General features: G+C 67.3%; 220 protein-coding genes, 3 tRNA genes, 2 pseudogenes and 3 riboswitches (2 of these 228 cut by a window edge). Of the genes and pseudogenes, 79 read left to right on the forward strand and 146 right to left on the reverse strand.

Annotated features, from left to right (window positions below; genetic code table 11):
* Window positions 1-714, forward strand: the 3' portion of a protein-coding gene (locus tag KCTC_RS01830) for a hypothetical protein (protein WP_125566220.1). Its footprint begins 219 nt before the window's first position; the window shows 714 of its 933 coding nt (coding positions 220-933); its start codon lies off the left edge, out of view; it ends in the stop codon at window positions 712-714.
* An 8-nt stretch (window positions 715-722) separates the two neighbouring features.
* On the opposite strand, the gene leuA is transcribed toward KCTC_RS01830, so the two are convergent.
* Both leuA and KCTC_RS01840 read right to left on the reverse strand, forming a co-directional pair.
* The gene (gene leuA / locus KCTC_RS01835) at window positions 723-2447 is read right to left on the reverse strand and encodes a 2-isopropylmalate synthase (RefSeq protein ID WP_125566222.1); all 1725 of its coding nucleotides are present in this window, start codon (window positions 2445-2447) and stop codon (window positions 723-725) included.
* A gap of 177 nt (window positions 2448-2624) precedes the next feature.
* Complete coding sequence (locus KCTC_RS01840) at window positions 2625-3278, reverse strand: hypothetical protein (protein ID WP_125566224.1); 654 nt, start codon at window positions 3276-3278, stop codon at window positions 2625-2627.
* 44 nt (window positions 3279-3322) lie between these two features.
* On the opposite strand from KCTC_RS01840, the gene KCTC_RS01845 reads away from it, so the two are divergent.
* Window positions 3323-3808, forward strand: a complete 486-nt coding sequence (locus KCTC_RS01845) for an NAD(P)H-dependent oxidoreductase (RefSeq protein WP_125566226.1) — start codon at window positions 3323-3325, stop codon at window positions 3806-3808.
* Window positions 3809-3849: 41 nt separating this feature from the next.
* On the opposite strand, the gene era is transcribed toward KCTC_RS01845, so the two are convergent.
* The 8 genes from era to KCTC_RS01885 all read right to left on the reverse strand — a co-directional run bounded on the left by era (window position 3850) and on the right by KCTC_RS01885 (window position 11338).
* On the reverse strand, window positions 3850-4782 hold the full coding sequence (gene era / locus KCTC_RS01850; RefSeq protein ID WP_125566228.1) for a GTPase Era: 933 nt from the start codon (window positions 4780-4782) through the stop codon (window positions 3850-3852).
* Window positions 4779-5540: a siderophore-interacting protein gene (locus KCTC_RS01855; RefSeq protein ID WP_125566230.1), complete on the reverse strand. Its 762-nt coding sequence runs from the start codon at window positions 5538-5540 to the stop codon at window positions 4779-4781. Before KCTC_RS01855 ends, era begins: the two co-directional genes overlap by 4 nt.
* A gap of 32 nt (window positions 5541-5572) precedes the next feature.
* Entirely contained in the window at window positions 5573-6844 is a 1272-nt protein-coding gene (locus tag KCTC_RS01860; protein ID WP_125566232.1) for an SAM-dependent methyltransferase, read from the reverse strand.
* Complete coding sequence (locus KCTC_RS01865) at window positions 6841-8163, reverse strand: FAD-binding oxidoreductase (protein ID WP_125566234.1); 1323 nt, start codon at window positions 8161-8163, stop codon at window positions 6841-6843. The genes KCTC_RS01860 and KCTC_RS01865 overlap by 4 nt, the downstream gene beginning before the upstream one ends.
* 70 nt (window positions 8164-8233) lie before the next feature.
* Window positions 8234-8557 carry a cytidine/deoxycytidylate deaminase family protein gene (locus KCTC_RS01870; RefSeq protein ID WP_125566236.1) on the reverse strand — a complete coding sequence of 108 codons (324 nt, stop codon included), beginning with the start codon at window positions 8555-8557 and terminating at the stop codon, window positions 8234-8236.
* Window positions 8538-9830 (reverse strand): hemolysin family protein, encoded by a 1293-nt coding sequence (locus KCTC_RS01875; protein ID WP_125566238.1) that lies wholly within the window; start codon window positions 9828-9830, stop codon window positions 8538-8540. The genes KCTC_RS01870 and KCTC_RS01875 overlap by 20 nt, the downstream gene beginning before the upstream one ends.
* A 6-nt stretch (window positions 9831-9836) precedes the next feature.
* Entirely contained in the window at window positions 9837-10301 is a 465-nt protein-coding gene (gene ybeY, locus KCTC_RS01880; RefSeq protein WP_125566240.1) for an rRNA maturation RNase YbeY, read from the reverse strand.
* A complete protein-coding gene (locus KCTC_RS01885; protein ID WP_125566242.1) occupies window positions 10298-11338 on the reverse strand; it encodes a PhoH family protein in 1041 nt (346 codons plus the stop codon). Before KCTC_RS01885 ends, ybeY begins: the two co-directional genes overlap by 4 nt.
* A 91-nt stretch (window positions 11339-11429) precedes the next feature.
* Between KCTC_RS01885 and KCTC_RS01890 the strand changes: the two genes are divergently transcribed.
* Entirely contained in the window at window positions 11430-11894 is a 465-nt protein-coding gene (locus KCTC_RS01890; protein WP_125566244.1) for a Gmad2 immunoglobulin-like domain-containing protein, read from the forward strand.
* Here the strand turns inward: KCTC_RS01890 and KCTC_RS01895 are convergent.
* From KCTC_RS01895 to hrcA, 3 genes are read right to left on the reverse strand one after another with little or no spacing between them, the layout of a single operon-like run.
* The gene (locus KCTC_RS01895; RefSeq protein WP_125566246.1) at window positions 11891-12628 is read right to left on the reverse strand and encodes a 16S rRNA (uracil(1498)-N(3))-methyltransferase; all 738 of its coding nucleotides are present in this window, start codon (window positions 12626-12628) and stop codon (window positions 11891-11893) included. The genes KCTC_RS01890 and KCTC_RS01895 overlap by 4 nt on opposite strands.
* Window positions 12629-12640: 12 nt before the next feature.
* Window positions 12641-13783, reverse strand: a complete 1143-nt coding sequence (gene dnaJ / locus KCTC_RS01900; RefSeq protein WP_125566248.1) for a molecular chaperone DnaJ — start codon at window positions 13781-13783, stop codon at window positions 12641-12643.
* 41 nt (window positions 13784-13824) lie between these two features.
* A complete protein-coding gene (gene hrcA, locus KCTC_RS01905; RefSeq protein WP_125566250.1) occupies window positions 13825-14844 on the reverse strand; it encodes a heat-inducible transcriptional repressor HrcA in 1020 nt (339 codons plus the stop codon).
* Between the two features lie 121 nt (window positions 14845-14965).
* Between hrcA and KCTC_RS01910 the strand changes: the two genes are divergently transcribed.
* On the forward strand, window positions 14966-15811 hold the full coding sequence (locus KCTC_RS01910; RefSeq protein WP_125566252.1) for a DUF3097 domain-containing protein: 846 nt from the start codon (window positions 14966-14968) through the stop codon (window positions 15809-15811).
* 63 nt (window positions 15812-15874) lie between these two features.
* Here KCTC_RS01910 and hemW read toward each other — a convergent pair whose 3' ends face one another.
* From hemW to lepA, 7 genes are all read right to left on the reverse strand, one after another.
* A complete protein-coding gene (hemW, locus tag KCTC_RS01915; RefSeq protein WP_125566254.1) occupies window positions 15875-17062 on the reverse strand; it encodes a radical SAM family heme chaperone HemW in 1188 nt (395 codons plus the stop codon).
* A gap of 267 nt (window positions 17063-17329) precedes the next feature.
* Complete coding sequence (locus KCTC_RS01920; protein WP_125566256.1) at window positions 17330-20671, reverse strand: error-prone DNA polymerase; 3342 nt, start codon at window positions 20669-20671, stop codon at window positions 17330-17332.
* Window positions 20671-22182 carry a DNA polymerase Y family protein gene (locus KCTC_RS01925; RefSeq protein ID WP_231998790.1) on the reverse strand — a complete coding sequence of 504 codons (1512 nt, stop codon included), beginning with the start codon at window positions 22180-22182 and terminating at the stop codon, window positions 20671-20673. Before KCTC_RS01925 ends, KCTC_RS01920 begins: the two co-directional genes overlap by 1 nt.
* Window positions 22183-22185: 3 nt before the next feature.
* Window positions 22186-22782 carry a hypothetical protein gene (locus tag KCTC_RS01930; protein WP_231998791.1) on the reverse strand — a complete coding sequence of 199 codons (597 nt, stop codon included), beginning with the start codon at window positions 22780-22782 and terminating at the stop codon, window positions 22186-22188.
* 128 nt (window positions 22783-22910) lie between these two features.
* Complete coding sequence (locus tag KCTC_RS01935) at window positions 22911-23549, reverse strand: MOSC domain-containing protein (protein ID WP_125566260.1); 639 nt, start codon at window positions 23547-23549, stop codon at window positions 22911-22913.
* Complete coding sequence (locus tag KCTC_RS01940) at window positions 23534-24241, reverse strand: DUF4328 domain-containing protein (RefSeq protein ID WP_125566262.1); 708 nt, start codon at window positions 24239-24241, stop codon at window positions 23534-23536. The genes KCTC_RS01935 and KCTC_RS01940 overlap by 16 nt, the downstream gene beginning before the upstream one ends.
* A gap of 52 nt (window positions 24242-24293) precedes the next feature.
* Entirely contained in the window at window positions 24294-26141 is a 1848-nt protein-coding gene (lepA, locus tag KCTC_RS01945) for a translation elongation factor 4 (RefSeq protein ID WP_125566264.1), read from the reverse strand.
* Window positions 26142-26424: 283 nt separating this feature from the next.
* On the opposite strand from lepA, the gene KCTC_RS01950 reads away from it, so the two are divergent.
* Both KCTC_RS01950 and rpsT read left to right on the forward strand, forming a co-directional pair.
* Window positions 26425-27360 carry a hypothetical protein gene (locus KCTC_RS01950; protein WP_125566266.1) on the forward strand — a complete coding sequence of 312 codons (936 nt, stop codon included), beginning with the start codon at window positions 26425-26427 and terminating at the stop codon, window positions 27358-27360.
* A 99-nt stretch (window positions 27361-27459) separates the two neighbouring features.
* Entirely contained in the window at window positions 27460-27717 is a 258-nt protein-coding gene (gene rpsT, locus KCTC_RS01955; RefSeq protein ID WP_125566268.1) for a 30S ribosomal protein S20, read from the forward strand.
* A 55-nt stretch (window positions 27718-27772) separates the two neighbouring features.
* Here rpsT and holA read toward each other — a convergent pair whose 3' ends face one another.
* The 5 genes from holA to leuS form a co-directional block, all read right to left on the reverse strand.
* Window positions 27773-28720: a DNA polymerase III subunit delta gene (holA, locus tag KCTC_RS01960; RefSeq protein ID WP_125566270.1), complete on the reverse strand. Its 948-nt coding sequence runs from the start codon at window positions 28718-28720 to the stop codon at window positions 27773-27775.
* A gap of 41 nt (window positions 28721-28761) precedes the next feature.
* Window positions 28762-31005 carry a ComEC/Rec2 family competence protein gene (locus KCTC_RS01965; RefSeq protein WP_125566272.1) on the reverse strand — a complete coding sequence of 748 codons (2244 nt, stop codon included), beginning with the start codon at window positions 31003-31005 and terminating at the stop codon, window positions 28762-28764.
* Window positions 31002-31727 carry a helix-hairpin-helix domain-containing protein gene (locus KCTC_RS01970; RefSeq protein ID WP_125566274.1) on the reverse strand — a complete coding sequence of 242 codons (726 nt, stop codon included), beginning with the start codon at window positions 31725-31727 and terminating at the stop codon, window positions 31002-31004. Before KCTC_RS01970 ends, KCTC_RS01965 begins: the two co-directional genes overlap by 4 nt.
* Window positions 31728-31824: 97 nt before the next feature.
* Entirely contained in the window at window positions 31825-32661 is an 837-nt protein-coding gene (locus KCTC_RS01975; RefSeq protein WP_125566276.1) for a DegV family protein, read from the reverse strand.
* Window positions 32662-32679: 18 nt separating this feature from the next.
* Entirely contained in the window at window positions 32680-35094 is a 2415-nt protein-coding gene (gene leuS / locus KCTC_RS01980) for a leucine--tRNA ligase (RefSeq protein WP_125566279.1), read from the reverse strand.
* A 322-nt stretch (window positions 35095-35416) separates the two neighbouring features.
* Here leuS and KCTC_RS15125 point away from each other — a divergent pair, with 322 nt between their 5' ends.
* From KCTC_RS15125 to KCTC_RS01995, 3 genes are read left to right on the forward strand one after another with little or no spacing between them, the layout of a single operon-like run.
* Entirely contained in the window at window positions 35417-36856 is a 1440-nt protein-coding gene (locus tag KCTC_RS15125) for a fatty acid desaturase (RefSeq protein ID WP_125566281.1), read from the forward strand.
* Entirely contained in the window at window positions 36853-37044 is a 192-nt protein-coding gene (locus KCTC_RS01990) for a ferredoxin (protein WP_125566283.1), read from the forward strand. Before KCTC_RS15125 ends, KCTC_RS01990 begins: the two co-directional genes overlap by 4 nt.
* A complete protein-coding gene (locus KCTC_RS01995) occupies window positions 37044-38213 on the forward strand; it encodes an NAD(P)/FAD-dependent oxidoreductase (protein ID WP_125566285.1) in 1170 nt (389 codons plus the stop codon). Before KCTC_RS01990 ends, KCTC_RS01995 begins: the two co-directional genes overlap by 1 nt.
* A 124-nt stretch (window positions 38214-38337) precedes the next feature.
* Here KCTC_RS01995 and KCTC_RS02000 read toward each other — a convergent pair whose 3' ends face one another.
* Complete coding sequence (locus KCTC_RS02000) at window positions 38338-39600, reverse strand: PucR family transcriptional regulator (protein ID WP_125566287.1); 1263 nt, start codon at window positions 39598-39600, stop codon at window positions 38338-38340.
* Between the two features lie 52 nt (window positions 39601-39652).
* On the opposite strand from KCTC_RS02000, the gene KCTC_RS02005 reads away from it, so the two are divergent.
* Window positions 39653-40813: a zinc-binding dehydrogenase gene (locus tag KCTC_RS02005; RefSeq protein ID WP_125566289.1), complete on the forward strand. Its 1161-nt coding sequence runs from the start codon at window positions 39653-39655 to the stop codon at window positions 40811-40813.
* Window positions 40810-41694, forward strand: coding sequence for a catalase (locus KCTC_RS02010; protein WP_125566291.1), 885 nt, complete (start codon window positions 40810-40812; stop codon window positions 41692-41694). The genes KCTC_RS02005 and KCTC_RS02010 overlap by 4 nt, the downstream gene beginning before the upstream one ends.
* Here KCTC_RS02010 and KCTC_RS02015 read toward each other — a convergent pair.
* Window positions 41691-42527 carry a YhjD/YihY/BrkB family envelope integrity protein gene (locus tag KCTC_RS02015; RefSeq protein WP_164512432.1) on the reverse strand — a complete coding sequence of 279 codons (837 nt, stop codon included), beginning with the start codon at window positions 42525-42527 and terminating at the stop codon, window positions 41691-41693. The two genes, KCTC_RS02010 and KCTC_RS02015, sit on opposite strands and share 4 nt — an antisense overlap.
* A gap of 46 nt (window positions 42528-42573) precedes the next feature.
* On the opposite strand from KCTC_RS02015, the gene KCTC_RS02020 reads away from it, so the two are divergent.
* A complete protein-coding gene (locus tag KCTC_RS02020; RefSeq protein WP_125566295.1) occupies window positions 42574-43647 on the forward strand; it encodes a PLP-dependent cysteine synthase family protein in 1074 nt (357 codons plus the stop codon).
* Here KCTC_RS02020 and KCTC_RS02025 read toward each other — a convergent pair.
* From KCTC_RS02025 to KCTC_RS02080, 12 genes are all read right to left on the reverse strand, one after another.
* Window positions 43637-44818, reverse strand: a complete 1182-nt coding sequence (locus KCTC_RS02025) for a D-alanyl-D-alanine carboxypeptidase family protein (RefSeq protein ID WP_125566297.1) — start codon at window positions 44816-44818, stop codon at window positions 43637-43639. The genes KCTC_RS02020 and KCTC_RS02025 overlap by 11 nt on opposite strands.
* Complete coding sequence (locus KCTC_RS02030; RefSeq protein ID WP_125566299.1) at window positions 44790-45404, reverse strand: class F sortase; 615 nt, start codon at window positions 45402-45404, stop codon at window positions 44790-44792. Before KCTC_RS02030 ends, KCTC_RS02025 begins: the two co-directional genes overlap by 29 nt.
* Window positions 45401-46738 carry a hypothetical protein gene (locus KCTC_RS02035; protein ID WP_164512433.1) on the reverse strand — a complete coding sequence of 446 codons (1338 nt, stop codon included), beginning with the start codon at window positions 46736-46738 and terminating at the stop codon, window positions 45401-45403. Before KCTC_RS02035 ends, KCTC_RS02030 begins: the two co-directional genes overlap by 4 nt.
* Before the next feature lie 130 nt (window positions 46739-46868).
* On the reverse strand, window positions 46869-47663 hold the full coding sequence (locus KCTC_RS02040) for a prepilin peptidase (protein WP_197715227.1): 795 nt from the start codon (window positions 47661-47663) through the stop codon (window positions 46869-46871).
* Window positions 47660-49855: a hypothetical protein gene (locus tag KCTC_RS02045; protein WP_125566303.1), complete on the reverse strand. Its 2196-nt coding sequence runs from the start codon at window positions 49853-49855 to the stop codon at window positions 47660-47662. Before KCTC_RS02045 ends, KCTC_RS02040 begins: the two co-directional genes overlap by 4 nt.
* Window positions 49852-50517, reverse strand: coding sequence for a type II secretion system protein (locus tag KCTC_RS02050; RefSeq protein ID WP_125566305.1), 666 nt, complete (start codon window positions 50515-50517; stop codon window positions 49852-49854). Before KCTC_RS02050 ends, KCTC_RS02045 begins: the two co-directional genes overlap by 4 nt.
* Window positions 50511-50987, reverse strand: coding sequence for a prepilin-type N-terminal cleavage/methylation domain-containing protein (locus KCTC_RS02055; RefSeq protein WP_164512434.1), 477 nt, complete (start codon window positions 50985-50987; stop codon window positions 50511-50513). Before KCTC_RS02055 ends, KCTC_RS02050 begins: the two co-directional genes overlap by 7 nt.
* Window positions 50988-50998: 11 nt before the next feature.
* Window positions 50999-52204, reverse strand: a complete 1206-nt coding sequence (locus KCTC_RS02060) for a type II secretion system F family protein (RefSeq protein WP_125566309.1) — start codon at window positions 52202-52204, stop codon at window positions 50999-51001.
* A gap of 3 nt (window positions 52205-52207) precedes the next feature.
* The gene (locus KCTC_RS02065; RefSeq protein WP_125566311.1) at window positions 52208-53938 is read right to left on the reverse strand and encodes a GspE/PulE family protein; all 1731 of its coding nucleotides are present in this window, start codon (window positions 53936-53938) and stop codon (window positions 52208-52210) included.
* Between the two features lie 8 nt (window positions 53939-53946).
* On the reverse strand, window positions 53947-55050 hold the full coding sequence (locus KCTC_RS02070) for a type IV pilus twitching motility protein PilT (RefSeq protein WP_125566313.1): 1104 nt from the start codon (window positions 55048-55050) through the stop codon (window positions 53947-53949).
* 78 nt (window positions 55051-55128) lie between these two features.
* Window positions 55129-55476, reverse strand: coding sequence for a competence type IV pilus major pilin ComGC (locus KCTC_RS15210; RefSeq protein ID WP_125566315.1), 348 nt, complete (start codon window positions 55474-55476; stop codon window positions 55129-55131).
* Between the two features lie 261 nt (window positions 55477-55737).
* Window positions 55738-56643 carry a sensor domain-containing diguanylate cyclase gene (locus KCTC_RS02080; RefSeq protein WP_164512435.1) on the reverse strand — a complete coding sequence of 302 codons (906 nt, stop codon included), beginning with the start codon at window positions 56641-56643 and terminating at the stop codon, window positions 55738-55740.
* 141 nt (window positions 56644-56784) lie between these two features.
* Between KCTC_RS02080 and KCTC_RS02085 the strand changes: the two genes are divergently transcribed.
* Complete coding sequence (locus KCTC_RS02085; protein ID WP_125566319.1) at window positions 56785-58869, forward strand: putative bifunctional diguanylate cyclase/phosphodiesterase; 2085 nt, start codon at window positions 56785-56787, stop codon at window positions 58867-58869.
* A 57-nt stretch (window positions 58870-58926) separates the two neighbouring features.
* Here the strand turns inward: KCTC_RS02085 and KCTC_RS02090 are convergent.
* The 5 genes from KCTC_RS02090 to KCTC_RS02110 form a co-directional block, all read right to left on the reverse strand.
* Window positions 58927-58999, reverse strand: a tRNA-Ala gene (locus KCTC_RS02090).
* 76 nt (window positions 59000-59075) lie between these two features.
* Window positions 59076-59450, reverse strand: coding sequence for a ribosome silencing factor (gene rsfS / locus KCTC_RS02095; RefSeq protein WP_125566321.1), 375 nt, complete (start codon window positions 59448-59450; stop codon window positions 59076-59078).
* Window positions 59447-60052 (reverse strand): nicotinate-nucleotide adenylyltransferase, encoded by a 606-nt coding sequence (nadD, locus tag KCTC_RS02100; RefSeq protein WP_125566323.1) that lies wholly within the window; start codon window positions 60050-60052, stop codon window positions 59447-59449. The genes rsfS and nadD overlap by 4 nt, the downstream gene beginning before the upstream one ends.
* Before the next feature lie 157 nt (window positions 60053-60209).
* A complete protein-coding gene (locus KCTC_RS02105; protein ID WP_125566325.1) occupies window positions 60210-61454 on the reverse strand; it encodes a glutamate-5-semialdehyde dehydrogenase in 1245 nt (414 codons plus the stop codon).
* Between the two features lie 32 nt (window positions 61455-61486).
* Window positions 61487-63190, reverse strand: a complete 1704-nt coding sequence (locus tag KCTC_RS02110; protein WP_164512436.1) for a phospholipase D-like domain-containing protein — start codon at window positions 63188-63190, stop codon at window positions 61487-61489.
* Here KCTC_RS02110 and KCTC_RS14605 point away from each other — a divergent pair.
* Window positions 63180-63623: a hypothetical protein gene (locus tag KCTC_RS14605; protein ID WP_164512437.1), complete on the forward strand. Its 444-nt coding sequence runs from the start codon at window positions 63180-63182 to the stop codon at window positions 63621-63623. The genes KCTC_RS02110 and KCTC_RS14605 overlap by 11 nt on opposite strands.
* A gap of 90 nt (window positions 63624-63713) precedes the next feature.
* Here the strand turns inward: KCTC_RS14605 and KCTC_RS02115 are convergent, their stop codons facing one another.
* The 4 genes from KCTC_RS02115 to KCTC_RS02130 form a co-directional block, all read right to left on the reverse strand.
* The gene (locus tag KCTC_RS02115; RefSeq protein WP_125566329.1) at window positions 63714-64667 is read right to left on the reverse strand and encodes an electron transfer flavoprotein subunit alpha/FixB family protein; all 954 of its coding nucleotides are present in this window, start codon (window positions 64665-64667) and stop codon (window positions 63714-63716) included.
* A gap of 20 nt (window positions 64668-64687) precedes the next feature.
* Complete coding sequence (locus KCTC_RS02120; RefSeq protein ID WP_231998793.1) at window positions 64688-65461, reverse strand: electron transfer flavoprotein subunit beta/FixA family protein; 774 nt, start codon at window positions 65459-65461, stop codon at window positions 64688-64690.
* 139 nt (window positions 65462-65600) lie between these two features.
* Window positions 65601-65972, reverse strand: a complete 372-nt coding sequence (locus KCTC_RS02125; protein WP_125566333.1) for a hypothetical protein — start codon at window positions 65970-65972, stop codon at window positions 65601-65603.
* The gene (locus tag KCTC_RS02130) at window positions 65962-66744 is read right to left on the reverse strand and encodes an enoyl-CoA hydratase/isomerase family protein (protein ID WP_231998794.1); all 783 of its coding nucleotides are present in this window, start codon (window positions 66742-66744) and stop codon (window positions 65962-65964) included. The genes KCTC_RS02125 and KCTC_RS02130 overlap by 11 nt, the downstream gene beginning before the upstream one ends.
* A 93-nt stretch (window positions 66745-66837) precedes the next feature.
* Here KCTC_RS02130 and KCTC_RS02135 point away from each other — a divergent pair, with 93 nt between their 5' ends.
* The 3 genes from KCTC_RS02135 to KCTC_RS02145 are packed head-to-tail and all read left to right on the forward strand — an operon-like array spanning window position 66838 to window position 70853.
* Window positions 66838-67509 (forward strand): HAD family hydrolase, encoded by a 672-nt coding sequence (locus KCTC_RS02135; RefSeq protein ID WP_269461449.1) that lies wholly within the window; start codon window positions 66838-66840, stop codon window positions 67507-67509.
* Entirely contained in the window at window positions 67499-70096 is a 2598-nt protein-coding gene (locus KCTC_RS02140; RefSeq protein ID WP_125566337.1) for a glycoside hydrolase family 65 protein, read from the forward strand. The genes KCTC_RS02135 and KCTC_RS02140 overlap by 11 nt, the downstream gene beginning before the upstream one ends.
* Before the next feature lie 4 nt (window positions 70097-70100).
* Window positions 70101-70853: an NUDIX domain-containing protein gene (locus tag KCTC_RS02145; protein WP_125566339.1), complete on the forward strand. Its 753-nt coding sequence runs from the start codon at window positions 70101-70103 to the stop codon at window positions 70851-70853.
* Window positions 70854-71058: 205 nt separating this feature from the next.
* Here the strand turns inward: KCTC_RS02145 and KCTC_RS02150 are convergent, their stop codons facing one another.
* From KCTC_RS02150 to KCTC_RS02160, 3 genes are all read right to left on the reverse strand, one after another.
* Window positions 71059-71970 (reverse strand): tetratricopeptide repeat protein, encoded by a 912-nt coding sequence (locus KCTC_RS02150; protein WP_125566341.1) that lies wholly within the window; start codon window positions 71968-71970, stop codon window positions 71059-71061.
* A gap of 37 nt (window positions 71971-72007) precedes the next feature.
* Entirely contained in the window at window positions 72008-72958 is a 951-nt protein-coding gene (gene meaB / locus KCTC_RS02155) for a methylmalonyl Co-A mutase-associated GTPase MeaB (protein WP_125566342.1), read from the reverse strand.
* A 208-nt stretch (window positions 72959-73166) separates the two neighbouring features.
* Window positions 73167-74348: an acetyl-CoA C-acetyltransferase gene (locus KCTC_RS02160; RefSeq protein ID WP_125566345.1), complete on the reverse strand. Its 1182-nt coding sequence runs from the start codon at window positions 74346-74348 to the stop codon at window positions 73167-73169.
* A gap of 175 nt (window positions 74349-74523) precedes the next feature.
* Between KCTC_RS02160 and mce the strand changes: the two genes are divergently transcribed.
* The 6 genes from mce (at window position 74524) to KCTC_RS02190 (ending at window position 78847) form a co-directional block, all read left to right on the forward strand.
* Window positions 74524-74970 (forward strand): methylmalonyl-CoA epimerase, encoded by a 447-nt coding sequence (gene mce / locus KCTC_RS02165; protein WP_125566347.1) that lies wholly within the window; start codon window positions 74524-74526, stop codon window positions 74968-74970.
* Between the two features lie 113 nt (window positions 74971-75083).
* The gene (locus KCTC_RS02170) at window positions 75084-75317 is read left to right on the forward strand and encodes a type II toxin-antitoxin system VapB family antitoxin (RefSeq protein ID WP_164512438.1); all 234 of its coding nucleotides are present in this window, start codon (window positions 75084-75086) and stop codon (window positions 75315-75317) included.
* Window positions 75314-75775 (forward strand): type II toxin-antitoxin system VapC family toxin, encoded by a 462-nt coding sequence (locus tag KCTC_RS02175; RefSeq protein WP_125566351.1) that lies wholly within the window; start codon window positions 75314-75316, stop codon window positions 75773-75775. Before KCTC_RS02170 ends, KCTC_RS02175 begins: the two co-directional genes overlap by 4 nt.
* 11 nt (window positions 75776-75786) lie before the next feature.
* On the forward strand, window positions 75787-77124 hold the full coding sequence (gene ccrA / locus KCTC_RS02180) for a crotonyl-CoA carboxylase/reductase (protein WP_125566353.1): 1338 nt from the start codon (window positions 75787-75789) through the stop codon (window positions 77122-77124).
* A gap of 115 nt (window positions 77125-77239) precedes the next feature.
* Window positions 77240-78406 carry a coiled-coil domain-containing protein gene (locus tag KCTC_RS02185; protein ID WP_125566354.1) on the forward strand — a complete coding sequence of 389 codons (1167 nt, stop codon included), beginning with the start codon at window positions 77240-77242 and terminating at the stop codon, window positions 78404-78406.
* Window positions 78407-78538: 132 nt separating this feature from the next.
* On the forward strand, window positions 78539-78847 hold the full coding sequence (locus tag KCTC_RS02190) for a hypothetical protein (RefSeq protein ID WP_125566356.1): 309 nt from the start codon (window positions 78539-78541) through the stop codon (window positions 78845-78847).
* A gap of 51 nt (window positions 78848-78898) precedes the next feature.
* Here KCTC_RS02190 and KCTC_RS02195 read toward each other — a convergent pair whose 3' ends face one another.
* From KCTC_RS02195 to KCTC_RS02215, 5 genes are read right to left on the reverse strand one after another with little or no spacing between them, the layout of a single operon-like run.
* Window positions 78899-79675 carry an alpha/beta fold hydrolase gene (locus tag KCTC_RS02195; RefSeq protein ID WP_197715228.1) on the reverse strand — a complete coding sequence of 259 codons (777 nt, stop codon included), beginning with the start codon at window positions 79673-79675 and terminating at the stop codon, window positions 78899-78901.
* Window positions 79676-79680: 5 nt separating this feature from the next.
* The gene (locus KCTC_RS02200; RefSeq protein WP_125566360.1) at window positions 79681-80454 is read right to left on the reverse strand and encodes a hypothetical protein; all 774 of its coding nucleotides are present in this window, start codon (window positions 80452-80454) and stop codon (window positions 79681-79683) included.
* Window positions 80455-80498: 44 nt separating this feature from the next.
* The gene (locus KCTC_RS02205) at window positions 80499-81089 is read right to left on the reverse strand and encodes a TMEM175 family protein (protein ID WP_125566362.1); all 591 of its coding nucleotides are present in this window, start codon (window positions 81087-81089) and stop codon (window positions 80499-80501) included.
* Window positions 81090-81145: 56 nt separating this feature from the next.
* A complete protein-coding gene (locus tag KCTC_RS02210; RefSeq protein WP_125566364.1) occupies window positions 81146-81448 on the reverse strand; it encodes a GNAT family N-acetyltransferase in 303 nt (100 codons plus the stop codon).
* 47 nt (window positions 81449-81495) lie between these two features.
* Window positions 81496-82563 (reverse strand): 3-hydroxyacyl-CoA dehydrogenase family protein, encoded by a 1068-nt coding sequence (locus tag KCTC_RS02215; RefSeq protein ID WP_125566366.1) that lies wholly within the window; start codon window positions 82561-82563, stop codon window positions 81496-81498.
* Here KCTC_RS02215 and nucS point away from each other — a divergent pair.
* The 6 genes and pseudogenes from nucS to KCTC_RS02245 all read left to right on the forward strand — a co-directional run bounded on the left by nucS (window position 82562) and on the right by KCTC_RS02245 (window position 84936).
* Entirely contained in the window at window positions 82562-83287 is a 726-nt protein-coding gene (gene nucS / locus KCTC_RS02220; RefSeq protein ID WP_125566368.1) for an endonuclease NucS, read from the forward strand. The genes KCTC_RS02215 and nucS overlap by 2 nt on opposite strands.
* Window positions 83288-83296: 9 nt before the next feature.
* Entirely contained in the window at window positions 83297-83566 is a 270-nt protein-coding gene (locus KCTC_RS02225; RefSeq protein WP_125566370.1) for a hypothetical protein, read from the forward strand.
* Window positions 83567-83594: 28 nt separating this feature from the next.
* A pseudogene (locus tag KCTC_RS02230) lies at window positions 83595-83798 on the forward strand (endonuclease NucS domain-containing protein); the annotation flags it as partial.
* 159 nt (window positions 83799-83957) lie between these two features.
* Window positions 83958-84218, forward strand: a complete 261-nt coding sequence (locus tag KCTC_RS02235; RefSeq protein ID WP_125566372.1) for a hypothetical protein — start codon at window positions 83958-83960, stop codon at window positions 84216-84218.
* Window positions 84215-84550: a DUF952 domain-containing protein gene (locus KCTC_RS02240; RefSeq protein WP_125566374.1), complete on the forward strand. Its 336-nt coding sequence runs from the start codon at window positions 84215-84217 to the stop codon at window positions 84548-84550. The genes KCTC_RS02235 and KCTC_RS02240 overlap by 4 nt, the downstream gene beginning before the upstream one ends.
* On the forward strand, window positions 84547-84936 hold the full coding sequence (locus KCTC_RS02245) for an ArsC/Spx/MgsR family protein (protein WP_231998795.1): 390 nt from the start codon (window positions 84547-84549) through the stop codon (window positions 84934-84936). The genes KCTC_RS02240 and KCTC_RS02245 overlap by 4 nt, the downstream gene beginning before the upstream one ends.
* Window positions 84937-84997: 61 nt before the next feature.
* Here the strand turns inward: KCTC_RS02245 and KCTC_RS02250 are convergent, their stop codons facing one another.
* From KCTC_RS02250 to KCTC_RS02260, 3 genes are all read right to left on the reverse strand, one after another.
* Window positions 84998-86806, reverse strand: a complete 1809-nt coding sequence (locus KCTC_RS02250) for an alkaline phosphatase family protein (protein ID WP_164512439.1) — start codon at window positions 86804-86806, stop codon at window positions 84998-85000.
* A gap of 183 nt (window positions 86807-86989) precedes the next feature.
* Window positions 86990-88990 (reverse strand): protein meaA, encoded by a 2001-nt coding sequence (locus KCTC_RS02255; protein WP_269461438.1) that lies wholly within the window; start codon window positions 88988-88990, stop codon window positions 86990-86992.
* A 95-nt stretch (window positions 88991-89085) separates the two neighbouring features.
* Window positions 89086-89391 carry a hypothetical protein gene (locus KCTC_RS02260; protein WP_125566378.1) on the reverse strand — a complete coding sequence of 102 codons (306 nt, stop codon included), beginning with the start codon at window positions 89389-89391 and terminating at the stop codon, window positions 89086-89088.
* A 139-nt stretch (window positions 89392-89530) separates the two neighbouring features.
* On the opposite strand from KCTC_RS02260, the gene KCTC_RS02265 reads away from it, so the two are divergent.
* Window positions 89531-90106 carry a cob(I)yrinic acid a,c-diamide adenosyltransferase gene (locus KCTC_RS02265; protein WP_125566380.1) on the forward strand — a complete coding sequence of 192 codons (576 nt, stop codon included), beginning with the start codon at window positions 89531-89533 and terminating at the stop codon, window positions 90104-90106.
* On the opposite strand, the gene KCTC_RS02270 is transcribed toward KCTC_RS02265, so the two are convergent.
* From KCTC_RS02270 to thrS, 5 genes are all read right to left on the reverse strand, one after another.
* The gene (locus KCTC_RS02270) at window positions 90103-90651 is read right to left on the reverse strand and encodes an HIT family protein (RefSeq protein ID WP_231998796.1); all 549 of its coding nucleotides are present in this window, start codon (window positions 90649-90651) and stop codon (window positions 90103-90105) included. The two genes, KCTC_RS02265 and KCTC_RS02270, sit on opposite strands and share 4 nt — an antisense overlap.
* A complete protein-coding gene (locus KCTC_RS02275; RefSeq protein WP_125566381.1) occupies window positions 90648-91361 on the reverse strand; it encodes a TetR/AcrR family transcriptional regulator in 714 nt (237 codons plus the stop codon). Before KCTC_RS02275 ends, KCTC_RS02270 begins: the two co-directional genes overlap by 4 nt.
* Window positions 91362-91388: 27 nt before the next feature.
* Window positions 91389-93059 carry an FAD-dependent oxidoreductase gene (locus tag KCTC_RS02280; RefSeq protein ID WP_125566383.1) on the reverse strand — a complete coding sequence of 557 codons (1671 nt, stop codon included), beginning with the start codon at window positions 93057-93059 and terminating at the stop codon, window positions 91389-91391.
* Between the two features lie 20 nt (window positions 93060-93079).
* Complete coding sequence (locus KCTC_RS02285) at window positions 93080-94120, reverse strand: AurF N-oxygenase family protein (RefSeq protein WP_125566385.1); 1041 nt, start codon at window positions 94118-94120, stop codon at window positions 93080-93082.
* 231 nt (window positions 94121-94351) lie between these two features.
* Window positions 94352-96268 carry a threonine--tRNA ligase gene (gene thrS, locus KCTC_RS02290; protein WP_231998797.1) on the reverse strand — a complete coding sequence of 639 codons (1917 nt, stop codon included), beginning with the start codon at window positions 96266-96268 and terminating at the stop codon, window positions 94352-94354.
* A 59-nt stretch (window positions 96269-96327) separates the two neighbouring features.
* Here thrS and KCTC_RS02295 point away from each other — a divergent pair, with 59 nt between their 5' ends.
* Window positions 96328-97692: a cytochrome P450 gene (locus tag KCTC_RS02295; RefSeq protein WP_197715230.1), complete on the forward strand. Its 1365-nt coding sequence runs from the start codon at window positions 96328-96330 to the stop codon at window positions 97690-97692.
* A 37-nt stretch (window positions 97693-97729) separates the two neighbouring features.
* On the opposite strand, the gene KCTC_RS02300 is transcribed toward KCTC_RS02295, so the two are convergent.
* Together KCTC_RS02300 and KCTC_RS02305 are read right to left on the reverse strand one after the other, a co-directional pair.
* Complete coding sequence (locus tag KCTC_RS02300) at window positions 97730-98746, reverse strand: LysR family transcriptional regulator (protein WP_269461450.1); 1017 nt, start codon at window positions 98744-98746, stop codon at window positions 97730-97732.
* Window positions 98665-99828 carry an MFS transporter gene (locus tag KCTC_RS02305; RefSeq protein ID WP_125566391.1) on the reverse strand — a complete coding sequence of 388 codons (1164 nt, stop codon included), beginning with the start codon at window positions 99826-99828 and terminating at the stop codon, window positions 98665-98667. The genes KCTC_RS02300 and KCTC_RS02305 overlap by 82 nt, the downstream gene beginning before the upstream one ends.
* A 155-nt stretch (window positions 99829-99983) precedes the next feature.
* On the opposite strand from KCTC_RS02305, the gene KCTC_RS02310 reads away from it, so the two are divergent.
* The 4 genes from KCTC_RS02310 to KCTC_RS02325 all read left to right on the forward strand — a co-directional run bounded on the left by KCTC_RS02310 (window position 99984) and on the right by KCTC_RS02325 (window position 103694).
* Window positions 99984-101261 carry a D-arabinono-1,4-lactone oxidase gene (locus tag KCTC_RS02310; RefSeq protein ID WP_125566393.1) on the forward strand — a complete coding sequence of 426 codons (1278 nt, stop codon included), beginning with the start codon at window positions 99984-99986 and terminating at the stop codon, window positions 101259-101261.
* Window positions 101261-102478 carry an alanine racemase gene (locus KCTC_RS02315; RefSeq protein ID WP_231998798.1) on the forward strand — a complete coding sequence of 406 codons (1218 nt, stop codon included), beginning with the start codon at window positions 101261-101263 and terminating at the stop codon, window positions 102476-102478. Before KCTC_RS02310 ends, KCTC_RS02315 begins: the two co-directional genes overlap by 1 nt.
* Before the next feature lie 50 nt (window positions 102479-102528).
* On the forward strand, window positions 102529-103050 hold the full coding sequence (locus tag KCTC_RS02320) for a DinB family protein (protein WP_125566395.1): 522 nt from the start codon (window positions 102529-102531) through the stop codon (window positions 103048-103050).
* Between the two features lie 188 nt (window positions 103051-103238).
* Window positions 103239-103694, forward strand: coding sequence for a DUF4304 domain-containing protein (locus KCTC_RS02325; protein WP_125566397.1), 456 nt, complete (start codon window positions 103239-103241; stop codon window positions 103692-103694).
* 84 nt (window positions 103695-103778) lie between these two features.
* On the opposite strand, the gene KCTC_RS02330 is transcribed toward KCTC_RS02325, so the two are convergent.
* The 3 genes from KCTC_RS02330 to KCTC_RS02340 are packed head-to-tail and all read right to left on the reverse strand — an operon-like array spanning window position 103779 to window position 105144.
* The gene (locus KCTC_RS02330) at window positions 103779-104321 is read right to left on the reverse strand and encodes a maleylpyruvate isomerase family mycothiol-dependent enzyme (protein WP_125566399.1); all 543 of its coding nucleotides are present in this window, start codon (window positions 104319-104321) and stop codon (window positions 103779-103781) included.
* The gene (locus tag KCTC_RS02335) at window positions 104318-104797 is read right to left on the reverse strand and encodes an SRPBCC family protein (protein WP_125566401.1); all 480 of its coding nucleotides are present in this window, start codon (window positions 104795-104797) and stop codon (window positions 104318-104320) included. Before KCTC_RS02335 ends, KCTC_RS02330 begins: the two co-directional genes overlap by 4 nt.
* Window positions 104797-105144 carry an ArsR/SmtB family transcription factor gene (locus KCTC_RS02340; protein WP_125566403.1) on the reverse strand — a complete coding sequence of 116 codons (348 nt, stop codon included), beginning with the start codon at window positions 105142-105144 and terminating at the stop codon, window positions 104797-104799. The genes KCTC_RS02335 and KCTC_RS02340 overlap by 1 nt, the downstream gene beginning before the upstream one ends.
* Before the next feature lie 157 nt (window positions 105145-105301).
* Between KCTC_RS02340 and KCTC_RS02345 the strand changes: the two genes are divergently transcribed.
* The 3 genes from KCTC_RS02345 to KCTC_RS02355 all read left to right on the forward strand — a co-directional run bounded on the left by KCTC_RS02345 (window position 105302) and on the right by KCTC_RS02355 (window position 106791).
* Window positions 105302-105661 carry a PadR family transcriptional regulator gene (locus KCTC_RS02345; RefSeq protein WP_125566405.1) on the forward strand — a complete coding sequence of 120 codons (360 nt, stop codon included), beginning with the start codon at window positions 105302-105304 and terminating at the stop codon, window positions 105659-105661.
* Window position 105662: 1 nt separating this feature from the next.
* Window positions 105663-106199 (forward strand): hypothetical protein, encoded by a 537-nt coding sequence (locus KCTC_RS02350; protein WP_125566407.1) that lies wholly within the window; start codon window positions 105663-105665, stop codon window positions 106197-106199.
* Window positions 106200-106314: 115 nt separating this feature from the next.
* Window positions 106315-106791 carry an SRPBCC family protein gene (locus KCTC_RS02355; RefSeq protein WP_164512441.1) on the forward strand — a complete coding sequence of 159 codons (477 nt, stop codon included), beginning with the start codon at window positions 106315-106317 and terminating at the stop codon, window positions 106789-106791.
* Window positions 106792-106917: 126 nt separating this feature from the next.
* Here KCTC_RS02355 and KCTC_RS02360 read toward each other — a convergent pair.
* Window positions 106918-106989: transfer RNA gene (locus KCTC_RS02360), tRNA-Val, on the reverse strand.
* A gap of 162 nt (window positions 106990-107151) precedes the next feature.
* On the opposite strand from KCTC_RS02360, the gene sepH reads away from it, so the two are divergent.
* Window positions 107152-108033, forward strand: coding sequence for a septation protein SepH (gene sepH, locus KCTC_RS02365; protein WP_164512442.1), 882 nt, complete (start codon window positions 107152-107154; stop codon window positions 108031-108033).
* Window positions 108034-108111: 78 nt separating this feature from the next.
* On the opposite strand, the gene KCTC_RS02370 is transcribed toward sepH, so the two are convergent.
* From KCTC_RS02370 to KCTC_RS02395, 6 genes are all read right to left on the reverse strand, one after another.
* Window positions 108112-108609: a hypothetical protein gene (locus KCTC_RS02370; protein WP_125566413.1), complete on the reverse strand. Its 498-nt coding sequence runs from the start codon at window positions 108607-108609 to the stop codon at window positions 108112-108114.
* A gap of 154 nt (window positions 108610-108763) precedes the next feature.
* The gene (locus tag KCTC_RS02375; protein WP_125566415.1) at window positions 108764-109876 is read right to left on the reverse strand and encodes an alkaline phosphatase family protein; all 1113 of its coding nucleotides are present in this window, start codon (window positions 109874-109876) and stop codon (window positions 108764-108766) included.
* Window positions 109873-110448: a DUF5998 family protein gene (locus KCTC_RS02380; protein WP_231998800.1), complete on the reverse strand. Its 576-nt coding sequence runs from the start codon at window positions 110446-110448 to the stop codon at window positions 109873-109875. The genes KCTC_RS02375 and KCTC_RS02380 overlap by 4 nt, the downstream gene beginning before the upstream one ends.
* 13 nt (window positions 110449-110461) lie before the next feature.
* The gene (locus KCTC_RS02385) at window positions 110462-111145 is read right to left on the reverse strand and encodes a nitroreductase family protein (protein ID WP_125566417.1); all 684 of its coding nucleotides are present in this window, start codon (window positions 111143-111145) and stop codon (window positions 110462-110464) included.
* Window positions 111142-111537, reverse strand: coding sequence for a hypothetical protein (locus tag KCTC_RS02390; protein WP_125566419.1), 396 nt, complete (start codon window positions 111535-111537; stop codon window positions 111142-111144). The genes KCTC_RS02385 and KCTC_RS02390 overlap by 4 nt, the downstream gene beginning before the upstream one ends.
* Window positions 111538-111545: 8 nt before the next feature.
* On the reverse strand, window positions 111546-114218 hold the full coding sequence (locus KCTC_RS02395; RefSeq protein ID WP_231998801.1) for a bifunctional acetate--CoA ligase family protein/GNAT family N-acetyltransferase: 2673 nt from the start codon (window positions 114216-114218) through the stop codon (window positions 111546-111548).
* 201 nt (window positions 114219-114419) lie between these two features.
* On the opposite strand from KCTC_RS02395, the gene KCTC_RS02400 reads away from it, so the two are divergent.
* Genes KCTC_RS02400 through KCTC_RS02420 form a run of 5 tightly spaced genes read left to right on the forward strand, consistent with a single transcriptional unit; the run spans window position 114420 to window position 120342 of the window.
* Window positions 114420-116900 (forward strand): DNA gyrase/topoisomerase IV subunit A, encoded by a 2481-nt coding sequence (locus KCTC_RS02400; RefSeq protein ID WP_125566423.1) that lies wholly within the window; start codon window positions 114420-114422, stop codon window positions 116898-116900.
* A complete protein-coding gene (locus tag KCTC_RS02405) occupies window positions 116897-117586 on the forward strand; it encodes an LppX_LprAFG lipoprotein (protein WP_125566425.1) in 690 nt (229 codons plus the stop codon). The genes KCTC_RS02400 and KCTC_RS02405 overlap by 4 nt, the downstream gene beginning before the upstream one ends.
* Before the next feature lie 2 nt (window positions 117587-117588).
* Window positions 117589-119298 carry an MFS transporter gene (locus tag KCTC_RS02410; protein WP_231998802.1) on the forward strand — a complete coding sequence of 570 codons (1710 nt, stop codon included), beginning with the start codon at window positions 117589-117591 and terminating at the stop codon, window positions 119296-119298.
* A gap of 18 nt (window positions 119299-119316) precedes the next feature.
* Window positions 119317-119805, forward strand: coding sequence for a beta-class carbonic anhydrase (locus KCTC_RS02415; protein ID WP_331852195.1), 489 nt, complete (start codon window positions 119317-119319; stop codon window positions 119803-119805).
* A 3-nt stretch (window positions 119806-119808) separates the two neighbouring features.
* A complete protein-coding gene (locus KCTC_RS02420) occupies window positions 119809-120342 on the forward strand; it encodes a DUF1697 domain-containing protein (RefSeq protein ID WP_125566429.1) in 534 nt (177 codons plus the stop codon).
* 21 nt (window positions 120343-120363) lie between these two features.
* Here the strand turns inward: KCTC_RS02420 and KCTC_RS02425 are convergent, their stop codons facing one another.
* The gene (locus KCTC_RS02425) at window positions 120364-120669 is read right to left on the reverse strand and encodes a hypothetical protein (protein WP_125566431.1); all 306 of its coding nucleotides are present in this window, start codon (window positions 120667-120669) and stop codon (window positions 120364-120366) included.
* A 111-nt stretch (window positions 120670-120780) separates the two neighbouring features.
* Window positions 120781-121350 carry a histidine phosphatase family protein gene (locus KCTC_RS02430; protein WP_164512443.1) on the reverse strand — a complete coding sequence of 190 codons (570 nt, stop codon included), beginning with the start codon at window positions 121348-121350 and terminating at the stop codon, window positions 120781-120783.
* A 552-nt stretch (window positions 121351-121902) separates the two neighbouring features.
* Here KCTC_RS02430 and cobN point away from each other — a divergent pair.
* Genes cobN through KCTC_RS02455 form a run of 5 tightly spaced genes read left to right on the forward strand, consistent with a single transcriptional unit; the run spans window position 121903 to window position 129035 of the window.
* Window positions 121903-125586 (forward strand): cobaltochelatase subunit CobN, encoded by a 3684-nt coding sequence (cobN, locus tag KCTC_RS02435; protein ID WP_125566435.1) that lies wholly within the window; start codon window positions 121903-121905, stop codon window positions 125584-125586.
* Window positions 125583-126314, forward strand: a complete 732-nt coding sequence (gene cobF, locus KCTC_RS02440; protein WP_197715231.1) for a precorrin-6A synthase (deacetylating) — start codon at window positions 125583-125585, stop codon at window positions 126312-126314. The genes cobN and cobF overlap by 4 nt, the downstream gene beginning before the upstream one ends.
* Window positions 126311-127786 (forward strand): cobyric acid synthase, encoded by a 1476-nt coding sequence (locus KCTC_RS02445; protein ID WP_125566437.1) that lies wholly within the window; start codon window positions 126311-126313, stop codon window positions 127784-127786. Before cobF ends, KCTC_RS02445 begins: the two co-directional genes overlap by 4 nt.
* A complete protein-coding gene (locus KCTC_RS02450; RefSeq protein WP_125566439.1) occupies window positions 127783-128520 on the forward strand; it encodes a cobalt-precorrin-6A reductase in 738 nt (245 codons plus the stop codon). Before KCTC_RS02445 ends, KCTC_RS02450 begins: the two co-directional genes overlap by 4 nt.
* Complete coding sequence (locus KCTC_RS02455) at window positions 128517-129035, forward strand: bifunctional adenosylcobinamide kinase/adenosylcobinamide-phosphate guanylyltransferase (protein WP_125566441.1); 519 nt, start codon at window positions 128517-128519, stop codon at window positions 129033-129035. Before KCTC_RS02450 ends, KCTC_RS02455 begins: the two co-directional genes overlap by 4 nt.
* Here the strand turns inward: KCTC_RS02455 and KCTC_RS02460 are convergent, their stop codons facing one another.
* From KCTC_RS02460 to KCTC_RS02495, 8 genes are all read right to left on the reverse strand, one after another.
* Complete coding sequence (locus KCTC_RS02460; protein ID WP_125566443.1) at window positions 129036-129812, reverse strand: CbtA family protein; 777 nt, start codon at window positions 129810-129812, stop codon at window positions 129036-129038.
* A 44-nt stretch (window positions 129813-129856) separates the two neighbouring features.
* Window positions 129857-130063, reverse strand: a complete 207-nt coding sequence (locus KCTC_RS02465; protein WP_125566445.1) for a CbtB domain-containing protein — start codon at window positions 130061-130063, stop codon at window positions 129857-129859.
* Window positions 130064-130228: 165 nt separating this feature from the next.
* The gene (locus tag KCTC_RS02470; RefSeq protein WP_125566447.1) at window positions 130229-130915 is read right to left on the reverse strand and encodes a (2Fe-2S) ferredoxin domain-containing protein; all 687 of its coding nucleotides are present in this window, start codon (window positions 130913-130915) and stop codon (window positions 130229-130231) included.
* A complete protein-coding gene (locus KCTC_RS02475; RefSeq protein ID WP_125566449.1) occupies window positions 130912-131838 on the reverse strand; it encodes a cobalamin biosynthesis protein in 927 nt (308 codons plus the stop codon). The genes KCTC_RS02470 and KCTC_RS02475 overlap by 4 nt, the downstream gene beginning before the upstream one ends.
* A complete protein-coding gene (locus KCTC_RS02480) occupies window positions 131835-132614 on the reverse strand; it encodes an adenosylcobinamide-GDP ribazoletransferase (protein WP_197715232.1) in 780 nt (259 codons plus the stop codon). The genes KCTC_RS02475 and KCTC_RS02480 overlap by 4 nt, the downstream gene beginning before the upstream one ends.
* Window positions 132611-135151, reverse strand: coding sequence for a cobyrinate a,c-diamide synthase (locus KCTC_RS02485; RefSeq protein ID WP_174233025.1), 2541 nt, complete (start codon window positions 135149-135151; stop codon window positions 132611-132613). Before KCTC_RS02485 ends, KCTC_RS02480 begins: the two co-directional genes overlap by 4 nt.
* The gene (gene cobO, locus KCTC_RS02490; protein ID WP_125566451.1) at window positions 135145-135759 is read right to left on the reverse strand and encodes a cob(I)yrinic acid a,c-diamide adenosyltransferase; all 615 of its coding nucleotides are present in this window, start codon (window positions 135757-135759) and stop codon (window positions 135145-135147) included. Before cobO ends, KCTC_RS02485 begins: the two co-directional genes overlap by 7 nt.
* Window positions 135759-137825 (reverse strand): magnesium chelatase subunit D family protein, encoded by a 2067-nt coding sequence (locus KCTC_RS02495; protein ID WP_125566453.1) that lies wholly within the window; start codon window positions 137823-137825, stop codon window positions 135759-135761. Before KCTC_RS02495 ends, cobO begins: the two co-directional genes overlap by 1 nt.
* Window positions 137826-137873: 48 nt before the next feature.
* Window positions 137874-138040: riboswitch (cobalamin riboswitch) on the reverse strand.
* A 24-nt stretch (window positions 138041-138064) separates the two neighbouring features.
* Between KCTC_RS02495 and cbiE the strand changes: the two genes are divergently transcribed.
* Window positions 138065-139279 carry a precorrin-6y C5,15-methyltransferase (decarboxylating) subunit CbiE gene (gene cbiE / locus KCTC_RS02500; protein ID WP_125566455.1) on the forward strand — a complete coding sequence of 405 codons (1215 nt, stop codon included), beginning with the start codon at window positions 138065-138067 and terminating at the stop codon, window positions 139277-139279.
* Between the two features lie 109 nt (window positions 139280-139388).
* Here the strand turns inward: cbiE and KCTC_RS02505 are convergent, their stop codons facing one another.
* From KCTC_RS02505 to KCTC_RS02525, 5 genes are read right to left on the reverse strand one after another with little or no spacing between them, the layout of a single operon-like run.
* On the reverse strand, window positions 139389-140075 hold the full coding sequence (locus tag KCTC_RS02505; RefSeq protein WP_125566457.1) for an alpha/beta fold hydrolase: 687 nt from the start codon (window positions 140073-140075) through the stop codon (window positions 139389-139391).
* A gap of 9 nt (window positions 140076-140084) precedes the next feature.
* Complete coding sequence (locus KCTC_RS02510; protein WP_125566458.1) at window positions 140085-140849, reverse strand: cobalt-precorrin-4/precorrin-4 C(11)-methyltransferase; 765 nt, start codon at window positions 140847-140849, stop codon at window positions 140085-140087.
* Window positions 140846-142402, reverse strand: coding sequence for a precorrin-3B C(17)-methyltransferase (gene cobJ / locus KCTC_RS02515; protein ID WP_125566460.1), 1557 nt, complete (start codon window positions 142400-142402; stop codon window positions 140846-140848). Before cobJ ends, KCTC_RS02510 begins: the two co-directional genes overlap by 4 nt.
* On the reverse strand, window positions 142399-143070 hold the full coding sequence (locus KCTC_RS02520; RefSeq protein WP_125566462.1) for a precorrin-8X methylmutase: 672 nt from the start codon (window positions 143068-143070) through the stop codon (window positions 142399-142401). The genes cobJ and KCTC_RS02520 overlap by 4 nt, the downstream gene beginning before the upstream one ends.
* Window positions 143067-143870, reverse strand: a complete 804-nt coding sequence (locus KCTC_RS02525) for a nitrite reductase (RefSeq protein ID WP_231998803.1) — start codon at window positions 143868-143870, stop codon at window positions 143067-143069. The genes KCTC_RS02520 and KCTC_RS02525 overlap by 4 nt, the downstream gene beginning before the upstream one ends.
* 145 nt (window positions 143871-144015) lie before the next feature.
* A riboswitch (cobalamin riboswitch) is annotated at window positions 144016-144224 on the reverse strand.
* A 52-nt stretch (window positions 144225-144276) separates the two neighbouring features.
* On the opposite strand from KCTC_RS02525, the gene KCTC_RS02530 reads away from it, so the two are divergent.
* A complete protein-coding gene (locus KCTC_RS02530) occupies window positions 144277-145923 on the forward strand; it encodes an ABC-F family ATP-binding cassette domain-containing protein (RefSeq protein WP_125566466.1) in 1647 nt (548 codons plus the stop codon).
* A gap of 484 nt (window positions 145924-146407) precedes the next feature.
* Window positions 146408-146764 carry a hypothetical protein gene (locus KCTC_RS02540; protein WP_125566470.1) on the forward strand — a complete coding sequence of 119 codons (357 nt, stop codon included), beginning with the start codon at window positions 146408-146410 and terminating at the stop codon, window positions 146762-146764.
* 142 nt (window positions 146765-146906) lie between these two features.
* On the opposite strand, the gene KCTC_RS02545 is transcribed toward KCTC_RS02540, so the two are convergent.
* Complete coding sequence (locus KCTC_RS02545) at window positions 146907-147362, reverse strand: hypothetical protein (protein ID WP_125566472.1); 456 nt, start codon at window positions 147360-147362, stop codon at window positions 146907-146909.
* Between the two features lie 56 nt (window positions 147363-147418).
* Window positions 147419-147736, reverse strand: a complete 318-nt coding sequence (locus KCTC_RS02550) for a hypothetical protein (RefSeq protein WP_125566474.1) — start codon at window positions 147734-147736, stop codon at window positions 147419-147421.
* Between the two features lie 169 nt (window positions 147737-147905).
* Between KCTC_RS02550 and KCTC_RS02555 the strand changes: the two genes are divergently transcribed.
* The 4 genes from KCTC_RS02555 (at window position 147906) to KCTC_RS02570 (ending at window position 150532) form a co-directional block, all read left to right on the forward strand.
* A complete protein-coding gene (locus KCTC_RS02555) occupies window positions 147906-148250 on the forward strand; it encodes a hypothetical protein (RefSeq protein ID WP_125566476.1) in 345 nt (114 codons plus the stop codon).
* Between the two features lie 124 nt (window positions 148251-148374).
* Entirely contained in the window at window positions 148375-149061 is a 687-nt protein-coding gene (locus KCTC_RS02560; RefSeq protein ID WP_125566478.1) for an SRPBCC family protein, read from the forward strand.
* A gap of 139 nt (window positions 149062-149200) precedes the next feature.
* Entirely contained in the window at window positions 149201-149473 is a 273-nt protein-coding gene (locus KCTC_RS02565; RefSeq protein WP_125566480.1) for a hypothetical protein, read from the forward strand.
* Window positions 149474-149620: 147 nt separating this feature from the next.
* Window positions 149621-150532: a hypothetical protein gene (locus KCTC_RS02570; protein WP_125566482.1), complete on the forward strand. Its 912-nt coding sequence runs from the start codon at window positions 149621-149623 to the stop codon at window positions 150530-150532.
* A 41-nt stretch (window positions 150533-150573) separates the two neighbouring features.
* On the opposite strand, the gene KCTC_RS02575 is transcribed toward KCTC_RS02570, so the two are convergent.
* Entirely contained in the window at window positions 150574-151299 is a 726-nt protein-coding gene (locus KCTC_RS02575; protein ID WP_164512444.1) for a DUF4184 family protein, read from the reverse strand.
* A gap of 176 nt (window positions 151300-151475) precedes the next feature.
* Entirely contained in the window at window positions 151476-153563 is a 2088-nt protein-coding gene (locus tag KCTC_RS02580; protein ID WP_125566486.1) for a DNA gyrase/topoisomerase IV subunit B, read from the reverse strand.
* Between the two features lie 228 nt (window positions 153564-153791).
* Between KCTC_RS02580 and KCTC_RS14980 the strand changes: the two genes are divergently transcribed.
* From KCTC_RS14980 to KCTC_RS02600, 4 genes are read left to right on the forward strand one after another with little or no spacing between them, the layout of a single operon-like run.
* Window positions 153792-154016, forward strand: a complete 225-nt coding sequence (locus tag KCTC_RS14980; RefSeq protein ID WP_125566488.1) for a DUF7455 domain-containing protein — start codon at window positions 153792-153794, stop codon at window positions 154014-154016.
* Between the two features lie 26 nt (window positions 154017-154042).
* Complete coding sequence (locus tag KCTC_RS02590) at window positions 154043-154855, forward strand: DMT family transporter (protein ID WP_231998880.1); 813 nt, start codon at window positions 154043-154045, stop codon at window positions 154853-154855.
* A 29-nt stretch (window positions 154856-154884) separates the two neighbouring features.
* Window positions 154885-156114 carry a YibE/F family protein gene (locus tag KCTC_RS02595; protein WP_125566492.1) on the forward strand — a complete coding sequence of 410 codons (1230 nt, stop codon included), beginning with the start codon at window positions 154885-154887 and terminating at the stop codon, window positions 156112-156114.
* Window positions 156115-156135: 21 nt separating this feature from the next.
* The gene (locus tag KCTC_RS02600) at window positions 156136-157473 is read left to right on the forward strand and encodes an amidase (protein ID WP_197715233.1); all 1338 of its coding nucleotides are present in this window, start codon (window positions 156136-156138) and stop codon (window positions 157471-157473) included.
* Between the two features lie 63 nt (window positions 157474-157536).
* Here the strand turns inward: KCTC_RS02600 and KCTC_RS02605 are convergent, their stop codons facing one another.
* Together KCTC_RS02605 and KCTC_RS02610 are read right to left on the reverse strand one after the other, a co-directional pair.
* Window positions 157537-158742 (reverse strand): RNA polymerase sigma factor, encoded by a 1206-nt coding sequence (locus tag KCTC_RS02605; RefSeq protein ID WP_231998804.1) that lies wholly within the window; start codon window positions 158740-158742, stop codon window positions 157537-157539.
* 132 nt (window positions 158743-158874) lie between these two features.
* A complete protein-coding gene (locus KCTC_RS02610; protein WP_231998805.1) occupies window positions 158875-159441 on the reverse strand; it encodes an HhH-GPD-type base excision DNA repair protein in 567 nt (188 codons plus the stop codon).
* Window positions 159442-159682: 241 nt separating this feature from the next.
* Here KCTC_RS02610 and KCTC_RS02615 point away from each other — a divergent pair, with 241 nt between their 5' ends.
* Window positions 159683-160018, forward strand: coding sequence for a hypothetical protein (locus tag KCTC_RS02615; RefSeq protein WP_125566497.1), 336 nt, complete (start codon window positions 159683-159685; stop codon window positions 160016-160018).
* Here the strand turns inward: KCTC_RS02615 and KCTC_RS02620 are convergent.
* Window positions 160002-160901: a DUF4192 domain-containing protein gene (locus KCTC_RS02620; protein WP_125566499.1), complete on the reverse strand. Its 900-nt coding sequence runs from the start codon at window positions 160899-160901 to the stop codon at window positions 160002-160004. The genes KCTC_RS02615 and KCTC_RS02620 overlap by 17 nt on opposite strands.
* Before the next feature lie 122 nt (window positions 160902-161023).
* Here KCTC_RS02620 and KCTC_RS02625 point away from each other — a divergent pair, with 122 nt between their 5' ends.
* Complete coding sequence (locus KCTC_RS02625) at window positions 161024-162325, forward strand: DNA polymerase IV (RefSeq protein WP_125566501.1); 1302 nt, start codon at window positions 161024-161026, stop codon at window positions 162323-162325.
* A gap of 139 nt (window positions 162326-162464) precedes the next feature.
* Window positions 162465-163403, forward strand: a complete 939-nt coding sequence (locus tag KCTC_RS02630; protein WP_408636100.1) for a sigma-70 family RNA polymerase sigma factor — start codon at window positions 162465-162467, stop codon at window positions 163401-163403.
* Here the strand turns inward: KCTC_RS02630 and coaE are convergent.
* Together coaE and rpsA are read right to left on the reverse strand one after the other, a co-directional pair.
* Window positions 163400-163993 carry a dephospho-CoA kinase gene (gene coaE, locus KCTC_RS02635; protein WP_125566505.1) on the reverse strand — a complete coding sequence of 198 codons (594 nt, stop codon included), beginning with the start codon at window positions 163991-163993 and terminating at the stop codon, window positions 163400-163402. The two genes, KCTC_RS02630 and coaE, sit on opposite strands and share 4 nt — an antisense overlap.
* A gap of 195 nt (window positions 163994-164188) precedes the next feature.
* Window positions 164189-165649, reverse strand: coding sequence for a 30S ribosomal protein S1 (gene rpsA / locus KCTC_RS02640; protein ID WP_125566507.1), 1461 nt, complete (start codon window positions 165647-165649; stop codon window positions 164189-164191).
* Window positions 165650-165799: 150 nt separating this feature from the next.
* Between rpsA and KCTC_RS02645 the strand changes: the two genes are divergently transcribed.
* Window positions 165800-166642 (forward strand): class I SAM-dependent methyltransferase, encoded by an 843-nt coding sequence (locus KCTC_RS02645; protein WP_231998806.1) that lies wholly within the window; start codon window positions 165800-165802, stop codon window positions 166640-166642.
* Entirely contained in the window at window positions 166639-167895 is a 1257-nt protein-coding gene (locus KCTC_RS02650) for a lipopolysaccharide biosynthesis protein (protein WP_125566509.1), read from the forward strand. Before KCTC_RS02645 ends, KCTC_RS02650 begins: the two co-directional genes overlap by 4 nt.
* A gap of 84 nt (window positions 167896-167979) precedes the next feature.
* On the opposite strand, the gene polA is transcribed toward KCTC_RS02650, so the two are convergent.
* A complete protein-coding gene (gene polA / locus KCTC_RS02655; RefSeq protein ID WP_125566511.1) occupies window positions 167980-170655 on the reverse strand; it encodes a DNA polymerase I in 2676 nt (891 codons plus the stop codon).
* A 255-nt stretch (window positions 170656-170910) separates the two neighbouring features.
* On the opposite strand from polA, the gene KCTC_RS02660 reads away from it, so the two are divergent.
* Window positions 170911-171354, forward strand: a complete 444-nt coding sequence (locus KCTC_RS02660; protein ID WP_125566513.1) for a hotdog fold thioesterase — start codon at window positions 170911-170913, stop codon at window positions 171352-171354.
* Between the two features lie 12 nt (window positions 171355-171366).
* On the opposite strand, the gene KCTC_RS02665 is transcribed toward KCTC_RS02660, so the two are convergent.
* Window positions 171367-171939: a GNAT family N-acetyltransferase gene (locus KCTC_RS02665; protein WP_231998807.1), complete on the reverse strand. Its 573-nt coding sequence runs from the start codon at window positions 171937-171939 to the stop codon at window positions 171367-171369.
* Between the two features lie 67 nt (window positions 171940-172006).
* Window positions 172007-172594, reverse strand: a complete 588-nt coding sequence (locus KCTC_RS02670) for an ANTAR domain-containing response regulator (protein WP_269461439.1) — start codon at window positions 172592-172594, stop codon at window positions 172007-172009.
* Between the two features lie 92 nt (window positions 172595-172686).
* On the opposite strand from KCTC_RS02670, the gene KCTC_RS02675 reads away from it, so the two are divergent.
* Window positions 172687-172759, forward strand: a tRNA-Leu gene (locus tag KCTC_RS02675).
* 20 nt (window positions 172760-172779) lie between these two features.
* Here KCTC_RS02675 and KCTC_RS02680 read toward each other — a convergent pair.
* The 9 genes from KCTC_RS02680 to trpC form a co-directional block, all read right to left on the reverse strand.
* Window positions 172780-173610, reverse strand: coding sequence for an SDR family NAD(P)-dependent oxidoreductase (locus KCTC_RS02680; protein WP_125566515.1), 831 nt, complete (start codon window positions 173608-173610; stop codon window positions 172780-172782).
* Between the two features lie 6 nt (window positions 173611-173616).
* Window positions 173617-175086 carry a pyruvate kinase gene (pyk, locus tag KCTC_RS02685; RefSeq protein WP_125566517.1) on the reverse strand — a complete coding sequence of 490 codons (1470 nt, stop codon included), beginning with the start codon at window positions 175084-175086 and terminating at the stop codon, window positions 173617-173619.
* A gap of 128 nt (window positions 175087-175214) precedes the next feature.
* Window positions 175215-176696 (reverse strand): glutamate synthase subunit beta, encoded by a 1482-nt coding sequence (locus KCTC_RS02690; protein WP_125566519.1) that lies wholly within the window; start codon window positions 176694-176696, stop codon window positions 175215-175217.
* Window positions 176689-181245, reverse strand: a complete 4557-nt coding sequence (gltB, locus tag KCTC_RS02695; RefSeq protein ID WP_174233026.1) for a glutamate synthase large subunit — start codon at window positions 181243-181245, stop codon at window positions 176689-176691. The genes KCTC_RS02690 and gltB overlap by 8 nt, the downstream gene beginning before the upstream one ends.
* A gap of 185 nt (window positions 181246-181430) precedes the next feature.
* Window positions 181431-182279: a prolipoprotein diacylglyceryl transferase gene (gene lgt, locus KCTC_RS02700; RefSeq protein WP_125566521.1), complete on the reverse strand. Its 849-nt coding sequence runs from the start codon at window positions 182277-182279 to the stop codon at window positions 181431-181433.
* Window positions 182276-182902 carry an SCO family protein gene (locus tag KCTC_RS02705; protein ID WP_125566523.1) on the reverse strand — a complete coding sequence of 209 codons (627 nt, stop codon included), beginning with the start codon at window positions 182900-182902 and terminating at the stop codon, window positions 182276-182278. Before KCTC_RS02705 ends, lgt begins: the two co-directional genes overlap by 4 nt.
* Window positions 182899-183705 carry a tryptophan synthase subunit alpha gene (trpA, locus tag KCTC_RS02710; RefSeq protein ID WP_125566525.1) on the reverse strand — a complete coding sequence of 269 codons (807 nt, stop codon included), beginning with the start codon at window positions 183703-183705 and terminating at the stop codon, window positions 182899-182901. Before trpA ends, KCTC_RS02705 begins: the two co-directional genes overlap by 4 nt.
* On the reverse strand, window positions 183690-184922 hold the full coding sequence (gene trpB / locus KCTC_RS02715) for a tryptophan synthase subunit beta (protein WP_125566527.1): 1233 nt from the start codon (window positions 184920-184922) through the stop codon (window positions 183690-183692). Before trpB ends, trpA begins: the two co-directional genes overlap by 16 nt.
* The gene (trpC, locus tag KCTC_RS02720; RefSeq protein WP_125566529.1) at window positions 184919-185707 is read right to left on the reverse strand and encodes an indole-3-glycerol phosphate synthase TrpC; all 789 of its coding nucleotides are present in this window, start codon (window positions 185705-185707) and stop codon (window positions 184919-184921) included. The genes trpB and trpC overlap by 4 nt, the downstream gene beginning before the upstream one ends.
* 96 nt (window positions 185708-185803) lie before the next feature.
* On the opposite strand from trpC, the gene KCTC_RS02725 reads away from it, so the two are divergent.
* From KCTC_RS02725 to KCTC_RS02735, 3 genes are read left to right on the forward strand one after another with little or no spacing between them, the layout of a single operon-like run.
* Window positions 185804-186430 (forward strand): DUF2510 domain-containing protein, encoded by a 627-nt coding sequence (locus tag KCTC_RS02725; protein ID WP_164512445.1) that lies wholly within the window; start codon window positions 185804-185806, stop codon window positions 186428-186430.
* On the forward strand, window positions 186423-187238 hold the full coding sequence (locus tag KCTC_RS14810) for a hypothetical protein (protein WP_179951406.1): 816 nt from the start codon (window positions 186423-186425) through the stop codon (window positions 187236-187238). Before KCTC_RS02725 ends, KCTC_RS14810 begins: the two co-directional genes overlap by 8 nt.
* A gap of 47 nt (window positions 187239-187285) precedes the next feature.
* Complete coding sequence (locus KCTC_RS02735) at window positions 187286-187624, forward strand: DUF4190 domain-containing protein (RefSeq protein WP_197715234.1); 339 nt, start codon at window positions 187286-187288, stop codon at window positions 187622-187624.
* Window positions 187625-187632: 8 nt separating this feature from the next.
* On the opposite strand, the gene KCTC_RS02740 is transcribed toward KCTC_RS02735, so the two are convergent.
* From KCTC_RS02740 to ribD, 8 genes are read right to left on the reverse strand one after another with little or no spacing between them, the layout of a single operon-like run.
* On the reverse strand, window positions 187633-188082 hold the full coding sequence (locus KCTC_RS02740; protein WP_197715235.1) for a DUF2752 domain-containing protein: 450 nt from the start codon (window positions 188080-188082) through the stop codon (window positions 187633-187635).
* A complete protein-coding gene (locus tag KCTC_RS02745) occupies window positions 188079-188285 on the reverse strand; it encodes an HGxxPAAW family protein (protein ID WP_125566533.1) in 207 nt (68 codons plus the stop codon). Before KCTC_RS02745 ends, KCTC_RS02740 begins: the two co-directional genes overlap by 4 nt.
* A 41-nt stretch (window positions 188286-188326) precedes the next feature.
* Window positions 188327-188866, reverse strand: coding sequence for a Trp biosynthesis-associated membrane protein (locus tag KCTC_RS02750; RefSeq protein ID WP_125566535.1), 540 nt, complete (start codon window positions 188864-188866; stop codon window positions 188327-188329).
* Complete coding sequence (hisI, locus tag KCTC_RS02755) at window positions 188859-189215, reverse strand: phosphoribosyl-AMP cyclohydrolase (RefSeq protein ID WP_197715236.1); 357 nt, start codon at window positions 189213-189215, stop codon at window positions 188859-188861. Before hisI ends, KCTC_RS02750 begins: the two co-directional genes overlap by 8 nt.
* 13 nt (window positions 189216-189228) lie before the next feature.
* Complete coding sequence (gene ribH / locus KCTC_RS02760) at window positions 189229-189714, reverse strand: 6,7-dimethyl-8-ribityllumazine synthase (RefSeq protein WP_125566539.1); 486 nt, start codon at window positions 189712-189714, stop codon at window positions 189229-189231.
* Window positions 189714-191015, reverse strand: coding sequence for a bifunctional 3,4-dihydroxy-2-butanone-4-phosphate synthase/GTP cyclohydrolase II (locus KCTC_RS02765; protein ID WP_125566541.1), 1302 nt, complete (start codon window positions 191013-191015; stop codon window positions 189714-189716). Before KCTC_RS02765 ends, ribH begins: the two co-directional genes overlap by 1 nt.
* Window positions 191012-191635, reverse strand: a complete 624-nt coding sequence (locus tag KCTC_RS02770; protein WP_125566543.1) for a riboflavin synthase — start codon at window positions 191633-191635, stop codon at window positions 191012-191014. The genes KCTC_RS02765 and KCTC_RS02770 overlap by 4 nt, the downstream gene beginning before the upstream one ends.
* Window positions 191636-192637 (reverse strand): bifunctional diaminohydroxyphosphoribosylaminopyrimidine deaminase/5-amino-6-(5-phosphoribosylamino)uracil reductase RibD, encoded by a 1002-nt coding sequence (ribD, locus tag KCTC_RS02775; RefSeq protein WP_125566545.1) that lies wholly within the window; start codon window positions 192635-192637, stop codon window positions 191636-191638. It abuts the gene before it with no gap.
* A gap of 116 nt (window positions 192638-192753) precedes the next feature.
* A riboswitch (FMN riboswitch) is annotated at window positions 192754-192888 on the reverse strand.
* Window positions 192889-193049: 161 nt separating this feature from the next.
* On the opposite strand from ribD, the gene KCTC_RS02780 reads away from it, so the two are divergent.
* Window positions 193050-193973 (forward strand): type IV toxin-antitoxin system AbiEi family antitoxin domain-containing protein, encoded by a 924-nt coding sequence (locus tag KCTC_RS02780; RefSeq protein ID WP_125566547.1) that lies wholly within the window; start codon window positions 193050-193052, stop codon window positions 193971-193973.
* Window positions 193974-194021: 48 nt separating this feature from the next.
* Here KCTC_RS02780 and rpe read toward each other — a convergent pair whose 3' ends face one another.
* A complete protein-coding gene (gene rpe, locus KCTC_RS02785; RefSeq protein WP_125569974.1) occupies window positions 194022-194675 on the reverse strand; it encodes a ribulose-phosphate 3-epimerase in 654 nt (217 codons plus the stop codon).
* Window positions 194676-194808: 133 nt separating this feature from the next.
* On the opposite strand from rpe, the gene KCTC_RS02790 reads away from it, so the two are divergent.
* The 4 genes from KCTC_RS02790 to KCTC_RS02805 are packed head-to-tail and all read left to right on the forward strand — an operon-like array spanning window position 194809 to window position 198781.
* Window positions 194809-197148, forward strand: coding sequence for an MMPL family transporter (locus tag KCTC_RS02790; RefSeq protein ID WP_125566548.1), 2340 nt, complete (start codon window positions 194809-194811; stop codon window positions 197146-197148).
* Window positions 197141-197755 carry a TetR/AcrR family transcriptional regulator gene (locus KCTC_RS02795; protein WP_125566550.1) on the forward strand — a complete coding sequence of 205 codons (615 nt, stop codon included), beginning with the start codon at window positions 197141-197143 and terminating at the stop codon, window positions 197753-197755. Before KCTC_RS02790 ends, KCTC_RS02795 begins: the two co-directional genes overlap by 8 nt.
* Window positions 197752-198240: a DinB family protein gene (locus tag KCTC_RS02800; RefSeq protein ID WP_125566552.1), complete on the forward strand. Its 489-nt coding sequence runs from the start codon at window positions 197752-197754 to the stop codon at window positions 198238-198240. Before KCTC_RS02795 ends, KCTC_RS02800 begins: the two co-directional genes overlap by 4 nt.
* Before the next feature lie 55 nt (window positions 198241-198295).
* Window positions 198296-198781: a DUF6584 family protein gene (locus KCTC_RS02805; RefSeq protein WP_125566554.1), complete on the forward strand. Its 486-nt coding sequence runs from the start codon at window positions 198296-198298 to the stop codon at window positions 198779-198781.
* Here the strand turns inward: KCTC_RS02805 and ligD are convergent, their stop codons facing one another.
* Window positions 198782-199708: a non-homologous end-joining DNA ligase gene (ligD, locus tag KCTC_RS02810; protein WP_125566556.1), complete on the reverse strand. Its 927-nt coding sequence runs from the start codon at window positions 199706-199708 to the stop codon at window positions 198782-198784.
* A 46-nt stretch (window positions 199709-199754) separates the two neighbouring features.
* Here ligD and KCTC_RS02815 point away from each other — a divergent pair.
* Window positions 199755-200339, forward strand: a pseudogene (locus KCTC_RS02815) (phosphatase PAP2 family protein); the annotation flags it as partial.
* Between the two features lie 27 nt (window positions 200340-200366).
* On the opposite strand, the gene KCTC_RS15230 reads toward KCTC_RS02815, so the two are convergent.
* The 12 genes from KCTC_RS15230 to mihF form a co-directional block, all read right to left on the reverse strand.
* A complete protein-coding gene (locus KCTC_RS15230; RefSeq protein ID WP_408636103.1) occupies window positions 200367-202307 on the reverse strand; it encodes an SCO7613 C-terminal domain-containing membrane protein in 1941 nt (646 codons plus the stop codon).
* 29 nt (window positions 202308-202336) lie between these two features.
* The gene (locus KCTC_RS02820; RefSeq protein WP_125566560.1) at window positions 202337-202954 is read right to left on the reverse strand and encodes a LysE family translocator; all 618 of its coding nucleotides are present in this window, start codon (window positions 202952-202954) and stop codon (window positions 202337-202339) included.
* Entirely contained in the window at window positions 202951-203634 is a 684-nt protein-coding gene (locus tag KCTC_RS02825; RefSeq protein ID WP_125566562.1) for a maleylpyruvate isomerase family mycothiol-dependent enzyme, read from the reverse strand. Before KCTC_RS02825 ends, KCTC_RS02820 begins: the two co-directional genes overlap by 4 nt.
* A 9-nt stretch (window positions 203635-203643) precedes the next feature.
* Entirely contained in the window at window positions 203644-204969 is a 1326-nt protein-coding gene (locus tag KCTC_RS02830; protein ID WP_456299592.1) for an RsmB/NOP family class I SAM-dependent RNA methyltransferase, read from the reverse strand.
* Between the two features lie 67 nt (window positions 204970-205036).
* Complete coding sequence (fmt, locus tag KCTC_RS02835; RefSeq protein WP_125566566.1) at window positions 205037-205960, reverse strand: methionyl-tRNA formyltransferase; 924 nt, start codon at window positions 205958-205960, stop codon at window positions 205037-205039.
* Entirely contained in the window at window positions 205957-206502 is a 546-nt protein-coding gene (def, locus tag KCTC_RS02840; RefSeq protein ID WP_125566569.1) for a peptide deformylase, read from the reverse strand. Before def ends, fmt begins: the two co-directional genes overlap by 4 nt.
* A 10-nt stretch (window positions 206503-206512) precedes the next feature.
* Window positions 206513-208507, reverse strand: coding sequence for a primosomal protein N' family DNA-binding protein (locus tag KCTC_RS02845; protein WP_125566571.1), 1995 nt, complete (start codon window positions 208505-208507; stop codon window positions 206513-206515).
* Window positions 208508-208698: 191 nt separating this feature from the next.
* Window positions 208699-209898: a methionine adenosyltransferase gene (gene metK / locus KCTC_RS02850; protein ID WP_125566573.1), complete on the reverse strand. Its 1200-nt coding sequence runs from the start codon at window positions 209896-209898 to the stop codon at window positions 208699-208701.
* 44 nt (window positions 209899-209942) lie between these two features.
* A complete protein-coding gene (gene coaBC, locus KCTC_RS02855) occupies window positions 209943-211157 on the reverse strand; it encodes a bifunctional phosphopantothenoylcysteine decarboxylase/phosphopantothenate--cysteine ligase CoaBC (RefSeq protein ID WP_125566575.1) in 1215 nt (404 codons plus the stop codon).
* A gap of 11 nt (window positions 211158-211168) precedes the next feature.
* Entirely contained in the window at window positions 211169-211501 is a 333-nt protein-coding gene (gene rpoZ / locus KCTC_RS02860) for a DNA-directed RNA polymerase subunit omega (protein ID WP_125566577.1), read from the reverse strand.
* A 12-nt stretch (window positions 211502-211513) separates the two neighbouring features.
* Window positions 211514-212086, reverse strand: a complete 573-nt coding sequence (gene gmk / locus KCTC_RS02865) for a guanylate kinase (protein ID WP_125566579.1) — start codon at window positions 212084-212086, stop codon at window positions 211514-211516.
* On the reverse strand, window positions 212083-212400 hold the full coding sequence (gene mihF / locus KCTC_RS02870; RefSeq protein WP_125566581.1) for an integration host factor, actinobacterial type: 318 nt from the start codon (window positions 212398-212400) through the stop codon (window positions 212083-212085). Before mihF ends, gmk begins: the two co-directional genes overlap by 4 nt.
* A gap of 198 nt (window positions 212401-212598) precedes the next feature.
* Between mihF and KCTC_RS02875 the strand changes: the two genes are divergently transcribed.
* A complete protein-coding gene (locus KCTC_RS02875; RefSeq protein ID WP_125566583.1) occupies window positions 212599-213123 on the forward strand; it encodes a hypothetical protein in 525 nt (174 codons plus the stop codon).
* A gap of 593 nt (window positions 213124-213716) precedes the next feature.
* On the opposite strand, the gene pyrF is transcribed toward KCTC_RS02875, so the two are convergent.
* Genes pyrF through carA form a run of 4 tightly spaced genes read right to left on the reverse strand, consistent with a single transcriptional unit; the run spans window position 213717 to window position 220010 of the window.
* The gene (pyrF, locus tag KCTC_RS02880) at window positions 213717-214538 is read right to left on the reverse strand and encodes an orotidine-5'-phosphate decarboxylase (protein WP_125566585.1); all 822 of its coding nucleotides are present in this window, start codon (window positions 214536-214538) and stop codon (window positions 213717-213719) included.
* Complete coding sequence (locus KCTC_RS02885; protein WP_125566587.1) at window positions 214538-215587, reverse strand: quinone-dependent dihydroorotate dehydrogenase; 1050 nt, start codon at window positions 215585-215587, stop codon at window positions 214538-214540. Before KCTC_RS02885 ends, pyrF begins: the two co-directional genes overlap by 1 nt.
* A complete protein-coding gene (carB, locus tag KCTC_RS02890) occupies window positions 215584-218886 on the reverse strand; it encodes a carbamoyl-phosphate synthase large subunit (protein ID WP_125566589.1) in 3303 nt (1100 codons plus the stop codon). Before carB ends, KCTC_RS02885 begins: the two co-directional genes overlap by 4 nt.
* Window positions 218886-220010 (reverse strand): glutamine-hydrolyzing carbamoyl-phosphate synthase small subunit, encoded by a 1125-nt coding sequence (gene carA / locus KCTC_RS02895; protein ID WP_125566591.1) that lies wholly within the window; start codon window positions 220008-220010, stop codon window positions 218886-218888. The genes carB and carA overlap by 1 nt, the downstream gene beginning before the upstream one ends.
* A 128-nt stretch (window positions 220011-220138) precedes the next feature.
* On the opposite strand from carA, the gene KCTC_RS02900 reads away from it, so the two are divergent.
* Window positions 220139-220660 carry a DUF1697 domain-containing protein gene (locus KCTC_RS02900; RefSeq protein ID WP_164512446.1) on the forward strand — a complete coding sequence of 174 codons (522 nt, stop codon included), beginning with the start codon at window positions 220139-220141 and terminating at the stop codon, window positions 220658-220660.
* 79 nt (window positions 220661-220739) lie between these two features.
* Window positions 220740-221954 carry a CapA family protein gene (locus tag KCTC_RS02905; protein ID WP_125566595.1) on the forward strand — a complete coding sequence of 405 codons (1215 nt, stop codon included), beginning with the start codon at window positions 220740-220742 and terminating at the stop codon, window positions 221952-221954.
* 94 nt (window positions 221955-222048) lie between these two features.
* Here KCTC_RS02905 and KCTC_RS02910 read toward each other — a convergent pair whose 3' ends face one another.
* The 8 genes from KCTC_RS02910 to efp form a co-directional block, all read right to left on the reverse strand.
* Complete coding sequence (locus KCTC_RS02910) at window positions 222049-222540, reverse strand: GNAT family N-acetyltransferase (RefSeq protein WP_125566597.1); 492 nt, start codon at window positions 222538-222540, stop codon at window positions 222049-222051.
* Window positions 222537-222956 (reverse strand): hypothetical protein, encoded by a 420-nt coding sequence (locus tag KCTC_RS02915; protein WP_125566599.1) that lies wholly within the window; start codon window positions 222954-222956, stop codon window positions 222537-222539. The genes KCTC_RS02910 and KCTC_RS02915 overlap by 4 nt, the downstream gene beginning before the upstream one ends.
* A 1-nt stretch (window position 222957) precedes the next feature.
* Entirely contained in the window at window positions 222958-224247 is a 1290-nt protein-coding gene (locus tag KCTC_RS02920; RefSeq protein WP_125566601.1) for a dihydroorotase, read from the reverse strand.
* Window positions 224244-225173: an aspartate carbamoyltransferase catalytic subunit gene (locus KCTC_RS02925; RefSeq protein ID WP_125566603.1), complete on the reverse strand. Its 930-nt coding sequence runs from the start codon at window positions 225171-225173 to the stop codon at window positions 224244-224246. The genes KCTC_RS02920 and KCTC_RS02925 overlap by 4 nt, the downstream gene beginning before the upstream one ends.
* A complete protein-coding gene (gene pyrR / locus KCTC_RS02930) occupies window positions 225170-225760 on the reverse strand; it encodes a bifunctional pyr operon transcriptional regulator/uracil phosphoribosyltransferase PyrR (RefSeq protein WP_456299593.1) in 591 nt (196 codons plus the stop codon). Before pyrR ends, KCTC_RS02925 begins: the two co-directional genes overlap by 4 nt.
* A gap of 99 nt (window positions 225761-225859) precedes the next feature.
* Entirely contained in the window at window positions 225860-227587 is a 1728-nt protein-coding gene (locus tag KCTC_RS02935) for a TIGR03767 family metallophosphoesterase (protein WP_125566607.1), read from the reverse strand.
* A 69-nt stretch (window positions 227588-227656) separates the two neighbouring features.
* Window positions 227657-228067 (reverse strand): transcription antitermination factor NusB, encoded by a 411-nt coding sequence (nusB, locus tag KCTC_RS02940; protein WP_331852196.1) that lies wholly within the window; start codon window positions 228065-228067, stop codon window positions 227657-227659.
* A gap of 9 nt (window positions 228068-228076) precedes the next feature.
* Window positions 228077-228476, reverse strand: partial view of an elongation factor P gene (gene efp / locus KCTC_RS02945; protein WP_125566609.1) — the 3' portion only. It continues 167 nt past the right edge of the window; only the last 400 of its 567 coding nucleotides appear in the window; the start codon falls outside the window, past its right edge; its stop codon occupies window positions 228077-228079.

The raw sequence follows: 228476 nt of genomic DNA on the forward strand, positions 1-228476 counted from the left end.
GTCGCGCTCTGCTGGCTCGCGCTCATCCCGAACGCGTGGCTGATCGTGCACGTCCCGCACCACCACACGCTGCGACAGGCCGTGTACGGCGCCGACCTGGCGATCTCGGTCCTGCTCGGTCTTGCGATCCTGTGGCGTTGGCTGCGATTCCGGATCGGTCGGAGGTATCTCCGCGCGCGCCTGTGGGAGATCCCCGCGCTCTTCCCGTTCATCGTTCCGGTGGTCGGACACTGGCAGATCGTGCTGTGGCTCGTCCTCGCCTGCCGGATCGCCCGGGTCGTGGACCGCACCGACTCCTACTTCGGCGACAAGATCATGGCGGCGCTGATCGAGCACTTCTCGGCCCCGATCGTCGACGCGATCAAGAAGCCGATCACGATCGCGGTGATGGACGAGGTCATCGACGTGCTCCGCGTCGGCACGTACGCGCTCAATGTGCGGGACGCGCTGGATGAGAATCACGCCCAGATCGAGCAGATGATCCGTGATCTGGTCAACAACGACCCGACGACGAAGAAGCTCCGATACGTCCCGTTCCACGACGAGATCCTCACCATGATCTCCGACACGGCGCTGCGGATCTTCAACGGCGCGTTGGAAGACCCGCGGACCACCGAGATCATCGAGGACGCGATCCGCAACTCCGCCGAGCAGATCCGGTACGCCCTGCACCACGGAGTCCGAGCCGAGGCGTTCCGCCCTCGCGGGGACTAGGCCTCGATTCAGGCGCGATTGATCGCAGACACCACGGCCTTCAGCGAAGCGGTCACGATGTTCGCATCGATGCCGACACCCCAGTAGATGACGCCACCGACCAGACACTCGACGTACGCAGCGGCCACGGCGTCACCACCGGCGGACAGGGCGTGCTCGGCGTAGTCGAGCACCTTGACGTCGTACGTCGACGGCAGCGCCGCCACGAAGGCAGCGATCGGACCGTTGCCCTCACCGCTGAGCGTCTGCTCGACGCCGTCGATGCTCATCGTGACGGTGAGCTTGTCGGCCTCGCCCGCCACGGACTGCGTCTGGGTCGAGCCCAGGACCAGCGGGGCAGTCTTGTTGAGGTACTCGGCCTGGAAGATGTCCCAGATCTGCGTCGGGCTGATCTCGCCGCCCTCAGCATCGGTGTGCTCCTGGATGACCCGGCTGAACTCGATCTGCAGCCGACGCGGCAGTTCCAGCGCGTGCTCGGTCTTGAGGACGTACGCGACGCCGCCCTTGCCGGACTGGCTGTTGACCCGGATGACGGCCTCGTACGTGCGGCCGACGTCCTTGGGGTCGATCGGCAGGTAGGGCGCCCCCCACGGGATCTCGCCGACAGGCGTGCCCTGCTCCTTGGCGATCCGGTCCAGGTCCTCCAGGCCCTTCTTGATGGCGTCCTGGTGGGAGCCGGAGAAGGCCGTGTAGACGAGGTCGCCCGCGTACGGGTGCCGCGGGTGGACGGGCAGGTTCGTGACGTACTCGACGGTGCGCCGGATCTCGTCGATCTGCGAGAAGTCGATCTGCGGGTCGATCCCCTGGCTGAACAGGTTCATGCCCAGCGTGACCAGGTCGACGTTGCCAGTGCGCTCACCGTGGCCGAACAGGCAACCCTCGACCCGGTCAGCCCCTGCCATCAGCGCCAGTTCGGTGGCAGCCACGGCCGTGCCACGGTCGTTGTGCGGGTGCAGGGAGATCGCACTGACCGAGCGACGGGTCAGGTTGCGGGAGAAGTACTCGATCTGATCCGCGTACGTGTTGGGCGTGGACATCTCGACGGTGGCCGGCAGGTTGAGGATGATCTCGCGGCCGGGCTCCGGCTGCCAGACGTCGGACACCGCTTCGCAGACCTCCAGCGCGTAATCGGTGTCGGTCTGGGTGAAGATCTCCGGGCTGTACTGGTAGCCGAAGTCCTCGGTGCCGACGATGTCGCCCAGCAGTGACTCGGCGTACTTCATCACCAGTTCGGTCCCGCGGGTGGCGATGCCGATGCATTCGGCAGGCGTGACGTTGAAGACGACCCGGCGGAACAGTTCGGCAGTCGCGTTGTACATGTGCACGGTCGCGCGGGGCGCGCCGACGAGCGACTCGACGGTGCGCTGGATCAGGTCCTCGCGGGCCTGCGTCAGGACAGAGATCTGGACGTCGTCCGGGATCCGGTCCTCCTCGATCAGCTTGCGTACGAAGTCGAAGTCGGTCTGGCTTGCACTCGGGAAGCCGACCTCGATCTCCTTGTAGCCCATGCCGACGAGCAGGTCGAACATGCGCAGCTTGCGGGCCGGGGTCATCGGATCGATCAGCGCCTGGTTGCCGTCGCGCAGATCGGTGGACAGCCAGCGCGGCGCCTTGGTGATCTTCTTCGTGGGCCAGGTGCGGTCCGGGAGGTCGACGGGCACGAACGCGCGATAGCGCTCGTACGGCATCGCCGACGGCTTCTGTTGATTGGTGGTGTTGCTGATGTTGGTCATGTCGGCTCCTGGTGGACGCAGCCTCCAGGGCTGCAGTCTCGGCTGCTCATTCATGGGCGGTGCCGGCGCATGCGGTGCTGGGGGCAGCACGATCTCCGCAGCGGAGGGCTCCGGCTTCAGGCCCCGCTGCGGCAGCTAAGAAGCAGCACGCGCGTCATGATGGATCCAGAGTACCAGTCAATCGTCGCGACTCGTCGGCGTCGCCTCGACGCAGAACAAGTCGTACGGCGACAGCGCCGGGTCGACCTCGACCTTGCCGGATGCCAGCACTGTCCAGGACGCCGGAACCGCGACGTGATCGGTCGTGTACTGCCGTTGCCGGCCGATGAGGTCGCGCGTGGGCACCTGGAGGTCATGGCGGACGAGGAAGGCCTCGAGGGCGTCCTGTGCCTGACGGCTGTAGCCGATGATGTTGCCCATCAACGGCTGGTTCCAGGTGCCGCCCCAGATCGGGATGTGCCCCCGGAGCAGGTCACCGGTCTCGGCCAGGGCGGCCGCGTACCGCTCAGCGTGGCTGTCGCCTTCCCAGGGTTCGTCCTCGTGCGGTTCGGGCCAGGGCAGCACGGTCGAGGCGATCACCAGGTCGGCGATGCTCAGCACCGTCGCTGTCGTACTGCCGTGCCGGACCGGCGTTGCGGCCAGTCGACTCAACACGCCGGACCAGTGCGCCGAAGGCCCATGGCGGCCTGCCGAGAGGTGCTGGTGATAGCCGGTCACACTGGCTCGAGAGGGGACATCGGTCAACAGCCAGATGTCGCAATCGGCGTCCTCGATGACCCGAGCGTGATCCATGGACCAGCGCCCTGCCAGGTTCCAGGTCCCGATCAGCACTGGTGCACTCTAGCCATGCCCGTCCCCCGGCGTAGGTTTGCATCGTGGCGACCCTGTTGATCGTGCAGTTCACACCGACGCCCGCGCTGGCCGCGATCGGCGATGCGGTCGTTGCCGGCGCCCACGACGATGCGCTCGAGGGCGTGGACGTACGCACCGTGTCGCCACTGGAGGCCGTCCCGGACGACGTCCTGGCCGCTGATGCCCTCATCCTCGGGACCGCTGCGCACTTCGGCTACATGAGCGGTGCGCTCAAGTACTTCTTCGACCGGGTGTTCGTCCATGTCGGCGGAGCGCTTGATGCGCACGGCGGCGGGGCGCCGTCGGCTGGGGCGAAGCTACCGTTCGGGTTGTGGGTGCACGGCCGGTACGACACGACCGGGGCGATCCGATCGGTGGAGTCGATCACGCAGGCACTGCCGTGGAAGCGAGCGGCCGCACCGCTCACGCTGATGGGTGACCACGAGGACAGCCACAGCGAGCAGGCGTACGAACTCGGAGCGACAATCGCGGCCCTGATCTCGCAGTGACGGATGTCGGGTTTCGGCCTGACGGATGTCGGGTCTCGGCGTCAGAAGCCGAGGCGGCGGAGCTGGCGAGGGTCCCGCTGCCAGTCCTTGGCGAGTTTGACCCGCAGATCGAGGTAGACCGCGGTCCCGAGCAGGTCGGCGATCTGGAGCCGAGCCGTCTGACCGACCTCCTTGAGGCGCGATCCCTTGTGGCCGATCACAATCCCCTTCTGGGAGTCGCGCTCGACGAAGAGAGTTGCGTGGATGTCGGTCAGTTGCTTGTCCGCGTCACGCCCCTCACGCAGTGCCATCTCCTCGACGACGACCGCGATCGAGTGCGGCAGTTCGTCGCGTACGCCCTCCAGTGCCGCTTCGCGGATCAACTCGGCAACCAGGACCTCGTCCGGGCTGTCCGTCAGATCACCGTCCGGGTACAGAGCAGGACCCTCGGGCAGCAGGTCGGCCAGCAGATCGGTCAGCAGGTCGATCTGGGATCCGCCGACGCTGGAGACCGGAACGATCTCCTTCCACTCGATGCCAAGTTCGACGCCGACGGCCTGGATGTCCATCAGGTGCCGGGCGAGGCGCTCGGGCGAGACGAGATCAGTCTTCGTTGCGACCGCGACCTTGGTGGCTCGGGAGATCTTGGCCATGTCGGCGGCGATGTGTCGGTCGCCCGGGCCGACGCGCTCGTTCGCGGGGAAGCACATCGCGATCACGTCGACCTCGGACCATGTGGCGTGCACCAGGTCGTTGAGTCGCTCGCCGAGCAGGGTTCGCGGGCGGTGCAGTCCGGGCGTGTCGACCAGGATGAGTTGGGCGTCGGGGCGGTGGACGATGCCGCGTACGACCGAACGGGTGGTCTGGGGCTTGTCCGAGGTGATCACGATCTTCTGGCCCACCAACGCGTTGGTGAGTGTGGACTTGCCGGCGTTCGGCCGCCCCACGAAGGACACGAACCCGGAGCGGAACCCCGCTTGTTCAGGCGCTGTCATTCGGCCGTCTCCCTCTGCTTGTCATAGTTGTCCCAGATCTGGGCGTCGGTCAGGCCCTGGCGCTTGCCCTCGCGCCAGATCGGTCCGGGATCGACAGCCCGCGGCTGCCGCTCCTTCACCTGGCGCCAGTAGCCCATCACGTCGTACGCACTCGTGGGCATCGCGCGGTCGTGCATCAGGAATTTGCGGATCGATCGCATCTGCGCCGACTCCCCCGCCATCCAGAAATATCCGTCACCCTCGGGCCACGAGATCTCCTCAACGATCGCCGACAGCCGGCTCTGCGCACCTTGCGGCAGATGGTTGACGTCGGCTGAGGACGGGAAGTAGCCGGGAGGAATCGACGGCGCCTCGGCCCAGATCCGGACCGGTCGATCGGTCGACTCGGCGATCCGAGCCATGGCCGGAAAGGCCGTCAGGTCTCCGACCAGCATGATCCAGGCGGCGTCAGTCGCAGCAGCGTACGAACCCTTGGCATCGGTGATGGTGACCGACTGGCCGACGACGTCATCGGCAGCCCATTCGGTCACCAGCCCGCGGGAGTGCACCACGATGTCGATGGTGATGCTGTCAGCGTCGAACGAGCGGACCGTGTAGTACCGGGACTGGAACTGACCGGGGACCACCAGACCGATCCATTCATCGGCGATCCCCGTTGACTCGAATCCGTCGAGGTCGAGCACCAACCGGATCAGGTGTTCGCTGAGTTGCTCGCGGCTGCGTACGCGTGCGGTCCGCGTGCCTGCTCGAGTACTCATCGAGCCAAGGTTAGGTGACGGACGGCCCCGGATCAGAACTCGTGCCGGAGCGGGTACGCCGAGATCCCGTCGTCGGACCGCGTGGCGAGGACGTGGTGCAACTGGACCTCGTCGCGCTCGAAGCCGATTCGGGAGCCGGCGATGTACAGCCCCCAGACCTTCGCCGTACCCAGGCCGACCTCGCGTACGCACTCGTCCCAGTGCGTGACGAGGTTGCGGTTCCATTCGGCCAAGGTGCTGGCGTAGTGCAGCCGGAAGTTCTCGTGGTGCTGGACCTCGAGGCTGGCGTCCTCCATCGCCGTCACGATCGTGCCCGAGCCGGCGAGCTCACCGTCGGGGAAGACATAGCGATCGATGAACTTGCCGGTCTTCGTGGGGCGGTTGGTGCTGCGGGTGATGCAATGGTTGAGCACCCGTCCGTGCGGACGGAGCTTGCTCCGAATGAACTCGAAGTAGGCGGGGTAGTTCGCGATCCCGATGTGCTCGGTCAGTCCGATCGAACTGACGGCGTCGAAGTCGGTCTCCTCAACATGGCGGTAATCGACGAAACGCACTTCGGCGACGTCGTCGAGCCCGTCCTCCTTGATCGCTAGCCGAGCCCATTCCGCCTGCTCGGCGCTCAACGTGACGCCCAGAGCGCGTACGCCGTAGTGCTTGGCGGCGTGCCGCACCATTCCGCCCCAGCCGCAGCCGATGTCGAGAAGCCTCTGACCGGGCTGCAGATCGAGTTTGCGACAGATCAGGTCGTACTTGGCTGTCTGGGCCTCCTCCAGCGTCGCGCCTTCGTGCTCGAACACCGCGCAGGTGTAGGTCATCGACGGTCCCAGGACGTATTCGTAGAACTCGTTGGAGACGTCGTAATGGTGACGGATCGCATCAGCGTCACGCGTCTCGGAGTGCCGCGACCAGGTCCGCACACCCTCGAGCCGGAGACGCCAGCCGGGCAGGTGCTCCTCCGGCGGCGGCGACGGCGGCACGAATGACGACATCCCCAGATCTCGCACCAGCTGGGCGAGCGCGGGCACCGAAGGGCGGACGAAGTCCGTCCGGCCGAGGATGCGCGAGAGCAGCGGATAGGGATCGCCGGGGTGCACACCGTGCATCACCAGGTCGCCGGTCACGTACGCCCGCGCCAGCCCCAGATCACCCGGAGCAGTCAGCAGGTATCGCAGCGCCCGCTCGGTCCGCAGCTCCATTCCGTACTCACTCTCGGCGCCGGTGGCGCTGCCGTCGTACGCCGTCAGCCGGACCGGGAACTCGCCACTGAACAGCCCGGCAATCGTGGGTGCAATCGGTGTCGTCATCGGTGCCTCACTGCCTTGTCGTAGAGATTGGTCAATCGCTTCTGTGGGTCATGGACGGCCCTGAGCCTGTCGAGATTCGGGGTGTTGTAGAGCTCGGCGAAGGTCGCCTCGTCGTAGAAGGCCTCGGAGTAGAGCGACTTGTGGCCACCCAGCGCGGCGACTTCCGCTTCGATCGCACGGTTCTTGGGCGAGTTCGATGCGTCCTCGCCGACATGCACGGTGCCCCAGAAGCCGACATTGACGTACGTCTCCCCGGGCGCGAGTGGGTACGAAGTCCAGCGACGCTGTGCCACCAGTGGACACACCCACACCGGACGCATGCCGATCTCGCGATCGAACCAGGTCAGGAACTCCGCGAGGCGCTCGACCGGCACCTCGACATCCTGGATCACCCGCTCCCGACGTGGCCGGCCCGCCCGGTCGTCGAGGCGGTCCGCGATCCTGAATCGTCGATCGATCCCCAGCAACTTCATGTAGAAGTCACTGCGCCGCCAACGCCGCGGCCACACCCGACGGATCAATGGATGCTGCGCCCCGAACGCGCCGGAGCACCAGAACCAGTCGGTGTCCCAGCGCCAGATGTAGTCGTGGATGGTCAGGATGTCGGTGGTCCGCTGCTGGAGTGAGCGGTAGAAGATCTGTTGCCCGGTGTAGTCACTCGGGCTGCCAGAAGGACTGTCCGTCCACGTCGCCAGCGTGAGATAGAGCTCATCGGGGCTGAACGCGACGCCGTCGAGACCGTCCACAGCGACGCCTTCGTACTCACGCGTGGCCGTGATCTTCTCGATCGCCCCGGCGAGGTCGGCGCCGGAGTCGAACCGTACGTGCCTGAGTTCGACGTACGCGGGCACCGGCTCGAGCCTGATCCGCAGCCGGGCGGCGTAGCCGAGACTGCCGTAGGAGTTGGGGAACGCATCGAACAGGTCATCTCCGGGGCGAGCCGTGACGATCGCACCGTCGCCGGTGAGGACGTCCATCTCGAGAACCGATTCGTGCGGCAGCCCGTTGCGGAAGCTCGTCGACTCGATGCCGAGCCCGGTCACAGCTCCGCCCAGTGTGATCGTGCGCAGTTGCGGCACGACGTACGGGATCAGGCCGTGCGGGAGGGTGGCGTCCACCAGAGCCCCGTACGTGCACATGCCCTGCACGTCCGCGGTGCGCGCGACGGCATCCACCTCGATGACGCCGTTGAGCCCGGACACGTCCAGGCCCGGCGAGGCGCTGGCGTCCCTGGTACGGAACAGGTTGGTGGTCGACTTGGCCAGACGAACCGGTGCCCCGGTCGGAATGGAGGCGTACGAGGCCTCCAGACGGCGCACGGACTCACGATGACTCTCCCCAGACGTCACGCGTCCAACGTAACGCGTGGACTAGACCGGGGCCAGAGGTCTAGCGAGCTGGGTTCACCAGAATTGGAACGCCGGCGCCGCTGAACTCGGCCACGACAGCGCGGTCACTGTCAGTCAGCTCACCATCGGTCAGGAGCACGACCGCCTCGAGCCCCCGGGACCCCGACGAGATCGCCATCGCGACGGCGACGCCGACCGCCGACACCTGCAGCGCCTCGAGCGCCACGGTCGCCGCGGCGTACGTGCGTCCGTCGAGATCCCGCACCGCTGCGCCTTCGGCGGCGCGCGTACGCGCTCGCGTGCTGCGAGCCAGCGTCACGAGCTTGGCGTCCTCGGGGCTGAGTTCAGGAGAGGCGTGAGTCATGACCGTCCTCGGGTTCGATGAGTGAGATCAACACGGTACCGACCTTGTTCCGGCGGCCTGCGGACTCCTCCGCCTGCAGGCGGAGGCCACGGGTCTCGACCATGGCGCCCGGGATGGGGACGAGGCCCAGTTCCTTGGCAAGGAGCCCGACGACCGAATCGACCTCGTCGTCGCTGACATCCACGCCGACAAGGTCCTCGACATCGTCCAGGAGGAAGCGTGCCGGCACCCGCCAGGAGCCGTCCGGGAGCTTCTGTGGCTCCCGGTCCTCGGTGTCGTGTTCGTCGGTGATCTCCCCGACGATCTCCTCGAGGATGTCCTCGATGGTGATCAGGCCGGCCGTCCCGCCGTACTCGTCCACCACGATCGCGATGTGTTGCCGGCCGCGCTGCATGTCGGCGAGGAGCTCGTCGACCTTCTTGGAGTCGGGCACCCAGGTCACCGGCCGCATCAACTCCTCGACGCGCTCGGTCTTCTCGACGTCAGGGGCTTCGAAGTCGCGGCGAACGATGTCCTTGAGGTATGCAAAGCCGACAATGTTGTCGAGGGAGTCCTCGATCACGGGGATTCGTGAGAATCCGGATCGCAGGAACAGCGACATCGTCTGACGCAGGTTCTTGTGGCGCTCCACGAAGACGATCTCACCCCTGGGCACCATCACCTCCCGGGCACGCGTCTCGCCCAGCTCGAGCACCGAGTGGATCATCTCCCGCTCATCGTCATCGATGAGGTTGCGGTCCTCGGCCAGGTCGACCATCTCGCGCAGCTCGGTCTCGGTGGTGAACGGTCCCTTCCGGAAACCGGCGCCGGGGGTCAGGGCGTTGCCGAGCAGAATCAGCAGGCTGGGGATCGGACCCAGGATCGAGGTGACGCCGACGAGGGGAACGGCGCCGATCAGCGCCACGGTCTCAGCGTGCTGGCGTCCGACCGTACGCGGCGCAACGCCGATCGCCACGAAACTGACCACGACCATCAGCACGATCGCGATCGCTGCGGCCGGCCACCAGCCGTGCCCGGTCGCGTCGTAGAGCTCCAGGGTGACGATCACAGTAGCTGCGACCTCGGCGAGCGTACGCAGCAACAACCCTGTGTTGAGGAACCGAGCCCGGTCGTCGAGGAGGCGTACAAGCGCCGTGGCTCCCCCGCGCCTGGCTGCCGCCAGTTCGGCAGCGCGCGCGGGCGAGAAGGAGACGAGCGCAGCGTCCGCGCAGGACAGGAGCCCGGCCAGAACGACGCAGCCGGCAGCTGCGACCAGAAGTCCGATGTCGACCATCAGCGGCTACTGGGGCGCCTTCGCCTGGGAGCCCCACTCGGTCAGCAGCCGGGCCTGGAGCCCGAACATTTCCTGGTGCTCGTCGGCCTCGGCGTGGTCATAGCCCAGCAGATGCAGGATGCCGTGCGTGGTGAGCAGCTCGAGTTCCGCGAGTAGCCCGTGCCCGGCAGCCTCTCCCTGACGCTCCGCGACGGCCGGCGACAACACCAGATCACCCAGCACGCCTTCGTCCAGCTCAGCATCGAGTTCGCCGGGAAGGAGCTCGTCCATCGGGAACGCGAGCACGTCCGTCGGACCCTGCTTGCCCATCCACTGCTCGTTGAGCGTGGCGATCGTGTCCTCATCGACTGCCTTGATGCACAACTCGGCTTCCGGGTGCACCCGCATCTGGTCCATCACGAATCGGGCCAGCTTGGCGAAGTGCTCGACATCGAGGCCGAACCCGGACTCGTCGATGATCTCGATCGTCACTTTCGCTCCCGCGTGCTCTTGGTGTTCTCGATGGTCTCGTCATGCGCGTCGTACGCGGCCACGATGTGCCCGACGAGTTCATGGCGCACGACGTCGTGGCTGGTCAGCCGGTTGAAGCTGATGTCGTCGATCCCGGTGAGGATCCCTTCGACGACCTTGAGGCCGGACTGCTTGCCGCTGGGCAGGTCGGTCTGGGAGATGTCGCCGGTGACAACGATCTTCGACCCGAAACCGAGTCGCGTCAGGAACATCTTCATCTGCTCCGGTGTGGTGTTCTGCGCCTCGTCAAGGATCACGAACGCGCCCGAGAGCGTACGGCCGCGCATGTAGGCCAGTGGGGCGATCTCGATCGTGCCGCTCGCCAGGAGTCGCGGAATGAGGTCGGGGTCCAACATGTCGTGCAGCGCGTCGTACAACGGCCGCATGTACGGGTCGATCTTCTCGGTGAGGGTGCCGGGGAGGAATCCGAGGTTCTCCCCCGACTCGACCGCAGGACGGGTCAGCACGATCCGGTTGACAGTGCGGGAGGTGAGCGCCTGGACGGCCTTCGCAACGGCGAGGTACGTCTTGCCGGTGCCAGCGGGACCGATACCGAATGTGACGGTGTGCTGATCGATCGCCTCGACGTACCGCTTCTGGTTGATCGTCTTGGGCCGGATCGAGCGGCCACGATTCGTCAGGATGTTGTGCGACAGGATGTCGGCGGGCTTCTCGGCGATCTCCTCCACGACCATCCCGAGGACCCGCTCCACCGTCTCGCGGGCCAGACCCTGGCCGGTGCGCACGATCTGGATCATCTCGTCGAAGGCGCGTTCGGCCTTGGCCACATCGCGCGCAGGACCAGTGACGGTGATGCGGTTGCCGCGTACGTGCAGGGCGACACCGAGGGTCGACTCGACCAGGGTGAGGTGCTCGTCGGCGGGACCGAGGACGCTGACCGCGTTGATGCTGGCCGGGATCACCACAATGTGCTGCGCGCCGGCGGGGGCCGAGCGCAGATTGGTCCGGTTCCGGCGCTCGGTGGAGGGCTCGCTCATGTGGCCTTATCTGTCAGTGGTCGTGCGTGTCCATCCTAGGTGACCGGCGTGGCAGGGGCGACGCGGTTCGTCGACGGAGGACACTTGACCCATGCGGACGTTGCCTGCCCTGATCGCCCTCGGACTCGCTCTCACCGGATGCGGCACGACCACTGCAGCGGTGTCGGGAACGCCGACCAACTCCTCGACCCCGATCCCCACCGTGTCGATCGACACCACGCCGGTCAGCGCCAGGAGTTCGGTCGGTCAGGTCGTCCTCACCCTGTCGCAGCCGTACGGCAACACGCACGCGACGACCAGTTTCGCCGTCGTGGGGACGTCCAACTCCGTCGAGGCGAACACGCCGTGGGCGCTGACGAACGCTGCTCACAAGGTTGTCCGCCAGGGCGCGTTCACGGCTGACGGTTGGGGCGACAAGCTCTACCCGTACAGCGGGACCGTGTCCGTAGCCGGTCTCCCGGCGGGGACATACCTCTTCACCGTCCGGATCGATGACCCCTCTGACGGCGAGGGCAAGCCGGTGCCGCAGGTCTCGCGGGTCGTACTCGTCGGTTAGAACCAGCGGGGCGTACGCGACAACAGAGCGGACGCGGCCGCCACGCCCGCAGTGGACGTACGCAGCACCTCGGTGCCCATCCGGACCGTACGAGCCCCGGCGGCCTCGAACGCAGCCACCTCGTCCTCCGTCAAGCCACCCTCGGGGCCGACAATCAAGACGACCCGACCCGTCGGGGTCGGCAAGGTTTCGAACGTCGTCGTCGCAGCCTCGTGCAGGACCACCGCGAGGTCTGATCCCGCGATGATCGTCTTCACCTGACCAGTGGTCGCCATCGGCGCCACCGTGGGGAACCATGCCCGTCGCGCCTGCTTCGCCGCCTCACGAGCCGTCGCGGCCCATCGGGCGTGCGACTTCTCGGCTCGTTCGCCCTTCCAGACGGCCACCGAGCGGGCAGCCGCCCAGGGCACGATCGTGGCGACACCGATCTCGGTGAGCACCTCGACGGCCAACTCGCCGCGGTCGCCCTTCGGGATGGCCTGCACCACCGTGACCGAGGGCGTTGGTTCCTGATGGAGGCTCAGGTCGTCGACGACCACTGACAGCTCGCGCTTGCCGGTCTCGCTGATGGTGCCCGTGACGACGGTGCCGCGACCATCGACGACCATCAGTTGCTCCCCCACCCGCAGCCGGCGTACGGCCACGGCGTGGTGGGCTTCGTCACCGGTGATGGTCACCACCGATCCGACGGCGGAACCGCCCAGGTCAGGGACCAGATGCACCGGAAGCGACATGTCAGCCGACTGTCAGTGCGGTGCGACGACGTCGCGCAGGCGCCCGAAGACGCCCTTCTTGGTTGCCCGCAGCTGGCCGACGGGGCGCTGCTCGCCGCGCACGGCAGCGAGTTGCTGGAGCAACTCCTCCTGGCCCTCGTCGAGCTTCGTCGGCGTCTCCACCACGACCGTGACGATCAGGTCGCCGCGCCCACCGCGGAGGCCCGGTACGCCGCGACCCTTGATGACATGGTCGGTGCCCGACTGGGTGCCCGGACGTACGTCCAGAGCGAAGGTGCGGTCCTCCTCCGGCGTGGACTCCAGATCCGACTCCAGCGTCGGGAGCGTGAGTTTGGTGCCGAGAGCCGCCGCCGTCATCGGAAGCGTGACGACACAGTGCAGTTCGTTGCCCTGTCGGGTGAACAGATCGTGCTTCTCCACCCGGATCTCGACGTACAGATCACCTGCCGGACCCGCACCGACGCCGACCTCGCCCTGCTCGGCGAGGTGCACGCGCGTGCCGTTGTCGACGCCCGGCGGGATCGCCACCTTGAGAGTCTTGTGGGTGCGTACGCGGCCCTCGCCGGCGCAGTCGCGACACGGGTCAGCGATGACCGTGCCGTAGCCCTTGCATGCCGCGCACGGGCGGAGCGTACGGATCTCCCCTAGGAAGGAACGCTGCACCTGTGCCACTTCGCCGGCTCCGCGGCACGTCTCGCAGATGGCAGGCCGCGCGCCGGGAGCGGTCCCCGCGCCCTGACACGTCACGCACCCGATGGCCGTGTCGACCTCGAGCTCCTTGGTGACGCCGAACGCAGCCTCGGCCAGCGAGATGTCGAGCCGGATCAGGGCATCCTGTCCACGACGTTGGCGCGGGCGCGGGCCACGGTTCTGCGCCGTGCCGCCGCCCTGGCCGAAGAACGCGTCCATGATGTCGGTGAAGGTGAAGCCCTGACCGAAGCCGCCGAAGACACCATCGCCGCCGCGGTCGTACGCCGCCCGCTTCTGCGGGTCACTCAGGATCTCATACGCGTGGGAGACATCCTTGAACTTCTCCTGCGCGATCGGGTCCGGGTTGACGTCCGGGTGGTTCTCCCGGGCGAGCTTCCGGTACGCCTTCTTGATGGTGGCGTCGTCGGCGTCCTTCGGGACACCAAGCACCTCATAGGGATCCAACGTCTTCTCTCATTCGTCGTGGACGGGCAGCCGCACGCGGCTCAGTTGCCGTCGAGGATGCGGGACAAGTAGCGGGCGACGGCGTGGACGGAGCCCATCGCCGATGAATAGTCCATCCGGGTGGGGCCGACGACACCGAGCGCCGCCACGGAATCCGCACCGGGGCCGTAGCCGGCGGCGACCACGCTGGTGGCGGCGAGTTCCTGGACGGGGCCCTCCGTGCCGATCCTGACGGTGACTGAATCACCGGCAGCCTGCTCCCCCAGCAGGGTGAGCAGGACGACGTGCTCCTCGAGGGCTTCCAGCAGGGGACGTACGGCCGTGTCGAAACTGTCGCCGTACCGCGCGAGGTTGCTTGCCCCGGCGACGGCCACCCGCTGGCCGCCACGCTCGTCGCTGAGCGCCTCGAGGATCGTGGTCACGACTGGCGCAGCGATCGGCGAGGCCGGAATGTGCTGGAGGCCGATGGCTGCATCGGGGATCGTCCTGCCCTCGGTGGCGGCGTTGACCCAGGCACGCATGGCCGCCAGATCATCGACGGCAACCGGGGCCGTGGTCTCAATGAGGCGCTGCTCGACCCGGCCCGTGCTGAGGATGAGGACCACGAGCAGTCGCGTCGGGGCGACCTCGACCAGCTCGATGTGTCGCACGGTGGACCGGGTGAGCGTCGGGTACTGAACGACAGCGACCTGGCGGGTCAGTTGACTGAGGAGGCGGACGCTGCGATGCACCACGTCGTCGAGATCCACCGCTCCGTCGAGGAACGTCGTGATCGCGCGCTTCTCACCGCTGGTCATCGGTCGCACGGTGGCGAGGCGGTCGACGAACAGTCGGTACCCCTTGTCCGTCGGTACGCGTCCGGCGCTGGTGTGGGGCTGGCTGATGTAGCCCTCGTCCTCCAGGGCAGCCATGTCGTTGCGGACGGTGGCGGGGCTGACGCCCAGGCCGTGCCGCTCGACGAGCGCCTTGGACCCGACGGGCTCATGGGTGGAGACGTAGTCCTCGACGATGGCGCGGAGGACCGCGAGGCGGCGATCGCTGTGCGAGTTCGCACCCTGCATCTCCGCCTCCTCTGGCACTCGTCCGACTGGAGTGCCAATGCTACCTGCTGGCACCCGGTCAGCCCGCCCACGCACGGAGTGGGACTCGTGTGTCTCCAGTGACGTCTGAGAAGGTTGGGGCATGGTTGACCGGTACGGAAGCGATGTTCTCGCAGGCGATTGGCGTACGCCCGCCCGCGGCCGGACCGTGGACGTCCCCGCCACCCTCGGGGACGTCGTCGAAGAGGTCAGCACTGGCTTCTGCGGTGAGATCGTCGGTGTCGACCGGCAACTCAGCACGGTCACGCTTGAGGATCGTCGGCTCAAGCGGCGTACGTTCGAACTCGGCCCTGGATTCCTGCACGAGGGCCGACCAGTCGCGCTGGTCGCTGCGGCAACCTCTGCTGCACCAGCGGCACCGGCGCGTACCGCCTCTGGCTCCATCGCCGTCCAGGGTGTGCGTGCGCGTACCGCCCGCGCCTCGCGGATCTTCGTCGAGGGCCGCCACGACGCCGAGCTCGTGGAGAAGGTCTGGGGCGACGACTTGCGGATCGAGGGCGTGGTCGTGGAATTCCTCGGCGGCGTCGACGATCTGGCCGATCATCTGATGGACTTCAAGCCCGGACCCGGTCGCAAGGTCGGCGTCCTGGTGGACCACCTCGTACGCGGCTCCAAGGAGTCCCGGATCGCCGATGCGATTGTCCGCGGACCCAACGGGGCACACGTACGCATCGTCGGCCACCCGTTCATCGACGTCTGGCAGGCGGTGAAGCCGGATCGGCTCGGACTGTCGGCCTGGCCCACGATCCCGCGGTCGATCGAGTGGAAGAAGGGCATCTGCCAACACATGGGCTGGCCGCATCGCGATCAGGCCGACATCGCACGGGCGTGGAAGTTCATCCTCTCGAAGGTGAACTCCTACGACGACCTCGAGCCGGCCCTGCTCGGCCGCGTCGAGGAGCTGATCGACTTCGTCACGGTCGACTGACCGCCGAGACCCGGCAAATGTCAGCCGAGACCCGACGTCTGACAGGTCGAGACCCGACGTTTGTCAGTCGAGCAGGTCGCGTACGACTCCGTCGGCGAGCAGCCTGCCAGCATCGGTGAGCACCAGCCGCTCACCGCGTCGCTGGAGCAGCCCCCGCCCCACCTGCGCATCGATGGCCTGCTCATTGCCGATCACAGCGGTCGGCATCCCGTCGCTCAGCCGCAACTCCAGGAGCACCCGCTCGATCCGCCGGTCCTCATCGGTCAGGAGTTCACGCCCTGCCGCCGGGCTCTCCCCGGCGGCCAGGCGAGCCGCGTACGCGGTCGGATGCTTCGCGTTCCACCACCGGGTGCCGTTGACGTGGCTGTGTGCTCCGGGCCCGATGCCCCACCAATCGCCGCCCTGCCAGTACAGCATGTTGTGCCGGCAGCGCGCGTCTGTTGACGTGGCCCAGTTCGACACCTCGTACCAACCGAATCCGCGCGCCCGCAGCATTCGGTCGGCGACCTCGTACTTGTCGGCGAAATCGTCCTCCTCGGGCATCGGCACCTCGCCACGGCGTACGCGCCGTGCCAACGCCGTGCCGTCCTCGACGATGAGCGAGTACGCAGAAATGTGATTGGGGTCGCACGTGAGCGCGGCGTCGAGCGACGCCTCCCAGTCGGCCATCGACTCGCCGGGCGTGCCGTAGATCAGGTCCAGAGAGACCTGCTCGAAACCCGCCTCCCGCGCCCACGCGACGGCCTGGGGCACCCGGGCAGGGTCGTGGGTCCGGTCCAGGACTGCGAGTACGTGCGGGACTGCCGACTGCATCCCGAAGGAGATCCGGGTGAACCCACCTTCGCGGAGGGTCTGCAGCGACTCCAACGACACTGAATCCGGGTTCGCCTCGGTGGTGATCTCGGCATCTGTGGCCAGATCGAACTGATCGCGGATCGCGACGAGCATCGCCACGAGGTCCTCAGCGGGCAGCAGCGTCGGCGTACCCCCTCCGAAGAAGACGGTGTCGACCGTCGCCGGTCCGAGGATTCGTCGCGACAACTCGATCTCGGCGATCGCCTGCGAGGCGTACGTACTCTGCGAGACGCCCGGGCCGAGCTCGGTGGCGGTGTAGGTGTTGAAGTCGCAGTAGCCACAGCGCACCGAGCAGAACGGCACATGGACGTAGAAGCCGAGGCCCCTGCCGCTGAGTGTGGTCGGGAGCGAGCCGTCAGCCGGCGCGGGCTCGCCGTCGGGCAGGGCAGAGGGCATGAGCGATGTCAGGCCGGGCGCGACAACGTGTCAACGAGGTCGAATTGCACCCACACACGGTTGCCATCCCGACGGACCACGCGACCCGCAAGACTCTCCCCATCTGCATCCACGACTGAGACAACATCCAGAAGTTGGGGGTCGAACGTCGGGTCATCGCATCGAGGCCCTTGGGATATCCAGGTCTCCACGATGAGGTCGGACCCAACTTCGTTGGGGTCGTAGACCAAATCGCTCGCAACCATGATTGCATTGTACGGGTCTCTCTCAGCGGAAGTCGCGAGATCGGTGGCGCCACTCCAGGGCTTCGGCAGCGCTCATGAAGAGCTCGCTCATCGGGGACAGTTTGTCCGCGATGAGGTTGGTGACCCCGTCATTGCGTTCGAGGATGCCGCGGATCAGCAGGACCGAGTTGGTCGTCGCAGTCTTGCGATACCGCCCCCACACGCCCGCACTGCAGACCACGTTGAGCATGCCGCTCTCATCCTCGAGATTGAGGAATGTCACTCCGCCGGCCGTCCCGGGTCGCTGGCGGTGCGTCACCAATCCAGCCACGGTGAGCCGGCGGCCGGATTCCAGCGTCGTCAGGTCGCGGATACACGGCAGCCCAGACGCAGTGAGCGAGTCGCGCAGATGCGCAAAGGGATGGCTGTCGGGAGTCATGCCGGTCGCCCACAGATCCGCCAGAACTGTCTCGACCTGGTTCATCTCGGCCAGTTGCGGGGTCTCCGGAGTCATCCGAAGCCCATCGAGGTGATCCTCTGACTCGGTCCACCCCGCCTGCCAGAGCGCCTCGCGACGACTCATCTGGTCAATGGCGCCGGCGGTCGCCAAGGCTTCCAGTTGAGTCGCATCGAGGCCGGCTCTCCGGGACAGATCCTGAAGATCGGTGAACGGTCGTTCCTCGCGCGCGGTGACGATCCGCCGGGCGACCTCCAGCCCGATCCCCCGCACCGAGTCCAACCCGAGCCGTACCGCAAGATTCGCATCCCGGCGGTGTATCGGCGTCGGATCCGGCGTACCTGGCACCCACTCGGCCGGCTGTGAGTCGGACATGCAGGAATCGATGCCTGTCGGAACGGCCGTCCCCACCAGCGGTTCCATGTCTGCCTGGGCGGCGGAATGGTTCAGTGAGGGCCCCCTCACCTCGACCCCGTGGCGACGCGCGTCCTGGGTGAGTGACTGTGGCGAGTAGAACCCCATCGGTTGGGCCCGGAGAAGTGCAGCCAGGAAGATGCCCGGGTAGTGAAGCTTGAACCAGCTCGACGAATAGACCAGCTTGGCGAACGACAACGCGTGCGACTCCGCGAAACCGAAGTTCGCGAACGACAGGATCTGGACGTACACGGCCTTGGCCGTCTGCTCCGACATCTCCTTCGCGAGCATCCCGTCCATCAGCTGCGTCTTGAGGGATTCGATCCGCTCAATGCCTCGTTTGGACCCCATCGCCCGCCTCAACAGATCCGCGTCATCGACGGAGAAGTCGCCCAGGACGCGCCCCATGTCCATCAACTGCTCCTGGAACAACGGGACCCCCCTGGTCCGCTCCAGAATCGGTTCGAGCAGCGGGTGGGCGTACTCGATCGGCTCCCTGCCGGTCGCACGACGTACGTAGGGGTGCACGGCGCCGCCCTGGATCGGGCCGGGACGGATCAGCGCGATCTCGATCGCGAGGTCGTAGAAGCACCGCGGAAGCAGCCGGGGCAGTGTCCCGATCTGCGCACGACTCTCCACCTGGAAGACCCCGATCGAATCGGCTCGGCAGAGCATGTCGTAGACCGCCGGCTCTTCCTTCGGGACCGAGGCCAGCTCCCACGGCTCCCCCAGATGCTCACCGGTCATCCGCATCATGTGATCCAGCGCCGAGAGCATCCCCAGACCGAGCAGATCAAACTTGACCAGGCCCATGTATTCGCAACCGTCCTTGTCCCACTGCAGGACGGTGCGGTTGTCCATCCGGGCACGCTCGATCGGGACCACTTCTCCGATCGGTTCCTCGGTCAGGATCATCCCGCCGGAGTGGATGCCGAGATGACGCGGAGCCCCGAGGAACTCCCCCGCCAGGGTGATCACCGGCGCCGGGATGTCCTCACTCTCCACCGATGTCCATGAGCTGATGTGTTTGGACCAGGCATCCTGCTGGCCGACCGAATAGCCCAGCGCCTTGGCCGCGTCCCGGACCGCCATCTTCGGGCGGTATCCCACGATGTTCGCCACCTGAGCGGCATTGCGCCGACCGTATTCGCGGTAGACCCACTGGATCACCTCCTCCCGACGGTCCGAGTCGAAATCGACATCGATGTCGGGTTCCTCCTCACGATGTTCGGAGATGAACCTCTGGAACGGGAGGTTGTAGAAGACCGGGTCGATCGCGGTGATCCCCAGGGCGTAACAGACTGCACTGGCGGCTGCCGATCCTCGTCCCTGGCAGAGGATCTCCTGGGACCGGGCGTACGCGACGATGTCATGGACGATCACGAAGTAGCCGGAGAAATCCTTGCGCCCGATGACATCGAGTTCATGCTCGATCGTGGCTCTCGCCCTGGCGACGAAGGCTGGATCGTCGGCGTTCGCCTGTGCGTACCTGACCTCAAAACCCTCCTCGGTCAGATGTCGGAGCCAGGAGGTCGCAGTGTGTCCCTCGGGTATCCCGCGCTTGGGCAGTTTCGGTTTCGCCTTGAGCAGGTCGAACGCACATGCGTCAGCCACCTCCACCGTCCGCGCCACCGCGTCGGGATAGCGCACGAACCGCTCAGCCATCTCGACGCCGCTGCGCACGTACGCCGTCGGGCCCGGCAGCCAACCGCCCATCTCGACCAGGCTCCGTCGTCCCCTGACCGCAGCCACGGCATCAGCCAATCGATGATGATCCGGACTGGCGTAGTGGACGTTGTTGGTGGCCACGATCGGGAGCCCCAGTGCCTCGGCCATGGCAGCACGGCGATCGTTGACCTGGGTGTCCAGCGGCCCACCACGATCGGTGAGTTCGACGTAGACGCTGTCTGCGCCGAACCAGTCGACCAGGAGCTGTGGACGCTCGCCGAAGCCCTTACGACATCCGGTCAGCACGACCCAGTGACCACGCCCCCGATCGACCAGCTCATCGAGGTCATAGACCGGCCGCCCCTTCTCGTCGCCTCGCAGGTGCGCCTCGGTCATCGCGCCAGCCAGCCGCCGATAGCCGTCCACCCCTCTGGCCAGGACGAGCAGATGCTCACCCGCCGGGTCGGGGTTCCCGTTCTGCGGGCCCGGAAGATCCAGAGAGAGCTCCGCGCCGTAGATCGTCAGCACGTCACCGGCGGCCTTGGCTGCCTCCGCGAACAAAGGTGCTCCGTAGAACCCGTCGTGATCAGTCAGGGCGATCCCATGCAGGCCCTGGCGGGCGGCTTCCTCGATCAGTTTGTCCGGCCCAGAGGCACCGTCGAGGAACGAGAAATTCGAGTGCGCGTGCAGTTCCGCGTACGGCACGACCACTTCGGGCCGCTCTATCTCGAGCGAGGTCAGACGTTTGCGTTTGCGGGTGATCGGCGCCTCGGACTGCAGATCCGCCTTGCCGGAGAGTCGACGTTCCAGTTCCGACCAGGGAACGTTCGGGTTGCTCCACCCCATCAGTCGTACAACGCCTCGGTGAACCAGTCCCCGCCGGCGTATGCCATCAGGAAGGCGCGTCCGTCCGCCCCCACCACCTGGAACCGTGCCAGTCCGCGGGCCGGTGCGTCCCACCACTGCTCGGCGACCGCCCACGGCCCGGCCCAGGCTGACACCATCTGCCAGTCCTCCCACGGCCCGGGCTTGAACCGGGCCGGCGGCGACGACATCTGATCGCGACCGCGTACGACCACCGGGCGTTGCGCGGCGTCCACGACAGCGGCCGGCGCTGGCGTCGGGAGTACGCGCGCGGGCGCAGGCGGCGGGATCGATCCCGGCCACGGCAGCTCGCGCGATCTCAGGTCGACGGCGCGTTCACCCCAGGGCACGGTGTGCTGACGCTCGGCCGGAGCTCGTCCGCCCTGCAGCATCGGGGTGACCACGGACTCGTGGCCGAGCATCCCCTGGACACGTGCGATGCCCCGCTCCACGCGGGCATCGGTGCCGCCCCAGAGGCCATCGGCGTGCACGGACTCGTCCACCACCGCCTGCGGCACGAACCGGACCACCTCCACCGCCGACCGCAGGTCACCTGCCCTCAGCGTGCCGACGAGTTGCCAGTGCAGCCGATCGATCATGTCCGTCGAGGCGAACCACCGCGGATGCAGCCAGACCCGCTCCGAAGCGATCACACCGTCGGCCTCGACCTGGATGAGCAGTTCGGTGCAGACCAGTTGTCGCATCCCGAGCTGGGTGACGAATCGCTCCGCCGCCTCCTTCGCGCTGAAGCAGACCGTCTCGGCGCTCTCCAGCGGCGGCTCGAATCGCACCTCGGTGACCAGGTCCGGAGGAGGCGTACGCCCGCTGACGGGACGGGTGCCGTGCCCGCGGATCACCCGCTGGACCCAGGCCGCCTGCGACCCGAATCGGGTCCGGACCTCCGGCAGGTCGGCCAACTCCCCAAGCGTCTGCAACCCCAACCGCTGCAGCAGCGACACCGCGCTCTGGTCCTCCAGCGCCTCCACGGGCAGTTGCCGCAGGAAAGGCGTCGATTCCTCGACCACAAAGGTCTGCTGCGTCGAGGCCCTCCGGGCAGCCTGCTCGGCGGTGAACAGTTCGTCCGCAACGCCGATGCGTACGTCCCACACACCCAGGTCGACCACCCGCTCGGCCAGCACTGCCCCAGCTTCGGGTTCTCCGCCGTAGAACCGACCCGGTGACCGCAACGCGGCCAGACCCGGCCGCAGCGGCATCACCCCTGGTCGCAGCGCCTCCAACGCGCTCAGGACACCTTCGAAGGCCCGGGTGTCGCGATCCGGGTTCGCGGTCAGCACTGCCAACTCCGGGCAGCGCGACTGGGCATCACGTCGACGCATCTGCCGCCGGATCCCGTAGTCGCGTGCCGAGGTGTTGCACGCCTGCACCCGATTGGCCGCGAACACCGCCGCCGGCAGGTGCCGCGGCATGTCCTGCTCCTGCAGCGCAGCCGCGACCGGCCAGTCAGGGCACCAGACCACCATCGTGCGAGACACGATTCAGCCCACCTCCCTCATCGCAGTGACTGTCCTGTCAGCAGCCCTGAGGCCACCGTCCGCCGCCGGAAACCACACCGGGACACGTGCGATCGGAGCCGATCCGCGCTGAGCCTCGATGACCACCTGACGCGCAGTGAGCACGCCATGCCCCTCCCCGAGACCGCTCCAGCGCGGCTGGGTCATCCGCAGGCGCATCTCGGCCCGGGGCCAGTCGCCGATGGCCAGCAGGGCTGCGCTGCGGGTCCTCAGTCGGGCAGCCAGGCGCTCGGCAGTCCGCTCGGTCACCCGTACCGGCGGTCGCACGACGACACAGGCGGTCACGTCGATCAACGCAGCGGTGGCCTCCAGCCAGGACTCACCCGGGTCGGGGACGAGGATCAACCGCTCTAGCACGATCCCGAGCTCACTGGCAGCCTCCAGCCCCAGATCAGGGACGCCGACGACCGCGCACCACTCGCCCGCTGCGCTCGGACCAGCCATCAGTGCCATCGCCAACGTCGCACCGTCCAGCGCGTACGCCCCGCCTGCCCGCAGTTGGACGACCCCGCTCAGGGCGGGGTGGGTCGGGATCTCGCGTCCCATGACCGGGGCCTGCATCCGTCGCATCCGGGCGCGAAGGTGTTCAATCTCCTCCAGGCCCGGTTTTGACGGAGTCAGCGTTGCAACCACACCTCATTTTCGAACATATGTTCGAACGAATCAAGAGGTGTCTCAGCCCTCGATCCTCATTCGGCGAGTTTTGCGCGCATGTCTGAGCTGAGGAACTCGAAGACCCCCGGCGCGAGCAACGCGGGCCTCAACGAATGATCCAGATTCTTCGCCCGGAAGACATCGCTCACCGTCACGCCGTGACCGGGCCGATGCACGACCTCGATCGCATCGCCAGCCTTCAGCACGCCTTCTTCGATGACACGTAGGTACGGCCCGGGTCGGCATTCTGCGGTGAACTTCTTCACCCACCGGCTGTTGTCGTAGCCGGAGAAGCCCATCCAGCTCTTGAAGTCATTGCACGGCGTACGCACGTGGCAGACCTCGAGGAGGACTGATCCGATCCGCCACCGCTCGCCGATCTCAGCCTCGTTGACGTCGATGCCCTCGGTGGTCAGGTTCTCCGCGAACTGCCCGTTGCGCAGTTCCACACCGAGCCGCTCGCTCCACAGATCGAGGTCCTCGCGGGCGAAGGCGTACACCGCTTGATCCACACCACCGTGATGGCGCACATGCGTCTGCGTATCAGAGGTGATGCCGAGAGTCGTGACGCGAACCGGTTCGTCGGCCGGACGCTTGTCCATCGAACTCACGCCCAACTCGGCCCACTCGGCCTTCGCCGACGGGCCGACGTTGACACTCAGGACTCGGGCCATGCCCCGATCGTGCCATCCTCCTTGGCGTTCTGCTCGAACACCGCCCGGGTCAGTTGCGACACGACCACGATCGCCAGCAGCGAGGCGACGATCTCGACACCGCAGACCGCGATGGCGATTCGATTGAACGACCTGAATGTGCCGAGGTCACCGACCTTGACCTTCTCGGACAGGAGTACGCGCCCCAACTGTGAGCTCAGCAACCACACACCCCACCACCAACCCAGAAGTGCCGCGGACGTCCGAGACACCCAGTGGCTCCACAGATCACGCATGTTCTGGAAGGGCATCCACAGGTTCCCGATCGGGATGAACCACGATCCGGCGTGCCACCCAGGTGAGCGTCGGAGCTCTCCGGCTGGGGTCGCCTTGGCGATCTTGACCTGCCAGACGCACCACAGGATCCCTGCAACCAACCAGCCGACAAGTTCTGCATTTCCCAACATGCGTCGAATGTCGTCGTACCACTTGGCGTCGTCATACGCCGCCGGTGAGCCCTGCCGCACCTCGTTGAGGAACCCTCCGTTGCCCCACCAATGCACACCGAGGAGAACCACGTTGACTACGGCGATCAGGGCGACGAGGACTGTGATCGCACCGGCCAGGCCCCGGATCGCGGAGGACGGTCGGTCAGGAATGCGATCAGCGGGAGACGGCGGCGGCAGGGGCGGCGCGATCGGAAGATCAGACATGGCGCGGATCCTGCCACGCCGAACCGCCGTGCGTACCTACTTCTTCGGCTTATCACCCGCCGGGCCCGTGGGACGACAACGCCGCCACAAAGGCCTCCTGCGGTACCTCGACGCGGCCGACCATCTTCATCCGCTTCTTGCCTTCCTTCTGCTTCTCCAGCAGCTTCCGCTTACGCGAAATGTCGCCGCCGTAGCATTTGGCAAGGACGTCCTTGCGGATCGCACGGATGGTTTCGCGGGCGATCACGCGGGCACCGATGGCGGCCTGGATCGGCACCTCGAACTGCTGCCGCGGGATGAGTTCCTTGAGTTTGCCGGCCATCATGATCCCGTAGGCGTATGCGGCGTCCTTGTGCACGATCGCGGAGAACGCATCGACCGGCTCTCCCTGCAGCAGGATGTCGACCTTCACCAGGTCGGAGGCCTGGTCACCGCTCAACTCGTAGTTGAGCGAGGCGTACCCCTTGGTCTTGGACTTGAGCTGGTCGAAGAAATCGAACGCGATCTCGCCCATCGGCAACGTGTAGCGCATCTCGACCCGGTCCTCGGAGAGGTAGTCCATGCCGAGCAGGGTGCCGCGCTTCAGTTGGCACAGCTCCATGATCGTGCCGATGTAGTCCGACGGCGACAGGATCGTCGCGTTCACGACCGGCTCGCGCACCTCGGCGACCTTGCCGTCCGGGTATTCCGACGGGTTCGTCACCGTCACCTGCGACCCGTCGTCGAGCTTGACCTCGTAGACGACGTTGGGCGCGGTCGAGATCAGATCGAGGTTGAACTCCCGCTCAAGCCGCTCACGAGTGATCTCCATGTGCAGCAAGCCGAGGAAGCCGCACCGGAAACCGAATCCGAGCGCCCCGGAGGTCTCCGGCTCGAACGTCAGCGCTGCGTCGTTGAGCTGCAGCTTCTCCAGCGCCTCACGCAGCGTCGGGTAGTCATCCCCGTCGATCGGATACAGACCGGCGAACACCATCGGGTTGGGGTGCTCGTACCCGCCCAGGCTTTCCGTCGCCTGCCGTGCGTTGTTGGTGACCGTGTCACCCACGCGGGACTGGCGTACGTCCTTCACCCCGGTGATCAGGTAGCCGGTCTCGCCGACGCCGATGTGGTCGGCCTTGATCGGCTCCGGGCTGATCACGCCGAGTTCGAGCATCTCGTGCGTCGCACCGGTCGACATCATCTTGATCCGGTCGCGGTGGGTGAGTTTGCCGTCGAAGACACGGACGTACGTGACGACGCCGCGGTAGGTGTCGTAGACCGAGTCGAAGATGAGGGCACGGGCTGGAGCATCGGGGTCACCGGTCGGCGCTGGGACAGACGCGACGATCTCGTTGAGCAGTTCCTCGACACCGAGTCCGGTCTTCGCGCTGGTGAGCAGGACGTCCTCGGGCTCGCAGCCGACGAGGTTGGCGAGCTCGAGCGCGTACTTCTCGATGTTCGCGCTCGGAAGGTCGATCTTGTTGAGCACCGGGATGATGTGCAGATCCGCACCCATGGCCAGGTAGAGGTTGGCGAGCGTCTGCGCCTCGATGCCCTGGGCTGCATCGACCAGCAGGATCGCCGCCTCACACGCCTGCAGACTGCGGCTCACCTCGTAGGTGAAGTCGACGTGTCCGGGCGTGTCGATCATGTTGAGGACGAAGGTCTTGCCCTTGTCCGCGCCGCCGGTGACCGTCCAGGGCATCCGGACAGCCTGCGACTTGATGGTGATGCCGCGCTCGCGCTCGATGTCCATCCGGTCGAGGTACTGAGCCTTCGCGTCCCGGTCCGAGAGGACCCCGGTGAGCTGCAGCATGCGGTCCGCGAGGGTCGACTTGCCGTGGTCGATGTGGGCGATGATGCAGAAGTTGCGAATGATCGCCGGATCGGTGGACCCTGGACGGGGTGCAGCCGCGTTCATTCACAACCTCCGAAAATTGGACCGGACGATTGCGCGATCACGGCGCTCGTCGCACGTGCTCAAACGTTCTCTTTCCGGACTTCTACGCACGGATTCTTCCACGGCGGACAGCAGATCCACCGATCGCGGGCTACCGGCCAGTGACGGGGCCACAATCGGGCCCCTCCACCTCGCGACGCGCCGAGATGCGGCGTGTCGGCGCGAGTGGCACAGCTGCGCGCGGCCCCAGCGGACGGATGCGAACCGCAGGCTGAGTTGCTGAGCGCCTGCCAGACTCTCCACCGTGATCGTGAACGCCATCCCGTACGGGCGCACCGCCCGACGACTGGAGTGGGCGCACTTGCCTCCGGCCGTACGCGGGGTGATCGAGCAACGGATCGGCTCGAAGATCGTGGTCACCGAATCACGTACCGGCGGCTTCACCCCCGGATTCGCCTCGCTGGTCGTGTCCGCTGCCGGGACCACCCACTTCGTGAAGGCTGCCTCGCTGGTCGCGCAGCGGCCGATCGCGGAGGCCTACCGGGCCGAAGGGCGTGCGCTGCGGACCCTGCCCCCGGGCGTCGCGGTGCCCCGGTTGCAGTGGATGTACGACGCCGACGACTGGGTCGTGCTGTGCATCGACCCGGCTGATGGCGACCAGACGCCGCGCCCCTGGACGGAGGCCGACGTACGCACGGCGTCGAACACACTCGTGACGCTTGCCGAGGCACTCACTCCGGCGCCCGGGCTCGGCGTCGCCGACTTCGCCGACGCGTACGCGGACTGGCCGTCGTGCTGGGACCACGTACGCAGGGCCCAGCCCTCGTTGCCGCATCTGGATGATGCAGCCGCGCTGGCCGCACGCTTCGCCGGTGTCACGGCCGGAGACACCCTGGTGCACGGTGAGGTACGCGACGACAACCTGATCTTCATCGACGACGACACAGTCATGGTGTGCGACTGGAAGTGGCCGTCACGGGGGGCGAACTGGATCGACTCGCTGATGCTGTTGATCGGCCCCCGCCACGACGGGTTCGACGTCAACATGCACATGGCGAGCCATCCACTGCTGGCTCAGGTCCCGAGCGAGTCGATCGACATCGTGCTGGCTCTGCTGGCCGGCTACTACTTCCGGGCGGCCGACCAACCCGCACCTGCGTCCTCGAAGCACCTGCGCAGCGCTGCGATCGAGCACCGGGACGCACTCTGGAATTGGTTGTCTGAACGGCGCGGCTGGTAATCTCGGTCCTCGCGTGATTCGTAGGCCTCTCCCCTCTGATTCCCCGAGGGGCCGGATGAGGCTCGCGACCCGCAAACAGACGTTCAGAAGAGGATTCACATGGCGAACATCAAGTCGCAGATCAAGCGCAACAAGCAGAACGAGAAGGCTCACGAGCGCAACAAGGCCGTGAAGTCGGGTCTCAAGACCGCGATCCGCAAGTTCCGTACCGCCGCGGACGCCGGCGACGAGAACGCCGTGGCTCTGGCCGCCGCCGCGAACCGCCTGCTCGACAAGGCTGTGTCGAAGGGCGTCATTCACCAGAACCAGGCTGCCAACCGCAAGTCCTCGATCTCGAAGAAGGCTGCGTCGCTCTGATCTGAGCCACCATGCATGAGAAGGCCGGTCCCCTCGGGGGCCGGCCTTCTGCTTTCTAGTGCCCGTCTCTCAGAGCCGCGACGGTGAGCACCAACCGCTCCAGCACGTACGTCCCGTCGGCGGTGTTGCCCTTGGCATCTGCATCGGCCTGCGCGATCGCGCGTACGGCTTGCGCAATGCCCCCGGGAGTCCACCCGCGGGCAATACCGGCGACCTGACGGACCTTCCAGTCCGGCACGTTCCGGTCGCGTCGCCCAGCGACGTGGTTGGCGACCGTACGCGCCTGCCCCGCGACTGCGGACAGGATGTAGACCGGCGACGAGCCGGTGTTGAGGGCCCAGCGGATCTCCTCGAACGCCTTGGCCCGCTGACCCGACATGATGGCGTCGGCGATGACGTAGTTCTTCACCTCGGCGCGTCCGCCGAAGTACTGCCGCACGCGATCCTCGGTGATCGCCTCGCCCGGGAAGTCGTCCACGAGTTGGCTGGCCGCTGAAGCCAGCCCGCGCAGGTCCTGTCCGACCGCTTCGATGAGCAGTTCGACCGCGCCCGGATCGATGCGTCCGCCGGCACCGCGGACCTCTGACGTCACGAATCCGACGTACTCACGTGGCTTCGGCTCAGCGGCAACGGTCTCGCTGACCGCTGCCAACTTGCGCAGCTTGCCAAGAACTCCCGAACCCTTCTGCCCCCCGGAGTGCACGAGCACGAGGGCGATGTCGTCGGCAGGCTCTGCGGCGTACGCCAGCAGGCTTGCGACGGCCTCGTCGGACAGGTTCTCGAGTTGACGCACGATCACGCACCGGACGCTGGAGAAGAGCGAGGGCGCCGCCACATCCTCGATCGAGGACAGGTCGTCGGCGCCGACCTCGGAGATCTCGACATCCGGGTCGACCGTACGCACGGCCTTGCGAGCATCGGCCACCGCCCGCTCGGCCAGGAATTCGGCCGAGCCCGTGATCAGCAGCACCCGTCCCAGCGGGTTGGTGGCGATCGGCGGCATGGGTCAACCCTGTCATACGGCTCCGACGGTTTCGCGTTGCCTCAGCAGGTGCGACACAGCGCCTCCGGCTTCCCCTGGCGTACGACGACCGCAACCTCACCGGACTCGTCAGTACGCACCACCCGAGCTCCGGAACGGCTCAGGAGGTCAAGGGTCGACCGCGCCGGATGTCCGTAGTCGTTCCCCGCGCCGACGGAGATGATTGCCACCGCGGCGCCGAGCGACTGCAGCCACGGTCCGTCCTGGTACCGACTGCCGTGATGCGGCACTTTCAGCACGTCGACGTGCAGTCCCGGGACCCGTGCGGCGAGCGCAGCCTGTCCCTCCGGCTGCAGGTCACCCGTCAGCAGCAATGAGATGCCGGCGGCGTGCACGAGCATGACGACGCTCGACTCGTTGGCCGTCGACCCGTCACCGGGTCCTGCCGTCGCCGCATCCGGCAGCGGCCACAGGACGTCCAGGCGTACGTCCCCGAACTCTGCGTGGCCGCCTGCCGCAGCCATCTCGGGCACGTGGCCGACGGCCTCGTCCACCACGCGTACGCCACCCGGCGGGTCCTGGAGCCGGGTCGTCCAGATGGCGTCGACCTGTCGCCCACGGAAGACTCCGGCGATGCCATTGACGTGATCGGCATGGAAGTGGGTGAGCGCGAGAAGGCGAACGTGCTTGATCCTCAGATGGGTCAGGCAGGTGTCGATGAGCGTCGGATCGGGTCCCGTATCGATCACGACCGCCTCGCCATCACCGGTCCGCAGCACCAGACCGTCCCCCTGACCGACATCGCAGGCGACGAGCACCCACCCGTCCGGGGGCCACCCGAGGACCGGAATCCTGATGGTCAGCACCATGACGCTCACGAGCGCCACCACGACGCCGATCCAACGCCGCCGGAGCAGCCGCGGGCTGAGAGCAGCCACCAACCAGGTGAGGACGACCAGACAACCGATCGCCAACGCGCCGGTCCCCCACCCGATCGCCGCCCGCGGGAAGTCGGCACCGTGATGAGCCACCCACAGGATCCAGCTCGCGAACACGCAGGCGACCGAGCCGATCCCGGCCCCGACGGGCGGCAGGACCAGTCCGGTCAACCCGGCGAGGAGACCGAGGATGGTGGCGGGCGCGACGGCTGGTTCAGCTGCGATGTTCGCGGCCACGGCCACAAGACTGACCTGCCCGGAGATCGCAGCCACGAGCGGCGTACAGGCCAACTGCGCAGCAGCGGGGACCGCGATCGCCTCGGCGACTGGACGCGGGAGCCACCGCATCAGCCCGTCGCGCCAATCCGGCCCGACGATGAGGATGCCCGCGGTCGCCGCGACGGAGAGCGCGAAACCCCACGTCCACGCCAAGGATGTCTGGAAGAGCACCAACGCGAGCACGGCACCTCCGAGGGCGCGCAGACCGCGGTCCCGGTCCGCCATGCCGATCAAGCCGATGCTGCCCATCACCGCCGCCCTGAGCACACTCGGCTCCGGCCCGGCGACCCCGACGAACGCGACCACCGCTAGTCCGCCGGCGAGCGTCAGGCCGCGCCCGCGGACTCCACAGCGGCGAGCCAGGATGACGACGAATCCGATCGTGATCGCGGCGTTGGTCCCACTGACGGCAGCCAGATGAGTGAGCCCGGTCGTCCTGAAGTCAGCCACCACCTGCGGTGAGAGGCTGGTCCGCTCGCCGTCGACCAGCGCCGGAAGCAGCGCACGTGGCTCCTCAGGAGCCGATGCCACCGAGCGCCGGATCGAGCCGCGTACGCCCTCCGCGGCCCGGCGCCACGGTCCCGGTGACGCCAGTACCGCCGGCGGCACGGACACCGACAGGATCGGCCCGTCCCCGGACTCGCTGATCTGCCCGGACGCCTCGATCAGCGAACCCGCCTTCACCTGGCTCCACGACTCGGCGCCCGAGATGAGTCCCTCGGCGACCAGGTCGAACGCCGTGCCACGTCCCTCCACCGATCGGAATTCGACCGGCATCACCCAACGGGCCGCGTAGCGACCGACGACGGCGTGCGGGGCCGCGGCGATCGTTGCGACCACGCGTACCTGTGCATGCGCGGCGGCCAACTCCCGCAAGGGTGTCGGCCCGCCGCCCGAGTGCAGCGCACCCAGCCAAGCGCCAGTGGACAGCGACATCCCCAGAACCACCGCGGCCGTCCATCGCCGACTGCAGGCGAGCAGGATCAGGAGCACTCCCGCCGCTGCGAACGCCCAGTGCGCCTTGCCGTGACCGATGAGGGCGCCACTCCAGGCAGCGGCAGCGACGGCGCACAGCCGGTAGTCCCTCACACCGACACGTGAGGCTTGATCTTCGCGAACTTCCCGGGGCCGATGCCATCGACCTCCAGGAGCTCGTCAACCGTGTGAAAGGAACCGTTGCGCTGCCGCCAGGACACGATCGCCTCTGCGGTGACCGGCCCGACGCCGGGGATGGCATCGAGATCATCGGCGGAGGCCGTGTTGAGGTTCACCAGGCCATCAGAGGCGCCCGCACCGCCGGGGCCGGTCGCGACGGCCGCCCCCACCACGACCTGTTGGCCGTCGGTCAGAACCGTCGCCAGGTTGAGTCCCGACAACTGATCCCGATGGAATGACCCTCCTGCCCCCTTCACGGCATCCACCACGCGCGCGCCGGCACGAAGGACGACGATCCCCGGCTTGCGGACAGTCCCTTCGACGTCGACGGTCACACTCGTCACCGGAGCAGCGACGGGCACCGCACCTGTCGCGGAACTGCTCCCGTGACCGGTCACCACGTGAGGCTGATGCCTCAGTGTCAGCCACGTCGCCGCAGCCAGGGCCACGCACGCGGCGACCACGACGGCCACCACATGCCAGGGCCCCAACTCGAACCGACCACGCCAACGCTGGGGCACCAGCGCCTCAGCGAAAGCACTCGGGCGAGCATCGACGTGGCGACCCGGCATCGGTATCACCGGCGGATCGTCGTACTCCTCCCAGGGCGGCGCCGAGGACAGCGGGTCGACGAGTCGCAGCTGGTTGCCAGGCATGTCGAGGACGCTACGAAGCACCTCCGACAGTGCTCATCACGCCGCGGAAGCGTGTGGATGACGACTCCGTGTCGACGACCTGTGGAGAGAAACTGGTCTAGACGGCCGGGGCGACCACCACGGCCACCGCCCCGGTGCCGAGATGCGCCGCCAAGCCAGGTCCGAACTCGATCACGCGTACCGGAGCGCCGAGTTCCACCCGATCGGCCAGCCTGGCTGCAACGGCCTCTGCGCGCTCGAGGGCACCGAGATGAGCAACGACGATCTCGACGGGTCCATCTCCAGCCGCCTCGACCGCCAACTCCTCGAGGCGGATCAGTGCACGAGAGGTCGTACGAACCTTCTCGAGCAGCACGACGCGTCCGTCACGCAGCCCCAGCAACGGCTTCACGGCGAGCGCCGATCCGACCAGCGCGGCGCGCGCGCCGATCCGGCCTCCACGGCGCATTGGTTCCAGGGAGTCGACGTAGAAGAACGAATGCGAGCGCGACGACCGCTCAAGCGCGGCAGCGGCCACCTGCTCGGCCGATGCTCCCCTGGCAGCAGCCGCCGCGGCCGCCATCACCGACATCCCCAGGGACGGGCCTACCGCGAGTGAGTCCACGACTGTCACCGGGATCGGCGACTCCGCCGCGGCCAACTCAGCCGACTCGGTCGTGCCACTGATCTTGCTCGAGACATGGATCGACACGATCGCGTCGTGACCGGCAGCCGCGAGCGAGGCGTACGTCTCGGCGAACGCCGACGGCGAAGGCCGAGACGTACTCACCGACTTCTTCGCTGCCAGCGCACCGATCACGGCCGAGGGCGAGACCTCTTCCAGACCGTCCGCGAAGGATTCATCGCCGACGACGACCTGCACGGGTACGACGGTCACCTCGGCATCGGGCGTCACCAACGACGTGGAGTCGGTGACGACGGCGACACGAGGCATGGACGGAGCGTACCGAGATCAGATGACGATGTTCACGAGCTTGGGCGCGCGCACGATGACCTTCTTCGGTGCAGCCCCAGCCAGGGCGCGTACGACGTCCTCCGAACCCAGCGCCAGCGCTTCCAGTTCGGCGTCGGTGATCGTCGGCGGCACCTCCAGGCGCGCCTTGACCTTGCCCTGGATCTGGACGACGGCGGTGACCGAGTCCTCGACGAGCAGATCCGGATCCACGGTCGGCCAACCGACACGGGCGACGGTGGCGGGGTGCCCGAGGCGCTCCCACATCTCCTCGGCCGCGTACGGAGCAACCATCGACAGCAGGATCGCGACGGTCTCCGTCGCCTCCCGGACCGCGGGGTCGGCGCCGCCACAGCCGGAGTCGATCGCCTTGCGGGTCACGTTGACGAGTTCCATCACCTTTGCCACGAGGACGTTGAACCGGTGCGACTCGACGAGCGCCTCCGCGTCGGCGATGGTGCGATGGGTCGCGCGGCGCAGTGCGACGTCGCCCCCGGTGGCACCCACCGGCGAGGTGACGTCCCCCGACAGGCGCCAGGCGCGCTGCAGGAAGCGCAGCGACCCGGCCGGGGAGACGTCCTGCCAGTCGATGTCGTCCTCCGGCGGTCCGGCGAACACCATGGTCAGACGGGTGGCATCGACACCGAACTCATCGATGACGTCGCCGAGGTTGACCCCGTTGCCGAGCGACTTGGACATCGCCTTGCCGCCGTTGATGACCTGGCCCTGGTTGAGCAGCGCGGTGAACGGCTCGACGAAGTCGAGCATCCCCATGTCGTGCAGGACCTTGGTGAAGAACCGTGCGTAGAGCAGGTGCAGGATCGCGTGCTCGACGCCGCCGACGTACTGGTCGACCGGTGCCCACTCGCGCGCGACGGCGGGGTCGAAGGGGCCGGTCTCCAGCGTCGGGTCGAGGTAGCGCAGGAAGTACCAGGACGAGTCGACGAAGGTGTCCATCGTGTCCGAGTCACGCTTCGCCGGCTTGCCGCACGTCGGGCAGGGCACGTTGACCCAGTCCTCGGCCGCCGCCAGCGGCGAGGTGCCGACCGGCTTGAGTGCCGCGCCGGAGATGTTGTCCGGCAGGCGTACGGGCAGGTCCTCGTACGGAACCGCGACTTCGCCGCAGTCGCCACAGTGGATGATCGGGATCGGGGCGCCCCAGAATCGCTGCCGCGACAACAGCCAGTCGCGCAACCGGAAGTTGACCGTGCCGGAGCCGGTGCCCGCGGCCTCGAGCGAACCGATCGTGGACTTGATCGCCTCCGCCTTGTCGTAGGGCGCATCCTCGTCGTAGACCGGCACGATCGCGAGCCCGAACTTCTCCGCGAACTCACGGTCGCGCTCGTCGTGGGCCGGCACGGCCATGATCGCGCCGGTGCCGTAGTCAGCCAGCACGTAGTCCGAGGCCCACACGGGGATCTGCTGGCCGTTCACCGGGTTGGTCGCGGTGATGCCGAGGTCGACGCCGGTCTTGGGCCGGTCAGTAGCCAGGCGGTCGATGTCGGAGGCCTTGCGTACGTCCACGAGGTAGTTCTCGAGGTCCGCCGCAGCCGACGGCGACGCGATCTCGGCAGCCAGCGCGGCGTCGGCGGCCACCACCATGAACGTCGCACCCGGCAGGGTGTCGGGGCGAGTCGTGAACACGGTGATCGATCGCGTCGAACCGTCAGCAAGGTTGATGACGAAGTCGACGTGCGCGCCCTCGGATCGGCCGATCCAGTTGCGCTGCATGGCGAGTACGCGGGACGGCCAGGTGTCCTGCAACGCGTCCATGTCGTCGAGCAGTCGCTGGGCGTACTCGGTGACCTTGAAGTACCACTGGTTCAGCTCGCGCTTGGTGACCACGGCTCCGCAGCGCTCGCACAGCCCGTTGACGACCTGCTCGTTCGCCAGCACCGTCTGGTCCTGTGGGCACCAGTTGACGGGTGAGTCCTTGCGGTACGCCAGGCCCCGTTCACGGAACTTCAGGAACAGCCACTGGGTCCACTGGTAGTACTCCGGGTCGGAGGTGTGCAACCGACGCGACCAGTCGAAGGAGACCGCATAACGCTTGAAGGACTCAGCCTGGGTCTCGATGTTGTCGTAGGTGTAGACCGAGGGGTGCTGGTCACGCTTGATGGCGGCATTCTCCGCCGGCAGACCGAACGAGTCCCACCCGATCGGGTTGAGGACGTCGTACCCCTTGAGCCACCAGTAGCGCGCCAGCACGTCGTGCAGCGCCATCACCTCGGCGTGGCCCATGTGCAGGTCGCCGGAGGGGTACGGGAACATCGTCAGGGCGTACTTGCGGGGTGCCCCCTCAGCCGCGGATCCCGCGCGGAACGGGTCGAGCTTCTCCCAGACCGGGCGCCACTTCAGCTGCAGGGCAGCGGGGTCGTACGACGGCTCTGCCGGGTGGGCCTGGTCCTGCGTCATGTCTCGTCCTCTACGCACCGGAAATCGCTGCCCGAGCCTATCCGAGCGAGGGCTCACCCTTCACACCTGCAACATTCCACGGATTCCCCACAAATGCTGTGAGGGACCCCGGAGCGTGACAAGATGGAGTACGCGTCGCTGGCCCGCTGGCGGTTCGGGTGCAAATCCCCCCCCATTGCACCAGTTCTCCTGGGTCAGCGACGTCTTTCATTTTGTGCGATCGCACAAGAACCCACTCCCAAATTGGCCGTTGACGGCGTGTTAACGCTGTCCGGTGGTGCGAGGCTCTAGGAGTACCCACCGCACAACTTGGGAGATTGAGATGACCGACATCCTGACCGGGACCATTCCCGAAGGCAGCACCGATCAATGGCGTGACAAGAAGCGCTACCTCTGGCTGATGGGCGTGATCATCCCCGCGGCCGTCCTGGGTGCCGTCGGCTCCCACGAGTGGGCGATGTCCCACAACGCGACCGCCTTCGGTCACGCGATCGTCTGGCTCGGGCCAGTCCTGCTCTTCGTCCTCGTTCCGATCGCCGACCTGATCTTCGGCCTCGACGGCGCCAACCCGCCTGAGGACATCATCGAATCCCTGGAGAACGACAAGTATTACCGGTGGATCACCTACCTGTTCCTGCCGGTCCAGTACGTCGGCTTCGTGGTCGCCTTCTATCTGATGGTCCACGGAGCGCACTGGAGCGTCGTCGACAAGGTCGGCCTCTCGATCTCGCTCGGCGTTCTCGGTGGCCTCGGCATCAACACCGCCCACGAACTCGGGCACAAGCGTGAGTCGGTCGAGCGCTGGCTGTCCAAGATCGCCCTCGCCCAGACCTTCTACGGCCACTTCTACCTCGAGCACAACCGCGGCCACCACGTACGCGTCGCCACGCCTGAGGACCCGGCGAGCTCGCGACTGGGCGAGAACTTCTACCGCTTCTGGCCGCGTACGGTCTTCGGCTCACTCAAGAGCGCCTGGCACCTGGAGAAGAAGCGCTACGCCCGCAAGAACACGCACCCGTTCCACATCGGCAACGACGTCCTCAACGCCTGGATCATGTCGATCGCCCTGTGGGGCGCGATGACGATCTGGCTCGGCGTCGGGATCCTCCCGTACCTCGTCATCCAGGGCATTTTCGGCTTCTCCCTGCTGGAGATCGTCAACTACCTGGAGCACTACGGCATGCTCCGCCAGAAGGTCGGCGAGGGCGAGAGCGCCCGGTACGAGCGGGTGAACCCGAGCCACAGCTGGAACTCGAACAACATCCCGACCAACGTGCTGCTGTACCACCTGCAGCGCCACAGCGACCACCACGCGAACCCGACCCGTCGCTACCAGGCACTGCGCGACTTCAAGGAGAGCCCGGTGCTCCCGACCGGGTACGCCGGCATGATCGTGATCGCCGCCGTCCCGCCGATCTGGCGCCGTGTCATGGACCAGAAGGTCGTCGACCACTTCGACGGCGACATCACCCTGGCCAATGTCCAGCCGGGCAAGCTGGAGAAGTTGCTGACGAAGTACCCGGCTCCGGTCGCGCACAAGGAGATCGGTCACGTCGACATCACCCGTCAGCAGTTCGACGACGGCGTCACGGCAGCTCGCTGCCCTGGTTGTGGCTACACCTACGAGGTCGCTGCCGGCAACGAACTCGAGGGCTTCGCCGCCGGCACTGCGTGGAGCGAGATCCCGAACGACTGGACCTGCCCCGACTGCGGTGTCCGCGAGAAGGTGGACTTCATCCCCCTGAAGGGAGCGCTCCAGTGAGCCGGATCGAGGCGGACCACGGTCTCTGCGAAGGCATCGGGATGTGCGAGACCACCGCACATGAGTACTTCGAGGTCGGCGACGACGGGTTCGTCAAGGTCCTCCAGGACTCCCCCGGTGCCGGCGACGAGGCCTTGGTGAAGTCCGCAGTCGAGGCCTGTCCCGTCTGGGCACTGAAGCTCGTCTGATGACCACCGCGCCCGGCCTGGTCGTCGTCGGTGGCTCGATCGCAGGCGTACGCGCCGTCGAAGGCGCTCGAGCCGCCGGCTACACCGGCTCCATCACCCTCATCACCACCGAGACACACCTGCCGTACGACCGGCCGCCGCTGTCGAAGGATCTGTTGGCGCCGAACGGGACGCTCGAGCCGCCGACGTTGCGTGATGAGGCCGCGTGGGACGAGCTGGGGGCGAACGTCCGGACCGGCGTCACCGCCACTGGGCTCGACCCGGTCACCCGGGTCGTGCACACCTCGGCCGGCGACGTTCCGTACTCCTCCCTCGTGATCACCACGGGGGGCGAGGCACGTCGCCTGCCGGGTGCGCTGACGATGCGGTCGTATGCAGACGCCAAATACGTCCGCAGCGCGCTCGACAACGCCCGCAGGGTGCTGGTCGTGGGTGCCGGGTTCATCGGAGCCGAGGTCGCAACGGCGGCACGTGCCCGCAACCTGGAGGTCATCGTCATCGATGCCGCCCCCCTCCCCCTGGGGCGCGCAGTCGGCGACATCGGTGGCGAGGCTCTCGTAGCTGTCCACCGCGCGGGCGGGGTCGACCTCCGGCTCGGTACGACGATCGTCGCGCAGGGTCCGGGCGGCGTCACGTTGAGTGACGGCACCTCGATCCGTCCGGACACGGTCATCGCCGGCATCGGCGCTGGTCCGGCGACCAGTTGGTTGGCCGGCAGCGGCATCGCGTTGCACGATCCAACGGGGGCGGTGGTCGCAGCGACCACACTCGCCACGAACCTGCCCGACGTCTGGGTGGCCGGGGATGCCGCAATCATCGATGGCGAACTCGGCCAGCACTGGGTGGCCGCCGCCGACCAGGGTCGGATCGCCGGCATGAACGCGGTGAGCCCGGAGCCGCAGGTCTGGAGCGGCGTGGCCTTCGCCTGGTCGCACTGGTACGGGCACCGGATCCAGTACGTCGGCGAGTGCCGTGGCGATGAGGACGTCTTCCTCGCCGGGGAGAGTGTCAGCGGGGTCATCCTCACGCGAGCCGGCGATCGGTTCGCCGGGGCGCTGGCCATCGACGGTCCGGGCGATGCGGCCAAGGCACGCCGTCTGATCGCGGCAGGTACGTCCTGGGCAGACGCCCTCGAGTCCTACTCCGCGGTCCCCTCGTTGGTCGAGTAGCCGACGGCTTTCCCGTGCCGGTCACGAATCTTCCGAACGTTCGGACGGTGACTGGGCGGCCCGTCCGAACGTTCGGAAGATCGGCGGACCCCTCATGTCGCCAGCCGAGGCGGCGCGAGGCCGGCTACTCCGCGCTGGCGAGCAGGGCGTCGTAGTAGGCGATCGCGAGGCCGACTGCTGACGCGTTCCCGTCGAAGGGCAGGCCCACCAGTTTGGCGGCCTGATCGAGGCGGTACCGAACCGTGTTCTTGTGCAGGTCGAACCGCTCGGCAACATCAGCCACGCTGCCGCAGGAGTCGGCGTACGCCGCGACGGTCTCCCGCAGGCGTACGATCGCGGGCTCATCACTGGCCAACTTGCCCAGCGTCCGGCGGACGTACGCCTCAGCAGCCGGGTCTGCAGCCAGCAGGGCGATCGCGGCGACGTCGTCGTACACCAGCACCCGCGGCGCCCTCGGCGCGAGCGCGAGCCGTTGTGCCCGGCGGGCGTCCTCGTACGCGGCGACGAAGCCGTCGACTCCGGCGTGCGGTCCACCGACCGTGACCCGGATCCCGGGCAGGATCTCGGCCCCGGGAAGGCCCACGATCCGGGCGGCGTCGACACCGCTGACCCAGCACCACAGTTCACGACCGCCGGGCTGTACCAGTAGCGGTCGAGGCGCGCCCAGGCGCTCGGCCAGGCGTACCGCCGTCGCCTCCAGATGCGCGATCGAGTCGGCGCCGTCGGCCACCAGGATGACGGCCACGTGCGACCCGGTCACGGCGTAGCCGCCCAGACCGGCCGACATCTCGCGGGGCTCGATGACGCCGCCGTCCAGGACGCGCTTGACGAGGTCGAACCGCTGCGCGTCGCCGCGCTGCTGGATCCGACGGGTCTCGTTCTGGTGCAGCAGGATCGACTGCTCGACCGTTGCGTCCAGCCAGGCACCCGCGGCACTCCAGAACCGGATCAGCAACTCGGCGTGGTCCAGGTCCTCGGGCAGCCCCGCCACGACACCGGTGGCGTAGTCCCACGCGGCCCGTTGCGCCATCCGGTAGGCGTTGACCAGCACCCCGAGGTCGAGTCTGCGCCGCGCCACCTCGACCGCGATCGCCGTGGCCGAGGGCACCAACTGGAAGCGGACCTGGGCCGATTCCTTGGCCGGCAGCACGGTCTGGACGAAGGTGCGCCACTGGTCACGCACCGTGTCCAGCAACATCGTGGCCAGTTCCGGGTCGGAGGCGAGGTCAGGTGCCCCCTGGGCGACGTACTCGGCAACCCGGGCGACCCAGGCCTCCACGCGCTCAGGCTCCAACTCCCGCGCGATGAACTCCATGATGAACGCCTCGACCGCTGGGTCGCGCGGCGAGTCCGGATATCCGAATGCGATGAGTCGCTCCGCAGCCATCCCGCTCCTCGCACCCGTAGTCGTGCCGACGCCAGCACGATAGCGTCGGCACGTGCGTGCCGTCGTGTGTCATCAGTCTGAACTCACCGTCGAGAACCTGCCGGACCCGGTCCCAGGTCGTGGCCAGATCCTGGTGCGTACGCTCCGCGCCGGTATCTGCGGATCCGACCTGCACATGCGCCACCACAGCGACGAGATGGCCGAACTGATGGCTCAGGTCGGGTACGACACCGGGATCCGTCCCGAGCAGCACGTGGTCATGGGGCACGAGTTCGTCGCCGAGGTGGTCGCGTACGGTCCCGGTTGCCGCAAGCCCTGGAAGCCGGGAACTCGCGTCGTGTCTGTCCCGATGACGCGGGACGAGGACGGTGTCCACATGATCGGGTACGACGAGGCCAGCCCGGGCGCGTACGGCGATCTGTTCCTCGTCCATGAGGACTTCACCTTCGAGGTGCCGGACTCGGTGAGCACCGATGACGCCGCCTTCACCGAGCCCCTGGCCGTCGGTTGGCATGCCGTACGCCGCGGACAGGTGGGCCGTGGCCAGAGCGCTGTGGTGATCGGCTGCGGCCCGATCGGTCTCGCGGTGATCCTGATGCTCAAGGCGCAGGGCGTACGCCACGTCGTGGCCTCGGACTTCTCTCCCGCCCGTCGCGACCTGGCTCGCGAGTGCGGCGCGGACATCGTGGTCGACCCGCGCGACTCCTCGCCCTGGGATCACATCAAGGTGCCGGCCGCGATGCGGTCGGTGCCAGAGCTCGCCGACTGGGGATTCGCGGCGATGTCCAAGGTGCGCCGGGTGCCGATGCTGCCGTGGGAGCGGCTCATCCGCGTCGGTGAGCTGGCCGGCGCCTCCCCCTCGGGCCCGGTGGTCTTCGAGTGTGTCGGTGTCCCGGGGGTGCTCAGCGAGATCATCGATGCGGTCCCGATGCGTTCACGCGTGGTGGTCGTCGGTGTCTGCATGCAGCCCGACACGTACCGTCCGGCGATGGCGATCCAGAAGGAGACCGAACTTCGGTATGTCTTCGCCTACGACCCGGGTGAGTTCGCCGACACGCTCCGGATGCTGGCTGCGAAGAAGGTCGACCCCCGACCGCTGCATACCGCCACTGTGGGACTCGACGGCGTTGCCGCAGCCTTCGACGCCCTGCGAGACCCCGAACGTCACGCCAAGATCCTCGTTGACCCCACCCTGAGCGGAGCCGAACTATGACCGACGCCACCACCGCCGACGCTCGCCTGCGCCGGGCCTTCCACGCGAGCGGCCCGCACCGGACGCTCCACGCCAAGGGCACGTACGCCTCCGGCACCTTCACTGCCGCGCCGCGCTCGGCGGAGCTCGGCATCGCGGCGCATCTGCAGGGCTCCCCCGTTCCGGTACTGGTCCGGTTCTCCAACGGCAGCGGCAATCCGAAGTCACCCGACAAGGCACCGGACGTACGTGGGATGTCGGTGTCGTTCAGGACCGAGACGGGCGCCACCGATCTGCTCGGCCAGACCGCGCCGCGGTTCCCGGTGAAGGACCCCGGGAAGTTCGTCGAGATGACCGAAGCCGTGGCGGCGCACTCCAAGCCGTGGAAGCTCGCCGCCTTCCTGGCCAGGAACCCCAGCGTCCTCGGCCCTCTGGCCGCCAACGCGAAAGCCGGCGCCATCAAGCCGCCGAAGTCGTTCGCGGAGGCGACGTACTACCCCGTGCACGCGTACGCCTGGATCGCCCCCGACGGCAGCCGGCGTTGGGTGCGTTACATCTGGCGTCCGGTCGATGCGGCTGCTGCGGCGACGCCGACCGGAGCCAACTGGCTGGTCGAGGAACTGGCCACCCGTCTGTCCGCCGGTCCGGCCCGTTGGGACCTCGAGGTGTCGGTCGCCTCCGAGTCCGATGACCCGCACGATCCGACGTCGCAGTGGAAGCCTGTCGAGACCTTCATCGCGGGCACGCTGAGCGTTGATGCCACGGCCCCGGACCCGGAGGCCGACGGCTCGATCATCGTCTTCGACCCGACCCGGATCATCCCCGGGATCGAACTGTCGAACGACCCGATCCTGCTCTTCCGCGCCGCTGCGTACTCCGCCTCGGCCAGTCACCGCGCCTAGCGCCGAGACCCGACGTTCGGCAGGCCGAGACCCGGCGTTCGGCGCAACATCGCCCCGATCAGCGTCCCGCCCAGGATGACCCCGCTCATGCACCACACCTCGACGAGCAGCGCGAAGCTCGCCGCGACCAGACCGTAATCGTTCACGTCCTCGGCGATCTGTGACGAGGCCACGACCTGCGTCACCATCGACAGCAGCATCAGGCCAACGCCGGTCAGCAGGCTCCCCGGCGCCAGCGCGCGCCACGACACCCGGCCCAGCAGCAGGAACCGCTGCGTCCACCAGATGAAGATCACCGAGCCGATACCGAGACCCAACGGGGCGATCAGACCGGTGATCGCCGGGGTCGGGTGGACCTTCTGCAACAACGTCGCCAGCCTGATCGACAAGGTGAAGAACGGAATGAGTGCGAGCACCCACAGCACTTGACGCCAAGCCTGCTTGAACGGTGCCTTCGGGAGGTGCCAGAAGATCTCAAGACACCGCTGCAGGGTGGCTGACGCCCCGGTTGCAAAGGCGATGCCCACCAGCAGGCCGAGGAACTGAGACCCCGTGTCGGCGGTCGCGCTGGTGAGGAACAACTGCGTGACATCCGCGCGTGCCGAGCCGTGCAGACCGAAGAGTTCGGTGAGCAGACTCATCAGGTCGGCGTGCCGGAACCGGTGCACCAGAGCCGCGGCTGCGACCAGCACCGGCGCGGCGGACAGTGCGAACTGTGCGGTGAGCGCGAGCGTACGCGTCCCCAGATCCGACCGGGCGTACTCGCGGGCGAACAACCGCAGGTCACGGCGTACGCGCCGAACCACGGCCTGGTCCGAGTGCAGCTCGATCACCACCCGAGTGTGCCACTGCCGTACCCGGGAACTCCGCAGGTGCACAATGGCGAGCGTGACGCAGACCTGGCTCCACCGTGCCATCGCAACGCTGGAGTCCGAGTCGGCGGCGTGCTCCGACACCCCGTTGCGCAGACTCGCGCTGCCGGCCGACTGGGGCATTGACCTCTACTTCAAGGACGAGTCCGCACACCCGACCGGCTCGCTCAAACACCGCCTCGCGCGCTCACTGGTCCTGCATGCATTGGTCAACGGTCTGGTCGATCAGGGCGCGACACTGGTCGAAGCCTCGTCGGGGTCGACCGCGGTCTCGGAGGCGTACTTCGCACAGATGCTGGGTCTCCCCTTCGTCGCTGTGATGACGCGTACGACCTCCCCGGAGAAGATCGCGCTGATCGAGGCGTACGGCGGGCGGTGCGAGTTCACCGACGACCCGTCGGCGATCTACGCCACCGCGCAACGCATCGCCGAGGAGTCCGGCGGGCACTACCTCGACCAGTTCACCAACGCAGAGCGGGCCACCGACTGGCGTGGCAACAACAACATCGCGGACTCGATCATCGACCAGATGGCGGGCGAGCAGCATCCGGTCCCGAGCTGGGTCGTCGTCGGTGCCGGCACCGGCGGCACGTCGGCGACGATCGGTCGGTATGTCCGCTACAAGCGCCTCGCCACTCGTGTATGCGTCGTGGATCCGGAGGGCTCGGCGTTCCTCGACGCTTGGACCAACGCCAACGCCGCGGCCACTGGCCCTGGGTCCCGGATCGAGGGGATCGGTCGGCCTCGCGTGGAGCCGTCCTTCGTCAGGACCGTCATCGACCGGCTCGTACGCGTCCCCGACAACGCGTCGATCGGCGCGATGCAGTGGTGCACCGATGCCCTCGGCACCCCTGTCGGCGCCTCGACCGGCACCGCGCTGTGGGGCGCGTTCGGCCTGATCGACGAGATGCGGTCGGCCGGTGAGCGCGGGTCGATCGTGGTGCTGCTGTGCGACGGCGGCGAGCGGTACGCGGACACGTACTACTCCGACCAGTGGCTGGCCGATCACGGGTTCGATCCGGTCGCGTCGCGGCACCAGATCGAGGCGTACGTGGCCGGGGCGGCCTGGCCTACCGCCTGAACAACCGCCACCAGAACGACGGGCGCGCCGGCTCAGGTGCGATCAGGCGTACGCGCTCACTGCTGGTCCCGGTGGACGCGATCAGCCACGAGCCGGCTGCGTCGACGGAGACGGTGACCGGCGCTCCGATCCACCGCAGCACCGTGAGCGTCTCGGCAGCCGTTGCGGGGGTTGACGCGCCCCAGCGGGTCACGGTGCGACCGACCGTCTGACCGGCGATGGCGACGGTGTCGACCCGGAGGCCGCGGCGGGCCGCGTCCATGACAGCCGGAGCCGCAGCCAGTGCCGTCGCCAGGTCGGGCTGACCCAGGATGACGCCGGCAATGTCGACCCGATGACCGCGGATCTGCGCCGTCGAGGTGAACAGGAACGCACCGTGGTTGCTGCCGTTGTTGCCGGTCTTGAGGCCGGTGATCCCACCCTGCCCGAGCACAGTGTCGTAGTTGGTCTTGTAGCCCACGACCGGGAACGTGGCGCCGCGCTGGGAGGCGATCGAGGCAAGGACCGGGTTGCGCATCGCGATCAGGCCGAGGTTGACCAGGTCACGTGCCGTACTCGTCGTGCCGACATGCAGACCGCTCGCGTCGCCGCCGAGGACGGTGCGATCGAGGTGATGAGCGTGCAGCCAGGCCCGCGCGTACGCGACGTAGGACTGATGGGATCCGAAGATCCAGCGGGCGAGTGAGTCGGCGATGTTGTCGGCCGACGGGATCATCAGGGCCTGCAGGGTCTGATATTCAGTGAGTCGCTCGCCGTTGATGACGCCCAAGGTCGAGGCGTTCATGCTGAGGGCCCGGTTGTAGATCTCGATGTCAGACGTGGTCAGGGTGAAGGTCGGCCCTTGCTGACCCGGAGTGAGCGGCGCCTTCTCCAGGACGCAGAGCGCCAGGATCACCTTCGCGAGGCTCGCAGTGGAGAACCGCTCGTCGACGCCGTGGCCGGCGACCAGGCCGAGACCGTCGACGGCGACGGCGGACGAACCGACCGCCGGGAACGGGAGCGCGTACGCCTCCCCCGGCGTGGTGCCGATGAGAGAGGTCGAGAGTCGGACTGAGGGAAGAGGCCGGAACCAGCAGTACGCGCCTACGGCGACCGCCGCCACCACGAGGACGGAGACGATCGCCAGCAGGCGCGTACGAAGCTCAGGCCGCCGGCGCCGTCGGCGCGACACGGATCGGGGTGGCCCAGACGAACGTGTTGGTCAGGTAGGAGTGACCGGTCCAGTCACTGCACGTAATGAGTTCGAGCACGTTGTGCGGGTTCTTCTGACCGAAGAGATTCATGGCGTCCTTGTCGACCTCAGCCTTCGAGATCTTCTGAATCCTGACCACGCGATAGGTCACCGTCGTGGCGGCGGAGATGATCGTGATCTCTGCGCCCTTGGTCAGATTACCGATGTGGTCGAACTGACCCCCACCGGTGTGCACCGTGTGCCCCGTGACGACGGTCTTGCCCGCCTTCGCGCCGGGGGTCGCGCTCTGCTTCCACCACCCGACCTGCTGCGGGTTGCGCGGCGGATCGAGGGTGAGCGAACTGGTGGCGTCGATGCCCACCAAGGGAGCGTCCACGTTGACCGACGCGATCTTGATGGTCCAGGCAGTCGGCGTCACCACAGGGTTCGGTGCGCTGGCATCGGCATCGCCGCCCTTGCCCTGGAAGAACCAGGGCAGGGCGGCGAGCACGAGCAGGATCCCGATGGCCGGGAGAATTGCCCCTTTGAGCCATCGACGCCGCGTCTCGGCGTCGATCGCGATCATCGCGCGGCGAGCCGACGGCGGTAGAGACCCAGACCGGCCGCAGCCGCCAGAGCCGTACCACTGAGAGCAGACGTCAGAGCGATGCTGTCGCTGTTGCCGGCGAGACCAGCGTCAACACCGTGCGGGATCACGGTCGGGTTGCCCGGCGTACCACCGTTGTTGCCACCACCGTTGTTGCCGCCACCGTTGTTGCCGCCACCGTTGTTGGAGGCCTTGGTGTTCGGACCACAGGTCACGTGGCCGAGCTGACCGCTGACGAGCGAGCCGCCCGCGAACTGGGCGGCGGCCGGGAGGACCTGCAGATCGAGCGCGGTGACGTCGATCTTCTTGCCCGAGTCAGAGGAGATCTGCTTGTTGAGGGTCACGTCGAGAACGCTCGCCTGAAGCGGCTGGAGCAGCGGCCCGCGGATCTGGTCGACCAGCGTGTTGATCACCGAGTCCTGGACCTGCTGCAACGTCTGACCGAGAGCGGTGGCGACAGTTCCCAGCGGTCCAGCGACACCCGGCTGACCCAGCGCCGCGGTGAGCTCGACCTTGAGCGCGTTGATCACGGTCTGGCTCACGGTGCTGAGGTCCACAACGAGGTGGGTGTTCACCGGCGGGTTCGCCGGCAACTGAAGGACGGTGATCGGCGGCTGGCCCGGGACGGTCACCGTGATCGGCACCGGCTTGGATCCACCCTGCGAGTCGACCAGGTGGGTAGCGCCGCTCGCAGCGGCCGGGGTCGCCTGGCAGGTCGCCTCGATAGCCGACAACGTGCCGCCGATCGACAGGCCCAGAGGCGTGGTCGAGAGCGCGCTCGAGACAGGACTGATGATGCTCTGCAGCAGCGGCTGCACCGTCCCGTTCAGCGCGCTGGAGACGCCGAGCGACTGGAGCAGCGCTCCGACGACCGACGTGCTGTCGAGCGTCGTGGCACCGAGCTGCAGGTTGCCGAGGCCGAGAGTGATCGGAGCACCGTTGAGCTTGCATGCGGTGTTGCCCGTGTGCACGATGCCACCACCGGTGCCGGCGATGCCGGCACACGCGAACGAGGTGCCGTTGGCGTTGGCGCCAGCGTCCTGCGGTGCCACACCGGCGCCGAGGAGGTTGTTGGTCGGCAGCACCTGGGCCAGGGTCGGCAGGGTGTCGGCATTGTTCTTGGTCTGCTTGGTGCCGTCGTTGGACGCGGTCACGATCTGGGTCACGGCCGGCGTACCGGAAATGCTGAGCTTGAGTGATTGGGCAGTCGCCTGCGAAACAGTGGTGGCTGCCAGGGCCGGAGCGGCAAGTACGCCGACCACGGTCACAGCACCAGCAGCAGCGACGGTTCGCGCCCCCATGCGGAACAACATCGTCTGTCCTCCTTGTAACGCCAGGGGTAGGTCCACCCGGCCCCTTCACCCTAATCCAGTATTTAAGGACTAGTCCAAACGACCGGTTGACTGTTACATGAACTTCATCTCGGCGCTATCACCCTCATGATCACCCCAGATGGGCCAGATACCAGTCGCCCCACGCGCCGGCCCCGAGCAGGGACGCCCATGCGCCGATCGCCATGAAGGGGCCGAACGGCACCGCCGTGTTGCGTCCGGCCCTCCCTGTGGCGAGAAGCGCCACCCCGATCACCGACCCGACGATGAACGCACCGAACGCACCCACGAGGAGGGTGCCCCACGAGACGTAAGCGGTGACGCCACCGATGATCACCGAGAACTTCACGTCTCCGAAGCCCATGGCAGCTGGTGCGATGAGCCAGATCAGTCCGTAGAACCAGCCCAACGCCGCGGCCCCCTCCAGTGAGCGGATCAGCGCATGCGACCCCCCGTTGGCGGCACCCGTCGCGGCCACCGCCAAGAGACCGGCCATGACCGCATACGACGGCAGGACGATGGCGTCCGGCAGGCGCTTCACGTCGAGGTCGATCGCTGTCAGAGCGATGCTGATGGCCGCGAACCAGAGCAGCGCCGGCCACAGCCACTGCCGGTGTGGGAAGTGCAGTGCAACGGCTGCGAACAGGGCAGCGGTCCCCGCCTCGACGATCGGGTAGCGAACGCTGATCGCGGAGTGGCAGTACGCGCACCTCCCCCGCAGCGCGAGCCAGCTCAGCACCGGCACGTTGTGCCACGGCTTCAGCGCCTCGCCGCACGACGGGCACCGGGAACCGGGGCGTACGAGCGACTCCCCCGCCGGTACGCGGTGGATCACGACGTTGAGGAACGAGCCGATCAGGAGACCGAGGACGCCGATGAGTGTGCCGGAGGCCCAGAGAGGGATCACCGGGCCGGTGCCCAGCTCATCACGCTGACGATCCGAGCGCCCGCTGTCGGCGTGACGATGTCGGTCGTGCTGTCGATCGGGTCGGTGAACGACACCCTGGCTGTCAGCGCAGGTGTTCCCGTCGTCGGGCAGGTCCCGGAATCACAGAGATAGACCTTGAGATCGACCGCCGTGAAGTTGGATCCGAGGCCCGGACCCGAGTCGGGAATCGAGACGAGCGGGTATGAGAACGAGTACTGCGGCCATCCGTTGAGGTCCGCGGAATCCGCGACCAGTCCCCACCGCAGGGCGACCGTTCCCGAACCGTTGCTGATGTTGCCGTTCACGGAGCCCACCGGCACATAGGTCGTGCCGTTGACCACGAGCGCGCCCTTGAAACTTCCGCCGCTCGCGCTGATCCCGAACAGGTCACAGTGGCTGCCACCGGTCGCGCGCACGCAGTTGTTGGGGATCGCCGTCGCTGTCTCGCCGCGCAGACGCGGTGCCCAGTAGGCGACCTGCAACTGCACCTGGTCCACCTGCGAGGTGCCCTTGGTGCTGCCGTTCTTGGCCGTCTCGATGAACTGCAGCGTGGTGTTTCCAAGATTGCCTGCCGCCACGACCGAAGCCAGATCCGACGTGAGGTCGAGCGTCTCGGTGGTCAGGGACGACTTGATTGTCGGCTGGGTCGTCGTCGAATTGTTCGCCCCTGAGCCGACCTTGAACTTCAGTGAGGGCGTCAACGTGCCGCTGGTCGGGGATTCCTGGTGCCGAAGGGTCAGGGTGACCGACTTGATGGTCGAGCCCGACGGAATGCCTGGAATGTTGAAGCCACTCAGGCTGAGGTTGGCCGTTCCACCGCTCGCCGTCGTCCATTTCTCGACGGTGCTGTCGGCGTTGGCGACCGCGGCAGCATCCGTAGGGCCGACTGGCGACACCGCAAAGCCGCCGCTCGGTGTGACTGTCGACGGCGCCGTGTTGGGCGACGTTGTCGGCGACGCCGCATAGTTCGCGGCGAGTAGCCCCCGAGCCGACGACGTCCCGTCCAACCCGTAGATGACGATGGGCGCCTTGCCGTTGTTGTACGAGCCGCACAGCTCGACATTGCCGTCCTTGCCGAGCGTCATCTGGCTGTCTCCGCCGAAGATGAACTGAACGCCTTGGGCGGTGGTGCTGTCGATCGGGCTGACGCAGGAGCCCGGGATGCTCGAACTGCCCGTCGACTGGCCGCCTACGACGTTGCCGTTCACCGTCCAGAGGTCGCCACTGTTCGCGTACTGGGAACTGTAGGTCGGGTCAGTGCTGTTGTTGTGGAAGTCGAAGTAGTACGTCCCCGGGGCGAAGGTGGCATTCGTGCAGGCATTCAAGGGAGTCACGTCCGGGTAGTAACCGGCGGTGAAGGAGCACCCACTCTGGGCACCGAGGACCCAGTTGCCGGAGGAGTCGGTCGGAATCGAATTCGGCGCAACCCCGGCGTACGGATCGTCAACGGTCCCGGCGTACGCACAGTCAACCCCCGAGGCTCCTTGAGCGCTCTTGGGCGCGTTGCCGCCGGTCGAACAGGAGGGTGCCTTCACGGTCCCCGTCGTGTAGAGATACCCCTTGCTGCTCGTGATCGCGCCGGCGGACATCACGTCACCGCGGATCGAGAATGCGCCGTTCTTGGAGCTTGCCCCCAGACCGCCCGAACCCAGGATGGTCAACGCCCGGCCGCTACCCGCGCCACCGCTGCCGCCGGAGCCCCCCGTGCTGCCGCCAGCACCGGACCCGAGGCCGAAAATGCCGGTGCCCGGGACCGGCGAGCACGTCACCGTCGCATTCTTGGTCGTCTTGCTCTGCGGGTCGCTGTAGAACGAGGAGAGGTTGACCGAGGTCTTGGCGACGATCGACTCTGGCGAACCCAGCGAACCTGACCCGCCGAAGCACCCGGTGCCGTCGATGCCGTTGTTGTAGACCCAGGGCAGCGTCACCCCGGACGGTGCTGTGATCCCGGGGGCGCTCGTCCCCAGTTCGATGTCGCTGATCGCGATCTTGGCCGCTGCGTCGGCGGCGTACTCCGTGCTGGCGACTGCCCGCAGACCGATCGTGGCCGCGAATCGTCCGTTCCCCATGTTCAGCAGCGCGACCGTCACGATGGCGATCACCGTGATCAAGATCAGTGCGACCAGCAACATCGCACCGTCGTCGCCGTGCCTCGCGGTTCGCTTCGTCATCCCTGCCTCCGTTCAGCGGTCAAGGTCGTCGTGTATCCCGTGGAGTTGTGCACGGCCTCGCTCAGATTCCGCACCACCAGCGTGATCGACACCGTGGCTGGTGGCGTCTGGGTGTTGCAGGTGGCAGGGGAGCAGGCCACGGTCGGGACCTGCGTCAGGTAGTGCGCCAGGATGTTGGTCTGCACGGTCGACCCGTTGCAGCGAGTACGCCACAGCTCGGTCTGGACCCCGGACGTCACGGTGAAGTAGACCGAAGCGTTGTTGGTGGTGGTCCAGGTAGCGGTGCTGTCCGTCGTACTCGCGCTCTTGTAGTCGTTCCACGCGAAGCCCACCACCATGTTCGCGATGGAGGTGCAACCGCTCGGCACGCCGCTGGGGACCGTGTCCCCCGGCTTCCACACCGACCCGCCGGTGCCGTAGGACACCGACCCTCCGCTGGGCGTCCCATGCGTTCCGAGACTGCTGACGTCCTGCTGCCAATACGCCGACACGAACTGCTGGTCGGTCGACTCACTCATCCGTGCCCGGGTCTCGTTCGCATTGCGCAGATAGGCGAAGAGTGTCCCGACGATCGCCACAATGATGATCCCGAGGATGGCGATCGTCATCAGGAGTTCGATCAGCGTGAACCCCTCGTCGTCGGCACCACGACGGGTCAGCATTTGCTTGCGGCACTGTAGGGGCCGGTGTTGCACGGCTTGCGCAGCACGACGGTCAACTTCTCATTGGCCTGATGAACGCCGGTGCCCGTACTGGTCACGGTCAGTACGACGAGCTGGACGCCAGTGTCCGTCGCGGCGCTGCAGGTACTGGTCCAGCCGCTGCCGTTCCAGATCTTTGCGGCTGTGGAGGTGGCGGTGAACCCGGTCGGGAGTACGGACTTGACGCTCGCTGTCAGATACTGCGTTGCGGACGCGCACGTCTTGTAGGTGCCGGACGTGTTCAACGTGTTCTGGATCTTCTCGGCCAGCGTTCGCACGTACGCGTCACTGGTGGCCTGATTGCGCCCCAGGACCGAGGCTTTGATGCTGAATTCGAAGCCACCAAGAATCGCGATCGCGCCGATGCCGATGATCACGACCGCCACGAGCAATTCGATCAGGGTCTCGCCGTGATCGTCGGTAGGGCGCACATGCCGCGCCATCACACCTTCACCTGATTGAAGACCCCGTACATCGCGGAGACGAGGGCAACGGCGACGAAGCCGACGATCAGACCCATGAAGATGATCACCGCAGGCTCGAAGAGCGACGTCAGACGCTTGATCTTGTAGTCGAGCTCGACCTCGTAGTACTCGGCGGTCACCTCGAGCTGTGTATCGAGGGATCCCGTCTCCTCGCCGACACGCAACATCTGAGTGGCCGTGCCGGGGAAGAGTTTCGTCCGCGCGAGCGGAGTTGCGAGGCCTTGGCCCTCCAACATCGCTTCGCTGACACCATCCAGACCGCGGATGTACACCAGGTTGCGCAGCGAATCAGTGGCGACCCGGAGGGCCTCCGGCAGGTTGACTCCGGCGCCCACCATCGACGCCAGCACCCGGCAGAAGCGTTCGACAAGGGCGTACTGAATGGTGTCACCCACGATCGGCACACTGAGCCAGAACTTGTCGCGGTGATAGCGAGTCTTGTCGAACCGCCCGATGAGGATGTAGCCGACAACAATCAGCACAGCACCACCCACGACCGCCGGCCACCAGGCACTGATGAAGTCGGTGAACCACAGGAGCATGCGGGTCGGCAGCGGCAACTTCGCATCGAGGCTCGCGAAGAAGGACTTGAACTTGGGGAGCACGTAGATCGCGAGCACCAACACCGTGACCACCGACATGGCGGCGATCACCGCCGGATAGATCGATGCGGCCTTGATCTTCCGACGCGCTTCCAGATCCCGTTCCAGATAGATCGCCAGTCTCTTGAGCACGGTGTCGAGTTCACCTGTCAGCTCGGCGGAGCGGACGATGCCACGGTAGAAGGGAGGGAAGGCCTTGGGATGGGCGTCAAGGCAGTCAGCGAATCGCTCACCGGTACGCAGCCCCTCCTCGATCTCGGCCATCATCCGCCGCACGGAGGAGTTGTCGGTCTCGGCACCGATCGTCTTGACGGCGTCCAGGATCGGCAGACCGGCATTGAGGAATGCCGCCATCTGCCGCGACAGATGCATCACATCGGCCAACTTGATCCGCGGTCCCGAGATCTCGTACTGCAGGATGTTCTTCTTCTCGGTCACCTGCAGATCGCGCAGACCTTGGTCGTAGAGCGCCAGTTGCACGTCGCTGAGGGTCGACCCTCGTTGGGTTCCCTGGACCTGATCGCCCTCGACGGTCACGCCGGCATATGCGAATTTCGTCATGCTTTACACCGCCACCATGTAGATCGTCCGCATCACTTCTGCCGCCGTGGTGACTCCGCTCTCCACGAGCCGAATCGCTTGCTCCTGCAGGGTCCGCATCCCTTCCGCTCGAGCCACTTCACGCATCTTGTCGTGGGGAGCGCGGTCAAGAATGAGATCGCGGATCGGCTGGCTGACGGGAAGCAACTCGTAGACGCCGACACGGTCCATGTAGCCCGTGTGCGCACAGAAGTTGCAGCCGGTCCCCCGTTCGAACCCACGTGCCGGCTCCCGACCCCCGAACGACTCGAGGAACGTCATCTCCTCAGGCGTCGGCGTGTACGACTCCAGGCACGACCGGCACGAGCGCCGCATCAATCGCTGGGCGACCACCGCGGTCACGGACGACGCGATCAGGAATGGCTCGATCCCCATGTCGAGCAGCCGGTGCACCGCAGAGACAGCCTCGGTCGCGTGCAGTGAGGAGAGAACGAAGTGCCCTGTCAACGCTGACTGCACAGCGATCCGCGCGGTCTCCACATCGCGGACCTCGCCGACGAGGATGACGTCCGGGTCCTGGCGCAGGATGCTGCGGAGCCCGTTCGCGAAGGTGACCCCCGCCTGTTCATTGATCTGAATCTGATTGATCGAGTCGAAGGTGTATTCCACCGGATCCTCGATCGTCATGAGGTTGCGTTCCGGGCTGTTCAGCTCGCCCAGCGACGCGTACAGCGTTGTGGTCTTGCCCGCCCCGGTCGGGCCCGCGCAGATCACCATGCCGTACGGGGAATGCAGCAGCATCCGGAATCGATCCGCCATGTCCCCGGGCATACCGAGCTTGGGCAGGTCGTACAGCGGGCGACTCTTGTCCAGGACCCGCATCACGACCTTCTCGCCGCCCACCACCGGGGCGGCCGAGACTCGGATGTCGACCTCCCGGCCCTCGATCGTGGTCGAGATCTGACCGTCCTGCGGCCGACGCCGTTCGACGATGTTCATGTTCGCCAGGATCTTGACCCGACTGACCAATCCGGGACCGATCGAGGTAGGCAGGTCGAGGATGTCGGACAGAGCGCCGTCGATCCGATAACGAACCCGAACCCGTTCACCCGACGGCTCGATGTGAATGTCCGAGGCTCGATCGCGCAGCGCCTGGGTGATGATCGACTGCACGACCTTGACGACTGGCGCGTCCTCGTTGACCTCAAGGTTCTGCATCCGCGCGGTCTCGCGGCGCAGAGCATCCGCCACCTCGAACTCGTGGACCTGACTGTTGACCTCCTGGGTCGCTCGGTACGAGATGTCGAGTGCGTATTCCAGGTCGCGCTGGGTACCCACGACCGCCGTCACCGGTCGACCGACGGCCTCCGAAATCATCGCGATGTGCTCGGGGGCTGGGTCGACGACGGCGACCACGACACCGTCGTCCTTGAGGAACAAGGGGACGGCCCGCAGCGTGCGGGCTCGACGGACCGTCAGGAGAGCGGTGGCATCCGGCTCAGGCGAGATCGTTCGAAAGTCTTGCCTGCTGGCGTCGAATTCCTTCGCCAGAACAGCCGCCAACGACTCCTCATCGACCGCATGACGAGCCACGAGCCTCTCGTCGAGCGGCTTGGCGCTCTCGATCAGCAGTTCCTGCTCGAGCAGTTCGGACGAGATCAGGCCCTGACGGACCAGCAGGTCACCGAGGCGTCGATCGGCCTCGGCCGCCTCGTTGGTGACCGGAGTGGGGTCGCTCCTGCGACGTTTGAACATGTGTGGACTCAGCCCATCACGCTCGCAAGGAACGACCGCGCCGAGGACTCAAGATCCTTCGGGTAGAGGCTCCGAGCCGCTGCGTCCTCGGGCGAGATCTTTCCAGCTTGGAGCAGCACCGACAGCGACTGCTCCAACGTCACCATTCCGTCCTGACCGCCGGTCAGGACACAGTTCCGCAACTGATGCGTCTTGCCCTCCTTGATCAGGTTCCTGACCGGAGCAGTCGCGACCAGGACCTCGTACGCAGCTACCAGGCCTGCGCCGATCTGCGGGATCAGGCGCTGGTAGACCACGCCTGACAACGCGGCCGCCAACTGCACTCGAACCTGGTCCTGCTGCTCAGCGGGAAACACGTCGATCATGCGGGCCACCGATTGAGCGGTGTCGTTCGTGTGCAACGTCGCGAACACCAGGTGTCCGGTCTCGGCCGCCGTCAGGGCGAACTGGATCGACTCGGGGTCCCGCATCTCCCCGACCAGCAAGACGTCGGGGTCCTCACGCAGGACCGAGCGCAATGCGTTGTGGAACGACTCGGTGTCAATACCGACCTCGCGCTGATTGACCGCCGCCTTCTTGTGATCGTGGACGTACTCGATCGGGTCCTCGATCGTGACGATGTGGCACCCGCGGTTCTGGTTGATCAGATCGATCAGCGAAGCAAGCGTGGTCGACTTGCCGGAACCTGTCGGACCGGTGACGAGGATGAGACCCTGATGTCTGAGGGCAAGGTTCCGGATGACTTGCGGGATGCCGAGTTCGTCGGGGGTCGGGATCGCCCGAGGAATCATCCGCAGAGCCAGGGCAGCGGCGCTGCGCTGCATGAAGGCGTTCCCCCGGATCCGAGCCTGATCGCGCCATGAGAACGAGAAGTCGTACTCGTACGCCCCTGCCCACACCTGCTTCTGCTCGTCGCTGAGGACCTCCTCGATGAGCGTCTCTGTGTCGCGGACCGTCAGCGCACTCGCGTCGGGGATCGGCACCAACTCGCCGCGTACACGCAGCATCGGCGGCAGGCCGACAGTCAGATGTAGGTCCGTACCCCCTTGGTTCCATAGCGATTCCAGAAGGGAGTCGATCCGGCTCCCGATGGAGCGCGGCGTTTCGTGCATGGTGTCTGCCTTCCAGGGAGAGATCTGAATCAGAGACGCGAGAGGGCCATTCGTCACGACCCCTCGCGTCGACAGACGTCAGTTGGAGATCGTCGAGCACACGGGAGTCGAAGTGACCGCACCGGTGGTGCTGTTGTAGTTGACGGTGTATCCGTTGGTGGTGACCGGCGCCGAGTGCAGGAAGCCGGCAGTCACCAAGGCAGGAATGTCAGCCGCATACCCCTGGTTCTGCGCGTAGTACGCCTCGGACGCGGTGGTCACGGTCTCGACGTCAGACTTGCAGGCAGCCGCGTGGCCGGTCTTGGTGATCCCGGAGACCGACAACACGACGATCGCGGCAAGGATGCCGAGGATCACGATGACGATGAGAAGTTCGATGAGGGTGAAGCCGGCGTCGGCGGTGCGACGAAGAGCGGAGCGGCGCATGGGAAGTTCCTTCACTATTTGTGTGGAGCAGGTCCCGAGCCGCTGCGATGTCCGACGAGAGACTCACAAGGAGTGTCTGAGGCAGAGGGTGCCGAGCCACTCCGCCGCCTGAGCCGCTCCTGAGGAACGAATCTGGTCTTATTCGGAGTTAACACCGGGGGCAGGTCGCTTTGTACGAGTTTTGACTCCCCCGAAGAGGGGATCCAGCGCGATCTGCTCGCGTCGGTCGTCTGACAGTGCCGGACCCAGCGACGCCGTTGGTCACCGACCGTGCGGTCGGAACCTCTTGCCCTCGTACATGGCCGCGTCCGCGGCCTGCTCCAGGGCGGCGTACGCAAGCTTGCCGCTGGCGACGCCGATGGACGCCGAGACCGTCGCATCGATCGTCTCGAGCCGGATGCCGGCCAGCGCATTCCGGACGCGGCGCAGGGTGAAGGCAGGGTCCTCGGTCGACCCGGTCAGGAGTGCGGCGAACTCGTCACCGCCCAGGCGCCCGACCAATCCACCCTGACCAACCGCAGCCACCAACTCGTTTGCGATCGCCACGATCGCCTCGTCTCCTACGGCATGTCCCCAGGTGTCGTTGATGATCTTGAGTCCGTCGAGGTCCGCCACGACCAGCAGCGCATCAGGCCACTGCACCAGCATCGTCTCGGCCCGCTCGCGGAAGTTGGTGCTGTTGAGCACGTGCGTCAACGCATCCATCGAGGCCATCTCTCGGAGGGATTCCTCCATCTCCTTGACGGCCGTGATGTCGCGAATGATCACCAGGGTGAGGTCCGGTCCGACCTCCTGGTGGCTGAACTCGACCCACCGCCGGGTCCCGTCCTTGCGGGTCAACCGGTTCTCATACAACCCGTGCAGGCGAGCGACCCCGTCCATCTCGACCCGCAGTCGTACCCCTTCGGGGTCCACCAGACGCAGGGTCACGGAGGTCTGGCCCAGCAGCTCCGAGCGGGAGTAGCCCGTGAGGTCGCAGTACAGGTCACTGACCTCGTAATAGACGCCGGTCGTCGTGTGACAGAGCACCACACTGTCGGCGGTGTGGCGGAAGATCGCCTCGAACATCGCGCGGTACGTGGCGCCGTCGATGTCGACAGGCGCGGCCGCGAGGTCGGCGTCTCCGCCGCGTACGCGCAGGGCCCGCTCCTCCCACGACAACGCCACGGTCCACCTCCACGATTGACGAACGGGACCAGCATGGCCGAACCCCATGCACCCCGCCTCCTCCTTACGGATATCCGCGCCCACCCGAATTCGGACGAAAGGTTGATGACCCGCGCCACAGGATGAGGCCATGATGGGCCAGTGACGGACCGAGCCCCCACATCAGTCGAGGCACTCGAGCAGCTCCAACTGGTGATGGAGGCTGCTCCCAACGCCATGCTGGTGGCCAACTCCCGCGGCGAGATCGTGGTGGCCAACGCCGAAGCATGCCGTTCCTTCGGCTACACCTCCCACGAGTTGCTCGTCCTGAAGGTCGACGACCTGGTGCCGGCCGCCAGCCGCGGTCACCACGCCGAGCTCCGGGACCGCTTTTTCGACGAACCGCAGCGCCGCGGGATGGGCGCCGGCCGCGATCTCCACGGTGTACGCAAGGACGGCAGCGCGATCCCGGTCGAGATCGGCCTGAACCCGATCCTGATCGCCGGCGAGACGCACGTACTTGCCTCCATCATCGACATCACCGAGCGGCTCTACGAGCAGACCGCTGCCGAGGACAGCCGCCGGGCGGCACTGGTACGCAGCATCCTGACGACGCTCCCGATGTCGGTCATCGCGACCGACCAGGACGGCCTGATCCTGTCTGCGAACCCGGCGACGGAGAGGATGCTCGGCTACGGGCCGGGCGAGCTCGTCGGCCGCAACCTCAGTGAGGTCGACGGGATCGAGCGACGACGTTCGGTAAGCGGCACAGCGGCCGCCACGGACATCGCGCACCCTGCCGAACGCGTCTATCGACGACGCGACGGCGAGACGCTGCCCGTGGACGAGGAGGTCGTGATCCTCCGCGATGAGCAGGGTGACGAACGCGGCTACCTCGCCGTTGCGTACGACATCACGCAGCGCATCCAGAGTCGCGAACGGGTCCAGCACATGCTCCGGCACGACCCGCTCACCGACCTTCCCAACCGTCTGGAGCTGCTCAGCCAGCTCAACCGGATCCTCGAGCAGGCCACGTACGACGGGACCCAGGCCGCCCTCCTCCTTCTCGACCTCGACCACTTCAAACGTGTCAATGACACCCTCGGCCACGATGTCGGCGACGATCTTCTGCAACAGGTGGCCCAACGTCTGATGCGGTGGGTACGCGCCGACGACATCGTCGCGCGACTGGGCGGCGACGAGTTCGTGATCGTGTTGACCGGCCTGGCACCCGACGTAGATCTCTCCCTGCGACTGGCGAGCCTGCGGGGGTTACTGCTCGCGCCCATCACTGTGCGCGGGTACGAGATGGCGGTGACCGCCAGCGTCGGCGGCGCGACCTTCCCGATCGACGGTCGCTCGGCGGCGACCCTGCTGCGGCACGCGGACGCTGCGATGTACCGGGCGAAGGCTTCCGGACGCGACACGCTGCAATGGTTCGACGACTCGATGGTCGAGGAGTTCAACGAGAAACTGGAACTCTCCGGGGCGCTTCGCCAGGCACTGGGCGACGGAGAACTCTTCGTCGTCTACCAGCCACAGTACAGCCTGCACGACGGCTGCCTCACCGGGTTCGAGGCGCTCGCCCGCTGGAAGAGCCCCACCTTCGGTCTGGTCTCCCCCGACCGATTCATCCCGGTGGCCGAGGACAGTGGGCTGATCCTGACCCTGGGTGAATGGGTAGTCCGCCAGGCCAGCAAGGACATCGTCCGGCTGCAGCACCAACTCGGCATCCCGCTCCAGGTCGCGGTCAACATGTCTCCCCGCCAACTGCGCGGACGCAACTGGCTCGCCCAGATCCTCGCCGCCCTCAACGACGCCGGCCTCCAGCCGTCCCAGCTCGCTCTGGAGATCACCGAAGGCATCCTGTTGGAGGACCAGCGTGACGTCATCGAGGCACTCAAGGCGCTGCGCGAGGAAGGCATCAAGGTCGTCGTCGACGACTTCGGCCGCGGCTATTCGAGCCTGGCGTACCTGACCCGGTTCCCGGTCGACAAGATCAAGATCGACCGGTTCTTCATCGAACCGATCGGCGTCGACCCCGATGCGGGCCCTGTCGTCGACGCGATCATCGCGATCGCGCATGCGCTGAACATGGAGGTCGTGGCCGAAGGCGTGGAGACCGCCGAGCAGGAGACGTACCTGCGTGAACACGGCTGCGATCAGGTCCAGGGATTCCGCTACAGCGAAGGCGTTTCGGCGGCAGAGGCAGCGGCCGCTCCGCTTCTCATGCCCCAACTGATCTGACGTCGGAAAACAGAAATCGCCGGCCAGGAACAGTGTCCTGACCGGCGATCTCGCCGGTGGAGGTGAGGGGACTCGAACCCCTGACCCCCTGCATGCCATGCAGGTGCGCTACCAGCTGCGCCACACCCCCGCTGGTGTTGTCCCGGAATGATCAGGCCCCGGGCAACGAGAAGAAACCTTAGCGGAGCCCTCCCGTACCAGTGAAATCAGCGGCCGGGTGTCACGTCATCCGGCAGCGTGATCGCCGGGCAGTCCCGCCACAACCGCTCGAGCGCGTAGAACTGACGCTCCTCCTCGTGCTGCACATGCACCACGATGTCGCCGTAGTCCAGGAGCACCCAACGTCCCTCGCGGGCGCCTTCACGGCGGATCGGCTTGACACCGACCTCGCGCAGCTTGTCCTCGATCTCGTCGACGATGGAGGAGACCTGACGCTCGTTGCTGGCTGATGCCAACAGGAAGGCGTCGGTGATCGCCAGCTGCTCGCTGACGTCGAACGCCAGGATCTGGGTCGCCAACTTGTTCGAGGCGGCACGTGCGGCCACCTCGATGAGTTGGAGCGAGTGCTCGTTTGCGGTCACGAATCCACCTTCTCGGTGTAGAGGTTGTGCTTGGAGATGTACTGAACAACGCCGTCCGGCACCAGGTACCAGACGGGTTCGCCACGCAGCTTGCGGGCGCGACAGTCACTGGAAGAGATCGCCAGAGCGGGAATCTCAAGAATGCTGATCCGATTTTGCGGGAAGCGCGCGAGTTCCGCCTCATCGAGGACGTACCCAGGTCGGGTGCAACCGATGAAATGCGCCAACTCGAACAGGTCCTCGACGTCACGCCAGGTGAAGATCTTGGCCAACGCGTCCATGCCGGTGATGAAGAACAACTCGGCGTCGGGATAGTCGGCCCGAAGGTCGTGAAGAGTGTCGATCGCGTACGTGGCGCCGTCGCGGTCGATGTCGACGCGACTGACTTCGAAGCGGGGGTTGGCGGCGGTCGCGATGACCGTCATCAGATACCGGTCCTCAGCCGCAGAGACCGTACGCCCGCGCTTCTGCCACGGCTCGCCAGTCGGGACGAAGACGACGAGATCCAGCCCGAACTTGGACTGAACCTCGGACGCGGCCACCAGGTGGCCGTTGTGGATCGGGTCGAAGGTCCCGCCCATGACCCCGATCCGCTGGGGCATACGACTCAGGAGTGCTCGCGGCCACCGGCGAAGAGCACCAGGCCCAGCACCATGAGCACGAAGATGCCGAGAGCAACGATGCCGACCGGGCTCTGGACGGCGAGGAAGATGTCCTGCGAAAGCATGGGTGCAGCCTAGCGGACCCGAGGCGTACGCCTTAGCGCACGTGCCCGTCGCCTGTGATCACGAACTTGGTGCTGGTCATCTCCGGTAGCCCCATCGGCCCGCGGGCGTGCAACTTCTGGGTCGAGATGCCGATCTCGGCACCAAAACCGAACTCGCCGCCATCAGTGAAGCGGGTCGAGGCGTTGATCATCACCGCGGCCGAGTCGACGGCGGCCGCGAAACGACGAGCGGCCCGCTGGTCCTCGGTCACGATCGCCTCGGTGTGTCCGCTGGAGTACCGCCGGATGTGCGCGATGGCGGCGTCGATGTCCGGGACCACCGCAGCCGAGATGTCAGCAGCCAGGTACTCCACGGCGTAGTCGTCCTCGGTCGCCTCGACGACACCGTCGAAAGCCCGGAAGGCGACATCGCCGTGAACCGTGACGCCCGACTCCTGGAGACCGGCGATGATCTTCGGCAGGAAGGTGCCCGCCACCGATTCGTGGACCAGCAGGGACTCGGCTGCGTTGCACACCGAGTTCCGCTGGGTCTTGGCATTGAGCACGATCGCGTACGCCTTCTCAAGATCCGCGGCCGCGTCGACGTACACGTGGCAGTTGCCGACCCCGGTCTCGATCACCGGCACGGTCGAGCCCTCGACGACGCTACGGATCAGATCTGCGCCGCCGCGCGGGATCAGGACGTCGACGAGCCCGCGAGCGGTCATGAGTTCCTTGACGGTCTCGCGCGAGTCCGCGGGGACGAGCTGGATGACGTCCTCGGGCAGACCGACGCTCGCGGCAGCGACGCGCAGGACATCCACGATCGCGGCGTTGGAGACGGCAGCCGAGGAGGAGCCGCGCAACAGCACCGCGTTGCCGGACTTCAGGCAGATGCCGGCCGCGTCAGCGGTCACATTCGGGCGGGCCTCATAGATGATCCCGATGACACCGAACGGGACCCGCACCTGGCGCAGTTCCAGCCCGTTCGCCAGGGTCGAGCCGCGTACGACCTCGCCCACCGGGTCAGGCAGGCCCGCGACCATCCGCAACCCGTCAGCCATGTCCACCAGGCGGGGGCCGGTCAGTCGGAGCCGATCGATGACGTTGGGCGGGGTGCCGTTGGCCTCCGCACGGGACACGTCCTCAGCATTCGCCTCGAGCAGCGCCGGCTCGTGGGCGAGCAGCGCGTCCGCCATCGCATGCAGCGCAGCGTCCTTGGTCGCGCGCGAGGCCAGGGAGATCTCGTACGACGCCTCCCGGGCGCGACGAGCAAGCGTGGTGACCGACGATGTCATGACACCAGCCTACGGACGTACGCGGACGGACCCTAGGGGTAGGTCACGGGTGCGTACGGCGGGTCACCCTGCGGTCGCTGCCCGAACGGATGCGTGTAGTGCGCCCAGTTGTAGTTGAAGACGCTCTGGAAGCTGTTGAAGTAGCCGGTGCCCGAGAGCCGGACGACCTGCTCGTCGTTGTAGTACGCATCCGTGGCCCAGCTCTCCGAGCCGGTCCACACCAGGTTCTCCTGCTTGCCGTTGAAGTTGCCGCTGACCGCGAGCGCGTGCATGTGGGTGTAGAGGCCGGGCACCCAGCAGTAGGTCTTGACCGTGTAGCCCGTGGTGTCGTCGGTCGAGCAGACCTGGTACTTCCAGCGCCAGGTCTGGTCACCGACCCAGATCCCGGCCGACTGCAGCGCGTTGACCGCGTCCGTGCTCGGTTGGGTGGTGATCACCCGGACGTCGCAACCGGCCTTCGCGAGCAACCCGAGCATGTGCGCGACGTCGTACCCACGTGCGCCCTGGAGCGCCCTGATCGAGACGCGGACGAGGGTGCGCCCGTTCTTGCCGTAGCCGGTGGAAGCGTTGCATCCGACTTGAGACAGCGCCTGCTCGAGCCAGTCGTTGGCCGACCCTGCGAGCAGCGGCGCCACTCGGTAGCACTTGGTCGTGACCGTGGCACTGCACGGCGGTGTGGTCGGACCCGCCATCTGCGAGAGCGTCGTGATGATCCGCGGGTAGGTGTAGAGGATGCTCCCACTCACCGCGTAGTTGAGCCCCGTCCAGTCAGTCGGTCTCCGGTCGCCGCGGGACTCCTGGAAGATGTGGTCGAAGCCCGCGTACGCGGCAGCGTTGTTGACCATCTCGTACCCGTCGAACCACTGGAACGCTGCGCCGCCCCAGCTGTAGTTCGAGGACGCTGCGACCACGACGTTGGTCCCGCGTCCAGCAGTCGTCACCGCGAAGACCTTCGTGTGCGGGACGCCCGTGGCTGCCGAACGGCAGGCGGCCTTGCAGATCCGATAGAAGCTGTTCGCTGCGGGGTTCGTACCCAGGTTCTGCTGCAGGTACGGAACGTTGCCGCTGACGATTCCCTGCCCCTGGAGCACCCGGACGTTGACCCCACGCTTGAAGGCGTTGACCAGCGCGTACGTCAGATCCTGACCGTCCACGGTGTACGAGATCATCTCGATCGTCGCACCCTTGGGGGCGTGGTTGGTGAGGTCGATGATCTCCTGATTGATCGTCTGCTGCTGGCGGGAGTTCCCCAGCGGGTTGTTGAAGATGACCTTGGACGTCGGGTTGTACGAGTCCAGAAGCGACACGACCAGCAGACCCGTGGACCTGCCGTACTTGTCCACCAGGACGTACGGGATGTGTGCCCGGGCGAACGGGTACTGGTGCGCGTCGACCGAGATGGTGACCATCCCCGCGGACGTCACAGTCGCCTTGATGCCCGGGTTGTACTGGTCACCACCGATGAAGATGTGCGACAGCGCCGATGCGGGGCACGGGGACGTGAGGTCGTCGCACTTGGCGGTCGAGAGCAGGTTGAACGTGAGGGAGTGACCGGTCCAGACCGACTTGCCGATGTTCGGCGTGACGGGCGCATGACCGACGGTGATGGTGATCGTGTTCGACGAAGAACCGTTCTGGTCCCAGATCCGGTAGGCCACGGTGACGGCGGTCCCCGGGGCGACGCTCGCACCCACCGCGATGCTGACGCTGCCGTTGTTCAGAGAAGTGGCGGTCACGCCGCTCACCGACGGCGCACCGACTGCCAGTCGCTTGAGCGCGGAGTACGCGCAAGGCGGCGTGCTGTTGCCACCGCAGGTCGAGGCCCGTAGCACGTTGACGACCGTTGTCTGGCCCGGCGACCCGAAGATGTTCGCGGCTGCGGCGTTGGGCAGCACGACCGTCGTCGACGGCGTGACGGCCGGTGTCGAACTGCTGGTGGACGTCGCCGTGGGCGTGCCAGTGGCCGTCGCCGTGCTGGTGCTCGTTGCGGTCGGCGTGCTCGAACCCGCACCGAGTGCAGCGGTTTCAAACGGAAGCAGACCGACCAACAGAGTGAGAGTGACCGTCGCAACTGCAGCCAACGCGCCCCGCCCGTACTTCTTCAAACTCACTGCGCTCCCCGACCTCAGTGTGGCGGTCCGACTCCCCCGAATTGGCCAGACCTGCTGAACATTTCACCAGATGTCACCAGCGAAATGTCTAATTAAGCACAAAGGGAGCGTCGTCACATGGTGACGACGCTCCCTTTGTCAGAACTCGTCAGGCCTTGCGGCGCTTGATCTCCTCGACGAGAGCCGGGAGGACCGTGTGCAGGTCGCCGACGACACCGAAGTCGACCAGCTCGAACATCGGGGCCTCTTCGTCCTTGTTGACGGCCACGATGGTCTTCGAGGTCTGCATGCCGGCACGGTGCTGGATCGCACCAGAGATGCCGTTCGCGACGTAGAGCTGCGGCGACACCGTCTTGCCGGTCTGACCGACCTGGAACGTGTGCGGCTTCCAGCCCGAGTCGACCGCGGCACGAGAAGCGCCGACAGCGGCACCGAGCTCGTCGGCCAGGGCCTCGACCGCAGTGAAGTCACCGCCGGTCCCACGACCACCGGAAACCACGATGGCGGCCTCGGTGAGTTCGGGGCGACCGGTCGCCTGACGCGGCTGCGAAGCCACGATCTGAGCGGTCTTGGCGGCATCCGAGATCGTCACAGCGACCGGGGTCACGGTGCCAGCGCCAGCCGACTCCACCGGAGCAGCCGAGTTCGGCTTGACCGTGATGATCGGCGTGCCCGTGGAGACCTTCGCGGTCACGGTGAAGTTGCCCGCGAAGACGCTCTGGGTGGTCACACCGTCCGCAGTGACATCCACCGCGTTGACGAGCAGACCCGAACCGAGCTTGATCGCCAGACGACCGGCAACCTCGTTGGTCTCACCGTTCGCCGGGATCAGGATCGCGGCCGGCGAGGCGGCGGCAGCAACCTGCTGCAACGCCTCGGCCTTGGGAGCCACCAGGTAGCCCTTGATTTCGGCGTCGTCGACGACGTACACCTTTTCTGCGCCGTACGCCTTGACGACGTCCGCGACAGCGGCGCCCTTGTCAGCGGCGCCGATGAAGACCGCGGACGGCTCGCCGAGCCGCTTCGCGATGGTCAGCAGCTCGAGCGTGGGCTTCTTGACGACGCCATCGACGTGGTCAACGAGAACGAGAACCTCAGCCATAATCAGATCCCTTCCCGGTCTCAGATGAACTTCTTGGACGCGAGGAACTCGGCCAGCGCCTTGGCGCCCGAGCCGTCCTCGTCCTTGACGATCTCGCCGGCGGTCTTCGCCGGGCGAGCGGTGATCGTGTCGACCGCGGTCCAGGAAGCACCGGCACCGACCGAGGCAGCGTCGATACCGAGGTCGGCCAGCGACCAGGTCTCGAGCGGCTTCTTCTTCGCAGCCATGATGCCCTTGAAGGACGGGTAGCGGGCTTCGCCCGACTGGTCCGTCACCGAGAGGACGAGCGGCAGCGTGCCACCGATGACCTCGGTCGCGGCGTCGCCGTCGCGCTTGATGCGGACCTGGTCGCCCTGGGTCTCCACGACCGCGGCCTGGGTGACCTGCGGGAGGCCGAGGCGCTCAGCCAGCATCGCCGGGACCACGGAGAGACCGGCGTCGGTCGACGCGAGGCCACCGACGACGAGGTCTACGGGGCCGATCTTCTTGATCGCCTCGGCGAGGACCAACGAGGTCGCGACGGCGTCAGAGCCGGCGATCGCGTCGTCCACGACGTGGAAGCCTTCGTCGGCGCCCATCTGGAGAGCCTTGCGGACAGCCTGCTCGGCCTCAGCCGGACCAACGGTCAGCGCCTTGACGATGATCTCCTCGTCGGCGCGCTTCTCCTTGATCTGGAGCGACTGCTCCACGGCGTACTCATCGAGCTCGGACAGCAGGCCCGGGACGTTCACACGGTCCACGGTGTTGTCGGCCTCGAACGCACGGTCAGCCGTCGCGTCGGGCACGTACTTCACAAGTACAACAATGTTCATGGTGGTCGGCCGGAGTGGCCCCTCCTCGGTTTACGCGTCGGTTGATCGGCACGATGTCAGTAACGACGGCATGTTACCGGCTCGCCACGCGTCGGACGTACGCGAGTCGGCGTTGGACATCTCACATGTGTCGGGTGTGCGGCAGGTCGTCGATCAGGCTCGGACCGTAGCGCCGGATCGCCCAGCCCAGGCCGTAGCCGATGCTCAGCCAGACCAGGGCGCCCAGGCCCCAGTTGAAGAGGCCGTCACGCGTGGCGGCGGCTCCTCCACTGAAGGTGACCAGACCGTCGATCCGCTTGAACATCCCCAGGGACATCGATCCGGAGAAGTTGTAGACGAAGTCCACGAAGCCGTTGGTCGCATCCGCATTGGCGGCCACGAGGATCGCGCCCAGCGCCATCACGAAGGCAACTCCCGCACCGACGAGCGTCACGACCGCACCCACGGCGGGTACGAAGTCGCGTAGCTCCGGTGGTGCGAGATCAGCGTCCAACGAACTCTGCCTTGCCCGGGCCGTTGGCCAGGAAGGACGCCATCCCGATGGCCCGGTCCTCGGTGGCGAACACTGCGGCGAACTGCTGCTGCTCGATCGAGAGACCGGTCGTGATGTCGACCTCGAGACCGCGGTCGATGCACTCCTTCGCGGCGCGAAGCGCAAGCGCCGCCGCCCCCTTGAACTGGCTCGCCCACGCGACCGCCTCGGTGTAGACCTCGTCGGCAGGAACGACCTTGTCGACCAGCCCGATCGCCAGCGCTTCGTCAGCCTTCACGAAGCGGCCGGTGAAGATCAGGTCCTTGGCCTTCGACGGCCCGATCAGCCGTGCCAAGCGCTGGGTCCCGCCGGCGCCGGGGATGATGCCGAGCAGCACCTCCGGCTGACCGAACGTCGCGTTCTCGGCTGCGATCCGGATGTCGCAGGCGAGGGTCAGCTCACAACCGCCGCCCAGTGCGTAGCCCGTCACAGCTGCGACTGTGGGCTTCGGAATCTGTGCGATTGCTGTGGAAGCCTCTGAAACTCCGCGAGTGGCCCTCACCATCTCGACATAAGACATCTCGGACATCTCGGCCACGTCATTGCCGGCCGCGAACAGGCGCTCGCCGCCGTACACGACCACGGCGCGTACGTCGTCGCGCTCCGTCGCCTCGGCGCATGCGGCGCGGAGTTCAGCCTGCAACTGGAGGCTGATCGCGTTCATCTTCGGGCGATCGAGGCGGATGGTGCCGACACCGTCGGCGACTTCGAGGCGTACGAATTCAGACGTCACGCGACGAGGTTAGCCCGGTACGCTCCAAGGGACCGCACTCGTGCACGGAGGTGACTCATAGACACCGAGATCTGGGCCACATCCCGCGCAGTCCTGTTCGACCTGGACGGCGTCCTGACCCCGACCGACCGGATCCACGAGACGGCGTGGGAGCAGACTCTCGGCCCGTACATCGCCGAGCGCGGGCTGCCTCCGTACACCGTTCGCGACTACGACCAGTACGTCAACGGACGGCCGCGCCTCGACGGGATCAGGGCTGTCCTGGAGGCACGTGGCCTGCACCCCGACGACGACACGCTCCACGCCCTCGGCGAGGCCAAGAATGCGACCTTCCTGCGCATCCTCGCCACCGACGGCACCGACAGCTATCCCGATGCGATGGCCCTGCTCTCCTTCGTACGCACGCGAGGCTTGAGGACTGCTGTCGTGTCCAGCAGCGCCAACGCGACCGCAGTGCTGGAGGCGGCCGGGATCCTCGGTCAGTTCGATCTGGTCGTCTCGGGGATCACCGCCCGCGAGCAGCACCTCGCCGGCAAACCCTCCCCCGATCCTTACGCGTACGCCGCCCGCCAACTGGGTTTTGGAACAGGCGACACTGTGGTGATCGAGGACGCCGCCGCAGGCGTCACCTCCGGCTCGGCGGCCGGCGCGATCGTGGTCGGGATCGACCGCGGCGCAGGTCACGAGGCGCTCGCCGCAGCGGGAGCCGATGTGGTCGTCACCGACCTGCGCGACCTCATTCCGGAGATGAACGATGCGCGCTGAAATCCCCTCCGATCCCGTCGATCGCGAGCGATTCCCCACCGATGTCTGGCGACTCGTCGAGAGCGCACCCGGGCCTGACGAGGACCTCGGGCTGACGGAGACGCTGTTCTCGGTCTCGAACGGGTATCTGGGTGTCCGCGCAACACCTGAGGAGGGTCGCCCGACCGTCTCGTACGGCACGTACATCAATGGCTTCCACGAGACGTGGCCCATCCGGCACGCCGAGGCCGCGTACGGCTTCGCCCGCACCGGCCAGACCCTGATCAACGTCCCGGATGCCACCGTCCTCAAGGTGTACGTCGACGACGAGCCGCTCATTCTCGGCTCCTCCGATGTCGAGGCGTACGAGCGCTCGCTCGACTTCCGCGATGGGGTGCTCCGTCGACGGGTGATCTGGCGTACGCCCGGCGGTCAACGGGTCCAGGTGGACACGTCGCGGTGTGTCTCCATGACGGAGCGGCACCTCGCGGTCTTCTCCATCGAGCTCACCATGCTCGAGGGGTCGGCCCCGATCGCGATCACGTCTGCTCTGATCAATCGTCAGGACGGCACCGACGAGTACGCGGTGCCGACAGTGGCCCACCCCGACAGCGGCGCCATCCAGGACCCGCGCCAGGCCGGCGGGTTCGACGAACGGGTCATGATGCCTCGGCTATCCGCTGCCGAGGGCAACCGGCTGGCACTCGGATTCGAGGCTCACCGCTCCCAGATGACCGTGGCGGCGGTTGCCGACCACGTCGTACGCGCACCGGCCGACGCCTCAACGGTCACGCACGCCACCGAGGACCGCACCCGCTGGACGATCCAGTGCAACGCCTCGTCCGGCGACACGATCCGGGTCGACAAGCTCGTCTCGTACCACTCCTCCCGGGGGGTCGATCCGGGCGAACTCGCCGATCGGTGCGACCGCACGTTGCAGAGAGCTGCGAGCATCGGACGCGACGCCATCCACGACGCCCAGCGGGCTTGGTTCGACGCGTTCTGGGACCGGTCGGACGTGGTCGTCACCGAGCACGGCGACGCATCGGGGCGCCTCGACGGCGACCCGGTCGCGCTGCAGCAGGCGATCCGGTTCAACCTCTTCAGCCTGGCTCAGGCCACGTCCCGCAGTGACGGCCAGGGCGTTGCAGCCAAGGGCGTCAGCGGTTCCGGGTACGAGGGGCACTACTTCTGGGACACCGAGATCTACGTACTGCCCTTCCTGACCTTCACCTCACCCGACGTCGCCCGCAACGTGCTGCAGTTCCGCGTACACATGCTGCCGCAGGCGCGAGCCAGGGCGGCCGAGATGGCGATCCAGGGAGCGCAGTATCCGTGGCGCACGATCAACGGCGAGGAAGCATCCGCGTACTACGCCGCGGGGACCGCGCAGGTCCACATCGATGCCGACATCAGCTACGCCATGGTCAAGTACGCCCGAGCCACGGGCGACGAACAGTTCCTCCACGTCGGCGGGCTCGACGTCCTCGTGGAGACGGCGCGGCTCTGGGCCGACATCGGGTTCGTACGCGACAACGGCGACCCGTCGTTCCAGATCCATGGCGTGACCGGGCCGGACGAATACACGACCGTCGTCAACAACAACCTGTTCACCAATGTGATGGCGCGCTACAACCTCGAACAGGCAGTCGCGGTGCTGACCTCGCTCCAGGCGACGGATCCGTCCGAGTACGCGTTGGCGATGGAACGACTCACCATCTCCGAGGAGGAGGTCGAACGCTGGGCTGCGTGCGCGGCCGGGATGCGGATCCCGTACGACGATCACCTCGGCATCCACCCGCAGGACGACTTCTTCCTCCACCGTGAGGTGTGGGATCTCGAGTCAACTCCCCCGGAACTGCACCCGTTGCTGCTGCATTTCCACCCGTTGGTGATCTACCGCTTCCAGGTGTTGAAGCAGGCCGACGTCGTGCTCGCGCTCTTCCTGCAGGGCGACCGGTTCACCGCCGAGGAGAAGCTGCGCGACTTCGAGTACTACACCCCGATCACCACGGGTGACTCGACCCTCTCGGCCGTCGTCGAGGCGATCGTCGCCGCAGAAGTCGGCCACCATCGGGCAGCCCGCGAGTTCTTCCACGAGGCGCTCTACTGCGACCTCGCCAACCTGCATGCCAACTCCGCCGACGGCATCCACATCGCCTCGGCCGGCGGGGTCTGGGCCGCGTTGGTCAACGGCTTCGGTGGGATGCGCCAGTACGACGACGGCCTGCACTTCGACCCTCGTCTCCCCGAGGGCTGGGACACCCTGAGCTTCCCGTTGCAGTGGCGAGGCCACCTGCTCCAGGTCGCGGTGATGCCCGAGGCGATCACCTTCACCTCACGTGCGGAGGTCGCCGAGAGCATCGACATGGTCGTCCGGGGTAGGGCGATCAGACTCGACGCGGGCGGCGTCGTACGCGTCCCGCTGGACAATCAGGGTGCGCGCATCGACCGGCCGCTCATCGCGCCGCCGAAGGGACGTCGACCGGACGGCACGCGGATGGCCGCCCACCTGCCGCAGCCCATCCCCGAACCACTCACGTACGCCCACGACACCGGCAGCCTGCCGGTCATCCGCGATCCCGATGAGGGCATGACACTAGGGTGACGACGTGACCGACGAGGTGGGTGTGGAGCGCGTGGGCAAGGGCATCACACGACTGACGCTGCCGCTCGGCTCCTCGTTGGATGCCGTCCGCGCCAAGATCATCGAGACGCTCGCCGACACCGAACGGGTCGAGATCCTGGTCGATCCGGACGACGCCACCGGACAGCGCAACGCGCTCATGTCCGGCCTCCGTCGCGAGGGCCTGCTGCGCGGCTTCGTCGACGGCGCCGACCGCTTTCTGTACGCCCGGCTCGCCTCTGATGATCCTCCGGAGCGGGGCGACGGCTTCCGGGCGCTGCTCAACTCGTATCTTCCGCGCAAGCGCGCCATCACCCAGATGTTGATCCGCGACCGCGACGGACGCGTGTTGCTGTGTCAATTGACCTACAAGCAGGACTGGGACCTGCCCGGAGGAGTCGTCGAAGTCGGCGAATCTCCTCGCGATGCTGCCGCTCGTGAGGTCGAGGAGGAACTCGCCCTCACGATCCCGACCGGCGAACTCCTGCTCACCGACTGGCTACCGCCCTGGCGCGGATGGGACGACGCCGTATGCCTGGTGTGGGACGGCGGTGCGCACGACGCCTCGATCCTCGACCGGGTCGTCAAGCAGGCTCGAGAGATCAAGGACGTACGTTTCTGTACCCCTGAGGAGGTCCACGAACTCGCAACCGACTTCACCGCAAGGCGAGTCGCGGCCGCCCTCGGGCGCGTCGACGGTCAGGGCTCGGCGTACACCGAATCCGGTCGCTCCGAGTAGCGCCGAAACCCGACATCCGTCAGGCCGAGACCCGACGTCTGCCACGCCGAGACCTGGCATCTGGACCGTCGACATGCGGACTTTGGTCTGTCAGGGCACGGCTCGTTGACGCGTCGCTGCCAATCGTCGGGTCTCGACCTGACAAACGTCGGGTCTCGACGTGACCGATGTCGGGTCTCGACCTGACGGATGTCGGGTCTCGACGTCAGAACAGTGCGTTCGCGAGCGCCCGGCGCGCAGCAGCGACCCGCGGGTCGGTGTTGCCCACGGCAGCGAACAGCCCGACCAGGTGCTCCCGGGCGGCGTCGCGTTCATCGCCGGAGGTACGCGCCACGAGCCCGATCAGCCGGTTGAAGGAGTCCTCGACGTGGCCTCCCGCTAGATCCAGGTCGGCGACCGTCGTCTGCGCCGCAACATCGTCCGGGCTGGCTGCGGCGGCTGCGCGAGCGGCGTTCACGTCCGCGCTGCCCACCCGCTGCAACAGCTTCGCCATTGCGAGACCGGCGGCGGCCTCGGCATCGGCCGGGTTGGCGTCGACGAGCTTCTGATACTCCGCCACAGCGAGGTCGATGTCGCCCGCCCCGAGGGCATCCTGGGCTGCCGCGTACCGCGGGTCCGCCGCAACCTCACCGTCCTCGGCGACGACCTGCTGCGGAGCGTGGCGCCCCGCGATCCCCGATGCGGTGAGCTGCTGGCCGATCTGCTGCAGCAGCACCCGCAGTTCCTCAGCGGTGAAGATGCCCGGGAAGGGCTCGGCGATCGGGCGACCGCCGCTGATGACGAACGTCTCCGGCACCTGACGCATCTGCAACGCCTGTGCGATCGCCGGGTTCTTGTCGACGTCGACCACGGCCGCCAGGAAGCGACCGTCGTACTCCGCGACGACGTCGACGAGGTCCTGGGCGAATCCGACGGACTCCGGCGCGCGGGACGGGGAGACGGCGGCGAGGATGACGGGCGCCGTGACCGACTGCTCGAGGACCGCCTGGAAGTTCTCCTGACTGACCATGACCGCGTACGCGCCGGCGGCCGCGGACTCCTGCGCGGCCGGCTGCCCCAGGGCTGCGAGGTCGATCGCTCCGCGGGAGGACGTGGGTGCCGGGGGCTGCTCACTCATGGCTTCATCCTATGGAGCCATCGAACCCCGACCGACGTCAGGCCAGCAGGGCGTCGGCGGCGGAGTACGGGTCCAACTCCCCCGCCGCGACACGCGCCGACAACTCTTTCATCGCACCGGCCTCGCCGACCGAGGCCCAACGACTGCGCAACTCCTGCACCGCGATCGCCTCGATCTCGTCCCGTGCCCGCCGCTCGCGGCGTACGCGCAGATTGCCGGTCGCGGCCAGCCACTCACGGTGTTCGACCAAGGCATCGGCGACCTCGGCGAGCCCCTGCTGGTTCAACGACGACGTCGCCAGCACCGGGGGGTCCCATGCCTCAGGAGCGCGATCCGCCAGCTTGAGCATGCCGAAGAGGTCCTTGCGCACCTTGTGGGCACCATCGCGATCGGACTTGTTCACCACGTAGAGATCACCGATCTCAAGGATGCCGGCCTTGGCAGCCTGGATCCCGTCACCCATGCCTGGCGCCAGCAACACCACCGTCGTGTCCGCAGCACGGGCGATCTCGACCTCGGACTGCCCCACGCCGACCGTCTCGATCAGTACGACGTCGAAGCCGGCAGCATCCACCACCCGCAGCGCTTGCGGCGTCGACCACGACAGCCCTCCCAGGTGTCCACGTGAGGCCATCGAACGGATGTAGACGCCACGGTCGGAGGCGTGTTCGGTCATCCGGATCCGGTCACCGAGCAGCGCGCCGCCGGAGAACGGAGAGGACGGATCGATGGCGAGCACGGCGACGGTCAGCCCGCGTCCGCGGAATTCAGCAACGAGAGCCGACGTGGTCGTCGACTTGCCGACCCCGGGCGCACCGGTGAGACCGATGACATGGGCGTGGCCGCCGTACGGCGCCAGCGCCGCCATCACCTCCCGCAACCGCGGAGACGCGTCCTCCACGAGCGTGATCAGCCGAGCGACCGCCCGGGTACGCCCTTCGCGCGCCTCCGCGATCAGGGTGGCGACGTCGTCAGTCCTACGACTCATGGGGAGATCGTTCCACTAGCCCGCACCTGGCGTGCCGAAGGGTGGACCGATGTTGCGGGAGGGGCGGCCAGGCGCCGACCGACGCCTCACGCTCAACATCGGTCCACCCCTGGGCACGGCCGCGCAGGTCCGGCTGGGTAACGGAAGGAGCCGGGATACAAAACGTCCCTCCCCGCCGAAGCGGGAAGGGACGTTCGTGGAGTCAGACTCAGGCAGAAGGCACGCGCACGATCATCGCGTCACCCTGACCGCCACCGCCGCAGAGCGCAGCGGCGCCGACGCCGCCGCCGCGACGCTTGAGTTCGTTCGCCAGGTGGAGTACGACGCGGGTGCCGGACATGCCGAGCGGGTGACCCAGGGCGATTGCGCCGCCGTTGACGTTGACGATCTCATCGGAGATGCCGAGCTCGGCGGCCGAAGCCATGCCGACAGCTGCGAACGCCTCGTTGAACTCAACGACGCTGAGGTCGGCAGCCGTGAGGCCGGCCTTCGCGAGAGCCTTGGCCGTGGAGGCGGCCGGCTGGAGCTGGAGCGAGGAGTCCGGACCGGCGGTCTGACCGACGGAGACGATCTCGGCGAGCCACGTCAGGCCGAGCGACTCCGCCTTTTCCTTGCTCATCACGACGACCGCTGCGGCGCCGTCCGAGATCTGCGAAGCAGAACCAGCGGTGATGGTGCCGTCCTTGGCGACCGGGCGCAGGCCGGCGAGCGACTCAGTGGTGGTGTCGCCGCGTACGCCCTCGTCCTGGGTGACGACGACGTCGCCGCGACGCGAGGAGATGGTGACCGGGACGATCTCGTCGTCGAAGATCCCGTTCTTCTGGGCCTCAGCCGCACGCTGGTGGGAACGCGCCGACACGGCGTCCTGCTCCTCGCGGGTGAACTTCTGCGCAGCCGCGTTGCACGCGTCCGTGAGGTTGATCATGGCCTGCTTGGTGAACTGGTCGAACAGCGCGTCGTAGACCATCGAGTCCACCAGCGTGGTGTCGCCGTACTTGAAGCCGTCACGCGACTTCGGGAGCAGGTGCGGGGCGTTGGTCATGGACTCCATGCCGCCGGCGACGACGATCTCCGCCTCGCCCGAGGTGATCATCTGCGAAGCCTGGGCGATGGCGTTGAGGCCCGAGAGACACACCTTGTTGGTGGTGATGGTCGGGACGTTCATCGGGATGCCCGCGCCGTGCGCAGCCATGCGGGCCGGGTTCTGGCCGGCACCGGCCTGGATGACCTGTCCCATGATCACGTAGTCGACCTGGTCGCCGGTGACGCCGGCCTTCTCGAGCGCACCCTTGATGGCGACGGACCCGAGCTCAGCGGCGGAGAGGGAGGAGAAGGCGCCCTGAAGGCGGCCGATCGGGGTACGAGCCCCAGCGACGATGACGGTGGACATGGCAAATGCCTCCAAAGTGTGAACAAGCGCCGTGTGAACGACTGGTAACAGACCAATATTACTGGCGGGTAGCCGACGCAGGGACTGCCTCGGACAGCTCATCCATGTGCCTATCGTCACACTATCCGCGGACGACGTGCAGTGCCTGACGGGACCATCAGTCAGACTGGTCACCATGACTCTCGAGATCCCCGAGCACCTGTTCATCGCGATCGACCACGTCGGCATCGCTGTCCCGGACCTCGACGAGGCGATCGCCTTCTATGCCGACAAGTTCGGCATGAAGGTCGCCCACGAGGAGACCAACGAGGAGCAGGGCGTACGCGAGGCCATGGTCGCCGTCGGCGACACCGGCTCCCACATCCAGCTGCTGGCGCCGCTGCACCCCGACACCACGATCGGGAAGTTCCTGGCCAAGTCCGGCCCGGGCCTCCAGCAGCTCGCGTACCGCGTGACCGACATCGATGCGGTCTGCGCGATCCTCCGCGAGCGTGGCCTGCGGCTGCTCTACGACGTGCCGAAGCGCGGCACCTCTGACAGCCGGGTGAACTTCATCCACCCCAAGGATGCCGGTGGCGTACTCGTCGAACTCGTCGAGCCGAACAAGAACGCGCACCACTGACCCGATCCGCGTCATGAAGCGCCTCCTCCGATCGCGGAGGGGGCGTTTCTACGTGACGGACGCCTCACGAATCCTGAGTATGGGTGTACGGGTGCGCTGATATGGTCACCCGTATGAAGACGACGATCGAGCTGCCTGACGACCTGGTCGCTCAGGTACGCGACATCGCTCGCGAGGAACACACCACGATGCGCGAACTCATGATCGAGGGGCTTCGACACGCTCTCGAACGCCGCCAGGCCACCACCCGGGCCGAGTTCGTGTTCCCGACGTACGCCGGACACGGCCTTGCCGAGGGAATCATCGGAGCCGACATCATCGACGTGTCGTACGGACTCCCCCGTTGATCGCCGTCGACACCAACCTGCTCGTGTACGCACACCGGCAGGACAGTGCTCATCATGACGCTGCTCGGGCGGCTCTGGAGTCCCTCGCAGCACGGACGGCGACCTGGGCGATCCCCTGGCCGGCCGTGCACGAGTTCCTGGCGGTGATCACGCATCCTCGGATCTACGCCCCGCCCACGCCGCACGATCAGGCGTTCGCGGCGGTCCGCGCCCTCTCAGGTGCCGACAACGTCACCTTCATCGGCGAGACTCCCCACCATCTGGAGATCGTCGAAGGCCTGATCCGTGAATCAGGCGTACGCGGTGTCAAGGTGCAGGACGCCCGCATCGCGGCGATCTGCATCGGCAACGGCATCAAGGAACTGTGGACCGCAGACCGCGACTTCAGTTGGTTCCCCGAACTTCAGACCCACAACCCCCTCACCTTCAACCCGTTGAAGAAACAAGAGAACAGGTAGCGTTCCCTTCCATGCAGAAGATTCTTGATGCGATCCTCGCCGATGCCCCGGCCGAGGAATTCGCCAACCTGACCCTTCCGGAGTCGTACCGCGCCGTCACCGTCCACAAGGACGAGGTCGACATGTTCGAGGGCGTCGCGTCGCGCGACAAGGACCCTCGCAAATCGCTCCACCTGGACGATGTCCCGATGCCGGAGCTCGGCCCGGGCGAGGCGATCGTCGCCGTGATGGCCTCGGCCATCAACTACAACACCGTGTGGACCTCGATCTTCGAGCCCGTCTCGACGTTCGGCTTCCTCGAGCGGTACGGCCGTGAGTCGGCCCTCGGCAAGCGCCACGACCTGCCGTACCACATCGTCGGCTCCGACCTGGCTGGCGTCGTGCTCGCCGTCGGCGCGGGCGTGACGAAGTGGAAGGCCGGCGACCGCGTCGTCGCCCACTGCCTGTCGGTCGAGCTCGAGGCTCCCGACGGCCACAACGACACCATGATGGATCCGTCGCAGCGCATCTGGGGCTTCGAGACCAACTTCGGCGGCCTGGCCGACGTCGCCATGGTCAAGGCCAACCAGCTCATGCCGAAGCCGGAGCACCTCACCTGGGAAGAGGCTGCGTCCCCGGGCCTGGTGAACTCCACCGCGTACCGCCAGCTCGTCTCCAAGAACGGTGGCGGCATGAAGCAGGGCGACAACGTCCTGATCTGGGGCGCCTCGGGCGGTCTCGGTGGCTTCGCGACGCAGTACGCCCTCAACGGTGGCGCCAACCCGATCTGCGTGGTGTCGAACGAGGAGAAGGCCCAGATCGTGCGCAACCTGGGCGCCGAGATGGTCATCAACCGTTCCGAGCTCGCTCCGAAGTTCTGGAACGAGGAAGGCACGAAGCAGGATCCGAAGGAATGGCTGCGCTTCGGCAAGGCGATCCGCGAACTCACCGGCGGCGAGGACATCGACATCGTCTTCGAGCACCCGGGTCGTGAGACCTTCGGCGCCTCGGTGTTCGTCACCCGCAAGGGCGGCATCATCACGACCTGCGCCTCGACCTCGGGCTACATGCACGAGTACGACAACCGCTACCTGTGGATGAACCTCAAGAAGATCATCTCCAGCCACTTCGCGAACTACCGCGAGTCGTGGGAGGCCAACCGCCTCATCGCGCAGGGCAAGATCCACCCGACGCTGTCGCGGGTCTACTCCCTCGACGAGGTCGGTCAGGCCGCGCTCGACGTGCACCACAACAAGCACCAGGGCAAGGTCGGCGTCCTCGCGCTGTCGCCGCAGGAGGGCCTCGGCGTGAAGAACGAGGAGCTCCGCGCGAAGCACCTCGACAAGATCAATCTGTTCCGCGGGATCTGATCCCAAGAACACCAGACACCGCCTGTGGGATCACTTCCCGCAGGCGGTGTCTGTCATTTCCGGCCGTGTGAAAGGCTGGGAGCCACTCGGACCAGAACGCCACGTAAGGACCAGCATGAGCGACAACGCGACCTCGAACGCACCGGAGCCACGTACGACCGCAGCGCAGGCGGGCCGCCACAGTTCCGCTGCGCAGGTGCCGACGACCCCGCTGCCCCTCGTCCGCCGCGGCTATGACCCGGCGGCGACGGATGCACGGATCGAGCAGCTGACCGCGGCACTCAAGGCTGCCAACGACTCGGCGACCATCGCGCACAACAGCCAGGCCAGCCTTGAGGCCGAACTGGCCAGCACCCGCGCCGAACTGGCCGACACGAGCAACCCGAGCTTCGCCAGCCTCGGCCGGCGCGCGAACGTGCTGCTGCGCATCGCCGAGGAGCAGGCCGCAGAGATCAAGCAGGCCGCCGAGGCCGAGGCTGCCGACATTCGGGCCCACGCAGTGCGCGATGCGACGGCGGCGACCTCGTCGGCGCGCAGCCAGATCGAGGCCGAGCGTGCGGCACACCACGCCGAGCTCGATGAGCACCGCAGCGCGGTCCAGTCGGACGCGGAGCGTACGCGCACGCTCGCGCAGAGCGAGGCCGAGAGCCACGTGGCCGCCGCCACGGCCGAGGCGGACCAGATCCGCCTTGCCGCCCACCAGGAGACCGCCGAGACGCGTACGGCCGCCCAGCGCGAAGTCGAGCAGCTCCGCGCGGGCGCCGACCGCGAGGTCCAGGAAGCACGTCGAATGCTGGCCGTGGAGAAGGAGCGCCTGACCCGCGAGGCGACCGACCACCACAGCACCGCGATGAGCGAGTCCCGCCGTCTGGTGGAAGAGGCCGAGAGCCGGGCTGCGGCCGCCGATGAGCGCGTACGCCTCGGAGCCGAGCAGACGGCGCAGCACCGCGCCGAGGCGAAGGCGGAGAGCGAGGGGCTGATCGCCCGAGCCAAGCGGGACGCCGAGGGCATCCTGGCGACCGCCGCCGCTCAGGCACAGTCGATCGGCGCCACCGCAACTCTGGACGTCGAGCGCGCCGTGGAGATGCACAAGGCCGAACTCGCCCGTCTGGTGAAGCGTCGCGACGCGATCCACAGCCAGCTCGCGCAGCTCTCTGACCTCGTGAACGGCTTCATGGACGACGAGCCCAGCGACGAGCCGGCGCCCACGAAGGCGGCGAAGGCTGCTGCGGCCGAGGAGCCCGAGGCCGCCGAGGCGACGACCGAGGCGCAGGACGCCTGAGGTCGTCGCAACATCTCGGCGGATCCGCTGAGAACTGCCTGATTCTGGCGGTTTAGGGAGCGCTTCCTGTCCGTTGGCTGTCAGGATTCGGTCACACCGTGCTGTCCGTGCACGGGTGATAGGAGTCCCACCATGTCGTTCACGACCAAGCTCGCCACCGGCGTCATGCTCGCCGCTGCCACCTCGACCGCCCTCACCGGTTGTGGCAAGAAGGGCAACGACTCGGCCGCCAACAAGAGCCTGAGCTCCTCGGAGATCAAGAAGATCGAGAAGGAGCCCTGCACCAACAAGAAGGCCGTCAGCGCTGCGATCGGCGGCGAGCACAAGTGCCTCATCCCGAACCAGGCCTGCTCGGTCGCCAACAAGGGCGACTACGACAACTACGGCTTCAAGTGCATCCAGGACAAGAAGCAGGGCCGTTACGAGCTCGCCAAGAAGTGATCTGATCGGTCAGAAGGGCGTCGGACTTCGGTCCGGCGCCCTTCGCTGTTCTCAGTCCTTGGTGAAATCCCTCAGGAGTTCGGTGACGATCTCGGGCCGGTCTGCATGGACCCAGTGGCCGGCTCCCTTGACCGTCACATTGCGTACGTGCGGGAAGAAGGCCTTCATCACCGGCCGGTAGTCGGCGCGGATGTAGGGCGAATCCTGACCCGCGATCCACAACACCGGCCGGCCATACGGTCTCGTCGGGCCGAGTTGAGCCGAGGGCCAGCCGCTGATCCGGTCCAGATCGCGACCCAGGACCTCGAGATTCATCTGCCATGTCCACCCAAACGCATCCCGTCGCAGGTTCTGCAGCAGGAAGCTGCGTACGCCGGGGTCCGGGACCGCGTACGCCAGCGCGGCGTCGGCATCCTCGCGGGAGGCATCGGGTCCGAGTTCGAGACTGCGCATCGCCTCGATGTAGCTCTGGAACTGTTGCGACCGCGGGTAAGTCACCGGCGCCATGTCGACCACGCACAGCCGCGAGACCAGGTGCGGATGCCGTAGGGCCAGCACCATCGCGACCTTGCCGCCCATGGAGTGACCGACGACGGCTGCCGGATCGTGGAGCTTGATCAGATCGGCGACCATGTCGGCGATCTGGAGGTAGTCGAAGGTCTCCAACCAGGGTGAGCGACCATGATGCGGAAGGTCCACCACGGTCGCGCGGTGGGTGTCGGCGAGCGATCTGGCGATCGTCGTCCAGTTGCGCCCCTGACCGAAGAGGCCGTGCAGGAACACGATGCGACTACCGGAGTCGCCGTAGGTGGCGGTGTGCAGGACCACCGTGGTCAGAAGTCGAACAGGTCGCCGATGCCACCGGCAATGTCGCCGAGGCCGTCACCGATGCCGCCGGCCAGGTCGCCAAGACCTGCACCGATGCCTTCCGCGAGCATTCCCACGCCGCCGAGGATGTCGGGGAGGAACCACGCGGCGAACATCCACTCCATCGGCCCGAAGTTGCCGAAGTAGCCGCGGGCGTACGGGCCCATGTTCCGGTCCTGCCAGTACGGCATCCGTTGGCTGCCCCGCATCACGTACCGACTGTCGGGCGCAGCGCCGGCCATCACGCGCTCGCGGTCCAACGCGCATGCGGGGACGTCACGCATCTGGCCGTCCGGCATCGGCCACTGGACGTCGGCCACCGAGATGCCGTGGCGCGGGTCGAAGAAGCAGGCCGGGCGCCGCGGCGGCAGCGGCTGATTGTTCACGCGCGCCTGGACGCAGGCGATCGCGTACCGACCGTCCTCGACGATCGAGGTGACGTTGCCGACGTCATCGGGCTTCGCCATCACCTCTGCCGCCTGCTTCGCGTTCTCGTACGCGTCGAGGGCTCGCTGGTAGTCGGCCCGAGCACCCTCGTCCAACACGCGACCGGTGAGATCGAGATCGAGGTTCTGGAGTTGCTCACCGAGCGCGGTGATGTCCTCGAACGTGAGCTTCTTGACCGGCTCCATGGCGATAGCCAAGCGTTGCTGAGTCTGTAGGGCAGCGCGTCGCTTGGTCACGCGGACCACGACGAACACCACCGCGATGATGACAAGGATGCCGATGAGTTGGCCCATGGCTTCACTCTACGAGGGTGATGGGAACCGGCAGACCCCGCACGCTACGCCGGACGGTTCGCTGCCAGCCAGCGCTCCACGCGGGTGTCCGGGACGAGCCAAATGAGCGCCACGAGCGCGAACGGCACCAACCCCAGCCACGGAGTCACGAACACCAGCGCAATGCCGAGGACGTACAGCCCGGGCGACGCCTTGCCCTTCCAGTCGTTCCCGAGGACGTCCTTCAGCACCGGGCCGGTCCCGGGTGTACGCAGAAGGGTCAGTTGGAGGACGTAGTAGGCGATGGCGGCTCCGAGCAGATTCACGCCGTAGACCGCCGTCGGAGTCAGCGCCAGCCTGGAATCGTCCATCCACGCCGTGGTGAAGGGATACAGCGAGAGCCAGAACAGCAGGTGCAGGTTGGCCCACATCGCTCCCCCGGTGACGGTCTTGACGACCTGGAAGAGATGGTGGTGGTTGTTCCAGTAGATGCCGATGTACACGAACGAGAGCACGTACGTCAGGATCGACAGCCCGCTGGTGTGCCACAGATCGTGCAGGTGCTCACCCGTCGGAACCTTCAGTTCCAACACCATCACCGTGATGATGATCGCCAGAACACCGTCGCTGAATGCCTCGAGTCGGTTGCTCTCCACAGGAGAACTCTAGGGACCGGGATGATCGGCGAGCGGGAAGCCAGCCGATCAACGATTCAGCGAGCCGGCCAGTCGGTGATGTCCTCGTACTCGGGGTGCTTCTTGATGAAGGCCGCATAGAAGGGGCAGTGCGGGATCGCCCGGCGCCCCTCGGCGCGTAGTTGGTCCAGCGAAGCCGTCGCGAGCCTGCCCGCAAGGCCTTGCCCGGCGTACGCGTCGTCGATCTCGGTGTGGATGAAGTCGACGTGCTCTGCGTCCGGGATGCGGTACTGCGCAAAGCCGGCGAGCGTGCCGTCGACGTGAATCTCGAAACGGCCCAGGTCGGGGACATCCACGACCTCGATTGCGGTGTCAGTCATGGGTCCCTCCCTGGGCCGTTTCGATCAGTCAGTCAGCCGTGAGCGGCTCAGTACGAGTAGAAGCCCTGGCCGGTCTTGCGACCGAGCTCTCCAGCCTCGACCTTGGCGATGAGGGTCTTGGCCGGCTCGAAGTCGGCGTCACCGAACGTCTCGAAGAGCTCCTTCTCGATCGCGAGCGAGACGTCGTTGCCGACCACATCGAGCAGCGCGAACGGGCCCATCGGGAACCCGGCCTGCTCCTTGATCGCCGCGTCGATCTCCTCCATCGAGGCCTGGCCCGACTCGAGCAGCTTGATCGCGTCGTTGAGGTAAGGGAAGAGCAGGCAGTTCACGATGAACCCGGAGCGGTCGCCACAGGAGACGGCGACCTTGCCGATGTTGGCACACAGAGCCAGAACGGTCTCGTTGACGTCGGCGGAGGTCTGCTCGGTCGTGACGACCTCGACCAGCTTCATGATCGTCGCCGGGTTGAAGAAGTGCATGCCGATGACCGACTCGGGACGCGAGGTGACCTCGCCGAGCTTCGTGATCGGCATCGACGACGTCGTGGTCGCCAGGATCGCGCCCGGCTTGCAGATGCGGTCGAGGTCCTTGTAGAGCTCGGTCTTGATCGCCAGGTCCTCGGCGATCGCCTCGACGACGATGTCCACGTCTGCGAGCGCCTCGCGCTCGCTGGAGCCGGTCAGGCGGCCGAGGACGTCCGACTTGGCGTTCTCGTCGATCTTGCCCTTCTCGATCAGCTTGTCGAGGCCCTTGGTGATGCTGGCGATGACGCCGTTGATCTTGTCCTCGCCGCGGCCGACGAACACCACGTCGTACCCGGCCTGGGCGAAGACCTGGATCATGCCGCTGGCCATGGTGCCGGTGCCCACGACACCGACCTTGGTGATCTCGATCTTGAACTCGGGGGCGGTGGCCTCGCCGGCCGCCTCGGCCGGGGTGAACAATCCACGCTCCTGCGCGACCGTCATCGGGCCCTTCGGGTACCCACAACCGAAGCGCATTCCGTTGTCGATGTCGACGGCGGAGGCGTAGCCGGCGGAGTGCATCCGCAGCGCGTGCTGGAGGTACGGGAGGACGAGGGTGTCGTGAATCTGCTCGTTGCTCAGGGTCATGCGGCAGATCCTCCCATACCCGCCAGTAGGGTTTCGGCTTGTGAGACTCGTGGTGGCGACCTGTCAGGTGGATTACGCGGGGCGGCTCAGCGCGCACCTTCCGATGGCCACCCGCGTCCTGATGATCAAGGCGGACGGGTCCGTTCTGGTGCACTCAGACGGGGGCTCGTACAAGCCGCTGAACTGGATGTCTCCCCCGTGCACGCTGCGCGAAGGTCTGACCGAGGACGGGCGTACGGAGTGGGTGGTGACGTCCAAGACGGACGACACGCTCCGGATCACGATCGAGGAGATCCACCACGAGTCGGCGCATGATCTCGGCGTCGACCCGGGCCTGCAGAAGGACGGAGTCGAGAAGCACCTCCAGGAGCTGCTGGCCGATCATCCGGCGACCTTGTCCGACGGTCTGACCCTGGTACGGCGCGAGTTCCCGACAGCGATCGGGCCGGTCGACCTGATGTGCCGTGACGCCGAGGGCCTCTCGGTTGCAGTCGAGATCAAGCGCCGCGGGGACATCGACGGTGTGGAGCAGCTCACCCGCTATCTGGAGTTGTTGAACCGCGATCCCCTGCTCACCGGCAAGGGCACCGTCCGCGGCATCTTCGCGGCCCAGGAGATCAAGCCGCAAGCCCGCGTACTCGCCGAGGACCGCGGGATCGCGTGCGCGGTTGTGGACTACGACGCGTTGCGCGGACTGGACGACCCGACCGAGCGCTTGTTCTAAGGTCGAATCGTGGAAGCAGAACTCGACGCCCAAGGCTTGACGCTTCGCCTGTCGCACCAAGAGGCTCTGTTGCTCGGAATCTCCGTCAGGGCTGGCTACGAGACTGTTTCGCAAGCCGAGTACTACATCAGACATGGGTTGTCGGAACCCGCCATGGAACATCTCGCTGCCTTCCTGATCGGAGCAGGCGAGGCACCACCGACCTCGGTCGAGATCCCCATCGAACCTGGTGTCGAAGAGGTCGAGAATCCTCGACGACCTCGGCCCGGCCGTGCCTGACATAGCGGCGTGTTTCGACTGCACAAAGGGTGTGGAGCAGCTCACCCGCTATCTGGAACTGTTGAACCGCGATCCCCTGCTCACCGGCAAGGGCACGGTGCGTGGCATCTTCGCGGCCCAGGAGATCAAGCCGCAGGCCCGCGTACTCGCCGAGGACCGCGGGATCGCCTGTGCGGTCGTGGACTACGACGCGTTGCGCGGTCTGGATGATCCGACCGAGCGGCTGTTCTGAAGCGTCAGGCCCCCCAGGGTCCGGCGGCGGCGACACCGTGCGGCCAGATGATCTCCACACCCCGCGGAACCGGGCGCGATCTCCACAAGGACCAGCAATCGGCTGGCGAGTCGCGAACTAACCTGCCTAGGGTGACTTCTCGAGACCGAAGGAGTTCACATGGCGCTCAGCAACGCTGATCTCACCCGCAAGACCAACAACCTTGCGGAGACACTCGGGTACGTCCAGGACGGCGTGGATGCACTGCGAGTCGACATGAGGCGTCAGGGTCGCAGCATCAGGCGCCTGGAGGTGGACGTCGCGGAACTCAAGACCGACGTTGCCGAACTCAAGACCGGGGTGACCCACCTCAGCGTCGGTATGGCCTCGGTCGGGTCGAAGATCGACGAAGTCCTCCGACGACTCCCCGAGGCAGGATGAGGATCTTTCACATCGCTACGTCGGCGGATTGGGCGGCGGCGCAGAAATGCGGTGTCTACACGCGCTCGACCTTGGCCCGGTCACTGGCCGAGGAGGGCTTCATCCATGCCGCCTACTCCTCCCAGTGGCCGAAGGTGCTCGCCCGTCACTTCGTGGGCGTCTATGAGCCACTTGTACTGCTGGAAGTCGACACCGGCCGCCTCACCAGCGTGGTGATCGAGGAGCAGCCGGTCCCAGGATCCGAGATGATCTGTCCGCACATCTACGGACCGCTCAACCTGGACGCGGTCGTCAGCATCAGTGACGTCACCCGCCCAGAGGAGTACGTGTGATCGAGATCTGGGTCAACCCCGCCTGCTCCAAATGCCGTACAGCGGTGTCCGAGTTGGACGCGGCCGGCAGCGAGTATGTGATTCGGCGCTACTTGGAGGACCCGCCGACCGCCGCGGACATCGAGGACGTCCTCAGCCGATTGGGCCTCGAGCCCTGGGACATCACGCGTACGCCGGACGCCAAAGGCCTCGGTGTCGAACTCCCCGCGAAGACACCAGCAGACCGCGGCACGTGGGTGGCCCTGCTGGCCAGCGAGCCGAAGCTGATCCAGCGGCCGATCATCACCGCAAGTGACGGCACCACAGTGGTCGGACGCGACCCGGCGTCGGTCGAGCGCGTCATCAAGGCCGACAAGCCGCGCCGCAAGAGCTTCCTGCGCCGGTAGCGGAACAGCACGCCCCCGTCCCGCCGAAGCGGAACGGGGGCCTGCTGCCATTCATGTGCGCTCAGGCGCCAGGGAGGACCCGCGTACCCTCCACCCGCACGGCACGCAACGCGCTCGGGTTGAGACCGAGGAGCCGCAGGATCGTCGGCGCCACCTGGGTCGTCTCAACCGGCGCGGTCTGCACCGAGGGAACGACGCCAGCACCGCTCACAATCATCAGCACGTGACGGTCCTGGGCATTCATGCCGCCGTGCTCGGCGAGCTTCTTGCCCGGCTTGGCGTAGATGACGCCCTCCTGCACCTCACCGAAGACGTCCGGGTAGTGCCCGTTGGCCACCGGCACGCCGAAGAACGCCGCCGCTGCGCTGCACGACCAGATCTTCGCCAGGCCCGAGTGCTGCACCGTCACCGGGTTCTTCGCGGCGTCAGCGCCGACGACCGAGTGGGTCCAGAGGTAGTTCTTCACGAACGCGCAGGCCGAAACCGAACGGTTCGAGAGATACGACTGCCACAGGTCGTCGTTCGTACCGGCGACGATCAGCGTCTTCCCGGTGTTGCCCGGCAGGGCCGCCCACGCAGCGTTGATCGCGTCGACGATCGGGCCGTCCTTGATGGTGACGATCTTGCGCGGGTCCGTCGGGGACTGACCGTGCTTGGCCGTGATGATGATCGTCGTCGAGCCAGCCAGACCGTCGTGGTGGATCTGGGCGACCATCCGGGTGAGCTGGCCGTTCACGAAGGCAAGCGCCTGCGAGAGCACCGGACCCGGCACGATCTGGCCGTTGACGAGCTCGTAGCCGCCCTTCCGCGGGGCGCTCGGGGTGTACGTACCGTTGGCGTTCTTGATCAGGTTCGCCGAGTCCAACGGGATCTTCTGCGCGACCGAGACGGCCTGGAAGTTCATGCCGAAGATCGCCGGCGTACCGACGTGGAAACGACCCGAGTGGTCGAAGCCATTGATCTGGTTCAGGACCGCCTGGACCTTGTAACCGTCGTACTGCTTGGCTGCGGCGTCAATGTGGGCCCAGTCGTCGTCCTGCGGGTACGGGACACCGTTCGGCTCGATGGCCTGGGAGTCGATCTCGGGACCGAAGAAGTCGTCGATGCTCTTGCCGTGGGACCCCGGGCCGTTGAACGACATGTAGATCGCGTGCTTGTCCGACCAGGCCGTACGCATGCCCGCGGCGTGGATCACCTGGAAGATCGAGTTGTCGCCCAGGTAGTCCCACGGCGAGATGGCCTTGCAGGTCGCCGGGTCCACCGGGAAGGTGCCGAAGTTGAACGACGAGGCGTTGTTCCTCAAGTTCATGATCTGGGCCGGGTGGTGGTCCTGCCCGTTGGCGAAGATTGTCCCGTTCTCGTCGAAGGACGGGAAGGCACCGGTGGCGTGCGTGAGGATGTCAGGGACGGCCGGCAGCTTGTCGTCAGGCGAGTCGTAGATGACGTCTCCGCCGGTCGCAGGCTTGCCCGGCGTACACGTCGCACCCGTCGGCGAGGCCCCGATCAGGGCCGGCTCATCGGTCTTGTGGCTGTACTCGACGTCGTAGTAGACACCGGTCGACTTCGGGTTGCCACCGGTCATGAGAGCGGTGCCGCCCGGGTCGGAGTCCGAGGGGTTCGACGTCTTCACGTTGGTGTACTCGACGCCATGGTGCATCAACTGGGCGATCGTGCTCGTCGGATGCTTGGACACCCACCACTGCAGGTCGCTCTGGTGCATGCCGTCGATGGAGATCAGCAGGACGTGCTTGGTCGGGGCCGTGGCGGCTGCAGCAGCGCCGGACGTGGTTGAGACGACAGCGAGACCGCCGATGGCGATGGCCGACGCCCCGGCAAGGGCACACACCCTGCGACGAGAAAGGAAGGACATACCTGCTCCTGGATCATGCGCCTCCCGGGCGGAGGCACCCATCCATTCATCCGAGTCAGGCCGACAACCAGTTGAGGGTGACGTGAATGTCGGAGGAACAGGCCCTGAGACTCGGCTGAGACCTCTCAGCAAACGCCAAGGGCTCTGGGGTTCACCCAGAGCCCTTGATGCGTCGTCGTCCGATCAGGCGAGACCGTTGGCCTTCCGGATCACGTCCACGAAGCCATCCATGATGTCGTTGAGACCGAAGTCCTTCGGCGTGAAGACCGCCGCGACACCCATCTCCTTGAGCTTGATGCCGTCCGACTCCGGGATGATGCCGCCGACGATCACCGGCAGGTCCTCCAGCCCCTCCTTCTTGAGGAGGTCGAGCACGTCCGGGACCAGCTCCATGTGCGAACCCGACAGGATCGACAGACCGAGCATGTGTACGTCCTCGGCGACAGCCGCCGACACGATCTGCTCGGGCGTCAGCCGGATGCCCTGATAGATGACCTCGAAGCCGGCGTCGCGTGCGCGTACCGCGATCTGCTCCGCACCGTTGGAGTGACCGTCCAGGCCAGGCTTGCCGATGAGTACGCGCAGGCGACCGCCGAGTTCCTCGCCCGTGGCCTTGACCCGCTCGCGTACGGCCGCCAGACCGGCGCCCGCCTCGGCGACACCGACTGCGCCGGAGACACCCGTCGGCGCCCGGAACTCGCCGAACACCTGGCGCAGCGTGCCTGCCCACTCGCCCGTCGTCGCACCGGCGCGCGCAGCGGCGAGCGTGTACGACATCAGGTTCTCGTCGGTCTTGGCAGCGGCGGCCAGGTCGGCCAGCGCCTTGTCGACGGCGGCCTGGTCGCGACCGGCCTTCCAGGCGTTGAGCGAGTCCAGCGCTGCCTGCTCGGCCTTCGGGTCCGCGGTCATGATCGCGTCGTCGAGGTTTGCGGTCAGCGGCGACGGCTCGGTGGTGTCGAACTTGTTGACGCCGACGATGATCTCGTTGCCGGCCTCGATCGAGGCGCGACGGCGAGCGTGCGAGGCGACGAGCTCGGACTTCATGTAGCCCGAGTCGACAGCGGCGATGGCGCCGCCCATCGCCTGGACACGGTCGATCTCGGCCTTGGCGCCGTCGATGAGCTCCTGGACCTTCGCCTCGATGACCGGCGAACCGTCGAAGATGTCGCCGTACTCGAGCAGATCGGACTCGAACGCCAGCACTTGCTGCAGGCGCAGCGACCACTGCTGGTCCCACGGACGCGGCAGCCCGAGGGCCTCGTTCCACGCCGGGAGTTGCACCGCGCGAGCGCGAGCGTTCTTCGACAACGTGACGGCCAGCATCTCCAGCACGATGCGTTGGACGTTGTTCTCCGGCTGTGCCTCGGTCAGACCGAGGCTGTTGACCTGGACGCCGTACCGGAAGCGACGCATCTTCGGGTCCTGCACGCCGTACCGCTCACGCGTGATCTCGTCCCACAGCTCGACGAAGGCGCGCATCTTGCACATCTCCTCGACGAAGCGGACGCCCGCGTTCACGAAGAAGGAGATCCGACCGACGGTCTTCTCGAAGTCCTCGTCGGAGACCTGCCCCGCGGCCTTGACCGCATCCAGAACCGCGATCGCGGTGCACATCGCGTACGCGATCTCCTGCACCGGCGTCGCGCCCGCTTCCTGCAGGTGGTAGCTGCAGATGTTGATCGGGTTCCACTTCGGGATGTAGTTGACGGTGTAGCTGATCATGTCGCTGATCAGACGCAGCGACTGCTCCGGCGGGAAGACGTACGTCCCGCGCGAGAGGTATTCCTTGATGATGTCGTTCTGGGTGGTGCCGGCGAGCTGCTTGGCAACCTCGGCCGGCTCGATCCCGGGGTTCTGCTCCTCGGCAGCGACCTGATACATCGCGAGCAACCACATGGCGGTCGCGTTGATGGTCATCGAGGTGTTCATGGTGGTCAGCGGGATCTCGTTGAAGAGCTTCCGCATCTCGCCCAGGTGCTGCACCGGGACACCGACCTTGCCGACCTCACCCTTGGCGAGCGGGCTGTCCGGGTCGTACCCGGTCTGCGTGGGCAGATCGAAGGCGACCGACAAGCCGGTCTGGCCCTTCGCGAGGTTCGTGCGGTACAGCGCGTTCGACGCTTCAGCCGTCGAGTGGCCCGCGTACGTGCGCATGACCCAGGGCTGGTCCTTGTGTTGACTCACAAACGTCTAGCGTAGAGGGACTGGACACCTTCTCGTAACCATGCGCTGTGTGGAACGTCTCACGCCCCTGCGGCGTCCAGGGGCGTGAGATCCGTCTAGAACTGGTCGGCCGACCTGACCGCGCGGGCGATCGACATCTGCGGCTCGGAACTCACGTCGCCGCCGATCTCAGCGATGAATTTCTGCAGCTCCGCGTCGGCGAAGAAGGCCTGGAACTGCTCCGCAGACTCCCATTCGTCCTCAACGAGGACGAAGCCGTCCCCGATTGCGAAGCGGTGATGGATGGCTCCCACCTTGCGGGCACCATCGGAGATACGTACGAAGTCATCGGCACGATCGGTCAATGATTTCTCAAACAGGGCGGTGTCTCCACGCATCGCCAAGGACACAACTACGGACATTCCCATCCTCCGAACGAGACATCCGGGGACGTCTCCGTTGAGCGGTATCGGGCTCGCGGGGCGCGGGTCCACCACGCTTTCGAACGTACGCCGCCGGTAGGGCCGGTGCCAGATCCCCCGACCGTGGGATGCTGGCCCCATGTCGGTCAACCTCACCCGGATCTACACCCGTACCGGCGACGCCGGTCAGACGCGCCTCGGCGACATGTCGAAGACGAGCAAGACCGACAGTCGTCTGGGTGCGTACGCGGACGTGGACGAGGCGAACTCCTCACTCGGTGTGGCGATCGCGATGGGCAACCTTGACGAGGATGTGGTCGCGGTCCTGACGACGATCCAGAACGACCTCTTCGACGTCGGTGCCGACTTCTCCACACCGGTCGTCGAGAACCCTGAGTACCCGCCGCTGCGAGTCCTGCAGGACTACATCGATCGCCTCGAGAAGTGGTGCGACGAATACAACGCGACGCTGGAGAACCTCAAGAGCTTCATCCTGCCCGCGGGCACTCCGGGTGCTGCATACCTGCACGTCTCGCGGACCATCGTGCGGCGAGCCGAACGCTCCGGTTGGGTCGCGTACGAGGAGTACGGGGACGGGATCAGCCTCCTGGCGGTGAAGTACCTCAACCGGCTCTCGGACCTGCTGTTCATCCTGGCCAGGCACGCGAACCGCGAGCGCGGCGACGTCCTGTGGGTGCCCGGCGGCGACCGCTAGTCCTGCCAGCTCTCCGCGAGCAGGTCGCGCGTCTGCGTCAGCAGCTGCGGCAGCGTCTTGGTCTTGCCGATGATCGGCATGAAGTTCGAGTCACCGACCCACCGCGGGACCACGTGCTGGTGCAGGTGGGCAGCGATGCCCGCTCCCCCGGCGACGCCCTGATTCATGCCGATGTTGAACCCCTCGGCACGCGACACCAGCCGGAGCGTACGCACCGACTGTTTGGTGAGCTCGGCGATCTCGTCGGATTCCTCCGTGGTCGTGTCGACGTAGTCCGCGACGTGCCGGAACGGCACCACCATCAGGTGACCTGACGTGTAGGGATACAGGTTGAGCACGACGTACGCGAGGTCACCGCGATGCACGATCAAGCCGTCAGGGTCACTGAGCTCCGGGATCCGACAGAACGGGCACGCATGCTCGTCGGGTTCCTGGGGCCGGTTCTCGCCCCGGACGTACGCCATCCGGTGCGGGGTCCAGAGCCGGTCCAGCTCATCGGGGCGTCCAATGCCGTCCTGGACGATGCCTTCTTCCACCAAGGTCACACCAGGTCGCCGACGAGATCGGAGATGCGCTGGTCGGGATCGAGGACGATGCCGGCGTCACGAGCGTGCCCGTCGATGAGGAACCAGAGAGAGCGGCCGAGTACGCGCGCCAAGAGGTCCTCCGTGACGTCACCCTCCCGCTCCAACCATCGGCGTACGGATCCGAGCGCCGCGCCGAGGATGCCATGGACAAAGGTGTCGAGGCTGGTGTCGAGCTCGTCAGGAATGGCGACGCCGAGCAGGCCGGCGACACCACGGATGAGGTCCACGACGTCACCGGAGATCGAGTCGACGCCGGACTTGAACGGTCCCTCACTCGCGGTGTCGTGGTCGGCAAGACGGTGCAGGGCGGGGTGCGCGGCGGCCCAGTGCACGTATGCACCGACACCTGCGTCGATCAGTTCGGGGATGGTGCCGTCCATGACGAGCGCCGGGATGATTGCGTCGCGTACGTCCTCGATGATCCGGCTGTGGATCGCCAGATCCAGGTCCGCCCGGTCGCCGAAGTGCCGGTAGACGACCGTCCGGGACAACCCGGCGGCTTCCGCGATCTGTTGGATCTGCGGCTTGTCACGCAGTTCGCCAGCCTCGACGACCTCGATGGCTGCCTCGACGATCTGCGCCCGACGCTCGGCGTTGTGATCGTCCCAGCGTGCCTGCCGACCATCTGCCCGACCGGGCAGGATGGTTGAGACCGACGGCGTACGCATGGGACAACCCTAATGGAGACCGCGTGTCTAGATCGGCAACCCTCGACGCAATCGGGCAACGCGGGGCAGGGTGGCCTCGGCCGCGATCCGCATCGACTCGGCGACGTCGGTGATCTTCACCCGCGGGCGGCCCTGTGCCTCACCGCGACGGCGCTCCTCGGCGTCGATGGCCAGCCAACCGGCAAGATCGACCATGCCCGGCTGGCGATGGCGGATCATGCTGCGCAGCCCGGCGGTCGTGCCGACAGGCTCGGGGATGATCCCGGCGTCGAAGTCGTCCAGGATCGCGTCCACGGTCTCCTCGGCATCGGACTTGTTCGTGCCGATGAAGCCGTTGGGGCCACGCTTGACCCAGCCAGCGACATAGACACCCGGTGCGACTCGGCCTGAGGTGTTCGGGACCACACCACGCTTCTCGTCGTACGGAAGGTCCTTGATCGGCAGACCGTGATAGCCCACGGCGCGGAGGACCAGACCGGTCTCGAGAACCTCGGTCTCCCCCGTCGACGTCGCCGAGACCGAGCCGTCCTTGTGCTTCACCAGGCGCGTACGCCCCACGTCGACGGCGCTCACGCAGTCGGTGCCGACGAGCTTGGTCGGCGCGGCGGCGAACCGCAGCACGATGGTCCGCAACGCAGGGTCGACCGGGCGGTGACGCAGTTCCTCGATCAGCCGTTCCTTCTGCGAGCCCCCACCGAACGCCTGGGCATCGGTGAGGTCGCCGAGGTCGACGACGACGTTGAGTTCATCCTCGCCGAGGAGACCGACCAACTCGGGCACCGTGAACGCCGCCTGGGCAGGGCCACGGCGACCGAGGACGACGACCTCGCGCACCTTGCTGTTGCGCAGAGCCGCCAGGGGGCCGTCGGCGATGTCAGTGGTCTCCAGCACGTGCGGTGGGAGAGCCAGGATGCGTGCGCAGTCGAGGGCCACGTTGCCGTTGCCGACCAGCACGACGCGCTCGGAGTCGAGCGGTGGTTGCAGGTCCTGCTTGTCGGGGTGGCCGTTGTACCAACCGACGAAGTCGGTTGCCGAGATCGAGCCCGGCAGGTCATCACCAGGTACGCCGAGCGTCTTGTCACTGGCAGCCCCGACCGTGTAGAGCACGGCGTGATAGCGCGCCGTCAACTCGTCGTGAGTGAGGTGGTTGCCGACCTCGACACCGAGGAAGTACCGGAATCCGCGCTGCCGCTCGATCTTGGCGAACAGGTCCTGGACGCGCTTGGTCTTCTGGTGGTCCGGCGCCACACCGAACCGCACCAATCCGTGCGGACTCGGTAGCCGGTCGAAGACGTCGACCTTGATCTCGGGGTGCTTGAGGAGTTCATCCGCCGCGTACAGCCCGGCCGGACCGGCGCCGACCACGGCCACGCGATACGGGCCCGAGCGGTCCAGGCGTCGCTGCTCGTGCACCAGAGCCAGCGGCGTACGGTCCGCGTGCGGGAACGCATCGAAGTACTCGGCGTTCAGCGACAGGAACGGCAACTGAGCGTGATTGAGTTTCGTGTGCGGCAGGATCGCGTCCACCGGGCAGGCGGTCACGCAGGCGCCGCAGTCGACGCAGGCGTCCGCGTCGACCCACAGCATCTCTGCGGTCGCGAAGCCGGGTTCTCCCGGGGCCGGGTGGATGCAGTTCACCGGGCACGCGAGGACGCACGACCCGTCCGAGCAGCAGGACTGAGTGACGACGTGTGGCACGAATCGGCTCTCTTGTCAGATCAGGAGTTGGCGATGACGGGCTCGGCACGGAAGCGCGCTGAGCGACCGTCGATCCCCATCAGCTTCCACAGCGGACGGTAGATCGCACCGCGAATACCCAACTCGTCACCGAGCATGCGGACGTCGCTGAACAGGTCGCGAAGCATCTTGTCGGAGTCCTCGGAGTCCCACCAGATCTCCTTGGCGACCTCGTCCGGGATGCCCATGTCCCGACGGGCCTGCTTGCTCGGAACCATGATCACGTCACACAGGATGCGCATGATCAGCGGGAACGTCGCGGCGAAGATCTGCTTGCGTACAAAGCCGAGCTCCGGAACGTGGTGCTCCATCCACTGGTGGGCGAAGCCGATGTGGCGGGCCTCCTCAGCGATGTGGATCTGCATGATCCGGTCGATCATCGGGTGGCTGCCACCGGCGCGCATGATCGACTTCTGGAGGTGGTCGATCGGCTCCTCGCCGGCGAGGATGCCGGTGAAGAAGATCTCGGGGGCCCACATACCGGCCGAGGCCAGGAACGGGAAGAGCACCTTGAAGTAGGTCGGGGCGCCGGCCACGTCGATGTCGCACCGGTTCACACCCTCCTGGAACATCTGGATGTGGTGGGTCTCCTCGGTCACCTCGTGCATCGAGTACCGGAACTCCGGGTTGCCGTTCTCGGCCCACACGTTGTGGTTCATGATGCCGCCGATGAGCAGCATCTCGAACTGCGAACCCACCTTCGCGACCTGCGCGTACCGGTACATCCCGATCTCGATCTGACGCTCGCGAGAGAGCGACTTGTACCAGGGGTGGCGACCAATCTCGTCGGCCTCGTTGAGGATGAAGCGGGGGTCATTCTTGAAGACCTCGAACTCCGGCGAGTCCCAGGCGATGTCGCGGAAGGCTTCGAAGTGCTGGTCGACCGAGGCCTGCGAGAGCGTACGCAGCGTGTCGTAGTAACTCTGCTTGCCGGTGGCGACGTGTACGCCCGCGGCGGCAACCTTCTGGGCACCCAGGGTCAGTCCCCCGAGCGCCGCCTTGACGGTCCCTACTCCAGCCATGTCCTACACCTCTCGGTCCGACGCACACTGTGTCCGACACAGTACGTCCCGTTCACCTGCGGTTCGCACGCTAGTGCGAATCCGCCTCTCTCACAAGAGTACGCGCGACACAGCGTCACAGTAATCTTCGACGGTCGTGTCGCTGATCACATGACCGGGACGTGATGTCCCAACAAACCGCAGAAGGGCCCCGAACCGCGCAGCGCGGTGGGGCCCTTCTGATGGTCGACGTCAGACCTGGACGCGATCCTTCACGGCCTGCACGACACGCTCGATCGCTTCCGCGATCGGGACGCCGTTGTCCTGGCGACCGTCGCGGTAGCGGAATGACACCGCGCCCTTCTCGACGTCCTCGCCACCGGCGATCAGCATGAACGGCACCTTCTGGAGCTGGGCGTTGCGGATCTTCTTCTGCATCCGGTCATCGGAGTCGTCGACCTCGACGCGGATCCCGACCTTCTTCAACTCCTCGGCCACCTCGTAGAGGTAGTCGGCGAAGGCGTCGGCGACCGGGATCGCCTGCACCTGCACCGGCGCGAGCCACGGCGGCATCGCGCCGGCGTAGTGCTCGACCAGCACGCCGAAGAACCGCTCGATCGAACCGAACTTGGCCGAGTGGATCATCACCGGCTGCTGCTTGCTGCCGTCGGCGGCGGTGTATTCCAGACCGAAGCGAGCCGGCTGGTTGAAGTCGTACTGGATCGTCGACATCTGCCACGTCCGCCCGATCGCGTCCTTGGCCTGCACCGAGATCTTCGGGCCGTAGAACGCCGCGCCGCCCGGGTCAGGAACGAGTTCGAGCCCCGACTCCAGAGCGACCTTCTCCAGCACCCGGGTGGCGGTCTCCCACTGCTCGTCGGTGCCGATGAACTTCGCGTTGTCCGCGTCGCGCGTCGACAACTCGATGTAGAAGTCGTCGAGGCCGAAGTCCTTGAGGACGCTCAGCACGAAGTTGAGCAGGTGCTTGATCTCACCCGGCGCCTGCTCCGGGGTGACATAGGAGTGACTGTCGTCCTGCGTCAGCCCGCGTACGCGGGTCAGACCGTGGACGACGCCCGACTTCTCGTAGCGATAGACGGTGCCGAACTCGAAGAACCGCAACGGCAACTCGCGGTAGGAGCGCCCGCGACTGCCGAAGATCAGATTGTGCATCGGGCAGGACATCGCCTTCAGCTGATACTTCGCACCCTCGAGCTCCATCGGGGGGAACATCGTGTCGGCGTAGTACGGCAGGTGGCCCGACGTGTGGAACAGCCCGTCCTTCGAGATGTGCGGCGTGCCGACGTACGAGAATCCCTCGTCGACGTGCCGCTGGCGTACGTAGTCCTCCATGACGCGCTTGATGACGCCACCCTTGGGGTGGAACACCGGGAGTCCGGAGCCGAGCTCGTCGGGGAAGCTGAAGAGATCCAGCTCGCGGCCGAGCTTGCGGTGGTCACGTCGCTCCGCCTCCTCCAGCAGGCGGAGGTAGTCGTCGAGGGCTTCCTTCGTCTCCCACGCGGTGCCGTACAGACGCTGGAGTTGCTTGTTCTTCTCATCTCCTCGCCAGTACGCAGCCGCGCTGCGCATCAACTTGAAGGCAGGAATGCGCTTGGTCGTCGGCAGGTGCGGACCGCGACACAGGTCCTTCCACGCCACCTCGCCGTTGCGGTCGATGTTGTCGTAGATCGTCAGTTCGCCGGCACCGACCTCGGCCGACGCGCCCTCGGCGGCCTCAGCACTGTTGCCCTTGAGCCCGATGAGCTCCAGCTTGTACGGCTCGTCCTTGAGCTCGATGCGGGCGTCGTCATCGTTGGTCACCCGGCGCTCAAAGCGCTGGTTGTCCTTGATGATCTTGCGCATCCGGGACTCGATCTTGACGAGGTCCTCGGGCACGAACGGCGTCGGGACGTCGAAGTCGTAGTAGAAGCCGTTCTCGACCGGCGGTCCGATGCCGAGCTTCGCCTCCGGGAACAGTTCCTGGACGGCCTGGGCCATCACGTGGGCGGTCGAGTGCCGCAGGATGTTGCGTCCGTCGGTGGAATCGATCGCGACCGGCTCCACCTCGTCGCCGTCGGCGACCTCGTAGGCGAGGTCCTTCAGCGTTCCGTTGACGCGCGCAGCGATCACGCTCGGGTCTTCACGGAACAGCTCCCAGGCCTTGGTCACGTTTCTCCTCCTCGGTGAGACGCTTGATCGTATCGGGCTTCAAGCGAGAGGCTGACCGCATGGTCACCACCGTGTACGACCGCGTAGCCGCCGTCTCCGACATGCTTCGCACCGTCCCCACCACGCCCGCCGGCAGCGGCCCACTCCCGGACGGGCCGCGCTGGCCGGCGATCGTCCAGAGCATCGGCCTGCTCGCCTTCCGTGAGCGCCTGGTCCCCTACCTCGACCGCCGCTACGGCAGCCCGTTCACGCTGCGCCTCCTGCCGCGGAACCGATCGATGGTGTTCTTCCACGACCCTGATGCGATCCGCGAGATCTTCACCGGGGACCCCGAGGTCTTCCACGCCGGCAAGGGGAACGCGATCCTCGGGCCGCTGATGGGCGAGCACTCACTCCTGCTCGTCGACTCCGCCCAGCACAAGCGGGCGCGCCGGATGCTGATGCCGGCCTTCAGCCACTCGGCCATCGACGGCTACCGCGAGATGGTGCACGAGATCGCCCGCGACCATGTCCGCTCGTGGCCCGCCGGCACGCCGTTCTCGGCCCTGGAGGCCATGAACGAGATCACCCTCGACATCATCCTCAAGGTCGTGTTCGGCGTGACCGACGACGACCATCTCGACGAGATGCGTCCGCTCGTACGCGACATCATCCAGATCAATCCGGTCATCCTGCTCGGCTACTCGATGGAGAGGATCCACCGCTTGAAGCCGTGGCGCGATGCCGCTGCCAAGCAGGATCGTCTCGACGCGGCGATCTACGCCCAGATCGCGCGGCGACGCGCCGCGGCCGAGGACGACGGCGGCGTGGACGTCCTGGCTCAACTGCTCCGGATCCACGACGAGGACGGCAGCACGCTCACCGACGTCGAGCTGCGAGACCAACTCGTCACCCTGCTGATGGCGGGCCACGAAACGACCGCCACCGCCCTGGCGTGGACGTTGCAGGAGATCGGGAGCGACCCCGTACTCGTGGAGCGCGCGACGCAGGCAGCCGACTCCGGGGACGACGACTACCTCGAAGCAGCGATGAAGGAGGCGATGCGGGTCCACCCGGTGATCGCCTTCATCGCGCGACTGCTGATGGAACCCACCACGATCGCGGGCTGCGACCTGCCCGCCGGGACGTACGTCTCCGGGTCGATCATTCTCGCCCACAAGCGCGAGGCCTCCCACCCCGAGGCGGCCACGTTCAGGCCGGAGCGCTTCCTCGAGGGTGAGGTGCATCCGAATACCTGGATCCCGTTCGGCGGTGGGGTCCGCCGCTGCATCGGCGCCGGGTTCTCGATGATGGAGGGCGTGGCGGTCCTGCGGGAGATCCTCGAGGTCTACTCGATCAGCGCTGTCGGTCCGGAACGGACCGTCGTACGCAACATCACCGCGGTGCCGAAGAACGGCGCGCAGATCGTGGTGACGCCGAGATAGTCACGGCTCGAACGAGCTGTGCCTCGCGCGATCCCGGTCAGGCGCGCCGTTCGAGCAGGCGTACGAGGTCAGGTTGTGCGTCCCGGACCTCGCAGGCCGTACGCACGAAGCTCGCCACCAGCGCAGAACGCTCACCCTCATGCCACGCCACGACCACCTCGGACGGTGGCCAGTCCTCGATCGGCACATGCCTGACGCCGGGCAGGGTCACGAACGACTGCGCCGCCGAACTGGTCACCGCCACGGCCGCTCCGTTGGCAACCAGAGAGGCCTCCTCGGTCACCGAGACCACGGGCAGGAGCCGACCCGCCGTGGCATCACGCGCTGCGGCGAGCGACCAGAAGGCCTTGTAGACCTCGTCGGGAGTGTCCGACAGGGTGAGCGTCTCGCGTACGAGCTCGGCGACCGGCACCGAGGTACGGGCAGCCAGCGGATGCCCGGCCGCGACCATCGCGATCACCGGATCCAGGAACATCGTCTCGGTCTCGATCCGGGGAGTCGCCTGCGGCAGCCGGATGAAAGCGACGTCAGTCGCCCCGGTGATCAGACCCGCGGAGGGGTCGATCGCGGGGAACTCCCGCATCTCGACCTCCACCTCGGGATGCGCCTCCTGGAACGCAGCGATGATCAACGGAGTCAACTCGAGCGCGGCGGCAGGGATGAAGCCGAGACGCAGCTTGCCGGACAGCGCCCGGGTCGTACGCCGGGCCGCGGCGACCGCATCGTCGAACGACGCAATCACGCCCTTGGAAGCCTCGTAGAACACCTCGCCGGCGACGGTCAGCGACACCCGCCGGGTGGTGCGGTCAAAGAGTTGGACCCCGAGCTCGTCCTCGAGTTCCTTGATCTGACGGCTGAGTGCCTGCTGGGTCAGGAAGACGCGCGCCGCAGCTCGGCTGAAGTGCAGTTCTTCAGCCACCACGAGGAAGTAGCGCAGTTTGCGCAGATGCAGGTCGATGCGAGCGATCGTAGTTATCCGATGGCGGCCGCGGGCCGCGTCCCACGTGGAAGGGCCGGAATCGCCACGAGCGTGATGACCGCGAGCAGGAGGAATGCCGCCGTCGGCTGATGCAGGAAGGCACCGGCGAGGCCCGTGACGACCAGAGCTCCAAGTTGTCCGGCACACCACACCAGCCCAGCTGCGGCTCCCGCCGCGCTGCCCGCCGCGGCCTCGCTGAGCTCCAGAACGATCGGCAGCGCCGGCAACAACAGGGCACCCACGGCGACGAAGCACACCAGCCCGACACCCATCGACGGAGCGAGGGCGAGGACCGCACAACACGATGCCGCGACCAGGATCCCTGCGAGCATCATCAGCCGCTGGCGTCCGCGCGAAGCGGCCCAGACCGGCAGGACTGCACACCCGATCACTCCGGCAGCGACATTCACCAGGAGCAGGATGCCAGCGTCGTCCTGCGTCACACCTGCCGGCTTGAGCAGCGGCTGGGCCCAGGTGGTGAGCGCAGTGAAGGCGCCGAACGGGATCGGGACCAGAAGACACATCCGGCGTACGACCGGGTTGCGCCAGGCGCGTACGAAGTCGGCACGACCGCCGGCCGGAGCCTCAGGAGCGTACGGAGGCGGCGTACGCAGGGCGACGGCCAACGCTCCTGCAGCGAGGACGGCGACGACGGCGTCGATCACCAACACTCGACCGAGCGGCACCGTCGTCGACAGGAGAAACGCCACGATCATGCCGGCGAACGTGCTCGCCGAGGCGAGCGCGATCCCCTTCGGACGATCATGCGCGGGCAGGTGACGCGCCGCCATCGGCGTGATCGCGGTCAGGATCAGGGGTTGGGCGATCGCGACGAGCGTCTGTCCGAACAGCGCGACGAAGTAGTCGTCGCTGGCGACCCGCACGAGCGCGCCAGCCGCCGCGAACACCGCGCCCAGAAGCACCGTCGATCTCAGCCAGCGGTCGAGCGCGAGGCCTGTGGGTAGCGCCAGGAGCACGTACCAGAGCGGGAAGACGTTCGCGAGCCACCCGATCGCTCCCTCGGACACGTGATAGCGGGCTGCGGAATCGCTCGTCACCGGTGCGTACGTCAGCCAGAGCAACTGGGTCACGGCACCGACGACGGCGAACGTCCCCATCGCCGTCCACGGCGCCCGACGCGACGTTGATTCACCCATCCCGCAAGGGTGGCGTGTCCCCGGTCACAGGGGAAACACTGATCGCCGCCTGATTCACCATGGATTCGATGTGAATGCGGACGACATTGGTGCTTCTGTGCGGGGCCCCGACCGGGCATCGTGGAACCCACATCACATCGGCTGACGGAGGACACATGTGGCGTAACTGGACCGGCGACCAGATCTGCGAGCCGGCGCGCCTCTCTCGTCCGACGTCCGCGGCCGGCGTCGCGGCTGCCGTCGTGGAATCGGGCACGCGCGGCGAGGTGGTGCGCGTCGTCGGCGCAGGCCATTCCTTCGGCGACAACGTCGTCACCAGCGGCACCCTGATGAGCCTTGATGCCCTCACCGGGATCGAGGTCCTCGACGCAGCAGCAGGGCGCGTACGCGTCGCCGCCGGGACCAGGCTCTTCGACCTCAACCGCTATCTGGACGAGCACGGGCTGGCGATGGCCAATCTCGGCGACATCAACGTGCAGAGCGCAGCCGGCGCGATCTCGACCGGCACCCATGGGACCGGTGCCACGCTCGGCAACCTGGCCACATTCGTGGAGTCGGCCGAGATCGTCACCGCGGACGGAGTGATCCGCGAGTTGTCGGGTGACGAGCTCCGCGCGGCACGGGTCAGTGTCGGCGCATTGGGCGTGATCACCGCGTACACGCTGCGAACAGTGCCGGCCTTCAAACTGCACGAGCGCCGCGACCGGATGCCTCTGACCGAGCTGCTGCGCGACCTCGATGACCACATCGGCGGCAACGACCACTTCGAGTTCTTCGTCTTCCCGCATGCCTCGCGGGCGATCACGAAGGGACTGAACCGGACCGACGAGCCCGCCGACGTCCGGAGCAAGGCACGCGCGTACGTCGAGGAGGTCGTGCTGGAGAACTACGCGTTGGACGTGCTCTCGCGCGCCGGCCGCCGGTTCACTGGCCAGATCCCCCGCCTCAACCGTCTGGTCACATCGTTGGCCTCACCGTCGGACAAGGTCAACCACAGCTACGACGTGTTCTCCAGCCCTCGGATGGTGCGCTTCACCGAGTCCGAGTGGGCGTTCCCGCGTGAGACCGCGGCGGCGGCTTTGCAGGACATCCTGGCGATGATCGATCGGCGCGGTTTCGACATCAACTTCCCGATCGAGGTGCGCTTCGTGGCCGGTGACACCGACTCGATGTTGAGCCCGGCGTACGGCCGCGAGACCACCTATCTGGCGGTCCACGCGTACCGGGGCATGGCATGGCAGGAGTACTTCTCGGCCGTCCAGGAGATCGCACTCGCCCACGGTGCGCGACCGCACTGGGGCAAGCGGCACAGCCTCGACGCAGCGACGCTGAGCACGCTGTATCCGGAGTGGGAGGCGTTCAACGCCGTACGCACGACGATGGACCCCGAGGGACGGTTCGCCAACGCCCACATCAAGCGGATCTTCGGCTGATGAGCGTCATGACTCCTGATCTGGGAGCGGTCCGTGCGACCGCTGCGCCGGACTTCGCCGCCCTCGACGTTGCCACTGCCGATCTCGACGGGCCCTTCGGCGTGATCGACCTGGGCGCCTTCGCCGCGAACGCCCGCTCCTTGCTCACGCGCGCGGCCGGGACGCCGATCCGCGTGGCGAGCAAGTCCGTACGCTGCCGCGCCCTCATCGACGCCACCCTGGCGTTGGACGGCTATTCAGGGATCCTGGCGCTGACGTTGGCGGAGGCGCTTTGGGTGGCCGAGACCTGCGACGACGTGGTCGTCGGGTATCCGACGGCTGATCGCGGGTCGATCGCACGGTTGGCGGCGAGCGAGGAACTCGCCGCACGGGTCACTGTGATGGTGGACTCGACCGACCAACTCGACCTGATCGAGCGCGCGGCGCCGGACGGCGCCCGGATCCGGGTCTGCCTGGACCTCGACGCATCACTGCGGCTGATCGGATCGCGGGTGCACCTCGGGCCGCGCCGCTCACCCGTCCACTCCGCGTCGGAGGCACGCCGACTGGCCGAGGCGATCGTTGCGCGACCGCGGTTCCGACTCGTCGGGCTGATGGCGTACGAGGGCCAGATCGCCGGCATCGGAAACGCAGCGGGCTCCTCGCTCAACCGGATCCAGATCCGGGCGATGCAGGCCGCCTCGCGGCTCGAGCTCGCCCATCGACGCGCTGCGGCAGTAGCGGCAGTGCGTGAGGTGGCCGACCTGGAATTCGTGAACGGCGGCGGCACCGGAAGCATCGAGTCGACGGCCGCGGAGGCTGCGGTGACCGAAGTGGCAGCCGGTTCCGGCTTGTACGGCCCGACCCTCTTCGACGGCTACCGGCACTTCCAGCCGGTCCCCGCGGCGTACTTCGTCACCGAGGTCGTACGCATCCCCGGCCCCGGGCTGGCCACGGCCCAGGGCGGCGGCTGGATCGCCAGCGGTGTCCCCGGTCCTGATCGGGCACCGACGCCGACGTGGCCGGCTGGTCTGTCGTTGACTCCCCTGGAAGGTGCCGGCGAGGCGCAGACGCCACTGACAGGAGCCGACGGGCTCTCCGTCGGTGACCGGGTCTGGTTCCGGCACGCCAAGGCGGGCGAGGTCTGCGAGCGGCTGAACGAACTCCACCTCGTCGAGGGCGACCGGATCGTGGGCACGGTGCCGACCTACCGCGGCGAGGGACACGCCTTCCTCTGACCACCTCTGATCCAGGCAAAACTGTCGGCGCTCCTGCCTAGCATCGAGGCATGACGACCGGGACAGACCTGACCAGCGAACGCGACGACCTCATTGCCCTTCTGGGCACGCGTCGATACTTCCTGCGCAACACGCTGAGAGACCTCGATGACGAGCAGCTCGCTCGCAGATCCACCGTCAGCGAGCTGTGCCTCGGCGGATTGATCAAGCACGTGGCCATCACCGAGGACCGGTGGGCGCGATTCATGGTCGACGGCCCAGCTGCGTTCCCGAGCGACACCGGCGACGCTGCGGTCGCCGAGCACCAGGCTGGCTTCCGAATGGGTCCGGAGGACACCGGCGAGTCCCTGCTGCAGACCTACGCCGAGGTGGCTGCGCGGACCGACGAACTCGTCCGGACCCTCGACTCACTCGACGTCGCGCACCCTCTGCCGCCACGTCCGTGGTTCCCGCCGAACACGTCCTGGACGCGACGCCATGTCCTGCTGCACATCCTCAGCGAGACCTCCCAGCACGCCGGTCACGCCGACATCATCCGAGAGGCGATTGACGGCGCCAAGTCGATGGGCTGAGGTACGACGAACCGGGAGATTTTTTCGAACCATCTGTCTGGGCTCCTCCCCCGCCAACCTGGAGGACCGACGTACTGCATACCGCCGCGAGTGGGCTGCGCGTAGTAGTGCGGATGCTTCCTATTCTGCCGAGATCAGTGCGTTTCTCGACGGCGATCGATGGGTGATGGTCGAGCTACGTTTGGCTTGTGGGTGAAGCACAGGATCGTCTAAAGGCGCTGATCACAACCGAGTGGGGACCGGCTCTTCGTGAACTCGGGTTCAAGGGCTCGGGCCGCGTCTGGACGCTTCCGGACGAGCGTGACTGGGTCATGCTTGGGATCCAGACATCAACGGGAAGTACCTCACGCGAAGCCAAGTTCACCTTCAACCTCCTGGTCGTCGGGAAGTCGGTCTGGAGCGAAGCTTTCATCCACCGCCCATACATTGGCGCCCGACCAAACCCGAACGTGATGTCGGTCTATCGACTCCAACAGCGAAGCGGATTCCTAACCCACGGCGAGGATCATTGGTGGCTCCTCGCGGGCGACGGGTCAAACGAGAACGCCATCTCGCGTGAGGTCCTTGAGGCTCTGAGATCTGCCATTGTTCCCGCGATCATCAGTGAGATGGCGAGTCCTTCGCCAGAACCGCGCAGGTACTAATCCGTACCGATTCGCCGCGGAGCGAATTTCATGGTCTCTTCGCTGCCGATACGGCTCTGTGCAGCGCAGGTGCACCGGACCCCCCTATGACGGAGTCCAGTCCGGGTCGCGCCCAATGAATCCGATGAGTCGGTCGACTGCCGAGCGGTCGGCTCCGACATGCACCGCCGGGCCGTACTGTCCGCTGTCTCGCAGCATCGGCTCGATCGTCGTCATCCCGGCGAGCATCATCGCGGACGTCTCCTCGTCCAGCGGCGGGAGCTGTCCAGAGGCCAGAGCCAGATCCCACGAGTGCAGGAAGACGTCGCCCGTGTAGATCTGATCGAGCAGTTCAGCCACTGGTTGGGGTCCCATCGGAGTTCCGGAGATCACAAGGTCTGGCGAGTCGTCGAACAGTGCCTGGAGACGCGCGGCGTGCGAGGTCCACGCCGCCACCGGTTCCGATGGCACCGGTGGCAGGTCGATGCCGGCCGAGGCAAGGAACGCGGCCGGCCATGAGACCAGATGGGTGAGGACGTCGCGAGCGGTCCACCCGGCGACCGGAGTCGGTGCAGACCAATCGGTCACTCCAGCTACGAGGCCACCAAAAGCAGCTGCCCGATTGCGGTGGTTCTCAGCAGGACTCATCGCCCATCCGCCAAGAGGGCATCCAGCTTGGCGTACCCCTCGCGCATACCTAGGTCCATGCCGCTCCTCAGGATCGCATCACGTCCCTCGATGGAATCGACCAGCGAGGTCGCGGACAGTCTCGTCCGCCCGCCGGGCAATGCCTCGAACGTCACCGTTTCCAATGAGACACCGTCGGGCATTCCTCCCCAGGTGAAGGTCTGTGTCATCCGCCCGGGTCGGACAAGATGGAAGGATCCGAAGAAGGTCTGGACGTCCCCGTCGCAGTTGGTGTTGGTGTAGCGCCATGCGCCACCAGTACGCGCGTCCCATACCTCGATGACGGTCGTACGCGAGTCGGGACCGATCCAACGGGCGAAGAGTTCTGGGTCGGTATGGGCCCTCTGTACCTGGTCGGGTGTCGCATCGAACTCGCGGGAGATGCGGATCAGCGGGAGATCGGGAACCGCTTCGATCGTTGCTTCCAGGGTGCGCATCAGGTGGCCTTCTTTCGTGAGGATTCTTCGTCGGCGAGGTCCGCCAAGACGGAGTCCAGGCGGCGATAGCGGCTCTCTGCTTGTTCGCGGTATCGCTCGATCCATTTCGTCATGAGGTCGAATACCTCCGCTTCGAGGTGCACCGGACGGCGCTGCGCGTCGCGGCTGCGGGTCACCAATCCTGATCCCTCCAGCACCTTGAGGTGCTTGGAGATCGCTTGGAGACTCACGTTGTGGGGCGCCGCCAGTTCCCCCACGGTCGCATCAGCTGTGGTCAGACGTACGACGAGGTCGCGTCGGATCGGATCTGCCAATGCGCTGAACACTCGTGACAGTTGGTCATCCATACGAAACCGCCCTCCTCAACCCAATGGTTTAGGACGAGCATGTTCGCTTTCGTGATAGTTGTCAAGCATTTGGTTGCGAACAAGTCTTTCGCGAAAGAGCGCGTTTCGGCATTATCCGGTACTTGACTTCACCTGGTAGCAGACATAGTTTGGGCGTGTGCCTGAGAACAGCCATGACCCACAGCTCCTCAAGGGAATCCTCTCGGTCCTGTTACTGCACCTCCTGGCCGAGGAGGAGTCCTACGGGTACGACGTCGTGAGACGGCTGCACGAGATGGGGCTGACCGATGTCCTCGACGGCACCGTCTATCCCGCCCTGGCTCGACTCGAACGTGGGGGAAGGATCACGGCGCGCTTGGTGGCCTCGACCTCAGGCCCAGCGCGCAAGTACTACCGGCCAACGCCGGCCGGCTACGCCGCACTGTCCGAGGGCATCGCCTCCTGGGAGGGCCTCGTCGCAATCGTGAGTCGCCGGCTCCTTCAGCCCGTCAACCCTCCGTCAACGAAAGGCAACTGAAATGAGCGCCACCCTTCCCTTGCTTGACCGCCTGCGCATTGAGCGGCTGGTGTGGAGTCTCGACCAGCAGCTCTACGACCTCCCCCGCGCCACCCGCATCTCCACACGCCGGGAGGTACGAACGAACCTGACCGAAGCGGCTCAGGAGGTCGGCGCCAGCCAGGCGATCCGGAATGTCGGTAGCAGTCGCCAGCTCGCTGAGGGCTATCTCACGGCGCGCTTCGGGGATGGCCCTCGTCACTCATGGATCGCAGCTGTGGTGTTCCTCATGACGGCAACGCTGGTCGCGACGTCGCTCTTCACCGAGATTGCTCTCGCCTACGCCCGCGGCGTCTCAAACGCCGCTCCGCACATGACCGGAACGCTCACGTACGACGGCCTCCGCTACTTCCAGAACCACGTCACCTACACGTTCACTGACGGCCACGAGACTCATGTCGGAGGCGGGTTCAGCGTCGCCACCTGGCTGCTGTTGCTCTTCGGCACGATCCTGGTTGGCCGGTTGTGGCGAGCGATCCCGGCTCTGCGACGACGCTGACGCCGGTCACCAAAGGACCGTCGCTCGACGTCGGGCCAGGCCCCTACGTCGCTCCCCCGCCAACCGCGAACTGAGTACGCTGCCAGAGCACTGCATCCCTGATCGAGGAGCCCCGATGGCCGCGCCGTACCTGCTCACGTCGTCCACCGTCGTCCAGGCGCCGCTCGAGGTCGCCTTCGACGGGGTCATGAATGCTCCGCTCGAGGAACTGTTCCCCCATCGGGCTGGCATCATCCCGCCCGTCAAGGAGGTCACGGGCCAGGTTGGACCGTGGGCAACCGTCGGCCAGACCCGCAGCGTGATCACCGCCGACGGCCACAGCAACACCGAGACCCTCGTCACCTACGACCGCGCCGGCGGGAACTACCAGTACCGGCTCAGTGATCTCACCGGTCCGCTCAAGTCGCTCGTCGCCGGGGTCGACGGTCGCTTCACCTACGTACCCGAAGGCACCGGCACCCGGGTCACCTGGAGCTGGACCCTGCACCCGACCAACGGGCTCACGCGGGCATTCCTGCCGGTGATGGGCTTCTTCTGGCGCCAGTACGCCGCCAAGATGTGGCCGCTCTACGCGGCTCGCCTGTCGGCTTGACGCGTCCGAGGCGCAGCCGCACGGTCGCCTCGCACCGATGGCCCTCAACCTCGACTGGACACCGTCAGAACAGCCCATCAACGCAGACAAGGCCGACCCAAAGGTCGACCTTGCCTCACGATTCGGTGGGCGATACTGGGTTCGAACCAGTGACCCCTTCGGTGTGAACGAAGTGCGCTACCACTGCGCCAATCGCCCGAATCAGGTGGCAACGTTAGCGCACTCCGTCGCCATCGCCACATCGGCGTCGAACCCATCTGTCACACGCGTCACAACCTCACGACGCGCCGTCGTGGCGCCCGAATCGGGGTGGGTGCTGGGCGTAGGTTCGCAAGCACCAGACAAAGGATGACGATGAGGATGTCGGCAGAAGAAGCGCCCCAGATCACCACCTCCGCGGACGTGACCCCGGAGGGTCTGACACTCGCATCGGTGAGCCGGGATGGCCGCCGGATGCTCTTCGTGGACGCCGTGGGTCGGGAGTTCGTCGTCCCGGTCGATGAGCGCCTCCGCGCCGCCCTACCGCAGCCGTCCCGCCGAACGGAGACGCCGATGACGAACCAGCCGCCCGCCCTTCGACCCAAGGACATCCAGGCGCGCATCCGTGCCGGCGAGAGTCTCGAGCAGGTGGCTGCCGCTGCGGGCACCGAACCCGAGGCGATCATGGCGTTCGCTGGTCCGGTCCTCGCCGAGCGCGAGCACATGGCACTGCGCGCCGCGCGCGCCTCGGTCCGTCGCACCAGCGTCGCGGCCGACCCCGCAGTGCGTACGCTCCAGGACGCTGTGCTCTCGGTGCTCGGTCGGTTCGACCAGGAGTTCGAGGACATTTCGTGGGACTCCTGGCGCCGCCAGGACGGTCGCTGGATCCTGCTCGGCCACTACGAGACCACCGAACGCTCCGGCATCGCGCAGATGGCCTACGACATCCAGGGCGCATACGTCACCCCGGAGAACGACGACGCCCGCTGGCTCCTCGGCGACCTGCCGGCAGTTCCGGCGGCTCCGCCGGCCACGCCCGTACGCGACGAACTGCACAGCCTGCGTCAGCGTCGGCAGTCGGTCCCCGAGGTCGACATGTTCGCACCGACGACCGAGATCCAGGTCGAGGAGCCCACGGTCGAGGTCCGCGTGGATACCGCCGCGGCAGTCGAGGTCGAGGCCAAGCCGGCTACGTCCGCGAAGCGCAAGCGCGGTTCGATCCCGAGCTGGGACGAGATCATGTTCGGCGGCCCGACCGCCTGACACCCCAGGCTGACACCCCGCACAACGCAACAACGGGCCACACCTTCCGGTGTGGCCCGTTGTTGTCGGCTGCGAGGATCAGCTCAGTCCAGCGAGGCTGGAAAGGCTGTCCACACCATTCTTCAGGTCGAGCTTCGGCAGGCCAGCGCTCGACGCGAGCCCCGGCAGGCTGTCCATACCGGTCTTGAGATCAGTGATCGCTGACCCGCCGGTGACCGCGTCCTTGATGAGGTTGGGCAGGCTGCCCAACTTGTCTGCCAGAGCACTGATCGGCGTACCGATCTTCGTGCACAGGAACGACGAGTTGATGACGTGCTGCTTGACCTTCTTGGCGAAGTGGTAGATCGCGGCAGCTGCGGCAGCAGCCTTCAACTTCGCGCCAACACCAGCGAGATGGTCCTTCTGGAACGGCTTGTAGATGAACTTGTCGAACGCGACGTAGATGATGCCGAGGTCAGCAGCGATCTTCGCGGACGGCAGCGTCTCCAGGTTCGCCGTCGGGCAGTTCTGAGCACTGTAGGCGACGCCACTGGCGTCGGTCTTGGCCTTGGAGCCACAGGCAACCAAGCTGGTCATGAGTAGAGCGGCTACCAGAGCCACGGTGATGCGACGCATCTGAATCTCCCGGAAAGTGTGGGTCACGGACCCGCCCATCCTGCCGGGCTTTGCGTCTGCTGTGGAGCGTTTCGACCTAAAGGTTCTCTGAGCGAGACGCCTCCGCGGATCCCCCTCAGTCCACGAGGATCGGGATCAGCATCTCTTCCGCGGTCAGCGACCCGTGCATGCCGACCAGCATGCCTTCCTTGGGGAACTCACGAGCAGCCATAACCGCGTTCGTCCCGCGCGCCGCGACGACGACGTCCCCGATCCGAGGCGCCACGCTGTCCGCGATCGGCCCGAACCACTCCGTAGCCTCGGCACGGGTACGCACTTCGGCCCGCTCTCCGAGGACCGCACGCCAGGTCTCGGCGACGTCCTCTGCCGCGCCGCTGCGGGCGTACAGGTGCCGGAAGCGAGCCTCTCCCCCGAGCATGACCAGCCCGTCGCGCAGCGCCGGTTCGTCATCGACATCGATCCGATCCGCCAGCGGCGAATCGACCATGCCGTGATCAGCCACGACCAGCAGGCGTACGTGCGCGGGCAGCTCGTCACGAAGACGCTCCGCTTCGGCGTCGAGCATCGCCAGTTGCTGCAACCACTCCGCCGAGTTCACGCCGTGCTTGTGTCCGGTCCAGTCGAGGTCACTGTCGTACAGGTAGACGATGCCGCTGCGCCGGGACGCCTCGACGGCGCCCGCGATCCGCTCGCCGGCCCGCTCCGCCGCGACGAACTCCGCCCCGCGTTGGGAAACCGCCGTGAGTCCTGAGCCGAAGAACTCCCGCTTCGTGACGACCGTCGCACCCTTGCCACGGTCGGCGAGGGCACCGAACACGGTCTCGTGCGGCTGCCACCGATGCGGCTCCACGCTCGCCGGCCAGTGCAAGGCATTGAGGAGGTCGGTCGTGCCCGGGATGCGCGAGGTGTAGCCGACCACGCCGTGCGCCCCCGGCAGCAGCCCCGTGCCCAGGCTCGTGAGGCTGACCGCGGTCGTCGACGGGACCGTGGCGGTGCCGGGTGTCTCCATCAGGCTGGCGAGGTATGGCGCGTCCTCGGCATACCGGGTCAGTTGCTCTGCGCCGAGACCGTCGATCAGGAAGACGACGTACGCCGGGGCCGCGGGAAGGTCGAGTCCACCCGGTCGACCGCCCGGGACGCCGAGCGCCTGCACCACCGCCGGGAGCACGTCCGCGAGCGAGCGGATGCCGTACGCCGGCGTGATCAGGTCGGTGCTGAGCCCGCTCACGTGTCCCGCGTCCGTGCGGACACGGACGCGGCGAAGCCGATGAGTTCCTCGACCGCCGGGACACCGTCAGCGGCGGCCGAGACCCGCAGGGTGAAGTCGTCGCCACCGACCGTTCCGGTGTAGCCGTGGTCGGCATCGCAGTCCGGGTCACCGCAGCGCGCGGGCTCCAGGTCCAGACGCGACATCGAACCCCAGCTGATCGCCAGGTTCGCCTCGGCGAGACGGGCCGGGACGGTGGAGGTCGTCAGCCGGGTGACGGCAACGGAGGTGACAGCGCCCAGACGGATCGACTCCGTCGAGGTCGACGTGTACGGCTCGGGCAGCAGGTCGTCGCCGCCGTGCTCGTCGGTGTGCACCAGCACCAGACGACTGGGGGTCAGCACCAGAACAGTCAGGTGGCGGCGTACCTCATCGTGCTCGAACGTCGGCTCGTGGTGCACGAAGAAGGACTCGATCTCCTCCCCTGCGACGGCCTCGGCCACCGCGTCGGTGACGACGTCCGGGTAGTAACCGGTGCGATCGATCGCAGCGCGAAGCTGCGACTCACGCGACCCACTGTCGATGCTGCTCACGCGGACGAGTCTGTCACGCCCAGGAACCGTGCCAGGCCACGACGTCGGCCAGATCGGCCCGCGTGGTCCGGAAACCATTCACCGGCTCCTCGACTGCCGCGTACCCGAGCGACATGCCGACCGCGACCCGCCGGTTCTCCGGCAGACCGAAGTGGGCACGGAAGAAGTCGGCGTACCCGGCCAGCGCGGCCTGCGGGGCGGCCGCCAGACCCAGCGCCTGTGCGCCGAGCAGGAGCGAGCTGACGTAGATGCCGGTGTCCAGCAGGGCGTACGGACCCAGGTCGGCCTCGACGGTGATGAGGGCGACGTGCGGAGCATCGAAGAACTCGAAGTTGCGCAACATCTGACGGAACCGTCCATCGGCATCCGACTTCTCGATGCCGAGACTGTCGTACAACTGGAAGCCGCACTCGCGGCGCCGGTCGCCGTACGCGCCCGGAAACGCGGTCGGAAACTCGAAGTCGCTCGCCTGCGGCTGGCTCATCACGTACGCGCCGAGCGCCTCACGCAGGCGGCCGGTCTCCTCGCCGGACGTGACGATGACCTCCCACGGCTGGGTGTTGCACCACGACGGCGTGCGCTGCGCCAGCGCCAGGAGCCGCTCGATCTCCACCCTGGGCACCGGGGTCGGGGCAAACGCGCGGCAGGTCCACCGCTCATCGAGCAGCCGCGACAATGCGGCGAAGTCCGTGCTCATGCGGCCAGCATCATCCCGACGAAGAGCGCGCCGAGCGCCGTGAGTCCGGTGAGCGCACCGAAGATCGCCATCTGCTTCTTCGTCTTCGCGTGGGCATGGGCGTACGCCGTGCCGCCGGAGGCAAGCACCAGGACGTACTTCACGCCGAGGACTGCGGCCCAGGAACCGTGATTCTGGTTGTGGTCGGCGATCACGTTCCAGACGCCGGTGGCGATGAGGACGAAGAACGCCGGCCAGGCGATCCGGTTGAAGGCGTTCGCAGCCGCCTTCGGCACCTCCGCACCGGCTGCGCGGAGCGCCGGGACCAGCGCGGCCAAAGTGATCTGGCCGCCGACCCAGACGGTCGCCGCGAGGACGTGGATGAACAGCCGGAAGGTTTCCAGGGACAGCACAGGGTTCCTTAGGTGGGGAGGGTGTCGCCGCCGGCCGGGTTGAGCCGGCGTACGTACCAGTCCGAGCGCGCCTCCGTGGGCGGACGTACGCTCGCGGCGGCGTTGAGGACAGCGGCGCCGTCGGGGCCGACGAGGACGAGTCCCAGATCGATCGAGGCGATCTGGGGAAGGTCGTTCTGAAGCTGGGCGACTCGCAGGATCAGGCGCTCGACCGCCGCGACGTCGCCCGGGGTGCTGCCTCGGTAGCCGAACAGCATCGGCGCGGCCTTGACCTCGCGCACCATCGACGCGGCGTCGCTGTACGTGAGCGGCGGGATCCGGAATGCGAGGTCGCCGACCAGGTCGGTGAGCGGTCCGCCGATGCCGAACGAGACCACCGGGCCGAAGAGTGGGTCCTCCAGACTCCTGATCGTCACCGGGACACCCTGCGGTGCTGTGCGCTGGACGGCCAGCACGCGGTCGGTCGTCGCGAGCGCGCGCCACGCATCAGTCATGTCGTCGGGAGTCCCGATGTTGCGAACCAGGCGGATCTGGTCGGGGCGCTCGAGTTCCTCCGCGCCTCCGGTCTTGAGGACGACGTCCCAGCCGAGCCGGTCCCCCGCTTCGACGGCCGCCTCGACGGTGGCCGCCGGGAGCGACTGCCACAGATCAATCCCATACGCGCCCAGCAGGCGAGCGACCTCGTCGCCGGTGAGGTCGCCGCCCTGGATCATCCGACCCAGCGCCTCATCGAGCACCTCGCGTGCGGCGCGTACGTCGCAGTCGGCCAGATCGAGCGCCGGGCCGTCGGGCGTACGCAGCCAGATCGCGTAGTCGACCACGTGCGAGAGCGCGTGCACGGCGCTCTCGACGCTGGCGTACGACGGCACCGACCCACGTCCGGCGGTGGAGCCCGCGACGTCGGGGACGCGGAGAAGTTCGGGTACGCCCTGGGCTCCGAGGAAGGAGGAGACGATCGGCTTGTCCGACTGCTCCCCGACCGTCGCCAGCACGGTGGCGACCTCGTCGCCCTTGACGTTGAGCGGCGGAATGTAGACGGCGATCACCGCATCGACCTCGGGATCGTCGATCGCGGCGTCCAGTGCGTCCTCGAACTCCTCAGGAGTCGGCTCCGACGGCAGCGCGATCTGGCGGTTGACCGCAAGCCCTTCGGCCACCGCCGCGTCGGCCGCCAGCAGGCCGACCGCGTCACTGTTGCCGACGATGGCCACCCGTCGGCCACGAGGCAACGGTTGGTGTGCGAGCAACTGGGCGACGTCGAACATCTGGTCGAGGGTGTCCACCTGGATGACTCCGGCCTGCCGGAACATCGCGTCCACCGCTTCGGGAGGCGCGCTGATCTTGCGTACCGAGTGCCCCATCGGCACACCCTGGGTCGCACGGCCGGAGCGGACCGCGACGATCGGTTTCCGGAGGCTGACCCGGCGAGCGATCCTGGAGAACTTGCGCGGGTTACCGATCGACTCGAGGTACATCATGATCACCTCAGTCGCCGGATCCTCCTCCCAGTACTGGAGGAGGTCGTTGCCGGAGACGTCGGCACGGTTGCCGGCAGAGACGAAGGTCGACAGGCCCAGGCCGCGCAGCTTGACCTGCTCCAGGATCGCGGTCCCCAGCGCACCTGACTGGCAGAAGAAGCCCGCGCGGCCACGCGGCGGCATCGTCGGAGCGATCGAGGCATTGAGGCGTACGCGCGAACCGGTGTTGATGATGCCGAGCGCGTTCGGGCCGATCAGCCGCAGGCCGTACGACCTGGACAGCCCGACCAGTCGGCGCTGCCGCTTGCGACCGGCCTCGCCGATCTCGGCGAAGCCCGATGAGATCACCACCAGGCCGTGCACGCCCTTGGCCGCACAGTCGAGGACCACGTCGGGCACGACCTCCGCCGGAACGGCCACGATCGCGACGTCCACGTCGTCGTCGATGTCCTGGACCGACTTGTAGGCCGGGAGTCCGCTCACGGCACCTGCGGTCGGGTTCACCACGTAGACCCGGCCGGTGAAGTCACCGTTGACCAGATTGCGTACGAGCGTCTGACCGATGGTGGCCTCGCGACGCGAGGCACCGATGACGGCCACACTGCGCGGGTTGAAGAACCGTTGGATCGAGGCGGCTTCGGCCTCGTGCTCGCGGCGTACCAGTGCACTGACCGCGGTGTCGGTGACCGCGATCGGGAACTCGAGCAGCACGATGCCGTGCTCGACACCGCTGGTGACCCTGTAGCCGGCGTCCTTGAACGTCTGGATCATGCCGATGTTGTCCGGAAGCACCTCGGCAACGAACCGACTGATGCCACGCTCGCGGGCGGCCTGGGCGAGGTGTTCGATGAGGACCTGGGCGATCCCGCGCCCCTGCTCCGCGTCCTCGACCAGGAACGCGACCTCGGCGTCGCGCTCGCTGACCGCGTCGTACCCGCCGACGGCGATCATCCGTCCGCGAAGCGTGAGCACCATCGCGACGCGACGGTCGTAGTCGACCTCGGTGAAGGCGTTGAGCAGCGTCTCGCTCAGCGTCGGCATCGGCGAGAAGAACCGCTTGTACTTCGAATCGTCGGAGACCCGTGCGTAGAACTCGGTCATCAACTGCTTGTCGTCCGGCCTCACCGGACGGATGTGGGCGGTACGCCCATCACGAAGCAGGACATCGGCTTCCCAGCGGCTCGGCGCGGTCGGCGTGGTCACACCCAGGAATCTAGCCGCTCGCGCGGACGGCATGGCGACGGTGCATCGCAACCATTCAGGACCTGCGGCGCGTCGAGGGCACATACCCCTCCGCTGGCGTCATGTCCTGAATCGTTGATGACCCAGCCGAAGGCGCGGAACACCGGCCGTGGCTGCGCGGCGTACGCCGAAATATCGGTGCCCATTGGGAGAATGCCCCCTATGGCACGCACCACTCCCGCTCCACCCGAAGACTTCGAGGAGCACATCCTCGACATCGACGTCGGGGACGAGATGAGGTCGTCCTTCCTGGAGTACGCCTACTCGGTCATCTACAGCCGCGCACTTCCCGACGCGCGCGACGGGCTCAAGCCGGTCCAGCGCCGGATCCTCTACACGATGCACGACATGGGCCTGCGGCCTGATCGTGGTCACGTGAAGTCGGCCCGCGTGGTCGGTGAGGTCATGGGTCGGCTCCACCCGCACGGTGACAGCGCGATCTACGACGCCCTCGTACGCCTGACGCAGCCGTGGGCGATGCGTCTTCCGATGATCGATGGCCACGGCAACTTCGGGTCGCTCGACGACTCGGCCGCCGCCATGCGTTACACGGAAGCCCGGATGGCGCCAGCCGCCCTGGCGATGACGGCCTCGATCGACGAGGACACCGTCGACTTCAAGCCGAACTACGACAGCCGCGAGTACGAGCCTTCGGTCCTGCCCGCCGCGATCCCGAACCTGCTGGTCAACGGCACCTCCGGCATCGCGGTCGGCATGGCGACCAACATGGCGCCGCACAACCTTGTCGAGGTCGTCAGCGCGCTGCGTCACCTGATCAACCATCCGAAAGCCGACCTCGATGAGCTGATGCGGTTCATCCCCGGGCCGGACCTGCCGACCGGCGGCACCATCGTCGGCCTCGACGGCATCCGGGACGCGTACGCCACCGGCAAGGGGTCGTTCAAGATCCGGGCCACGGCGCGCATCGAGACCATCGGTCGCCGCAAGGGCATCGTGGTCACCGAACTGCCGTACATGGTGGGCACCGAGAAGGTCGTCGAGAACATCAAGACCCTCGTCCAGGCCAAGAAGATCCAGGGCATTGCCGACGTCATTGACCTGACCGACAAGAACAACGGCACCCGCCTGGTGATCGAGGTCAAGAACGGGTTCATCCCCGAGGCCCTGCTCGAGCAGCTCTACAAGTCGACCAAGCTCGAGGACTCGTTCGGCATCAACAACGTGTGCCTCGTCGACGGGCAGCCACGCACGCTCGGCCTCAAGGAACTGCTCGAGGTCTTCCTGGGACACCGCTTCGAGGTCGTACGCCGCCGGTCGCAGTTCCGTCGCAACAAGGCGGCGTCGCGACTCCACCTTGTCGAAGGACTCCTGCTGGCGATCGTCGACATCGACGAGGTCATCCAGGTGATCCGCACCAGCGACAACGCTGCGATGGCCAAGGAACGCCTGATCAGCATCTTCGAACTGTCCGAACTCCAGGCCGAGTACATCCTCGACATGGCGCTGCGTCGACTGACCAAGTTCTCCAAACTCGAGCTCGACACGGAGCAGGAGGACCTGCTCCGCACGATCCAGGAACTCGACGCGATCCTCGGCGACGACAAGCTTCTCCGGAAGGTCGTCTCCGACGAGCTCGGCGAGGTCGCCAAGACGTACGGCACGCCGCGACGCACTGTGCTGCTGGCTTCGGCCGGCACCGCCGTCACTGCCGCCCAGGCGGCGAAGATCCAGACCGAGATCGCCGACGACCCGTGCTTCGCACTGCTGTCCTCGACCGGCCTGCTGGCGCGTACGTCCGACGGCGAGGTCCCGGCTGCCGGCGGCCCGCGTGCGAACCACGATCTGATCACCTCAGCGGTCGCAGCGACGGCCCGGGGCGAGATCGGCGTTCTCACCTCGGGGGGCCGGCTGCTCAAGCTGTCGGTGCTCGACCTGCCGGCGATCCCGCCGACCGCGGGCGAACCGAACCTGCAGGGTGGCGTACCCCTCGGGGCACTGCTGTCCCTGGACATCGGCGAGCGCGCGCTTGCGATGTGTCGCCTGACCACCGACGGACCGGGTCTGGCGCTCGGCACCCGCTCCGGGGTCGTCAAGCGGGTCAACCCCGAGGTGCTCGGCAAGGACGAGTGGCCGGTGATCAATCTCGACCCGGGCGATGAGGTCGTCGGCGCTGTGGAACTGACCACCGGCGCCGAGACGCTGTGCTTCATCACCTCGGATGCGCAGCTGTTGCAGTTCAGCGCCGAGGGCGTACGCCCGCAGGGTCGCAATGCCGTCGGCATGAAGGGCGTCAACGTGGCGGCCGGACACCGGGTGCTGTTCTTCGGTGCCTTCGATGCGAACGACGCCGTCGTCGTCACGTCTGCCGGCTCATCCACCGCCCTGCCCGGGGTGCAACCCGGCAGCGTCAAGGTCACTCCGTTCACCGAGTACCCGCCCAAGGGTCGCGCCACCGGCGGCGTACGGTGCCAGCGGTTCCTCAAGGGCGAGGACACGTTGTTGGTCGCCTGGGCCGGTCCCGGACCTGCTCGCGCAGCGGCCAGCTCGGGCTCACCCGTCCCCCTCCCGGAGATCGATCCGCGGCGCGACGGATCAGGAGTGATCGTCGGTCAACCGATCGATGCGATCGCCGGGCCGGTCGGTGCCGGACTGTCCGGCTCGGGTCTAGTGTCGGAGGCATGATGCGTCGTCTCCTCGTCGTCCTGGTGGCCTCCCTCACCGCGGTCGTCCTGACCGCCTGTGGCTCTAGTGGATCCAAGACCGATCCGACGCAGGCGTTGCAGGCCGCCAAGGCTGCCCTCGACAGCACCGCCGGCGTCCACGTCACGATCACCTCGACGAACGTGCCGAGCGGTCAGCAGTCGCTGATCTCCGCCGACGGCGTCATCACCCGCAGCCCGGCGGCCTTCAAGGGATCCGCGAAGGTCAGCATCCAGGGCTTCTCGGCTGACGTCGACGTCACCGCCATCGGCGGCAAGATCTACGCCACCCACGTGCCGCTCGTCGGCTCGTACACCGGCACCCCCGGCAGCCTCGGCATCCCGGACCCCTCGAAGTGGCTCGACACCACCACCGGTGTGTCGACGCTGCTCACCCAGACCGCGAGCCCGACGGCCGCCGGACAGACCCGCACGGGAGCCAACAACGACATCGTCGTCACCAACTACACCGGCACGCTCACCTCGGCCCAGGTCGCCACGGTGATCCCGGTCAGCGGCACCGGCACCTTCCAGGTGACCTATCAGATCGGTAGTGACGGCAAGCTGGTCGGTGCGACCGTCACGGGGCCGTTCTACAAGGGCGCGACCAGCACGTACACGCTGACGCTGGACCAGTACGGCACGGCGCCGACGATCACCGTGCCCTGACCGTGGCGTTGCCCTCGGAAGGACCGGCGAACCGCAGGCCCTGGCCTCTGATCCTCGCGTCGATCGCCGTCGCATACGCCGCTGCCGACACCTATGTCGCGGTGGTCGCGCTGCAACCGATGATGCACAGCGTCGGCCTCGAGGAGACCCAGATCCAGAAGGCCGCACCCATCGTGAGCGGCTTCCTGCTCGGCTATGTGGCGATGTTGCCGCTGATCGGCAGGATCGCGGACGTACGCGGTCGGATCCCGGTGCTGCGCTGGGGACTGTTCCTGTTCTCGTTCGGCTCGATCATCACGGCCGTGGCGTACTCGATGCCCACGCTGATCGCCGGGCGCTTCCTGCAGGGAATCGGGGGCGGAGCGCTCGTGCCGGCCACGCTCGCACTGGTCGCGGATCTCTACCCGGCCGGCCGGCGCGCAGTGCCGCTCGGCATCGTCTCGGCAGTCCAGGAAGCCGGCTCCGTCCTCGGCCCGATGCTGGGTGCGGCGATCCTCGCGGTCTCGAGCTGGCGCGGGATCTTCTGGGTCAACGTGGCCGTCGGCGCGGCGCTGTGGCTCGGTCTCTCAGCTTCCGCGGCGCGTACGCGTCGTCGGGTCGACTGGATCGGGCTGGCACTCGCGATCCTGCTGGCGATCGGCGTCTACCTCGTGCTCCATCCGCCGATGTCGATCAAGCAGGACATCTTCTGGGGTGAGATCTACGTCCCCCATGGATCAAGTCCGCGCTGGACCACCGACGTCGGTCTGGTGACCGTCGGGATCGCCGTGGTGCTGCTTGCGTGGTGTCTGCTCGGCCGGTCGGCAGCGGTCAATCTGCGGGACTGGGCGCGGGCGACCCGCGAGGTCGACCTGATCGGCGCCGGGATCCTCGGGGTGTCGTTGGGCGGGATCGTGATCGCGTTCGCTTCGGCAGATCCGCAGATCCAGATGGTCAGCAGCACCGGTTGGATGTGGCTGGCCGGCAGCGCGATCGCTGCGGCACTCTTCGTGATCAGGTGCCGGGTGGCCAAGGCGCCGCTGATCCCGCGCGGAGCGTTGGGAGCGGTCCCGGCGTGGGGCGGCCTGGTGATCAGCCTGCTGGTCGGCGTCACCCTCGTGACCGCGTTGGTCACCGTGCCCGCCTTTGCGCAGACCGATGGGAACGACTCGCCGACCCGTGCCGCCTTCGTCCTGGTCAGGCTGCTGGTGGCGCTGCCGTTCGGCGCGTACCTCGGCGGTCTCCTCACCCACCGCACCTCCCCACGGCTCGTCGGATCCCTCGGTCTGTTGTGCGCCACCGTCGGCCTCTGGCTGATGTCGAACTGGCAGCACGGCGCCCTTGATCACGCCTCCGCGACGGTCGCCTTGGTGGTCGCCGGGTTCGGCTTCGGCCTCGTTCTCGCCCCCGTCAACACGGCCGTCCTGGGTGCCACTCCCTCCGATGTGCACGGCTTGGCCAGTGCCCTGACCGTGGTCGCGCGGATGATCGGCATGCTGGTCGGCGTCTCGTTCCTGACGGTGCTGGCGCTGCACACGTTGTACGCCGACGCCCCGTCAGTCGAGTCGGTCTGCCACAGCACGACGGTCTGCGACGCGTACGGCAACCAGTTGGCCGCCTCGGCCGTGACTCCGATGCGGGCGATGTTCCGCGGCGCGTTCTGGGTGGGCCTGTTCGCATCAGCGGCTGCCGCCGTCCTGCTCGGCAGGTCCCCGGCGCACCGTCCGGAGTGATCTACTAACGTCGTGGGCGTGTTCGACGACATCCTCAAGGCAAACGCTGAGTACGCACGCTCCTTCGACTTCGCCGGGTTCGACGGCATCGCGCGCGCGGGCGTTGCGATCGTCACCTGCATGGACAGCCGGATCGACCCGCTGGCGATGCTCGGCCTCAAACCTGGCGACGCCAAGATCCTGCGCAACCCCGGTGGTCGTGTGGACGACCTCACGCTGGACGCACTCGTGATCTCGGTGCACATGCTCCAGGTCAACCGGATCATGGTCGTGCCGCACACCCGCTGCGCGGTCGCGAGCAACAGCGAAGCGGTCCTGCGCGAGCGACTCGACGCCTCCGCAGGTCAGGACACCTCCTGGCTGACGCTGCCGGTGACCGATGGGCAGGACGCTGCGCTGGCAGCCGACGTCCAACGGGTCCGCGCCCACCCGCTGATCGGCGCCCGGGCCGAGGTCGGCGGCTTCCTGTACAACGTCGACAGCGGCCTGCTGACCCGCAAGGTCTGAGGCATGGCGGCCCGCTACGTCGCCCTGCTCCGTGGGATCAACGTGGGCGGCCGCAATCCGGTCAAGATGGCGACGTTGGCCAAGGGACTCACCGATGTCGGCCACCGCGACGTCCGCACGTACATCAACAGCGGGAACGTGGTGTTCACCGCTGACCAGGCACCCACCGAGAGCGAACTTGAGGCGCTCCTCGCCGAGCGCTTCGGCTTCGCGATCCCGGTGTTGCTGCGCGACCGGGCTGCGTACGCGGCGACCGTCGAGGCTGCACCGATCGAGTTCGCCGATGACACCCTGCGTCGCGACGTGCTGTTCCTCAAGGACACGACGACACCGGCTGAGGCCATGGCGGCGTTGCCAGACCTGACCGACGGAGTCGATCAGGTCTGGCCTGGCCCGCGGGCGCTCTATTTCGCACGGCTCGATGCCGAGGCATCCAGGAGCCGACTCGCCAAGATCGTCGGAACCCCGATCTACCGCGACATCTCCGCCCGCAACTGGAGGACGACCCGGACGCTGCTGGAGTTGCTGGACGCCTGACGGCGCCCGCTTCGGCCGACGCTAGGCCCGTCGGCCCCTGCCCAACAGGCTGCTGCTGGCACCGACCGCGACAACTGCCGCACCCACCTGCCAGACATGGCGCCACCAGTCGATGCCCTTGGTGGTGTTCTCCCAGTTGCCGTTGAAGCCCTTCTGGACTCCGAAGATCTTGTAGTAGAGCAAGCTGCCGACGAACATGCCGATGACGCCGGCGAGCACTGTTGCCCAAGCCGGGATCGTGGCGCGGCCCGGAATGAGGAGTTGGGCGATGCCGCCCAGGATCGCACCGCCGATGATCGTCGTGATCAGGAACCAGACTGTGTTCATTCCACGAATCCCTTCGCGTACGTCTCCCCGAGGAGACGAAGACCGAGGTGGCCTGAATTCGATGGTGCACCCTACTGACGGGTAGATCGCGGAAGCGTCCTCAGGCGTGTCTCAGGTCGGCGGAGCGAGCCAGCGGAGCCGATCCGCGCGAAGAACGGCCCCGTTGGTGATGTGTACGCCGGAGCCCTCGGTCACCGGCAGGCCCCGCAGCCAGGCGTACGCGGCCCGGATCGTGTCGCCGTGGGAGACGAGGACGACCGGACCCGTCGTCTCGGCGAGCAGCGAGCCGACCCGGTCGTACACCTCCTGGACCGTCTCGCCCCCTCCGACGCGTACGTGCGGGTCGAGCCAGTCGGGGTGATCGGCCATCGACCAGCCCTCCTCGTACGGCTGACCCTCGAGGGCACCGAGCGCGTGCTCGCGCAGTCGTTTGTCGAAGGTGACCGGGCACTCGAGAAGCCCGGCGATGATCTCTGCCGTCTCCGCGGCACGAACGAGGTCGCTGGACACGATCCGTGGACAAGCCCGTCCCGCGAGGTCCTCGAGGATCAGGTCGGCCGCCGCGTGCGCCTGGGCTCGACCCAACTCCGTCAGGCGCGGATGCATCGTCTGGCCCTGGGTCAGGCGGAGGAGATTCCACTCGGACTGACCGTGCCTGACGAGATAGACCGGTTTCTCCACAGGCCGATTGTCGCAGGGCCAGAACTGTCGGTGTCGCCGCGTACGGTCCTCGCCATGGTTCTCACGCACGGCCCCTGACATGCCAAACCCCCGGCTCATCGCCGGGGGTCAAGCGTCCGGACAGTCCGGACGGCACCAAGAAAGGAGAGGGCTTTGGTTGCCACCTTCGCTCTTCTCGTCGCGGTGCCCGGCGCAGCATGGTCAGTGATGCAGATCATCGACAGGCTGCGCCGGAAGTAGCGACGAGCCTGGTCGGCGGTTAGGCGCCGTCGGCCAGGTTCTTTCTGAATACGAGAATAGGCGCGAGCGGCAGGAGGCACAAGCGAGACAGCAGGCTCTCGGAAGGCCCCGGCCGGTAGGCTCACATCACTCCACGACTCAGGAACCCGATGCCTGTCCGCGAGGGCACAGTTCGGGGCGGTTCCGCCACTGTGAACGCGCGCAGTACGTCAGCACTGCAAGCGCAAAGCCAGACACTGACCGGGGACACGCTCGCTCCGCGAGCGTCTGCACTTCCATCACGATCGGGGCGAGAACCCCGCAGGAGGAACGATGACGCGCATCGCGTTGCTGTCCACGTCCGACACCGATCTGCTGTCAGCGCGTACGTCGGCGGGCGACTACGCGTGGGCCAACCCCGCTCGAGCCAGCGGCTCCGAACTCACCGCGCTCGTCGAGGACGCCGCGATCGTCGTCGTACGCCTCCTCGGCTCTCCGGACGCACTGTGGCCGGGCCTCGCCGCGGTTCGCGAGGCCGGTACGCCCCTGGTCATCCTCGGTGGCGAGCAGACACCGTCCGCGGAGCTGATGGAGTTGTCGACCGTCCCGATCGGGATCGCGGCCCAGGCGCACGCGTACCTTGCCGAGGGCGGCCCCACGAACCTCGGGCAGCTGCACGCGTTCCTGACCGACTCGGTCCTCCTCACCGGTGAAGGCTTCGAGCCGCCGAGCGAGATCCCAGCGTGGGGCTGGTCGACGCGTGCGATCGCAAGGCGCGAGAGCGAAGCGGGCCGAGTGGGCCCGCGAGCGAGCAGCAACGCAGTGAGCGCTCCGTCGAGGGTCGGCGTGCTTTACTACCGAGCCCACGAGGCGTCAGGCAACACGCAGTTCGCCCACGATCTCGCCGACGCGATCGACGCCACCGGACACGCAGTGGGTCTGCCGATCTTCGCCGGTTCGCTCCGGGCTGCGACCGACGATCTGTACGAGGCGCTCGGCACTCTCGACGCACTGATCGTCACCGTCCTGGCCGCCGGCGGGAGTGTCCCCGCAGCAGCCAGCGCCGGTGAGGACGATGAGTCCTGGGACGTGGAGCGGATGGCCGCCCTCGACATCCCGGTGCTGCAGGGGCTGTGCCTCACCAGCAGTCGCGCCGAGTGGGAAGCATCGGACGACGGCGTCACGCCGCTGGACTACGCGACCCAGATCGCGATCCCGGAGTTCGACGGCCGGATCTCAACTGCACCGTTCTCGTTCAAGGAACTCGACGAGCAGGGCCTCCCGCAGTACGTGTCCGACCCCGAGCGTTGCGCCCGGGTCGCGGGGATCGCCGTCAACCACGCTCGCCTGCGGCACATCCCCAACAACGAGAAGAAGCTCGCGCTCGTCCTCTCGGCGTACCCGACCAAGCACGCCAGGATCGGCAACGCCGTCGGCCTGGACACCCCGGTCTCGGCGATCCGGCTGCTGCGTCGACTGCGTGACGAGGGCTACGACCTCGGCACCGACAGCCCGGTGCTCCCGCTACTGGACCTCGCCGACGACACCGCGGCGGGCGACGCCCTCATTCATGCCCTCATCGCTGCCGGAGGTCAGGACGAGGAGTGGCTGACCTCGGCGCAGCTCACGGACGCGCACGTACGCATCTCCGCGGACGCGTACGCCGAATGGACCAAGGATCTGCCGGCGGAGTTGCGTGACGCGATGACCGGGGCCTGGGGCGAGGCGCCGGGTTCGCTGTTCGTCAACGACGCGAACGAACTCGTGATCGCCACGCTCGTCGTCGGCAACATCGTCATCATGATCCAGCCACCGCGCGGCTTCGGGGAGAACCCGGTCGCGATCTATCACGACCCGGACCTACCGGTCACCCACCACTATCTTGCGGCGTACCGCTGGCTGGAGCGCGGCTTCGGCGCGGACGCAGTCGTCCACCTCGGCAAGCACGGGTCGCTCGAGTGGTTGCCGGGCAAGAACGCGGCGCTCTCAGCGTCCTGCGGCACGGACGCCACCCTCGGCAACCTGCCGCTGATCTACCCCTTCCTGGTCAACGACCCGGGTGAGGGCGCCCAGGCGAAGCGGCGCGCACACGCCACCATCGTCGACCACCTGGTGCCGCCGATGGCACGAGCCGAGTCGTACGGGGACATTGCGCGTCTCGAGGCACTGCTGGAGGAGTACGACAAGATCTCGACGATGGACCCGGCGAAGCTGCCGGCCATCCGTGGCGAGATCTGGCAGCTGATGCACGCTGCCGAACTCCACCGCGATCTCGGTCTGGAGGAGCGTCCCGAGGACGAGGAGTTCGACGACTTCCTGCTGCACGTCGACGGCTGGCTCTGTGAGATCAAGGACGCCCAGATCCGCGACGGGTTGCACATCCTCGGGGCTGCGCCGGACGGCGAGGCACGCGTGAATCTGGTGCTGTCGATCCTGCGGGCGGGTCAGGTCTGGGGCGGCGTCGGCAATGCGGTCCCCGGACTGCGTACGGCGCTCGGACTCGACACGACGGACGCGGCCGGTCACTCGACCAGCGAGGTGGACGTTTTCGAGGCGCAGGCACGCGAGCTGGTCGAGGCGATGGAGAAGTCCGAGTGGGACCCGAGCGCCGCCGCGACCCTTCACGCCAACGCCGATGTGGTGCGGGTCCTCGAATTCGCCGCGACCCAGGTGGTCCCCCGTCTGGCCCGGACGACGGATGAGATGGACGCGATCCTGCATGCGCTGTCCGGCGGATTCGTGGCCGCGGGTCCGTCCGGCTCGCCTCTGCGCGGACTGGTGAACGTCCTCCCCACTGGCCGCAACTTCTACACCGTCGACCCGCGCGCGGTCCCGTCGCGACTGGCGTGGCAGACCGGCCAGGCGATGGCCGACTCGTTGATCCAGCGTTATCTCGACGAGACCGGCGAGTACCCGGCGTCCGTCGGCCTGTCGGTGTGGGGCACCAGTGCGATGCGTACCGCCGGCGACGACATCGCCGAGGTGCTTGCGCTGCTCGGCGTACGCCCTGAATGGGACGAGCAGTCCCGCCGGGTCAACAAGCTCGAGGTCGTCCCGCTCGAGGAGCTCGGCCGCCCGCGCGTCGATGTCACGGTGCGCATCTCCGGCTTCTTCCGGGACGCGTTCCCGCACGTCGTGGCGATGCTCGACGACGCCGTCCAGATGGTCGCCGACCTCGAGGAGAGCGCCGAGCAGAACTTCGTCCGCGCGCACACCCAGGCGGACCTCGCTGCCCACGGCGACGCCCGTCGCGCGAGCACCCGCATCTTCGGGTCCAAGCCCGGGGCGTACGGCGCCGGCATCCTCCAGGTGATCGAGTCCGGGACTTGGCGCGATGACAACGACCTCGCGGAGGTCTACACCGCCTGGGGCGGGTTCGCGTACGGCCGGGGGCTGGATGGGGTGCCGGCGGCCGATGACATGCGCCAGAACTACAAGCGGATCAAGGTGGCGGCAAAGAACGTCGACTCGGTCGAGCACGACATTGCCGACTCCGACGACTACTTCCAGTACCACGGCGGCATGGTCGCGACCGTGCGGGCGCTGACCGGATCGGACCCGAAGGCGTACGTCGGCGACTCGACCTCGCCGGACAACATCCGGACCCGCACCCTCGCTGAGGAGACGGCCCGCGTCTTCCGCGCCCGCGTGGTCAACCCGCGCTGGATCTCAGCGATGCAGCGCCACGGGTACAAGGGTGCCTTCGAACTGGCCGCGACCGTCGACTACCTGTTCGGGTTCGATGCCACCGCCGGTGTCGTGCACGACTGGATGTACGAGAAGCTCGCGACCGAGTACGTCCTCGACGAGACCAACCAGGCGTTCCTGCGGCAGTCGAACCCGTGGGCACTGCGGGGCATCGTCGAGCGCCTCCACGAGGCGGCCGAGCGCGGGCTGTGGGCCGAGCCGTCGGCCGACCTGATGGCCCAGCTCCAGACGGTCTATCTCGACGTCGAGGGCGACCTGGAAGACGGAGCCGGCGCCGCCGGAGGTGGCGCCCGGGGTAACACCCCGTGATCCAGGTCATCGGCATCGGCATGGGCCTGGGTCAGATCACGACCGAGGCCGCCGCCGCGCTGCGCGAGTGCGACTACATCATCGCCGCCTCCAAGCGGGACGACGACGGCCTGCTCGCGCTGCGCAGCGCGGTCTGCGATGCGTACGACCTGCCGCTGATCGTGGTCCCGGACCCGGAACGCAACCGCGCGACTGAGTCCGTCAGAGGCGAGGCCGGCTACGTCGGCGCAGTCACCGACTGGCACGCCGCCCGGGTGGCTGCGTACCGCGAAGTGATCTCGACGCATGCGGGCCGGCCGGGGTTCCTGGTCTGGGGCGATCCCGCGCTGTACGACTCCACCATCCGGATCGTGCGCGAACTCGACGACGACTACTCGGTCATCGCCGGGATCTCCGCTCCGCAGCTGCTCGCGGCACGGCACCGGATCGTCCTGCACGAGGTCGGGCAGCCCGTGTTGATCACCACTCAGCGCCGACTCGCCTCGGCGGTCGCCGGGGGCTCCGAGAACGTCGTGGTGATGCTGACCTCGGGATTCGCCGACGACCTTGTGGCAGAAGCCGGCATCGCCGACTGGCAGATCTGGTGGGGGGCGAATCTCGGCACGCCGTCCGAGCGCCTGGTCGCCGGAACAGCCGGCGAGGTCGCCGAGCAGATCAGGTCAGCTCGCGACGCCGCCCGGGCCGAAGCCGGTTGGGTCATGGATCTCTACCTGGTGCGGAAGCCATGAGCGGGCTGCTGATCGCCGGCACGACGTCGGACGCCGGCAAGTCATTGGTCACCACCGGCCTGTGTCGCGCGCTCGCGAACCGTGGCATCAAGGTCGCGCCGTACAAGGCCCAGAACATGTCGAACAATTCGATGGTGTGTCTGGCCCCGGACGGTGGCACGGCCGAGATCGGCCGGGCCCAATGGGTCCAGGCCCTCGCCGCGCGTGCCACGCCCGAGGCCGCGATGAACCCGGTGCTGCTCAAGCCCGGGACCGACCGCCGCTCCCACGTCGTGGTGATGGGTCAGCCCGGCGGACACGTCGATGCCGCCGACTTCGTCACCGGCCGGCGACACCTCGCAACCGCGGCGTGGGACGCGTACGACGACCTCGCCTCGCGGTTCGACGTGATCGTGGCCGAGGGCGCCGGCTCGCCGACGGAAATCAACCTCCGCCAGTCCGACTACGTGAACATGGGCCTGGCCCGGCACGCCGACCTCCCGACCATCGTGGTCGGCGACATCGATCGCGGAGGCGTCTTCGCTGCCCTCTGGGGCACGGTCGCGCTGCTCGAGCCGGCCGACCAGGCCCTCATCGCCGGCTTCGTGATGAACAAGTTCCGCGGCGACGTCTCGCTCCTCGCGCCTGGGATCGACGAGCTCACCCGGCTCAGCGGTCGCCCGACGTACGGAGTCCTGCCGTGGCGATCCGACGTCTGGCTGGATTCCGAGGACGCCCTCGACCTGGCAGGTCGGCGATCGGGCGCCTCGGCCCCGATCCGGGTCGCGGTGATCCGACTCCCTCGGATCTCGAACTTCACTGATGTCGACGCGCTCGGGTTGGAGCCCGATGTCGATGTGGTCTTCGCGGCCACGCCTCGTGAGATCTCCGACGCCGATCTGGTCGTTCTGCCGGGCACCCGCCAGACCATTGCGGACCTGGCCTGGCTGCGCTCGCGCGGCCTGGATGTCGCCTTGCGCGATCACGTCGCAGCCGGGAAGACGCTGCTCGGCATCTGCGGCGGGTTCCAGATGCTCGGTTCGGTCATCGCCGACCCGGACGGCGTCGAGGGCGAGGCGGGCGCCGAGGTCGAGGGGCTGGGGTTGTTGGACGTACGCACCGACTTCGCCGTCGAGAAGACCCTCCGGCTCCCCGTCGGCTCGGCCCTCGGAGTCCCGGCGAGCGGGTACGAGATCCACCACGGACGGATCAGCCGCGGCTCGGGCGAGGACTTCCTCGGCGGCGCTCGCGCTGGTCGGGTCTTCGGGACGATGTGGCACGGCTCGCTGGAGGGCGACGACCTGCGTACGGCGCTGTTGGCGACTGTGGCGGACCGGGCACCCTCGGGCGTCTCGTTCCCCGCGGCACGCGATCGTCGGTTGGAGCTCCTCGGCGAGCTCGTCGAAGAGTGTCTGGACGTGAACGCCCTGCTGGAGCTGGCACGCCATGGAGTCCACGACCTGCCCCTCCTGCCTCCCGGGAGCGCCCGATGAATGACCAGACGGAGCCGAGGATCCTGATCCTCGGCGGCACCTCCGAAGCGCGCGAACTGGCGGCACGCCTCGTGGAGGGCGGGTACGACGTGACGTCCTCGCTCGCCGGCCGTGTGGCCGAACCGCGCCTGCCGGTCGGCAAGGTCCGGATCGGTGGTTTCGGCGGCGTGCCCGGCCTGCGGGCGGCTCTGGTCGACTACGACCTGGTCGTGGATGCGACCCATCCGTTCGCGCAGGGCATGACCGCCAATGCGGCCGCCGCGTGCACTGACATCCCGCTGCTGCGGCTCGCGCGCCCCGGGTGGACCTCCGATCCACACTGGCATGTGGTGGACACCCACGAGGAGGCGGCTGCTCTCTCCGCAACCCTGGGGCACCGCCCGTTCATCACGGTCGGTCGCCAGGAGCTGGCCCGCTTCTTCGGAGACCTCGGCGGGCAGGAGGCGCTCGCCCGTGTGGTCCAGCACCCCGAGGACGCGCTGCCGTCCGCCTGGACCCTGATCCTGAGCCGCGGCCCGTACGTCCTGGAGGATGAACTCGCTCTCATGCGCGATCACGCCTCGGACGTGCTGATCACCAAGGACTCCGGCGGTACCTTCACCTGGCCCAAGATGCAGGCGGCCGCGGAGCTCGACATCCCTGTGATCGTCGTACGCCGTCCCGCTGATCCCGAGGGCATCCCGAGCGTTTCAACTGTGGACGACGCCGTCGTCTGGATCGAGGCACAACGTTGAGAACCCTGGTCACCGGAGGCGTACGCTCCGGCAAATCTGCCCACGCGGAGTCGCTGCTTGCCGGCATGCCGGTCACCTATATCGCGCCGGGGCCGACTGCCGATGATGCCGACTGGGCGGCCCGCGTCGCCGCCCACCGCGCTCGCCGACCGAGTGAATGGAGCACCGTGGAGACGGGCGATCTCGTCTCGGCCCTGAGCGTCGAGGGACCCGTCCTGATCGATTGTCTGGGCACCTGGCTCAATCGATGGTTGGACGAGCGGCAGCTCTGGGAGACCGACACGGAAACGGCTGTTGCCTCAGTCGCCACCGAACTCGACCGGATCGTGGTGGCAATCCGTCAGGATCCCGCACGCGACCTCGTCGTCGTGACGAATGAGGTCGGACTCGGCGTCGTCCCCGAGCACCGCTCGGGGCGGCTGTTCCGTGACCTGCTCGGTCTGATCAACCAGCGGGTGGCCGCGGCCTGCGACGAGGTACATCTGGTCATCGCAGGCCGCGTACTCACACTCTGATCAGACGAGTTCGCTGCGCCCGCCCTCGACCACCTTCGCCGCCAACGGCGCGAACACGAGGCCGAGCACACTCCACAGAATCACCTGGTTGGCGATCGAGTAGACCCTGAACTGGGCCAGCACGTCAGCCGGGAACCCACCGAGCAGGATCTTCCCCTGCGCGTCGAGTACGGGGCCCGGGGTCTCGTGGAAGTTCGGCAGGACCACCATCACGATCGCGATGAGGCCCAGGTAGGCAATCCCCATCAGGATCGAGACATTCCACGTCGACATCCGTGCGCGCAGCTTCTGGCCGACATACACGGCGAGAAACAGCAGCAAGCAGGAGACCGCCATCATGATGAGGAAGTCAGCACCTCGCTCACGGATGGTGTCCGGGTTGCCGATCGCCGGTGGGTTCGCCGGGTACTTGGCGTACGGCACCGCGTACATGCCGAGGAAGCCGAACAGCGGGATCAGCAGCCCCAGGGTGCGGGCTCGGAGCGTGCCGACCCGACCCGTCGCCACCACGTACGCGACCGCGACCAGCGCACCCATCGCCATCGCGTAGAGCACCACGGCAACTCCGGAGCCGACATAGCCCTGGAAGGTGCGCGAGAAGATTTCCGAGCCCTCATCGTGGGAGTGCGTGAGCGTGGACAGCGCCTCGTCTCGCGCACTTTCGTACGCGATGGCGCGATTGATCACCGGTTCGACAACCGTGATCGTGAAGACATAGATGCACAGGCCTGCGGCTGCTCCTGCGAGCAAGCCGCGGCCGATCAGCCGCGAAATCATATGCAGTTGGTCAGAGGCAGTGTGGTGTCAGCTGCGGTGAGTGCTCAGTGGCACGGGAAGCCGAGGAGGTGGCGTCCGTCGTGCATGAGTTCGTGCAGGACCATGCTCTTGCCGAACACCGACATGGCGCCTTCGTCGATGCCGACGAAGTAGATCGCGAGGAGGGCGAACATCGCGACGGCAAAGAGGCCGGCGACGGTGGCAACCTTGGCCGAGACGATGGGCTGGACTGCGGATACAGCGGTGCTCATGTGAAGCTCCTTCAGGAATACAACGTTCCCAGGTGGGCGGAAGCACCCCGTCGGAAGATCTGACTCAAGCCTTGCGGCTCTCACAGTGGCGTGACCGTGCCGGACTCTGCCTTTTGAGGGGCATTCACCGGACTTCCTCACGTACGACGTGCGTTCAGCACGCTATCAGACTCGGGCCCGTGGAAGGCGGTGGCTGTCCACCGGAACGTCGGCGAGAAGATGTTGTTCGACGATGGCTCGGGCAGCCGCCGGATCCACCGATCCGTACCAGACGTCGTCGGGCTGGACGCTGATCACCGGAGCCTGATTGCAGGGGAACTGACAGCCCGTGTGTACGAGCAGCACGTCGTCGTCCCCGAGGTTGTGCTCGACCATCGCCAGAACCATCGTGCGTACGTTGTCCATCTGGCCCTGGGCCGTGCAGCGCGGTCCGCGGCAGACCATCACCTGGTGCCGGTGAGCTGTCACGTCCTCCCAAGCAGCCGAGGTGAGGCCCGGCTCGTGACCGGTCAGCGGTTTGGTGTCGGCGAGCGCCTCATCGATGTCGCCGAGGGACTTGGCGAGACGGGAGCCGATCAGGATCGTCGGTCGCAGCCCGGCCCGTTCCCGCCACCAGTGGGCTGCGATCCGCGGCAGCCAGGAGTGCCCGGGGGCGAGCAGGCCGGTGTCGATGCCGATGAGCGTGATGGAGGACTCCCCCGCATCGGCCAGCCGGGTCAGTTCGAGCGAGAGCGACGGGTCGCCCATCTGCAGGAACGCCAACGTCGCCCCGCGCCGCTGCGCCTCGACGACGATCGCATCTCGGTTGTCGACATCGGTGACGGACATTCCGACGAGTACGACCGCCGTCATCGCGTCCTCCCCAGTGCGGTCGCGCCGGCTGCCGCGACCAGCACCGCGGCGAACCCGACCCTGTCCGCGAGCCTGTTCGCCCGCGCAATGTCGGCCACCGCCGGGGCCGGCCCGTCGCCCATGACCACGCGGTCCTCGACGACTCCGTGATACGTGTTCGAGCCGCCGAGGCGTACGCCCAATGCACCCGCGAAGGCCGACTCGACGACCCCGGCGTTGGGGCTCGGATGGGCGGCCGCGTCGCGACGCCAGATCCGGATCGCCTCCCGAGCCCGGGTCGGTGCGGCGATGGCGACGAGTACGCCGCCAGCCCGTGCCGCGGGGAGGTTCACCACGTCATCGAATCGAGCCGAGGCGCGACCGAAGTTCAGGTGGCGCGGGTTCTTGTAGCCCACCATCGCGTCGAGGGTGTTCGCTGCGCGATATCCGACCAGGCCGGGGACTCCGGCGACCGCACCCCAGAAGAGCGGCGCAACGACCGCGTCGGAGGCGTTCTCGGCGACCGACTCGACGACCGCCCGGGCGATCTCGTCGGCGCTCAGATCGGACGTCTCGCGGGCGACCAGGTGGGTGAGTCGTTGGCGTGCAGCATCGAGGTCGTCGGTCTGGAGGTGATCACCGATCGCCGCCGACTCGCGGCCGAGCGAGCGGCCGCCGAGGACGACCCACGTCGCGAGTGCGGTCGCCGCGGTGTGTACGACGGGTCGGCGTCGCGTCGAGCGTTCGACGACGAGTCCGGCGGCGGTCACCGAACCGACGAGGATGGCCGTGTACGCGACTCCGCGCAGCCGGGAGTCGGCGTACGTCCGACGCTCCAGCTCGGCCGCCAGCTGTCCGAATCCGGCCACGGGATGCCAGCGCTGCGGGTCGCCGAACGCGCGGTCGGCGGCGAAGCCGAGCAGGAGCCCGGCGGCGCGACTCATGCGAGGACCACCAGCAACCCTGCGAGCGCGAGTTCGATCCCGGCGCCGAAGATGTCACCGGTGACGCCGCCGAGGCGCTTGCGGGCGTGGATGATCAGCGCGACCACGACGTGGAACGCGACGAGCGTGGCCAGGACGCCGCGCCCCCAGTCCAGACCCGCCTCATGGGCGGCGAACGTCAGCGCGACGGCCGCCGCGGTCCACCACAAGACCGTGACCGCGGTCGGGACAGTCTGGGTGAAGGTGTCGCCCAGCCCACCGGGGCGCGCACTGGGTACGCCGCGGGTGCAGCAACTCGCCAGGGCCAGCCGGGAGACGCACACCGCGACCGCGGCCAGCAGTCCCCCACGCCAGCCGTGCAGGCCGTACGCGAAACCGATCGCCTGGAGGCCCATCACCACGATCAGTGCGACGACACCTGCCGGTCCGGCCGCGCCGGATTTCATCACCGCGAGCGAGCGTTCCCGGTCGTAGGAGGCTGCCAGTCCGTCGACGGTGTCCGAGAGTCCGTCCAGGTGGAACGCGCGGGTGCCGAGCGCGAGTACGGCCACGGCGAGGACGCCCTTGATCAACATCGGGAGTCCGGTGAGGGCGAGGAGTCCGACGGCCGCGCCGAGCGGGACGACCGCGATCGGCGCCATCGCAATCGCAAGCCCGGCCACCCGACGGTCCACGCCGCGCGGTGGATGCATCGGGATCGCGGTGAGCGTCCCGACAGCAAGCCGCCACGCGTCGAGAAGCAGCCGGGGGCCCGTGGACGCAGGTGCAACGGTCATGAGAACTCCTGGATCACGAGGTCGAGAGCGGCGAGAAGCCGGGCGGTCTGGGCCGGTGGGCGCGCGGCGACGCGTACCCAGGTGTCGTCGAGACCCGGGAAGGTGTCGGCCCGGCGTACGGCGATGCCTTGCTCGCGCAACGCGGCGTGGACGCCGGCGCCGACCTGGGCGAGGACGTACGGAGCCCGGCCGTCAACAACCCTGATCCCGCGCTGGCTCAACTCGTCGGCGAGGTGGTCGCGCCATCCGGTGAGGTCGGCCGCACGGCGATCCGACTCGTCGCCGGCATCGGCCAGGGCGACCATCGCGGCAAGCGCCGGTGTCGAGACCGACCACGGGGTCTGGAGGTCGGCCAGAGCGGTGATCATCTCGGGATCAGCGAGGACGTACCCCGCCCGGATCCCCGGGATCGACCACTGCTTGGTGAGGCTCCGTACGACCACGATCCCGCCGCCGCCGACCCCGCCGAAACCCGGCGTCTGCCATGCCGAAACCCGACATCCGTCAGGTCGAGACACGGAGTTTGGCTCTCCGGGAATGGCGTCGATGAACGCCTCGTCCACCACGACCGTCCGGCCCGACTTCGCCAGCGAGCGGATGTCCGCGGCGAGGTGGAGTACGCCCGTCGGGTTGGTCGGGTTGCCGATGATGACCAGGTCCGCGTCCGCAGGTACCCGCTCAGGCCGGAGCCGGAAGTCGTCGTCCGTCTCGACGACCGTGACCTCGCGCCCCGCCCTGACGAGCGCGGCGTGTGGTTCGGTGAAGCCGGGGTGGATCACCACCGATCGCTGCCAGGGGCGTACGCGAGCGAGCAACTCGAACGCCTCGGACGCGCCTGAAGTCGGAAGCACCTCGTCCGGAGTCCGGCCGTGGCGCTTGGCCAGGGCCTGACGGGCGGAGGTGGTGTCCGGGTAACGATCAGCTGATGCCAGCCCTGCGGACAGAGCGCGCTCGAGGAACTCCGGACGCGGGCCCGCGTACACGTTGACCGCGAAGTCGAGGAGCCCGTCGGTCGCCTCGACGTCGCCGTGATGACGGAGATCGGGCTTCGGTGTGGCAGACGTCGGGTTTGCTGCGCTGCGCGCAGCACTCCCTCGTTCGGCGCGAACGCTCGCGCAAGCGCGGCGTTCGACCTCACTCCGGTCGTCTCGGCGTGACGGATGTCGGGTTTCGGCGTGACGGATGTCGGGTTTCGGCGTGCGCGCGGCAGCCTCGGCGAAGCGTTGGGCGAGGAACGGGTGGCCGGCCCAGTGGGTGTGCAGGTACGAGGCATGCAGGGTGGAGGAGGCCCATCCGATTGCCTCGCCGTCCACCAGCCAGGCGGCCTGCTCCCCCACCGACGGCGTCGTGGTCGTCCGATGGAACTCGTGCCCGGTGACCACGTCGCCGACGCGAGTCAGCAGCGAGTCCGAGGCCGCCTCAGCCTCGGGATAGCGCAGCGTCAGCCGCTCCGCCATCGCCGCGTCCGTCGCCACCGCGCCGACCATCGGCGTACCGTCCAGCGAGGCGGCCAGGTAGAGCAGCCCGGCGCATTCGGCAACCGTCGGGACACCGGACTCGACCGCGGCCCGGACATCAGCCATCAACGGCTGGTTCGACGCGAGCTCGGCGGCGTACACCTCGGGAAAACCGCCCCCCAGGTAGATGCCCTGCGTCCCGTCCGGGAGTGCCACGTCGAGGAGCGGGTCGAACGAGACCACCTCGCAGCCGGCGGCGGTCAGCAGTTCCTCGGTCTCGGGATAGCGGAACGTGAACGCTCGCCCCCCGGCCACCGCGATCACCGGCCGGCCCTCGACGGGCTCGATCCGCGGGGTCCAGGGTTCGACATCGAGGTCAGGAGCCGTACGCGCGACGTCCAGCACGGCCGCCAGATCGACATGGGTTGCGACCTGCTCGCCGAGCAACTCGATCAACTCCGCGGACGCGTCCCGCTCAGCGACCGGGACCAGGCCGAGATGCCGCGAAGGGGCTGCCAGCCGGTCGTCCCGCGGCACGACGCCGAGGACCGGCAAGCGCAGGGACCGCTCGATCTCGGCGACGTTCCGTGCGGATCCGGCCCGGTTGAGGATGACGCCCGCGATCTCGACCGAGGGGTCGTACGCGACCATTCCGACAGCGATCGCGCCGGCCGTCCGCGACAGGCGAGCCACATCCATCACCAGCACCACGGGCGTACGCGTCAACGTCGCCACATGGGCCGAGGACGAGAACCCTTCGCGGCCGACCTTGCCGTCGTAGAGGCCCATGACACCTTCGATGACGGCGATGTCGGCACCGCGGGCACCGTGCACGAGCAACGGCGCGATCAGATCAGGACCGACCAGATGCGGATCGAGGTTGCGACCCGGCCGACCGGTCGCAAGCGCGTGATAGCCCGGATCGATGTAGTCCGGCCCCACCTTGTGACCACTCACGGTGAGCCCGTCGGGAGCATGGGGCCCGGCCGTACGCAGCGCAGCCATCAGCCCCGTCGCGATCGTGGTCTTGCCCTGGCCGGTGGACGGAGCGGCGATCAGGATCCGGGGAAGGATCACCATTCGATGCCGCGCTGGCCCTTCTGGCCGGCGTCCATCGGGTGCTTGATCTTGGTCATCTCGGTGACCAGGTCGGCCACCTCGATGATCTGGGGAGCGACGTTGCGGCCGGTGATGACGACATGCTGATGACCCGGACGGTCCCGCAGGAACGCGGCGACCTCAGCGGCGTCGATCCAGCCCCACTTCACCGGATACGCGAACTCGTCCAGGATGTAGAGATCGTGCTCCTCGGCGAGCATCCGTCGCTTGATCTCCTCCCAGCCGTCGCGCGCGACCTGGGCGTGATCCTCGTCCTCGCCCTTCCTCCGCGACCAGGACCAACCGTCGCCCATCTTGTGCCACTGCACCGGGCCACCCTGGCCGGTCTCCTCGTGGACCCGGCCGAGTGCGAGGTACGCGGTCTCCTCGCCGACCTTCCACTTCGCCGACTTCACGAACTGGAAGACAGCCACGTTCCATCCCTGGTTCCAGCCGCGCAGCCCGAGCCCGAAGGCGGCCGTCGACTTTCCCTTGTTGTCACCGGTGTGGACCATCAGCAGCGGCCGGTTGCGCCGCTGCGCCGTGGTCAGGCCGTCGTCCGGGATGTTCGTCGCCACGCCCTTTGGCATCAGGCACTCCTCATGTTCTGAATCGGTCCCATGGCGGCGGCTTCGGTCAACGCCGTCGAACTGACCTCACCGACTGGCAGGTGTTCGGCTCCGAGCCGGACCGCGAGTTGCCTCGCCAGCCCGAATCGCAACGGCCCGCTCTCGCTGTCCACCACGACCGTGGTGATCCCCAGGGTCGCCAGGTGGTCGGCAGCCTGCTGGGAGCGCGCGACACCGTCAGCGCCGTCGGTGGCGCGACCGTCGGTGACGATCACCAACAGAGGGCGCGTACGCGGGTCGCGCAGCCGCTCCCGTTGGATGACCCGGGCTGCTTCGAGCAACCCCGCAGCCAGCGGCGTACGCCCTCCGGCGGGAATCTCGTCGAGTCTGGCTGCGGCGACATCCACCGATCGCGTCGGCGGGAGTACGACCTCCGCGCCGGCGCCTCGGAACGTCACCAGACCCACCTTGTCGCGGCGCCGGTACGCATCCAGCAGCAGCGAGAGGATGGCGGTCTTGACCGCACTCATCCGCTTGCGAGCGGCCATCGAACCGGAGGCGTCCACGCAGAAGAGGACGAGGTTGGCTTCCTGGCCGATGCGTACGGCTCGTCGCAGGTCCTCGGCCCGGAGGATCACCGGCCCGTCGGTGCGTCCTCGAGCCGGCTGCGCCCCGGCCGCAGCCTGCAGGGTGGCGACCATGTGGAGACCGGTGCCAACGCCTTGAGGCGCCACGCCGGCCACTTGACCTCGTCGTGAGATCGCGCGGCTGCGTCGCCCGTCGGCGCCTTCACCCAGGCCATCCACGCGGAGCAGCTTCGGCCGGTACGGCTGGGTTGCCGCCACCGTGCTGTCGGTGGGTGCCGGACCGCTGCCCTGCGGATCTTCCGAACGTTCGGAAGGCGTCGGGTCAGGGGTTTCCGAACGTTCGGAAGATTCAGAGGCAGGGGTATCGGCGGACGATTCGCCGGACGACGATGGCCCCGAATCCTCCCTGGTGGTCGAGTCGTCGGCTTCGCCGGGTCCGTCCGGTTCCGGCGGCTCGGGCAGGTCGTCCTCGGCCAGCAGCCGATCGAGCAGGTCCTCGTCGAGGCCCGGGGCGTCGAAGGGATTGCGGCGTCGACGGTGCGGCAGAGCGAGGATCGCGGCGCGCCGGATGTCCGCCTTGGTGACGGCCGACCGTCCAGCCCACGCCGCATGCGCCACCGCGGTACGCGCCGTGACGATGTCTGCGCGCAACCCGTCCACCTCGAAGCCGGCGCAGACCTTCGCGATCAGCAGCAACGCCGCGTCGGAGAGTTCCACGCCCTCGACGGCCGCGCGCGCCTTCTCGATCCGCGCGGTCAGATCGGCTTCCTGGACGGCATAGGACGCTGCGAAATCCCCGGGCGCGGAGTCATAGGCCATCCGGCGGCGTACGACCTCGGCGCGCAACGCCGGATCCCGAGGCGCGGCGACCTCGACCGTGAGGCCGAAGCGGTCGAGGAGCTGCGGCCGCAGCTCGCCCTCCTCGGGATTCATCGTGCCGATCAGCACGAACCGCGCGGCATGTTCGACCGAGACGCTGTCCCGCTCGACGGTGGCTCGACCGGTGGCCGCGGCATCCAGCAGCAGGTCGACCAGGTGGTCGTTGAGCAGGTTGACCTCGTCGACGTAGAGGATCCCCCTGTGGGCCCGGGCGAGCAGTCCCGGCTCGTACTCGACCTTGCCGTGCGCCAACGCGCGCTCGAGGTGCAGCGATCCCAGGACGCGGTCCTCGGTGGCGCCGACGGGGAGTTCGACGAGGCGTACGGCCCGGGTGATCCGTTCGGCTTCCGGGCCGAAGGGACCGTCCGGTGAACTGGCGGTCGCATCGTCCGGGTCGATCGAGAAGCGATCGGTGGCGTACGCCTCGATCGGGGGCAGGATCGCCGCGAGCCCGCGGACGGTCGTCGACTTCGCGGTGCCCTTCTCGCCGCGTACGAGGACGCCGCCGATCTCCGGCGCGATCGTGGTCAGGATGAGCGCCAGGCCCATGTCGTCGAGCGCGCCCGGCTGGCAGCCGACGACGGCCGAGAACGGAAAGTGGGTGGCGATGCCCTGAGGCATCGGGTGCGTTCGTACGTCTGGCATTGAGGCTCCCGCTCGCTCGCCATGGCTGAGGACGGTCGCAAGGCCGGTCTTCGGACTTGTCGAGTCCCGTCGGACGGGCTCGACTCACCGCAGCGGGCCTGTGCCGGACTCTCACCGGCTTCCCAGATTCTCCCCGCCCGGACTCGCTGCCGTTTCCGACAGCGTTGCGGTTGGGGCACCTTGCAAACGTTGACCTCACGATAGCGTTTCGGCCCATGACCACCAGCGGCCGACCGAGCGATGGAACCGCCCGCGTACGCGTCGTCGGCGTCGCCGCCGACGGATCACTCGCCTCCCCGGCCCTCGTCGAGGGCGCTGCGGTCGTGATCGGCGCGGAGCGCCACCTCGCGCTGCTCCCGCGGGTGGCCGATCAGATCCGGTTGCCCTATCCCAAGCCGCTGCGCGACGGGTTGGTCGCGTTGCTGGCGGAGCACCCCGGAGCCGTGGTCCTGGCCTCCGGCGACCCGCTGATCTCGGGCCTCGGCAGCACCCTCATCGAGTTGCTCGGAGGAGATGCCGTCGAGGTCCACCCGACGGTCTCCTCGGTGACACTCGCGCGAGCGGCGATGGGCTGGGCAGCCGAGTCCTGCGCCGTGGTGACAGTCGTCGGACGACACCCGGCCGCCGTACTGCGCGAACTCGCGCCCGGGCGACGGATCCTCGTCCTCTCCTCCGACGAGCACACCCCGGGGACCCTCGCACGGATGTTGACCGGGGCCGGGTACGGCAACACCCGGATGACCGTGCTGGGCAATCTCGGCACGCCCGAGGCGAGCCGGGCCGAGGCCAGCGCCGAGGACTTCGCCGAGGCTGTCCCCCGGCTCAACATCGTGGCCCTCGAGGTGGTCGGCTTGCGGGTCGGTCTGGGTTGGACGGCCGGCCTGCCCGACGAGGCGTACGAACACGACGGCCAGCTCACCAAGCGCGACCTGCGGGCTTCGGCGCTGGCACGACTCGCGCCCACCCCCGGTGAGCACCTCTGGGATGTCGGGGCCGGCGCCGGATCGGTGGGGATCGAGTGGATGCGGGCACATCCGTCCTGTCAGACGACCGCGATCGAGGCCGACCCGGAGCGAGCAGCCCGCGCCGCGCGCAACGCTGCCGCGCTGGGCGTACCTGATCTGGTGGTGGTCGAGGGCCGCGCTCCCGCTGCGCTGGCCGACCTTCCCGCACCGGATGCGATCTTCATCGGAGGCGGCGCGACGCGCCCAGGCGTACTCGACGCGTGCCTTTCCGCACTGCGTCCCGGCGGCCGACTCGTCGTTCACGGCGTGACGTTGGAGACCGAAGCACTGCTCGCTGGCGCATTCCAGACGTACGGCGGCGAACTCACCCGGATCTCGGTCGAGACGACCGCCCCGGTCGGCACCTTCACCGGATGGACACCGGCACGGGCTGTGACGCAGTGGGCGTACGTGGTTCCACGCTGACTACGCGGGCAATGCTTGATCTGGGTTCGAAGGCGTTGGTGCGATGCACGTAAGTGGCACAGATACGTGCCACTTCCCGGAAGATCGGGCCGCCAACGTGCCACTTGCCTCACGCCAGGAACGTACGCGCCGCGTCCACGACAATGCCCGGCTTCAGCACCGGTGTGATGTGACCGCCTGCGTACCACTCCAGGCGCGAGCCCGGGATCCCCGCATGCAGTTCCTCGGCGAGCTCCGGCGGAGCGATGCGATCGGATCGTCCGTGCAGGACCAGGGTCGGTGTCCGGATCTGGCGGAGTGAGGCGCGAGCGTCGTACGCCTGGGTCGCGGCGCGTTGACGTTGGAAGGCGTACACCGGCTGTCGCGGCTTCGGACCGATCGGCAGATGCGGCGAGATCGAGAACAGCAGGTTGCGCTGCCACGTCCGGATGACGCGCGCTCCCGACGCCAGCAGGATGAGGCGGGCGACGCGTTCGGGGTGCTGCAGGGTGAGTTCGAGACCGATGCGGCCTCCCATGGAGTAGCCGAGGACATTGGCCGACGGGATCGATGCAGCATCGAGGACCGCCAAGGCATCGGCTGCCATCGTCTGGATCGAGTACGGCTCATCGGGCTTGTCGCTACGCCCCGCTCCGCGGTTGTCGAGGACCACGACCTGGAAGCTCTCGGACAGCCGCCGGACCATGTCGCGCATGTCCCGCAGATCGCTCCCGAGTCCCGGGATCACGAGTAACGGCGCCCCAGAGCCACTTACTTCGTAGCGGATCCGCGTCGGACCGTTGTGCGCCTCAGGCATCCCCAGAGCCTACGACTCGGACTCGCCCCGCTTTGCCCTCCGGTCGCGGCTTGCGGCGTACAGGTAGGACTCGCCGCCGTCGCGCTCCAACGCTCGGCCGACCAGGATGATGGCGGCTTGTTTGAGCCCGACCCTCTCGACAGCTTCGGCGATGGTGCCGACCGTGCCGCGCAGCACCTGCTCCCCCGGTTGGCTCGCGCGGTGGACCACGACCACGGGGCAGTCCTCGCCGTAGAACGGCGCCACGTCAGCCATCAGGTCGCGAATCCGGGTGATCCCGAGATGCAGCACCAAGGTCGCCCTGGTCGCGGCGTACGCCTGGAGCGACTCGGTCGACGGCATCTCGGTGGACCGGGCCTGCGTACGCGTCAGGACAACTGACTGGGCCACCAGCGGGACGGTCAGCTCAGCGCCGACCAGGGCCGCAGCAGCGGCGTACGCGGGCACGCCCGGGCAGACATCCCAACCCACGCCTGCTGCGTCGAGGCGTGAGGTCTGCTCGGTGAGTGCTGAGTACAACGACGGGTCACCGGAGGTGAGCCGTACGACCACCCGACCCGCGCGACTGTTCGTCACCTGGATGTCGATCATCGCCTCGAGGGTCAGGTCCTGGGTGTCGATGAGTTCGGCGCCGGGTCGGCAGTACGACAGCACGGCCTCGTCGAGGTACGTCCCCGGATAGAGCACGACGTCCGCGGCGGCGAGCAGATCTGTCGCCCGGACGGTCAGCAGGTCAGCCGCACCCGGGCCGGCTCCGACGAAGTGAACGGTCATCGGATGGCGCCCAGATCGTGACGCCGAGGGGTCCAGACGCGCCCGGTCGCGGTGACGCGAGTGGCCGACGACCCGACGATGATCAGGCACTTCATGTCGATCGACGCAGGGTCAAGATCGCCGAGCGTCGTCACGGTCAGGCTCTCCTCGGCGCGACCGACGTCGCGGCCCACAACGACTACCGTCGACGGCTCGTGCACCTTCAGCAACACGTCCTTGGCCCAGCCGACCTGTTCGGATCGTGACCTCGACGCAGGGTTGTAAAGCGCGATCACCAGGTCAGCTTCGGCCAGCGCCCGGAGTCGGTCCTCGAGGACCGACCACGGCTTCAACCGGTCGGACAGATTGACGACCGCGAAGTCGCCGCCAATCGGGGCACCCGCCTTGGCGGCGACTGCCTGGACCGCCGACAGACCGGGAAGCACTCGGATGTCGACCGCGTCGTACGCGGGGTCCTGAGCGGCCTCGAAGACGGCCGAGGCCATCCCGAAGACGCCGGCGTCACCGCCGGACACCACGGCCACCCGCTCCCCGCTGAGCGCAAGATCAAGCGCGAATTTCGCCCGGTCCACCTCGACAGTGTTGCCCGACGCGTGACGAGTCAGTCCCGCACGTTGCGGCACCCGCGCGACGTACGGTGCGTAACCGACGATGTGGTCCACCTCTGTCAGCGCTGCGGCGACCTCGGGAGTCAGCCACGCGTCCGGGCCCGGGCCGAGCCCGACGACCAGCAACTCCGCCGGCTGCTGGACATCAGTCACGTCAGCGCTGGCCGCGTCGGCCGCGGTCGCATCCGTACGCATCCGCGCCGAGGTCGCCTCACGACCGGAGTCGCCGGGCACCACGATCAGCGAGAAGTACGGGACCGAGTCCGGGTCCACATCCGTGACGGGCAGCCAGCGCTCGTCGGTCTGGGAGGCACGTTCGACGTACCAGGCGCCCTCGAGTCGGCCCGCCTGGGCGAGCGCGGAGCGTACCGCCGGGAACGTCCGACCGAGCTTCATGATGATGGCGCCGTCAGTGTCGGCCAGGCGGCGGGCGAGCTCGGGCTCCGGGAGGGTTCCGGGCAGCACGGTGAGGACGTCGGTCTGGCGCACCAGCGGCGTCGAGACGGCGGCGGTGGCCGCCGCGAACGCAGTCACACCGGGCACCACGGACGTCTCGTAGATCTCCTTGAACCGGTCGTGGAGATACATCGACGACCCGTAGAAGAGCGGGTCGCCCTCGGCGAGGAGGACGACGTCGCGACCCGCGTCGAGGTGCGCCGCCAACCGCTGTGCGCAGGACTCGTAGAAGTCCGTCATCGCCCCCACGTAGCCGCCGGGATGCTCGGTCGATCCGGTGGTCACCGGATAGCGCAGCTCCTCCTCGACGACGCCTGTCGGGATCACGTCCGCCGCAATCCGACGCGCATGCGACTCGGTGCGTACGCCCGCGTGGAACGCGACCACATCGGCGGCTCCGATGATCCGCGCCGCCTTGAGCGTGATGAGTTCGGGGTCGCCGGGTCCGATGCCGACGACGGTGAAGCGACCCGGTGCTGTGCTGCTCACTCGATCTCCTGGGCAAGCGCGTTGAGTGCCGAGGAGGTCATCGCCGACCCGCCGCGGCGCCCGCGGACGGTCACGAACGGAATGTCGATCCCGTGTGTCGTCGCGAACGCCGCCAGCGCGTCCTTCGACTCGGCGGCACCGATGAAGCCGACCGGACAGCCCACGATCGCCGCCGGTCGCGGGCCACCATCTGCGATCAACTCAAGCAAGTGGAAGAGGGCCGTCGGCGCGTTGCCGATCGCCACGACCGCACCGTCCAGCACGGGCTCCCACAAGGACACGGCCGCAGCCGTACGCGTCGTCCCCCACTCCTGCGCCAGCGCGGGTACGCGCAGGTCGTTGAGGTAGCAGAGCACCTCGTTGTCCTTCGGCAACCGGCTCCGGGTGACGCCGGTGGCGACCATCGTCGCGTCGCACAGCATCGGTGCGCCGGCCTCGAGTGCTGCCCGGGCCGCCGAGACCATCTGCGGGTGGATCACCAGGTCGTCGGCGAGGTCGACCTGGCCGCTGCCGTGGATCATCCGGACGGCCAGCTTCTCCGCGTCGGCCGGGACCCGCGACAGGTCGGCTTCGCGCCGGATCGTGGCGAAGGAATCGACATAGATCGCCGCGCCGGTGTCGACGTAGTCGAACTGTCGATGCGGCTGTCGCGGCGTGAAGTCGGTCATGACTGCTCCTTGGATGGTACGAAGATCCCCCGCCACGGGGTCACGATGAGGACGGGTCCGGCCAGCAGCGACTCGGCCTCAGCACGAGTGAGGACGCCATCTGGCACCGCGACATGAACGCCGCCGTCCACCGGCCCGTACGGCAGCGGCCCCGCCGAGACCCGGCATCCGTCACCCCGAGACCCGGCATCCGTCATGCCGAGACCCGACGTCTGCCACATCGAGACCCGGAGTTCGTCAGGCAATTCGCGTACGTGCCAGGCCGCGGTGGCTCCAGTGCCGCGGGTTTCCAGAAACCCACACGCCAGAGCCACCAGCGCGGCAGGCGCAGCAGGCAGAGGTACGACCGGGCCCCAGTCGTCACCGACCCGCAACTGAGCCCGTTCCGCATCGAGGGCCACCAGACCCAGGTCGGCGCGTGTCGCGACCACATCCCCGCGCCCGTCGTCGAGGACGAAGAGGAACCGCCCGGGCAAGACGCCGAGCGCAGGATCGCCGACCAGCAGGCGATCGAGTTCGGCCGCCACCGGCCGCAGATCAGCCAGCCCCCCGGCGTACCCGGTCTGCGGCGACACCATGATGTTGCGGACGAGTTCGTGATCGCGGGACGGGACCAGTCCGGTCGACTCCAGCGCCGAGACGACCTCGGCCGGCAGGCAACCGAAGCCCGGCAAACCGCGGATCTGCAGGTTCGCACGCGCCGTGAGGTGTACGACGCCGTCGCCGAAGCGCTCGGACACAGCCAGCAGCGAGTCCAGCTGCTCACCGGAGAGTCGGCCGCCAACCAGGCGCAAACGCACCAGCAACCCATCCGAGGCAGACCACGGTCGGAAGACACCAGGACACAGGTCACCCCGCGTACGCACGGCACTGTCCGGCGGCGTGGTGTTCAACGACGGTCCTTCCGGCCTGGACCCGTACGCGGAGCCCTCAACGACCTGGCGGCGGTCACCGCAAGGGCCAGCAGGTCTTCGGACTCGGGATCACTCGGGACGGAACGCCTTCCCAGTCGCGCTCATTGAGCGCCACCAGTGGCATCGTGCTCCGCCCGTCACCCACACCGCTGCGCGTCAGTCCCGGACTGTGCTCGCGGACGAGCAGTCACCGGGTTCCCTGGCTCCCGGAGGAGCTTGACTGGCGCGCCCAGCGTACGCCCTCGGGTTATGCGGTGGAACCGACCGCAACGGCTGCGGAATGATGACGCCGGTGAGCGCAACGTTGGTGGCCCGGGATCTGTCGGCCGGCCACGGAGCAAAGGCACTCTTCGACGACCTTGACCTGGTCGTCGCGCCCGGCGACGTCATCGGCCTCCTCGGCCCGAACGGTGCCGGCAAGTCCACCCTCCTGCGTACCCTCGCCGGCGAGCTCGATCCCGAGGCAGGCGACGTCGTGCTCGCGCCCGCGTCTGCGACGGTCGGCTACCTTCCACAGGAGCACGAGCGACGTGTGGGCGAGACCGTCGCGGGCTTCCTGGAGCGACGGACCGGAGTCGCCGCGGCGACCGCGCGGTACGAGGCAGCCTCCGCAGGACTCGCCGACGGGACGACCGAGGCCGACAACGAGTACGCCGAGGCGTTCGAGCGCTGGCTGGCGTTGGGCGCCGCGGACTTCGAGGACCGGGCCGAGGTCGCCATGAAGGACGTCGGCCTCACGGTGCCGCTCGACACCGCGATGACCGCTCTCTCCGGAGGGCAAGCCGCACGGGCCGGCCTCGCCTCGCTGCTCCTCAGCCGGTACGACCTCTACCTCCTGGACGAGCCGACCAACGATCTCGACCTGGCCGGTCTGGAACTGCTCGAGCAGTTCGTGTCGTCGCTGCGGGCGGGCACGATCATCGTCAGCCACGATCGCGAGTTCCTCTCCCGGACGGTCACCAGCGTCCTCGAACTCGACTCACACCAGCATCAGATCAGCTTCTACGACGGTGGCTACGACGCGTATCTGCACGAGCGCGAGATCGCTCGCCAGCACGCCCGCGAGGAGTACGACGAGTACGCCGGCAAGGTCTCTGACCTGCGCAATCGCATGACCACGCAACGCAACTGGGCCACGCAGGGCGTACGCAATGCGCGGCGCAAGCAGGCGACCGAGCGGGACAAGTTCGTGAAGAACTTCGCCGCGGACTCCGCCGAGAAGCAGGCCGCGAAGGTACGCCAGAGCGAGCGGGCGATCGAGCGGTTGGAACGCAACGCTGTCGAGGAACCGCGCAAGGAATGGGAGCTGCGGATGGAGATCGCCGCCGCTCCCCGATCTGGCGCGGTGAGCGCGGCACTGACAGACGCCGTCGTACGCCGCGGCGACTTCGCCCTCGGTCCGCTCTCGTTGGAGATCGGGTGGGCGGAGAAGGTTGCGATCACCGGCCCGAACGGCGCAGGCAAGTCCACCTTGCTCGGAGCGCTCCTCGGCCGACTCCCCCTGGACTCCGGCGAGGCGTACCTCGGCCCGGGAGTGGTCGTCGGGGAGGTTGATCAGGCACGGCGCCGCTTCGAGCAGACCAGCTCGATCCTCGACGCCTTCTCAGCGCATGCGCCGACGCTGGCACCGGAGGACATCCGCACGCTGCTCGCCAAGTACGGCCTCAAGTCCGACCATGTGACCCGGCCGACCCAGACTCTCTCCCCCGGTGAACGGACCCGTGCCGGACTCGCGCTCCTCCAAGCCTCCGGGGTCAACCTGCTGGTCCTCGACGAACCAACCAACCACCTCGACCTGCCGGCGATCGAACAACTCGAACAGGCCCTCGCCACCTACCCCGGCACCCTGCTCCTGGTCACCCACGACCGACGGATGCTGGAGGCCGTACGCACCACTCGACACCTGCAGGTAGATGCCGGGCGGGTGAGTGAGAGCTGACTGGAGCAGCGCGAACGGAATAGTGCGGATGCTTCCTATTCTGCCGAGATCAGCGCGCCGTCGGTTGGGGATAATGGCGCCGTGCGTGATGACCTGTATCGACCCCGGATGCAGCATGTGAACGACGCCAAGCCTCGCTGGCGGGAGCGTCCGCGGCCATCGCTTTGGTCGGCCAGCCGCAACGCTCTGATCCCTCCGATCTTTGCGGGAGTCTCATGGTGGGCCGCTGGCGGCTACGCGCTCAATGCCCTCGCGGGCACGCACTACCTTCAAGCCCACCTCTCCCGCTGGCGATCGGCCGGGTGGTGCGTCGGCTGCCTTGCTGTTGCCGTGCTGATGACCTGGCTCGTTATTGCCTGGTTGCGCCGACCCGTGCAGAAGTGACCTGGCGTCGGACCGGCACGGGTTCCCTTGGCGCCGGCGGCAAACGCCCGAATCTGCCGCGAATCTGCGGCTATGAAGGCGCAGTGCGTTAGCCATCTGCATGATGTTCGGCATGAGTGAGATAACGCTGACCGGCGCCCAGGCCGACCGCACGTTGGCGCTGTGCGCAGGAATCCGGTCGCGTCCCGGGATGTGGATCGCCGACTTTGACTGGGTCACGGCCGACGCGTTCTGGTCCGGCCACCTCCACGCAATCCACGAGGAGGCCGTAGGCGACTTCAGGACATGGGGCCTGGCACATCTCGGGACACCCGAGTCCAATACCGATCCAGTCTTCCAGCTCAAGCGGCTTTACGGGCTGCCCGCAGACGACGCTCGCGAAGCGTCCTTCACACGGGACCGCGCGAGCGAAATCTCTGGCCTCATCGAGGCCTGGGTCGGCGCACGCCGAGCGTAAGAGTCAGGGATGTATCCGGATCTGCCGCAACTAACGTGGCCGTTAGCGTCGCTCTGCTTCCGCTCCTCGGCCAGCGTCGAGCGCAACAATCTGTGTCGTATGGACCGGATCCCAAGTAGCCGGATCTGCCGCAGCGAACCCGCTATCGTGAGAGCGCCGTCGTTGCAGCGTCGAGTGTCGACCCGCCGTGGCGACTGACTTCGACGGATCGGGCAACGACCTCGATCAGGCACTCCTTGAGTGGCGCGATGTAATGCTCCAGAAGGTCGTATCGCCCTGGATCGTGCCTCGAATGGACAGCGTTCTGTGCTGCGAGGGCGTGAATTCGAGAGCTGTCCTGAACCAACCCGAGCCACAGGACGGCTCTTAGGCCGGCATCCCACAGCGGGTGCCCGGCGAGCGCTTCGTCATTGGGTGCCCCGAACGTTGAGTAGGCGACGCCACGCCAGAGGAGGACCACGTTTCGTTCATCGGAATCGCTCGGGTGCGCGGCAACCGCGAGCGCCGTCACACCAAAATCGTTGCTGACCATTACGGCGTCGGGCACGTTGGGGTGCCATTCGATGTTAATGCCACTCGCAACCACCCGCTCGCCCACAGCATCGACCGTAGCGAATAGATGTACAGGTGTCCTGTTCTGCCGCGATTGGGCGGCTAGTGCGGCCAATCTCCGGTCACATGAAAGGCATCCCGATCGGCCTTCCAGGCGTCGTCTGCAGGGCCTTCCTTCGGCCGTCTCAACTCGCTCCCGTGTAGGTATCCTGCGATCCAGTACTTCGCCTCGATTGACGACTCAGTTACCTCGCACATCGAAACCGCGAAGTTCAGGTCGCCGTGGGGGCAGTAGGCATGCATGCGCCCACGGAATGTGTGCGGATTGCCAAAGAGGTAGTCAGGCGACTCGCATTCGGAGGTGCGAATCCATAGCCGGTGGTCAACGCCCGGCGGCAGCTCCACCTGTTCATCACTCACGTGGATATCCTCCGGCACTCGGCCGAGCGGCGCACTCATCTGCCGCGACCCTGTCGAGATCCGGACGTCCGAATCGGCTGGGTGAGTCCAGCGAATCAACCTTGTCGCCCATGGCGCACTACGCCTGTAGGCCGCATCATGGTTCTGGCCCACGGAGATGAGGAACACCATGTCGTCAACAGCGTTCTTTGCCTTGCTCGGAATCTGCCTCGTGCCGGTGATGGTGTTGGCGGCGATCCAGATCCCGGCCCAGCGACGACGGGAAGCCGAGGCTCAGGCGGACGCCGAACGCATCTTTGCCGGCGATCCTGCTGGCTTGGCTCTATGGCGGCAGCAGCGCAGCGCAATGCAGCAAGCCGACCGAAATACGCGCCGCATTCAGGCAAGCATCACTCAGAACACGTTGGCGCTTCAGCAGCAGGCCCAGCAACAACAGCAGATCGCCTTGCAACAGCAAATGATCCAACAACAGATCACCCAGCAGCAGATCAACAACCTCGGCAATAACCACTAGCTCGCGCCAAAGCTCTGCGCGTGTGTCGAGATCCACACGTCCGGATCTGCCGCCAACCGTGCAAGAGTCTGTCGAGATAAGGGCGTCGCCTGGGGTTCGTCCTGACTCCGAATAGGGTGCGGTCATGAAACTTACGCCTGCCCGGCGGCGAGATCTGATCGGCATCTTGGCCGGTCTGGCCATCAGCGTGCCGGCTGGAGTCCTTTATTTCAGGACACATGAATACGGCTGGAGTCGGCAGGCATCCGCCATCGCCGAGGCAGCCTTCGTGTTCCTCTTCGTAAACGCGTTCGTCATCCGCGCCCTGTGTCGCCGCGCCCGAGAGAAGGCAGCGAACCCCGAACTGATCGATGTCGACGTGTCCGACTCGAGGGTTCTGAACTGTTCTGCTCAGCAGGCGTGGGCGGTCTTGCATGATCCGACCTTCGCCTCGGCGGCCGACGACTCCGTTACCGACACGATGCGGATGCCTTCCACCCCCGTTGGTCCCGGCGAGGTGCAGGTCTTCCTCAAACGCGTTGAATCGACCCTTTCGATCTCAGCGGTAGAAGTCATTGAGTATGACCCGGGCCAGTTCGCCCGGACGCGACCACTGGTGCTTCACAAATGGGCCACAGAGCAGTGGACGGACTACCGCGTTGAGCCTGTCGACGCCGATTCCTGCCGGGTGACGATCGGCGAACACTTCAAGTTCCGAGCGGTCCCCTCACGCGAAACCCGAAAGATGATCGAAAAGGAAGCGGAGACGCACCGTTCTCATTGCCGCCACAACGTGGAGCGCCTGGCTCGATCCCTCAACGACGGGCCGTGAAGGCCAGCGCCGCCCCTGCGAGCGGGCCGGCCGTAGCCTTCGCGTCTCCCGTGAGCACCGCTTCTGGGTTGCTCAAACGACTGATCTGCCGCGAGTCGGGCCGAGATCACCGCGTTTGCCAGCCACTATCGTCGCGATCATGGCCACCGAGATCTTCAGGACAAATTGGCGGGGTTGGGCCAGCTCTTCTGAGGGCTACGCGGTGCGCATTGTCGGACGAAACGATCTCCAGTACCGAGACGAGTCTGGGATCCACCACATCTTCATCGAGCCGATGACCAAGTGGACCGAGATCGTTGTCGACACAGAAGCGATCCCCCGCAGTCCGCTGCTACCCGAGGGAGAACTACTCAACCGGCTGCGTCGCGTCTTCGCCTTCCGAGGATGGACGCTGATCGAGTCTGGTGGCTAGCGCACTGACTTGCCGCGCGGAGGACATCTGGAGCAGAAGGGCGAACCATCACACAGACGCCGGCGCACGCTGGGAACCAACGCAACCGTGGTCGCGTCTACATGTGGAAGAACGGAGTGAACGATGCGCATCAGAATCGCCGCGGTCATGACTGCTGTGTCGCTGACCGGCTGTTCCGCCGCGACGCCTGCGGGAACACCGACCGTTCAGGAATCGCCGTCCACCGCAGATTCCGCCGCCCCGGATCTCCGCGCTGACGCTGCACGTGTCCTAGCCCAGGACCAGCACAGCGAAGAGGTTGCCCAGCACGAAGCGACCCGGCTCCTGGCATCGATGCCGCAACCGGCAGGGAGCCACCGTGTCCCCGGCTCCAAGGTCCCGCCCCTTGTTCAGTCCACGATCACGCTGAGCGGGCTCGACCGATCGGAGACGGCAACCGGGTTCTGGCTGGTCCCGGCCACTACCACGCATTCGTTGGCGGACTGGTACACGCTCAACCCGCCAGCCGGGATGACCTCCGACCCACACGCCATCGGGGGCAGCATGAACAGCGACAGGAGCCAGTCCGACGATGTCTTCTACTCCGGCGCAGCGACCAGCAGCGCGCGCGATTCGGCGGCCATCATCGAAGTCGCGCCAGTCGGCGCGCAGATGGGCGTACGCATCACCGTCCTGAGTTCATGGCGGCCCGCGCGGCCGGCGGCGTCGTACACCCCGAGCGACGTTGCAGCTGTCCGGATCGAGGCCCTACGCGATGCGCACAAGCACATCGTCACCGTCGCGGTCACCGACCCCGCCGCCATTGCCCAACTGCGGCACGCGTACGACGCCTTGTCCGGGACCCATGCGCTCGGGCACAGCTGCCCGGTGCAACTGCATCCGACCGAGTATCAGGTGACCTTCATCAGCCGCACCCGCCAGGTCGTGGCGACGATGTCCCCGTCCTGTGAGCCCGTCTGGACGGTCGCAGCCAACGGGACCGCGCTTGAACCCGCACTTCGTGACGCGGCCGAGTTCAGCACCCTCGTCAGCAAGCTCACAGGCACGCCCGCTTCGTGAGGCCCCGACGTCGGATCAAGCCTCGCGCTGGTGCTAGGACGTCACCTGGACCTGGCCCGCGAAGCAACCTGCCAAGCGACGATCACAGCAACCCCGAACGCACAGGCTGCGGCCACACCGTTCACCGCGAGATGGAACGCCAGGTTCACCAAGCCGCCGGATGACTGGGTGACGGTCGCGGCAACTGCCACGGCTCCTGCCAACGCAAGGACCCACGGTGCGACGTCCCCACGCAACACCCGCGGCGAGCTGGCACCCGCCGACTGACGAGCGATGTGCACCACCAGCCACACCAACACGACAGCGAGACCGACGACATCGGAAACCGCCTGTGCCCAGGTCGTCCCGGCAACACCTCCGTGCATCTCGCCGATCCAACGAATGTGGCTCGCACCCCACGCATCCGGATGGACCAACTCGTCCCACAGGAGATGGATCGCCGATCCGACGACGGCGCCCAGCGGCATCAGCAACCAACCGCGTCGGCTGATCGTGACGGTCGGCGCCAACCGTCGCCGTACGAAGTCCGGCGACAGGTCGACCAGCGGAGACCGGAGCCACGCGAACCACACTGCGACCGCGGCCACAGCAACCACCCAGTCAAGAAGGAAGACACCGGCCCAGCTGTGCGTGAAGTGGTACGCACCCCAGGCCCCGATAAAGACCGGCCAGTCCGGCGACATCGACCCCGCAACGAGCGCCGACATCGGCACGCCGAGCCATCGCAAGGGCAGGACGGCAGCGGGGTGGCTGAGGGTGAACGGCACCGGCCCATGGTGCCACCAGCCGACGGCGTCTGCCCGGCCTTCCGCACGTCCGCGTACCTGTCGATACACCGAAGTCAGCCTGAGCCCACAGGCTGAAGCGTGCGCGACCGCTGCACTGTCCACTTCGGTGTACCTGTGGGTACGCGCGGCCGGCCTACAGCAGCGCGGCAGCACGCTCACGCGTCCAGCGCGCTCGCGTCCACCTCGTACGCGCCCGCCACGATGAACTCCTTGCGCGGCGCGACGTCGTTGCCCATCAACAGTTCGAAGACCTGCGCCGCCGCCTCAACGTCGTCGACCGTGAGTCGGCGCAGTGTCCGGTGGCGCGGGTCCATGGTGGTCTCGGCCAACTGGTCAGCGTCCATCTCGCCGAGACCCTTGTAGCGCTGCACCGGGTCCTTCCAGTTCACGTTGCGCTTCTTCAGATCGGCCAACGTCCGCTGCAACTGGTCGTCGGAGTAGGTGTAGACGTACTTGTCCATCCCCTTCTTGGGGTTGGACAACTCGATCCGGTGCAGCGGTGGCACGGCGCTGTAGACCCGGCCGGCCTTGACCATCTCGGGCATGTATTTGAAGAACAGCGTCGCCAGCAGCGTACGAATGTGGGCGCCGTCGGAGTCGGCGTCAGCCATGAAGATGATCCGGCCGTAGCGGGCCGCGTCGAGGTCGAACGTACGCCCCGATCCGGCACCGACCACCTGGATGATCGAGGCGCACTCGGTGTTCTTCAACATGTCGCCGACCGAGGCCTTCTGGACGTTGAGGATCTTGCCGCGGATGGGCAGGAGGGCCTGGAACTCCGAGTTGCGTGCCATCTTCGCGGTGCCGAGCGCCGAGTCACCCTCGACGATGAAGAGTTCGGTGCGCTCGTTGTCGTTGGCACGACAATCGGCGAGCTTCGCCGGCAGCGAGGACGACTCGAGCGCATTCTTGCGCCGCTGGGTCTCCTTCTGCTGACGCAGGGTGAGCCGGGTCCTGGCCGCGCCGTACACCTTGTCCATCACCAACTTGGCCTGCGCCTTCTCGGCGGCCTTGGTGGAGGTGAGGAACTTCTTCAGTTCGGCGGCGACGACCTTGCGCACGACCGTACGCGCCGCCGGCGTGCCGAGGATCTCCTTGGTCTGACCCTCGAACTGCGGTTCCGCCAGACGTACGGTCACCACGGCCGTGAGGCCCTCGAGGACGTCGTCCTTGATCACGTCGTCGTCGTTGGCCTTGAGTACGCGGCTCGCCTTCATGCAGTCGTTGAATGTACGCGTCAGAGCACCCTCGAAGCCGCTCACGTGGGTGCCGCCCTTCGGGGTGGCGATCACGTTGACGAACGACTTGATCTCGGTGTCGTAGCCCATCCCCCACCGCAGGGCGACGTCGACGAACAGTTCGCGCTCGACGTCCTGCGGAGTCATGTGGCCCTGCTCGTCGAGCATCGGCACGGTCTCGGTGAACGTGTCGGAGCCCTGCAGGCGCAGGATCGAGGTGACCGGTTCGTCGTGGGTCAGGAAGTCGACGAACTCGGCGATGCCACCGTCGTGTTTGAAGCGCTCCTCCGTGGCTTCCGCGGAACGCTCGTCGCGGATGACGAGTTCCAGCCCCGGGACGATGAACGAGGTCTGCCGGGCACGGCCCACCAGACCGTCCAGGACGAAGTCGGCGTCCTTGGTGAAGATCTGCTTGTCCGGCCAGAACCGGATCAGCGTGCCGGTCTTCGCCTTCGCGACCCGGGCACCCTTGCGCGAGAGCCCCGATCCGGGCGTGAACCCAGCGGCCGGGCCTTCGCCGGCGAACACACCGGCGACGCCGCGCTTGAAGCTGATCCCCTGCCGCGCCGGCGAACGGTCGACATCGATGTCCATCCGGCTCGACAGCGCGTTCACCACCGACAGGCCCACACCGTGCAGACCACCGGTGGCAGCGTAGGAGGAGCCGCCGAACTTGCCACCGGCGTGCAGCTTGGTCGCCACGACCTCGACACCGGTCAGACCGGTCTTGGGTTCCTTGTCGATCGGGATGCCGCGACCGTCGTCGTACACCTCGACGGAGCCGTCCTTGTGCAGCGTCACCGACACGCTGTGCGCGGCACCGGCCAGGGCCTCGTCCACGCCGTTGTCGATGATCTCCCACAGGCAGTGCATCAGTCCGCGGGTGTCGGTCGAGCCGATGTACATGCCGGGACGCTTGCGTACGGCCTCCAGGCCCTCGAGAACCAGGAGGTGTGCTGCGTTGTACGTGTTGTCGCTGATGACTGCTCTCCAAACGTGCCGCAGCGCTGGTCAGACGTGCGCTGCAGGCCCGAACCTACCCGCGACACGCCGAACCTCCAGTGAGCGCCACGCACCGTCGAGCGTCATACAGTCGCAGGAACTGGCAGATGGCGAAGTGCAGAGAATGAGACTGCTACTTGCGAAACGTGTGGCGAGCACCACAGGCTCGTGGGAATCTTCTCCCTCAGGTCTACGTTGTCCAAGCGCAGCATGATCAGGAATGAGGCCAAGATGAGCACCGCAGCAGACCTTCGCACCCCGTCCGACCTCAACGACATCCCCGCGCTCAGCGCCCAGGACCGTTGTGACCGTTGTGGCGCCCAGGCGTACCTGCGCGTCGAGGTCTCGGCGGGCCTCGAGCTCTTCTTCTGCGCTCACCACGCTCGCGAGCACGGCGACAAGCTCAAGGAGATCGCGATCAGCTTCGTGGACGAAACCCACAAGCTGACGCCCTGACGTCCCAGCACCTCCTGGCGATCACGCTGGCGCTTGCGTCGGCGGCCGCATACGGAGCCTCTGACTTTCTCGGCGGCGTGCTGTCGTCGCGTACGAATCCGCGCATCATCGCAGTCGCAGGTCTGCTGTTCGGCGGACTCGTGGCCGGAGCGGGAGCGCTCGCTCACGGGGTCACCATCAACGGTGCAGCCTGGGCCTGGTCGGCCACAGCAGCGGTCGGTGATGCCATCGGCGTCGTCTTCCTCTATCGCGGGCTGAGCAGCGGTCGGATGTCCGTGGTCGCACCTCTCTCCGGGATCGGTGCCGCGGCACTGCCGGTGGTCGCCGGATTCATCGATGGCGAGCGGCCCGGCCTGTGGGCGGTTGTCGGCCTCGTCGCGGCCGTCCCGGCGATCCTTCTGGTGGCCCACGTACGCGACGCCAACGGCCCGAGCGGTTGGCTCGACGGTGTCATCGCAGGAGTCGGATTCGGACTCGGGTTCCTCGCGATCGCCCGACTGCCGCATGCCGCAGGTCTCGGTGGGCTGTCCATGACACAACTCGGTGCGGCCGCCCTGGTGGCTGTGACACTGATCGGAGCCGACCGAAGCAGGCTGCGGCTCCTGCGCCGTGAGCTGTCAGGCGCCGCGATCACCGGCCTGCTCGGCGGCGCCGCGTTCTACCTGTTCCAGCAGTCCAGTCATCGCGGATACCTGAGCGAAGCCGCCGTCCTCAGCGCGCTGTATCCGGCAGTGACCGTGCTCCTCGCCCTGATCGTCCTGCGCGAACGGGTGAGCAGCATCCAGGTCGCAGGGTTCGTCCTCTGCGCCGCCTCGATCGGGCTGATCGTCTCAGGCTGATCCCGGCATCCGCTGCTACGTTGCCGGTCATGGGCGCACACACGCATCACCACGCTGCCGGCACGATCGAGGTCGGACGGACCGCCCGCTTTGTCACCCTGGGACTGTTGATCGCGATCGGTCTCGCGACCGTCATCGGCGGGATCGTGCTGTGGCCCGACTCGGCCAAGGCGCCGAAGGTGTCGCATGCGGCTGCGATCGGAGCACCGGGCGTGACCTTCCCACACGGCACGGTGAAGTCGGTCCAGTCGGTCTGCCCGCTGACCGCAGTGCCCAACGGCACCGGTGGGACCACCATGGCGCCCGTCCCGTCCGCGAACTGCGGCAACATCACCGTCCTCCCCGATGGCTTGACCGCGCCGGTCACCATCAATGGCACGCCGCCTGAGGTTCTGCGAGCCGGGCTCAAGCCCGGTCAGCGGGTGCTCCTCATGAGGCAGCCGGGCGGCGGCGGGGTGCCCCCGTCGTACGCATTCCTCAACGTCGACCGACACGTCCCCTTGCTCTTCTTGGCGATCGCCTTCGCCATCATCGTGATCGCGGTCGCCTGGTGGCGTGGAGCCATGGCGCTGGTAGGCCTGTTCATCGGCGCGGCGGTCATCCTGAAATGGATGCTGCCGGCACTGCTGCAGGGCGAATCGGGGCTGTGGGTCGCTCTGGTGGGCGCCTCGGCCATCATGCTCGTGGTGCTCTACAGCACTCACGGAGTCAGCTTGCGGACCAGTGTCGCTCTGCTGGGAACTTTCGTGGGGATCGCGATCTCGGCGATCGCGAGTGTCTGGGCGATCCACGGTGGCCAACTGACCGGCATGCCCGATGAGACGGCCCAACTCCTGTCGTCCTTTGTCCCGAGTCTGAACCTGGCCGATGTCCTGACCTGCGGCATGGTCCTGGCCGGCCTCGGCGTACTCAATGACGTGACCGTGACCCAGGCCTCGGCTGTGTGGGAACTCCGCGAGGCCGGACCGAACCTGTCCCGGATGCGCATCTTCACCAGTGCGATGCGGATCGGACGCGATCACATCGCCTCCACCATCTACACGCTGGTGTTCGCGTATGGGAGCGCGTCCCTGGTCACCCTCACGCTGCTTCAGATCTACAGCCAGCCGATCGGAGACCTCGTCTCGACGGAGGCCATCGCGGAGGAGATCGTGCGTACGCTCGCCGCCGCGATCGGACTGGTCCTGGCCGTCCCGGTCACCACTGCGATCGCCGCCGCGATCGCCGGGCCAGCGCCCTCCCACGACACCGTGGCCTGATCCGGGACTATCGTCGGCGAGGTGACGAAGACCGCTGTCGAGATTGCCTCATCCGTACGCGCCGGAACCTCCTCGGCCCGAGCCGAGGCTGAGTCCGCACTGGAACGGATGGAGCGCTCGCAACCGCGGGTCAACGCCTGGCAGGTGATCCGTCGCGAGCGGGCGCTGGCGGAGGCGGATGGCGTTGACGCCCGGATCGATCGAGTGGCCCTGCCGCTGGCAGGCGTACCCATCGCGATCAAGGACAACATCCCGGTCAAGGGCGAACCGATGCGGGACGGTACCGAGGCGTCCGACCCTGCGCCCCAGGCGGCCGATCACGAGGTCGTACGCCGCCTCCGGGCTGCTGGAGCGGTCGTTGTCGGTCTCACCCGGGTGCCCGAGCTGTGCATCTGGGGCGCGACGGACTCGACGTTCGGCATCACCCACAACCCATGGGCGTTGGACCGTACGCCGGGTGGCTCATCGGGTGGGACCGCTGCTGCTGTGGCATCGGGCGACGTACCGATCGGGCACGGCAACGACGGCATGGGATCGATCCGGATCCCGGCTGCCTGCTGCGGTCTGGTGGGCTTGAAGCCCGGGCTCGGTGTCGTCCCCTCGGGCCTCGGACCGACGAGTTGGAACCAGATGGCGGAGAACGGACCGCTGGCCACCACAGTCGCTGACGCTGCGTTGATGTTCTCCGTCCTCGCTGACGATCCCACCTACGCGACGATCAGCGATCCAGGGCGCCTGCGGATCGCGACCTCGATCAAGCCCCCGGCCGCTGGGACACCCGTTGCCGCTGCTTGGCAGGAGGGCGTCCGGACCACCGCAGCCCTGCTCGTCGGCGACCACCATGTCGTCGACCGTGCTCCCCGCTACCCAGCGTCCTTGATGACCACGACGGCGCTGCAACTGTGGACCACGGGTGCCGCGGACGATGCCGATCTCCTTGCTGATCCCGATGCGCTCGAACGACGGAACCGGGTGCACGTCGGGATCGGTCGCGCACTGCGCAAGCGCGGATTTCCACACGCTGGCGGCCGCAACGCCTGGCGAGCTCGGGCGACCGAATTCTTCGGGGACGTCGACGTGCTGATCACCCCGACGTTGGCCCAACCGCCGATCAAGTCCCGTGCGTGGCACCAGACCTCGTGGGCGGCGACGTTGTGGGCCAACGCCCGGTACGCACCGTTCGCGGCACCGTGGAACATGATCGGATGGCCGGCGATGACCGTGCCGGCAGGGCTCGACGCCGGCGGTCGCCCGATCGGTGTCCAGCTGGTCGGACGACCCGGCTCGGAGCCGATGCTGCTCGGTCTGGCCGCGCAGATCGAGGAACGCCAGCCCTGGGTGCGTACGGCCAACGCTTGATAGAGCAAGCAGCAACGACGAAGGGCCCCGACCGGCGTGGTCGGGGCCCTTCGTCGTTGCTGCTCAGTCGAGGTAGTCGCGCAGGACCTGGCTGCGGCTCGGGTGGCGCAGCTTCGACATCGTCTTGGACTCGATCTGGCGGATGCGTTCACGCGTCACGCCGTAGACCTTGCCGATCTCGTCGAGGGTCTTCGGCTGACCGTCGGTGAGACCGAAGCGCATGCTCACCACGCCGGCCTCGCGCTCCGAGAGCGTGTCGAGGACCGCGTGCAGCTGCTCCTGGAGGAGCGTAAACGAGACGGCGTCCGCCGGCACGATGGCCTCGGAATCCTCGATCAGGTCGCCGAACTCGGAGTCGCCGTCCTCACCCAGCGGGGTGTGCAGCGAGATCGGCTCACGGCCGTACTTCTGGACCTCGATGACCTTTTCAGGGGTCATGTCGAGTTCCTTGGCCAACTCTTCGGGCGTGGGCTCACGACCGAGGTCCTGCAGCATCTGACGCTGGACGCGCGCCAGCTTGTTGATGACCTCGACCATGTGGACCGGGATGCGGATCGTACGAGCCTGGTCGGCCATGGCACGGGTGATGGCCTGACGGATCCACCAGGTGGCGTACGTGGAGAACTTGTATCCCTTGGTGTAGTCGAACTTCTCGACCGCGCGGATCAGACCGAGGTTGCCTTCCTGGATCAGGTCCAGGAAGAGCATGCCGCGGCCGGTGTAGCGCTTGGCGAGAGAGACGACGAGACGGAGGTTCGCCTCGAGAAGGTGGTTCTTCGCGCGGCGACCGTCCTCGGCGATCCACTCGAGCTCCTCGAGCGTCTTCGCCGCGATGCGACCGCCCTTGGCCAGCTTCTCGTCGGAGAAGAGGCCGGCCTCGATGCGCTTGGCGAGCTCGACCTCCATCTCGGCGTTGAGGAGCGAGACCTTGCCGATCTGCTTGAGGTAGTCCTTGACCGGGTCAGCGGTGGCACCGGCGACCATGACCTGCTGGATCGGCTCGTCGGCGTCATCGGCCGTCGAGATGACGAACGACTCCGACTCCTTCTCGTCCTCCTTGATGGAGGGGTCGGCCGCCACGTCCTGCTCGAACTGTGCGTCAGGAATGTCCGGGAGGATCTTCTTCCCGTTGGCGTCGAACTGGGCCGGAGCGACCTCGAGGGTCACTTCGGTGATGACCTCGTCGGTCTGCACGGCGGCAGCCGGCGCGGCCGCGACCTTCTTCGCAGCGGGCTTCTTCGCGGCGGTCTTGGCAGCGCTAGTGGGCACAAACACCTCTTACGAAAATCTCATTTGGGGCGCGGCCAAGCCCGGTGACGTCAAGAGCCGCTTGGACCAGTGTGCCACGTCGGCGCAACCGCCAATGCATCGGCACCCGCCGTCTCAGGCGCTGCGCTGCGACTACTTGGCAGCCTTGGCTGCGGCCTTCATTTCCTGCTTGTGTTCGCGCACCTTCGCAAGCGAGTCGGCGTCGACGACGTCGGCCACGGATCGGTAGCCGTCGAGCGCGTAGTCCCCCGCGACGGCCTCCCATCCGTCGGGTCGTACGCCGGCTTGCTTGGCCAGCAGAGCAACGAAGATCCTGGCCTTCTGCGCACCGAATCCAGGCAGCGCCTGCAGCCGCTTGAGGAGTTCTTTCCCGGTGGCAGCTTCGTTCCAGAGCCGGGTCACGTCGCCGTCGTACGTGGTCTCGATGATCTGCGCCAGCGCCTGCGCCTTGGCGGCCATCGATGCGGGGAACCGGTGGATCGCCGGGGTCTGGGACGCGATCGCCTTGAACTCCTCGGGATCCATCGCGGCGATCTTCGCGGTGTCGAGGTGGCCCAGGCGTCCCAGCAGCTTGTGACCGCCGCGGAAGGCGTGCTCCATCCAGTACTGCTGGTCCAGCTGCATGCCCAGGATCACCGCGAACGGATAGTCGTTGAGAACCTTGTCGGCCTCGTCCAGGCCGGTCATCGAGTACGCCACCTCCCCATCCTCTCGCATTGCCTGTGGATAGCCAGATGACGATCCGCCGATTCCCCGCGATGCTGACGCCATGCCTGTCGCCGCCAGCCAATCCGAACCCCTCCTCGACCTCGGTCTGGTCGCTCCACTCCCCCTCGCGGTCCGATCAATGCTTCGCGCCGAGGTGTTCGAACACGCCCGGAGCGAGCGCCGTCGGCTGTTCCCTGCCCAACTGCACGTGGGAACCCCGGGAGGCCCAAGAGTGAGCACTCCGATCGCTGAGGCACCAGCCGACTTCGGTACCCGCGTGGACCTCGTGCACGCGATGGTCCGGCGGGCCGAGGCAGGCGGGGTGTCCACCCCCACGTGCGTCCCGTGGGTCTGGCTCACCCGCAGCGGCCCGGCGACGGTGGACGACCTCGACCTGACGGTCCTCGCACCGACCATGCACGCCTTTGCCGAAGCCGATCAGCCGTTGTCGTACGTGGTGATCACCCGACGCGGCTGGCATGACCCGCGCAGCGGACTCCAACGAACCTGGGTCCGTGTCCGTACCGCCCCGAGCGACCCGGCAACTGCCCTCACGCCGCACCGATGACCGGCGGCGGAACTGCCTTGCTCAGCGCCGTCGCCAGCAACCGGCCCAGGCGATGCTCCGGCTCGGCCTCGAAACACCGGTCGAGCGCACACCAGGCAATCGCGCCCTGACCGCAGAGCCACGCCGCGTACGCCAGGAAAGCGGCCGGTGCAGCGACCGCCTCATCGGGGCACCGGCGTACGACGGCCGACCAGAACTCGACCGTCTCGCGTGGATGCCTGCCGTGCAACTGCCGCCAGACCAGCTCACCCGCAGCTGGCGTCGGGACGCTGAGGAGGAAACTCGCCCAGCCCTCGGGCTCCATCTCGAGATCGAGCATCTCCTCCAGGACGATCGAGACCTCCGACGGCGCCATGGGTTCGACGACCTGCAACAGCGAGCCGACGAGGGCTGCCGCGTCCGGATCCCGACTCAGGCTGTCCGCCACCTCGTCCCGCGAGCCGCGGGTGACGAAGCCCTCCAGGACCGCCTCGGCGCGGAACGGGTGCTCGAACGCGTCGAACGCCAGGCCCGAACGCGGAATGTCAGGTCGCTGCTCGAACGGCCACAACCTGCCGTCATGGACCCGGAACGCCTCCAGCACCTCAATGCCGTGCGAGCCGAAGGCGCTGTCGGCGCACCGGAGCGCAGCGCCAGCGACCCGCGGTCGCGAGGAGTAGACGATGAGCGCGATCGAGTCCACACGAAGTCTGACTGCAGGGGCGAGCAGGGTCTCGATCGCCTCGGGGAGATGTCGGGTCGGCGGCAGATCCATCCGCGCGTGAAAGGGCCGCGGTCCGCCGAAGGTCAACATCACCAACGACTCCTCCGGCTGGAACCCCAGGACGATCGGGACGACAGCGGCGAGGTCGACGGGATGACGGGCGACGAAAGTGGTGTTCATGGGCTGAGCCTCGGAGCGAGCACCGACGCACGCCGGAGATGCGCAAACCGCCTGTGGGCAACCGGCCGTACGGCGTCCCCTGTGGAGAAGAAGTGGTCGGTGGAGGCCGATAGGTTGCGGACATGAGGTCAGAGGCGTCGGTGATGCATCTGGACCTCGACGCGTTCTACGCCAGCGTCGAGCAGCGTGACAAGCCGTCCCTGCGCGGCAAGGCCGTGATCGTCGGCGGGACCGGCAATCGCGGCGTCGTCTCGACCGCCAGCTACGAGGCTCGGGTCTTCGGGGTCCGCTCGGCGATGAGCATCCGCGAGGCCCGTGCTCGCTGCCCACACGCCGCCTTCCTGGTCCCGCGGTTCCGGGCGTACCAGGAAGCCAGCCGCGCCGTCATGAAGGTCCTCGCTGAGGTGAGCGAGACCTACGAACCCCTGAGCCTCGACGAAGCCTTCGTCGACCTCGCCGATGCGAACCTGCCGGATCTGAACGTTCCGACCGTGACTGCCGTCGCCGAGGACGTACGCGCCGCCGTGCGTGAGGCCACCGGCGGCCTCACCGCGAGCGTCGGACTCGCGAGCAGCAAGTTCCTGGCCAAGATCGCCAGCGACATGCGCAAACCCGACGGGCTGATGGTGATCGAACCCGGGACCGAGCAGGAGCTGCTCCGACCACTTCCAGTGGGCGTCATTCCCGGGATCGGCCCCGCGACGCGTCAGCGACTCAGCCGCGTCGGCATCCACACCGTCGCCGACCTCGAACTGATGTCGGAGGACGAGTTGGTCAGCGTCCTCGGTGCCTCGCAGGGACAGGGCCTGTACCGCCTTGCGCGGGCAGAGGACGACCGTCGGGTGCATGCGAGCAGGGAAGCCAAGTCGGTGAGCGTCGAGGGTACGTACGACACAGACATCGCCGACCGGACCCTGCTGCGGCAGTTGCTGTCCCGACAGGCCGGCGAGGTCGCTCGACGCCTGCAGAAGCACGGCCTCAGCGGACGCACGATCTCGATCAAGGTGCGTCAGTACGACTTCACCACGGTCTCCCGGTCAGCCACCCTGCCCGAACCCACCGACGCCGTCGGCGTGATCACCCGGCTCGCGCAGGCGCTGCTGGAGGAGGTCGACACAGACGGCGGCGTACGCCTCCTCGGTGTCGGCGTCTCCGGCCTGGCCGACTGGGTCCAGGAGGACCTGTTCGGCTCCGAACCGGAGGACGAGCCGGAAGTCGACACCACCGCGTTCGTCCGTCGCAGCAGCGGATGGCATCCCGGACAGGACGTCATCCACAGCGAGTACGGGCCCGGCTGGGTCTGGGGAAGCGGGCGGGGCGTGGTGACGGTGCGCTTCGAAACAGCCCTGACCGGCCCTGGTCCGGTGCACTCATTCAAGGCCGAGGACGCGGCCCTGAGCCGCCCCGATGAGTCTTCTTCATAAGAATCCGCTGTCAACGGCGCTTTCGGGAAACTTCTGGGCCGGCTCGTGCGTCAACACGGGTAAGAGGCGGGAATCGGAGTCCCACCTCAACCGTTGAACACGATGCAGGGTCAAGCCTGCGGGCTGAGGAGGTTTGGCGATGGTTGCCAGGGTTCGTACGCGTGAGATCGAAGGCCGCGACAGCGTCGGTCTATACCTTGACGAGATTGCTCGCACCGAGCTGCTCACCGCCGCTGACGAGGTTCAGCTGGCGCAGCGGATCGAGGCAGGCATGCTCGCCGGTCAGTGGCTCGCGGCCAACAGGACCGGCCGCAAGAACCCCATCAACGCCTCTCTCGCTGAGCTCGAATGGCTCGCGAAGGACGGGCAGGAAGCCATCGAGCGCTTCACCAACGCGAACCTGCGTCTGGTCGTCTCGATCGCACGCAAGTACGGCCGGTCCTCGATGCCGATGCTCGACCTGATCCAGGAAGGCAACACGGGCCTGATCCGCGCGGTCGAGAAGTTCGACTACACCAAGGGCTACAAGTTCTCGACGTACGCGACCTGGTGGGTCCGTCAGGCCATCACCCGCGGCATCGCCCAGCAGGCCCGCGTCGTACGTCTCCCGGTGCACGTGGTCGAGGAGCTCAACCAGATCGGTGGCGCCCGGCGTACGCTCGAACGCCAGCTGGGTCGTGACCCCGACCCGGCGGAGATCGCCGCCGAACTCGACCTGTCGCTGGAGCGCGTACTGGACCTGATGGCCTGGGGACGCGATCACGTCAGCCTGGACACACCTGTCGACGAGGACGGCGACACCTCCCTCGGTGATCTGATGGCCCAGACCGAGGAGAACGGTCCGGACGACGAAGTCATCGATGTCGAGGCGCAGCGCCGACTCCTGGACCTCATCGACCAACTCGATGCGCGGGCGGCCGACATCGTCCGGGCGCGATACGGCCTGGCCGACGGACGCCAGCACAAGCTGGCCGACATCGCCGCCAAGCACGGCATCAGCGCCGAGCGCGTACGCCAGCTCGAACGCGAGGCGATCGCGAAGCTGCGTCGGATCGCCGACCCCGACCTGGCTGCCTAACTCCCCCGCTGCAGCACGTCGCCGAAGACCTCCGCCACCCGAAGGCGGAGGTCTTCGCGCGTTCCGGTGTTCTCGATGACGTACGTCGCCGCAGCCCGGCGGGCATCACGAGTGGCCTGGGCCGCGATCCGCGCCCGCGAATCGTCCTCGGCCCAGCCACGGTCACGAAGCATCCGCTCGACCTGGACGTCCTCCGGCACATCCACCACGATCACCGCGTCGAACAACTCGGCCTGACCGGTCTCGACGAGCAACGGGATGTCGTGGACCACGACAGCACCGGGCCCAGCCTCTCGGGCCAACTCCGCGCTCCGCGCACCGACCAGCGGGTGGATGATCGCCTCGAGCGCACGCCGTTTGCTCTCGTCCGCGAACACGATCGCGCCGACGGCCGGGCGATCCATCTCACCCGCCTCGGTCAGGACGCCGGGACCGAAGACATCGACGACCTGTGCGAGTCCTGGTGTCCCTTTGGCGACGACGTCGCGAGCCAGTTGGTCGGCATCGATGACGATCGCGCCCAGTTCACGAAGCATCGCCGAGACCGTGCTCTTGCCTGAGGCGATCCCGCCGGTGAGTCCCACACGCATGGCGCCACCCTATGGGAGTAGGCCGGACAGTCGGGCCGGACGCCAGGGTGGACCGATGTTGCACGTGGGGCACCTGCCGCCCGCTCGGACGGCACATCCGAAACATCGGTCCACCCCCGCGTACAGGAACGCCAAAGGCGGCCACCCCGAAAGGGTGACCGCCTCTGAGCGAATCAGTTCAGCAGAAGCCGAGCGTCAGTTGGCGCCCGTGAGCTTCTCGCGCAGCGCCTGCAGCGCCTCGTCCGAAGCGAGCGAGCCGCCCTGCTGCTCGTCGGAACCGGCCGACGAGTACGAGGTCGCCTCGGCGGCAGCCGCCTCGGCAGCCTTGGCCTCGGCCTGCTGCTTGACGTGCGCCTCCCAGCGAGCGTGCGCCTCGGCGTACTGCTGCTCCCACGCGGTGCGCTGCGTCTCGAAGCCGGCCATCCACTCGCCGGTCTCCGGGTCGAAGCCCTCCGGGTAGATGTAGTTGCCCTGGTCGTCGTACGTGGCAGCCATGCCGTAGAGGGTCGGGTCGAACTCCTCGACGTCACCGGCGGTGGCCGTGTCGTTGGCCTGCTTGAGCGACAGCGAGATGCGGCGACGCTCGAGGTCGACGTCGATGATCTTGACCATCACGTCGTCGTTGACCTGGACAACCTGCTCCGGGATCTCGACGTGGCGCTCGGCCAGCTCCGAGATGTGCACCAGGCCCTCGATGCCCTCCTCGACGCGTACGAACGCACCGAACGGAACGAGCTTGGTGACCTTGCCGGGCACGATCTGGCCGAGCTGGTGCGTCCGGGCGAAGTGCTGCCACGGGTCTTCCTGCGTCGACTTCAGCGACAGCGAGACACGCTCGCGGTCGAAGTCCACGTCGAGAACCTCGACGGTGACCTCGTCGCCGACGGTGACGACCTCGGACGGGTGGTCGATGTGCTTCCAGGACAGCTCCGACACGTGGACGAGACCGTCGACGCCGCCGAGGTCCACGAACGCACCGAAGTTGACGATCGAGGACACGACACCCTTGCGGATCTGGCCCTTCTGGAGCTGGTTGAGGAAGCTGTGGCGGACCTCGGACTGGGTCTGCTCAAGCCACGCGCGACGCGACAGGACCACGTTGTTGCGGTTCTTGTCGAGCTCGATGATCTTCGCCTCGAGGGTCATGCCCACGTACGGCTGCAGGTCGCGGACGCGACGCATCTCCACCAGCGAGGCGGGGAGGAAGCCACGGAGGCCGATGTCCACGATGAGGCCGCCCTTGACGACCTCGATGACGGTGCCCTCGACGACACCATCCTCTTCCTTGAGCTTCTCGATCGTGCCCCAGGCCCGCTCGTACTGAGCGCGCTTCTTGGACAGGATGAGGCGACCCTCCTTGTCCTCCTTCTGGAGAACGAGAGCCTCGACGATGTCACCGACGGTGACGACCTCGTTGGGGTCGACGTCGTGCTTGATCGAGAGCTCGCGGGACGGGATGACGCCCTCGGTCTTGTAACCGATGTCGAGGAGAACCTCGTCACGGTCGACCTTGACGATGATGCCCTCGACGAGGTCACCATCGTTGAAGTACTTGATGGTGGCGTCGATCGCATCGAGGAAGTCCTGCTCGGAACCGATGTCGTTGACTGCAACCTGCGGAGCGTCGTAATCGGGAGCCAGGGAGATGGTGGTCATATGTAAGGGAGAACCTTTGGGTGGACAGATATCGGACTGAACGCTTGAGAAGCGCGCGCGTGGGATTCCACACGCACCCGCCAGAGTACGCGCGGGCAGGCGGTCCAGTCCAAACGAGGACGATCTCGCCATCGGGCCTAGATTGGCCCCGTGGTCGAATCCACTGAACCCTATCTGGCCCTGGAGCCAGGCGTACGTGCCGAACGGCGAGCGATCGACGAGACCCAGAGTCGGCGAGCCAACGCCGGTGAGTGGGACCGGTACGCCGACGAGTACCAGGCCACCCATGGTGCTTTCCTCGGTGATGCCGGCTTCGTCTGGGGTCCCGAGGGGACCACGGAGGCGTCTCTGGGAATCCTCGGACCCCTCGACGGCAAGCGCGTGCTGGAACTCGGGTCCGGAGCCGGCCAGTGCAGTCGCTGGATCCGGCAGCAGGGCGGGCACGCGTACGGACTGGATCTCTCGCACCGCCAACTGCAGCATTCCCGCCGCCTCGACGAGGTCGCTGCGATCACCGTGCCCTCGGTCCGTGCCACCGCGACCGAACTCCCCTTCGCCGATGACTCGTTCGACGTGGTGTTCTGCTCGTTCGGGGCGTTTCAGTTCCTGGCCGACGCAGAGGCCGGCGTACGCGAATGCGCGCGGGTGTTGCGCACCGGCGGCCGCCTCGCCTTCTCGATCACCCACCCGACCCGGTGGATGTTCCCCGACGAACCGGACGAGCGCGGCCTGACAGCCACGCAGAGTTACTGGGACCGCACACCGTACGTCGAGGTCTCCGAGGACTCCGGCGAGGTCACGTACGCCGAACACCACCGCACGCTCGGCGACTGGGTCAGCCTGCTGGCCCGACACCGATTCGTGCTCACCGACCTCGCCGAACCCGAATGGCCCGAGGGACACGAGCGAGTGTGGGGCGGTTGGTCCTCGACACGCGGTCGGCTGACTCCCGGCACCGCCGTCTTCGGGGCGGACTACTCTGCTATCTCGTGACTGTTGAGCAGCTGACCGAGGAGCCACCGAGTCCGGAAGTGGACGTACGTGGATCCGGGCTGTTGGCAGCCGGCATCCTGGTGATGAACGTGGCGACCTTCGGGTTCCAGATCCTCGCCGCGACCATCCTCGGACCAGCGACCTACAGCGCCGTCGGCGCAATGCTTGCTCTGCAACTGGTGATCGCCGTCGTCCAACTGGGCGTGCAGGCGACGGCCGCACGCCGGGTCGCCGCAGCGCCGGGCGACGTCCGCTCGATCGAGCGGACGATGAAGGTGGTGACGAACCGCGCCGCGATCGCCCTCACGGTCTTGATGATCGCACTCAGCCCGGTGATCCAGCACGGACTCCGACTTCCGAGCATCTGGACGGCCCTGATCGTGGGAGTGGCGGCCTATCCGATCACCCTGTGGGGCGGCCAGGCCGGCATCCTCCAGGGCGAACGTCGCTGGCGCGACCTGGCGTTGTTGTATCTCGCCAACGGTGTCCCCCGTGTGGTGATCGGCCCGCTGTTCATGCTGGTGCACCCGACCGAGACCAGCGCGATGCTCGCGGTCCTCATCGCACAGTTCTCGCCGGCGATCGTGGGCTGGTGGGTCCTGCGCGAACCGCACGTGCACGAACCGCATCCAGACGTACGCGGTGCCGTCTCGGAGATGCTGCACGGCTCGTTCGCGATGCTCGGCTTCGTCGCCCTGTCCAACGTGGACATCCTCATCGCCCGCCACATCCTGCCGCACAACAGCATCCAGGCCGGCCTGTACGCCGCCGGGCTGATCGTCACGAAGGTGGTGCTGTTCCTCCCCCAGTCAGTGATCGTGCTGGTCTTCCCGTCGATGTCGAAGAGCGAATCGCGACGCAAGGCGCTGCTCCTGAGCCTCTCGGTGGTCGGCATCCTCGGAGTCGTCGGCATCGCCGGATCCTGGATCCTGTCGGGCCTGGCGCTGGTCTTCGTCGGCGGGCACGACTACCAGGGCGTGCAGCACGACTTGTGGCGTTTCGCGGTGCTCGGCACAGCACTGTCGGTGCTCCAGTTGCTCGTCTATTCGGTGCTCGCGCGGCAGCACCGGATGTCGTCCGTGCTGATCTGGCTCGCCTTCGGCGCCGTGGTCGTCTTCGGGCTGCGCCAGTCGAGCCTGACCGGGCTGGTCACGGTGGTGACGATCATCGACAGCATTCTGATGGCGCTGCTGCTTTCCCACAGCCTGTGGGAGACCCGGCACGCACCTGCCTCGGAGCCCGCTCACGCCTGAAGGCCGAAGGAGGCCTTCGGAAATCCTCACGTTTCAGAGCGGATTTCGTCACCTCTCGGGGCGGATTACTTCACCTCTCGGCGGTCAGTGGGCGGCGTCGTGCCAGCTACGGCCTGTGCCCACGCTGACGTCCAGTGCGACATCGAGATCGGCGGCTCCGCCCATGCCGGCGCGTACGACCTCCTCGAGACGATCACGCTCCCCCGGCGCGACCTCGAAGACGAGTTCGTCGTGCACCTGGAGTAGCAACCGTGACGCCAGCCCGGCGTCCTTGAGGGCGGCGTCGGTCCGAAGCATCGCAACCTTGATCAGGTCGGCGGCGGAGCCCTGGATCGGTGCGTTGAGCGCCATCCGCTCGGCCATCTCGCGGCGCTGGCGGTTGTCGCTGGTCAGGTCGGGCAGATAGCGCCGACGTCCCATGATCGTCTCGGTGAAGCCCGTACTCCTGGCCTCGTCGACGACGCCGCCGAGGTAGGACCGGATGCCGCCGAAGGTCTCGAAGTACTCATCCATCAGCACCGACGCCTCGCCCGGCGTGATGCCGAGTTGCTGCGAGAGGCCGAAGGCGGAGAGGCCGTACGCAAGCCCGTAGTTCATCGCCTTGATCTTGGCCCGCTGCTCGGGCGACACCTCGTCCGCAGGCACGCCGAAGACGCGTGAGGCGGTGATTGAGTGGAAGTCCATCCCCGATTTGAACGCATCGAGCAGCAGCACGTCCTGGGACAGGTGCGCCATGATCCGCATCTCGATCTGGCTGTAGTCCGCGGTCATCAGCGACTCATAGCCGGCGCCGACGACGAAGCCGGCGCGGATCCGGCGCCCCTCCTCGGTGCGTACCGGGATGTTCTGCAGGTTCGGGTCGGTGCTCGAGAGCCGACCCGTGGCGGCGATCGTCTGGTTGAAGGTCGTGTGGATCCGTCCGTCGGGCTGGACGGTCTTGAGCAGACCCTCGATCGTCACCCGCAGGCGGGACACGTCCCGGTGCCGCAGCAGGTGCAGGAGGAAGGGGTGCTCGGTCTTCTTGTAGAGATCCTGCAGCGCGTCGGCATCGGTGGTGTAGCCGGTCTTGGTGCGCTTGGTCTTGGGCATGCCGAGCTCGTCGAAGAGGACGACCTGCAACTGCTTGGGTGAGCCGAGGTTGATCTCCTTGCCGATGACCTCGTACGCATCCTCGGCAGCGCGGCGCACCTCGTCCGCGAACGTACGCTCGAGGTCCTCGAGGTAGTCGGTGTCGACCGCGATTCCGATCCGTTCCATGCCGCCGAGCACCGACACCAGCGGCTGCTCGATCTCGGTCAGGAGTTGATGACCACCGGCCCGCTCGACCTCGGTACTCAGAGCTTCGGCGAGGTCGACCACCGCGCGCGCATGCAGCATGGCGTTGGTCGAGTGCTGGTCGTCGTCCTCGCCACCGAAGAGGCTCGCCTGCTCCTCGGCGACATCGCCGGCGAGTTCACGGCGCAGGTAACGGACGGTGAGATCAGCGAGTTCGTACGAGCGCTGGTCGGGCTGGGCCAGGTAGGCCGCGAGTGCGGTGTCGAGCACCAGACCCTGGATAGTCCACCCGTGCGCCCACAGCGCCAGTAGCGGGCCCTTGGCGTCATGCATCTGCTTCGGGGCCGGGCCGGCCAACCACTGCGCAAGCGCCTCGTCGTCGACCGGGTTCAGCGTCGTGACATCGACGTACGCAGCAAGCCCGGGTGTCGCGAAGGCGATCCCGTCGACACGGCCTGTGCCTGAGCCCCACACACCGCGGACGTACAGACCGACTGGGCCCTCAAGCCCCTGCAGGAAGGTGCCGAGACCGCCTTCGTCGACACTGATCGGGTTGAGCTCGAAGCCGCTCTCGACGGTCACAGGCTCCTCGCCCCCGCCGAACACGTCGAAGATCCTGGTCCGGAGTTCGCCGCGGAACTCGAGCTCGTCGAGCAGTTCCACCGTGGCACCGCGGTCCCACTCGGCGCGGCCGAGGTCGTCGATCGCGAGGTCGAGCGAGAGGTCGCGGACCAGGGCATTGAGTCGGCGGTTGCGCAGCACGTCATCGATGTGCGCCCGCAGCGACTCCCCCGCCTTGCCGGGAACCTGGTCGACCTGGGTGATCAGGTTCTCCAGGCCATCGAAGGTCGCGATCCATTTGGCGGCTGTCTTGGGTCCGACGCCGGGGACACCCGGGAGGTTGTCGCTGTCCTCGCCCACGAGCGCCGCCAGCTCCGGGTAGCGGTGCGGCGGGACGCCGTACTTCTCCTCGACGACGGCTGGCGTCATCCGGGCAAGCTCGGAGACGCCGCGCGTCGGGTACAGGACGGTCGAGTGTTCGGTGACCAACTGCAACGAGTCACGATCACCGGTCAGGATCAAGACCTCCATGTCCTGGTCCAGGCCCTGGGTGACCAGCGTTGCGATGATGTCATCCGCCTCGTACCCGGCGAGGCTCAGATGGCGAATGCCGAATCGGTCGAGGACCTGCTGGATCAGCGGCAACTGGCTCTTGAACTCATCGGGCGTCTTGTTGCGCTTGGCCTTGTACTCCGCGTACTCCTCCAGCCGGAAGGTCTGTCGCGAGAGGTCGAACGCGACGGCCACATGAGTCGGGCGCTCGTCGCGGACGACATTCGTGAGCATCGAGGTGAAGCCGTAGACGGCGTTGGTGTTCTGGCCGGTAACGGTCGAGAAGTTCTCCACCGGGAGCGCAAAAAAGGCTCGATATGCGAGCGAATGCCCGTCGAGAAGCAACAACCGACCGCGCGTCTGGGCACCCACAGGGCGAGCCTAGTGGCTCGGTGAGGCGGTCCCTGGATCGGCTTCGGCCGTTCGGGTGCGTGACAGACGAGGCGGAGGAGTGGAGCGATGCCGGTGGCATCGCGACCGACGACAACGAAGTCTGACGCGTGCCCGGGCGGTCGAAACGGCCAGGCGCCGCCTCACCGAGCCACTCATGGGGAGGACCGACAGGCCGTGACACACATCTCGGTGATCCCGGACGACAGGTTTGCAACTATTTGCAAAGATGGGTCCATGAGCGACACGAACGACACCAGCATCCCGGTCGAGGAGTTCCTGAAGCACATGCCGTACGGCATGGGCGGGATGAACGAGAAGCTCGGCGTCGAACTCCTCTACATCTCGGCGGAACGAGTCGAGGGTCGGATGCCGGTGGCCGGCAACGAGCAGCCGATGGGCCTGCTCCACGGCGGCGCCTCGATCGCCCTGGCTGAGACCCTCGGCTCCGTCGGGTCGGCCATCCATGCGATGGCGAACGGCGGCGTTGCGGTCGGCGTCGACATCAACGCGACCCATCATCGAGCCGCAACCAGCGGTTACGTGCACGCCGTGGCCACGGCGATCCACCGTGGTCGTACGTCGGCCGCGTACGAGATCGTGATCACCAACGACGAGGGCAAGCGCGTGTGCACCTCACGGATCACCTGCGCGATCGTCCCCGCCGACCGCTTCGCGTGAGTCCTCGCGCCCTCAGCGCGCAGCCGGCGTACGCCTGACGGCGCGACGGGCCGCCATCACGTCGGCCAGCTTCGCGCCCTGTCGCGGACGAGGCATCCGCTGACCGGCAGCGGCTGCCAGACGACTGGCGACCAACGCGACCGGCGCGGTGCGTACCAACGCGTGCGGGCCGAGGCCGAGGCGCGAGAAGTACCGGTTCGCCTCGCGAGAACTCGCGCTGGCGACGGTCGCCATCGTGGCGATCCCACGTTCGTCGGCGAACGTCGTCGCTGCGTTGAGCAACGCCCGTCCGACGCCCTTGCGCCGCTGGGTCGCCACGACGAACGGAGCCACCACCGACAGGATCGGCTCGAGGTTGAGGGGTGAGACCGTCGTGACGCGCAGCAAGGCCGCGCCCGCTCGCTCGCCGTCGTACTCGGCGATCAGCAGCTGCTCGTCGGCGGACGCCTGCGCCGCCTCGATGATCGCGAGAATGTCTGCCTCACCGACGGATTCGGCCTCGCGGAGATGCGTACGCCAACTGCTTGCGAGGAAGGCGGCATCATCGGCCTGCGCCTGGCGCAGCCACACCTGTCCTTGGCTCAACTTCCACCCCCGTTGTCAGCGAACAGACCGAGGGTAGTCCTGTGACGAATGTGACACCAGAGGTCGCTCAACCGGCAATCTCCGGACCATGCTCGACGACGCCGTCAGCGACCTGGCGCATCGACAGTCTGAGATCCATCGCGGTCTTCTGGATCCAGCGGAACGCTTCGGACTCGCTGAGGCTCAGCCGCTCCTGGAGTACGCCCTTGGCGCGATCAACCGCGATCCGAGTGTCCAGCCGCTCCTGGAGAGTGCCGACCTCGGCCTCGAGCTGGACGACCTCCTGGAACCTGCTCACCGCGACCTCGATCGCCGGCACCAGATCACTGGCCGTGAAGGGCTTGACCAGGTACGCCATCGCGCCGGCGTCCCGCGCCCGCTCCACCAACTCGCGCTGGGAGAAGGCGGTGAGCATGACCACAGGAGCGATCCGCTGCTGGGCGATCACCTCGGCCGCGGCGATCCCGTCGAGGACCGGCATGCGTACGTCCATCATCACCAGATCGGGTCGCAACTCGGTGACGAGTTCGACGGCTCGCTGACCGTCGCCGGCCTCTCCGATGACGTCGTACCCCTCTTCGGTGAGCATCTCCTTGAGGTCCATCCGGATGAGGACCTCATCCTCGGCGATGACGACGGTTCGGCGCTGAGTCACCCGGTCAGGCTAGCGACACCGTCCGAGGATCGCCGAAGGGTGCGCCCCCGAGTCGGAACAGGAGGGTCGGCTGAGGTAGGTTCTTCCCTCGCGGCCCGGTAGCCCAACGGCAGAGGCAATGTGCTCAAACCACATCCAGTGTCGGTTCGAATCCGACCCGGGCTACAAAGGCCTGACGTCCGCGATCAGCGGCGACTGACCGCCCGGCGTGCCATCGCCGGCAGCGTGGCATCGACCGCCCGGAAGATGTGTGACACCCGTGGGGCGATCTCGCGCGGCCGGTGAGCCACCGCACGCAACACCCACTCGGCGACCTCTTCGGCGCTGAGCGACGGAGCGCCGTCGAAGGCGGCCGTGGGCGTGATCATCGGGGTACGCACCAGCGGCGGGAAGACCGTGGTGACGGTGACCCCCTTGACCGCGAGTTCGGCGTGCACGGAGTCACCGAATGCCGTGAGGGCACTCTTCGACGCGACGTAGCCGGCGAACAGGGGCGCACCCGGGAGCATCACCGCCCAGGTGGAGACGTTGACGATGTGACCACCACCGCGCTCCAACATCGATGGCACGAGTCCGAGCGTGAGCCGGACCGGTGCCAGGTAGTTGAGCGAGATCTGGCGCTCGTAGTCACTCATCCGGGACTTCACCACGGGGCGCCGGATCGAGTGTCCGGCGTTGTTGATCAGTACGTCCACGCCGCCGCTCTCGACGAGACGGGCGATCAGTTCGTCGATCGCGGCCTCGTCGGCGAGGTCTGCCACCTCGTAGGACGCGGCACCGCCCGCGGCCCGGATCTCCTGCACGACCTGAGCCAACTCGTCCTCACGACGGGCGACCAGGACGACCTCAGCACCGGCCCGAGCCAAGCGCGCTGCGCTGGCCGCTCCGATCCCCGAGGAAGCTCCGGTGATCACGATCCGCGTGCCGGCCACCTCGTACCGGCGTCGCTCAGCAAGCCGCGTGTAGACCGGGGTCTGCTGCAGGACCCGCGGGAAGAATCTGCCCTTCTCGGCCATGACCGACTACTGCTCGGTGCGCCGATAGGCGGGCGCGACCTCGTTGATCGCATCGCCCATCCGGTGGATGCGCAGGTCGTTGGTCGAACCGGGGATCCCGGGAGGCGACCCAGCGATGATCACCACGTTGTCCCCCTCCTCGATCCGACCGGTCGGCAACAGGTGCTCATCGACCTGCCTGGCCATCATGTCGGTGTGCTCGACGGGGTCCGTCAGGATCGGCTCGATGCCCCAACTCAGAGCCAGTTGCGAACGCACCGAAGCGATCGGGGTGAACGCCAGCACCCGGATCGGACCACGCAGACGCGCCAGACGGCGAGCCGAGTCACCGGACTGGGTGAAGGCGATCAGGAACTTGGCATCCATCCGCTCGGCGACCTCCTCGGCCGCCTTGGCGATGATGCCGCCCTTGGTACGCGGCTTCCAGATGATCTTGCTCAGGTGGCCGAGTCGACCCGGCTCGAACGCATGGGTCTCCGTTGCCTCGATGATCCGGGCCATCGTCTCGACCGTCACGATCGGGTACTCACCGACGCTGGTCTCCGCCGACAGCATCACCGCGTCCGCACCGTCCAGCACGGCGTTGGCGACGTCGTTGGCCTCGGCTCGGCTCGGCGTCGGGTTGCTGATCATCGAGTCCAGCATCTGCGTGGCGACGATGACCGGCTTGGCGTTGAGTCGGGCCTGCTCGATGATGCGCTTCTGGAGGAACGGAACCTCCTCGAGGGGGCACTCCACACCCAGGTCACCGCGGGCGACCATGAAGGCGTCGAACGCCTTCATCACCTCGTCGAGGTTCTCGACGGCCTGCGGCTTCTCGATCTTCGCAATGATCGGCAGCATCCGGCCGACATCGCGCATGACCCGGCGTACGTCCTCGGCGTCGGAGGCATTGCGTACGAAGCTCAGTGCGATGTAGTCGACGCCCAACTCGAGGGCGAAACGCAGGTCGCGCTCGTCCTTCTCCGACAGCGCCGGCACGGACACCGCGACGCCCGGGAGGTTGATGCCCTTGTTGTTGCTCACCGGCCCACCGACCAGCACCTCGGTGATCACGTCGGTGCCGTCCTCGACGCCGAGTACGCGCAGGCGCAGCTTGCCGTCGTCGATGAGAATCACGTCGCCCACCGTCACGTCGCCCGGGAGGCCCTTGAAGGTGGTGCCGCAGATGACGTCGTCACCGGGCACGTCGCGCGTGGTGATGGTCCACCGCTGGCCGCGGCGGAGCAGCGCCTTGCCCTCGGCGAAGGTCTCCAGGCGGATCTTCGGGCCCTGCAGGTCGGCGAAGATGCCGATCGCGCGCCCCGAGTCCTCCGCGGCCTTGCGGACCATCGCGTATCGCTCGGCGTGCTCGACGTGATTGCCGTGGCTCATGTTGAGCCGGGCCACGTCCATACCGGCATAGACGAGCTCGCGGATCTTCCTCTCACTGCCGACAGCCGGACCGAGAGTACAGACAATCTTCGCGCGCCTCATGAGCGAACGGTATCGGTCGTACGAGGTCGCCAACAGGACCGGGTCGGTACCCGCAAGTAACTTGAATCACACCGAAACAGTGAAGCCGCTCCCCGTGTCGAGGAGCGGCTTCACTGATGCTGGGTCGATCAGACCATCGCTGGACGGTCCGTCGGCTTGATCGGGGCCGGGAGCGTGGTAGATCCGGTCAGGAACGTGTCAACCGCAGCAGCGGCAGCGCGACCTTCGGCGATCGCCCACACGATCAGGGACTGACCGCGACCGGCGTCACCGGCGACGTACACGCCCTCGACCGAGGTGGCGAAGGCGCCGTCACGGGCGATGTTGCCGCGGTTGTCGAGTTCGACACCGAGCTGGTCGACCAGACCGGCCCGCTCGGGGCCGACGAAGCCCATCGCCAGGAAGACGACGTCCGCCGGGATGACCCGTTCGGTGCCGACCTTCTCGACGAGCTTGCCGTCGACGAACTCCACGTCCACGAGTTCCAGACCGGTGACCTTGCCGTCCTCACCAAGGAACCGCTTGGTGGAAACGCTGTAGACCCGCTCTCCACCCTCCTCGTTCGCCGAGGCGACGCGGTAGATCATCGGGTAGGTCGGCCAGGGCTGGCCGTTGGGACGGTCGTCCGCGCGGCCCGTGGAGTCCATCGGGCGCGGCATGATCTCCAGCTGCGTGATCGACGCGGCACCCTGACGGATCGAGGTGCCGAGGCAGTCAGCACCGGTGTCACCGCCACCGATGATCACGACGTTCTTGCCGGCCGCGGTGATCTGGCCCTCGACGGTCTCGCCGAGAGCCGCACGGTTCGCCTGCGGCAGGAACTCCATCGCCTGGTGAATGCCGTCGAACTCACGTCCGGGGACCGGAAGATCCCGAGCCACGGTCGAGCCGACGGTCAGCACGATCGCGTCGTACTTGTCCTTCAGCTGGGCCGCAGTGACGTCGACTCCGACGTTCACGCCGGCACGGAAGATGGTGCCCTCGCGCTTCATCTGGTTCAGGCGCTGGTCGATCTGCGCCTTCTCCATCTTGAACTCGGGGATGCCGTACCGCAGCAGGCCGCCGATCTTGTCGGCCCGCTCGTACACCGCGACCGTGTGGCCGGCGCGGGTGAGCTGCTGAGCCGTGGCCAGACCGGCCGGACCCGAGCCGATGACCGCGACGGTCTTGCCGGACAGCCACTCCGGCGGCTGCGGCTTCACGTTCTGCGAGTCCCAGGCCTTGTCGATGATCGAGACCTCGATGTTCTTGATCGTCACCGGGTCCTGGTTGATGCCGAGGACACAGGCGGTCTCGCACGGGGCCGGGCACAGGCGACCGGTGAACTCCGGGAAGTTGTTCGTCGCGTGCAGACGCTCACTGGCCGCCTCCCAGTCGTTGCGCCAGACCAGGTCGTTCCACTCGGGAATGATGTTGCCGAGCGGGCAACCCTGGTGGCAGAACGGGATCCCGCAGTCCATGCAGCGGCTGGCCTGGGTGGTGATGATCGGCAGCAACGCCTTGCCGACACCGCCCGGGTAGACCTCGTTCCAGTCCTTGACGCGCTCCTCGACGGGGCGCCGACCAGCGATCTCGCGGCCGTTCTTCAGAAAGCCCTTCGGGTCAGCCATGCAGCACCTCCATGATCCGGTGGGCCGCTTCTTCTTCGGAGAGGCCGTCTTCCAACGCTTCTTCTTGCGCTTCGAGTACGCGCTTGTAGTCGCTCGGCATGATCTGGGTGAACCGCGGCAGCGCAGCCGCCCAGTCCGCCAACAGGTCCCGCGCGACGACCGAGTCGGTCTCCTCCGCGAACGCCTGCACCAGAGCCCTGAGCTCGTCCTGGCGCTTCTCGTCCACGGCAGTGAGCTCCACCAGTTCGGTGTTGGCACGGGCGGGCACGAAGTCGAGCACCCAGGCGATACCGCCGGACATGCCTGCCGCGAAGTTGCGGCCCGTGGCGCCCAGGACGACCACCCGACCGCCGGTCATGTACTCACACCCGTGGTCACCGACACCTTCGGTGACGACACTGGCGCCGGAGTTGCGTACGCAGCACCGCTCGCCGACTCCACCACGGATGAAGATCTGACCGCTCGTCGCGCCGTACGCCAGCGTGTTGCCGGCGATGACGTGCTCCTCGGAGTTGAACGTCGCAACCCGGTCCGGGCGTACGACCAGACGACCGCCCGACAATCCCTTGCCGACGTAGTCGTTTGCGTCGCCCTCGATGCGCAACGTCATGCCCTTCGGTACGAACGCACCGAAGGAGTTGCCCGCCGAACCCGAGAAGGTCAGGTCGATGGTGCCGTCCGGAAGGCCCTCACCGCGGTAGCGCTTGGTGACCTCGTGACCCAGCAGCGTGCCGACGGTGCGGTTGACGTTGCGGATGCTGAAGTGGCCGCGCACCGGCTCACCCGACTCGAGCGCCGGCTTGGCGACCGGGATCAGGGTGGTGATGTCGAGCGAACGCTCGAGACCGTGGTCCTGGGTCTTGGTGTTGAACAGGTCCTGGCCGGCGAACTGCTGCGGCACTTCCACCCGGTGGAAGATCGGCGCCAGGTCGAGACCCTCCGCCTTCCAGTGGTGGATCGCCTTCGCAGCGTCGAGGACGTCGGCCTGACCGACGGCTTCCTCGAGCGTACGGAAACCGAGCTCCGCGAGGAGTTCGCGGACCTCTTCGGCGATGTAGTTCATGAAGTTCACGACATACTCGGCCTTGCCGGAGAAGCGCGAACGCAGCACCGGGTTCTGCGTGGCCACACCCACCGGGCAGGTGTCGAGGTGGCAGACGCGCATCATGATGCAGCCCGAGACCACCAGCGGAGCGGTGGCGAAGCCGTACTCCTCGGCACCGAGCAGCGCAGCGATGACGACGTCGCGACCCGTCTTGAGCTGACCATCGGTCTGGACGACGATCCGGTCACGCAGGCCGTTGAGCAGCAGGGTCTGCTGAGCCTCGGCGAGGCCCAGCTCCCACGGACCACCGGCGTGCTTGAGCGAGGTGAGCGGCGAGGCACCCGTACCACCGTCGTGACCCGAGATCAGGACGACGTCGGCGTGCGCCTTCGAGACACCGGCCGCGACCGTACCGACGCCGACCTCGGCCACCAGCTTCACGTGGACACGTGCGACCGGGTTGGCGTTCTTGAGGTCGTGGATCAGCTGAGCCAGGTCCTCGATCGAGTAGATGTCGTGGTGCGGAGGCGGCGAGATCAGGCCGACGCCAGGGGTCGAGTGACGGGTCTTGGCCACCCACGGGTAGACCTTGTGACCCGGCAGCTGACCGCCCTCACCGGGCTTGGCACCCTGCGCCATCTTGATCTGGATGTCGTCAGCGTTGGTCAGGTACTCCGAGGTCACACCGAAGCGACCCGAGGCGACCTGCTTGATCGACGAGCGGCGGGCAGGATCGTAGAGACGGTCCGGGTCCTCGCCACCCTCACCGGTGTTGGACTTCGCACCGATGGAGTTCATCGCGATCGCGAGCGTCTCGTGCGCCTCCTGCGAGATGGAGCCGTACGACATGGCGCCGGTCGAGAACCGCTTGACGATCTCGCTGACCGGCTCGACCTCGTCGATCGAGATCGGCTGACGGCCCGTCTCCTCCGCGTCCTTGAAACGGAACAGCCCACGCAGCGTCATCAGACGCTCCGACTGCTCGTTCACCCGGTCGGTGTACTGCTTGAAGATGTCGTAGCGACCGTTGCGGGTGGAGTGCTGCAGGCGGAAGACCGTCTCCGGGTCGAAGAGGTGCGGCTCACCCTCACGACGCCACTGGTACTCGCCGCCGATCGGCAACTCGCGGTGCGCCGGCGCGATGCCGTCGACCGGGTACGCGGTGGCGTGACGCTTGGCGACCTCCTGGGCGATGACATCGAGACCGACGCCGCCCAGCTTGGAGGTGGTGCCGGTGAAGTATTTCTCGACGACGTCCTGGGACAGGCCGACAGCTTCGAAGATCTGCGCGCCGGTGTACGAGGCCACCGTGCTGACACCCATCTTCGACATGACCTTCAGGACGCCCTTGCCGAGCGCCTTGGTGGCGTTGGCCATCGCCTTCTCCGGCTCGACCTTCACGAAGTAGCCGTCGTACGCCAGATCCTCGACCGTTTCCAGGGCGAGGTACGGGTTGACCGCAGCCGCACCGAAGCCGACGAGCGTGGCGACATGGTGCACCTCGCGTACGTCACCAGCCTCGACGAGCAGACCGACCTGGGTGCGCTCCTTCTGGCGGACCAGATGGTGGTGAACCGCACCGGTGAGGAGCAGCGACGGGATCGGGGCCAGATCGGCCGTCGAGTGACGGTCCGACAGCACGATGATGCGCGAACCGTCGGCGATGGCCTGACTGACCTCGGCGCACAGTTCGTCCAGGCGCGCTGCGAGAGCCTCGCCGCCACCGGCGACCTCGTACAGACCGCGGACGATGTGGACCTGGAAGCCCGGCATGTCGCCGTCACGGTTGATGTGTCGGATCTTGGCCAGGTCGTCGTTGGTGATGACCGGGAACGGCACCACGATCTGACGACACGAGGCCGGTCCGGGCAGGAGCAGGTTCGCCTCGGCACCGATCGAGCCGTACAGCGAGGTGACGAGCTCCTCGCGGATGGCGTCCAGCGGCGGGTTCGTGACCTGGGCGAAGAGCTGCGCGAAGTAGTCGAACAGCATCCGCGGCTTCGCCGAGAGGGCTGCGATCGGGCTGTCGGTGCCCATCGAGCCCAGCGGCTCCGCACCGGTGTTCGCGATCGGGGCGAGCAGGACGCGGAGGTCCTCCTCGGTGTAGCCGAAGATCTGCTGGCGACGGGTCACCGAGGCGTGGGTGTGCACGATGTGCTCACGCTCGGGGATGTCGTTGAGGTTGACCAGGCCGGCGTGGAGCCATTCGCTGTACGGGTGCTCCGCCGCAAGGGCGTCCTTGATCTCGTCGTCCTCGATGATCCGGTGCTCGACGGTGTCGATCAGGAACATCTTGCCGGGTTGCATGCGACCCTTGCGGACCACGTTCTCGGGCTCGATGTCGTGCAGGACACCGGCCTCCGAGGCGTACACGACGAGGCCGTCAGCGGTGACCCAGTAGCGACCCGGGCGCAGGCCGTTGCGGTCGAGCACAGCACCGACCTGGGTGCCGTCGGTGAAGACGACGTTGGCCGGACCGTCCCACGGCTCCATGACGGTGCTGTGGAACTCGTAGAAGGCGCGACGAGCGGGGCTCATCTCACCGTGGTTCTCCCAGGCCTCCGGGATCATCATCAGCACCGAGTGCGGCAGGCTGCGGCCGCCCAGGTGCAGCAGTTCGAGGACCTCGTCGAAGCTGGCGGAGTCGGAGGCGCCCGGGGTGCAGATCGGGAAGATCCGCTCCAGGTCGCCGCCGAGGACATCGCTGGCGAGGAGCGCCTCGCGGGCACGCATCCAGTTCCGGTTGCCGCCGACGGTGTTGATCTCACCGTTGTGGGCGATGAAGCGGAACGGGTGGCTCAGCGGCCAGCTCGGGAACGTGTTGGTCGAGAAGCGCGAGTGCACCACGGCGATGGCCGAGGCGAAGCGCGGGTCGCGCAGATCCGGGAAGACGTCGCCGAGCTGCTCGGTGGTGAGCATGCCCTTGTAGACGAGGGTGCGCGAGGACAGCGACGGGAAGTACGCATCGGTCTCACGCTCGGCGCGTTTGCGCAGCACGAAGGCGAGACGCTCCAGCGAGAGACCGGTGACAGCCTCGCCAGCGACGCTGACGAAGATCTGGCGGAACGTCGGCATCGCGGCCAGCGCGGTGGCGCCGAGGGTCTCGGTCTCGACGGGGACATCGCGCCAGCCGAGGACCGTCAGACCCTCGTCGACGGCGATCTTCTCAATGACCTCGACGGCGTTCGAAACGTGCGCGGCGTCGCCCGGGAGGAACGCGGTGCCGACGGCGTACGCACCTGTCGCGGGCAGGTCGAACCCGACGACCTCGCGCAGAAAGGCGTCCGGAACCTGCACGAGGATGCCCGCACCGTCACCGGAGTTGGCCTCAGCGCCAGCGGCGCCACGGTGGTCGAGATTGACCAGGGCGGCGACACCCTTCTCCACGATCTCGTGGGAGGCGACACCGGTCAGGGTGGCCACGAAGGCCACGCCACAGGCGTCCTTCTCGAACGCGGGGTCATACAGACCCTGCGGAGTCGGGTACGAGTGCTGATAAGGCACGGGAGATCCCCTCGTCTTTCAGGCGCGCATCAACTCACCCGGTACGGGGGACTTTCGATGCGCAGCGGTGTCAGCTGATCCTGTTGTTGAACAAGGCAGGTGCTGCCGGCGAGTGCTTTGGGGGACGACATTGGCCCTCACGCTCCGCTGAACGTTACCAGCAAGTATCAGCGTGCTCCACTCAGTTACACAGCGGTGGAGGCGTTCTCCCCGACAGCGACGTACGGCGACTCCTCGCGTGGCAACTGCTTGCGCCCGACGAGGACGAAGTACGCCAACCCCCCGAGGAAGACCACGAGCGCGGTCCAGTCGTTGAGGCGCAGACCGAGGACATGGTGCTGGACGGAGTCGATCCGGAGGTATTCGATCCAGGCGCGTCCGAGCGTGTAGATCATGGCGTACAGGGCGAAGCCACGACCGTGACCGAACTTGAACCGCCGATCCAGCCACAGGATCAGGCCGGCAGCACCGAGGTCCCAGAGGCATTCGTAGAGGAACGTGGGGTGGTACGTGCCTGCGACGCCGCCGGGTGCGTGGGCCGCGTCGATCTTGAGGCCCCACGGGAGAGTCGTCGCCCGGCCGTACAGCTCCTGGTTGAACCAGTTGCCCCAGCGGCCGATCCCCTGCGCGACCAGGAGACAGGGTGCGAGCACATCGGCCACGACCGGCAGCAGTACGCCTGCTCGACGGCACGCGATCCAGACACCGAGCGCGCCACCGCTGATGGCACCCCAGATGCCGATCCCGCCGTGCCAGATCGCGAACGGCTCCCACCACGGCACACCGTGGCCGAAGTAGCGGTCCGAATCGGTCATCACGCTGTAGAGACGGGCACCGACGAGTCCGAACGGGAATGCCCAGAGCGCCAGATCCTGGATGAAGCCGGCGCGTCCACCGCGGGCCTGCCAGCGACGCTCGGCGATGATCACGCAGACGATCGCGCCGAGGATGATCGCGAGGGCATATCCGCGCAGCGGGATCGGACCCAGATGCCACACGCCTTGGTGCGGGCTGGGGATGAAGAGCGAGATCACTCGGGCACAGCTCCGTTCAACATCGCCTGCAGGTCGCCGGCGTACTGCTTGGACGTGGTGCCGATGTCCCAGATCGCCACGGCGACGTGCCTGGCATTCAGCGCGACCACATGCGTGTCGTGGGTCGGTACGTCGTATCCGCCACTCGGCAGACGCTCGGCTCCCTTGACGTACAACTTGAGGGACGACGCAAGGTCGATGATCCGGGCGATCGGGCCCGTGACACCGATGAACCTGGAGTCGTAGCGGTCCAGCCAGCGGCGCTCGACCTTGGCGGAGTCGCGGGCAGGGTCCGTGGTGACGAACACCATCGTGATCTTCGACGTCTGATCGGCGCTGAGCCTGCTGAAGGCCGAGCCGAGCTGACTCATCACGGCGGGGCACTCGTCGGGGCAGTTGGTGTAGCCGAAGAAGACCAGCGTGAGCGGGGTCTGCAGCGTGCTTCCGAGGTCGTACGGCGCGCCGGCGGTGTCGGTCAGGGCGACGGTGGCCGGCTTGTACGGGCCGTAGCCCGAGGCGGTGAACTGGTGCGGGCCCGACGCCTGCTGGCTCGATCCGCACGCGGCGAGCAGCGCGGCTCCCACCAGAGCGACCACCAGTCGCTTGAGATGAGTCAGGTTCAACGGCGTACGCCTTCCGCGAGATCCTTGGTGAGCGTAGCCAGTGCCGCAATGGCGGCCTTATGGTCGCCGTTGGCATCAAGGATCGCGCGGACGAACGCGCTGCCGACGATGACGCCGTCGGCGTACTGGGCGATCTGGTGGGCCTGGGCACCGTTGCTGACGCCGAGACCGACGCCGACGGGCAGGCTGGTCGCGGCTTTGGTGCGTGCCACCAGCGGAGGGGCGAGGTCGGACGTCTGGTTGCGCGCGCCGGTCACACCCATGACAGCGGTGGCGTAGACGAATCCGCGACAGTTGCTGACGGTCAGGCCGATCCGCTCGTCGGTGCTCGACGGTGCGACCAGGAAGATCTTGTCGAGATCGTGCGCGTCGGCGGCCGCGATCCACTCCTGGCCGTAGTCAGGAGTGATGTCGGGCGTGATCAGGCCCGAGCCACCAGCAGCCGCGAGGTCGCGCGCGAAGGCTTCCACGCCGTAGCGCTCGACCGGGTTCCAGTAGGTCATGATCACCGTAGGCACGCCCAGCGTGGCTGTGGCCTCGACGGTCGCGAGCACGTCCTTGGTGCGTACGCCGTTCTGGAGTGCCTGGAGCGCCGCTGCCTGGATCGTGGGGCCGTCCATCACGGGGTCGCTGTACGGCAGACCGACCTCGATGACGTCACAACCGTTGTCGACCATCGCCTTGATCGCGTCGATGCCGCCCGCGACCGTCGGGAAGCCAGCCGGCAGGTAGCCGACCAGCGCGGCGCGGTTCTCCGCCGCCGCCTTCTCGAACGCCACCGCAGTCGTCACAGCTTGAACCATTCCATCGCCGTACCCATGTCCTTGTCGCCGCGGCCCGAAAGGTTGACCAGCAGAGTCGCCTCCGGGCCGAACTCCTCACGCAGCTGCGGCGCGATCTTGATCGCCCCGGCCAGCGCGTGCGCAGACTCGATCGCGGGGATGATCCCCTCGGTGCGGGCCAGGAGCGCGAACGCATCCATTGCCTCGGTGTCGGTCACCGACGTGTACGTCGCGCGGCCGCTCTTGGCCAGCCAGGCATGCTGCGGACCCACCCCGGGGTAGTCCAGACCGGCGGAGATCGAGTGCGACTCGATCGTCTGACCGTCCTCGTCCTGGAGCACGTACGTACGCGCGCCGTGCAGCACACCCTCATCGCCCTGCTGGATGGTGGCGGCGTGGCGGCCGGTCTCGTACCCGTCTCCCCCAGCCTCGAACCCGTAGATGCGAACATCCGGGTCGTCCAGGAAGGCGGTGTAGAGGCCGATGGCGTTCGAGCCGCCGCCGACCGCGGCTGCAATCGCGTGCGGGAGTCGCCCGTCCATCGCCAACACCTGTTCGCGGGCCTCGTCACCGATCCCTCGGGCAAGGTCCCGCACGAGCGTCGGGAACGGGTGCGGGCCAGCCGCGGTCCCGAAGAGGTACGCAGTGTGGTCGACGCTCGCGACCCAGTCGCGCAGCGCCTCGTTGATCGCGTCCTTCAGCGTGGCGCTGCCCGAGTCGACCGGGATCACCTCGGCGCCGAGGAGCTTCATCCGGGCGACGTTGAGCGCCTGACGATCGGTGTCGACCTTGCCCATGTAGACCGTGCAGTCCAGACCGAAGTACGCCGCGGCGGTCGCACTCGCGACGCCGTGCTGTCCGGCACCGGTCTCGGCGATCACCCGGGTCTTGCCCATCCGCTTGGTCAGCAGGGCCTGGCCGAGCACATTGCGGATCTTGTGCGCACCGGTGTGGTTGAGGTCCTCGCGCTTGAGCAGGATCCGGATGCCGAGCTTGTCGGAGAGTCGCTCGGCGAAGTACAGCGGGCTGGGGAGGTTCGCGTACTCCCGCAGGATGGTGTCGAAGTCACGGACGAAGCTCGGGTCCGCCTTCGCCGCGGTCCAGGCCTGATCGAGTTCGAGGAGCGCCTTCATCAGCGCCTCCGGCATGAACCGGCCGCCGAAACCCTCCTCGGATCCCCCGTACCAACCGCGGTCGTCCGCGTCGAAGCTCGTGGTCTCGTTCAGATGCGTCGTCATGTCGTCAGTCCTGTCATCGCGCGTACGGCGGCCTCGGGGTCGCCGTCCTTCACCAGGGCCTCGCCGACCAGGACCGCCCTCGCGCCCTCGTTGACGAACCGCTGCACGTCAGCCGGCGAGAAGATCCCGCTCTCGGCGACCTTGACGCGATCATCGGGGATCAGCGGGGCCAGCCGACCGAACGTGTCGTCGTGGATCTCCAGTGTCTTCAGGTTGCGGGCGTTCACGCCAATCAATTTCGCGCCGAGGGCCACCGCGCGCTCAGCCTCGAGCTCGTCGTGGATCTCCAGCAGCACGGTGAGTCCGAGCTCGCCGGCCGTGTCGTAGAGACGCCGCAACTCGCCGTCGTCCGTGATCGCCGAACACATCAGGAGCACCAGATCGGCACCGTTCGCACGGGCCTCGAGCAGTTGGTACTCGGTGACGATGAAGTCCTTGCGCAGGATCGGCACGTCGACCGCGGCGCGTACGGCTCGCAGGTCGGCGAGCGAACCGCCGAAGCGCCGTTCCTCGGTCAGCACCGAGATCGCAGCAGCGCCGCCGCGGGCGTACGCCTGCGCCAACTGAGCCGGATCCGGGATGTCGGCCAACGCCCCCTTGCTCGGGCTCTTGCGCTTCACCTCGGAAATGACGCTGGAGCCGACGGCCCTCAGGCGCGGCATCGGGTCCAGGGGCGGAGCGACGTCAGCGAGTTGAACCCGGAGGTCGGCGACCGAGGTCACCGCCTGTCGCGCGGCGAGGTCGACGCGTACGCCCTCGATGATCTGGGACAGGACGTCGGACACCCGGACAGTCTCTCAAACATGCTTTCGGGGACTCATCCGCGTCTCGCGCGCCCGCTCGGTCGCCTAGGCTGTCGTCGCACTCCTAGGGGAATCACGATGTCGGACACCACTGCTCAATCACCTGCCCTGCGACCATGGACGGTTCCGGCCGGGGTGGCCACGGGCGCGATCCTCGCCGTGATCATGGTGGCTCGTAGCGTCTTCGATCTGCTTCACCGACCGGCGATCGTCGACCACACCACGCCGGCGACCGCGCGCCATGCGTTCACAATCGGGATCACGGTGGGTACGAGCGTCGGGGTAGCAGTCAGCCTCGTGGTGAGCGTCGTGATTGCCGTGGCAGCGGTGCGGGCGCTCCGCGGTTCGCACGGCTGGCGGATCGCGCTCGTCGCGTTGGCCGGCTGGCAAGCCGTTGGCGCCATCTTCGGCCTCGTTGCGGTGAGTGTCCCGCAGCCGGATACGTCCATCCACATCCAGCGACCCGGTCCGGCAATATTCATCGTGCTCGCGCTCGTGGGCGCGCTCTGCGCGCTCCTGCTCCTGCTCCCCGCCACCAATCAGTGGTACCGCGCTCAACGCCCGGCGAAGGCAACTGCAGCGGCGCCGGGTTGGTACCTGGTCGAGGACGGCGTGCTGCGCTGGTGGGACGGGGCCGCGTGGACCGAGCACACCCACGTCTTCGGAGCTGCCGGCGACCAGCCGACCTCCGACACCCATGACTGAACATACGATCGCGGCCCCGGTGGTGAGCAGGCGTCCGCTTGCACCGACGGCCGGCGCGGTGCTCTCGCTGATCCTGACGGGCATCGCCCTCGCCTTCGGGGGGATCAGGACCACTGGGGTCCTCAGTTACGGGCCTGCCGTGGCCCAGGCGGTGATGCTCGTGGCAATCGGCGTCACCGTCGTCGGGTTCATCGGTTCCATCCGCGCCCTGCAGAACTCCAACGCCGGCCGGCTCACCGCAGCAACACTCGGAATCACCGCGGCGGTCATTGCCGGATTGATCTTCCTCGGCACCCTCACCTCGCAGACCGCGCCGAACCCCGACGACCGGGCACCGCAGGCCGTGGTCCTCATCTCAGCCGCATGGGCCTTCACCTCGACCGCCTCGGCGCTCCTGCTCCTCACGAAGCGGTCGGATGCCTGGTACGTCCGGCGGTGGCGTACGGCTGGCGTCGTCAGCGGGCCTGGCGCCGCGGCGCCGGGGCATCCGCGCGCGACGACCGTCGTGGTGCTGGGAGTCCTCGCGCTGGTGACGACGTTCCTCACCGGGATCCTCGGTCCGGTCCTCGGCGTCCTGGCGTGGTCGATGGCCTCGTCGGAACTCCGTGAGATCCGGATGTCCGGGGCCCGTTACGCCGACGAGGGATCACTCCACGCCGGACGGCTCATGGGCATCATCGCCACCGCGCTCTCGCTCATCCTGCTCGCGGCAATCGTCGTGGCGGTGGTCCTGATCGGCGTCCATCCCCAGCACCAGCCGGCACCTGGTCCGACCGGTGTCGACGTTCTGCCGGCCCGGATTCTCTGACGCCGATATATTGCCGAGCATCCGCACACCGATCTCGTAGGAGACCCATGACCAACTACCCGCCGCCTCCGCCGGCGCCGATGTACCAGCCCCCGACGGGGTACCCGCAGGAACACCCGCGCGGCACGCTGATCCTGGTCTTCGGGATTCTCAGCATCGTCTGCTGCGGTCTCTTCCTCGGCATCCCGGCCTGGGTCATGGGCAGCTCGGCCCTCAAGGACATCGACCGCTCCGGCGTCGTGTACGGCAACCGCGGAACGGTCAAGGCCGGCATGATCTGCGGCATCATCGGTACCGTGCTGAGCGCGCTCGGCATCCTCTTCTACATCGTCGTGATCGTCATCGTCGGCACGACCACGGGCTTCCACTCGACGTCCGGGAACTGACCGCTCGCTCAGACCGGTGCCAGCGCCGTCCCGTACGGGGTGTTGCGGAGCACCATGAAGACCAGCGCCACCACGAGCGCAGTCCACACGACCCACGGTCGCGGGGCTGCGCTCGTCGGCTTTCCGCGCCAGCGTTGCACCACGATCCAGACGAGGACGGCGACGCCGACGGGATAAGCCAGTGTCACCAGCACGTTGCTGTGCAGGGCATGGTCGATGTGCCCTCGGGTGATGTCGTTGACCGCACGCAGTCCGCCACATCCCGGGCAGTAGATCCCGGTCGCGGCGTACAGCGGACACACGCCCCAACTGTGGGTGCGATGCGGGTCCCGGGCACGCAGTGCCAGGGTCGCCGCGGCGAGCCCGCCCGTCATCAGAAGCGGCCCGCGTACGCGCTGCCAACGTGACTGCGTGCCCACTGGCGCCGCAGTCACCACCGAGGCGGTGTCAGAACTCAATGGCTCTCGACGTGGAGGCCCATCTTCGACATCACGACGAAGACGACGCCGCCGACGGCGAAGACCGCCACACCGATCCAGAAGAGCGGCCACGCGAAGGAGTGGCCGAGGTAGGTGATGCCGACGCTGGAGATCAGGAAGCCGATCAGGCCGACGACCACAGCCGTCCAGGCGGCCGGGGTGTTGCCGTGGCTGTCAGACATGCGAGCTCCTCTGAGTTGGTGCAGATCGTGCGGAACAGAGTTTAGGGGTTCCCGTCCTCGGTTGGGTCGCGACCCTCACTCAACTGGCGCCACAGGCCGGCATTGTCGTCCGTGTCGATGCCAGCGGGAGCCTGCGGAGCGTCGTACTTGCGCCCCATCTCCGGCCACGACGGTGCCCAGATCGCGGCGAGGACGGCAGCTGTCGCGGCGAGCACAAGTGACACAGCGGCCACCCACGGCCACCCCGTTGCGTGCGAGCCTTCGTGGCTGGTGGTCAGGTGATGAGCGCTCCCCCACAGGCCCGGGATCGGACCGAGTGCCGCGATCCCGGCGAGGATCGCCACCGTCCGGCGGGCCCAGCCCCTGGTCACCAGGAGGACGCCCCAGGCAGCCAGTGCCACCAACGCCAGCGACGTGGTGCCAGGGCTGGTGAGGTCGTCATTCTGAGACGTCATCAGGGTTGACGCGCCGGTGACGGCGTGTGAGGAGATCCAGTCCTTGGAGCCTGCGTACGCCGCCAGCCCCGAGGCTGCGACGCCGAGGAGCACCACGGGCCAGAACGTACGTCGACGGTCAGTCATCGCTGCCGTAGGCGTCGAGGCGGTCGGCGTCGAAGCAGGTCCGGTCCCCGGTGTGGCAGGCAGCGCCGATCTGGTCGACCTTGACCAGCAGCGTGTCGCCGTCGCAGTCCAGGCGGACCTCCTTGACGTGCTGTGCGTGCCCCGACGTGTCGCCCTTGGCCCAGTACTCCTGGCGGCTGCGACTCCAGTAGGTGGCGCGGCCAGTGGTCAACGTACGCAGCAGAGCCTCGTCATTCATCCAGCCCATCATCAGGACCTCGCCGGTGTCGTACTGCTGCGCGATCGCCGGCACGAGACCGTCGACAGTCCGTTTCAGGCGTGCAGAGATCTGCGGATCCAGCTCGGTCATGTCAGGCATCGTCTCAGACGGAGCGGGTGCGGATCGCGCGCAATACGGCGGCGGTCTGCAGGGCAGCAGAGGTCGCCTCGTACCCCTTGTCCTCCTTCGACCCCGGCAGGCCGGCACGGTCCAGTGCCTGCTCGTCGTTGTCGCAGGTGAGGACGCCGAAGCCGATCGGGACACCGTGATCGAGGCCGACCCGGTTCAGGCCGTCGGTGGCGGCGTTGCAGACGTAGTCGAAGTGCGGCGTGCCACCACGAATGACGACGCCGAACGCGATCACCGCGTCGTACCCGGCCTTCGCGAGTTCGTTCGCAACGACCGGGAGCTCGAACGCACCCGGGACCCGGACGATCGTCGGGTTGCCGACGTTGTAGTCAGCGAACGCCCGCTGTGCGCCGGCGAGCATGCCGTCGATCACGGTCACATGCCACGACGCCGCGACAACCGCGACGCGCAGGCCGCTCGCGTCGAACGCCTCGGTGGTGGGGGCTCCAGCGCCGCTCATCAGTTGCTCTCCTCCGTCAACTCGGATCCGTCCGGGCCGGAGTCGTCCAGTCCGGTGATGTCGTGACCCATCCGGTCACGCTTGGTCAGCATGTACGCCAGGTTGTGCACGTTGGGGCGCACGATCAGCGGCTCGCGCTTGACGCACGGCACACCGTAACCGGCGAGCTCGTCGACCTTGTGCGGGTTGTTCGTCAGCAGCCTTACCCGCTTGATCCCCAGATCGCGGACGATGTGCGAGGCGGCTGAGTACGTCCGGGCATCCGCCGGAAGACCGAGGTCGAGGTTCGCGTCCAACGTGTCGCGACCAGTGTCCTGGAGTGCGTACGCCTGGATCTTGGCGAGCAGCCCGATGCCGCGGCCTTCGTGGCCACGCATGTAGACAAGGACGCCGCGACCCTCCTCCTGGATGCGCCGCAGACCTTCGTGCAACTGCGGTCCGCAGTCACACTTGAGCGAGGCGAAACCGTCGCCGGTGAGGCACTCGGAGTGCACCCGGGCGAGTACGGGCTCGTCGGTGGTGAGCTCCGCAGGGTCGCCGGCGACCAGCGCCACGTGCTCGGCCCCGTCGATCGTGTCGCGGTAGCCGAACACGGTGAAGTCGCCGTACTCCGTCGGCAGCTTCGCGACGGCGGCGCGTTCGAGGTTGACCTCGGTACGACGGCGGTGCCGCACGAGGTCCTCGATGGAGATCATCAGCAGCCCGTGCTCGTCAGCGAACTCACGCAGTTCGCCGGCGCGCTTCATCGTGCCGTCATCGTTGACGATCTCCACGAGCACGCCCGCCGGGGTCAGACCGGCGAGGCGGGCCATGTCGACGGCAGCCTCGGTGTGGCCACGGCGGACGAGGACGCCGCCCTCGCGGTAGCGGAGTGGGAAGACGTGGCCCGGCCGGGTGAGTTCCCACGGCTCGGTCGCACTGTCAGCCAGCACGCGCGCGGTGTGCGCACGGTCCGCCGCCGAGATGCCGGTGGAGACGCCGTCGCGTGCGTCGACCGAGATCGTGTACGCGGTGCGCAGCTTGTCCTTGTTGTGCGGGGTCATCAACGGGATCTCGAGCCGGTCGAGCATGTCGCCGGGCATCGGTACGCAGATCACTCCACTGGAGTGGCGGATCGTGAACGCCATCAACTCCGGCGTCGCCTTCGCCGCGGCGAAGATCAGGTCGCCCTCGTTCTCACGACCCTCGTCGTCCACGACGACCACGGCCTTGCCGGCCGCGATGGCCTCGATCGCGTCCTCGACCGAGTCGAGGCGTACGCCGCCGTGCTGAATCGGCGCCGTTGAAGGGCTCTCGGTCATCGGGTGACTCCGTTCTGGGTGCTCTGCAAGAGTTTTTCGACGTGCTTGGCGAGGACATCCGCCTCGAGGTTGACGACTCCGCCGATCTCGCGGAAGCCGAGGGTCGTACGAGCCAGGGTCTCCGGGATCAGGCTGATGGTGAAGCTGTCCTCGCCAGCCTCCACGACGGTCAGGCTGACGCCGTCGACGGTGATCGAGCCCTTGTCGACGAGGTAGCGGGACAGGTGCTCAGGCAGCGAGATCTCCACGACGGTCCAGTGGTCGCTGGGCGTACGCCGCAGCACCCTGCCGGTGCCATCGACGTGGCCCTGGACGATGTGGCCACCGAGGCGCGTCTGAGGCGTCACCGCGCGTTCGAGATTGACCCGGTCCCCCGGCTTGATGCCGGTCAGAGACGTCTTGTCGAGCGTCTCTTGCATGACATCGGCGGTCCAGGTGGGCGTGCCCTCGCCGGTGACGCCGGTCGCGGCCACGGTCAGGCAGCAGCCGTTGACGGCGATCGAGTCGCCCAGCTTGGCGTCCTCGAGCACGACCTCGGCCGCGATCGTCAGGCGACAGGCGTCGCCCTGCTCCTCGATCTCCACGACCCGGCCGAGCTCTTCCACGATTCCGGTGAACATCTAGCTCGTCTCCATCACTAGGCGGACGCAGGGCTGCTCGTCCGCGGACTCGATGATTGCAATATCAACGACCGTCGGACGCAACGCGTCGGCGATCGTGCTGATTCCCAGGTCGGCCACGGCATTGCGGCCCGCTCCCAGAAGCATCGGGGCGACGTACGTCACGATCTCGTCGATCAGGCCGGCCGCGGCGAACGCAGCAGCCAGGGTCGGGCCACCCTCGAGGAAGACGTGTCGCTTCTCCATCCGCCACAGGTGCTCGAGCACCATCGCCGGGTCGTGCGTGGCCATCACCAAAGTCGGTGCCGCATCGTCGAAGACCTTCGCGTGAACCGGCAACGCCCGCTCGCCCACGACAACCCGCAGCGGCTGCACTGCTGCCGGAAGGTCATCCGCGTCACGGACCGTGAGGCTCGGGTCGTCGACCGCGACCGTGTTGGTCCCGACCATGATCACGTCGCACTCGGCACGGCGTACGTGCGTGTCCCGGCGGGCAGCCGCGTTCGAGATCCAGCGCGAGGTGCCGTCTGCTGCGGCGCTTCGGCCGTCCAGCGTCGTCGCGAACTTCCAGGTGACGTACGGGCGCTGCAACTCCGTCGCCCGACTCCAGACCCGATTCACCGCACGCGACTCCTCCGCCAGGAGACCGGACTCGACCTCGATCCCGGCAGCACGCAGGGTCTCCGCACCACCCGACGCGATCGGGTTCGGATCGCTCTGGGCGTACAGGACGCGGGACACGCCCGCATCGATCAGCCGTTGCGCGCACGGGCCGGTGCGACCGGTGTGGTTGCACGGCTCGAGCGTCACGATCGCGATCGCACCACGGGCTCTCTCGCCGGCCTGATTGAGCGCGTCGGCTTCCGCGTGAGGCGTACCCGCCCCGCGGTGGTAACCCTCGGCGATGACCGTGCCGCGCTTCGACAGCAGGACGCAGCCAACCCGGGGGTTCGGCCACAACGGAACATCTGGGCTGGCGGCAAGCTCGATGGCGCGACGCATCGCTTGAGCGTGCGTCAACCGCACTGCGCTGCGGGCGATCAGCATCGTGGCCTCCGTGGTCCGGTCGCGGACTCCACGGGGCAATTCGCCGGCACGCGTGCGTACGCACGGCGCTGGCGCGTGCGCTTCTCATCCGGACTTTAACCGTCGGTCCAGGATTTCCACCTGGTCAACCGTCCGCCTCCAAGGAGGCTCGCGGGTCGCGGACTGTCACCGCCGGTGCGGACTTTCACCGCCCCCAGAGCACGCGAGTATCAACTCGTTGTCGCCAAGCCTAGCGCGTACGCCGTCGGACCTTGACTTGTGCTGTCGTTTGACGTGTCAGGTACGTCAAACGACAGCGCCACCTTGTCCATCCACAGGCCTGGAATCGGGGCTGGCGCCGAACTCGATCCTGACTCAGGGTCGACCGATGGACGACGAAGGACTCGCACGCCTGCTCCGCTGGACCCAGGAGGGGATCGTGGCCAGGAGGCAGTTGACCTCGCTCGGCGCAACCCATGGCGACATCGAACGCATGACCCGTCGCAGAGAGCTGACGCGGATTCATCGCGGCGTCTTCGCCAACCACACAGGTCCCTTGTCGTGGGACCAACGCGCCTGGGCTGCTGTTCTCGCGCTGGAGCCCGCTGCCCTGTGCTTCAGGTCGGCGATGCCGGGCGGCCCCAGGACCGGCCCAGTCCACGTCGCGGTGACGGCGCAGCGGTCCACGCCGAGGTACGCGGGAGTCGTCGTCCACCGCATGGCCGACCTCGGTCACCGGGTGAACTGGAACGGCGAGCCGCCTTGCGTGTGGCCAGCCCACGCGACCCTGGACGTTGCCGCCCGCGCCGCCGACGAGGCTGAGGCGTTTACAGCGATCGCGACAGCCATCCAGACCCGCGAGGTCTGGCCGGACTCGCTGCGACAGGCTCTGGAGGGGCGGCCGCGGATCGCGCGGAGACGACTGCTCTCCGCATTGATCGATGACGTCGCGACGGGGCAGCACTCGGTGCTGGAGCGAGGGTTCGCTGCGCTTGAACGGCGCCACGGCCTCCCACAATCGCAGCGCCAGGTTGTCGCCGTCGGTCCTGACGGCACGATCCACCGTGACGTCGTCTATCCGTCGCAGGGGATCGTCGTCGAGCTCGACGGGCGAGCCTTTCATTCCTCGACCCAAGCGCGAGACCACGATGCGGCCCGGGATCTCAAGGCAGCCGCTGACGGGATGGTGCCCGTCCGGCTGACCTACGGGCAGGTGTTCCGGGACGGCTGCCGTACCGCCGCAAACCTCGCAACCCTGTTGCGCCGCCGAGGTTGGTCAGGTGTACAGACGCGATGCCCCAACTGCTCGTAGTGCTGTCGTTGGACGCGTCAGGTACGTCGAACAACAGCGCTACGGTCGTCAGACGGTCGCCTCGGCTTTGGCTCTGAGCGCCTTGACCATCTGGTCCGGGTCCGCCGCCGAGTACACGGCGCTGCCGGCGACGAACACATCGGCACCCGCCTCCGCGCACCGTTCGATCGTCTCCATCGAGACGCCGCCGTCGACCTGGAGCCAGATCTCGCCGCCGGTCCGCTCGATCAGTTCGCGGGTACGCCGGATCTTGGGCAGGCACAGGTCGAGGAACTTCTGTCCGCCGAAGCCGGGCTCGACGGTCATCACGAGCACCATGTCGAGCTCGGGAAGCAGGTCGGCGTACGGCTCGATCGGTGTCGCCGGCTTCAGCGCCATCGAGGCGCGAGCGCCCTGTTTGCGCAGTTCGCGGGCGAGGCGTACCGGCGCCTTCGCCGCCTCGACGTGGAAGGTGACACTCCTCGCGCCGGCCTCGGCGTACGCCGGCGCCCAGCGGTCAGGATCCTCGATCATCAGGTGCGCGTCCAGCGGGATCTCGGTCGCCCTAGAGAGCGCCTCGACCATCGTCGGGCCGAACGTCAGGTTCGGTACGAAGTGGTTGTCCATGACATCGACGTGCACCCAGTCAGCACTGGAGATCCGGGCGATCTCAGCGCCGAGATTGGCGAAGTCCGCGTTGAGGATGGACGGGGTGATCTGCATGCAGCGCGACACGCCTCCGAATCCTACGCATGTGGCGCGCATCATGATCGTGACAATTGCGCAACCTGACTGAACGGCGTTAAGTTATCGCTGTTCACCGACGTTTTGTCCCTCAGTGCTGATGGAGCCCTGCATGCTGAATCGCATCGCCAACCTCGCGATCCGCGCACCTCGCCGCGTACTCGTCGCCGCCGTCCTGTTCCTGATCGGCGCCGGCGTGCTCGGCGCCCCGGTCGCCCATTACCTCAAGTCCGGCGGCTTCACCGTCGACAGTTCCCAGTCGAACCAGGCCACGATCGAACTGGACAAGAAGTTCAACGGCGCCGCGCCGAACCTGATCATCCAGATCAGCACGAACGGCAACCAGCAGACGGACCCGGCCTCCCGGACCGCCGCAGCGGCCGCGTCGGCGCAGGTGGAAGCAATCCTGAAGTCACACGAGAAGGCCACCGCCTCCGGTGACGACACGCACTACGTCGGCGCCATCCGCAGCGTCTCGAACGTCCCGCCGTCAGCTCGGGCGGCGCTGGTCGCCAAGGATCACACCGCGACGCTGGTCCTGGGCAACATCAGCGGCGACGACTCCATCATGCAGACACGCGCTGGCGACCTCGGCAAGGAACTGGCAGACAAGGTCAAGGTGCCCGGGGCGACCATCACCGTTGGCGGCTCAGCGACCGGCTATCACCAGGTCAACGACCAGACCGTCAAGGACTTGCTCGTTGCCGAGGCCATCTCGATCCCGCTCACGGGCATTGCGCTCGTCCTCGTGTTCGGCAGTGCCATCGCCGCACTGCTCCCGCTCCTGATCGGCGGCTTCGCGATCATCGGGACCCTGGCGGAGCTGCGCATCCTCACTTGGTTCACCGACGTCTCGGTCTACGCGCAGAACATGACCACGGCGCTCGGCCTGGCACTTGCCATCGACTACGCCCTGTTCATCATCAGCCGCTACCGCGAAGAGTTGCGCAAGGGCACGGACCGCGAACAAGCCATCATCACCACGATCAACACCGCCGGGCGTACCGTCCTCTTCTCCTCGCTCACCGTCGCACTCTCGCTGGCTGCTCTGGCGGTCTTCCCGATGTTCTTCCTCAAGTCCTTCGCGTACGCCGGGCTCGTCGTGGTCGGGTTGGCGGCTTTCGCCTCGCTGGTGATCCTGCCTGCAGCTCTGGTGCTGCTCGGCGACAAGGTCAATGCGTACGACGCCCGCAAGGGCATCCGGAAGCTGCTCGGACGCCCTGAGCCGCTGCCGAAGCCCGAGGAGAGCGGTCTGTGGTTCCGCCTCGCCCACCGAGTGATGAAGCGCCCGCTTGCGTTCGGTGGCGCCGTGGTGGTCCTGCTGCTCGCGCTCGGTGCGCCCTTCCTTCAGGCGAACTACGGCTACCCGGACGACCGGGTCCTCCCCCAGTCGGCCAGCGCCCGCCAGGTGGGCGACGACATGCGTACGAACTTCACCCTGAACGCCGGCGCCTCGCTGGCCGGGATCGGGGCGTACGACCCCGCGGCCGATCCGGGCATGAAGAACCTGGCTGCATACACCGCACAACTCTCGCGGGTGGCCAACGTCGACTCGGTGGTTTCGGCCGCCGGCCTCTACCGCCACGGCGCTCGCGTGGTCGACCGCCAGGCGCCCCCGGTGACGGCGGCGCAGAAGGCAGCTCTCGTGCAGCAGTCCGACGCCTTCGCGAAGGCGTACGTCAACGACGGCTCCGCACGCTTTGACGTGGTCGGCGCCGTGGACCCGTTCTCCAAGGCTGGGAGCCAGTTGGTGAAGGACCTGCGCGCGGTCAGTGCCGACGGCATCAGCACCCAGTGGACGGGATGGGCAGCCTTCAACCTCGATGCGATGACTGGTCTCGGCGCGACCCTGCCGATCGCGCTGGCTCTGATCGCACTGAGCACGTTCATCGTGCTGTTCCTCTTCACCGGGAGCGTGGTGATCCCGCTTAAGGCACTGGTGATGAACACCCTCTCGCTGACCGCCACCTTCGGAGCCATGGTGTGGGTGTTCCAGTGGGGGCACCTCTCGAGCGTGCTCGGCTTCACCTCGGCCGGCTATCTCGTGGCCAACATGGTGGTCCTGGTCTTCTGCATGGCCTTCGGCCTGTCGATGGACTATGAGGTGTTCCTGCTCTCTCGCATTCGCGAGGAGTGGGTCGACAGCGACCAGAGCCACGACGCGAACACACACGCGGTCGCGTACGGCGTGGGCCGCACAGGTCGCATCGTCACCTCCGCTGCGGCGCTGATGGCGATCGTCTTCGCGGCGATGATCAGCTCGAAGATCCAGTTCATGCAGTTGTTCGGCCTGGGCCTCACCCTGGCCGTCCTGATGGACGCCACCCTCGTCCGCGGCATCCTGGTGCCGGCCTTCATGCGCTTGATGGGCAAGGCAAACTGGTGGGCACCCAAGCCGCTGGTCGCCCTGCACGCGCGGTTCGGACTCTCGGAGGCGGAAAACGTTGCCTGAACAGACCCGGCGTCGCTCGCCGCGCGGTTCCGGAGAGGAACTGCGCGGCGAGATCATCGCCGCTGCCCGTGACCTGATGGCGAAGGCGGCGACCTCGGACGACGTCTCGATCCGGTCAGTCGCCGGAGCCGTCGGAGTCACGGCCCCCTCGATCTACCTGCATTTCGCTGACAAGCAGGAATTGATCAGCGCGGTGGTCGTCGACGTCTTCGACGAGCTCGACCAGGCGATGGTGACTGCTTCGCAGTCGGTCCCGGATCCGCTGGATCGCCTCCAGGCGATGGGGCTGGCGTACGTACGTTTTGCCATCGACTACCCCGAGCACTACCGCGTCGCGACCATGGATCCATGTCCTCGCCCGGACGTGGACCTGATGTTGGCCCAGGGCTGTTTCGTGCACTTCCAGGAGGTGGTCGCGGAGTGCGTCAACACCGGCGTCTTCGCGCCCGGCGACATCACCCTGCTCACCATCGAACTCTGGGCAGCGGCTCACGGCATCGCGGCACTCCTGGTCGCGAAGCCCGACCTCCCCGTCGGTGACCCGATGCTGATCGCCGACCGCGTGCTCACCGCCTCAGCTGTCGGACATCTGGCGTCGCCTTCATGAGCCTCTCGGTCTCTGACGAGCGGGCGCTGTTCGAGGGAATGGTGGATCGGCAGCGTGCCGAGATCGCCTCACTGCTGGACGACCTCGACGAATCAGAGGCTCGCGAGCGGTTGGTGCCGTCGCTGACCACTCCCCTGGGCTTGGTCAAGCACTGCACTTTCGTGGAGAAGGTCTGGTTCCATGCGCGGGTCGCCGATGTCCCCCGGGCGGAACTCGGGATCCCGGACGAGGTTGATCCCAGCTTCGTGCTGGAACCAACCGACACCATCGACTCGATCCACACGGCATTCCTCGCCGCGTGTGAGCGCTCACGGGAGATCGCGTCCACCCACGACCTCGACGACACCTTCCCCTGGTACGAGCACCGGGTGAGCCTGCCGTACATCTACGACCACCTGATCGCCGAGTACGCCCGGCACGCAGGTCACGGCGACATCCTCGTGGAGCAGATCAGGGCTCGAAGGGCCGACCGGTCCAGCGACTGACCTGGCCGGCAAATCCGGTCGCATTGCTGAGATATGCCTGAGAGCATGTCTGCCCATGACCGCTCTCGACCGTGCCCGCGACGATCTCGCGAACGACCGCGCCTGGAAGGCGCGTGATCGAGTCGCTGGACGCCTGTGCAACGTCTGCGACGTCGAGACCATGACCTTGTTGGCCGAGATCCATCTGCACATGAAGGACTACCCGGCCGCTGGCGCGATGTTCTTCGCTCTGGGGGCCGACGATGCGACCGCGCGGAGGGCGATCTCGGCGTGGGAGGTCAACACACCGGATCCGCTGGAACGCTGGCGATCACTGCCTCGGATGGTGCGTGTCCATGAGACCGACAGGGTGCGCGTGCTTCGCGAATCTGTTGGTCAGGATCGGCCGGAGCTGCGGCAGCCGCAACCACACTGGCGGCCCGGTCCGCCAACCTGGGATGACCGACTCATCGAGGTCGGCTGCGGCTTGCTGGTCCTGATGGTCATCGCGGTGTTCATTGTCGGACTCGCGACCATCGCCGTATTCGTCGCAACGCCCTGATCACAACCCGTCGCGGTCGGCCCACTCCAGCAGCGGCCGGATGTCGTACGGGTGCCCGTCGATGTCGGCGTGCAGGTCACCGATCTCGGCGAACCGTTGCGGCACGGTGAAGATCGTGAAGTCGCGCGGGTCGATTTCGGGCACCTCGGCCCAGGTGATCGGGGTCGACACGCGCGCATCGGGCAGACCGCGGATCGAGTAGGCCGCGGCGATCGTGTGGTCGCGGGTGTTCTGGTTGTAGTCGATGAAGACGGCCGAGGGGTCGCGGTCCTTCTTCCACCAGGCGGTGGTCGCGTCCTGGGGGCGGCGGCGCTCGACCTCCTTCGCGAACGCATGGGCCGCCCGGCGTACGTCTGGGAAACCGTGCTCGGGATCGATCCGTACGTAGATGTGCAGGCCCTTGCTGCCGGAGGTCTTCGGGAATCCGACCGCGCCGAGGTCCGCCAGGACCTCCTCGACGACGCCCGCGACGCGCTTGACGGTCGCGAAGTCACAGGTCTCCCCCGGATCCAGGTCGATACGCCACTCGTCCGGCACTTCGGTGTCGGCGCGACGGCTGTTCCAGGGGTGGAACTCGACAGTCGACATCTGTGCCGCCCAGATGACTGCGCCCAACTCGGTCACACACAGTTCGTCGGCCGTACGGCCCCAGCGGGGGAAGAAGAGCTCAACCGTCTCGATCCAGTCGGGCGCCCCGGCGGGTACGCGCTTCTGATGGACCTTCTCGCCCGCGAGACCCTTCGGGAAGCGGTGCAGCATGCACGGCCTCTCATACAGGGCATTGACGATCCCCGGGCCGACGGCGAGGTAGTACTCGATCACGTCGAGCTTGGTCGCGCCGGACTCCGGGAAGTACACCCGATCAGGGTTGGTCACCCGGATGACCCGATTGTCGACCTCGATCTCGCATGCGCTGGCCACAGTCATTTCTACCGCGCGTTCCCGTGTTGCGGAGCGACACTAGGGTTGCGACATGCGCGCCAGCACCCGGCTCACGGCGGTCTGCGCCGCGGGCATTGTGATCACTGCCGGTGGGATCCTCGCCGGCGGCCCGCTGAAGCGCCTCGATGGTCTGATCGCGGTTCACTACGCCGACAACCTCGCCCAGCATCAGTATCGGTACGACGGCTTCTCGCTCTGGACGGCGCAAGCGCTCTACCTGATCGGGAAACCCTGGATCGCCTGTCTGGTGGTCGGAGGGCTGGGGTTGGTCGTCACCGTGCGGACACGCCGGATCGGGCCCGCCCTCGCCGCCGCCTTCGGTCTGGGAGTCGTCGGGCTCGCGACCGCGGTCCTCAAGGCCTTCTTCCCACACCCCTCGATCCAGCAACATCTGGACGGGTCATACCCTTCGGGCCACACCGGCGTCGCCGTCGTGAGCGCCGGGCTCGTCGTCGGCCTCCTCATGGGGGCGAAGCGGCATCGCCAGTTGATCGCGCTCGTCGCCGGCGGCGGATGGGGCGGGGTGATGGCCTGGAGCCGGGTCGTGCTGCTCGCACACTGGTTCAGCGACGTCATCGCAGGCTGGTGCCTGGGCATGATCGCCCTCGTCGTGGCGCTGCGGATCGCAGACCTGGGAACGAGGTCAGCGCAGGGTCGCGAGCCAGTCGACCGACCGTCGGCCGAACGCCGCCGTCTGCTCCCACGCAATGCCCCCGGCGATCAGCGCGGCGCCGAGGAGGCCACCAGTGATCCAGTACGGGACGACGGCGACGTACGGGCCGCCCTGGGTGACGACGATGATCAGCACCGCGATACCGCCGAGCAGGACGGGCGCGAGCAGGCGCCAGACCACGCCTAGAACGGCGAGTCCGGCCCCGACCACGGTGGCGACCGTCAGGCGTACGGCGTCGCCCTCGATGATCCCGACCAACGTCACCGGCATCAGCCCCATCAACAGGCCGGGACCCAGCGTGGTCAGGGTCGGCGTCGATCGCTGGACGCTCCACATCGCCGCTCCCGCCAGCAGCAACGCCATCGCGCTGGGCAGGACGTACGCCTCCACGCTGCCGTCTCCGTCGAGGAACACCCACCAAGCCGCCGTGCCGAGCACTGCCACGAGGTAACTGAAACCGCGCCGCCCGGGTAGCGCTGCCACGACGGCGGCCAGCACGGTGAGGGCGACGAGGACATCGACCACCCACTGGTGACTGACATCGACAGCCGCCCCCAGACCCACGAAGGCGCTGAGGGCAGCGCTGGCCGCGCCCGCGAGTTCGACGCTGGACCAGTGCGCCGGTGCACCGGAGTGCAGCCGACGGGCGACGACGATGACGCCGACCTGCAGGATGACATTGCCGACGGCGACGAACGCCCACGTGCGCGAGGACGAGTGCATCAAGGCATTCGCGAGAGCGAAGGAACCGGACACCTCCAGGGCCGCGAACGACGCTGCTCCATAACCGGGCCGGGTGCGGTGGCGGAGCACCGCGGCTGCGGCCGGCAAGACGAACGCCATGGCTGCGAGCGTCGGAGCCCAGAGTGGGAGGGGGGTGAAGGGGCCGTTGTCCAGGACGGTCGCGCGCAGGGATCCAGAGCCGGTCACGCCGCGCTGCCCGATGGTCACGAGCATGAGGTAGAGGACGGGGAGGTACGCCACCACGACCGCTGCTGCGGCGTGGTACCGGCGCTCGAGCGTCGGCAGGCGGAGTACGGCCCCCGCGACGAGCGCTCCGACCGCCAGCGACAAGCCCGCCAGCGCCCCGTACGGCAGATCGGCCAGCGCCACGAAGGATGCGACCCCCAACAGCACGGCCGTGATCCACGGGGCCACGGCGTCCACCTCGATGCGCCGGCCCGGCCAGCGGGGCAGCACCGCCGACGCGGCCAGGGCGTACGCCACCAGAGCCACCGCTGCCACATAGCGCCCGGGCTCAGCTGATGCCACCGCGAGCACCCGAAGTACGGCGATCAGCGCGCTCAGCGCGAAGCCACCCATGGCCGTCCAGAGATACGCGTTCACGGGAGCCGGACCTCGTCGGGAGGCAAGATGTGCGGCCGCGCCGATTGCCCCGAACACGGCCGATCCGCCGCCGAGGTACCAGCCGAACGGGATGGCGTGCAGGCCGAGGAGATTCCAGCCGTGGGCGGCACCCGCCGCTATGGCAGCGAAGCCGACGGCCAGGGCGGCAGCCGTCTCCGCACTCGCCGACAGCCGACGACGGGACAGCACGAAGGACGCGGTCACACCGGACACGACCGCTGTCAGCAGCAACGCGACCTGCCCGTACCGCCCGACCAGGATCCAGACCGCGAGCACGAACACCGACGCTGCGCCGAGCAGAAGGAGCGCACCGATCGTCAGGAGCACCTGCTGGCCGGCGGGTCCCGACTTCGTCGGGACTGCTGGTGACGCCGACGGCAGGGACACCGGCCGACTCGGGGCAGCGGCCCGGCCTTCGAGGTCGGCCAACACCGCCTCACGCTCGCGCATCAGGTCCGCATACTCCCGGTTGATCTCACCCAGCCGTACGGCCCGCGGGTCGGCCAGCTCGAGCTGGCACCGCGTACACGTCTCGCCGGTCACCGGCGCACCACACCGCGGACACACCATCGTCAGTCCTGGACCGCGAGCGCCGCAGCGAACCCGATCATGACCAGGCCGACACCGCCTTCGATGCCCCGGCGTACGCGGTCGCGGCGGATGAGCCGCATGGCTCCGTGCGCGGCGAAGACGATCGCGGTCAGGTAGATGGTCCCGAAGAACGCCAGCGTCAGCGCGTACGCCATCAACTCGACGAAGGTGGCGTGCGGGCTGACGAACGGCGGGAGGATCGCCACGTAGAACGCGAGTGCCTTCGGATTGGTGAAGGTCGAGAGGAAGCCCTGCCGCATCGCCGCCATCGGGCGTACGTGACCGCCGCCGGCCTGCTGCCAGGCAGAGGTGTCGCTGCGGAACGCGGAGATCACCGCCTGGAGCCCGAGCCAACCGAGATAGACGACGCCGATCCAGCGCAGCGCATCGAACACCGGTTTGGAACTGGCGATGACCGCGCCGAGCCCGCTGGCGGCGAGCGTGCCGAGCACCACGTTGGCCACGATGATGCCGGTGACCGTCCAGAGCCCTCGGGGTTTGCCTCCTGCGACCGTCACGCGCAGCGTGATGAATGTGTCCGGTCCCGGTGCCAGCGCGAGCAGGATCGCGAAGACGACGAAGGTGAGGTAGTTGCTCACGGCGTGAGCTTCCTGGTCAGGGCTTCGGCGAGCTTGGACTCGTCGCCGGCGGTGGTGACGTGGGCGAGGCCGATCCTGCCCCAGAGGAATAGATCGAGCTCGCGGGCCGGAGCCGTCACGGTCGCAACCGGCGCCCCGTCGCCGAGCTGCCACCGGGTCCCGATGTCGCTGGCAACAAACTCGACCGGGTATGGGACCGGCTCGGTGCGGCCGAGCGTGACCTGCCGCGGATAGAACATCGAGACGACCTCCTCGACACCGTCGGCCCAGACCTCCGCGGGCACGCCGTCGAGACCGAGGGCCAGCGGTGTACGCAGGTCGTGGAGATGGATGAGCGTCTCGTGGACCTGGCGGCGGTGCCAGAACGATGCCGGACCGGGGCCGACGAGCGTCTTCGCGGGCGCGTCGGGACCGACCTCGGCCAGAGTCTCTCGCAGCAGGCGAGCGCAGGCCTCGTAGTAGTTGGCGAAGCCCTCCGTGGGGCCTTCCTCCCACTCATTCACCCCGCGCGCCATACCGGCCGCCCAGCGGTGAACGTCCGCCAGGTGCTGCACCAGCTCCGTGGCCGTCCAGTCTCCACACGTCGGGATCGCGACGTCGAGATCAGCCGGGATCGAGGAGTGGAAGCGGTGCTGCAGCTCCGCCAACAGGGGCAGGTAGTCGATCGCGGCCTCGGGCATGGCTCGAGATTAGTCCAGCGGTCGGTCCGTGAGCGGGCGTTGCAGCAACGCCATGAACATCGCGTCGGTGCCGTGTCGGTGGGGCCAGAGTTGGACGGTGCCGGGGATCGGTCCCGCACTGTCGGGCACGCCGAGATCGATCGGCACCAGCTCGGCCGCCGTCGAGGTGAGGACGGATTCGACCACGCCCCGGGTCTCATCGGCCACTGGGCTGCAGGTCGCGTAGAGCACCACGCCGCCCGGGCGTACCAGCCTCAGCGCAGCCGTCAGCAGACGCTCCTGCAGGGGCACCAACTCGGCGATGTCGGCCGGCTTCTTGCGCCACCGCGCCTCGGGACGCCGACGGAGCGCACCCAGTCCGCTGCACGGCGCGTCCACCAGGAGCCGGTCGAACGTCCCCGCAGCAAAGGGAGCGGACGCGCCGTCACCGGCGACGACGCGGCGTACGCCATGGGCTGCCACGAGCCCCGCGCGATGCAGCTGGCGTTCGTTGGCCACCAGCACCGCACCGCGTACGTCCGCGAGCGCCTCGAGCAGCGCGGCCTTGCCGCCGGGGCCAGCGCAGATGTCCAGCCAGAGCTCATCCCGGCCGACGAGCGGAGCGTCCGCGAGCGCCAGCGCCACCAACTGGGATCCCTCATCCTGCACCCCGGCGCGCTTCTCGCGTACGGCATCCACTGCCGAGGGCGAGCCCGACTCCAGCACCACGCCGAACGGCGAGTACGCCGTCCGTTCCCCGGGCAGTTCGTCGACCTCGGAGCGACCCGGTCGGGCGACCAACGTCACCTGCGGCGCAAGGTTGTCGGCGGTGAGCAGGGCATCGAGTTCGCTCGACGCGCCCACGCCCTGGAGCGACTGTCGCAGCGCCTCCACGACCCAGCGCGGGTGGCTGTGAACCATCGCGGCTCGGTCAAGCGGATCGTCGATCACGAGGACCGCGAGCCACTCGTCGAGTTCGCGTGCCGCGACCTTGCGGAGCACGGCATTGACCAGGCCCGACGCGTTCGTCGACTGCTTGGCCAACTCCACGGTGGCATCGATCGCCGCGAAGGTCGGGACGCGCATCGACAGGATCTGGTGGGCACCGAGCCGAAGCACGTCCAGGACCTTCGCCTGGACCCGTGCCAGTGGCCGGTCCAGACAGGCCGCGAGGATCGCGTCGTAGGTGCCTTGTTGGCGCAGAGTGCCGCTGGCCAGCTCGGTCGCGAACCCGGCGTCGCGTCCACTCAGCTCGTACTTGGCCAGGACGTGCGGCAACACGAGATTCGCGTACGCATCGTCGGTACGGACCGCGACGAGCACGTCGAGAGCAGCCCGGCGAGCCGGATCCTTGATGAGTCTGACCGGCGCGGTCGGCTGCGGCTTGGCCGCCTTCTGCGGCGAGTTCCGGGGCGGCTGCCGTCTAGGCGTCGAACGAGGCACCGGACTCCAGACGTACGCCGCGGGCCCAGTCGCCGGCTGGCATGTCCTTCTTGCCGAAGGCCTTCACCATTCCCAGACGGAGGCACTGCGAGCCGGTGCCGACGAGCACGTCGTTCTTGCGTACCTCGATCTCGCCCGGCTTCAGCTCGCCGTCGACCACCGTCGCCGGACCGACCTTGAACCGCTCCCCGTCCAGCAACGTCCACGCGCCGGGCGCCGGCGTGCACGCGCGGATCTGGTGATCCAGCGCCACCGCGGCGCGGGTCCAGTCGATCCGGGCGTCCTCCACGGCGATCTTCGGGGCGTACGTGATCCCCTCGACAGGCTGCGGACGGGCTTCGATCCGGTCGTCCTCGAGCGCATCCAGCGTCGCGACCATCAGGCCGGCGCCGCCGTCCGCGAGCTTGTCGAAGAGGCTCCCGGCGGTCTCATCAGGAGCCAGGAGCTGCGTCATCACGCCGAAGGTCGGGCCGGCGTCGAGCTCCTTGACGATCTGGAAAGTGGTCGCACCACTGAACTCCTCGCCGTTCCAGACCGCGCGCTGCACGGGGGCTGCGCCGCGGTACTCCGGAAGGAGCGAGAAGTGCAGGTTGACCCAGCCCAGGCGCGGGATGTCGAGTGCGGACTGCGGCAGCAGCGCGCCGTACGCCACCACTGGACAGCAGTCCGGGTCCAGCTCGCGCAGCCGGGCCTGGAACGCCTCGTCGCGCGGATGCTCAGGCTTGAGGATCTCGATCCCCAACTCCTCCGCGCGCAGGGCGACCGGCGACGGCGTGAGCCGGCGACCGCGACCCGACGGCGCATCCGGACGCGTCACCACGGCCACGATCTCGTGCCGGGAGCCCGCGATGGCGTTCAGCGTCGGCAGGGCGACCTCAGGCGTACCTGCAAAAACGACTCTCATCGACCGAACCCTCCGGTGACATGCGGACTCAGGCGCACCACCGGCTTCTCGGCAGCGAACCACTCCGACGTGCGGATCTCACGCATGGCCGCCTTCCGGGACTCCTCGTCGAGGCGGTCGATGAACAGCACACCATCGAGATGGTCGGTCTCGTGCTGGATCGCCCGGGCGAGCAGTTCGGACCCGTTGACCGTGATCGGCTCGCCGTACGCATTGAAGCCCTGGGCGACAACGGTGAGAGCGCGCTTGCAGTCGTAGCGCAGCTCTGGCAGCGACAGGCAACCCTCCGGGCCGTCCTGGATCTCCTCGCCCAGGGCAAGGGTCGGGTTGATCAGGTGCCCGATCTCCCCGTCCACATGCCAGGTGAAGACACGGAGCCCGACGCCGATCTGAGGCGCCGCGAGACCCGCGCCCGAGGCACTGAGCATGGTGTCCTCGAGATCCTGGACGAGCCGCCGCACTTCCTTGTCGAAGTCGGTGACCTCCTTGGCCCGCTGGCGCAGGACCGGGTCACCGAAGAGGCGGATCTGCTGGACGGACATGGGCGCGAGTTTAGAGGTCGGCGGGGTCGACACGTACCTTCACGGCGTCCAGCTTGCGAGCCGACCGCACCCGCATCACCTCGCGAAGCGCCGTCGTCAGCGCGTCGCGTTGGGATCGCGGGGCGCGTACGACGGCACACCACTCGTCGCCGTCCTGGGTCGGCCCGTACACCTCGACCGCCTCGGGCCACGCCGCGACGGTGAGGAACTCGTCCACCGCGCCTGCATCGCCCGTCACAGTGACAACGCTTGCCGATGGAGGCAGATGCGCCTCCGCGCGCGCGGCAGCCTCACGGTGCGCGAAGCCCGGCTGGTCCCACCGCACCAACGCCTGCAGAGCTGGATCGGACGGATCCCCCACGATGATCGCTTCCGCCTCCGCGCCCGCCAGCCCGATCGCATTGCTCCACCGACGAACCGCTTCCTCGTCTGCGCGCAGACCACCCGCGGCACGGGCGAGCCATGTGTCCAGGACAACGACCGCGGCGTAGCCGCCGTCCACCAGTGGTTCGGCACCCGGGGTTGCGACGACGATGCTCGGCCTGTGTTTGATCTCGGTGACCCGTCGAGTGCCACTTGAGATGATCACCGGGATCTGAGGGAACGTCCGACCCAGCTCCTCCGCCGTCCGGGCCTCGCCGATGACGCTGGCTCGGAGCGTCGTCCCCGCGCACACGATGCACCGCCACGGATTCTCCACCGCGCCGCACCAGCCGCACGTCGGTGCCTCGGCGCTGCCGCTCAGCCTGATCGGGCCGTGACATGTCCGGCATCGTGCTGGCGTACGACACGTCCCGCACGCCAGCGCTGGCGCGTAGCCGCGTCGGGGCGTGTGGATCAGGACCGGCCCGCGCTCCAGGCCGCGACGGATGGCCTCGTACGCCTCCCGCGGCACGCGAGTAACCCTCGCGGTCGGGTCCCGCTCGAGGTCCTTCTCGGTCGCCCCGCTGATCCGGGTGGTGAGCCGTGCGCGGATCGTCTCTCTGGAAGCCCTGAGCGGATGCGCGGTGCCGGTGGTGACCCAGTGCTCAGCCTCGACGGAGGTCGCAAAACCACCGACCAGGAGCGCCGCCCCGGCCTGTTGCGCCCGGATCCGGAGGACTTCGCGCGCATGCGGCGAGGGCGTACGCGGCTCCTCATAGGTGTCCGCACCGTCGTCCCAGATCGCGGCCAACCCGAGATCATGGACCGGCGCAAACGCGGCCGCGCGGGTGCCGATCGCGACCTTCACCGAACCGCGAGCGATCCGAAGGTACTCGCTGTAACGGGCAGACGGCCCGGCATCAGCCAGCAAGGTCGCGTACGCGTCCGCCCCGATGGACCGGTCCAGAGCCGCGCCCAGGCGCGCGACATCGGTGGCATCGGGCAGACAGACGACCGCACCACGGCCCGAGTCGACGGTGACGGCCACCGCCGCGGCGAGCTCAGCCGCCCAGTCCGCTCCAGGAGCCGCGTGCCAGACCGCCTGCGGCCCGCCACCAGCCTCGATCCGTGCCAGGAACGCCTCACCGGCGACGTACGCACCCCAGTGCTTGACCGCCGCATGCCGGTCGATCTCGTGTCCCACTGATGGTCGGCTCGGCTCTGCCTCGGTGCTGGCGTGGCGCGGCGGAATCGCCAACCGGGCGACGTCCCAGCGTGTCCCGACGTACTCCTCAGCCACCGCGTCGATCAGAGCGATCACCCCGGCGGTCAGGATGCGCTCCGATGACACCACCCGACGGATCGGGGTCAGGTCGCCGTCGTGATCGGTGGCGTCGAGCCGGTCGATCACGAGCCCGTCGACCTCCCGGGCCGCGAACCGGACCTTCACGCGTACGCCGGGCTGCGCCGCCTCGCTCAACTCCTCTGTCACCAGGTAGTCGAACGGCCTGTCGAGATGGAAGACACCGGTGTCGACCCAGATCGAGGCAATCGGCTTCGTCGCAGACGGGACGGGAGCTGCCTTGACCGTCGGCTTGCGCTTGCGCCGTACGCCGGGCAGCGGCAGCTCGGCGTCGGTCATGGGCCATTCCTATCAGCGGGCTCCCCCGAAAAGCCGGAGTGCCCGGAACCGTGATGGTTCCGGGCACTCCGAATGAGTCAGATCAATTCCTGGTTCACGACGTGTGCGACTGCCAGGCGCCGGAGGGAAGCGGGCCTCGAGGGCCCGCGACCGAAGAGCAACGCGGCAGGCGCTCCGTCGTGGATCAGGAATCAGACGCCTGCGGCGGCCTTGAGGGCTTCCGCGCGGTCCGTCCGCTCCCAGGTGAACTCCGGGAGCTCGCGGCCGAAGTGACCGTACGCAGCGGTCTTGGCGTAGATCGGACGGAGCAGGTCGAGGTCGCGGACGATGGCGCCCGGACGCAGGTCGAAGACCTCGAGGACGGCCTTCTGGATGTTCTCGACCGGGACCGTCTCGGTGCCGAAGGTCTCGATGAAGACGCCGACCGGGTGCGCGACGCCGATGGCGTACGCGACCTGGGCCTCGCAACGACGGGCCAGACCTGCAGCGACGACGTTCTTGGCGACCCAGCGCATCGCGTACGCGGCCGAGCGGTCGACCTTCGACGGGTCCTTGCCCGAGAAGGCGCCACCACCGTGACGAGCCATGCCGCCGTAGGTGTCGACGATGATCTTGCGACCGGTGAGGCCGGCGTCGCCCATCGGGCCACCGACGACGAACTTGCCGGTCGGGTTGATGTGCACCTTGTAGCCGTCGAACGGCACGCTGGACTTGAACTGCTGAAGGACAGGCTCGATGACCTTGGCCTTGATGTCCGCGGCGAGCTGCTCCTGCGTGACGTCCTCGGAGTGCTGCGAGGACACCACGACCGTGTCGACCCGGAGCGCGCGGTGCTCGTCGTCGTACTCGATGGTGACCTGGGTCTTGCCGTCGGGGCGCAGGTACGGCAGCGTGCCGTCCTTGCGGACCTCGGTCAGCTTCTCCGCGAGCGTCTGGGCGATCTTGATCGGCAGCGGGAAGAGTTCCGGCGTGTCGTCGCAGGCGTAGCCGAACATCAGGCCCTGGTCGCCGGCACCCTGCTTGTCGAGCGCGTCCTCAGAGCCGTCGACGCGCGACTCCTCAGCGGTGTCGACGCCCTGGGCGATGTCCGGCGACTGGGCGCCGATCGCGACCTGGACGCCACACGAGTTGCCGTCAAAGCCCTTGTCGGAGGAGTCGTACCCGATCTCGAGGATCTTCTGACGTACGAGCTGGGCGACCGGCGCGTACGCCGTGGTGGTCACCTCTCCCGCGACGACGACGAGGCCGGTGGTGAGCAGCGTCTCCACTGCCACACGGCTCTTCGGGTCGTGCTCGAGCAAGTAGTCCAGCACGGTGTCGCTGATCTGGTCAGCGATCTTGTCCGGGTGTCCCTCGGTCACGGACTCCGAGGTGAACAGGCGACCCGTCACAGTGATGCTCCTCTAAATATCGACAGATGTGGGGATGTCTGCACTCATTCTGACAGAGGCAGAAGGCGCGCGATCTCGTCGCACACTACGTGAGCGACTTCACCCTTGCTGGCACGGGGCACGTCAACCGACGACCCGTCACGCCCGAGCACCACGGCCTCGTTGTCGGCCTTGCCGAAGACCTTGCCGTCGGAGACATCGTTGACCACCAGGAGATCGACGCCCTTGCGGTCGAGCTTCTTCCGCGCGTAGTCGAGGACGCTGAAGTGCGCGTCCCCGGTCTCGGCGGCGAAACCGACGATGACCTGACCGTCCTTGGTGCGGTTGCTCGAGAGCTCCAGCAGGATGTCGGGGTTCTGCATGAGGTCGATGACCGGCGCGGACCCGTCGGACGACTTCTTGATCTTGGCCTCGAAGAGGTGCAGCGGACGGAAGTCCGCCGGTGCGGCAGCCATCACGATCGCGTCTGCGCCGGCGCTGGCACTGATCATCGCGTCGCGAAGTTCAGAGGTGGTCGACACACTCAGCACCTTGACGCCCGCGGGGTCCGGCAGCGACACGTTGGCTCCCACCAGCGTGACCTCGGCGCCACGGGAGGCGGCCGCGCGAGCGATCGCATACCCCTGCAGGCCGCTGGAGCGGTTGCCGAGGAACCGCACCGGGTCGAGGTACTCGCGGGTGCCGCCCGCGGATACGACGACGTGTCGGCCGGCGAGATCGCGTACGCCGCCGCGGGCGATGACGTCGCGGCAGAACTCGAAGATCTCGGTCGGCTCGGGCAACCGGCCCTTGCCCGTGTCGGTGCCGGTGAGGCGACCTTCGGCGGGTTCGATCACCAGCGCGCCGCGCCGACGCAGCGTCGCGACGTTCTCCTGGGTCGCAGGGTGCTCCCACATCTCGGTGTGCATCGCAGGCGCGAACACGACCGGGCAGCGGGCGGTCAGCAGCGTGTTGGTGAGCAGGTCGTCCGCCAGACCCTGCGCGGCACGAGCGAGGGTGTTGGCAGTCGCTGGAGCGACCACGACGAGATCGGCCTGCTGGCCGAGGCGTACGTGCGGGACGTCGGTGATGTTCTCCCAGACCTCGGTTGCCACCGGCTTGCCGGACAACGCCTCCCACGTGGGCGCGCCGACGAACTCCAGCGCCGACGCGGTCGGGATGACCGTGACGTCGTGGCCGGATTCGGTGAAACGACGGAGAAGCTCCGCGGCCTTGTACGCCGCAATGCCACCGGAGACGCCGAGAACGACCCGCGTCATCGCCGTGTGTCTTACTCCGAGATCGCGAACGGGTCGGCGACTGCGGCAGCCTGCTGGGCAGCCTCGGCCGCGGCGAGCTCCGCCGGGTCGACCTCTTCACAGGTCAGCAGGTCGGCGTTGATCTCGCGCAGAGCGATCGAGAGCGGCTTCTCCTGGTGGTGCGTGTCCACCAGCGGGCCGACGTACTCGAGCAGGCCTTCGCCGAGCTGCGAGTAGTACGCGTTGATCTGACGGGCGCGCTTGGCTCCGTAGAGCACCAGGCGGTACTTGCTGTCGGTCTTCGACAGCAAGTCATCGATCGAGGGGTTTGTTACGCCCTGGGCGTCGATCTCGGGGGCAGCCACGTGCTTAGTGCCTTACGTCAGTGGGTTGTCCGGAATGCCGGACTTCATCAACTTTACCAACTCGTCGGCGGCAGCGTGAACTTCGTGGTTCACGATGACCCTGTCGAACTCGCTCTCAGCGGCCAATTCGACCTTCGCGGTGGCCAGTCGGCGGTCCTGCTGGTCCTGAGTCTCGGTCCCCCGTCCGATCAGCCGGCGTACGAGTTCATCCCAACTCGGCGGCTTCAGGAAGACCAGAAGGGCCTCCGGCATCGCCTCCCTGACCTGCCGGGCACCGGCCAGATCGATCTCCAACAGGCACGGCTTCCCGGCGGCGAGGGCGTCCTCGACAGGTCGGCGAGGGGTGCCGTACTTGGCTTGCCCGTGAACCACCGCGTGCTCCAGCAGCTCACCGTCCTCGATCATCTGATCGAACACCTCGTCGGTGACGAAGTAGTAGTGCACCCCGTTCTGCTCGCCCGGTCGGGGCATCCGGGTCGTCGCGGAGATCGACATCCAGACGTCGGGGTGCTGCTCGCGTACGGCAGCGGCGACCGTGCCCTTCCCCACCGCAGCAGGGCCAGCGAGGACGACGAGCCGGTTCACGGCTGAGAGAACTCGAGACGCAGGGCCGCGATCTGGTTGACCCCGAGGCCGCGTACGCGCCGGCTCTCGGCGATCGCGAGCCGCTCCATCAACGCCACCGCACGGACCTTGCCGAAGCCGGGGACCGACTGGAGCAGATCGAGCACCTTCATCTTCCCGATGACGTCGTTGGTCTGGCCCTCTTCGATCACGTCGATCACGTTGAGGCCGGAGTGCTTGATCCGGTTCTTGACCTCTGCGCGCTCCCGCCGCGCCGCAGCCGCCTTGTCCAGGGCAGCCTGGCGTTGTTCGACGGTGAGGGTAGGCAGAGCCACGGGTCTCCAATCACGTTGTGGACGTTCATGCGCACCCTAACCAGTGAGGCGCTCGACCTGCCACCGGGGCGTGCGGTGTCTCATCAGCCTTGTGCGCATCAGCGGTTGCCATGCCCCGCTGATGCGCACGAGCGATGGAACCGGGGCCATGGTTGGCCGCGTCGTACGCTTCGCCACACGATTCGGGACGGGACAGCCATGAGATACGTACGCAGTGCCGCAGTGGCCGCTCTGGCTCTGACCAGCGGCTGTGGGACGGCCACCCCCTCACGACCACTCACCACCGCGATCGTGCTGCCAGTGCCCTCGACAACGGCGGTCCCCTATCGAACGCCGACGGCCACGTACACATCGGCACATGCAGTCCGACATGACGGACTGGCGACCGTCGAGCCGCCCACCGGCAAGCCGCGCGTGTCGTGGGAATCGGTGTGGCGCAGCTTCTGCCCGGCGGACGGGTCGCCGACGAAGTCGAGTCAGGGCGGCACATGCGTCAGCGGCTCCACCGGCACAGTCGAACTCGCGATGGTCACGCTCCATGACACGAAGACGCCCGCTCCGAAACTCATGTACGTGGTCACGTGGACGAAGGCCGACTGCGAATCGCTGGGCGGTCCTGCCGGCCAGACGCAGACACCTGTGCCTCAGCCTCATCCGTGCACTCTGCGCAGCTACGTGGACGCACGCACCGGTCATGACGAGTACGACGAGGACGCCCAATGATGAGATCCGTACCAGTTGCCGCGACCGCCGCCCTCCTGGGCCTGACCGCTGCGTGCGGAGGCTCGCCGTCCGCGTCACGGTTCACCGTTCCGGTCGGTGCCCCGCCGAGCTACCTCGGGCCTGCGACAGCCTCCTACGTCACCGATGAGGGTCAGACTTACGTCGATCCGCCCTCGCCAGGGGTCGCCCCACACCTCACCTGGCCACAACTCGAACATCAGCTGTGCCACCAGCCCGGCGGACCGAGTTGCCACGACGCACACGCGCGAATCGTTGTGCGCCTCGCATCCATCAGCACCAAGTACCCCCTCAACATCCACGACGGGCCGCCGAGGCACCTGTTGATGTACGTCGTCACCACTACCGGCATCCGCTGCGACTCAATAGCAGTCGGCGGAACACCTGGCTGGAACTCAAAGAGGTGGCCCACTTGGTGTCAGGGCACGGGCTTCATCAATGCCAGCGGTGCCGAACTTCCCAGATGGGGCGGTGTCGGGCCGATGCCCGGGCAGTAGCCACCGCGAGGCGAGGGAATGGCGCTTGGATTTCACGCGCCATGTGCGTGAAATCCAAGCGTTAGCGGGAGCGGAGCCTCAGGCGAGGCTGTCGCGAGTCGCCAGCGCCGCATCGCGCAGCGCGGACACGGACGGGCCGGCCTTGAGCAGGCCACGGGACGTGCTCGCCAGCACCGTGAGGTCGCCGAAGATCCGCTTGATGTCAGCTGCGCTCGCGCCCTGCTCGCCGAAGCCAGGCGCGAGGATCGGACCGTTGAAGTTGAACGCTTGAAGGTGCTCAGTGCCTCCGGACTGAATGGTCGCCCCAATCACGGCACCGAAGCTGCCCAGCGGAGTCGCACCCGCATTGAGTTCGCGCAGATGCCCGAACATCACGTCCGCCACCCGCTCCCCCGACGCGGTGGTCGCGTGTTGCACCTCGGGCCCTTCGGGGTTCGAGGTCAGACCGAGCACGAACAGCCCGGCGTCGTACTTGATCGCCGTGTCGACAAAGGGCTTGAGCGAGCCGAATCCGAGGTACGGCGACACCGTGATGGAGTCGCTCGCCAGCGGGCTGCGCGGGTCGAGATAGGCGTCCGCGTACGCCTGCGACGTCGAACCGATGTCGCCGCGCTTCACGTCGAGGCAGACGAGGGCGCCGGCCTCGCGAGAAGCCGCGATGACCTCCTCGAGGACCTTCACACCAGCCGAACCGAAGCGCTCGTAGAAGGCGCTCTGCGGCTTGATCACCGGGACGTACGGCGCCAGGCCCTCCACCGCGGTGAGCGCAAAGGTACGCAGGCCGTCGACGGTGTCGTCGAGGCCCCAGTCGGCCAGCAGCGACGCGTGCGGATCGATCCCCGCGCAGACGGAGCCACGGGCGGCGATGGCTGCGGCGAGACGCGCTCCGAACGTGGCCATCAGACCAGCCCCACGTTCATCCTGCGCGCCCACGCCGGACCTTCGTAGATGAAGGCGGTGTACGCCTGCAGCAGATCTGCGCCCGCATCGAGCCGCTCACGCGCGTCGTCGAGGTTGGAGATGCCGCCGACGCCAATGAGCGTCAGTCGGTCCCCTGCGTGGTCACGAAGCAACCTCAGGACCTCGAGCGAGCGAGCCTTGAGCGGGGCTCCCGACAGACCTCCGGCTCCGATCGTCTCGATGTCCGAGGGATGCGCGCGCAGCCCATCGCGGGCAATGGTCGTGTTCGTCGCGACGATGCCCTCCAGGCCGAGGTCGAGCGCGAGGTCGGCGACCGCGATCACGTCCTCATCGGCCAGATCGGGGGCAATCTTGACCAGCAGCGGGACGATTCGCCCCGATGCCTCAACCGAGGTGCGGCGCACCACCTCGAGCAATGGACCGAGCCGCTCGACGGCCTGCAACGACCGCAGGCCGGGGGTGTTCGGCGACGACACGTTGACCACCAGATAGTCCGCGTACGGCGCCAGATGGGCCGCCGAGAAGGCGTAGTCGGCCTCCACTGCCGCCTGGTCGTCGTCGGGTACGACCTTCGTCTTGCCGATGTTGATGCCCAGGATCGGCCGCGGACCGGCTGGCAGGTCGGCAGCACGGGCTGCGAGCCGCTCCGCCACAGCCAGCGCACCATCGTTGTTGAAGCCCATCCGGTTGACCACCGCACGGTCCGTCGGCAGACGGAACAGCCGCGGCTTCGGGTTGCCCGGCTGTGGCTGGGCGGTGACCGTACCGATCTCGACGTGGCCGAATCCGAGCCCGCCGAGCGCGTCGATCCCGACGCCGTTCTTGTCGAAGCCGGCGGCGAGTCCGAGCGCGTTCGGGAAGGTCAGGCCCATCGCCTCGACCGGGGCACCGGGGAACGGCACCCGAGTCAGCAACGGCTTCGCCGCACGAATCGCGGCGAACGCCTGGTGGTGAGCCTTCTCGGAGTCCGTACGCACGAGGAACTGATCGAAGATCACCCGGTACGCGGTGGCCCTGGAGGCAGTCATCGGGCAGCCCACTCCTGGAGCGACCGTACGCCGATCTCGCCGGCCCGGATCGCCGCGATGCCCTGGACCGCCGCGGCCGCACCCTGGACCGTGGTGATGCATGGTGTGCCGGTCAGGACCGCCGCCGCGCGGATCTCGTACCCGTCGACGCGGGCGTCAGAGGCGGAGCCGTTCGGGGTGTTCACGATCAGGTCGATCTCACCGTCGAGGATCATCTGGACAGTGGTCTTCTCCCCGTTCGGACCCTCGCCCTCGAAGTGCTTGCGCACCACGGTGGCGTGGATTCCGTTGCGGCGCAGGACCTCCACCGTGCCCTGCGTGGCGAGGATCTCGAAGCCGTAGTCGGCCAGGACCCGAGCCGGGAAGATCATCGTCCGCTTGTCGCGGTTGGCGATCGAGATGAAGACCTTGCCCGAGGTCGGCAGAGCACCGTACGCCGCCGCCTGCGACTTGCTGAAAGCCGTACCGAAGTCGGCGTCGAAGCCCATCACCTCACCGGTCGACTTCATCTCCGGACCCAGGATCGAGTCGACGAACTTGCCCTCAGGCGTACGGAACCGGTTGAACGGGAGGACCGCCTCCTTGACCGCGATCGGAGCGTCCGCCGGCAGCAGGCCACCGTCGCCGGTCTCCGGGAGGACGCCCGCCTTGCGCAGATCGGCGATCGACTCGCCCATCATCACCCGGCTCGCCGCCTTGGCCAGCGAGGTGCCGGTGGCCTTGGAGACGAACGGGACCGTACGCGAGGCGCGCGGATTGGCCTCGAGGACGTAGAGAACGTCGGAGCCGAGCGCGAACTGGATGTTGATGAGGCCGCGTACGCCGACGCCCTTGGCGATCCCCTCCGTCGCTTCGCGGATGCGGGCGATCTCGGAAGCGCCGAGCGTGATCGGCGGCAGCGTGCAGGAGGAGTCACCAGAGTGAACACCGGCCTCCTCGATGTGCTCCATCACGCCGCCGAGGAACAGGTCGGTGCCGTCGTAGAGCGCGTCCACGTCGATCTCCACCGCGTCGTCGATGAACCGGTCGATCAGCACCGGACGGTCCTCGCTGATCAGGTCCGTCGCGGCCTCGAGATAGGTCTTGAGCTGCTCGTCGGAGAAGACGATCTGCATCCCGCGTCCACCGAGCACGTACGACGGACGCACCAGGACCGGGTAGCCGATGTCGTGGGCGATGACCTGGGCGTCCTCGTACGACACCGCGGTGCCGTGCTTGGGCGCAATCAGGCCGGCCTCATCGAGTACGCGACCGAACGCACCGCGCTCCTCGGCCAGATCGATCGCCTCGGGCTGCGTGCCGACGATCGGTACGCCGTTGTCCTTGAGGCCCTGAGCCAGACCCAGTGGCGTCTGACCGCCGAGGGTTGCGATGACACCGGCGACAGGCCCGGCGGCGAGCTCGGCATGGTAGATCTCGAGCACGTCCTCGAGCGTCAGCGGCTCGAAGTAGAGGCGGTCTGCGGTGTCGTAGTCGGTCGAGACCGTCTCCGGGTTGCAGTTGACCATGATGGTCTCGTAGCCGTTCCTGCTCAGCTCGAGCGCGGCATGGACACAGGAGTAGTCGAACTCGATGCCCTGACCGATGCGGTTCGGCCCGGAGCCGAGGATCAGGACAGCCGGCTTCGTACGCGGCAGGACCTCGGTCTCCTCGTCGTAGGACGAGTAGTAGTACGGCGTCTTCGCAGCGAACTCGGCTGCGCAGGTGTCGACGGTCTTGTAGACCGGGCGTACGCCGAGGTCCCAACGAGCTTGTCGGACCTCGACCTCGGAGATGCCCCGGATCTGAGCGATCTGAGCGTCCGCGAAACCGTGGCGCTTCGCCAGGCGCAGGGTGGCGGCGTCGAGAGTGGCTGCTGCCCGAACGTCCTCAGCCACCTCCTGGATGAGGAACAGCTGGTCGACGAACCACGGGTCGATCCTGGTCGCGTCGAAGATCTGGTCCGGGGTCGCACCGAGGCGGATCGCCTGCATGACCTTCTGGACGCGACCGTCGTGCGGGCGCTTGATCTCGACCAACAGCGTGTCGAGGTCGCCCTCGGCGGCACCGAAGGCGAACGGCGCCTTCTTGTTTTCCATCGACCGCAGCGCCTTGTTGAACGCCTCGGTGAAGTTGCGTCCGATCGACATCGCCTCGCCGACCGACTTCATGTGGGTCGTCAGGGTGTCGTCCGCGGTCGGGAACTTCTCGAACGCGAACCGCGGCACCTTGACCACGACGTAGTCGAGGGTCGGCTCGAACGAGGCGGCGGTACCGCCCCCGTCGTCCGTCGCGGTGATGTCGTTCGGGATCTCGTCGAGGGTGTAGCCGATCGCGACCTTGGCGGCGATCTTGGCGATCGGGTAGCCCGTCGCCTTGGAAGCCAGAGCCGAGGAGCGGGAGACACGCGGGTTCATCTCGATGACGATCACGCGGCCGTCGGCCGGGTTCACCGCGTACTGGATGTTGCACCCGCCGGTGTCGACGCCGACCTCGCGGATGATGGCGATGGCCAGGTCACGCAGATGCTGGTACTCGCGGTCCGTGAGTGTCAGGGCCGGGGCGACAGTGATCGAGTCCCCGGTGTGCACACCCATCGGGTCGAAGTTCTCGATGGAGCAGATGATGACGACGTTGTCGTTCTTGTCGCGCATCACCTCCAGCTCGTACTCCTTCCAGCCGATGATCGATTCCTCGATGAGGACCTCGGTCGTCGGGGACGCGGCGAGGCCGGCGCCGGCGAGGCGGTGCAGGTCCTCCTCCGAGTACGCAATGCCCGACCCGGTGCCGCCCATGGTGAAGCTCGGACGGATGACGACCGGATAGACACCGCCGAGGTCGGCCACCGCGTTGAGACAGTCGTCCATCGTGTGACAGACGTACGACCGGGCGACCTCGCCGCCGACCTTGGCGACGATCGCGTTGAAGAGTTCGCGGTTCTCCCCGCGGTGGATGGCTTCGAAGTTCGCACCGATCATCTCGACGCCGTACTTCTCCAGGACGCCGCGCTCGTGCATGGCGATCGCGGCATTGAGCGCGGTCTGGCCGCCGAGGGTCGGCAGGATCGCGTCGGGACGCTCCTTGGCGATCACCTTCTCGACGAACTCCGGGGTGATCGGCTCGATGTAGGTCGCGTCGGCGAACTCCGGGTCGGTCATGATCGTCGCCGGGTTGGAGTTGATCAGGATGACCCGCAGGCCTTCGGCCTTGAGTACGCGGCAGGCCTGGGTGCCCGAGTAGTCGAACTCGCACGCCTGACCGATGATGATCGGCCCGGAGCCGATCACGAGGACGGACTTGATGTCTTCGCGCTTCGGCATCAGATCTTGCCTTCCAGGACGCTCACGAACCGGTCGAAGAGGTAGGCCGCATCGTGCGGTCCCGCCGCGGCCTCCGGGTGGTACTGAACCGAGAAGCCCTTGAGCCTCCCGTCCTTCTTCAGCTCCAGCCCCTCGACGCAGTCGTCATTGAGGTTCACGTGGCTGACCGTCGCAGTGCCGTACGGCGTTTCTGTCGCCCGGTCGAGCGGCGCATCGACGGCGAAGCCGTGGTTGTGTGCTGTGACCTCGACCTTGCCGGTCGTCCGGTCCTGGACCGGCTGGTTGATGCCACGATGGCCGTACTTGAGCTTGTAGGTGCCGAAGCCGAGGGCCCGGCCGAAGAGCTGGTTGCCGAAGCAGATGCCGAAGTACGGAAGCCCGTCGCCGAGAGCCGCCTTGAGCAGCTCGACCTGGCCGACAGTGGCCGCCGGGTCACCGGGGCCGTTGGAGAAGAACAGGCCGTCGGGATTGATCGCCTTGACGTCGTCGTACGACACGTTGGCGGGGAGGACGTGCACCTCGATGCCTCGCTCGGCCATCCGGTGCGGAGTCATGGCCTTGATGCCGAGGTCCAACGCAGCGACGGTGAACCTCTTCTCACCGATCGCCGGGACAACGTACGCCTCGTCGGTCGACACCGCCTCCGACAGGTTCGCGCCGGTCATCTCGGCACTGGTCCGGACCTTGGCCAGCAGTTTCTCGGGGTCGGTCTCGATCGTGGAGATGCCGACGCGCATGGCTCCGGCCTCGCGGAGGTGGCGGGTGAGCGCACGGGTGTCGATGCCCTGGATGCCGACGATGCCCTGCGCCTTCAACTCGTCGTCGAGACTGCGCTGTGAGCGCCAGTTGCTCGGGACTCGGGCGGGATCGCGGACGACGTACCCGGCGACCCAGATCCGTGCGGACTCTGGGTCTTCGTCATTGACGCCGGTGTTGCCGACGTGCGGGGCTGTCATCACCACGACCTGACGGTGGTAACTCGGGTCGGTGAGCGTCTCCTGATAGCCGGTCATACCGGTGGAGAACACGGCCTCGCCGAAGGTCTCGCCTTCGGCGCCATAGGCCTGGCCACGGAACGTCCTGCCGTCCTCAAGAACGAGCAGTGCGGGGGCATGCAGCGGCACGCCGTACCTCCTTCTCCGCCTCACAGGACGGCTCCTTAAAGGATGTCGGTCGAGGCCCGACCTTATCAGCCCGACCCCCGGGAGCAGGCATCGCAACGGCGCTCCTGCGTCCGATTACGCTGGCGCGTGTGACCTGGTTTGTGGCATTGATCCGCGGCATCGGTCCCGGCGACCCACGGAAGTCGAACGAGTCGCTTCGCGGCGTCCTGGAAGAGCTCGGGTACGGCGACGTGCGGTCGGTCATCTCGAGCGGAAATGTCGTGTTCACCAGCGACGAGACGGACGCTGACGCGATCGGCGATCGGCTCGAAGCCGCATGGCCGGAGCTACGCGGTTTCACTGCGACCACGATCGTCCGGTCGCGCGAGCAACTCGCCGCCCTGGTCGAACGACTCCCGTTCACCGAACCGCACGACCGCGAGAACTATCAGTTGGTGACGTTCTTCAAACGGTCGCAGGACCGGCAGGACCCGCCGGCGGGCATGGCGATGCGAGCGGTCGGGATGGTCGACGGTGCGCTCTGCACGACCAGCAACCCGTCCGACCTGAAGACGCCCGAGGCGATGCGGTGGCTGGAGAAGACCTACTCGAAGGAACTGACCTCGCGTACGCCGCTGACGCTGGCGCGGATCCTCAAGAAGATGGAGTGACACGGCATGCCGTCGTGCACCTGAGCCTGGTGTGACGACCGCTCAGGATGCCTTGTGCAGGACCCTTAGCATCGCGGACATGAAGGCATTCGCGGACAGGGCCGCGCTGACGGCACTCGCCGTGGCCGCCTCCAGCCTCCTCACCGCAGGCTGCGGCATCGCACCGAAGGCCGACTCGACGAGGCCGCCGGTCACGACATCGACGGGCGCCACGGCTGCCATCAGCTCCGTCACGGCGAACACCATGTTCTTCGGCAACACCTACTTCGGTCGGCACATCAATGAGTGGTCTCAAGCGAGTCCCCTGCGCTATGCGTATCCGTTCTCTCGACTCAACGAGTTCAACCGAAAGCGGTACGACGCGTGGTTCACGGGCCTGGAATGCCCCACGGTGGCGGGGCTCAACCTGACCGCTGCCCAGGAGGAAGCCACGTTGACGTTCAACTGCAACCCGGCCTACTTGAAGGAAGCCGCACACTGGTTCACCGCCTTCAGCCTGGCCAACAACCACTCGGGGAACCAGGGCGACCCTGGGGTCGAGGAGACCCGCCGACGCCTCGGCTCCGCCGGCATTCAGTATTGGGGTGACCCGGACCCGCGCAGGCTCAACGACATCTGCGAGGTGGTGGCTCTCCCGGTGAAGGTCCGCATGACCGATCACACGACCACGACCGGGAGCCTCCCCATCGCCCTGTGTGGCTACGCCTGGGTCTTCAGGATCCCCTCGCCCGAGTCGGTCGCGTTGATGACGAAGTACGCGGCCCTGATGCCCACCATCGCGATGCCGCACGGCGGGACAGAGTACGACCCGAAGCCGGACCAACTGAAGACGAACCTGTACCACTCGATGATCGATGCCGGTGCCGACGCCGTGATCGATGACCACCCCCACTGGGTGCAGACCTCAGAGGCCTACAAGGGGCGCCTGATCGTCTACGGCATGGGCAACTTCCTCTTCGACCAGCAGCACGATCCCGAGCGGACCCGGTCGGCAGGAATCAACGTGCGACTTGATGTCGACGCGACCCACTACAGCGCCGCCGAACGAGCCAACCTCCAGCGCTGGCTGAAGCTGGGGCCAACTTGCGCCACGTACCACGACGACTGCCTCGCCTCCGCCAGGAGCGAAGGCCTGACCAAGCTCAAGGTGACGTATCGGTTCGGCGTCGTCGGCACCGATGATTCGGATCGGATCACCCGACCCGCGAGCCAGGAGCTCCAGCAGAGCATCCTTCAGCGCCTGAATTGGGCCGCCACGATCGCCGGACTCAGGGCTCCGTACAGCGGCCGGTGAGGACGGCTCATGTGCACATGATCCCTGCGCTCCGCAACCTCGACCGGTGCCTCACATCGGCGGCACGCAGTACTGACAGTGTGTCCGGCGGTCGTCAGGCTTGCGGAGCGTTCCTGGCCATCACCAGATGGCCATCGTCGGTGGCGCGCAACAACTGGGTGAACCCGGCTTTGGCCAGCACCCTCAGCGACGCGGCATTCGTCGGCTCGACTGACGCGCGGACGCGTACGTCCTCCGCCTCTGCGGTGTCGACCAACGCCTTGACGGCCTCCGTCGCGAACCCCCAGCCCCAGGCCTCGCGAACCAGCCCGAACCCGATCTCTACTTCCGATACGCCGTCGACGTCTTCTGGCGGCCCGAAGAACCCGATCGAGCCGAGCACAGTCACCCCGCGGACGATCGACCGCGGGCCCCACGGATCGCCTTCCCGCCACATCGACGCCGCGTCGACGTCGTCCTTGCGCGGGAAGTCGGCGTGCCAGCCCGGCTGGCGCAGCGGAGATTGACCCCGAATCGCGCGTACGTCTGCCGCATTCCACAGTGGGAGCGTCAGACGCTCGGTGACGATGACGTCATCGATGCTCATTCGTCGACCTCGACCAGTGGGGGACCCCAGGTCTTCGCTGCTTCGAGGATGACGCTGAGGTCTTGTGAGGTGAACTCGACCGACGCGTTCGACCAGACCACCCGCACCCCTCGGCCGAATTCGTGCCGGACGAGCTCGATCGACGCCGCCGACGCAACCGGGACCTCGGCTCGGGGGTCACCCAGACGGTATCTGTTGACGGTCCAGACGCGGGCACCTTCCAGCTCAATCAGCTCCGCCCAAGGGTCAGTCCAGCCCGTCAGTGAACCTCCGACAACAACCGAGTGCCCCTTACGAAGTTTCTTGACCAGGCGCCGCTGACGCCAGCTCAGCGTGGCATCAGTGACGACCGAGTCCACGAACAGCCCGAGGATGAAGTTGATCAGACCACCGACGAGGTTTCCCAGAATGTCCACGTCAGCCGAGGTACGTCTGCGTGCCGCGCAGGTACGTCGAATGGATCGCACCGTGCAACGTGCGTCCGTGCCACGGGTTGTTGCGCGACAGCGACAGGGACAGGTCACGATCGACGGTCCACACGGCGGTCGGATCGACCAGCGTGAAGTTGGCCGGCTCGCCGACCGCGATCGGGCGCCCGTGCCCGGCCAGTCCTGCGATCCCGGCCGGGTTGGTCGACATCACTCGAGCGACCCCGTCCCACCCGAGACGCTCGCCCAACACGGTCCAGACGACAGGCAGTGCGGTCTCCAGACCGATCATGCCGAACGCGGCGTCGACGAACGCGTGCTCCTTGTCGTGGCGGGCGTGCGGGGCGTGGTCGGTGGCGACCGCATCGATCGTGCCGTCGGCGAGGGCTTCGCGAAGCGCCTCGACGTCCTCCTGGGGACGCAGTGGCGGGTTGACCTTGAACGTCGGGTCGTACGAAGTGAGCAGATCGGTGGTCAGCAGGAGGTGGTGCGGGGTCACCTCGGCGGTGACGCTGATCCCCTGGGCCTTGGCCCAGCGGATGACCTCCACGGACCCGGCCGTCGAGACGTGTGCGACATGGACCCGGGACCCGGTGTGACGCGCGAGCATGACGTCGCGCGCGACGATCACCTCTTCAGCGACCGACGGCCACCCGGGCAGGCCGAGCCGTCCGGAGAGTTCACCCTCGTGGCAGCACGAGGCGTGCGGGGCCAACGACGGGTCCTGGCTGTGCTGGGAGATGACTCCCCCGAAGGCCTTCACATACTCCAGGGCACGGCGCATCACGCGTGCGTCGCCGACACATTTGCCGTCGTCGGAGAAGACGCGTACGCCCGCGCGTGAGCGCGCCATCAGGCCGAGCTCGGCCAGCTCGGCGCCCTCGAGACCGCGAGTGACCGCGCCCACCGGCTGGACATCGACAAGACCCACCGCTCGACCGAGGTCGTGGACCCGTTCGGCGGCTTCAGCCGTGTCGGTGACCGGGCTGGTGTTGGCCATGGCGAGCACCGCGGTGAATCCCCCGGCTGCCGCGGCAGCGGAGCCCGTGGCGATCGTCTCGGCATCCTCACGACCCGGCTCCCGCAGGTGGGTGTGCAGGTCGACGAAGCCAGGCAGCAGCACCAGGCCGTCAGCGTCCACCGTGGTCTCGGCACCTGCCTCCGACGCTGCGCGACCGACAGAGGTGATCAAGCCATCGGTGACGAGGACGTCTGCGGTCTCTCCACCGAGGACCTTGGCACCCTTGATCAACAGCACGCCGTTGGTGGACGTTGTCATGCTTCGGCCTCCCCAGCCAGCAGGTGGTACAGAACGGCCATCCGGACCGCGACTCCGGCCGAGACCTGCTCCAGGATCAGGCTGTCGGCGGCGTCGGCCGCCTCCGGCGAGATCTCCAGACCGCGGTTCATCGGGCCGGGGTGCAGGATCGGGGTCCCGGGCTTGAGCAGGTCGAGCCGCGACCGCGTCAGACCGTACGTGACCGCGTACTCGCGCGCACTCGGGAAGTAGCCGCCGCTCATCCGTTCCTTCTGGACGCGCAGCATCATCACCGCGTCGGCCTCGGGCAGCACCGCGTCGAGGTCGTACGACGTGGCGAAACCATCATGCGCGGACCAGGGACCGACGCCACTGGGCATCAAGGTCGGCGGAGCCACGACGGTCACCCTCGCGCCGAGTTTCGCGAGCAACTTGATGTTCGAGCGGAACACGCGCGAGTGGGTCAGGTCCCCGACGATCGCCACGTGCTTGCCCTCGAGCGAGCCGAGCTTGCGCGTGAGCGCGTACGCATCCAGGAGGGCCTGGGTCGGATGCTCATGGGTGCCATCACCTGCGTTGATGACCGGGACACCAGTCCAGGCCGCGACCTGTGCAGGAGCACCCGAGGCCGGATGCCTGATGACCAGGCCGTCGATGCCCATCGACGTCACGGTGAGCGCGGTGTCGCGCAGGCTCTCCCCCTTGGAGGTGGAGGAACCCTTCGCCGACAGGTTGATCACATCGGCCGAAAGCCACTTGCCCGCGATCTCGAAGGAGGAGCGCGTACGCGTCGAGTCCTCGAAGAACAGGTTGATGACCGTACGCCCACGCAGCGCCGGCAACTTCTTGACCTCGCGGGCCTGCACGTCGTGCATCTCGGCCGCGGTCGAGAAGATCCTCTCGACCTCCTGGAGGCTGACGTCGTCGATGCTCAGCAGGTTCTTCACTCGGTCTCCCCCACGGTCTCGTGCGGCGCGGCCCCGGTCGGCACACTCTCCAGGCGGACCTCGTCCTCGCCATCGGTCTCGATCAACTTCAGGCGTACGCGCTCCGACCGCGCTGTCGGCAGATTCTTGCCGACGTGGTCGGCACGGATCGGGAGTTCGCGGTGGCCGCGATCGACCAGCACCGCCAGGCGTACGACCGCAGGACGGCCGAGGTCCGACAGCGCGTCCAGCGCCGCACGGATCGTCCGTCCGGAGAACAGCACGTCATCGACGAGAACGACGGTCTTGCCATCGATCGAGCCGGGTACCGAGGTCTTGTGGGGTGCACGGGTAGGTTGCGACTTTATATCGTCGCGATACATCGTGATGTCGAGGGAGCCGACCGCGACCGGATGCCCTTCGACGGCCTCAATCTTCGCCGCCAGTCGTTTCGCGAGCGGTACGCCGCGCGTCTGCAATCCGAGCAGGATCAGGTCCGACGCACCCTTGTTGTGTTCCAGGATCTCGTGCGAGATGCGGGTCAGCGCGCGGGAAATGTCTCCGGCGTCCAGCACGACCCGGCCGTCCGATGCAGAAGCCATCGTCAGCCCGACCTCCTTCTCCGCCTCACAGGACGGCTCATTAAAGGAATGTCTTACGGGTCACATGGTACGGGTGTGACGACCCACGCGCGAGTCCCGAGTGCTCTACGGCGCCTGGATCACCAGTTCCACGTTGCGGTCAGCGGTCTGGCCCTCGCGGGTCAGGGTGCGCGACTGCCAGTCGTTCGCGCTGAGCTCTCGCGAGAGCGAGGCCAGCGCCACGGTGGTGTCGGTCTTGCCCCCGTAGGAGGCCGGGCCGGCGTGGTCGAGGACCGTGGCGAAGATCGAGAGCGTGCCGTCGCGGTTGTCGACGATCTCCAGCAGGCGGGCCTGCTGCGGGAAGTCGACGTGCGAGGCGGTGTTGATCTCCCAGAAGCCACGCGCTCCGCCGGGCCGGGCCCACACGTGGTTCTCGTGGGTGTGACCGTTGATCCAGGCCACGACCTCGCGGTGCTGCTGCAACAACGTGACCACAGCGGGCCCCTGGACTCGCGGCGAGATGTCCCCACCGGTGGCGACGAGCGGGTTGCCCATCGTCTCGCTGGTGTGGTGGCTGGCGATCACGACCATGCCGGCCTGCGGCGCCGCGAGTTGGGCGGTCAGCCAGTCGAACTGAGCCTGGTCGAGCGAACCGTCGGCGTAGCCGTTGGGATTGACCGTGTCGAGGACGATGAACTGCACGCCGCCGTTGACGAACGTGTAGTACGCGGTCCCCGCCGAGCGGTTGGTGGTGGTGTAGCCGTGGCCGACCGGCATACCCGTCGTGGTGAAGTGCTCGTTGACGATCTCGGCTCGCGTCAGGACCCGTCGGTTCGGGTCGGCCGAGACCACGCGTACGGCCGTGGTCAGCGCCAGGCTGTTGAGCAGGTCCAGCGGGTTCGACCGAAGCGCACCCAGGACATCCGCCTGGCTCATCCCCGGCGGCACGTCGATGATCTTGAGGTTGCCGGTGGCGACGGCACTCATCCCTGCGCCCAGCGTCCCCGGCGGGAAGTTCCCCTGGACGCCGCCGTCGTGGTTGCCGAAGACCGAATACCACGGCATCTGCAGACCCGCCGGTACGAACGGGCGACGGGCCGCGTCCAGCAGGCCGGGCACGGTCGGGAAGCCGTACGTGGTCTTCGCGATGTCCGCGGCGCGCAGCAGCGGCGGGTTGTCGGGGTGCCAGTAGTGCTGGTCGTACGTCAGGAAGTCGTTGTCAGCGACACCCTCCCACCTGCTCAGGTCGCCGGAGTCCGGCGTGAGGACCTTCTTGCCCCCGAGGACGTCGATGTTCCAGCGGGTCTCGTTGAACTGGGCGTTGTCGGCGTTGTCGCCGGTCTGGATCGCGAACGCCAACGGCAAACCGCTGACCGGTCCGCTCGCCACCGCATTGATCGCGCGGACCATGGCGTCGGCGACGTGGGAGCCGAGCATTTCGTGCGCCCGGTACGCCGACGAGGTCAATCCGGTGGTGGGGTCGCCGGGTGCGGCGGTGTCGTCATAACGGTCTGCCCACTCGACTCGCATCGGGGACTGCGCATCGACGATGTGCACGTCAGAGAGCTGCGCCCACGCGAGGATCCCCTTGCGCTGGGCCGCGCGGTTGGTTCCGGGCGACGCGACGAACTCGGTCCGGACGACGTGCGGCTCTCCGGCCGCGACGATCACGGGGCGGTACCCGCCCGCGCCGGCCGCTCCCTTGCGATACGTACGCGCGAGCGACGTCCCGCCTGTGTTGATCGGCACAGCGGCACTGGCAGGGGCGAACGCGCCCTCAGCGGCCACACCCACTCCCGCTACGGCAGAGGCGGCCAGGGCACCACGAAAGAGGTCACGACGGGTGAGTTTCACTCCCGTACCCTAAAACGAGAACACGTTCCTGTCAGCAACATGCTGTACATCAGCCGTTCACCCGGCGTGTCAATCGAGGGAGGGGCGGTCCTTCTCGATCGCGCCGAGGACACCGTTCACGAACTGCGGCGACTCGTCCGTCGACAGCGCCTGGGACAGTTCCACAGCCTCGGAGATCGCGACGTGGGACGGAACATCCTCCGGGCCGGCGAGCAGCTCGAAGACGCCCAGACGCAGGACGTTGCGGTCCACCGCCGGCATCCGCTCCAGCGGCCAGTCGCGGCTGTACTCGGCGAGCAGTTCGTCGATACGGGTCGCATGAGCTGCGACCCCACGGACCAGGTCCGCCGTGTACGGGTTGGCCAGATCGCCAGCCGCGATCCGCTCATCCAGGAGATCGGTCGCCGCAATCCCCTGGGCCTCAGCGGCGAAGAGGATGTCGAGAGCTCGCTTGCGCGCCTTCGTACGGGCGGTGATCACAGTGCTTGATCAGCTCTTGACTCGGCTGAGGTACGAGCCACCGTCGCGGGTGTCGACCTTGATCTTCTCGCCGTTCTCGATGAACAGCGGCACCTGGATCTCCGCGCCCGTCTCGAGTGTCGCCGGCTTCGTACGGCCGGTCGCCGAGTCACCCATGACACCCGGCTCGGTGTAGCTGATCACGAGCTCGACCGAGGCCGGGAGCTCGACGTAGAGGACCCGACCGTTGTTCATCGCGATGATGACGTCGAGGTTCTCGAGCATGAAGTTGGCGGCGTCGCCGACCTGCTCAGGCGCGACCTCGAGCTGCTCGAACGTGCCGCCGTCCATGAAGACGTAGTTCTGGCCGTCGTTGTAGAGGTACTGCCAGGTGCGCTTGTCGACTGTCTCGACCTCGACCTTGGTGCCG

It is taken from the genome of Nocardioides baekrokdamisoli (genome assembly GCF_003945325.1).
GTDB classification, from domain to species: Bacteria; Actinomycetota; Actinomycetes; order Propionibacteriales; family Nocardioidaceae; genus Nocardioides; species Nocardioides baekrokdamisoli.

What these genes read in the sequence shown, in the direction of transcription:
- KCTC_RS02050 (WP_125566305.1), bottom strand. Translation starts at nt 50,517, where the DNA reads ATGCTGACCCGTCGTGGTGCCGACGACGAGGGGTTCACGCTGATCGAA.
- KCTC_RS02875 (WP_125566583.1), top strand. Translation starts at nt 212,599, where the DNA reads ATGAGATACGTACGCAGTGCCGCAGTGGCCGCTCTGGCTCTGACCAGC.
- KCTC_RS02065 (WP_125566311.1), bottom strand. Translation starts at nt 53,938, where the DNA reads ATGTTCAAACGTCGCAGGAGCGACCCCACTCCGGTCACCAACGAGGCG.
- KCTC_RS02560 (WP_125566478.1), top strand. Translation starts at nt 148,375, where the DNA reads ATGAAACTTACGCCTGCCCGGCGGCGAGATCTGATCGGCATCTTGGCC.
- KCTC_RS02350 (WP_125566407.1), top strand. Translation starts at nt 105,663, where the DNA reads ATGAGCGCCACCCTTCCCTTGCTTGACCGCCTGCGCATTGAGCGGCTG.
- KCTC_RS01940 (WP_125566262.1), bottom strand. Translation starts at nt 24,241, where the DNA reads ATGTCTGATCTTCCGATCGCGCCGCCCCTGCCGCCGCCGTCTCCCGCT.
- hisI (WP_197715236.1), bottom strand. Translation starts at nt 189,215, where the DNA reads ATGACCGAGCTGGATCCGCAGATCTCTGCACGCCTGAAACGGACTGTC.
- KCTC_RS02010 (WP_125566291.1), top strand. Translation starts at nt 40,810, where the DNA reads ATGACCGACGCCACCACCGCCGACGCTCGCCTGCGCCGGGCCTTCCAC.
- KCTC_RS02445 (WP_125566437.1), top strand. Translation starts at nt 126,311, where the DNA reads ATGAGCGGGCTGCTGATCGCCGGCACGACGTCGGACGCCGGCAAGTCA.
- KCTC_RS02030 (WP_125566299.1), bottom strand. Translation starts at nt 45,404, where the DNA reads ATGATCGCGATCGACGCCGAGACGCGGCGTCGATGGCTCAAAGGGGCA.
- KCTC_RS14810 (WP_179951406.1), top strand. Translation starts at nt 186,423, where the DNA reads ATGACTGAACATACGATCGCGGCCCCGGTGGTGAGCAGGCGTCCGCTT.
- KCTC_RS02905 (WP_125566595.1), top strand. Translation starts at nt 220,740, where the DNA reads ATGAAGGCATTCGCGGACAGGGCCGCGCTGACGGCACTCGCCGTGGCC.
- KCTC_RS02495 (WP_125566453.1), bottom strand. Translation starts at nt 137,825, where the DNA reads ATGCCTCAGGGCATCGCCACCCACTTTCCGTTCTCGGCCGTCGTCGGC.
- KCTC_RS02070 (WP_125566313.1), bottom strand. Translation starts at nt 55,050, where the DNA reads ATGCACGAAACGCCGCGCTCCATCGGGAGCCGGATCGACTCCCTTCTG.
- KCTC_RS02235 (WP_125566372.1), top strand. Translation starts at nt 83,958, where the DNA reads ATGGCGCTCAGCAACGCTGATCTCACCCGCAAGACCAACAACCTTGCG.
- KCTC_RS02330 (WP_125566399.1), bottom strand. Translation starts at nt 104,321, where the DNA reads ATGAGTCCTGCTGAGAACCACCGCAATCGGGCAGCTGCTTTTGGTGGC.
- KCTC_RS02240 (WP_125566374.1), top strand. Translation starts at nt 84,215, where the DNA reads ATGAGGATCTTTCACATCGCTACGTCGGCGGATTGGGCGGCGGCGCAG.
- lepA (WP_125566264.1), bottom strand. Translation starts at nt 26,141, where the DNA reads ATGAACGCGGCTGCACCCCGTCCAGGGTCCACCGATCCGGCGATCATT.
- KCTC_RS02470 (WP_125566447.1), bottom strand. Translation starts at nt 130,915, where the DNA reads ATGACGGCGGTCGTACTCGTCGGAATGTCCGTCACCGATGTCGACAAC.
- KCTC_RS02770 (WP_125566543.1), bottom strand. Translation starts at nt 191,635, where the DNA reads ATGTTCACCGGAATCGTGGAAGAGCTCGGCCGGGTCGTGGAGATCGAG.
- KCTC_RS02805 (WP_125566554.1), top strand. Translation starts at nt 198,296, where the DNA reads ATGACCGCTCTCGACCGTGCCCGCGACGATCTCGCGAACGACCGCGCC.
- KCTC_RS02020 (WP_125566295.1), top strand. Translation starts at nt 42,574, where the DNA reads ATGGCGAGCGTGACGCAGACCTGGCTCCACCGTGCCATCGCAACGCTG.
- KCTC_RS01875 (WP_125566238.1), bottom strand. Translation starts at nt 9,830, where the DNA reads ATGGTCGACATCGGACTTCTGGTCGCAGCTGCCGGCTGCGTCGTTCTG.
- KCTC_RS02745 (WP_125566533.1), bottom strand. Translation starts at nt 188,285, where the DNA reads ATGTCTGACAGCCACGGCAACACCCCGGCCGCCTGGACGGCTGTGGTC.
- nucS (WP_125566368.1), top strand. Translation starts at nt 82,562, where the DNA reads ATGCGGCAGATCCTCCCATACCCGCCAGTAGGGTTTCGGCTTGTGAGA.
- KCTC_RS01895 (WP_125566246.1), bottom strand. Translation starts at nt 12,628, where the DNA reads ATGTCGCTTCCGGTGCATCTGGTCCCTGACCTGGGCGGTTCCGCCGTC.
- KCTC_RS02355 (WP_164512441.1), top strand. Translation starts at nt 106,315, where the DNA reads ATGGCCGCGCCGTACCTGCTCACGTCGTCCACCGTCGTCCAGGCGCCG.
- cbiE (WP_125566455.1), top strand. Translation starts at nt 138,065, where the DNA reads ATGACCACCAGCGGCCGACCGAGCGATGGAACCGCCCGCGTACGCGTC.
- hrcA (WP_125566250.1), bottom strand. Translation starts at nt 14,844, where the DNA reads ATGCAGGGTGCGAACTCGCACAGCGATCGCCGCCTCGCGGTCCTCCGC.
- def (WP_125566569.1), bottom strand. Translation starts at nt 206,502, where the DNA reads ATGTCCGTCCAGCAGATCCGCCTCTTCGGTGACCCGGTCCTGCGCCAG.
- KCTC_RS02295 (WP_197715230.1), top strand. Translation starts at nt 96,328, where the DNA reads ATGGTCACCACCGTGTACGACCGCGTAGCCGCCGTCTCCGACATGCTT.
- fmt (WP_125566566.1), bottom strand. Translation starts at nt 205,960, where the DNA reads ATGAGAGTCGTTTTTGCAGGTACGCCTGAGGTCGCCCTGCCGACGCTG.
- KCTC_RS02630 (WP_408636100.1), top strand. Translation starts at nt 162,465, where the DNA reads ATGGTTGCCAGGGTTCGTACGCGTGAGATCGAAGGCCGCGACAGCGTC.
- KCTC_RS02680 (WP_125566515.1), bottom strand. Translation starts at nt 173,610, where the DNA reads ATGGCCGAGAAGGGCAGATTCTTCCCGCGGGTCCTGCAGCAGACCCCG.
- ribH (WP_125566539.1), bottom strand. Translation starts at nt 189,714, where the DNA reads ATGAGCGGCGCTGGAGCCCCCACCACCGAGGCGTTCGACGCGAGCGGC.
- ligD (WP_125566556.1), bottom strand. Translation starts at nt 199,708, where the DNA reads ATGACTGTGGCCAGCGCATGCGAGATCGAGGTCGACAATCGGGTCATC.
- rpsT (WP_125566268.1), top strand. Translation starts at nt 27,460, where the DNA reads ATGGCGAACATCAAGTCGCAGATCAAGCGCAACAAGCAGAACGAGAAG.
- KCTC_RS02885 (WP_125566587.1), bottom strand. Translation starts at nt 215,587, where the DNA reads ATGACTGCCTCCAGGGCCACCGCGTACCGGGTGATCTTCGATCAGTTC.
- KCTC_RS02105 (WP_125566325.1), bottom strand. Translation starts at nt 61,454, where the DNA reads ATGACATCGTCGGTCACCACGCTTGCTCGTCGCGCCCGGGAGGCGTCG.
- KCTC_RS02570 (WP_125566482.1), top strand. Translation starts at nt 149,621, where the DNA reads ATGACTGCTGTGTCGCTGACCGGCTGTTCCGCCGCGACGCCTGCGGGA.
- KCTC_RS01860 (WP_125566232.1), bottom strand. Translation starts at nt 6,844, where the DNA reads ATGACGACACCGATTGCACCCACGATTGCCGGGCTGTTCAGTGGCGAG.
- rpsA (WP_125566507.1), bottom strand. Translation starts at nt 165,649, where the DNA reads ATGACCACCATCTCCCTGGCTCCCGATTACGACGCTCCGCAGGTTGCA.
- KCTC_RS01870 (WP_125566236.1), bottom strand. Translation starts at nt 8,557, where the DNA reads ATGACTCACGCCTCTCCTGAACTCAGCCCCGAGGACGCCAAGCTCGTG.
- KCTC_RS02485 (WP_174233025.1), bottom strand. Translation starts at nt 135,151, where the DNA reads ATGGTGATCCTTCCCCGGATCCTGATCGCCGCTCCGTCCACCGGCCAG.
- leuS (WP_125566279.1), bottom strand. Translation starts at nt 35,094, where the DNA reads ATGACGCAGGACCAGGCCCACCCGGCAGAGCCGTCGTACGACCCCGCT.
- KCTC_RS02260 (WP_125566378.1), bottom strand. Translation starts at nt 89,391, where the DNA reads ATGTCCGTAGTTGTGTCCTTGGCGATGCGTGGAGACACCGCCCTGTTT.
- KCTC_RS02510 (WP_125566458.1), bottom strand. Translation starts at nt 140,849, where the DNA reads ATGACCGTTCACTTCGTCGGAGCCGGCCCGGGTGCGGCTGACCTGCTG.
- KCTC_RS02690 (WP_125566519.1), bottom strand. Translation starts at nt 176,696, where the DNA reads ATGGCTGACCCGAAGGGCTTTCTGAAGAACGGCCGCGAGATCGCTGGT.
- pyrF (WP_125566585.1), bottom strand. Translation starts at nt 214,538, where the DNA reads ATGGCCACGTTCGGAGCGCGTCTCGCCGCAGCCATCGCCGCCCGTGGC.
- ccrA (WP_125566353.1), top strand. Translation starts at nt 75,787, where the DNA reads ATGCAGAAGATTCTTGATGCGATCCTCGCCGATGCCCCGGCCGAGGAA.
- KCTC_RS02320 (WP_125566395.1), top strand. Translation starts at nt 102,529, where the DNA reads ATGACGACCGGGACAGACCTGACCAGCGAACGCGACGACCTCATTGCC.
- KCTC_RS01975 (WP_125566276.1), bottom strand. Translation starts at nt 32,661, where the DNA reads ATGCCTCGTGTCGCCGTCGTCACCGACTCCACGTCGTTGGTGACGCCC.
- KCTC_RS02035 (WP_164512433.1), bottom strand. Translation starts at nt 46,738, where the DNA reads ATGTTGTTCCGCATGGGGGCGCGAACCGTCGCTGCTGCTGGTGCTGTG.
- KCTC_RS02750 (WP_125566535.1), bottom strand. Translation starts at nt 188,866, where the DNA reads ATGACTGACCGTCGACGTACGTTCTGGCCCGTGGTGCTCCTCGGCGTC.
- KCTC_RS02405 (WP_125566425.1), top strand. Translation starts at nt 116,897, where the DNA reads ATGATGCGTCGTCTCCTCGTCGTCCTGGTGGCCTCCCTCACCGCGGTC.
- KCTC_RS02735 (WP_197715234.1), top strand. Translation starts at nt 187,286, where the DNA reads ATGACCAACTACCCGCCGCCTCCGCCGGCGCCGATGTACCAGCCCCCG.
- KCTC_RS02200 (WP_125566360.1), bottom strand. Translation starts at nt 80,454, where the DNA reads ATGGGCCAACTCATCGGCATCCTTGTCATCATCGCGGTGGTGTTCGTC.
- pyk (WP_125566517.1), bottom strand. Translation starts at nt 175,086, where the DNA reads ATGAGGCGCGCGAAGATTGTCTGTACTCTCGGTCCGGCTGTCGGCAGT.
- KCTC_RS02250 (WP_164512439.1), bottom strand. Translation starts at nt 86,806, where the DNA reads ATGTCCTTCCTTTCTCGTCGCAGGGTGTGTGCCCTTGCCGGGGCGTCG.
- rpe (WP_125569974.1), bottom strand. Translation starts at nt 194,675, where the DNA reads ATGCAGATCACCCCGTCCATCCTCAACGCGGACTTCGCCAATCTCGGC.
- coaE (WP_125566505.1), bottom strand. Translation starts at nt 163,993, where the DNA reads ATGCGTGTGGGACTCACCGGCGGGATCGCCTCAGGCAAGAGCACGGTC.
- KCTC_RS02285 (WP_125566385.1), bottom strand. Translation starts at nt 94,120, where the DNA reads ATGGCTGGAGTAGGGACCGTCAAGGCGGCGCTCGGGGGACTGACCCTG.
- KCTC_RS02305 (WP_125566391.1), bottom strand. Translation starts at nt 99,828, where the DNA reads ATGGGTGAATCAACGTCGCGTCGGGCGCCGTGGACGGCGATGGGGACG.
- KCTC_RS14980 (WP_125566488.1), top strand. Translation starts at nt 153,792, where the DNA reads ATGAGCACCGCAGCAGACCTTCGCACCCCGTCCGACCTCAACGACATC.
- KCTC_RS15210 (WP_125566315.1), bottom strand. Translation starts at nt 55,476, where the DNA reads ATGCGCCGCTCCGCTCTTCGTCGCACCGCCGACGCCGGCTTCACCCTC.
- KCTC_RS02060 (WP_125566309.1), bottom strand. Translation starts at nt 52,204, where the DNA reads ATGACGAAATTCGCATATGCCGGCGTGACCGTCGAGGGCGATCAGGTC.
- KCTC_RS01995 (WP_125566285.1), top strand. Translation starts at nt 37,044, where the DNA reads ATGACCACCGCGCCCGGCCTGGTCGTCGTCGGTGGCTCGATCGCAGGC.
- KCTC_RS01855 (WP_125566230.1), bottom strand. Translation starts at nt 5,540, where the DNA reads ATGAGTACTCGAGCAGGCACGCGGACCGCACGCGTACGCAGCCGCGAG.
- KCTC_RS02520 (WP_125566462.1), bottom strand. Translation starts at nt 143,070, where the DNA reads ATGACCGACTTCACGCCGCGACAGCCGCATCGACAGTTCGACTACGTC.
- KCTC_RS01885 (WP_125566242.1), bottom strand. Translation starts at nt 11,338, where the DNA reads ATGAGCGAGCCCTCCACCGAGCGCCGGAACCGGACCAATCTGCGCTCG.
- hemW (WP_125566254.1), bottom strand. Translation starts at nt 17,062, where the DNA reads ATGCCCTCTGCCCTGCCCGACGGCGAGCCCGCGCCGGCTGACGGCTCG.
- KCTC_RS02620 (WP_125566499.1), bottom strand. Translation starts at nt 160,901, where the DNA reads ATGAACACCACTTTCGTCGCCCGTCATCCCGTCGACCTCGCCGCTGTC.
- KCTC_RS02725 (WP_164512445.1), top strand. Translation starts at nt 185,804, where the DNA reads ATGTCGGACACCACTGCTCAATCACCTGCCCTGCGACCATGGACGGTT.
- KCTC_RS02150 (WP_125566341.1), bottom strand. Translation starts at nt 71,970, where the DNA reads ATGAGTGAGCAGCCCCCGGCACCCACGTCCTCCCGCGGAGCGATCGAC.
- cobO (WP_125566451.1), bottom strand. Translation starts at nt 135,759, where the DNA reads ATGCCAAAGGGCGTGGCGACGAACATCCCGGACGACGGCCTGACCACG.
- KCTC_RS02335 (WP_125566401.1), bottom strand. Translation starts at nt 104,797, where the DNA reads ATGCGCACCCTGGAAGCAACGATCGAAGCGGTTCCCGATCTCCCGCTG.
- KCTC_RS02465 (WP_125566445.1), bottom strand. Translation starts at nt 130,063, where the DNA reads ATGAGCACCGCTGTATCCGCAGTCCAGCCCATCGTCTCGGCCAAGGTT.
- KCTC_RS02115 (WP_125566329.1), bottom strand. Translation starts at nt 64,667, where the DNA reads ATGGCTGAGGTTCTCGTTCTCGTTGACCACGTCGATGGCGTCGTCAAG.
- KCTC_RS02505 (WP_125566457.1), bottom strand. Translation starts at nt 140,075, where the DNA reads ATGCCTGAGGCGCACAACGGTCCGACGCGGATCCGCTACGAAGTAAGT.
- KCTC_RS02420 (WP_125566429.1), top strand. Translation starts at nt 119,809, where the DNA reads ATGGCGGCCCGCTACGTCGCCCTGCTCCGTGGGATCAACGTGGGCGGC.
- sepH (WP_164512442.1), top strand. Translation starts at nt 107,152, where the DNA reads ATGTCGGCAGAAGAAGCGCCCCAGATCACCACCTCCGCGGACGTGACC.
- KCTC_RS02190 (WP_125566356.1), top strand. Translation starts at nt 78,539, where the DNA reads ATGTCGTTCACGACCAAGCTCGCCACCGGCGTCATGCTCGCCGCTGCC.
- KCTC_RS02340 (WP_125566403.1), bottom strand. Translation starts at nt 105,144, where the DNA reads ATGGATGACCAACTGTCACGAGTGTTCAGCGCATTGGCAGATCCGATC.
- KCTC_RS02140 (WP_125566337.1), top strand. Translation starts at nt 67,499, where the DNA reads ATGCGCGCTGAAATCCCCTCCGATCCCGTCGATCGCGAGCGATTCCCC.
- era (WP_125566228.1), bottom strand. Translation starts at nt 4,782, where the DNA reads ATGACAGCGCCTGAACAAGCGGGGTTCCGCTCCGGGTTCGTGTCCTTC.
- KCTC_RS01930 (WP_231998791.1), bottom strand. Translation starts at nt 22,782, where the DNA reads ATGCAGGCCCCGGTCATGGGACGCGAGATCCCGACCCACCCCGCCCTG.
- KCTC_RS02185 (WP_125566354.1), top strand. Translation starts at nt 77,240, where the DNA reads ATGAGCGACAACGCGACCTCGAACGCACCGGAGCCACGTACGACCGCA.
- KCTC_RS02210 (WP_125566364.1), bottom strand. Translation starts at nt 81,448, where the DNA reads ATGACTGACACCGCAATCGAGGTCGTGGATGTCCCCGACCTGGGCCGT.
- KCTC_RS02825 (WP_125566562.1), bottom strand. Translation starts at nt 203,634, where the DNA reads ATGCCCGAGGCCGCGATCGACTACCTGCCCCTGTTGGCGGAGCTGCAG.
- leuA (WP_125566222.1), bottom strand. Translation starts at nt 2,447, where the DNA reads ATGACCAACATCAGCAACACCACCAATCAACAGAAGCCGTCGGCGATG.
- KCTC_RS01910 (WP_125566252.1), top strand. Translation starts at nt 14,966, where the DNA reads ATGGTTGACCGGTACGGAAGCGATGTTCTCGCAGGCGATTGGCGTACG.
- coaBC (WP_125566575.1), bottom strand. Translation starts at nt 211,157, where the DNA reads ATGACGCGGGTCGTTCTCGGCGTCTCCGGTGGCATTGCGGCGTACAAG.
- KCTC_RS02595 (WP_125566492.1), top strand. Translation starts at nt 154,885, where the DNA reads ATGGGCGCACACACGCATCACCACGCTGCCGGCACGATCGAGGTCGGA.
- KCTC_RS02425 (WP_125566431.1), bottom strand. Translation starts at nt 120,669, where the DNA reads ATGAACACAGTCTGGTTCCTGATCACGACGATCATCGGCGGTGCGATC.
- KCTC_RS01920 (WP_125566256.1), bottom strand. Translation starts at nt 20,671, where the DNA reads ATGGGGTGGAGCAACCCGAACGTTCCCTGGTCGGAACTGGAACGTCGA.
- KCTC_RS02790 (WP_125566548.1), top strand. Translation starts at nt 194,809, where the DNA reads ATGCTGAATCGCATCGCCAACCTCGCGATCCGCGCACCTCGCCGCGTA.
- KCTC_RS01890 (WP_125566244.1), top strand. Translation starts at nt 11,430, where the DNA reads ATGCGGACGTTGCCTGCCCTGATCGCCCTCGGACTCGCTCTCACCGGA.
- KCTC_RS02780 (WP_125566547.1), top strand. Translation starts at nt 193,050, where the DNA reads ATGGACGACGAAGGACTCGCACGCCTGCTCCGCTGGACCCAGGAGGGG.
- KCTC_RS02555 (WP_125566476.1), top strand. Translation starts at nt 147,906, where the DNA reads ATGTCGTCAACAGCGTTCTTTGCCTTGCTCGGAATCTGCCTCGTGCCG.
- trpA (WP_125566525.1), bottom strand. Translation starts at nt 183,705, where the DNA reads ATGGTTCAAGCTGTGACGACTGCGGTGGCGTTCGAGAAGGCGGCGGCG.
- KCTC_RS02765 (WP_125566541.1), bottom strand. Translation starts at nt 191,015, where the DNA reads ATGACCGAGAGCCCTTCAACGGCGCCGATTCAGCACGGCGGCGTACGC.
- trpB (WP_125566527.1), bottom strand. Translation starts at nt 184,922, where the DNA reads ATGACGACGCATCTGAACGAGACCACGAGCTTCGACGCGGACGACCGC.
- KCTC_RS02170 (WP_164512438.1), top strand. Translation starts at nt 75,084, where the DNA reads ATGAAGACGACGATCGAGCTGCCTGACGACCTGGTCGCTCAGGTACGC.
- ribD (WP_125566545.1), bottom strand. Translation starts at nt 192,637, where the DNA reads ATGCGTCGCGCCATCGAGCTTGCCGCCAGCCCAGATGTTCCGTTGTGG.
- KCTC_RS02910 (WP_125566597.1), bottom strand. Translation starts at nt 222,540, where the DNA reads ATGAGCATCGATGACGTCATCGTCACCGAGCGTCTGACGCTCCCACTG.
- KCTC_RS02400 (WP_125566423.1), top strand. Translation starts at nt 114,420, where the DNA reads ATGGCACGCACCACTCCCGCTCCACCCGAAGACTTCGAGGAGCACATC.
- KCTC_RS02160 (WP_125566345.1), bottom strand. Translation starts at nt 74,348, where the DNA reads ATGTCCACCGTCATCGTCGCTGGGGCTCGTACCCCGATCGGCCGCCTT.
- KCTC_RS02480 (WP_197715232.1), bottom strand. Translation starts at nt 132,614, where the DNA reads ATGACCGTTGCACCTGCGTCCACGGGCCCCCGGCTGCTTCTCGACGCG.
- KCTC_RS02000 (WP_125566287.1), bottom strand. Translation starts at nt 39,600, where the DNA reads ATGGCTGCGGAGCGACTCATCGCATTCGGATATCCGGACTCGCCGCGC.
- KCTC_RS02310 (WP_125566393.1), top strand. Translation starts at nt 99,984, where the DNA reads ATGTGGCGTAACTGGACCGGCGACCAGATCTGCGAGCCGGCGCGCCTC.
- KCTC_RS02845 (WP_125566571.1), bottom strand. Translation starts at nt 208,507, where the DNA reads ATGACCGACGCCGAGCTGCCGCTGCCCGGCGTACGGCGCAAGCGCAAG.
- KCTC_RS02660 (WP_125566513.1), top strand. Translation starts at nt 170,911, where the DNA reads ATGAGCGACACGAACGACACCAGCATCCCGGTCGAGGAGTTCCTGAAG.
- KCTC_RS02215 (WP_125566366.1), bottom strand. Translation starts at nt 82,563, where the DNA reads ATGACCCTGAGCAACGAGCAGATTCACGACACCCTCGTCCTCCCGTAC.
- mce (WP_125566347.1), top strand. Translation starts at nt 74,524, where the DNA reads ATGACTCTCGAGATCCCCGAGCACCTGTTCATCGCGATCGACCACGTC.
- KCTC_RS02265 (WP_125566380.1), top strand. Translation starts at nt 89,531, where the DNA reads ATGTCGGTCAACCTCACCCGGATCTACACCCGTACCGGCGACGCCGGT.
- KCTC_RS02045 (WP_125566303.1), bottom strand. Translation starts at nt 49,855, where the DNA reads ATGACGAAGCGAACCGCGAGGCACGGCGACGACGGTGCGATGTTGCTG.
- KCTC_RS02920 (WP_125566601.1), bottom strand. Translation starts at nt 224,247, where the DNA reads ATGACAACGTCCACCAACGGCGTGCTGTTGATCAAGGGTGCCAAGGTC.
- carB (WP_125566589.1), bottom strand. Translation starts at nt 218,886, where the DNA reads ATGCCGAAGCGCGAAGACATCAAGTCCGTCCTCGTGATCGGCTCCGGG.
- KCTC_RS02460 (WP_125566443.1), bottom strand. Translation starts at nt 129,812, where the DNA reads ATGATTTCGCGGCTGATCGGCCGCGGCTTGCTCGCAGGAGCAGCCGCA.
- KCTC_RS02370 (WP_125566413.1), bottom strand. Translation starts at nt 108,609, where the DNA reads ATGACCAGCTTGGTTGCCTGTGGCTCCAAGGCCAAGACCGACGCCAGT.
- nadD (WP_125566323.1), bottom strand. Translation starts at nt 60,052, where the DNA reads ATGCCCCAGCGGATCGGGGTCATGGGCGGGACCTTCGACCCGATCCAC.
- KCTC_RS02315 (WP_231998798.1), top strand. Translation starts at nt 101,261, where the DNA reads ATGAGCGTCATGACTCCTGATCTGGGAGCGGTCCGTGCGACCGCTGCG.
- KCTC_RS02625 (WP_125566501.1), top strand. Translation starts at nt 161,024, where the DNA reads ATGAGGTCAGAGGCGTCGGTGATGCATCTGGACCTCGACGCGTTCTAC.
- KCTC_RS02800 (WP_125566552.1), top strand. Translation starts at nt 197,752, where the DNA reads ATGAGCCTCTCGGTCTCTGACGAGCGGGCGCTGTTCGAGGGAATGGTG.
- KCTC_RS02275 (WP_125566381.1), bottom strand. Translation starts at nt 91,361, where the DNA reads ATGCGTACGCCGTCGGTCTCAACCATCCTGCCCGGTCGGGCAGATGGT.
- KCTC_RS01935 (WP_125566260.1), bottom strand. Translation starts at nt 23,549, where the DNA reads ATGGCCCGAGTCCTGAGTGTCAACGTCGGCCCGTCGGCGAAGGCCGAG.
- KCTC_RS01970 (WP_125566274.1), bottom strand. Translation starts at nt 31,727, where the DNA reads ATGCCTGGCAACCAGCTGCGACTCGTCGACCCGCTGTCCTCGGCGCCG.
- KCTC_RS02565 (WP_125566480.1), top strand. Translation starts at nt 149,201, where the DNA reads ATGGCCACCGAGATCTTCAGGACAAATTGGCGGGGTTGGGCCAGCTCT.
- KCTC_RS02540 (WP_125566470.1), top strand. Translation starts at nt 146,408, where the DNA reads ATGATGTTCGGCATGAGTGAGATAACGCTGACCGGCGCCCAGGCCGAC.
- KCTC_RS02385 (WP_125566417.1), bottom strand. Translation starts at nt 111,145, where the DNA reads ATGAGCACGGACTTCGCCGCATTGTCGCGGCTGCTCGATGAGCGGTGG.
- cobN (WP_125566435.1), top strand. Translation starts at nt 121,903, where the DNA reads ATGACGCGCATCGCGTTGCTGTCCACGTCCGACACCGATCTGCTGTCA.
- meaB (WP_125566342.1), bottom strand. Translation starts at nt 72,958, where the DNA reads ATGAGTCGTAGGACTGACGACGTCGCCACCCTGATCGCGGAGGCGCGC.
- KCTC_RS02475 (WP_125566449.1), bottom strand. Translation starts at nt 131,838, where the DNA reads ATGAGTCGCGCCGCCGGGCTCCTGCTCGGCTTCGCCGCCGACCGCGCG.
- KCTC_RS15125 (WP_125566281.1), top strand. Translation starts at nt 35,417, where the DNA reads ATGACCGACATCCTGACCGGGACCATTCCCGAAGGCAGCACCGATCAA.
- KCTC_RS02450 (WP_125566439.1), top strand. Translation starts at nt 127,783, where the DNA reads ATGAATGACCAGACGGAGCCGAGGATCCTGATCCTCGGCGGCACCTCC.
- holA (WP_125566270.1), bottom strand. Translation starts at nt 28,720, where the DNA reads ATGCCGCCGATCGCCACCAACCCGCTGGGACGGGTGCTGCTGATCACG.